220 protein-coding genes, 2 tRNA genes and 5 pseudogenes (2 of these 227 running past the window's edge) are annotated in these 225915 nt (G+C 62.5%); 122 read left to right on the forward strand and 105 right to left on the reverse strand.

The features are described from left to right. From ELX51_RS00490 to ELX51_RS00510, 5 genes are all read right to left on the reverse strand, one after another. A protein-coding gene (locus ELX51_RS00490) for an enoyl-CoA hydratase-related protein (protein WP_127751670.1) crosses the window boundary here: on the reverse strand, nt 1-186 show its 5' end (the start). 594 nt of this gene lie to the left of the window's left edge; 186 of the gene's 780 nt are visible here — the first part of the coding sequence; it begins with the start codon at nt 184-186; the stop codon falls past the left edge of the window. Nucleotides 187-211: 25 nt separating this feature from the next. Continuing rightward, the gene (locus tag ELX51_RS00495; RefSeq protein ID WP_127751671.1) at nt 212-640 is read right to left on the reverse strand and encodes an OB-fold domain-containing protein; all 429 of its coding nucleotides are present in this window, start codon (nt 638-640) and stop codon (nt 212-214) included. Beyond that, a complete protein-coding gene (locus ELX51_RS00500; RefSeq protein WP_127751672.1) occupies nt 633-1775 on the reverse strand; it encodes a transporter in 1143 nt (380 codons plus the stop codon). The genes ELX51_RS00495 and ELX51_RS00500 overlap by 8 nt, the downstream gene beginning before the upstream one ends. A gap of 27 nt (nt 1776-1802) precedes the next feature. After that, nucleotides 1803-3941, reverse strand: coding sequence for an acetate--CoA ligase family protein (locus ELX51_RS00505; RefSeq protein WP_127751673.1), 2139 nt, complete (start codon nt 3939-3941; stop codon nt 1803-1805). Nucleotides 3942-4019: 78 nt separating this feature from the next. Beyond that, on the reverse strand, nt 4020-5108 hold the full coding sequence (locus tag ELX51_RS00510; RefSeq protein WP_164854683.1) for a LacI family DNA-binding transcriptional regulator: 1089 nt from the start codon (nt 5106-5108) through the stop codon (nt 4020-4022). Nucleotides 5109-5350: 242 nt separating this feature from the next. On the opposite strand from ELX51_RS00510, the gene ELX51_RS00515 reads away from it, so the two are divergent. From ELX51_RS00515 to ELX51_RS00540, 6 genes are all read left to right on the forward strand, one after another. Then, nucleotides 5351-6316, forward strand: coding sequence for a tripartite tricarboxylate transporter substrate-binding protein (locus ELX51_RS00515; protein WP_127751675.1), 966 nt, complete (start codon nt 5351-5353; stop codon nt 6314-6316). Between the two features lie 88 nt (nt 6317-6404). Then, complete coding sequence (locus ELX51_RS00520; RefSeq protein WP_127751676.1) at nt 6405-6854, forward strand: tripartite tricarboxylate transporter TctB family protein; 450 nt, start codon at nt 6405-6407, stop codon at nt 6852-6854. 3 nt (nt 6855-6857) lie between these two features. Then, a complete protein-coding gene (locus ELX51_RS00525) occupies nt 6858-8363 on the forward strand; it encodes a tripartite tricarboxylate transporter permease (protein ID WP_127751677.1) in 1506 nt (501 codons plus the stop codon). Nucleotides 8364-8437: 74 nt separating this feature from the next. Further along, entirely contained in the window at nt 8438-9295 is an 858-nt protein-coding gene (locus ELX51_RS00530) for a fumarylacetoacetate hydrolase family protein (protein WP_127751678.1), read from the forward strand. 41 nt (nt 9296-9336) lie between these two features. After that, nucleotides 9337-10299, forward strand: a complete 963-nt coding sequence (locus tag ELX51_RS00535; protein ID WP_127751679.1) for an aldo/keto reductase — start codon at nt 9337-9339, stop codon at nt 10297-10299. Nucleotides 10300-10396: 97 nt separating this feature from the next. Next, nucleotides 10397-11572, forward strand: coding sequence for an MFS transporter (locus ELX51_RS00540; RefSeq protein ID WP_164854684.1), 1176 nt, complete (start codon nt 10397-10399; stop codon nt 11570-11572). A gap of 358 nt (nt 11573-11930) precedes the next feature. On the opposite strand, the gene ELX51_RS00545 is transcribed toward ELX51_RS00540, so the two are convergent. The 3 genes and pseudogenes from ELX51_RS00545 to ELX51_RS00555 form a co-directional block, all read right to left on the reverse strand. After that, nucleotides 11931-12959, reverse strand: coding sequence for an IS110 family transposase (locus ELX51_RS00545; RefSeq protein ID WP_127751681.1), 1029 nt, complete (start codon nt 12957-12959; stop codon nt 11931-11933). Between the two features lie 141 nt (nt 12960-13100). Then, a complete protein-coding gene (locus tag ELX51_RS00550) occupies nt 13101-13733 on the reverse strand; it encodes a tyrosine-type recombinase/integrase (RefSeq protein ID WP_127751682.1) in 633 nt (210 codons plus the stop codon). 191 nt (nt 13734-13924) lie between these two features. Continuing rightward, a pseudogene (locus ELX51_RS00555) lies at nt 13925-14972 on the reverse strand (aldo/keto reductase). Nucleotides 14973-15208: 236 nt separating this feature from the next. On the opposite strand from ELX51_RS00555, the gene ELX51_RS00560 reads away from it, so the two are divergent. Next, nucleotides 15209-16003, forward strand: coding sequence for an AraC family transcriptional regulator (locus tag ELX51_RS00560; RefSeq protein ID WP_248305205.1), 795 nt, complete (start codon nt 15209-15211; stop codon nt 16001-16003). A gap of 264 nt (nt 16004-16267) precedes the next feature. Here ELX51_RS00560 and ELX51_RS00565 read toward each other — a convergent pair whose 3' ends face one another. From ELX51_RS00565 to ELX51_RS20390, 7 genes and pseudogenes are all read right to left on the reverse strand, one after another. Then, on the reverse strand, nt 16268-16819 hold the full coding sequence (locus ELX51_RS00565) for a DUF3299 domain-containing protein (RefSeq protein WP_127751684.1): 552 nt from the start codon (nt 16817-16819) through the stop codon (nt 16268-16270). A gap of 9 nt (nt 16820-16828) precedes the next feature. After that, the gene (locus tag ELX51_RS00570; protein WP_127751685.1) at nt 16829-18088 is read right to left on the reverse strand and encodes an FtsX-like permease family protein; all 1260 of its coding nucleotides are present in this window, start codon (nt 18086-18088) and stop codon (nt 16829-16831) included. Beyond that, the gene (locus ELX51_RS00575; protein ID WP_127751686.1) at nt 18085-18792 is read right to left on the reverse strand and encodes an ATP-binding cassette domain-containing protein; all 708 of its coding nucleotides are present in this window, start codon (nt 18790-18792) and stop codon (nt 18085-18087) included. Before ELX51_RS00575 ends, ELX51_RS00570 begins: the two co-directional genes overlap by 4 nt. 6 nt (nt 18793-18798) lie before the next feature. After that, a complete protein-coding gene (locus tag ELX51_RS00580; protein WP_127751687.1) occupies nt 18799-19323 on the reverse strand; it encodes a DUF2796 domain-containing protein in 525 nt (174 codons plus the stop codon). 57 nt (nt 19324-19380) lie between these two features. Beyond that, nucleotides 19381-20967 (reverse strand): amidohydrolase, encoded by a 1587-nt coding sequence (locus tag ELX51_RS00585; RefSeq protein ID WP_127751688.1) that lies wholly within the window; start codon nt 20965-20967, stop codon nt 19381-19383. A gap of 713 nt (nt 20968-21680) precedes the next feature. Beyond that, on the reverse strand, nt 21681-22424 hold the full coding sequence (locus tag ELX51_RS00590; protein ID WP_248305206.1) for a substrate-binding domain-containing protein: 744 nt from the start codon (nt 22422-22424) through the stop codon (nt 21681-21683). Nucleotides 22425-22571: 147 nt separating this feature from the next. Then, nucleotides 22572-22730 (reverse strand): annotated as a pseudogene (locus ELX51_RS20390) (LacI family DNA-binding transcriptional regulator); the annotation flags it as partial. A gap of 3 nt (nt 22731-22733) precedes the next feature. Between ELX51_RS20390 and ELX51_RS20215 the strand changes: the two are divergent. Further along, nucleotides 22734-23165: pseudogene (locus tag ELX51_RS20215) on the forward strand (alpha-ketoglutarate-dependent dioxygenase AlkB); the annotation flags it as partial. Between the two features lie 21 nt (nt 23166-23186). Then, nucleotides 23187-23495 carry a hypothetical protein gene (locus ELX51_RS20220; RefSeq protein ID WP_282567578.1) on the forward strand — a complete coding sequence of 103 codons (309 nt, stop codon included), beginning with the start codon at nt 23187-23189 and terminating at the stop codon, nt 23493-23495. 433 nt (nt 23496-23928) lie between these two features. On the opposite strand, the gene ELX51_RS00600 is transcribed toward ELX51_RS20220, so the two are convergent. Continuing rightward, nucleotides 23929-24801, reverse strand: coding sequence for a LysR substrate-binding domain-containing protein (locus tag ELX51_RS00600; protein WP_127751689.1), 873 nt, complete (start codon nt 24799-24801; stop codon nt 23929-23931). Between the two features lie 183 nt (nt 24802-24984). On the opposite strand from ELX51_RS00600, the gene ELX51_RS00605 reads away from it, so the two are divergent. The 9 genes from ELX51_RS00605 to ELX51_RS00645 all read left to right on the forward strand — a co-directional run bounded on the left by ELX51_RS00605 (nt 24985) and on the right by ELX51_RS00645 (nt 35388). Beyond that, complete coding sequence (locus ELX51_RS00605) at nt 24985-25695, forward strand: isochorismatase family protein (RefSeq protein WP_127751690.1); 711 nt, start codon at nt 24985-24987, stop codon at nt 25693-25695. A 96-nt stretch (nt 25696-25791) separates the two neighbouring features. Further along, nucleotides 25792-27330 carry an ABC transporter substrate-binding protein gene (locus tag ELX51_RS00610; protein ID WP_127751691.1) on the forward strand — a complete coding sequence of 513 codons (1539 nt, stop codon included), beginning with the start codon at nt 25792-25794 and terminating at the stop codon, nt 27328-27330. An 18-nt stretch (nt 27331-27348) separates the two neighbouring features. Then, nucleotides 27349-28296: an ABC transporter permease gene (locus tag ELX51_RS00615; RefSeq protein WP_127751692.1), complete on the forward strand. Its 948-nt coding sequence runs from the start codon at nt 27349-27351 to the stop codon at nt 28294-28296. Between the two features lie 14 nt (nt 28297-28310). Then, nucleotides 28311-29198 carry an ABC transporter permease gene (locus tag ELX51_RS00620; RefSeq protein WP_127751693.1) on the forward strand — a complete coding sequence of 296 codons (888 nt, stop codon included), beginning with the start codon at nt 28311-28313 and terminating at the stop codon, nt 29196-29198. 28 nt (nt 29199-29226) lie between these two features. Then, nucleotides 29227-31224, forward strand: a complete 1998-nt coding sequence (locus ELX51_RS00625; RefSeq protein WP_127751694.1) for an ABC transporter ATP-binding protein — start codon at nt 29227-29229, stop codon at nt 31222-31224. Continuing rightward, nucleotides 31214-32476, forward strand: coding sequence for an MFS transporter (locus tag ELX51_RS00630; protein WP_127751695.1), 1263 nt, complete (start codon nt 31214-31216; stop codon nt 32474-32476). Before ELX51_RS00625 ends, ELX51_RS00630 begins: the two co-directional genes overlap by 11 nt. A 1-nt stretch (nt 32477) precedes the next feature. Further along, nucleotides 32478-33239, forward strand: a complete 762-nt coding sequence (locus ELX51_RS00635; RefSeq protein WP_127751696.1) for an isochorismatase family protein — start codon at nt 32478-32480, stop codon at nt 33237-33239. A gap of 102 nt (nt 33240-33341) precedes the next feature. Continuing rightward, on the forward strand, nt 33342-34064 hold the full coding sequence (locus tag ELX51_RS00640) for an isochorismatase family protein (protein ID WP_164854687.1): 723 nt from the start codon (nt 33342-33344) through the stop codon (nt 34062-34064). Between the two features lie 61 nt (nt 34065-34125). After that, the gene (locus tag ELX51_RS00645; RefSeq protein WP_164854688.1) at nt 34126-35388 is read left to right on the forward strand and encodes an MFS transporter; all 1263 of its coding nucleotides are present in this window, start codon (nt 34126-34128) and stop codon (nt 35386-35388) included. 497 nt (nt 35389-35885) lie between these two features. On the opposite strand, the gene arsH is transcribed toward ELX51_RS00645, so the two are convergent. The 5 genes and pseudogenes from arsH to ELX51_RS00670 form a co-directional block, all read right to left on the reverse strand. Next, nucleotides 35886-36629: an arsenical resistance protein ArsH gene (arsH, locus tag ELX51_RS00650; protein ID WP_127751699.1), complete on the reverse strand. Its 744-nt coding sequence runs from the start codon at nt 36627-36629 to the stop codon at nt 35886-35888. Next, nucleotides 36586-37008: an arsenate reductase (glutaredoxin) gene (gene arsC / locus ELX51_RS00655; protein ID WP_127751700.1), complete on the reverse strand. Its 423-nt coding sequence runs from the start codon at nt 37006-37008 to the stop codon at nt 36586-36588. Before arsC ends, arsH begins: the two co-directional genes overlap by 44 nt. Continuing rightward, entirely contained in the window at nt 37005-38066 is a 1062-nt protein-coding gene (arsB, locus tag ELX51_RS00660) for an ACR3 family arsenite efflux transporter (protein ID WP_127751701.1), read from the reverse strand. The genes arsC and arsB overlap by 4 nt, the downstream gene beginning before the upstream one ends. A 4-nt stretch (nt 38067-38070) precedes the next feature. After that, nucleotides 38071-38509: pseudogene (locus tag ELX51_RS00665) on the reverse strand (arsenate reductase ArsC). Then, a complete protein-coding gene (locus ELX51_RS00670) occupies nt 38502-38858 on the reverse strand; it encodes a metalloregulator ArsR/SmtB family transcription factor (protein ID WP_127751702.1) in 357 nt (118 codons plus the stop codon). Before ELX51_RS00670 ends, ELX51_RS00665 begins: the two are co-directional and overlap by 8 nt. Nucleotides 38859-39032: 174 nt before the next feature. Between ELX51_RS00670 and ELX51_RS00675 the strand changes: the two genes are divergently transcribed. The 3 genes from ELX51_RS00675 to ELX51_RS00685 all read left to right on the forward strand — a co-directional run bounded on the left by ELX51_RS00675 (nt 39033) and on the right by ELX51_RS00685 (nt 41556). Continuing rightward, complete coding sequence (locus ELX51_RS00675) at nt 39033-39536, forward strand: YetF domain-containing protein (protein ID WP_248305207.1); 504 nt, start codon at nt 39033-39035, stop codon at nt 39534-39536. After that, nucleotides 39533-40552: a DUF2254 family protein gene (locus tag ELX51_RS00680; protein WP_127751703.1), complete on the forward strand. Its 1020-nt coding sequence runs from the start codon at nt 39533-39535 to the stop codon at nt 40550-40552. Before ELX51_RS00675 ends, ELX51_RS00680 begins: the two co-directional genes overlap by 4 nt. Before the next feature lie 602 nt (nt 40553-41154). Beyond that, nucleotides 41155-41556, forward strand: coding sequence for a hypothetical protein (locus tag ELX51_RS00685; protein ID WP_127751704.1), 402 nt, complete (start codon nt 41155-41157; stop codon nt 41554-41556). Nucleotides 41557-41858: 302 nt separating this feature from the next. On the opposite strand, the gene ELX51_RS00690 is transcribed toward ELX51_RS00685, so the two are convergent. Beyond that, complete coding sequence (locus ELX51_RS00690) at nt 41859-42470, reverse strand: TetR/AcrR family transcriptional regulator (protein ID WP_127751705.1); 612 nt, start codon at nt 42468-42470, stop codon at nt 41859-41861. A gap of 131 nt (nt 42471-42601) precedes the next feature. Between ELX51_RS00690 and ELX51_RS00695 the strand changes: the two genes are divergently transcribed. Together ELX51_RS00695 and ELX51_RS00700 are read left to right on the forward strand one after the other, a co-directional pair. Continuing rightward, nucleotides 42602-43684, forward strand: a complete 1083-nt coding sequence (locus ELX51_RS00695; RefSeq protein WP_248305208.1) for an aldo/keto reductase — start codon at nt 42602-42604, stop codon at nt 43682-43684. A 111-nt stretch (nt 43685-43795) separates the two neighbouring features. Further along, nucleotides 43796-44548 carry an SDR family oxidoreductase gene (locus ELX51_RS00700; RefSeq protein ID WP_127751706.1) on the forward strand — a complete coding sequence of 251 codons (753 nt, stop codon included), beginning with the start codon at nt 43796-43798 and terminating at the stop codon, nt 44546-44548. A 446-nt stretch (nt 44549-44994) separates the two neighbouring features. Here ELX51_RS00700 and ELX51_RS00705 read toward each other — a convergent pair whose 3' ends face one another. Further along, nucleotides 44995-45441: a hypothetical protein gene (locus tag ELX51_RS00705; protein ID WP_127751707.1), complete on the reverse strand. Its 447-nt coding sequence runs from the start codon at nt 45439-45441 to the stop codon at nt 44995-44997. 326 nt (nt 45442-45767) lie between these two features. Then, nucleotides 45768-45857: transfer RNA gene (locus tag ELX51_RS00710), tRNA-Ser, on the reverse strand. Nucleotides 45858-46102: 245 nt separating this feature from the next. Here ELX51_RS00710 and ELX51_RS00715 point away from each other — a divergent pair. Beyond that, the gene (locus ELX51_RS00715) at nt 46103-46426 is read left to right on the forward strand and encodes a hypothetical protein (RefSeq protein WP_127751708.1); all 324 of its coding nucleotides are present in this window, start codon (nt 46103-46105) and stop codon (nt 46424-46426) included. A gap of 29 nt (nt 46427-46455) precedes the next feature. Next, nucleotides 46456-47112, forward strand: a complete 657-nt coding sequence (msrA, locus tag ELX51_RS00720) for a peptide-methionine (S)-S-oxide reductase MsrA (RefSeq protein WP_127751709.1) — start codon at nt 46456-46458, stop codon at nt 47110-47112. Between the two features lie 76 nt (nt 47113-47188). On the opposite strand, the gene ELX51_RS00725 is transcribed toward msrA, so the two are convergent. The 4 genes from ELX51_RS00725 to ELX51_RS00740 all read right to left on the reverse strand — a co-directional run bounded on the left by ELX51_RS00725 (nt 47189) and on the right by ELX51_RS00740 (nt 51112). After that, nucleotides 47189-47824, reverse strand: coding sequence for a peroxiredoxin (locus ELX51_RS00725; protein WP_127751710.1), 636 nt, complete (start codon nt 47822-47824; stop codon nt 47189-47191). A gap of 123 nt (nt 47825-47947) precedes the next feature. Next, nucleotides 47948-48475 (reverse strand): CreA family protein, encoded by a 528-nt coding sequence (locus ELX51_RS00730; RefSeq protein ID WP_127751711.1) that lies wholly within the window; start codon nt 48473-48475, stop codon nt 47948-47950. 518 nt (nt 48476-48993) lie between these two features. Beyond that, nucleotides 48994-49566: a hypothetical protein gene (locus tag ELX51_RS00735; protein ID WP_127751712.1), complete on the reverse strand. Its 573-nt coding sequence runs from the start codon at nt 49564-49566 to the stop codon at nt 48994-48996. A 298-nt stretch (nt 49567-49864) separates the two neighbouring features. After that, nucleotides 49865-51112, reverse strand: a complete 1248-nt coding sequence (locus ELX51_RS00740) for a hypothetical protein (RefSeq protein ID WP_127751713.1) — start codon at nt 51110-51112, stop codon at nt 49865-49867. A gap of 215 nt (nt 51113-51327) precedes the next feature. On the opposite strand from ELX51_RS00740, the gene ELX51_RS00745 reads away from it, so the two are divergent. Further along, nucleotides 51328-51924 (forward strand): LuxR C-terminal-related transcriptional regulator, encoded by a 597-nt coding sequence (locus ELX51_RS00745; protein WP_127751714.1) that lies wholly within the window; start codon nt 51328-51330, stop codon nt 51922-51924. On the opposite strand, the gene ELX51_RS00750 is transcribed toward ELX51_RS00745, so the two are convergent. The 4 genes from ELX51_RS00750 to ELX51_RS19855 form a co-directional block, all read right to left on the reverse strand. Next, nucleotides 51896-52099 carry a DUF2283 domain-containing protein gene (locus ELX51_RS00750; RefSeq protein ID WP_127751715.1) on the reverse strand — a complete coding sequence of 68 codons (204 nt, stop codon included), beginning with the start codon at nt 52097-52099 and terminating at the stop codon, nt 51896-51898. The two genes, ELX51_RS00745 and ELX51_RS00750, sit on opposite strands and share 29 nt — an antisense overlap. Nucleotides 52100-52279: 180 nt before the next feature. Next, nucleotides 52280-54085 (reverse strand): translation elongation factor 4, encoded by a 1806-nt coding sequence (gene lepA, locus ELX51_RS00755; RefSeq protein ID WP_127751716.1) that lies wholly within the window; start codon nt 54083-54085, stop codon nt 52280-52282. A 52-nt stretch (nt 54086-54137) separates the two neighbouring features. Further along, nucleotides 54138-54551 (reverse strand): hypothetical protein, encoded by a 414-nt coding sequence (locus tag ELX51_RS00760; protein ID WP_127751717.1) that lies wholly within the window; start codon nt 54549-54551, stop codon nt 54138-54140. Between the two features lie 73 nt (nt 54552-54624). Continuing rightward, nucleotides 54625-54768: a hypothetical protein gene (locus tag ELX51_RS19855; protein ID WP_164854689.1), complete on the reverse strand. Its 144-nt coding sequence runs from the start codon at nt 54766-54768 to the stop codon at nt 54625-54627. Between the two features lie 105 nt (nt 54769-54873). Between ELX51_RS19855 and ELX51_RS00765 the strand changes: the two genes are divergently transcribed. The 4 genes from ELX51_RS00765 to ELX51_RS00780 all read left to right on the forward strand — a co-directional run bounded on the left by ELX51_RS00765 (nt 54874) and on the right by ELX51_RS00780 (nt 57306). Next, on the forward strand, nt 54874-55785 hold the full coding sequence (locus ELX51_RS00765) for a LysR substrate-binding domain-containing protein (RefSeq protein WP_127751718.1): 912 nt from the start codon (nt 54874-54876) through the stop codon (nt 55783-55785). A gap of 83 nt (nt 55786-55868) precedes the next feature. Further along, nucleotides 55869-56234 carry a metalloregulator ArsR/SmtB family transcription factor gene (locus ELX51_RS00770; RefSeq protein WP_127751719.1) on the forward strand — a complete coding sequence of 122 codons (366 nt, stop codon included), beginning with the start codon at nt 55869-55871 and terminating at the stop codon, nt 56232-56234. Then, complete coding sequence (locus ELX51_RS00775) at nt 56231-56668, forward strand: SRPBCC family protein (RefSeq protein WP_127751720.1); 438 nt, start codon at nt 56231-56233, stop codon at nt 56666-56668. The genes ELX51_RS00770 and ELX51_RS00775 overlap by 4 nt, the downstream gene beginning before the upstream one ends. Before the next feature lie 80 nt (nt 56669-56748). Further along, on the forward strand, nt 56749-57306 hold the full coding sequence (locus tag ELX51_RS00780) for a dihydrofolate reductase family protein (RefSeq protein WP_127751721.1): 558 nt from the start codon (nt 56749-56751) through the stop codon (nt 57304-57306). Nucleotides 57307-57410: 104 nt separating this feature from the next. Here the strand turns inward: ELX51_RS00780 and ELX51_RS00785 are convergent, their stop codons facing one another. After that, nucleotides 57411-58430 (reverse strand): rhodanese-related sulfurtransferase, encoded by a 1020-nt coding sequence (locus ELX51_RS00785; protein ID WP_127751722.1) that lies wholly within the window; start codon nt 58428-58430, stop codon nt 57411-57413. 108 nt (nt 58431-58538) lie between these two features. Between ELX51_RS00785 and ELX51_RS00790 the strand changes: the two genes are divergently transcribed. Next, on the forward strand, nt 58539-59576 hold the full coding sequence (locus ELX51_RS00790; RefSeq protein ID WP_127751723.1) for an aldo/keto reductase: 1038 nt from the start codon (nt 58539-58541) through the stop codon (nt 59574-59576). On the opposite strand, the gene ELX51_RS00795 is transcribed toward ELX51_RS00790, so the two are convergent. Together ELX51_RS00795 and ELX51_RS00800 are read right to left on the reverse strand one after the other, a co-directional pair. After that, the gene (locus ELX51_RS00795) at nt 59573-60460 is read right to left on the reverse strand and encodes an NAD(P)/FAD-dependent oxidoreductase (protein WP_127751724.1); all 888 of its coding nucleotides are present in this window, start codon (nt 60458-60460) and stop codon (nt 59573-59575) included. The genes ELX51_RS00790 and ELX51_RS00795 overlap by 4 nt on opposite strands. Further along, the gene (locus tag ELX51_RS00800) at nt 60453-60911 is read right to left on the reverse strand and encodes an Rrf2 family transcriptional regulator (RefSeq protein ID WP_127751725.1); all 459 of its coding nucleotides are present in this window, start codon (nt 60909-60911) and stop codon (nt 60453-60455) included. The genes ELX51_RS00795 and ELX51_RS00800 overlap by 8 nt, the downstream gene beginning before the upstream one ends. A 140-nt stretch (nt 60912-61051) precedes the next feature. On the opposite strand from ELX51_RS00800, the gene ELX51_RS00805 reads away from it, so the two are divergent. Continuing rightward, complete coding sequence (locus ELX51_RS00805) at nt 61052-62260, forward strand: O-antigen ligase family protein (RefSeq protein ID WP_127751726.1); 1209 nt, start codon at nt 61052-61054, stop codon at nt 62258-62260. Continuing rightward, complete coding sequence (locus tag ELX51_RS00810) at nt 62257-63132, forward strand: glycosyltransferase family 8 protein (RefSeq protein WP_127751727.1); 876 nt, start codon at nt 62257-62259, stop codon at nt 63130-63132. The genes ELX51_RS00805 and ELX51_RS00810 overlap by 4 nt, the downstream gene beginning before the upstream one ends. A gap of 101 nt (nt 63133-63233) precedes the next feature. On the opposite strand, the gene ELX51_RS00815 is transcribed toward ELX51_RS00810, so the two are convergent. The 6 genes from ELX51_RS00815 to ELX51_RS00840 form a co-directional block, all read right to left on the reverse strand. Beyond that, nucleotides 63234-64031, reverse strand: a complete 798-nt coding sequence (locus ELX51_RS00815) for a hypothetical protein (protein WP_127751728.1) — start codon at nt 64029-64031, stop codon at nt 63234-63236. 179 nt (nt 64032-64210) lie between these two features. Continuing rightward, nucleotides 64211-64699 (reverse strand): hypothetical protein, encoded by a 489-nt coding sequence (locus ELX51_RS00820; protein ID WP_127751729.1) that lies wholly within the window; start codon nt 64697-64699, stop codon nt 64211-64213. 117 nt (nt 64700-64816) lie between these two features. Then, on the reverse strand, nt 64817-65653 hold the full coding sequence (locus tag ELX51_RS00825) for a metal ABC transporter permease (RefSeq protein WP_127751730.1): 837 nt from the start codon (nt 65651-65653) through the stop codon (nt 64817-64819). Next, nucleotides 65650-66504 (reverse strand): metal ABC transporter permease, encoded by an 855-nt coding sequence (locus ELX51_RS00830; RefSeq protein ID WP_164854690.1) that lies wholly within the window; start codon nt 66502-66504, stop codon nt 65650-65652. Before ELX51_RS00830 ends, ELX51_RS00825 begins: the two co-directional genes overlap by 4 nt. Next, nucleotides 66501-67376 (reverse strand): manganese/iron ABC transporter ATP-binding protein, encoded by an 876-nt coding sequence (locus tag ELX51_RS00835; protein ID WP_127751731.1) that lies wholly within the window; start codon nt 67374-67376, stop codon nt 66501-66503. The genes ELX51_RS00830 and ELX51_RS00835 overlap by 4 nt, the downstream gene beginning before the upstream one ends. Beyond that, complete coding sequence (locus ELX51_RS00840) at nt 67373-68269, reverse strand: metal ABC transporter substrate-binding protein (RefSeq protein ID WP_127751732.1); 897 nt, start codon at nt 68267-68269, stop codon at nt 67373-67375. Before ELX51_RS00840 ends, ELX51_RS00835 begins: the two co-directional genes overlap by 4 nt. A gap of 125 nt (nt 68270-68394) precedes the next feature. Here ELX51_RS00840 and ELX51_RS19860 point away from each other — a divergent pair, with 125 nt between their 5' ends. Continuing rightward, a complete protein-coding gene (locus ELX51_RS19860) occupies nt 68395-68541 on the forward strand; it encodes a hypothetical protein (RefSeq protein ID WP_164854691.1) in 147 nt (48 codons plus the stop codon). 10 nt (nt 68542-68551) lie between these two features. Here the strand turns inward: ELX51_RS19860 and ELX51_RS00845 are convergent, their stop codons facing one another. From ELX51_RS00845 to ELX51_RS00865, 5 genes are all read right to left on the reverse strand, one after another. Beyond that, nucleotides 68552-68959, reverse strand: a complete 408-nt coding sequence (locus tag ELX51_RS00845; protein ID WP_127751733.1) for a DUF1801 domain-containing protein — start codon at nt 68957-68959, stop codon at nt 68552-68554. A gap of 56 nt (nt 68960-69015) precedes the next feature. Further along, nucleotides 69016-69228 (reverse strand): hypothetical protein, encoded by a 213-nt coding sequence (locus tag ELX51_RS00850; protein WP_127751734.1) that lies wholly within the window; start codon nt 69226-69228, stop codon nt 69016-69018. 17 nt (nt 69229-69245) lie between these two features. Further along, the gene (locus ELX51_RS00855) at nt 69246-69434 is read right to left on the reverse strand and encodes a DUF3606 domain-containing protein (RefSeq protein ID WP_127751735.1); all 189 of its coding nucleotides are present in this window, start codon (nt 69432-69434) and stop codon (nt 69246-69248) included. Between the two features lie 77 nt (nt 69435-69511). Next, a complete protein-coding gene (locus tag ELX51_RS00860; protein WP_127751736.1) occupies nt 69512-70405 on the reverse strand; it encodes a hypothetical protein in 894 nt (297 codons plus the stop codon). Next, nucleotides 70402-71301 carry an ABC transporter ATP-binding protein gene (locus ELX51_RS00865; RefSeq protein WP_127751737.1) on the reverse strand — a complete coding sequence of 300 codons (900 nt, stop codon included), beginning with the start codon at nt 71299-71301 and terminating at the stop codon, nt 70402-70404. Before ELX51_RS00865 ends, ELX51_RS00860 begins: the two co-directional genes overlap by 4 nt. A gap of 252 nt (nt 71302-71553) precedes the next feature. On the opposite strand from ELX51_RS00865, the gene ELX51_RS00870 reads away from it, so the two are divergent. Beyond that, nucleotides 71554-72342, forward strand: a complete 789-nt coding sequence (locus tag ELX51_RS00870) for a siderophore ferric iron reductase (RefSeq protein ID WP_164854692.1) — start codon at nt 71554-71556, stop codon at nt 72340-72342. On the opposite strand, the gene ELX51_RS00875 is transcribed toward ELX51_RS00870, so the two are convergent. Then, nucleotides 72339-72875, reverse strand: coding sequence for an SH3 domain-containing protein (locus ELX51_RS00875; protein WP_164854693.1), 537 nt, complete (start codon nt 72873-72875; stop codon nt 72339-72341). The two genes, ELX51_RS00870 and ELX51_RS00875, sit on opposite strands and share 4 nt — an antisense overlap. Before the next feature lie 141 nt (nt 72876-73016). Here ELX51_RS00875 and ELX51_RS00880 point away from each other — a divergent pair, with 141 nt between their 5' ends. The 4 genes from ELX51_RS00880 to ELX51_RS19865 are packed head-to-tail and all read left to right on the forward strand — an operon-like array spanning nt 73017 to nt 75651. Next, nucleotides 73017-74042 (forward strand): D-glycerate dehydrogenase, encoded by a 1026-nt coding sequence (locus ELX51_RS00880; RefSeq protein WP_127751740.1) that lies wholly within the window; start codon nt 73017-73019, stop codon nt 74040-74042. 57 nt (nt 74043-74099) lie between these two features. Then, entirely contained in the window at nt 74100-74519 is a 420-nt protein-coding gene (rbfA, locus tag ELX51_RS00885) for a 30S ribosome-binding factor RbfA (protein ID WP_127751741.1), read from the forward strand. Next, a complete protein-coding gene (truB, locus tag ELX51_RS00890; protein WP_127751742.1) occupies nt 74516-75418 on the forward strand; it encodes a tRNA pseudouridine(55) synthase TruB in 903 nt (300 codons plus the stop codon). Before rbfA ends, truB begins: the two co-directional genes overlap by 4 nt. A gap of 59 nt (nt 75419-75477) precedes the next feature. Continuing rightward, nucleotides 75478-75651: a hypothetical protein gene (locus ELX51_RS19865; protein WP_164854694.1), complete on the forward strand. Its 174-nt coding sequence runs from the start codon at nt 75478-75480 to the stop codon at nt 75649-75651. Here ELX51_RS19865 and ELX51_RS00895 read toward each other — a convergent pair. Then, nucleotides 75648-76397 carry a phosphatase PAP2 family protein gene (locus ELX51_RS00895; protein ID WP_127751743.1) on the reverse strand — a complete coding sequence of 250 codons (750 nt, stop codon included), beginning with the start codon at nt 76395-76397 and terminating at the stop codon, nt 75648-75650. The genes ELX51_RS19865 and ELX51_RS00895 overlap by 4 nt on opposite strands. 153 nt (nt 76398-76550) lie before the next feature. On the opposite strand from ELX51_RS00895, the gene ELX51_RS00900 reads away from it, so the two are divergent. Then, nucleotides 76551-77504: a diacylglycerol kinase family protein gene (locus ELX51_RS00900; RefSeq protein WP_127751744.1), complete on the forward strand. Its 954-nt coding sequence runs from the start codon at nt 76551-76553 to the stop codon at nt 77502-77504. After that, the gene (locus ELX51_RS00905; protein ID WP_127751745.1) at nt 77501-78331 is read left to right on the forward strand and encodes a metallophosphoesterase; all 831 of its coding nucleotides are present in this window, start codon (nt 77501-77503) and stop codon (nt 78329-78331) included. The genes ELX51_RS00900 and ELX51_RS00905 overlap by 4 nt, the downstream gene beginning before the upstream one ends. 152 nt (nt 78332-78483) lie before the next feature. Here ELX51_RS00905 and ELX51_RS19870 read toward each other — a convergent pair whose 3' ends face one another. Then, entirely contained in the window at nt 78484-78654 is a 171-nt protein-coding gene (locus ELX51_RS19870; protein WP_164854695.1) for a hypothetical protein, read from the reverse strand. A 143-nt stretch (nt 78655-78797) separates the two neighbouring features. Then, nucleotides 78798-79550 (reverse strand): Crp/Fnr family transcriptional regulator, encoded by a 753-nt coding sequence (locus ELX51_RS00910; protein WP_248305210.1) that lies wholly within the window; start codon nt 79548-79550, stop codon nt 78798-78800. 116 nt (nt 79551-79666) lie between these two features. Between ELX51_RS00910 and ELX51_RS00915 the strand changes: the two genes are divergently transcribed. Continuing rightward, a complete protein-coding gene (locus ELX51_RS00915; RefSeq protein WP_127751746.1) occupies nt 79667-80047 on the forward strand; it encodes a hypothetical protein in 381 nt (126 codons plus the stop codon). A 1-nt stretch (nt 80048) separates the two neighbouring features. Here ELX51_RS00915 and ELX51_RS00920 read toward each other — a convergent pair whose 3' ends face one another. After that, entirely contained in the window at nt 80049-80516 is a 468-nt protein-coding gene (locus tag ELX51_RS00920; RefSeq protein ID WP_127751747.1) for a hypothetical protein, read from the reverse strand. 215 nt (nt 80517-80731) lie between these two features. Here ELX51_RS00920 and rirA point away from each other — a divergent pair, with 215 nt between their 5' ends. Further along, nucleotides 80732-81226: an iron-responsive transcriptional regulator RirA gene (gene rirA / locus ELX51_RS00925; protein WP_127751748.1), complete on the forward strand. Its 495-nt coding sequence runs from the start codon at nt 80732-80734 to the stop codon at nt 81224-81226. Between the two features lie 128 nt (nt 81227-81354). Beyond that, nucleotides 81355-83169, forward strand: a complete 1815-nt coding sequence (locus ELX51_RS00930) for an ATP-binding cassette domain-containing protein (RefSeq protein ID WP_127751749.1) — start codon at nt 81355-81357, stop codon at nt 83167-83169. On the opposite strand, the gene ELX51_RS00935 is transcribed toward ELX51_RS00930, so the two are convergent. Then, nucleotides 83166-84221, reverse strand: a complete 1056-nt coding sequence (locus ELX51_RS00935) for a LacI family transcriptional regulator (RefSeq protein ID WP_127751750.1) — start codon at nt 84219-84221, stop codon at nt 83166-83168. The two genes, ELX51_RS00930 and ELX51_RS00935, sit on opposite strands and share 4 nt — an antisense overlap. 495 nt (nt 84222-84716) lie before the next feature. On the opposite strand from ELX51_RS00935, the gene ELX51_RS00940 reads away from it, so the two are divergent. Next, nucleotides 84717-84938 carry a hypothetical protein gene (locus ELX51_RS00940; RefSeq protein ID WP_127751751.1) on the forward strand — a complete coding sequence of 74 codons (222 nt, stop codon included), beginning with the start codon at nt 84717-84719 and terminating at the stop codon, nt 84936-84938. A gap of 33 nt (nt 84939-84971) precedes the next feature. Here ELX51_RS00940 and ELX51_RS00945 read toward each other — a convergent pair whose 3' ends face one another. The 3 genes from ELX51_RS00945 to ELX51_RS00950 all read right to left on the reverse strand — a co-directional run bounded on the left by ELX51_RS00945 (nt 84972) and on the right by ELX51_RS00950 (nt 86118). After that, nucleotides 84972-85214 (reverse strand): hypothetical protein, encoded by a 243-nt coding sequence (locus tag ELX51_RS00945; protein WP_127751752.1) that lies wholly within the window; start codon nt 85212-85214, stop codon nt 84972-84974. Beyond that, nucleotides 85201-85347, reverse strand: coding sequence for a hypothetical protein (locus ELX51_RS19875; protein ID WP_164854696.1), 147 nt, complete (start codon nt 85345-85347; stop codon nt 85201-85203). The genes ELX51_RS00945 and ELX51_RS19875 overlap by 14 nt, the downstream gene beginning before the upstream one ends. A 69-nt stretch (nt 85348-85416) precedes the next feature. Beyond that, nucleotides 85417-86118 (reverse strand): DUF1045 domain-containing protein, encoded by a 702-nt coding sequence (locus ELX51_RS00950; RefSeq protein ID WP_127751753.1) that lies wholly within the window; start codon nt 86116-86118, stop codon nt 85417-85419. A 116-nt stretch (nt 86119-86234) separates the two neighbouring features. On the opposite strand from ELX51_RS00950, the gene ELX51_RS00955 reads away from it, so the two are divergent. The 3 genes from ELX51_RS00955 to ELX51_RS00965 all read left to right on the forward strand — a co-directional run bounded on the left by ELX51_RS00955 (nt 86235) and on the right by ELX51_RS00965 (nt 88863). After that, a complete protein-coding gene (locus tag ELX51_RS00955; RefSeq protein ID WP_127751754.1) occupies nt 86235-87488 on the forward strand; it encodes a glycerate kinase in 1254 nt (417 codons plus the stop codon). A gap of 11 nt (nt 87489-87499) precedes the next feature. Then, nucleotides 87500-87856, forward strand: coding sequence for a VOC family protein (locus ELX51_RS00960; RefSeq protein WP_127751755.1), 357 nt, complete (start codon nt 87500-87502; stop codon nt 87854-87856). 68 nt (nt 87857-87924) lie between these two features. Next, a complete protein-coding gene (locus ELX51_RS00965; RefSeq protein ID WP_127751756.1) occupies nt 87925-88863 on the forward strand; it encodes a Gfo/Idh/MocA family oxidoreductase in 939 nt (312 codons plus the stop codon). Nucleotides 88864-88866: 3 nt separating this feature from the next. Here the strand turns inward: ELX51_RS00965 and ELX51_RS00970 are convergent, their stop codons facing one another. From ELX51_RS00970 to ELX51_RS00980, 3 genes are read right to left on the reverse strand one after another with little or no spacing between them, the layout of a single operon-like run. Continuing rightward, nucleotides 88867-89808 (reverse strand): aldo/keto reductase, encoded by a 942-nt coding sequence (locus tag ELX51_RS00970; RefSeq protein WP_127751757.1) that lies wholly within the window; start codon nt 89806-89808, stop codon nt 88867-88869. Nucleotides 89809-89819: 11 nt separating this feature from the next. After that, nucleotides 89820-90329: a hypothetical protein gene (locus ELX51_RS00975; RefSeq protein WP_127751758.1), complete on the reverse strand. Its 510-nt coding sequence runs from the start codon at nt 90327-90329 to the stop codon at nt 89820-89822. After that, nucleotides 90326-90718 (reverse strand): VOC family protein, encoded by a 393-nt coding sequence (locus tag ELX51_RS00980; RefSeq protein ID WP_127751759.1) that lies wholly within the window; start codon nt 90716-90718, stop codon nt 90326-90328. The genes ELX51_RS00975 and ELX51_RS00980 overlap by 4 nt, the downstream gene beginning before the upstream one ends. A gap of 212 nt (nt 90719-90930) precedes the next feature. Here ELX51_RS00980 and ELX51_RS00985 point away from each other — a divergent pair, with 212 nt between their 5' ends. The 5 genes from ELX51_RS00985 to ELX51_RS01005 all read left to right on the forward strand — a co-directional run bounded on the left by ELX51_RS00985 (nt 90931) and on the right by ELX51_RS01005 (nt 96229). Continuing rightward, nucleotides 90931-92526 (forward strand): ABC transporter substrate-binding protein, encoded by a 1596-nt coding sequence (locus ELX51_RS00985; protein WP_206524677.1) that lies wholly within the window; start codon nt 90931-90933, stop codon nt 92524-92526. Between the two features lie 101 nt (nt 92527-92627). Further along, complete coding sequence (locus tag ELX51_RS00990; protein ID WP_127751760.1) at nt 92628-93635, forward strand: ABC transporter permease subunit; 1008 nt, start codon at nt 92628-92630, stop codon at nt 93633-93635. Next, nucleotides 93636-94541 carry an ABC transporter permease subunit gene (locus ELX51_RS00995; protein WP_127751761.1) on the forward strand — a complete coding sequence of 302 codons (906 nt, stop codon included), beginning with the start codon at nt 93636-93638 and terminating at the stop codon, nt 94539-94541. Nucleotides 94542-94544: 3 nt separating this feature from the next. Then, complete coding sequence (locus ELX51_RS01000) at nt 94545-95393, forward strand: ABC transporter ATP-binding protein (protein ID WP_127751762.1); 849 nt, start codon at nt 94545-94547, stop codon at nt 95391-95393. Next, entirely contained in the window at nt 95390-96229 is an 840-nt protein-coding gene (locus tag ELX51_RS01005) for a dipeptide ABC transporter ATP-binding protein (RefSeq protein WP_127751763.1), read from the forward strand. Before ELX51_RS01000 ends, ELX51_RS01005 begins: the two co-directional genes overlap by 4 nt. A gap of 15 nt (nt 96230-96244) precedes the next feature. Here ELX51_RS01005 and ELX51_RS01010 read toward each other — a convergent pair whose 3' ends face one another. The 4 genes from ELX51_RS01010 to ELX51_RS01025 all read right to left on the reverse strand — a co-directional run bounded on the left by ELX51_RS01010 (nt 96245) and on the right by ELX51_RS01025 (nt 101390). Beyond that, nucleotides 96245-98854: an EAL domain-containing protein gene (locus ELX51_RS01010; RefSeq protein WP_127751764.1), complete on the reverse strand. Its 2610-nt coding sequence runs from the start codon at nt 98852-98854 to the stop codon at nt 96245-96247. A 161-nt stretch (nt 98855-99015) separates the two neighbouring features. Continuing rightward, the gene (gene mce, locus ELX51_RS01015; RefSeq protein ID WP_127751765.1) at nt 99016-99420 is read right to left on the reverse strand and encodes a methylmalonyl-CoA epimerase; all 405 of its coding nucleotides are present in this window, start codon (nt 99418-99420) and stop codon (nt 99016-99018) included. Continuing rightward, nucleotides 99417-99971 carry a gamma carbonic anhydrase family protein gene (locus ELX51_RS01020; RefSeq protein WP_127751766.1) on the reverse strand — a complete coding sequence of 185 codons (555 nt, stop codon included), beginning with the start codon at nt 99969-99971 and terminating at the stop codon, nt 99417-99419. Before ELX51_RS01020 ends, mce begins: the two co-directional genes overlap by 4 nt. A gap of 9 nt (nt 99972-99980) precedes the next feature. Next, on the reverse strand, nt 99981-101390 hold the full coding sequence (locus ELX51_RS01025; RefSeq protein ID WP_127751767.1) for a protein adenylyltransferase SelO: 1410 nt from the start codon (nt 101388-101390) through the stop codon (nt 99981-99983). A gap of 112 nt (nt 101391-101502) precedes the next feature. Between ELX51_RS01025 and ELX51_RS01030 the strand changes: the two genes are divergently transcribed. Both ELX51_RS01030 and ELX51_RS01035 read left to right on the forward strand, forming a co-directional pair. Beyond that, nucleotides 101503-102186, forward strand: coding sequence for an HAD family phosphatase (locus tag ELX51_RS01030; protein WP_127751768.1), 684 nt, complete (start codon nt 101503-101505; stop codon nt 102184-102186). A gap of 223 nt (nt 102187-102409) precedes the next feature. After that, a complete protein-coding gene (locus ELX51_RS01035; protein WP_127751769.1) occupies nt 102410-103429 on the forward strand; it encodes a cell wall hydrolase in 1020 nt (339 codons plus the stop codon). 64 nt (nt 103430-103493) lie between these two features. On the opposite strand, the gene pckA is transcribed toward ELX51_RS01035, so the two are convergent. After that, a complete protein-coding gene (pckA, locus tag ELX51_RS01040; protein WP_127751770.1) occupies nt 103494-105089 on the reverse strand; it encodes a phosphoenolpyruvate carboxykinase (ATP) in 1596 nt (531 codons plus the stop codon). Between the two features lie 231 nt (nt 105090-105320). On the opposite strand from pckA, the gene ELX51_RS01045 reads away from it, so the two are divergent. The 9 genes from ELX51_RS01045 to tsaE all read left to right on the forward strand — a co-directional run bounded on the left by ELX51_RS01045 (nt 105321) and on the right by tsaE (nt 114427). Beyond that, nucleotides 105321-106037 carry a response regulator transcription factor gene (locus ELX51_RS01045; RefSeq protein ID WP_127751771.1) on the forward strand — a complete coding sequence of 239 codons (717 nt, stop codon included), beginning with the start codon at nt 105321-105323 and terminating at the stop codon, nt 106035-106037. 117 nt (nt 106038-106154) lie between these two features. After that, complete coding sequence (locus tag ELX51_RS01050; RefSeq protein ID WP_248305211.1) at nt 106155-107840, forward strand: sensor histidine kinase; 1686 nt, start codon at nt 106155-106157, stop codon at nt 107838-107840. 7 nt (nt 107841-107847) lie between these two features. Then, the gene (locus ELX51_RS01055) at nt 107848-108327 is read left to right on the forward strand and encodes an HPr kinase/phosphatase C-terminal domain-containing protein (protein ID WP_127751772.1); all 480 of its coding nucleotides are present in this window, start codon (nt 107848-107850) and stop codon (nt 108325-108327) included. Between the two features lie 156 nt (nt 108328-108483). Beyond that, a complete protein-coding gene (locus ELX51_RS01060; protein ID WP_127751773.1) occupies nt 108484-108885 on the forward strand; it encodes a PTS sugar transporter subunit IIA in 402 nt (133 codons plus the stop codon). A gap of 4 nt (nt 108886-108889) precedes the next feature. Further along, a complete protein-coding gene (locus ELX51_RS01065) occupies nt 108890-109198 on the forward strand; it encodes an HPr family phosphocarrier protein (protein WP_127751774.1) in 309 nt (102 codons plus the stop codon). Between the two features lie 26 nt (nt 109199-109224). Further along, nucleotides 109225-109740, forward strand: coding sequence for a DUF2937 family protein (locus tag ELX51_RS01070; RefSeq protein ID WP_127751775.1), 516 nt, complete (start codon nt 109225-109227; stop codon nt 109738-109740). A gap of 77 nt (nt 109741-109817) precedes the next feature. Next, nucleotides 109818-111221: an adenosylhomocysteinase gene (ahcY, locus tag ELX51_RS01075; protein ID WP_127751776.1), complete on the forward strand. Its 1404-nt coding sequence runs from the start codon at nt 109818-109820 to the stop codon at nt 111219-111221. Between the two features lie 370 nt (nt 111222-111591). Then, the gene (locus ELX51_RS01080) at nt 111592-113994 is read left to right on the forward strand and encodes a PAS domain-containing sensor histidine kinase (RefSeq protein ID WP_164854697.1); all 2403 of its coding nucleotides are present in this window, start codon (nt 111592-111594) and stop codon (nt 113992-113994) included. Between the two features lies 1 nt (nt 113995). Further along, complete coding sequence (gene tsaE / locus ELX51_RS01085; protein ID WP_127751778.1) at nt 113996-114427, forward strand: tRNA (adenosine(37)-N6)-threonylcarbamoyltransferase complex ATPase subunit type 1 TsaE; 432 nt, start codon at nt 113996-113998, stop codon at nt 114425-114427. Nucleotides 114428-114473: 46 nt separating this feature from the next. On the opposite strand, the gene ELX51_RS01090 is transcribed toward tsaE, so the two are convergent. After that, the gene (locus ELX51_RS01090) at nt 114474-114731 is read right to left on the reverse strand and encodes a DUF2171 domain-containing protein (protein ID WP_127751779.1); all 258 of its coding nucleotides are present in this window, start codon (nt 114729-114731) and stop codon (nt 114474-114476) included. Between the two features lie 154 nt (nt 114732-114885). Between ELX51_RS01090 and ELX51_RS01095 the strand changes: the two genes are divergently transcribed. After that, nucleotides 114886-115215, forward strand: coding sequence for a hypothetical protein (locus tag ELX51_RS01095; protein WP_127751780.1), 330 nt, complete (start codon nt 114886-114888; stop codon nt 115213-115215). On the opposite strand, the gene ELX51_RS01100 is transcribed toward ELX51_RS01095, so the two are convergent. Further along, complete coding sequence (locus tag ELX51_RS01100) at nt 115196-115645, reverse strand: DUF1810 domain-containing protein (protein ID WP_127751781.1); 450 nt, start codon at nt 115643-115645, stop codon at nt 115196-115198. The two genes, ELX51_RS01095 and ELX51_RS01100, sit on opposite strands and share 20 nt — an antisense overlap. Nucleotides 115646-115781: 136 nt before the next feature. Here ELX51_RS01100 and ELX51_RS01105 point away from each other — a divergent pair, with 136 nt between their 5' ends. From ELX51_RS01105 to ELX51_RS01115, 3 genes are all read left to right on the forward strand, one after another. Next, nucleotides 115782-115988: a hypothetical protein gene (locus tag ELX51_RS01105; RefSeq protein WP_127751782.1), complete on the forward strand. Its 207-nt coding sequence runs from the start codon at nt 115782-115784 to the stop codon at nt 115986-115988. A gap of 691 nt (nt 115989-116679) precedes the next feature. Next, a complete protein-coding gene (locus tag ELX51_RS01110) occupies nt 116680-117387 on the forward strand; it encodes a hypothetical protein (RefSeq protein WP_127751783.1) in 708 nt (235 codons plus the stop codon). 190 nt (nt 117388-117577) lie between these two features. Then, nucleotides 117578-119467, forward strand: coding sequence for an AAA family ATPase (locus tag ELX51_RS01115; RefSeq protein ID WP_164854698.1), 1890 nt, complete (start codon nt 117578-117580; stop codon nt 119465-119467). On the opposite strand, the gene polA is transcribed toward ELX51_RS01115, so the two are convergent. Further along, complete coding sequence (polA, locus tag ELX51_RS01120) at nt 119464-122370, reverse strand: DNA polymerase I (RefSeq protein ID WP_127751785.1); 2907 nt, start codon at nt 122368-122370, stop codon at nt 119464-119466. The genes ELX51_RS01115 and polA overlap by 4 nt on opposite strands. Before the next feature lie 248 nt (nt 122371-122618). On the opposite strand from polA, the gene ELX51_RS01125 reads away from it, so the two are divergent. Both ELX51_RS01125 and ELX51_RS01130 read left to right on the forward strand, forming a co-directional pair. Further along, nucleotides 122619-124958 (forward strand): PAS domain-containing protein, encoded by a 2340-nt coding sequence (locus ELX51_RS01125; protein ID WP_127751786.1) that lies wholly within the window; start codon nt 122619-122621, stop codon nt 124956-124958. Nucleotides 124959-125063: 105 nt separating this feature from the next. Continuing rightward, complete coding sequence (locus tag ELX51_RS01130; RefSeq protein WP_164854699.1) at nt 125064-126923, forward strand: PAS domain-containing protein; 1860 nt, start codon at nt 125064-125066, stop codon at nt 126921-126923. 39 nt (nt 126924-126962) lie between these two features. Here the strand turns inward: ELX51_RS01130 and ELX51_RS20225 are convergent. After that, nucleotides 126963-127307, reverse strand: a pseudogene (locus ELX51_RS20225) (lytic transglycosylase domain-containing protein); the annotation flags it as partial. 701 nt (nt 127308-128008) lie between these two features. Here ELX51_RS20225 and ELX51_RS01140 point away from each other — a divergent pair. Then, nucleotides 128009-128085, forward strand: a tRNA-Arg gene (locus tag ELX51_RS01140). 225 nt (nt 128086-128310) lie between these two features. Here ELX51_RS01140 and ELX51_RS01145 read toward each other — a convergent pair. The 6 genes from ELX51_RS01145 to ELX51_RS01170 form a co-directional block, all read right to left on the reverse strand. Beyond that, nucleotides 128311-129330 carry an AbrB family transcriptional regulator gene (locus tag ELX51_RS01145; RefSeq protein WP_164854700.1) on the reverse strand — a complete coding sequence of 340 codons (1020 nt, stop codon included), beginning with the start codon at nt 129328-129330 and terminating at the stop codon, nt 128311-128313. 89 nt (nt 129331-129419) lie between these two features. Continuing rightward, complete coding sequence (locus ELX51_RS01150; RefSeq protein WP_127751790.1) at nt 129420-130508, reverse strand: isocitrate/isopropylmalate family dehydrogenase; 1089 nt, start codon at nt 130506-130508, stop codon at nt 129420-129422. A gap of 47 nt (nt 130509-130555) precedes the next feature. Then, the gene (locus tag ELX51_RS01155) at nt 130556-132055 is read right to left on the reverse strand and encodes a tripartite tricarboxylate transporter permease (RefSeq protein WP_127751791.1); all 1500 of its coding nucleotides are present in this window, start codon (nt 132053-132055) and stop codon (nt 130556-130558) included. 43 nt (nt 132056-132098) lie between these two features. Continuing rightward, complete coding sequence (locus ELX51_RS01160; protein ID WP_127751792.1) at nt 132099-132581, reverse strand: tripartite tricarboxylate transporter TctB family protein; 483 nt, start codon at nt 132579-132581, stop codon at nt 132099-132101. Nucleotides 132582-132707: 126 nt separating this feature from the next. Continuing rightward, nucleotides 132708-133661 carry a tripartite tricarboxylate transporter substrate-binding protein gene (locus tag ELX51_RS01165; protein WP_127751793.1) on the reverse strand — a complete coding sequence of 318 codons (954 nt, stop codon included), beginning with the start codon at nt 133659-133661 and terminating at the stop codon, nt 132708-132710. 64 nt (nt 133662-133725) lie between these two features. Then, nucleotides 133726-134748 (reverse strand): 4-hydroxythreonine-4-phosphate dehydrogenase PdxA, encoded by a 1023-nt coding sequence (locus ELX51_RS01170; RefSeq protein ID WP_127751794.1) that lies wholly within the window; start codon nt 134746-134748, stop codon nt 133726-133728. Between the two features lie 166 nt (nt 134749-134914). Here ELX51_RS01170 and ELX51_RS01175 point away from each other — a divergent pair, with 166 nt between their 5' ends. Then, entirely contained in the window at nt 134915-135841 is a 927-nt protein-coding gene (locus ELX51_RS01175) for a LysR family transcriptional regulator (RefSeq protein WP_248305212.1), read from the forward strand. Nucleotides 135842-135990: 149 nt separating this feature from the next. Here ELX51_RS01175 and ELX51_RS01180 read toward each other — a convergent pair whose 3' ends face one another. From ELX51_RS01180 to ELX51_RS01195, 3 genes are all read right to left on the reverse strand, one after another. Beyond that, nucleotides 135991-137055, reverse strand: a complete 1065-nt coding sequence (locus ELX51_RS01180; protein WP_206524723.1) for an NAD(P)-dependent alcohol dehydrogenase — start codon at nt 137053-137055, stop codon at nt 135991-135993. 364 nt (nt 137056-137419) lie between these two features. Further along, nucleotides 137420-138037: a PRC-barrel domain-containing protein gene (locus ELX51_RS01185; RefSeq protein ID WP_164854701.1), complete on the reverse strand. Its 618-nt coding sequence runs from the start codon at nt 138035-138037 to the stop codon at nt 137420-137422. Nucleotides 138038-139082: 1045 nt separating this feature from the next. Continuing rightward, nucleotides 139083-139700 carry an NAD(P)H-dependent oxidoreductase gene (locus ELX51_RS01195; protein WP_127751799.1) on the reverse strand — a complete coding sequence of 206 codons (618 nt, stop codon included), beginning with the start codon at nt 139698-139700 and terminating at the stop codon, nt 139083-139085. 119 nt (nt 139701-139819) lie between these two features. Between ELX51_RS01195 and ELX51_RS01200 the strand changes: the two genes are divergently transcribed. Next, nucleotides 139820-140719 (forward strand): LysR family transcriptional regulator, encoded by a 900-nt coding sequence (locus ELX51_RS01200; protein ID WP_127751800.1) that lies wholly within the window; start codon nt 139820-139822, stop codon nt 140717-140719. A gap of 50 nt (nt 140720-140769) precedes the next feature. Here the strand turns inward: ELX51_RS01200 and ELX51_RS01205 are convergent, their stop codons facing one another. Further along, a complete protein-coding gene (locus tag ELX51_RS01205) occupies nt 140770-141714 on the reverse strand; it encodes a LysR family transcriptional regulator (RefSeq protein WP_127751801.1) in 945 nt (314 codons plus the stop codon). A 143-nt stretch (nt 141715-141857) separates the two neighbouring features. Here ELX51_RS01205 and ELX51_RS01210 point away from each other — a divergent pair, with 143 nt between their 5' ends. From ELX51_RS01210 to ELX51_RS01235, 6 genes are all read left to right on the forward strand, one after another. Further along, nucleotides 141858-142589, forward strand: coding sequence for an SDR family oxidoreductase (locus ELX51_RS01210; RefSeq protein WP_127751802.1), 732 nt, complete (start codon nt 141858-141860; stop codon nt 142587-142589). Between the two features lie 14 nt (nt 142590-142603). Further along, the gene (locus tag ELX51_RS01215) at nt 142604-142930 is read left to right on the forward strand and encodes an Atu4866 domain-containing protein (protein WP_127751803.1); all 327 of its coding nucleotides are present in this window, start codon (nt 142604-142606) and stop codon (nt 142928-142930) included. Nucleotides 142931-143044: 114 nt separating this feature from the next. Continuing rightward, entirely contained in the window at nt 143045-144418 is a 1374-nt protein-coding gene (locus ELX51_RS01220; RefSeq protein ID WP_206524678.1) for a cytochrome P450, read from the forward strand. Nucleotides 144419-144703: 285 nt separating this feature from the next. Continuing rightward, nucleotides 144704-145105, forward strand: coding sequence for a hypothetical protein (locus tag ELX51_RS20470; RefSeq protein WP_348983131.1), 402 nt, complete (start codon nt 144704-144706; stop codon nt 145103-145105). A gap of 104 nt (nt 145106-145209) precedes the next feature. After that, entirely contained in the window at nt 145210-146520 is a 1311-nt protein-coding gene (locus tag ELX51_RS01230) for an MFS transporter (protein ID WP_127751805.1), read from the forward strand. A gap of 103 nt (nt 146521-146623) precedes the next feature. Continuing rightward, complete coding sequence (locus tag ELX51_RS01235; protein WP_127751806.1) at nt 146624-147460, forward strand: division plane positioning ATPase MipZ; 837 nt, start codon at nt 146624-146626, stop codon at nt 147458-147460. 29 nt (nt 147461-147489) lie between these two features. On the opposite strand, the gene cysG is transcribed toward ELX51_RS01235, so the two are convergent. From cysG to ELX51_RS01275, 8 genes are all read right to left on the reverse strand, one after another. After that, entirely contained in the window at nt 147490-148923 is a 1434-nt protein-coding gene (gene cysG / locus ELX51_RS01240; RefSeq protein WP_127751807.1) for a siroheme synthase CysG, read from the reverse strand. Nucleotides 148924-148936: 13 nt separating this feature from the next. Further along, on the reverse strand, nt 148937-149794 hold the full coding sequence (locus ELX51_RS01245) for a formate/nitrite transporter family protein (RefSeq protein WP_127751808.1): 858 nt from the start codon (nt 149792-149794) through the stop codon (nt 148937-148939). A gap of 38 nt (nt 149795-149832) precedes the next feature. Then, complete coding sequence (gene nirD, locus ELX51_RS01250) at nt 149833-150168, reverse strand: nitrite reductase small subunit NirD (protein ID WP_127751809.1); 336 nt, start codon at nt 150166-150168, stop codon at nt 149833-149835. Nucleotides 150169-150173: 5 nt separating this feature from the next. Continuing rightward, entirely contained in the window at nt 150174-152621 is a 2448-nt protein-coding gene (nirB, locus tag ELX51_RS01255; RefSeq protein ID WP_127751810.1) for a nitrite reductase large subunit NirB, read from the reverse strand. Between the two features lie 313 nt (nt 152622-152934). After that, complete coding sequence (locus ELX51_RS01260) at nt 152935-154155, reverse strand: CmpA/NrtA family ABC transporter substrate-binding protein (RefSeq protein WP_127751811.1); 1221 nt, start codon at nt 154153-154155, stop codon at nt 152935-152937. 13 nt (nt 154156-154168) lie between these two features. Then, nucleotides 154169-154792, reverse strand: coding sequence for an ANTAR domain-containing protein (locus ELX51_RS01265; RefSeq protein ID WP_248305213.1), 624 nt, complete (start codon nt 154790-154792; stop codon nt 154169-154171). A 66-nt stretch (nt 154793-154858) separates the two neighbouring features. Next, a complete protein-coding gene (locus ELX51_RS01270) occupies nt 154859-155497 on the reverse strand; it encodes a glutathione S-transferase family protein (RefSeq protein WP_127751812.1) in 639 nt (212 codons plus the stop codon). A 216-nt stretch (nt 155498-155713) separates the two neighbouring features. Beyond that, on the reverse strand, nt 155714-156115 hold the full coding sequence (locus ELX51_RS01275; RefSeq protein WP_127751813.1) for a RidA family protein: 402 nt from the start codon (nt 156113-156115) through the stop codon (nt 155714-155716). A gap of 157 nt (nt 156116-156272) precedes the next feature. Here ELX51_RS01275 and ELX51_RS01280 point away from each other — a divergent pair, with 157 nt between their 5' ends. Next, complete coding sequence (locus ELX51_RS01280; protein WP_127751814.1) at nt 156273-156866, forward strand: TetR/AcrR family transcriptional regulator; 594 nt, start codon at nt 156273-156275, stop codon at nt 156864-156866. A gap of 18 nt (nt 156867-156884) precedes the next feature. On the opposite strand, the gene ELX51_RS01285 is transcribed toward ELX51_RS01280, so the two are convergent. From ELX51_RS01285 to ELX51_RS01295, 3 genes are all read right to left on the reverse strand, one after another. Further along, nucleotides 156885-157631 (reverse strand): FCD domain-containing protein, encoded by a 747-nt coding sequence (locus ELX51_RS01285; RefSeq protein WP_127751815.1) that lies wholly within the window; start codon nt 157629-157631, stop codon nt 156885-156887. Beyond that, entirely contained in the window at nt 157628-159589 is a 1962-nt protein-coding gene (locus ELX51_RS01290) for an ABC transporter permease subunit (protein ID WP_164854702.1), read from the reverse strand. Before ELX51_RS01290 ends, ELX51_RS01285 begins: the two co-directional genes overlap by 4 nt. Nucleotides 159590-159706: 117 nt before the next feature. Further along, entirely contained in the window at nt 159707-161104 is a 1398-nt protein-coding gene (locus tag ELX51_RS01295; RefSeq protein WP_127751817.1) for an extracellular solute-binding protein, read from the reverse strand. A 377-nt stretch (nt 161105-161481) separates the two neighbouring features. Here ELX51_RS01295 and ugpC point away from each other — a divergent pair, with 377 nt between their 5' ends. Next, nucleotides 161482-162540: a sn-glycerol-3-phosphate ABC transporter ATP-binding protein UgpC gene (gene ugpC / locus ELX51_RS01300; RefSeq protein ID WP_127751818.1), complete on the forward strand. Its 1059-nt coding sequence runs from the start codon at nt 161482-161484 to the stop codon at nt 162538-162540. Nucleotides 162541-162591: 51 nt separating this feature from the next. Here ugpC and ELX51_RS01305 read toward each other — a convergent pair whose 3' ends face one another. Then, nucleotides 162592-163149, reverse strand: a complete 558-nt coding sequence (locus tag ELX51_RS01305) for a TetR family transcriptional regulator (protein ID WP_127751819.1) — start codon at nt 163147-163149, stop codon at nt 162592-162594. A 76-nt stretch (nt 163150-163225) separates the two neighbouring features. Here ELX51_RS01305 and ELX51_RS01310 point away from each other — a divergent pair, with 76 nt between their 5' ends. Beyond that, complete coding sequence (locus tag ELX51_RS01310; protein WP_127751820.1) at nt 163226-164365, forward strand: FAD-dependent monooxygenase; 1140 nt, start codon at nt 163226-163228, stop codon at nt 164363-164365. 55 nt (nt 164366-164420) lie between these two features. Here the strand turns inward: ELX51_RS01310 and ELX51_RS01315 are convergent, their stop codons facing one another. Further along, the gene (locus ELX51_RS01315; protein WP_127751821.1) at nt 164421-165521 is read right to left on the reverse strand and encodes a Gfo/Idh/MocA family oxidoreductase; all 1101 of its coding nucleotides are present in this window, start codon (nt 165519-165521) and stop codon (nt 164421-164423) included. A 174-nt stretch (nt 165522-165695) separates the two neighbouring features. After that, the gene (locus ELX51_RS01320) at nt 165696-166676 is read right to left on the reverse strand and encodes a DUF808 domain-containing protein (protein ID WP_127751822.1); all 981 of its coding nucleotides are present in this window, start codon (nt 166674-166676) and stop codon (nt 165696-165698) included. Nucleotides 166677-166936: 260 nt separating this feature from the next. Here ELX51_RS01320 and ELX51_RS01325 point away from each other — a divergent pair, with 260 nt between their 5' ends. The 17 genes from ELX51_RS01325 to ELX51_RS01405 all read left to right on the forward strand — a co-directional run bounded on the left by ELX51_RS01325 (nt 166937) and on the right by ELX51_RS01405 (nt 184510). Then, a complete protein-coding gene (locus ELX51_RS01325) occupies nt 166937-168472 on the forward strand; it encodes an ABC transporter substrate-binding protein (RefSeq protein WP_127751823.1) in 1536 nt (511 codons plus the stop codon). Nucleotides 168473-168561: 89 nt separating this feature from the next. Further along, nucleotides 168562-169503, forward strand: coding sequence for an ABC transporter permease (locus tag ELX51_RS01330; RefSeq protein ID WP_164854703.1), 942 nt, complete (start codon nt 168562-168564; stop codon nt 169501-169503). Between the two features lie 44 nt (nt 169504-169547). Then, nucleotides 169548-170366, forward strand: coding sequence for an ABC transporter permease (locus ELX51_RS01335; RefSeq protein WP_248305306.1), 819 nt, complete (start codon nt 169548-169550; stop codon nt 170364-170366). After that, a complete protein-coding gene (locus ELX51_RS01340) occupies nt 170366-171586 on the forward strand; it encodes an amidohydrolase/deacetylase family metallohydrolase (RefSeq protein ID WP_127751825.1) in 1221 nt (406 codons plus the stop codon). The genes ELX51_RS01335 and ELX51_RS01340 overlap by 1 nt, the downstream gene beginning before the upstream one ends. Beyond that, nucleotides 171583-172602, forward strand: a complete 1020-nt coding sequence (locus tag ELX51_RS01345) for an ABC transporter ATP-binding protein (RefSeq protein ID WP_127751826.1) — start codon at nt 171583-171585, stop codon at nt 172600-172602. Before ELX51_RS01340 ends, ELX51_RS01345 begins: the two co-directional genes overlap by 4 nt. Continuing rightward, complete coding sequence (locus ELX51_RS01350) at nt 172599-173570, forward strand: ABC transporter ATP-binding protein (RefSeq protein ID WP_127751827.1); 972 nt, start codon at nt 172599-172601, stop codon at nt 173568-173570. Before ELX51_RS01345 ends, ELX51_RS01350 begins: the two co-directional genes overlap by 4 nt. Nucleotides 173571-173590: 20 nt before the next feature. Beyond that, on the forward strand, nt 173591-174082 hold the full coding sequence (locus tag ELX51_RS01355) for a RidA family protein (RefSeq protein WP_127751828.1): 492 nt from the start codon (nt 173591-173593) through the stop codon (nt 174080-174082). A gap of 66 nt (nt 174083-174148) precedes the next feature. Then, nucleotides 174149-175345, forward strand: a complete 1197-nt coding sequence (locus ELX51_RS01360) for an aminotransferase class V-fold PLP-dependent enzyme (protein WP_127751829.1) — start codon at nt 174149-174151, stop codon at nt 175343-175345. A 44-nt stretch (nt 175346-175389) separates the two neighbouring features. Then, nucleotides 175390-176178 carry an IclR family transcriptional regulator gene (locus ELX51_RS01365; protein WP_127751830.1) on the forward strand — a complete coding sequence of 263 codons (789 nt, stop codon included), beginning with the start codon at nt 175390-175392 and terminating at the stop codon, nt 176176-176178. A 104-nt stretch (nt 176179-176282) separates the two neighbouring features. Then, a complete protein-coding gene (locus tag ELX51_RS01370) occupies nt 176283-176597 on the forward strand; it encodes a metalloregulator ArsR/SmtB family transcription factor (protein WP_127751831.1) in 315 nt (104 codons plus the stop codon). Then, nucleotides 176594-176935: an SRPBCC domain-containing protein gene (locus ELX51_RS01375; protein WP_164854704.1), complete on the forward strand. Its 342-nt coding sequence runs from the start codon at nt 176594-176596 to the stop codon at nt 176933-176935. The genes ELX51_RS01370 and ELX51_RS01375 overlap by 4 nt, the downstream gene beginning before the upstream one ends. A 36-nt stretch (nt 176936-176971) precedes the next feature. After that, complete coding sequence (locus ELX51_RS01380) at nt 176972-177595, forward strand: ATP-dependent Clp protease proteolytic subunit (protein ID WP_127751833.1); 624 nt, start codon at nt 176972-176974, stop codon at nt 177593-177595. 277 nt (nt 177596-177872) lie between these two features. Next, nucleotides 177873-178280 (forward strand): Hsp20/alpha crystallin family protein, encoded by a 408-nt coding sequence (locus tag ELX51_RS01385; protein WP_248305214.1) that lies wholly within the window; start codon nt 177873-177875, stop codon nt 178278-178280. A 12-nt stretch (nt 178281-178292) separates the two neighbouring features. Beyond that, a complete protein-coding gene (lon, locus tag ELX51_RS01390) occupies nt 178293-180683 on the forward strand; it encodes an endopeptidase La (RefSeq protein WP_248305215.1) in 2391 nt (796 codons plus the stop codon). A gap of 253 nt (nt 180684-180936) precedes the next feature. Continuing rightward, nucleotides 180937-181596: a response regulator transcription factor gene (locus tag ELX51_RS01395; protein WP_127751834.1), complete on the forward strand. Its 660-nt coding sequence runs from the start codon at nt 180937-180939 to the stop codon at nt 181594-181596. A gap of 123 nt (nt 181597-181719) precedes the next feature. Next, a complete protein-coding gene (locus tag ELX51_RS01400) occupies nt 181720-183210 on the forward strand; it encodes an alginate export family protein (protein WP_127751835.1) in 1491 nt (496 codons plus the stop codon). Further along, nucleotides 183191-184510 (forward strand): serine hydrolase, encoded by a 1320-nt coding sequence (locus tag ELX51_RS01405; protein ID WP_127751836.1) that lies wholly within the window; start codon nt 183191-183193, stop codon nt 184508-184510. The genes ELX51_RS01400 and ELX51_RS01405 overlap by 20 nt, the downstream gene beginning before the upstream one ends. Before the next feature lie 60 nt (nt 184511-184570). Here the strand turns inward: ELX51_RS01405 and ELX51_RS01410 are convergent, their stop codons facing one another. After that, the gene (locus tag ELX51_RS01410; protein WP_127751837.1) at nt 184571-185209 is read right to left on the reverse strand and encodes a hypothetical protein; all 639 of its coding nucleotides are present in this window, start codon (nt 185207-185209) and stop codon (nt 184571-184573) included. Nucleotides 185210-185289: 80 nt separating this feature from the next. Beyond that, a complete protein-coding gene (locus tag ELX51_RS01415) occupies nt 185290-186156 on the reverse strand; it encodes an alpha/beta hydrolase (RefSeq protein ID WP_127751838.1) in 867 nt (288 codons plus the stop codon). Between the two features lie 435 nt (nt 186157-186591). On the opposite strand from ELX51_RS01415, the gene ELX51_RS01420 reads away from it, so the two are divergent. Both ELX51_RS01420 and ELX51_RS01425 read left to right on the forward strand, forming a co-directional pair. After that, nucleotides 186592-187566, forward strand: a complete 975-nt coding sequence (locus ELX51_RS01420; protein ID WP_127751839.1) for a tripartite tricarboxylate transporter substrate binding protein — start codon at nt 186592-186594, stop codon at nt 187564-187566. Between the two features lie 125 nt (nt 187567-187691). Further along, nucleotides 187692-189074 (forward strand): MmgE/PrpD family protein, encoded by a 1383-nt coding sequence (locus tag ELX51_RS01425; RefSeq protein ID WP_127751840.1) that lies wholly within the window; start codon nt 187692-187694, stop codon nt 189072-189074. 195 nt (nt 189075-189269) lie between these two features. Here the strand turns inward: ELX51_RS01425 and ELX51_RS01430 are convergent, their stop codons facing one another. The 3 genes from ELX51_RS01430 to ELX51_RS01440 all read right to left on the reverse strand — a co-directional run bounded on the left by ELX51_RS01430 (nt 189270) and on the right by ELX51_RS01440 (nt 192148). Beyond that, nucleotides 189270-190766, reverse strand: coding sequence for a tripartite tricarboxylate transporter permease (locus tag ELX51_RS01430; RefSeq protein ID WP_127751841.1), 1497 nt, complete (start codon nt 190764-190766; stop codon nt 189270-189272). Between the two features lie 2 nt (nt 190767-190768). Further along, nucleotides 190769-191230 carry a tripartite tricarboxylate transporter TctB family protein gene (locus ELX51_RS01435; protein WP_127751842.1) on the reverse strand — a complete coding sequence of 154 codons (462 nt, stop codon included), beginning with the start codon at nt 191228-191230 and terminating at the stop codon, nt 190769-190771. A 129-nt stretch (nt 191231-191359) separates the two neighbouring features. After that, nucleotides 191360-192148 carry a helix-turn-helix domain-containing protein gene (locus ELX51_RS01440; protein WP_127751843.1) on the reverse strand — a complete coding sequence of 263 codons (789 nt, stop codon included), beginning with the start codon at nt 192146-192148 and terminating at the stop codon, nt 191360-191362. A 251-nt stretch (nt 192149-192399) separates the two neighbouring features. On the opposite strand from ELX51_RS01440, the gene ELX51_RS01445 reads away from it, so the two are divergent. Beyond that, nucleotides 192400-193413, forward strand: coding sequence for an NAD(P)H-quinone oxidoreductase (locus ELX51_RS01445; RefSeq protein WP_127751844.1), 1014 nt, complete (start codon nt 192400-192402; stop codon nt 193411-193413). Between the two features lie 10 nt (nt 193414-193423). On the opposite strand, the gene ELX51_RS01450 is transcribed toward ELX51_RS01445, so the two are convergent. Then, nucleotides 193424-194182 (reverse strand): IclR family transcriptional regulator C-terminal domain-containing protein, encoded by a 759-nt coding sequence (locus ELX51_RS01450; protein ID WP_164854705.1) that lies wholly within the window; start codon nt 194180-194182, stop codon nt 193424-193426. Between the two features lie 110 nt (nt 194183-194292). Between ELX51_RS01450 and ELX51_RS01455 the strand changes: the two genes are divergently transcribed. The 17 genes from ELX51_RS01455 (at nt 194293) to ELX51_RS01535 (ending at nt 215138) form a co-directional block, all read left to right on the forward strand. Then, nucleotides 194293-195015 (forward strand): 3-oxoacid CoA-transferase subunit A, encoded by a 723-nt coding sequence (locus tag ELX51_RS01455; protein WP_127751845.1) that lies wholly within the window; start codon nt 194293-194295, stop codon nt 195013-195015. Next, entirely contained in the window at nt 195012-195689 is a 678-nt protein-coding gene (locus ELX51_RS01460; RefSeq protein WP_127751846.1) for a 3-oxoacid CoA-transferase subunit B, read from the forward strand. Before ELX51_RS01455 ends, ELX51_RS01460 begins: the two co-directional genes overlap by 4 nt. Then, nucleotides 195686-196888, forward strand: coding sequence for a 3-oxoadipyl-CoA thiolase (gene pcaF / locus ELX51_RS01465; protein WP_127751847.1), 1203 nt, complete (start codon nt 195686-195688; stop codon nt 196886-196888). Before ELX51_RS01460 ends, pcaF begins: the two co-directional genes overlap by 4 nt. Before the next feature lie 177 nt (nt 196889-197065). Next, nucleotides 197066-197431: a DUF6481 family protein gene (locus ELX51_RS01470; RefSeq protein ID WP_127755134.1), complete on the forward strand. Its 366-nt coding sequence runs from the start codon at nt 197066-197068 to the stop codon at nt 197429-197431. Nucleotides 197432-197725: 294 nt separating this feature from the next. Next, complete coding sequence (locus ELX51_RS01475) at nt 197726-199999, forward strand: glycosyltransferase (protein WP_127751848.1); 2274 nt, start codon at nt 197726-197728, stop codon at nt 199997-199999. A gap of 2 nt (nt 200000-200001) precedes the next feature. Continuing rightward, a complete protein-coding gene (locus ELX51_RS01480) occupies nt 200002-200649 on the forward strand; it encodes a hypothetical protein (RefSeq protein ID WP_127751849.1) in 648 nt (215 codons plus the stop codon). A 215-nt stretch (nt 200650-200864) separates the two neighbouring features. Beyond that, the gene (locus ELX51_RS01485) at nt 200865-201266 is read left to right on the forward strand and encodes a hypothetical protein (RefSeq protein ID WP_127751850.1); all 402 of its coding nucleotides are present in this window, start codon (nt 200865-200867) and stop codon (nt 201264-201266) included. Nucleotides 201267-201592: 326 nt separating this feature from the next. Next, on the forward strand, nt 201593-202945 hold the full coding sequence (locus tag ELX51_RS01490) for a hypothetical protein (protein ID WP_127751851.1): 1353 nt from the start codon (nt 201593-201595) through the stop codon (nt 202943-202945). Beyond that, nucleotides 202942-207114 carry a VWA domain-containing protein gene (locus tag ELX51_RS01495; protein ID WP_164854706.1) on the forward strand — a complete coding sequence of 1391 codons (4173 nt, stop codon included), beginning with the start codon at nt 202942-202944 and terminating at the stop codon, nt 207112-207114. The genes ELX51_RS01490 and ELX51_RS01495 overlap by 4 nt, the downstream gene beginning before the upstream one ends. After that, the gene (locus ELX51_RS01500) at nt 207111-208136 is read left to right on the forward strand and encodes a MoxR family ATPase (protein WP_248305216.1); all 1026 of its coding nucleotides are present in this window, start codon (nt 207111-207113) and stop codon (nt 208134-208136) included. The genes ELX51_RS01495 and ELX51_RS01500 overlap by 4 nt, the downstream gene beginning before the upstream one ends. Then, on the forward strand, nt 208133-209011 hold the full coding sequence (locus tag ELX51_RS01505; protein WP_127751853.1) for a DUF58 domain-containing protein: 879 nt from the start codon (nt 208133-208135) through the stop codon (nt 209009-209011). Before ELX51_RS01500 ends, ELX51_RS01505 begins: the two co-directional genes overlap by 4 nt. Nucleotides 209012-209156: 145 nt before the next feature. Beyond that, nucleotides 209157-210500: a M20/M25/M40 family metallo-hydrolase gene (locus ELX51_RS01510; RefSeq protein ID WP_206524679.1), complete on the forward strand. Its 1344-nt coding sequence runs from the start codon at nt 209157-209159 to the stop codon at nt 210498-210500. A gap of 93 nt (nt 210501-210593) precedes the next feature. Continuing rightward, nucleotides 210594-211037: a hypothetical protein gene (locus ELX51_RS01515; protein ID WP_127751854.1), complete on the forward strand. Its 444-nt coding sequence runs from the start codon at nt 210594-210596 to the stop codon at nt 211035-211037. Between the two features lie 20 nt (nt 211038-211057). Continuing rightward, on the forward strand, nt 211058-211618 hold the full coding sequence (locus ELX51_RS01520; RefSeq protein ID WP_127751855.1) for a redoxin family protein: 561 nt from the start codon (nt 211058-211060) through the stop codon (nt 211616-211618). A 100-nt stretch (nt 211619-211718) separates the two neighbouring features. Beyond that, entirely contained in the window at nt 211719-212429 is a 711-nt protein-coding gene (locus tag ELX51_RS01525) for an ABC transporter ATP-binding protein (protein ID WP_164854707.1), read from the forward strand. Further along, a complete protein-coding gene (locus ELX51_RS01530) occupies nt 212426-213715 on the forward strand; it encodes an ABC transporter permease (RefSeq protein WP_127751857.1) in 1290 nt (429 codons plus the stop codon). Before ELX51_RS01525 ends, ELX51_RS01530 begins: the two co-directional genes overlap by 4 nt. A 106-nt stretch (nt 213716-213821) precedes the next feature. Beyond that, nucleotides 213822-215138: an alanine racemase gene (locus ELX51_RS01535; RefSeq protein ID WP_127751858.1), complete on the forward strand. Its 1317-nt coding sequence runs from the start codon at nt 213822-213824 to the stop codon at nt 215136-215138. Between the two features lie 15 nt (nt 215139-215153). Here the strand turns inward: ELX51_RS01535 and ELX51_RS01540 are convergent, their stop codons facing one another. The 7 genes from ELX51_RS01540 to ELX51_RS01570 form a co-directional block, all read right to left on the reverse strand. After that, nucleotides 215154-216149 (reverse strand): energy transducer TonB, encoded by a 996-nt coding sequence (locus ELX51_RS01540; RefSeq protein ID WP_127751859.1) that lies wholly within the window; start codon nt 216147-216149, stop codon nt 215154-215156. After that, the gene (gene exbD / locus ELX51_RS01545; RefSeq protein ID WP_127751860.1) at nt 216146-216595 is read right to left on the reverse strand and encodes a TonB system transport protein ExbD; all 450 of its coding nucleotides are present in this window, start codon (nt 216593-216595) and stop codon (nt 216146-216148) included. The genes ELX51_RS01540 and exbD overlap by 4 nt, the downstream gene beginning before the upstream one ends. A gap of 6 nt (nt 216596-216601) precedes the next feature. Next, nucleotides 216602-217588 carry a tonB-system energizer ExbB gene (gene exbB, locus ELX51_RS01550; protein ID WP_248305217.1) on the reverse strand — a complete coding sequence of 329 codons (987 nt, stop codon included), beginning with the start codon at nt 217586-217588 and terminating at the stop codon, nt 216602-216604. A gap of 184 nt (nt 217589-217772) precedes the next feature. After that, nucleotides 217773-218996, reverse strand: coding sequence for a cysteine desulfurase-like protein (locus ELX51_RS01555; protein WP_127751861.1), 1224 nt, complete (start codon nt 218994-218996; stop codon nt 217773-217775). Nucleotides 218997-219026: 30 nt separating this feature from the next. Next, nucleotides 219027-219761, reverse strand: coding sequence for an amino acid ABC transporter ATP-binding protein (locus tag ELX51_RS01560; RefSeq protein WP_127751862.1), 735 nt, complete (start codon nt 219759-219761; stop codon nt 219027-219029). Then, nucleotides 219761-220432, reverse strand: a complete 672-nt coding sequence (locus tag ELX51_RS01565; RefSeq protein WP_127751863.1) for an amino acid ABC transporter permease — start codon at nt 220430-220432, stop codon at nt 219761-219763. Before ELX51_RS01565 ends, ELX51_RS01560 begins: the two co-directional genes overlap by 1 nt. A 68-nt stretch (nt 220433-220500) precedes the next feature. After that, nucleotides 220501-221301, reverse strand: coding sequence for a transporter substrate-binding domain-containing protein (locus ELX51_RS01570; protein ID WP_127751864.1), 801 nt, complete (start codon nt 221299-221301; stop codon nt 220501-220503). A 238-nt stretch (nt 221302-221539) separates the two neighbouring features. On the opposite strand from ELX51_RS01570, the gene ELX51_RS01575 reads away from it, so the two are divergent. The 3 genes from ELX51_RS01575 (at nt 221540) to ELX51_RS01585 (ending at nt 224383) form a co-directional block, all read left to right on the forward strand. Then, the gene (locus tag ELX51_RS01575; RefSeq protein ID WP_127751865.1) at nt 221540-222256 is read left to right on the forward strand and encodes an FCD domain-containing protein; all 717 of its coding nucleotides are present in this window, start codon (nt 221540-221542) and stop codon (nt 222254-222256) included. Between the two features lie 20 nt (nt 222257-222276). Beyond that, nucleotides 222277-223701, forward strand: a complete 1425-nt coding sequence (gene hydA / locus ELX51_RS01580) for a dihydropyrimidinase (RefSeq protein WP_127751866.1) — start codon at nt 222277-222279, stop codon at nt 223699-223701. A gap of 76 nt (nt 223702-223777) precedes the next feature. Further along, a complete protein-coding gene (locus tag ELX51_RS01585; protein WP_164854708.1) occupies nt 223778-224383 on the forward strand; it encodes a DnaJ domain-containing protein in 606 nt (201 codons plus the stop codon). Here ELX51_RS01585 and ELX51_RS01590 read toward each other — a convergent pair. Beyond that, nucleotides 224380-225915: the 3' portion of a subtype B tannase gene (locus ELX51_RS01590; protein ID WP_206524680.1), read on the reverse strand. Its footprint extends 96 nt past the window's final position; only the last 1536 of its 1632 coding nucleotides appear in the window; its start codon lies off the right edge, out of view — the gene reads right to left on this strand; the stop codon is at nt 224380-224382. The genes ELX51_RS01585 and ELX51_RS01590 overlap by 4 nt on opposite strands.

The following is a 225915-nucleotide window of genomic DNA, read 5'->3' on the forward strand; positions in this document are numbered from 1 at the left end:
GGCACGGTCGCCCGCGCCCGTGATGATGCCGACCCAAAGGTCGTCGTGCGCTGCGAAGTCGTTCCAAACCGCTTCGAGCTCATGACTGGCTTCCCGATTGAGCGCATTCATCACTTCGGGTCGGTTGATCGTGACAATGCGGATATGACCCCGATCCTCGATCGTGCTGTAAACCAAGCCGTCCATAGTCAATCCTCGTTTTAGCGCCCTCTCAGGCGCTTCTTGGTGCCCAGTGAATAAGGGTCAGTTCCCGGTTGGGCCCGGCCGACACGAAGTGGCCCTCTAGTGGCATGCCGATTGCCAACTGCGACGGTTCGACGCCGATCACGTTGCCGATCACTCGTATATTTGCTGGGGCATCGAGGGCGACGAACCCCACGGTGTAAGGCGTTGACGAAAACCCCTTCGCGGTGGCGCGGCCCACTGTAGTATAGGTGTAGAGGGTCCCGCGGGGCATGACGTCCACCCATGCGACGTCTGTCGACCGACAGCTTCTGCAGGTAAGGCGCGGCGGCCAGCGGTGTGTACCGCAGGCTTCGCACTGCTGAACCATCAGCTTGTTCCCGCGTGTCCCTTCCCAGAACGGGGCGAAGTTCTGATCGGCCAGGTCGGGAACGGGAATTTGGTCGAGATCAAACATTTCGTGCTCCCAGAACGGCAAAGCTGCCGTCGCCTAACTGTCCCCATCCGGTTACCGCGATCAGCCGGGCATCCTGGACCTGACGCGTTCCGCATTCACCGCGGAGCTGGCGTACGGCTTCTATGATATGGTTCAGGCCCGCTTGGTGGGCTTCAGACAACATGCCGCCATGGGTATTGATCGGCAGTTTGCCCCCCAGACGAATGCCCCCATCCGCGATCAGCGCCGCAGCCTCGCCATGTCCAGCAAAGCCGGCTTCTTCTATCTGGTGCAGCACCTCAAACGTGAAGCAGTCATAGATCATCGCCGCATCCATATCCTGCGGTCCGACACCGAGGTCGTTCCAGACGTCGTTGGCCGCCTGGGTGAGACCTATGTCGAGAAAGGGTTCGCGGTTTGAAGTGTCATCCGGTGACGCGCCTTGCGCCTCGGCGACCGACAGGATTTGCACGTCGCGGCTATCGGTCCGGGCGGAAACGACGACCGCGCTGGCGCCGTCTGTTTCAAGGCAGCAGTCGAACAGCGTGTAGGGATCGGCAATCAACCTGCCTGCCAGATAGTCCTCCATCGTCAGTTCCCGCCCATACATCTGCGCGTCCGGATTAAGGTTTGCATGGGCCCGAGCGGCTAACGCGATTTCTCCTAACGTGCGGCGGTCGAGACCGTATTCGTGCTTGTAGCGCTGACACAAAACCGCATAGCGCTGAGCCGGGGTATTCATGCCGTAGACATGTTCGAGCTGGCGGCGGAACGACTGCCCAGGCAGAAACGAGGGGCGCTCGGCCTTGCGTGCGCCGGAACTGCCTTTAAGCCCGCGAAACAGCAGCACATGCTTTGCTGCGCCGCTCATGACCGCCATCGAGGCGACCCGCAAGGCCGAGACGGCGCTGCATCCGCCCATGTCCACCGTCACCCGGAAGCGTGGGTTTATGCCCAATTCGGCCTGGATTACGTCGTCGCCGATGTGACCAGGATAGGGGATGATGCCGTCTATCTGTTCGGGATCGATTTCCGCATCCGCCGCCGCGGCGAGGACAGCATCGATCGCGAGCCTTTCGGCCGAACGATCCGCCTTCTTGCTATACCGGGTATTTCCCACCCCGGTGATCGAGGCCTTCGTGTTTCCGCCCAGCAACTGATGTCCTCCTTGTTGCGGCCTAATTCAATTCCAGACAGCGCGCGCATCCACGATCGAGATCTGTCCGCCCGACACCATGACCGGATTGAGATCGACTTCCTGGAGCGCTTCGTCCTTATTTTGTGCCCATTGGGCAAAATCGGCGAGGAAGGCAACGAACGCCTCGCGATCAGCCGCAGGATGGCCGCGATACCCATCCAGAAGCATGTTCAACCGAGTGTTTCGCGACAGCAGGTCGCGCAGTACCGCTGGGGTGGTCGGCAGTATGGTGGCGGCGACTTCGCTGTGGAGTTCGGCCAGCGTTCCGCCAAGACCCACTACCAGCACCGGACCGAAAGATGGATCGCGCTTGATGCCCACCAGAATTTCGACGCCGTGCTCCATTTTCTGGACCAGAACCGACGCCCTGGTCAGGTTTTTTCGGGTAGCGATTGTCTGAAACGTATCCACAGCGGCGCGAACCGCCTGGGCGTCTTTGAGCCCAACGGCGACTCCGCCATCATCGGATTTGTGATTGAGATCGGTCGAGCTCAGTTTGACTACCACAGGGTAGCCGATCGTCTCGGCGCAAGTGACGACAGCATCGGCGTCGAGGCTATCAACCACTTCGAAGGCCGCACAGGGCAGACCGGCTTGACGCAGGTGCAACAGCGCCTCGGTGACCGTCCAGAGGGAGGATGCTGAGATAGGCCCTGTGTTCTCCGGAGCCGCTGGCGCATCTGACAGCAATTGTATCAGGTCTTTTGACTGCGCCAGGTTGGCCTGACCTTGGGCGAACTTGGCACAAGCCTCTGCGGCCCGGACGGCAAGAGGTAGATCAGGGAAAGCCGAAATTCCGGCCTCGTCGAAAATACTTTGTACCGCATCCGACATGCCTACCCAGGCAACAAAGACGTCCTGGGTGATCGCTTCGGCAGCTGCAACGATGGCTGCTGCAACGGCGTCGGCAAAGACCCCACCGGCACCCATCGAGACAAAGATGGTGTCGACATCGGCGTGTCGTGCGATGGTGGTCATGGCACGCTTCATCTTCTCTGGATCTCGCCACACGCCCCCAAGATCGGCAGGATTGTGGACGCCGGTCTGACCGGTTACTTCCGCAAGAGCCGCCGCCGTCCGGTCCGAAAACTCCGGCAGTTCCCAACCGAAGGCGTAGATCTGATCAGCGCCTAGTGAGGCAGCGCCGCCCGAGACCGAGAGCATCGCCGCTCGGCGCGCGCGTGGCAGGTTGTCACGACGGTGCGGCCGCTGCGAGAGCGCCCGGGCCGTCCCGAAAAACTCGACGAAGCTGTCCGTTTCGACAATGCCGGTCTCGTTAGCAAGCCCGCTGAAAACCTCGCGCGTGCCGGCCACCCGTCCCGTATGCGAAGCAACGGCTTCCCGGCCCTTGTCGGACTTGCCGACCTGCAGCATCGTCACCGGCTTTCCGGCCATTTTCGCAGCCAGGGCCGCACGCCGGAATGCCGAGCCATCCCCGACCCCTTCCAAGAAAAGCATGATCGAACTAACCTGCGGATCGTCGACCATGACTTGCATCAGCGCCTCAATGCCGGTGGCACTTTCGTCGCCCGTGCTGATCAGCCAGGAAAAACCGACGCTGGAGTCGCCGAACCACTGCAGCATGGCAGACAAGGTGGCGCCACTCTGGGAGAGGCAGGCGATCGTGCCGGGTGGTACCCGCCCGCCCACCGTGCCCGAGGCGAAGCTGCCGTTGAGGCTGAGCGTGCCATTCATTACGCCCATTGAATTAGGTCCAATGACCCGCAAGCCTGAGGATTGGGCCAGTTCCGTGATGCGATCGCGAAAGATGCGGCGCTCGTCTTCGCTGCCGCCCTCTGCAGTGACCACGACACAGGTGTCTACGCCCAGCTTGGCGGCTTCTTCGAGGGTAGGAATGACGAATTTGATCGGCGTGACGACAAAGACCAGATCAGGGGTCGTAGGCAGGTCGGACAGCGATCCGTAGACCGGCAGGTTGTGCAAAGTGCTGCCGGCCAGCCTGGGATTGATCGGGTAAATCTCGGCATTTGCGCCGCCCTCGACCAAATTTGCCAGCACCCTGGCCCCGTAATAGTTGCCCCCGTTGATGTCGGAGGCGCCGGCAACGGCGATTGCCTTTGGAACTGGAAGTCCAAGGCGGGGGGACGGCAAATTCGACGCCATTGCAGGTTTCCAAAGTTCTGAGACAACGTTGTCTGGCGGGTTTAATATTTCAGCAGGCGGGTGTCAATAAGGGGCGGGTCAGACTTTTGGCAGCTGGTCTTGGCTCGTCCGACCGGACCATTCATCCCCGCCACCACCGATTAAGGCAAACGACTCCCCGACAACCAGATCGTGCGGGATCACGGCGCCGGGCGCCTCTGCGGCTGCATCGTGGGAAGTGATGAAATCCAGCGCCGCCCTGCCGGCGAGGTCGAAATTCATTTCCACGGTGGTTAGGCGCGGGGTGCAGAGAGTTGCCAGCCGCGTATTGCCAAGCCCCATGACGGATATACGGCCGGGAATGTCGATGCCTTGGGCCCGGAGGTGATTTATTGCCCCGAACGCGATCGCATCGGAGCCGCAGATCAGGGCGCTGAAATCCGGGTTGCGCTCCAGCATTTCTGCGGCCCCCAGGGCTCCCGCCTCAGGCGTGGAATCGATATTGGCAATAGCGTAATCTACAGAGTAACCGGACAAGTAGCTGGTCATGGACTGCATGCGCAGCTTGGTCATTTCGTTTCGCGCCGGCCCCAGCAAGATGCCGATCTTGGTGTGACCATTCTCGACGATGAATCGAGCCTGGGTCAGCCCTACAGCCTCATTATCTGTTGAAAATACAGGCACTTCGATATTTCGCGGCATCAAAGAGACCACAGTGGTCCCAGCGCGTTTTAGTTCTTCGATCGTACCTGCCAGTGCCTGATGGTGGGTCCATTGGTCAAAGCCGCCACCGGCCATGATGATGCCGTCAACCCGGTACTCCAGTAGCTTGCGCAGATACTTGATCTCGAGCAGCGGGTCACGCTGCATGTTGCAGACGATGGCGAACGTTGAGTGGGCAGATTCGGCCCGTTCGGTCACGGTCTCGGCGATCATGCCGTAGTGGGCGTCAAGCATATCGCCGATGACTAGGCCGACGACGCCCTGTTTGCCGCCGCGCAGCCGCCGGGCCACGAGATTGGGCACGTAGCCGAGCGATTTCGCCGCTGCAGTGACGCTTTCCCTCAGCTTGTCGTCGACTGGATAGCCGGAATTGCGCAAGACGCGCGCAGCTGTGCTGAGCGACACTCCTGCGGACTTAGCCACGTCGACCAGCGTCGGATTTTTGGCATCTTTCTCTTCCGTCACGGGCGTTCCAATCCATCCAGTATGCATAAAGGCGGCATTTTTGCTGACGGTTTGACAGCGCTTTTCAGACTCGACACTCAACATATAGCCGTGAGAATGGGCATAGACAACGTTGTCCAGCTTCGCTAGTCTTTTTGTTGGGAGGAGCCCACGATGGGAGCGTCGAGGCTGCTGCCATAAGCTAAAGCCGAGCGGGTGCCCGCTCTGCTGCACAACAATAAGCACTGTAATCGGAGGAGCGAATGAGGAAGATTTTGCGCGCAGTGGCCCTGACGACAGGGCTGCTCGCGGGAGCGTTGGTGGGCGCAGCAATGGCGCAGGACTACCCGACCGAGACTATCAAATTCATCATCCCCTATGCTCCGGGGGGCGGGACGGACGCCGCTGCGGCCGTGTTTTCCGATCGACTGTCGCAACTTCTCGGCCGGCCGATCGTCAAGGAAAACCATCCTGGCAGCAATTCGGTAATTGGAACGGCACTGCTCGCAGAGGCAAAGCCGGACGGTCACACTTTGATGGTGGTGACCGGTGCTATAGCCAACAACCCGTCCCTCTACGCCAATCTACCATATGACACCGACGCGTTGGTTCCTGTATCAATCTTGACTTCGTATCCATTTGTGCTGGGCGTTCGAAGCGACGTGCCTTTCAACAACATGCAGGAGCTGATCGACTATGCCAAGGCCCATCCCGGCGAGCTCACTGCAGGGACGTCGGGCCGCGGCTCAGGAGCTCAACTAGCGTTAGGCCTGCTGAACGAGACCGCAGGCATCGAAATTCGGGAGATCCCTTTCAAAGGCGCCGGAGAAAGCTTGAACAACGTGGCCGGCGGTTTCGTTGATATGGTCTTCTCAGGCTATGAGACGGTACGTCCCTTTGCCGAAAGCGGAAAGATGAAGTTCTTCGCCCATACCGGGACCGAGCCGCTAGGGGCCGAGCATATCCCGCCGATCGCGGCGACAGTTGAAGGATACGAATATCTGAATTGGCTGGCCCTTGTCGCGCCTCCCGGTACCCCCATCGAGATCACCGACAAGCTTAACGATGCGCTTAGCCAGATCTTCGCTGAACAAGAAGTTAAGGATCGGCTCGCCGCCCAGAATATCCAAGGGGTAGCCAGCACCGCAGAAGAGGCCAAGGCCTACCTGACGCAGGAAATCGCGAGAAGCAAAGCCATTATCGAGAGCATCGGGCTCCAGCCCGAGTAATTGATACCGCCAGTTCCGTGTCGAGAGGTCTGCTCCCGACACGGACCAGCGCCGCTCCCGGCGTCCAATCTAAGCGAGGCCCTTCAAAGTGACTTTCAAATCGAACGGGCAGGCCGATGTTGAGGCCGGCTTATTTTTTACCGGTTTCGGTATCCTGACCGCTGCCCTCTCACTCCAGTACAGGCTCGGCACCATCGCCACCATGGGGCCGGGGATGTTCCCACTAATCCTCGGGGTCTTTCTCGCCGTCCTTGGACTTATCATCCTGGTCAAGGGCTTTATGGGGAACGGCGAGCAGGCCAGGCCGCTGCCGATCAAGCCCACTCTCTTGATCACGGCGTCGGTGATCGTTTTCGCGCTTCTGCTGCTGACCGTGGGGCTCCTGTTCGCCATCCCGGCACAAGTCGTGATCGCGCTGTTGGCTTCAGAGCATTTCACCTGGAAGCGGGCTTTGTTGCTGAGCGCTGGGCTGTTGGCATTTTGCTACGGCGTGTTCGTCTACTTCCTCGGCATCTCAGTGCCACTGATTGCGATGTGACCTATGGAACTCTTGAGTAATCTGGATATCGGTTTCCACGCCGCGCTGTCGCTGAACAACCTGGTCTTCTGCTTTATCGGCGTGTTCGTCGGCACGGCCATCGGCATGCTGCCGGGACTTGGCCCATTGGCTACCATCGCCATGCTACTGCCGCTCACTTATACGCTGGAGCCCGTAACCGGACTGATCATGATCGCGGGCATCTACTACGGGGCGCAATATGGCGGTTCCACCACGGCGATCCTTGTAAATTTGCCAGGTGAATCTTCCGCGGTTGTCTCCTGCCTTGACGGGCATCAAATGGCTCGCAAGGGCCGCGCCGGCGCCGCACTCGCCATCGCGGCACTCGGATCCTTCTTTGCGGGCACCGTGGCCACCTTGCTGATTGCGGCATTCTCCCCGGCACTGGCGGAAGTGGCCTTCCTCTTTGGTCCGGTCGAATACTTTGCCATGATGGTCCTTGGCCTGACCGCTGCCACGCTACTCGCCCATGGTTCCTTCATCAAAGGGGTAGCGATGGTGCTGACAGGCCTGATCCTGGGCTTGGTAGGCGCCGACGTGAACAGCGGAACCTACCGCTTCACCTTCGGGTCGTTTTCGCTGACTGAGGGCATCGAATTCGTGGCCGTGGCAATGGGTCTGTTCGCCTTTACCGATATTGTCTCCAATATGCGTAACGACCAGGCACGGGAGGTAAAAGCCCCCTCGCTTCGCAGCCTGACGATGACTGGTAAGGAGTTCAGGCAGTCGATCTTCCCCGTAATCCGAGGAACCGGCCTTGGTTCGCTGCTCGGCCTGCTTCCCGGCGGCGGCGCAATGATCTCGTCGTTTGCCTCCTATGCCCTTGAAAAGCGTGTTTCAAAACACCCGGAAGAGTTCGGCCATGGCGCCATCGCGGGCCTAGCCGGCCCCGAGGCCGCTAATAACGCCGGCGCCCAGACCTCGTTCATACCCATGCTCACCTTGGGCATCCCGAGCAACGGCGTGATGGCCCTGATGATTGGCGCCCTCATGGTGCACAATATCTCCCCCGGCCCCTATGTCATGGTTTCCAATCCGGAAATTTTCTGGGGCCTGATTGCCTCGATGTGGATCGGCAATGCCATGCTGGTGGTGCTGAACCTGCCGCTCATTCCACTTTGGGTGCGGCTGATCCAGGTGCATTACTGGGTTCTGTTTCCGATCATCCTCGTCGTCTGCTGCGTTGGGCTCTACAGCATCCAGAACAATACAATCGCGATCTATTTCGCAGCCGGGTTCACGCTCCTGGGCTGTTTGTTCTGGCGAATGCGGGCGGAAGCCGCGCCACTGCTGCTCGGGTTCATTCTTGGGCCGCTCATGGAAGAGCATTTTCGGCGCTCGCTTCTGCTGTCGGATGGCGATCTTTCGATTTTCTACCGCAGTCCGCTCTCCATCGTGATGCTGTCGGTCGCGGCCATCATGTGCCTGATCATCCTGCTGCCGCAAATCCGCCAAGGAAGGAAGGTCGCCTTCGAGGAAGATGCTTAGCGGCGACGAGACCAACCGCTGCGTAGCGCCGAATGGCAGGCTACGCCGTACAAACATTTGATGGGATGCCAAGCATGAGACTAGTGAGTTTTCAACACGGCGACCGGCAGGGTTTCGGGCTTTTGTCCGGGGACGCCATTGTCGACCTAACCGGCAAACTTTCGCCCACAATCGTCACTTTGAAACAGGCAATCGCGTCTGGCCTGCTCGGGCAGGCTGTCGCCTGGAAAGAGGAACCGACGGACATTCCCTTAAACCATACCCAGTTGCTGCCCGTAATTCCTAACCCGGGCAAGATACTGTGCATCGGCCTCAATTACGAAGATCATCGCAACGAAACGAAGCGGCCAAACTCGGACTACCCTACCGTCTTCACGCGCTTCGCCGAATCTCAGGTTGGCCATGGCCAACCGCTTCTCAAACCTGCCGTCTCGGACCGGTTTGACTACGAGGCAGAGCTCGCCATCGTCATTGGTAAAGCAGCTCACCAGGTCAGTGAGCAGAACGCGCTTGACCTTATTGCGGGCTATGCCTGCTACAATGATGGATCCGTTCGTGACTGGCAACGTCACACCAGCCAGTTCACCCCCGGCAAGAACTTTCCTGGGACCGGCGGGTTCGGTCCGGCCCTTGTGACGCCAGACGAGGTCGGGGACTACCGAAGGCTTCCGATTCAACTGCGCCTTAACGGCCAAGTCATGCAGGAAGCGAGTCTTGCCGACCTGATCTTTCCGATAGAAAAACTCATTGCCTATTGCTCGAGCTTCACGCCGCTCGCACCGGGCGATGTCATTGTCACTGGGACACCAGGAGGCGTTGGTGATCGCCGCGAACCTCCGATCTACCTGCAACACGGGGATCTGGTGGAAGTGGATATCGGCGTTGTCGGCTGCTTGACCAATCGGGTGGCCACCGGAATGCGCGCTGCTTGATGTCGGCTTTACCTCGAATGTAGCTGGAGCGGCGGGAAACAATGGACCAGGTCGTTCTCGGAAGAACCGGGCTAGAAGTAAGCGTCGTCGCCCTAGGTGCCGGCGGGCCTAGTCGTCTTGGCCTACGAAACGGCGCCACCGAGGAACAGGCGATCGAACTTCTGCGCGCGGCGATAGACCGAGGCATATCCATCATCGATACCGCTCCTGTTTACGGCACTGAGCCAGTCGTCGGTGCCGCGCTTGCCGGTCTGCGGGACAAGGTCGTCCTGTCGAGCAAGCTCCGCCCAACACTGCCGGACTCATCAAACGACAGCAGCGCGTACATCGAACCGGCCATGGTCCGCGAAAGTGTCGAGGCAAGTCTTGCCGCTTTGCGCACGGACAGGATCGAAATTCTGCATCTCCACGGCGTCAGGCCGCATCAATACCCATACTGCCTCGAGCATCTGGTCCCCGAACTGCTGCTGTTGCAGGAAGAGGGCAAGATCGGCTTTCTCGGGATAACCGAGAGCTTCGGCGTGGACGCCGAGCGTGAAGTCATGCGTCAGGCCACCGAGGACGGTATTTGGGACGTGCTAATGCTTGGACACAACTTCATCAATCCTTCGGCCGAGCAGTTGGTTCTGCCCAGAGCTCGGGCAAAGCAGCTGGGCGTCATGTGCATGTATGCCGTCCGGGGTGCCCTGGCCACTGCCGATGGTCTGCGCAAGTTGGTGGAAAAGTTAGTTGTGCAGGGGGAAGTTGCGCGCGAGGCGCTGGACCCGGCTGAGCCACTTGGCATGTTGTTGGCTGACGGGGTCGCCCACTCCTATACCGAGGCGGCTTACCGCTTCTGCCGGCATACCAGCGGCATCGATGTGGTGATGACCGGAACCGGAAGCCTCGATCACCTGGACCAGAACATCCAGGCAATACATGCCGCGCCGCTTCCGCCGGAGATCCTAAGCCGCCTCTCAACTGTTTTCGGGCGCGTACACACGGCTACGGGAGACCCGGTATGATGGGCTATCAGGACCAGTTTGTCGGCCTCTCTTCGCCAGTTTTCCATTTGAAGCCCGTCAGCCGCTCGGGCTGTCGTTCCTAATGCTGGGGTTTCAGGTGCCAACACCCACCCTATCCTTTAGCGCCTTCATTTTTCACGTCATGCTCCATCAGATCGTCATCATGGTCGCGAGGGTCACGACCTCGTACCGGGCGGTGGAGCTAGGGCTCTCAGATATCTGGATTGGCGTTGTGGGCGCGAGCTTTTCTCTGCTGCCGTTATTGCTCGCTACACAAGTTGGCACGAGGATCGACCGGAAAGGCGCGCGCGGCGCCTTCCTCGTGGGTGCCGGTTGCATAGTTATATCCGTGCTGGGGCTGTTTGCCAGCGGGAGCTCGATCATTGCGCTGCTGGGGTGGACGGGCCTTCTCGGCATCGGCCATCTGCTCTGTCTGCTGTCGCAGCATGCGACGGCAGCCGATCAACCCACCGACTCCAAGCGCGAGCGCATGTTTGGTCACTACACTGCGCTCATTTCATTCGCCCAGATCCTCGCCCCTCTTGTAATCGCATTGTTCGCGGGACCAGGAGCCTTGCCCGATACGTCGCTCCTCTTCGCCGTTGCAACACTCTCCGGTCTGATGAGCCTGGGTTGCGTGTTGCTGATGCGTCCCTCTGCCCAACCGACGGTTAGAAGCAAGCCTGGGCCTTCACTGCCCGTCAGGCAGTTGCTTAAGCAAAAGGGGGTGGTACAAGCGATCCTGGCAGGAGTTGGGGTCATTTGCGCCGTTGACCTCCTGGTGATCTACTTGCCGGTGCTTGGCGCTCAGACGATGATCCCGGCAGGCACAATCGCGGCCATGCTGATGATACGGGCGCTGGCTTCGCTGCTATCTCGTTTGTTCTTTAGTTGGTTACTCTCGCGGCTTGGCCGCCGGACCTTGCTGACGGGGGCACTGCTGGCCACGGGCGTTGGGCTGACCTTGCTTGGGATGCTGGCACCGGTATCGGTGCTGACGCTGGCCATGATATTGATCGGCATCGGCATCGGACTAGCCTCTCCCATATCCATGTCATGGGTGACCAGCGTCGTTCCGCCGACCAGCCGCGGCCTGGTGTTGTCGTTGCGTCTCACGGGCAATCGTCTGGCGCAGTTTCTGTTGCCAATGTCAGTTGCTGTTGTTGCAGCCGGCGCCGGCGTCTCGTCGGTATTCCTGCTTCTTGCGGCTGGTCTATACGGCCTTGCCTATACCAGTCACGCGGCCTTGCGGCCTGGCTCTGACAAAGCCTGATTTATACGCATTCTCATGCCGAGCAATGTCTGCTTTTGGATGACCGCCAAGACATTCGGAACGGCCTCTGTGGATGGCTCCCGCATTGCAAGAGGTAATTCGACATTTTGGCGCGTTGTTCGGGTGCAGTCTTCTGTCCGGCCTGTTGATGCAGCCATAGAGACTGCTGGCCCTGATGGGGTCGGCGAACAGGGTCCCAATCTGGAATTCAGGCTATCATGCCTCGGTCGTTCGACGGGTTGTCCCTGTTTCCGGCCTGACCGGTTTCGCCATCACATCGCTTCGCTCTCACAACCTCATGGAGCCGGTTGGTCGGCTCGAACTGGATCTTGCTTCAAGATTCAATCTCTTCCTGGTTTTACGCTGCAAGACCGGGGGCATGGCGAGCCTGGTAGACCTCGCCGCGGGCCATGACCGCCCAGACCACGCGGGCCATTTTGTTGGCCATTGCCACGCTGGCATCACGCGCCGGCTTTCGGGCAAGCAACGCCAGGAGGTAGGGATCCGCGGCCTCTGGCTTGTGCTTGGTTCGGCGGACCAGAGAGGTCGCGCCGATCACCAGGAGCTTTCTCAGATACCGGTTACCCATCTTGGTGATGCGGCCAAGCCGGTCTTTGCCGCCACTCGAGTTCTGCGAGGGTGTCAGTCCCAGCCAGGCGGCAAACTCTCGACCGGAGCGGAACTGTCCTGGATCGGCAACCGATGCCGCGAGCGCTGTGGCACCAACCGGCTTGATGCCAGGAATGGTGGATAGTCGCCGCGCCACTTCGTCTGTTCTCTGCAGGGCAATGACCGCGCGGTCGATCGCCTGCAAACGGACATGGGTGTCCAGTACCTGACCACACAGGAGATCAAGAATCTGCATCGCTATCGCGGGCACTTCTGGTTTGGCTTCCCTGGTCGCGATCTGGCTCGCCAGCTTAAGCGCCCGCTCCAGGCCTTCTGGGATGTTGATGCCGAACTCGGCCAGGAGGCCGCGGATCATGTTCACCAGTTGTGTGCGCTGCTTGACCAGAAGGTCGCGTACCCGATGCAACGACAGTGCTGCCTGCTGATCGGTCGACTTCATCGCCACAAAACGCATGGTGGGGCGGGTCACGGCTTCGCAAATCGCTTCGGCGTCCACCGCATCGTTCTTGCTGCGCTTCACATAGGGCTTCACGTAGGCCGGCGGCATTATGCGCACTTCATGGCCCAGCTTTGTCAACTCGCGAGCCCAATGGTGGGATGTGCCGCACGCCTCAATGCCGATCAGACAGGGCGGCAACTTGGTGAAGAACGGCAGCACCTGCGATCGCCGCAGTGTTTTGCGGACAACAACGTCTCCGGATACGTCGACGGCATGAACTTGAATGGCCAGATCAAGGCCCACGGTGGTAATCTGCATGGCGGATGGCTCCTTTGCTCGGGTTGCCTGATAGCAAACCCACTTTGGCACTCAGATGCCGGGAGCGGGAGCCATCCACCTCATCTGGAATGGGGCGCTTCGCCGACGCCGCTAGTGCGATCGTCGGCGAAGTCTGTGCGATTAGATTTCCGTGGCCTCCGACAGCGCAGGCGCGTCTTCGACGTCCACACCAAGGTAGCGAACCGTGTTCTCGATCTTGCTTTGGCCAAGCAAGATCTGGATGGCTCGCAGGTTGCCTGTGGCCTTGTAGATCAGCGACGCCTTGGTTCGACGCAGCGAGTGCGTGCCATACGCCTCCGGCATCAGCCCGATTGTCGTTACCCACTCGTCAACCAGCCTTGCGTATTGGCGGGTGCTCAGGTGACCATTCGTGACAACCCGACTGGGGAAGGCAAAGTCGTCGACCGTTCCGCCCCGTCGTTCGAGCCACGCGAGCAGGCTAGCCCTTGTGTCAGCGGTGATCTCGAATTGAACGGGTCTACCCGTCTTCTGCTGGATGACCATCGATCGGGATCGAATGGCCGGTCCAGCCACAAGTGTGCCGATCTTGATCTTCACCAGGTCGCAGCCTCGAAGCTTACTGTCGATCGCGAGGTCAAACAGTGACTGGTCTCTCATCCGGCCTTCTCGGTCAAGAAAGAACCGAATTGACCAGATCTGTTTCACCTTCAAGGCACGCTTGGCGCCAACTTGCCTGCCCGCATTCCAGGCGGGCCTACCTGCAGCAGCAGGATCATATTGTGAGATACCCATTACATTTCTCCTTCGGCCGAACCGGCCGTGAGAGAAACGGTTTGGCGCTGTCACCAGCGGCAAGTGCCGACCCCAACCTGGCCGTGAGAGCACCATCGTCGACGAATTCAGCACCTGCGATGAAGCGCTTGATCACTGGCCAGAAAAACCGCTGGGGCAGCGATTCACGCCCGACGGGCAGGCGGGCGCACTCAGGCCCCGCGCGGTTTGTGCTTGAGCTGGTCAGCAAGGACTTTGCTTTGGAAGTCGAAGACCCAGCCCGGATATTCAGCAGGCAGCTTACTGACTTCGTGGAGTGTTTTCAGTTCGGCGTCGGTCAGCAACACCCTGGTCGCGGCGATCTTGTCAGTGAGTTGCTCGAGCTTCTTGGCACCGACGATCACACTAGTGACGGCCTTCTGGTGCAGTAGCCAAGCGATTGCGATCTGGGCGATCGAAACGCCCTTGGCTTCCGCGATGGGCTTCATCGCGTCAATGACGTTGTAACCGCGTTCCTTGTTGACCGGCGGGAAATCGAAAGTATCGCGGCGGTTACCGCCTTGCTTGCCGCCGTCGCGGGCATATTTTCCCGACAGGAAGCCGCCCGCCAGCGGACTCCACACCATTAGTCCGATGCCTTCGGATTCCATCATCGGCATCAGTTCGCGCTCCAGGTCGCGACCGGCGATCGTATAATATGCCTGAAGCGAGGCGAAACGGGTTAGGTTGAACTGGTTGGAGATGCCGACCGCCTTGGCGATCTGCCAGGCAGCCCAATTGGAGACGCCGATATAGCGGACCTTGCCTTGTTGGACGGCCGTATCAAGCGCGCGCAGCGTCTCTTCCATCGGTGTGATACCATCAAAGCCGTGGATTTGGTAAAGATCGATATGTTCGACTTGCAGGCGCTCGAGGCTGGCCTCCAGGCTGTAGAGCATATGCGAGCGGGACGCGCCGCGTGCGTTCAGGCCTTCACCCGTGGGCCCGAAGAATTTGGTGGCGATGATCACATCTTGCCGCGCGATACCTAGGTTGCGCAATGCCTGGCCGACGATCTGTTCGGAAAGCCCCTGCGAATATACGTTGGCGGTATCGATGAAGTTGATGCCCGTCGATCGCAGTCTTGACCAGGCCGTCAGCCTCTTGCTGCTGCAGACCGCCCATGCTGCTATAAATGCCGCCTCCCCCGCCAAAGGTCATGGTGCCGAGGCAGAGTTCGGAAACGAACAGGCCGGTGCGGCCGAGCGTGTTGTAGCGCATGGGGCTCTCCTGATTAGGTTAAATTGGCAGGCGGATGCCCCGTTTCATAACGACTGCCCCGCAACGTCTTCGCGCCGGATCGTCGCAAATTTTTGCCTGATCCGATCAATGGCTGTTTCGATTCAGCGCAACCTTGCCCTCATGCTCAGTGAAACCTAAATGGATGCGTGCACGAAACTCTCGTCGATCTAGCCTACCGCCACGCTACTCAACCGGGAGGTGCGTCGATCCCGCGCGTGAGCCTGCATGTCGCGCAGGAGGAGGGCTGGGCCATTGGGGTCCTCTATCAGCCCATGCTCGGCATCGTGTTGCGTGGGACGAAGCGGGTGGTGATCGGAAACCGCACCCTGCGCTACGATAGCAATCATTTTCTGATCGCGTCGATCGACGTGCCCGCATCGCGCGTCACGATCGAGGATCTGCCCGAGGCGCCCTATGTCGCAGTACGGCTCGCGATCGACCAAGATATCCTTTCGGATCTGGTTGTTGACGTACCTCATGAAGCCGAAGGGGATACTATCGCTTTTGCTGTGGGTGCGCTGACGCCTGAACTGGTTGACGCCTGGTCACGAATGTTGCGGCTGCTCGATGCTCCGGACGAGATCAACATGCTGGCCCCTTTGATCGAGCGCGAAATCCTGTTTCGCCTTTTGCAAGGGCCGCAGGGGGCGCTGCTTCGCCAGGCAGCCCGGGCCGGTAGCCGGATTGCACAGGTTCGGGATACGATTGCCCATTTGCGCACGAACCTGGACCGCGCTGTTAGAATTGAAGAGCTGGTGGAAATTGCCGGGATGAGCGCAGCCACGTTTCATCGCCATTTTCGAGCTGCCACTGCCATGAGCCCATTGCAATATCAGAAAGCTCTCCGCTTGCAGGAAGCGAGGCGGCTGCTGATCGCCGACGCCGATGTGACAAGCGCAGCATTTGCAGTCGGGTATGAAAGTGCGTCCCAGTTCAGTCGAGAATACACGCGGATGTTCGGCACGCCGCCCGCGCGCGATGCTGCAAGGCTACGGGCTAGCAAGGACTAATGTGCATGCACATCAGGCGTTGAGCCGGCCGATCCTGTTGCTGGGGCTCTAACTGACTTCCGTAATATTTTTTGTTTTTGCGGCCGTCGACGACGTCGTGGCGACGGACGTTTCGGCCGATTTTTGTCAGAAGCAGATAGTCCGCATTCCACCCCAGGAAGCCGCAACCAGAGCGGCAGCTTTCAGCGCTTGCCTGCGGCAGGTTGAACGGCCGGAATGGGGCGCAATGCTGCTCGGCTGCAACCGTAAGCTGCAGTTTCCAGTTCAGTTCGCGCCCCAGACATACTTGTCCATATTGCTCGAACGCTCGTCGGAAACATACTCCATGCTTTCGACCGCAACCTGGTAGCCGGCGACGGTTACGTCCACATTGGCCTTCTGGGCGGTCAGCACGCCGACAATCATCACGGGATCGAGCGAGAGCCTTGTCGCCAGTTCGATCCCTTCGGGGAAGTGACCGAGCACAAGCTGGTTGGCTGGGGGCGGCGGCACGTGCACGCAGGCGCCGGTAAATGGAGCCAGGAGAAACGTATCGACGCGCATGCTGCGCGAACCGGGCGCGAAGCCCATCGGGGTCACATAGCCAACCATGCGAACCCGGAGCCCGCTCAGGTCTTCACGGATCGGTACGTCGCCGTCATTGACCAGCAGGGCGTTTCCGCCTTCGTCATGCTCCTGAAGCGGCACGGGGCGAGCGACATCGCCACCGCCTGGCAGGAGTTCAACCCAGCCCAGATCGACGATATCCTGGGCCGCAGCTGCAGACGGGACCGCCATGATCGCTGCTCCGGAAAGAAGGAAAGTCCTGCGCTGCATGATTGCCTCTTAACTCTGGACCGCTATGCCATCGGCAAGCGATTTCCTGTATGCAAAATAAGCTGGAACGAGCCCAGCCACGGCGGAGGTCGCTGCCACCGCCAACACGATCAACCCATCGACCGAACCCGGTGCGGCAACATCGAGAGCAAGTCCGAATGTGCCCTCGATCCAAGGCGCCGCGAGGGCCATGCTCGCATAGGCCGCGACGACACCCAGAAGCGCGCCTGTCGTGCCGATCAACGTCGCCTCGCTGACAAGCAGTCCCGCGACGTGCCATGGGCCGGCACCGACAGCGCGCAGAATGGCGATCTCTCGTCGCCGATCGTTGAGCAGCGCCAACAACGTGGCGATCATGCCAGCAAGCGCTGCGCCGACCATCAACGCTGCGACGAGGCGCAACGCGGCCTCGACGATCTCTACAACCGACCAGAGTTCGAGAAGCGCCAATCCCGGGATAACGGCGCTGATCGGCTCCTCGCGGTACTGGTTGAGGTCGCGCTGCGCCGTGAAGGTGGCAATCGGCGAGGTCAATTTGACGAGGGCCGCGGTGACCGATCGCGGGGTCAGGTCCATGGCCCTGAGGGCATCAGCTTCGGTGCGCTCGCCGAACGGAACGCCGCCGGACTGCCAATCGACATGGATGGCTTCTATGGCCGACAGGCTCACATGCAGCGCCTTGTCGACGGGGGTGCCGGTTCGTTCGAGAATGCCCGAGACCCGGAAAGGCAGGTCGCCATGCTCTGCTAGACCGATGCTGCCCAGCCCGTGATTGACCACCAGGACATCGCCGATCTCGTAGCCGAGATCTTCGGCGACCCTGACCCCCAGCACAACATCAAAGAGATCGTCGAACGGGGCGCCAGCACCGAAGCGGAGCGACTGGTCATCGCGATAGCGGAAATGTTCGAAGTAGCTTTGATCCGTACCGACGACGCGGTAGCCGCGGTGGGAATCGCCAAGCGACAAAGGAATGATCCAGTCCACATCCGGCCGTTCGGCGATCGCCGAGTAGGTTTCCCAAGTGAGATTGTTGGCCGCGTCGCCGATGCGGAAGACGGCGTAGAGCATCAGCTGCACATTGCCACTGCGCGCCCCGATGATGAGGTCGACGCCGGAAACTGTGCCGGCAAAACTGGCGCGCGCCCCGTCCCGCACCTTTTCGACGCCGACCACAAGGCCAACCGACAGGGCAATGCACAGCGTCGTCAGCGTGACGAGGGCGAGTCGGTTCAGGAGACTTTTAAGGGCGAGACGAAGAATGATCATGCCAGCGCCCTGCCGGCTCGAGCAAAATCGGCCAGCGCCACCACGCGATCAAACCCTGGCAGGCTTGGATCGTGGCTGACCATCAGCAGCGATGACCCAGTGCCTTCGAGCTGAGCCTGAAGCATCTGGAGGAACGCGGCCTGTCGATCGCGGTCGAGCGCAGAAGTCGGCTCATCCGCCACGATGAGATCGGGCGCGCCGATCAGCGCCCGCAGCGCGGCAACGCGCTGCTGCTGGCCAAGGCTAAGCTGGCTCGCGCGCAACCCTGCCACCTCGGCCGATGGCAATCCAATGGCATCGAGCATCTGCAGCGCCTGCGTCCGAGCCCCTTCAACGCCTCCGGCCCGCTTGAGGCGCGCTGGGGCAAAGGACAGGGGCAGCAGGATGTTTTCCAGCGCCGTCAAATAGGAAACGAGATTGAGGCTTTGAAAGATGAGGCCAATATGCTCGGCCCGGAAGCGATCGCGCCGCCATTGCGAAAGGCGAGTAAGATCGGTTCCGAGGACGCATACACTCCCTTTTTGCGGGCGTGTGATTCCTGCGATGAGGCCGATGAGCGTCGACTTGCCGGTGCCGCTCGGCGCGACCAGCAGCAGTCTCTCGCCACGGACCATGGTGAATGTATCGACGGCAAGCGCGAAGCCCGTGCGTCCCTGCCAGGCAAATTGCATGCCGCTGAGCGATATGGCTGGGGACTGCGCCATGGCCGCCTAACGCAAGGTCATGGCGGGTTGCTGGCGAGTGAGGGTGCCGGATTGTGCAACCCCATCCACTAGGCCATCCACGTTGAGCGCCTCAGCCCTGTTGAACTGATCGAAGAGTCCGGTACGGAGTTCAACATCGCCAGCAGCAAGCCCGGGGCAATCGAGAGCGTAGCTGGCTGTGAACTCAGCATGGTGATGGTCGTCATGCGCCCTGAACTCAGCGGTGGCAGCTTTCACAGTGCAAGCGGTGTCAGGCGTGAACGCAAACAGGCCGGTTGGCTGTGACAGCGTCGCGATGGCGTTTTCGACAGACGATTGCTCCTCTGGCGTCGTCGCCTGTCGCTCGAAGCCAACAATGTCCGACCCGGGAATGGTCAACTCGATCGAGACCGTGCTGCCGTCGACCACCATCATGAGAAGCCCCGTGCCGTGCACGTGCGCTTCGGCATGGCGTGGTTGCGCCGATAGAGGCGATGCAGAGACAAGCATCAAGGCAAGAGGCAGGAACAGGCGGCAGTTCAAGTCAACCATCAGTCTACCCAAAAGAGATCGAAGTAGTGCCGGGGAGCTTCCTCCCCGGCTGCAGGGTCAATTGGTGGCCGGTGCAGGCACTTCGAGCTGCGGATAGTCAATGCCGAGCTGGTCGAGATAGGTCTCGTGCTGGCTCGGATCATAGTAGAATTCGGCCTGACGGGGCCGATTGCGTGCGTCCGTCTCGGCATTAAGGTGGGTTGAGGGGACGTCGGTTTCGCTCTCGAAGGGGTAATACTTGAGGTCCTTAGTCTGCACATCGGCGAAATAGGTTTCGGCCGCCTCGACGAGTTCCGGATCGGTCAGGATATCGAGCGCGGTGAGGGCGGTTACCTTGGCGCCGGCCAAAGCGCCCTTGTGGGCGATGGGGGTTGCTACGGCGAGCGCAGCCTGCCAGTTGTGGGTAATGGTGCCGGCAATGTTGGCGGGGTAGCTCAGACGCACTGTGGGCTTGGTCCACATCACTGCACCAATGTCGTCCGAGGGGCCGGAGCCGACCTTTTCGACGGGGCCGGCGAGGTCGCCGATCTCGGTGCGAAGGCCAATGGTTGCGGCGCCGATCGCTTCCTGGACGGCCTTGGCATAGGCCTGGTCGTCCTCGCTCCACTCCGGCATGCCGACGGACTTGATGTTTTCGTACATGGCCTTGGCGAGTGCTTCATTGCCATGTGAGGGCCAGGCCGAGCCCAGAATGCGGCGCTCATAGGAAGTGCCGGTCATCAGTGTCGCGCCCTCGGCGATGCCGTCGGCGATCTCGAGCATTTCCACCGCAGCATCCGGGGAGGTGTTGCGGAAATAGTACCAGACGCTGGCATTGTCCGGCACGATATTGGGCTGCAGGCCGCCATTGCTGATCACATAATGCGAACGCTGATCAGGATGGAGATGCTCGCGGCGGAAGTTCCAGCCCGCATTCATCAGTTCCACGGCGTCGAGCGCAGACCGACCCGACCAGGGGCTGACCGCGCCATGGGCGGAAACGCCTGTAAAGCTGAATTCAGCCGAAATCATCGACATTGAATTGGACTGGCCCCAGGAGGTGCTGAGCCCATTGCCGACGTGGTTGGAAATGACGACGTCGATATCGTCGAGAATGCCGGCCTTAACGAACCACTGCTTGGCCGCCAAGGCTTCCTCGGCGATCCCGGGCCAGATCTGCAGCGTTCCGGTAATGCCCTCGCTCTCCATGAGCTCCTTGGTCGCTAGAGCGCCGACAATGCTGACGGCGATGCCCGTATTGTGGCCTTCGCCATGTCCGTCACCACCATCGACGAGCGGCTGGCGAGTAAGCACACCGGGCGTCTGGGATTGGCCCGGCAGGCCATCGACGTCTGAATTGAAGGAGATCGCCGGCCCCTCGCCATTGCTCCAGGTCGCAACCCACGCCGTCGGCATGCCGCCGATACCAGTCTCGATCTCAAAACCTTCCGCCTCGAGCATCTGGGTCAGGTAACGCATGGTTTCGGTTTCGTGGAACCCCACTTCGGCAAAGCTGAAGACCGAGTCGACGATCTCCTGCGTGAGCTTTGCCTTGCCATCGACCAACTCACCGAGTTGCACCTTTAGGGCGTCGATATCCTGGGCGTATGCAAGTGGTGCGGTCGTTATCAGCAATAGGGCTGCAAGCGAACCTAAGCGCGTCATTGTTCCTCTCCGTTTCCTGAAAGCCTGACAGCGCCGAAATCTTGTTAGGATCGAAATGGCGTGAAGGCTTTATTTCAGCCTAAGCCATGGTCCTCACTTGTCAACGATCAATGGCCAAATTAGAGGCATAGGCGTGAAGTGATCAAAATTCGCGCAAAGGTTGGCCGCATGAGTGGTGGCACAACGACAGCCAGTTACACGGTTACCGATCTCCCAGCTCACTCCTTCGCCGGACTACCGAGATAGACCAGAACATGGAATTGCCGACCTTTAACGGGATTGACTTTCAGCCGTGAAAGCGCGCCGCGTCTCCAGTGGTACTGGTGCTCGCCGTGAGGTCCTTGCCGACGAAATCTGCTTGGAAACGACCCCCTCGTACATCCTGGGCAGCGCGCTTTTAAGTGTCTCGCCAAGCCCGAAAGCAAGGTACAGCTGGAGAGCATCAAGCGCGGCAGAGATACGCCCGTATCCCAGAAGTTGGGATATTCCAGGCTCCTAAGAACGGTGCGTCTACTCTTCAAGCGCAGCTTGTCCGGAGACCCGCTCCAAACGAGAGGTTCCTGAGGGGTAGCTGGAACGGCAGCTTTCGGGACTCTCTGTTCCGACAGGCTGAACGTCCGAAAAGGGGCGCTGTGCGGCCATTTTCCAAATCTCAACGGTGGCGGTACCGTAGACAATAGACCAAGATATCCCGCCCCTCTTCTGATCGGCTCCTAACGAGCTACTGGCGCGCAGCTCTCGCCAACCACCAACGCAGGCTGGAAGACGATATGGCGCGGCGATTCGCTAACCTTGCCGTTTATCCTCTCAACCAGCATGCGCAGCGCTGCATTGGTCATGTCGGTGACTGGATGCTCGGTACGGGTCAACTGTGGTTTCAAACCGCCCATGGCCGAAATCGTGTCGGTAGAGGTTATCGACACGTCCTGCGGGCACTGCAGCCCCATGTCTGACACCGCGCGCATCGCGCCGATGGCCATCACGCCATTGGCTACATAGAGAGCTCTGGGGCGATCGGGTTGTCCCAGCATGTCGCGAGCCACCGAATAAGCTGCGTCTTCACGGAACTCGCCCGACCGCACATGGCCCGGCTGTGGATCCAGCCCCCGCGCGGCCATCGCCTCGATCATGCCGTCAAGTCGGCCCCGACCGGTTGATAGCTGCCTCGGGCCAGTGATCGAGCCGATTCGCGTGTGCCCCAGGTCGAGAAGATAATTGGTGACCTGCCGACCGGCCGACAAATTGTCCACGGTGACGGTATCGGTTTGTTCGCCTTCAAGCGAGCGTCCCAAGAGCACCGTTGGAACGTCGTCGAATTCGAGATGCCGATATTGGTCAGCCGCGCCAACCGGCACGATCACCGCGCCATCGCAGCCCAGCGTGCGAATGCGCGCTAGGATGCGGCGCTCGATTCCGGTTTTTCGTCGCGGTTGAACAGCACCAGCGAATAGCCCCAAGCGGCCACCGCTGCCTCTGCCGACGTTACCATCCGCGCATAAAATGGATTGGCGAGATCTGCGACAACCAGCGCGATCAGCTGGCTGCGTCCGCGCCGCAAATTGCGTGCCACGAGTGAGGGCGCAAAGCGAGTCGCGGATGGCGGCGAGCACACGGGTGCGCAATTCCGCGCTGACAAAGGCTGTGTCGTTCACTACGGCCGACACGGTTGCCGTGGAAACTCCGGCGGCCTTTGCGACGTCTTTTATCGTGGCCAAAAGAGCACCATAGCTAGTCGTTTCGCTGAACTTTGAAGCATGTAACATGCTGTGCTAGCAAGATTCGCCCTGCCATTCGAAGGCGAGTTGCTGGCCTCGATCCGCGAGGTCGCGGCGCGCTCACCCTTTCGGCACATGGTGACCCCCGGGGGCTACACCATTTCCGTCACCATGACCAACTGGGGGACGGCCGGGTGGGTAACGGACCACAAGGGCTACCGCTATGATCGAGTGGACCCGGAGTCCGGCGAACCGTGGCCCGCGATGCCGCCCGCTTTTCTCGCCCTCGCCACCGGGGCGGCGACGTTGGCGGGCTACCCGTCATCCCGGCCCGACGCCTGCTTGATCAACCGCTACGAGCCCGGCTCCCGCCTATCACTCCACCAAGACAAGGACGAGCGCGACTTCGGAAATCCCATCGTCTCGGTCTCGCTTGGCTTGCCGGCGGTCTTCCAGTTCGGGGGCGCGAGGCCCGGCGATCGCCGAGGCAACGCGCCGGTCGCGATCGTCGATACTAAATGGAAGCGCTTGTCGCCGGTGATCGAAGATGCCAAGCACGGGGTCAGTCAGACCGATGTTTATCAGATGACGGCCTATGGGCAGCTCTATGACTGCCCTGACCTTCTTCTCCTCTACCCTCACCATCGCGGTCTTGGATCCGGGCCGTTCGCCACGGATTACATGATCTACGGAAGTACGCATCGGCTGCGCCTCCGGAGCATCGACGTCGCGCAACGCGAGGTTGGGATCGCGGCGGACCTCGCAACCATGTTCCAGCGTTGGCCAGCAGAGCATCCGCTCGTTTCCGGATGAGGCTCCCGTGGCGGACTCGTGGTGCGAACGTCCGCTTCGTGCCCGAAGCCGACATAGATCATCATAGTCGCCAATGACCGGTGTGGGGTCGGTAACGTACCGGCTGCAACGGGCTCGAATGCGGGCGCCTATGGGGTGGGTTGCCGACAGTCTGCTTCTCGAACGTCACCCAGAAAAGCAGACATCCGGCAGTACTAATTACAACCCGATGCAGCGACGTGAGTGCCGCGTGGACGATCAAAGCGGTTAGCCTGTCCCTGTCGCGGTTCCCGTACACCTTGAGGTAGATTTTGCCTATCAACCATGACATTTCGCAACCGCGTGGTGCTCGGCAAGGCGCAGCAACGATATCTGGCCGTGGAAGCAGCTTCAGATTCGATCGACTCCGCGTACGAATGCCTTGGATCGCCGAACGCGTCGGGATAGGAAGCCGCTAGCCGGGCACCTGCTTCGACAGCCAGCCCCGGAACTTCCGCAGAGCGGGACGTTCATAGCGGCTGCGGGCATAGGCGATGAAATAATTATGCCCGGAGGGCGCGCTGACCGGCGAAACCCGGCGCAGCCGGTTCTGCTCTATGTCATCGGACACGAGCTCCAGCTCGGCCATGACGATGCCAAGACCATGTTTGGCGGCACTATAGGACATGCTGGAGCTTTCGAAAGACCAGCCCTTGTCCCGCGCCACCAACGGCACGTCTGCCGCCATGCACCAGGTCTGCCAGTCGTCATGCCGGCGCAGGGTATGGATGATCGGATAGTCGTTCAGCCGTGCAACGTCCACGGGTCCGAAATGGGGTGCGGCGACCGGGCATATGGTCGTGCTGAACAGCGGTTCGATGACGAAGTCATTGGTATCGCCCTGCCGGCTGGTCGAGGCGATATAGGCATCGCCATTGTTTCCGCCCGGTGAGTCGCCCGGGCTGAGAAACATGCAGGTCACCGAAATTTCGGGGTGCTGGGCAGCCAGATCGGCCAGCCGGGGGGCCAGCCATTCCGATCCGAACGACCGCGACAGGTGCAGCACGACAGAGCTGCTCCCGGTCATGGCCCGGAGCGTCGTATGCCCTTCCTCCAGCGCCGCGATGGGTGGGCCCACGAGTTTCAGGTACACCCGACCGAAATCCGTCAACGCGATCTGGCGCCCTTCGCGCTGGAACAAAGCGGTACCAACCTCTTGTTCTAGCTGGCGAATTTGCTGACTGACTGCCGATTGCGTGACGTTCAACGCCGTCGCGGCGCGGGAAAAGCTGCCCAGTCGGGCGGTCTCCAAAAATGCCCTTAGCAGGTGAAGTGAGGGTACGCGCATGCGGCATTAGTATTGCTAATGCAAAGCGGCCGAAAGTGTAATTTGACTGTCGACTGCTAAAATTCTTAGCATCAGCACAGGTTGATGCAAAATTAGGCATACGGCATGGGGTGTCCCATCGGCCCGTCTTCCCGCGCATCTTCCCAATTGCAGAACCGCTACCGCAACACGGGAGTTTGACGAATGGAATTTGGTTGGGAACCCTACCTGTCCGAGCGCGACAAGAAGCACAGCGAGCTTTGGGGCAAGAAGGAACTGAACGGCTTTGGCAACAAGCCGGCCCTGGTGCTCATCGACATCTATTACTCGGTGCTTGGCCTCGAGCGCGAGGATATCTTTGAATCGATGAAGACCTGGCGCGGCTCGACCGGCCTCGAGGGCTGGGAGGCCGTCGACAAGACCGCCGAGCTGCTGAAAGTGGCCCGTGCCTCGGGCGTTCCGGTCATTCACGTCAAGGGCCTGCACAGCGGCGTCAACTCTTGGGGTCGCCGCAAGCGCGCGGCGCCGACCATGTCCAAGGAAATGATCGAGAAGGGCCAGCAGATCGTCGACGAAGTAAAGCCCATCGAGGGCGAACTGGTCATCGAGAAAGCCGCCCCCTCGGCGTTTCAGGGCACGCCGCTTGCCTTCCAGTTGCAGAGCCTGGGCATCGACACCGTGATCGTCTGCGGGGAAACCACCTCCGGCTGCGTCCGCGCGTCGGTGGTCGATGGTGCCACGGCCCGCTTCCGCATGGGCGTGGTCAAGGATTGCGTGTTCGATCGCACCGAGGCCTCGCACTACATCAATCTCTACGACATGCACCACAAATATGCCGATGTGGTCTCGCTCGACATGGCCAAGACCTACCTGGCCAGCATGGCCGCCGACGCACCGATGCTCAAGGCCGGCTGATTGCGCCACCGCCTGCGCGGCTGCCGCGCAGGCCCTTCAGTTCCAACCAAGTCGCGGCCCTCCTCCCAAGATCCGCCGCGCAACACGGAGCTAGCTATGACCATTACGCGCAGATCCTGCCTGGCCGCCCTTGCCGCCGGCACCATGATGCTCGGCACCAGCCTCGTCACCCCAAACTTGGCGTTCGCGCAGGAAAAATCGCTCATCGTCCGTTTCTACGACGATCCGGCGGGCTTTGACCCTGCCAGTATTTTCCGCATCGAAAACGAAAACATCGCCTTCAACATCTTCAGCGGCCTGACCACCTACGACAGTACCACCGGCGAGATCGTGCCCGACCTGGCCGAGTCCTGGGAAACGACCGACAACATCAACTGGACCTTCCACCTGCGCGAGGGCGTGCAGTGGCAGAACGGCTATGGCGAATTCACCGCCGCTGACGTGATCTACAGTTTCAACCGCATCCTCGACCCGGCGACTGCCTCGCCCTATATTTCCGAGCTGGCCGGGATCGAGAGCATGGAAGCGCCCGATCCTTACACGCTCAAGATAACCCTGAGCGCGGCGAATGGCAGCTTCCTGCACACCGTCGCCAATTATCACCAGGGTCAGATCGTCAAGAAGGAAGCCATCGAGGCAGCCGGCGACCAGGTGCGTTGGCAGCCTGTGGGCACCGGACCCTACATGCTGGAATCGATCGACGTGAATTCCCAGATCGTCCTCAAGCGCCACGAGGACTATTTCAAGGGCCCGGCGCCCATCGAGACGCTAAACTTCAACATCATCAAGGATGATGCGACGGCCGCGATTGCCCTGCGCAACGGCGAAATCGACCTTCTGATGCGCCAGAGCAAGGAGGAACAGCTCGATACGCTGGAGGCCGAGGGGTTCAAGATGAACCACGTCGACAATTATGCCGTATCGCTCAAGGTCCTCAACCTCACCGATCCCATCCTGCAGGACGTGCGCATCCGCAGAGCCATAGCCCACTCCATCGACTATCCGTCCATCACGGCAGCGATATCCCCATCGTTGCAGGCGCCGACCTATTCGATGCTGCTGCCCTGGATGGATGTCTATTCGGACGCCGCACCCAAATACGAATACGACCCGGAAAAGGCCACGGCGCTGTTGGCCGAGGCCGGCTATGCCGATGGCTTCACCCTCAAAGTGCTGGGCACCTCGGCGCAGGGCGTGACCGAACAGCAGCAGTTCGAGATCGACTATCTCAGCCAGGTCGGCATCAACATGGAACTCGAACTCGTCGATACGCCGACCTACAATCAGCGGCGCAATTCGGGTGACTTCATGATGGCCGGGCGCCTTCTGCCCGCGGTCAATCCCGACATGGTGCTGTTCAGCTATCTGCACCCGGACAATTTGGCTCCGGGCGGCCTCAACGGCGCCCGCTACGACAATCCAGAACTGACCAGCACGCTGGAGGCGGCCCGGGCCGAAGCTGATCCCGATACGCGTCTGGCGCTTTACGCCAAGGTCCAGGAGATCGCCATGACCGATCTGCCCTACCTGCCGGCCACCGCTAGCAATGTCTACTGGCCCAGCAAGCAGAACGTGACGGGCGTTAACATCAACTATCTCGCGCAGGTTAATTTCTGGGAAGTCGACACCGAATAACGAAAGTGATCGCCGGCCATGCTGACCTATAGCTTCAAGCGCCTTGCCCAGCTTCTCGTGACCGTTCTGGGCGTCGTCACCCTCGTCTTCTTCACTATTCGCATGATCCCGGGAGATCCGATTTCGGCCATGGCCGGCGATAATCTGTCGGGTGCTGCACTCGACCAGATGCGCAACCAGATGGGACTCAACGAGCCCCTCTGGCTGCAATACCTCAACTATCTCGGCAACCTGGCGGTGCTCGATTTCGGGAATACCGTCACCACCAAGCTGCCCATCGTGCAGTTAATCCTGAGTGCTCTGCCGGTGACCGTTGCCATCGCCTTAGGCACTATCCTCCTCACCATGCTGGTCGCCATCCCCCTCGGCACAGTGGCCGCCTACATGGCCCACAAAGGGCACAAGACGCTGGACAATGTCATCACCGGCTTCGCCATGGTGCTGGACCTCATGCCGTCCTTCTGGACCTCGCTGGTATGCCTGCTGATCTTCTCGCTGGTGCTGGGCTGGTTCCCAGCGAGCGGCACGATTTCGCTGGACGATCCGATGCAGTTGGCCAGGCGCATCGCCCTGCCGATCCTGGTGCTGTCCATGGCCCAGATCGCCACAATGGCCCGCATCACCCGCACCTCGGTGCTCGAAGTGCTCAGTGAAGACTATGTGCGCACGGCCCGCTCCATGGGGTGGTCGGAACTGCGCGTCCTGTTCCGCCATGCCCTTAAGAATGCGGCACTCCCCATCGTGACCGTGATCGGGCTGAGCTTCGGCAATCTGCTCAACGGCACTGTCATCGTCGAGTTCATTTTCACCCTGCCGGGCATCGGCAATCTGCTGGTGGGCGGCATCAACAGCCGCGACTACCAGATGGTCCAGACGCTGATCCTATTCTACGCGATGATTTTCGTCCTGATCAATTTCGCGACGGACCTCATCTATCGCGTCTTCGATCCCCGCGTGCAGTTCTGACCGGAGACCTTGCCATGAGCCATCAAGCCATCCCATTGCCGACCCGTCCCCTGCTCAATCTAGGCTGGCGGCCCAATCAGGGCCTGGTCCGGCTGCTCAGCAACCGCCTGGTGCAAGTGGCTCTGGCCATACTCTGCCCCATCATACTGCTGACCCTGTTTCGTCAGTTCCTGCCGCTGCCCGGTCCGCTCGAGACCAACCTGCGCGCTATGACGCAGCCTCCATCGCTGGACCATCTGTTCGGGACGGATCGAATGGGGCGCGATCTGCTGAGCCGCACCCTCGCCGGAGTGCAGATCTCCATGTTCGTCGGCTTCGCCGTCGCCGCCCTGGCACTGGTCATCGGCCTGGTCATGGGAACGCTGGCTGGCTTTTTCGGGGGGGTGATCGACCGGGTCATGATGTCCATTACCGACATCTTCTTGGCCTTTCCCTCGCTGCTGCTGGCTATCGGTCTGGTTTCGGTGATGGGCACCGGCATGGTGCCGGTCGTGCTCGCCATCTCGCTGTCCGACGTGCCGCGTTTCATCCGGCTGCAGCGCGCCATGGTCCTGGGCCTGCGCACCCGCGCCTATATCGACGCCGCCCGTACCGTGCGGGCGTCCCAGTTCTGGCTGATGTCGCGGCACATCATTCCCAACACCATCGCCCCGCTATTGGTAGCTGCTTCGATTGCCGCCGCAAATGCCATCCTGGTCGAAGCCGGTCTTAGCTTCCTTGGGCTGGGCATCATGCCGCCCGCGCCATCGCTGGGCAATCTAATTCGCGACGGCCAGTCCTATCTCGAGCAGGCGTGGTGGATATCGACCCTGCCTGGTGTGGTGATCCTGCTGATCGCCATCGGTCTGCACTTCCTTTCGGACGGCATCCGTCAGGTTCTCGACCCACGTTCCCGCAAATGATCGCTCATCACAATCCGGATCAGAAGCCATGAACTTTTCGCAAGCTATCCAGATCGAGAATGCTGCGGCGACCGACATTGGCGCGCTGCTCGACGTCCGCGACCTGCACACCCACTTCCTGACGGATTCGGGAACCGTCAAGGCGGTCAACGGCGTCTCCTTCCACATCGACCGCGGCGAGCGCATCGCCATTGTCGGCGAGTCGGGGTCGGGCAAAAGCGCCATGGCCATGTCGCTGCTCCGCCTGCTGGCCTATCCCGGCAAGATTGTCGGCGGCGAGATCATGCTGGCGCGGCGTGACCTCAACCGCATCAGCGAGCGCCAGCTCAACCATATTCGGGGTCGCGAAGTCGGCACCATCTTCCAGGACCCCATGTCATCGCTCGACCCGGTCATGAAGATCGCCAATCAAATGGTGCCGCCTATCATGCGCCACCTTGATTTGAGCCACGACAAGGCGCGCGCCGAAGCCATCGGCTGGCTCGATCGCGTCGGCATTCCCGATGCCGCTCGGCGCATCGATGGCTATCCATTCGAAATGTCGGGCGGTATGCGCCAGCGTGTCATGATCGCCATGGCGCTATCATGCCGCCCCAAGCTGGTGATCGCCGACGAGCCGACCACGGCGCTGGATGTCACCATCCAGGCGCAGATTGTCGAACTGCTCAAGGAACTGACCGCCGAGACCGGCGCGGCAATGGTCTTCATCACCCACGACCTGGGCCTTGTCGCCCGTTTCGCCCACAAGGTCGGCGTCATGTATGCCGGCAAGCTGGTCGAGTTCGGTCCGGTCAAGGACATCTTCGCCGATCCGCGCCATCCCTACACGCAGAACCTGCTCGATACGATCCCGCCGACGGATCAGCACGTGCGCCGCCGCCTGGCGCAGATCCCCGGCTTCCCGCCCGATATGAAGCTGCCGATCGTCGGCTGTTCCTTCAAGGACCGCTGCGCCGCGGCGCACCAGCACTGCTTCGAGGCCACGCCAGACCTGATGCCCCGCAACCCGGGGCACAGTGCGGCCTGCTGGCTGCCCGAAGGCTTGGGCGACAGGCGTCACCAGGATCTGGAGATCATCGCCCCCTCGCATGCCTCCACGGAAGACCATGTCGTGGTCGAGGTCTTCAACCTGCACAAGCACTTTGTTGGCCGCAGCATTGTGCCTTGGCGCGTGCCGGCCACTGTGCGGGCCGTCAATGGCATTTCCCTGAGCATCCGCAAGGGCGAGACGCTGGGGATTGTGGGTGAATCGGGTTGCGGCAAAAGCACGGTTGCCCGGCTGCTGCTGGGGCTAGACCCGGTCACCTCGGGCGACATCTACGTCGATGGCATGGCCCAGATGGTGTTCCAGGATCCATCGTCCTCATTCAATCCCAAGATGAAGCTGTCCGACATCATCCTCGAGCCTCTGGTGGTCACCGGCTGGGGCACGCGCGCCGAACGGGAGGACCGCCTGCTCGAGTTGCTCAACCAGGTCGGCATGGACGAAAGCTACATGCACCGCTATCCCAGCCAGCTATCGGGAGGCCAGCGCCAGCGTGTGGCCATTGCCCGCGCGCTGGCGCTCAAGCCGTCGGTCGTGGTGGCCGATGAGCCCACCTCGGCGCTTGATGTCTCGGTGCGGGCCCAGATCATCAACCTCATGGTCGACCTCAAGCGCGATCTCCGCGTGAGCTTTGTCTTCATCTCCCATGACCTGCTGACCGTCAGCTACATCTCCGACAAGATCGCCGTTATGTATCTGGGCGAGGTGGTGGAGTACGGCCCCGCCAACGAAATCTTCCGACAACCGGCTCATCCCTATACCCAAGCGCTGATCGCTGCCGTCCCCGTACCGGATCCCGTGGCCGAGGAAGCGCGGACCAAGCGGCCGCTTTCCGGTGAATTGCCCAGCCCGCTGAACCTGCCGGTCGGCTGTGCTTTCGCCTCGCGTTGCCCGCGGGCCACGGACTTCTGTCGCGTCGAAAAGCCGCTCCTGCACGCCTATTCCAAGACAAGAGAGACGGCCTGCCACTATGCCAATTAGTACATTTACACGGTTCGGCATTGCCGGCGGCGGTCTGTTCTTCGCCATCACCGGCATGGCCAACCCGTTCTTCACCCTCTATGCCGCCGAGATGGGTGCCTCGACGCTCGAGATCGGGCTGATCGTCACCCTCCGGGCACTGCTGCCCATCGTCATCGCCATGCCGACCGGTCAACTCATCGACAGTCTCGGCCCGATGAAAATGCTGCAATGGGGGTCGGTGCTGCTGCTGACTTCGCTCCTCAACACCGTCTTTGCCGTCGGCATCCCGGCGCTTGCCATTTCCCAGCTCTTCATGGGCGCCAGCATCATCATCATGGCATCGTCCCTGCAGGTGCTGGTTTCGACAGGCGACCGCACGGCCCGCAACAAGGCCATAACCACCTATTCCATGTGGATGTCGGGTGGCGGCATGATCGGTCCGCTGATCGGCGGCGTGATCGCCTCCCTGTTCGAGGTTCCTGCTGACGGATATCGCTTCACCTTTGTCGCGTCGGCCGTTGCCACGGGTGGCTTCATGCTGATCCTGGTCTGGTTCAGCCGCCGCTATCCCCATCCCGTCCCCCAAGTCGGGGAAATCCGTGCGATATTGTCGCTGAGCGGCTACACCGACAGCTATCGCCGCGGCATCGGCCTTACCGCCCATCGCCCGGTGCAGTTTGGCTTGGTGGGCACCTTCGTCATCATGTATATCCAGGCGCTATATATGGGCTTCCTGCCGCTCTACCTGGTTCAGTTCGACTATACCGCCTTCCAGATCGCCACGATCCTCTCCTGGCAGGGCCTGGCCGGCATGATGAGCAGGCTGATCGTCGACCGGCTGATGCGGCGGTTTTCTCTCGAACACATTCTGGCGGCCGCAGGCTTTATTGCCTCGTTCTGTGTCGTGCTGACGCCGGTCGTCGCCCCCAATATCGTGCTCACCTACATGCTCATCTTCGTGCTCGGCGCGGCCACCGGCATCAACCTGCCTGTGAGCATCATGATCATGGTGGACGCCGTCGGGGAGGATCAGCGCGGCAAGCTGATGGGCTTGCGCCTGCTGGTCAATCGCTTCTCCCAGACCGTGAGCCCGGCCATTTTCGGAATTCTGGGCAGTTTCATCGGGCTGACGTCGGCCTTTTTCGCCGGCGGCGCCGTGCTGGTCGCCACCATGTTTGGGTTCACCGCCTATGCCCGTCACATGGCGCGGCCGGTTCCCCTGAGCCCCACAGCTTCGCCTCCGCCACCCCCACCACCCCACGAGGAATGACATGACCGAACGCATCTGGGACAAGTTTCTGACCGAGCGCGACAAGACTGTGCTCACCGCAGCGGGCTTCGGCGTCCTGGCCGATTGGGGACAGCGCCCCGCGCTGGTCATCATCGACGTGAACTATGCCTTCTGCGACGAAGCGCCAACGCCGATCCTGGAAAGCATCAAGAAGTGGCGCACGTCCTGCGGCGAAGACGCGTGGGACGCCATGCCCGTGCTGCAGAAGCTCATCGGCCTCTGCCGCGACAAGGGGATTCCGGTGATCTACACCACCGCAACCCGCCGCGCCGATAACTGGGATGCCGGCTCGTGGCGCTGGAAATCCAAGCGTCGCGGCGAAACCCCGGTGCTCGATGCCGATGGTCGCGACGGCAATGCAATTGTCGACGCGATCGCGCCGGGGCCCCGTGACCTCGTCGTCCTCAAGCAGAAGCCGTCCGGTTTCGCCGGCACGCCGCTGCAATCCTACTTGCAGCTGCTGGGCTGCGACAGCCTGATCGTCACCGGAACCACGACCTCCGGCTGCGTGCGCGCCACCGTGCTCGACGCCTTTTCCCTGAACTTCCGCTGCACCGTCGTGGAGGACGGATGCTTTGACCGCACCCAGGCGAGCCACGCCATCAACCTGTTCGACATGCATGCCAAATACGCCAATGTCCGCCCCAGCGCGGAGGTGCTTGATTACCTCAACACCCTTCCGCAGTGCATGTTCGAGCTGCCATCGGGGCAGGGCATGAGCGCCCGCGCCGCCGCTGAATGAGACACCGGTCTCTCCCCCGGGGAGAGGCCCTTACGTTCCCCCGAGCACATGCGCGATGCCGCCAGCATCCGTCCCTCAGCCTCACCCAAAAAGGAGATCACCATGACCCCCGACCGCTTCGAAGACCACGCCTGGGCCGATATCGTGCCGGACGACCTGATCCAGATTTATTCCGCCTATGCACGCGAGACCTTTGTCGGTCACCGGCCGGCGCTGATCCTGATCGATCTGTACAACCTCGCCTATCGCGGTGGCGCAGTGCCACCATCAACGCTTCAGGATGAGTTTCCCAGCAGCTGCGGCATGTATGCGCACAACGCCATTGAGCCTACCAAGAAGCTGATCGCGGCGGCCCGCTCGGCCGGCATCCCAATTTTCTACTGCACCTCTGATCGGCGGCCGATGGCGGCACCTGCAGGCGTCGGCGCGACCAGGCGTCAGAAGCCCACACGCGCCAGGCACTTTCCCGACGATTTCGAAATCCTGGCCGATTTTGCGCCCCAGGAAGGCGATGTTGTCATTCGCAAGCAGCGTGCCAGCATCTTCCAAGGTACGCCCTTGATCTCGCATTTGAACTTGCTCGGTGTCCAAAGCCTGATCGTCTGTGGCGAGAGCACGAGTGGCTGCGTCCGCGCGAGCTGCGTTGACGGCTATTCCAATGGCCTGCATGTCAGCCTGGTCGAGGAATGCGCATTCGACCGGCACGAAATGGTCCACAAGATGAATCTGTTCGACCTGCATCACAAATATGCCGACGTGATGCATGTCGCGGAAGTCATTGCGCACCTGGACAATGCCGACGCGGCAAAAGAGGCGGCCGAATAGGTCGCCCCAACCCGGTTTATATCGGTGCGGACAGGGTTCCGCGCCACAACCCCATAGTCCCATGACCATCACCGCCGCCGACGAGCCAGAACAGGCCATTCAGACGCCAAAGCCCAGACCGGGGACGTTTGCCGCTCTTGGTTACCGCAATTACCGCCTGTTCTGGTACGGCAACACCATTTCCTTCGTTGGCGACTGGCTGGACCAGGTGGCCCTGAACTGGCTGGTAATCTCGACCACCAACGACCCGGTCATGCTGGGCCTCGTCAATCTGGGCCGTGGCCTGCCGATCATGCTTTTCGCCATGTTCGGCGGCGTGGTGGCCGACCGCTTCGACCGCCGCACCATGCTGCTATGCACGCAGTTCCTGGCGATGATCGTGGCGATTGGCCTGGCCTGTACGGTGGCCTTCTTCGACGCCTCTATCTGGTTGATCATGGTGCTGGCGACCTCTCGCGGGCTGATCGTCGCCTTCAATCTTCCGGCGCGGCACTCGCTGGTTTACCAACTGGTCCCACGTGAGGCGATGGCCAGCGCGGTGTCGCTCAATTCCATCACCCTCAACATGGCCAAGATCATCGGCCCGCTGTCGTCGGCGGCGATCATTGCCAGCTTTGGCATCACCGCCTGCTTCGTGGTCAATGCCCTCAGCTTCACCGTGGTTATGGTGATGTTGCTGATGCTCCACTTGCCAGAGCAGAAGGTGGAGCGCAAGGCCGAGTCATTCTTCGCCAGCCTGGTGGGCGGTTTCGTCTACATGAGAGAGGAACCGCTCTTGCTGATGCTGGTTGCCGTGGCGCTCGTGCCCACCTTCTTCTGCCAGCCCTATATTCAGTTCCTGGCTGTGTTTGCCGCGCAGGTTTTCGAAACCGGAGCCAGCGGGCTGGGGGCCATGACGGCGCTCGCGGCGCTGGGCTCGATCTTTGGCGGCCTGCTGGCCAGCCGCATGCAGCGCGATGTGCGGCGTGGCTCCACCATGCTGGTCTTTATGGCGTGTTTCGGGCTGTTTCTCATCCTGTTCGCAGCCGCCCCCAATAGTTATTGGGCGGTCCCGGCGCTGTTTGCAGCCGGTGCTATGCATATCGCCTACAATTCGTCCAACAACACCATCCTGCAGCTGACGGTGGACGATGCCTTTCGCGGCAGAGTCCTCTCGTCCCTGTTCATGACGCGCGGCCTCATGCCGATGGGCACGGCAACCATGGCGCTGCTCTCCGCCGAGGTCGGCCCCCGGGTGGCGATGGCGTCAATGGCCCTCGTGGTCGTGCTCTTCGCCGCTGTCTGCTGGATCTGGATGCCCAAGCTTCGCACCATGAAAGTGTAGTTGTTGAAATTAGTCTTCAGAGTCGAATTGGAAGTCGGTTCTCGATCTCCCGATCTGGACTGTCCGCTTGCTTCGCCATTGCCATCCATCTCATATCCACCGAAGTGCCGTTGCGACTTTGACGTGACATCGAACCTTTATCGGCGTGGCCGCCACCACGCCCCTCGCCGGGACGGGGAGCCAAACTATCTGCCCCGCGGCTACCGACCCCACCTCTTTTCTAGGTCCGCTAGGATTCAGAGAGCCCGGCCTTCAACCAGGTGCCTGCTTCTGGAGGATCGCCGCGCCGGTTCCAACGGCCGAAACGGACGCGCCGAGAGACAGGAGAGTGTCCGCTTTCAGGAATGAGGAACTGGACGCTATAAGACCGAAAAGGGGTCGGCTCCGGACCGGCACCTTTGGGGTGGGAAACAGTCCGTCCGGTTTGTGATCCGCAAGTTCAGATAGCGGCCATTCCTGATGCGGGCTCGTCGTTTGGATCACCGTGCCTTCGTAGTCTATAAAGACTTCGGGCCGACTCGCTCCTCGAGTTTGGCTGCCGCTTCCTTGCGCTCGCTGTAACGGGAGGTCAGGTAGCTGGAGACGCCGCGGTTGATCAACGTGAACTTCACCAGCTCTTCCATGACGTCCACCACCCTGTCGTAATAGGACGACGGTTTCATGCGGCCGGCTTCGTCAAACTCCTGGAAGGCCTTGGCGACCGAGGACTGGTTCGGGATGGTCACCATCCGCATCCAGCGGCCCAGGATACGCATCTGGTTCACGGCGTTGAATGACTGCGATCCGCCAGAGACCTGCATAACGGCTAGGGTACGACCCTGAGTCGGGCGGATGGCGCCGCCCGGCAGGGGTATCCAGTCGATCTGGGACTTCATTACCGCAGACATGGCTCCGTGCCGTTCCGGCGAAGTCCAAACCTGGCCTTCGGACCACAGCATGGCGTCGCGGAGTTCCTGCACCTTCGGGTGGTTTTCGGGCGCATCGTTGGGCAACGGCAGGCCGTTGGCATGAAAGATGCGGACCTCGGCGCCGAGGGCTTCAAGAAGACGCTGCGCCTCGAAGGTCAGAAGCCTGCTGTAAGACCGCTCCCGCAGTGAGCCATAGAGCATCAGGATGCGCGGCTTGTGGTCCATAACCGGGGCAGTGAGCTTGGAGAATTCCGGCACCTCGAAGGCGCCGCTGGTGATATTTGGCCGATCAGACAAGCCGTTTCCCTTCGGCGTCGATGATGACTTCGCCATCTTCCTTCGTGAACGGGCCGATGTCGGGGTTCTCCAAGATGTCGAGCACGACCTCTGATGGGCGGCAGAGGCGCGTGCCGATCGGCGTCTCCACGAAGGGGCGGTTTAGCAGGATCGGGTTTGCCCCGATGGCATCCAGAAGCTCGTCATCCGTCTTGGCGGGATCGGCCATCCCAAGCTCCTCAAAGGGCGTATCCTTCTTGCGCAAGGCATCTCGCAGCGAGAGACCTGCGGCGGAAACCAGCTCCACGATACGGTCGCGGCTCGGCGGCGTCTTGACGTACTCGACGACAATTGGCTCGACGCCGGACTGGCGGATCATCGCCAGTGTGTTGCGGGACGTTCCGCAATCAGGATTATGATAGATGGTGACGCTCATCCGGTGACCCTCGTTTCGGTGTTGTGACGTACGGCGGGGCCGCGTTCGTACCAGCCTTTGGAGCGGTTCACGATCCAGACGACAGACAGCATGACGGGCACCTCGACCAGGACGCCGACGACCGTCGCCAGGGCTGCACCGGAGTTGAATCCGAACAGGGCAATGGCCGCGGCCACGGCCAGTTCGAAGAAGTTCGATGCACCGATCAGCGCGGAGGGGCCAGCGACGCAGTGCTGTTCTCCGGAGACCCGGTTCAGGTAATAGGCCAGGCCGGAGTTGAAGTAGACCTGGATCAGAATTGGCACCGCCAGCAGCAGGATGACGGTCGGCTGTGCGATGATCTGCTCGCCCTGGAAGCCAAAGAGCATGACCAGGGTCAGCAGCAAGGAGGTGATCGATATAGGCTGCAGGACGGACAGCACCCGGTTCATGGCGTCGATGCCCCCATTGGCCAGCAGCCAGCGTCGATAAAGCTGCGCGGCGATAACCGGCACGACGATGTAGAGTCCGACCGAGAGCAACAAAGTGTCCCATGGCACGGTGATTGCCGACAGTCCCAACAGCAGGCCGACGATGGGAGCAAAGGCGACGACCATGATGGCATCGTTCAGCGCAACCTGAGACAAGGTGAAATGCGGCTCTCCCCGCACCAGGTTCGACCACACGAACACCATGGCTGTGCATGGGGCTGCCGCCAGGATGATCAGACCGGCGATATAGCTATCGATCTGCACCTCAGGCAGCATCGGCCGGAACAGCCAGCCGATGAAGAGCCAGCCGAGCAGAGCCATGGAGAACGGCTTGATGGCCCAGTTGATGAAAACAGTGACGCCCATGCCACGCCAATAAGAGCCGACCTGGCGCAGGCTCATGAAGTCGATGCGGACCAGCATGGGGATGACCATGAGCCAGATCAGCACCGCCATGGGGAGGTTGACCTGGGCGTACTCGAACGAGCCCAGCCCCTGGAACACGGCAGGGAAAAAGTGGCCAGCGGCGATGCCCACAACGATGCAGGTTGCGACCCAAAGCGTGAGGTAGCGTTCGAAGATGGACATGGTTCTACGCGGCCTTCGACGACTTGGTGGTGGTGCCGTCCATTGCTCCGATGCCTTCAAGCCTCGAGTTCAATGCCATGCGATCGATGCTGGCGATCGGCAGGTTGATGAAGGCGCCGATGCGGTTGCAAAGGTACCGCAGGGCATCCCCAAACGCGGCCCGCTGCTTGAACTCGGGGCCGTCAACCGCTGCGGGATCTTCGATGCCCCAGTGGGCGGTCATCGGCTGGCCGGGCCAGATCGGACAGGTCTCGCCGGCGGCGTTGTCGCAAACTGTGAAGATAAAATCCATCTTGGGCGCGCCCGGCACCCTTCGGCGTCGAACCGGCGGAGTATGCCTGGAAGCGGCCGCTGCCTACATGGTTGAGGATAGCCTCGCCCAGGATGGAGCGGGCCGAATTGCCAGTGCAGAGGAATAGGACGTTGTAGACGCGGTCAGACATGGCTCGTCTCCATGGGAGAGCAGCACGGGGTGAATTCGGCGACTAGGGGTTCGCACAGTTCCGGGCGACCCCCGCAACAGTCCTGCACCAGAAAGCTCGCGATCTCGCGCACGCGTTCCACTACGGCGCGGTAGACGATCGAGCGACTATGCCGTTCCGACTCAACAAGCCCAGCTCGCGCCAGAACCGCTAGATGCGACGACATCGTGTTCTGCGGAACTCCCAGGCGCCGCGCGATCTCCCCTGCCGGAAGACCATCCGGCTCGTACTCCATCAAAAGACGGAACGTTTCGAGGCGTGTTGCCTGCGATAAGGCAGAGAAGACGTCGATGGCTGCACGTTGTTCCATATATCTAGCATTATGGATTAACTGGTTCTCCGTCAAGTATACTTACGCCGCGACCCTGGTGCGGAAACATTTGGACTGATGTGTTGGCTATCTCGTCGCGGCCTTGACCGTGCTGGTGCATGGGCTCAGGCTGATCCGCGCCATTGGCGCCATTTCTGCTGATCGGAGCAATGCATGAACTGGACCGGAATGTTCTTCCAGGACTGGCAAGGGCTCATTCGCACCTTGGTCGTCGGTGTGCTGGCCTATGGTACGATTGTGCTGTTCCTGCGCATCTCGGGCAAGCGAACGCTGGCTAAGCTCAACGCCTTCGACCTTGTCGTTACCGTTGCACTCGGCTCAACGCTGTCTGCCATTCTGCTCCAAGAGTCCATTGCCCTGGCAGAGGGTGCCTTGGCTCTGGGGCTGTTGATCCTCATGCAGTTCCTGGTTACCTTTGCCTCCGTCCGGTGGCGACCTTTTGCCAAGGTGGTCCGCTCCGAGCCGACGCTGCTGGCCCGAGACGGAGCCTTTTGTTCTAGGGCAATGAAGCGCGAACGGGTGACCGAAGACGAAGCGCTCAGCGCCATCCGCTCATCGGGGGCCAGGGGCATCGCCGAGGTCGAGTATCTAGTGCTGGAGAGCGACGGCACGATAAGTGCCTCATTGCGCTCGGCCGCCGCCAAGGATCCTGCATGAGTCAGGTTTCGTTCTATCTCCGGCGCTTGCTGCGCAAAATGTGGTTCTTGCCAGCAGTATTTTCCGCGCTCGCCGTGCTCACGATCCTGGCAGCGTTTTATCTGGCGCGCTGGGCACCCGAGGAGCTGCCCTTCACCATCACCCAACAAGCTGTGCAATCCATACTGGAAATCCTTGCGACCAGTCTGTTGACGGTGTCGGTGTTTGCGCTTTCCACGCTGGTTGCTGCGTTGTCGTCGGCTTCTGCATCTACCACGCCGCGCGCTGCTCAGCTCATCGTGGGAGATCGATCTGCCCAAACCTCCATATCCCTTTTTATCGGTGCATTTCTGTTTTCCATCCTGGCGATCCTTGGGCTATCGGCAGGTATCTATGGCTCGGCGAGCCGAATGCTCCTGTTTTCCGTCACCTTGGGCGTTGTTGCACTGGTGGTTGTGGCCCTTATTCGATGGATAGCTCAAATCTCGGACATTGGGCGAGTGGGACATACAATCGATCGGGTCGAGACTGCCACGGCTCATGCACTGCGCACCCTTGAGGAACATCCACTGTTCGACTGCCGCTTATTGGAAGGAGAGCCTGAAGGGGTACCAGTCAGCACTGACAAGCTCGGATACATCCAGCACTTCGACGCAAAACGGCTGCAAACGCTCGCTGTCGAGCATGATCTTCAGATTGCTGTCACTGCACGTCCGGGATCGTATGTGTCAGCGGCACGGCCGCTCATGATGGTGGAAGGTGAACTCAACGAGGAGCTAAAAGCGGAACTGATCAGAGCTTTTGTTGTGGGCGGCCAGCGGAGCTTCGACAGCGACCCGAGGTTCGGCCTGGTAGTCCTTGCCGAAGTCGCGGATCGGGCGCTCTCGCCAGGGGTGAATGATCGGCCACCGCCAGACACGTCAGCCGGACCCATCCCGGGCCATGCCTCCTGGCACGCCGTTCAATCCACAGCAGGAGGAGTAGTATCGGCAGGTCCAACAGGGTGTAGAACGCGAGAAGGAAGCCGTAGGACCTGATGTCCTCCAAGCTCCCCGGTTTGGGGTTACCGCCGAACGTGAACAGCAAGACACTGCCCACTATCATCACCGCGCAATGGAGATGCATTGCCTTTCGGGTGAAATGACGCGATTCCAGCCGCCGCCACCACTCGTATGCGGTTGCAATGAACAACACGGCGAACGGCGAAACGACGAACCCTGCCGTGAACAAGACGAGGCCGTGGGGAGCGGGGATGGTCCACCAGACGAGATGCCAAGTCCAATACGCGCACCAGGCACAGGCAAGCAGCCAGAGTAAGGAAGGGATGCCTCGGAAGGCGGAGACGGGGCGGAAGTCGCGGCTCACGTGGTTGGACATCGCTCGACCCACTTCGGGGACCGATACACTAAACTAACCATTCGGACCGCGTATCCTCCGAGCCCGAGTGGCCGGGCAACTACGCGGGGAATCGGATTTGGTGTTCTCAGGTTGTCACCTTTTATATACGACGGAGCAGTATTGTCTGGTGGTATATAGGCAGGTAACCTTTTGATATTTTAAGTTGTGACGACAATCACGCCGCCTAAGAACAGCCCACCGGGAACATACGATGCCGAAATTGCGCCTGTAGTTGCTCGGCATGTCGGTCCTCGTGGGCATGGGCAGTACGGTCGCCCGAGCCTCCATGGACCTGCAGTGCCCGGCGGCTACCAGGCAGGAGTTCGAACGCGTTCTGGTGGATGATGCAGAGATGGTCCCGCAATCCGGAGGCGCTTACCGCGGGCCGGACGGGACGGTCTTGACCACGCAAGATTACGAGCGGTTCTGCCTGAACGAGAGTGATGCCGGGGTGACCCTCCTCATGGTCGAGACCGACGGCGACTTCGTGGTCATCGGCGTGCGGTTCGGTGCCGATCGCGCGGACGCCGAGCGGCTGCTCGAGGAAGAGGTGCAGTCCAATGCCAGGTTACGGGGCGTCAAGACTCTTGCCTATCTCACTCCCACCTACAAGGTCGTCAACCTCACGTCTGTGGGCGAATAGTGCCGGAAACCAACCCTGGGGCCACTGTCGCTCGCCCGGGCCTCTGATGAGTGCCAGGCTGCTAGCGCAACAAGACGAGGAAAGCTCCGCGCATAGTTACCTCAAAGTTTGGCATCGCTTCAGCACTTTGACCATCTTAAAGGAGGCATAAGACTGGCTTCGCAACGGTCACCTATAGCATAACTCCCCCGAAAGCCGACTGTCCGCAACCCACCCCGCTACCGCCCGGGAGCATCCGACCCAATCTCTGTCATACAGAGTGGGCGTGATAACTCCCAGAAGCGGACTTTGCTGTTCCAGGGTTAGATTGGCGATGCCCGGTCGGTGGCCGGTACTTTGCAGACCGCCGCTATGGCGTCGTGGCTCGCCTCCAGAACCTCATCTGCAAGCGCCTTGTCGGCTTTCGCGACCGCACGCGACACCGCAATGGCCCCGATCTGGGCGGCGCTGGCGGCAACGGCTAATTGGCGCCGCTCGCTCGTAGTCAGCGAAGGCTCAAGCGTTTGCTCAAACATTGCCACCACCTCCTCGAACGCATCTGCGAACCTTTCGCTGATGGCGTCACCCTGACGAGCAATCTCGCTGGCCGAGGCGGACATCGGGCAGCCGGTCTCAAGCCGGTCGCGCGTTCCCTTGGAGAAGAGGCCCTTGAGATATTCGTCGAACGAACTGGTGTGCGCTTGCTCCAGTACTCGCGTCTCAGCCACGTTGGCTTCGAAGCCATAAGAGAATGCTTCGGCAACGAGTGCTTCCTTTGACGGGAAGTGGGCGTAAAGCGCACCATGCGTCAACCCGGCGGCCTTGGCGACCTCTGCCACGCCTACGCCATCTATACCCCGCTGCCGGAACAGTTGGCTGGCCGCGTGCAACAGGGCCTTTCGGTTCTCGGCCGACTTCTCCTTTGAAACCCGCATTTTCAACACCTCTGAACTTCGTGTCGTGATTTTAGTTGCATGCGCAACCAAAGTCACTAGGATTGTGACCGCAATCAAAAACGCTCGCTGCTGTGGCGAAAGGCCTCTCCTGAACCGGAGACGGCCCACACTTGATCGCGCAACTACGAAGGAATGACACTTTGCGATATAAAATCTTTGGCAGACACACCGGCCTGCGGGTTTCCGAGCTTGTTTTGGGAACGGCCAATTTCGGCATGGCCTGGGGCCACGGCGCCGGCCCGGAAGAAGCCCGGCGGATATTGGACACTTATGCCGACCAGGGCGGCAATTTCCTCGATTCCTCCAATGGGTATCAGGGCGGCGAGTCGGAGGAGTTTCTCGGCGAGCTGTTGGAGGGCCGGCGAGACGATTTCGTTGTTTCCACCAAATACGCCGTTCAGACTGATCCCAGCTCGGGCGTTCTGGTCACCGGCAACAGCCGCCAGGCAATGGTGGCCTCGGTAGAAGCAAGCCTCAGGCGCCTCAAGACCGACCGCATCGATCTCTATTGGAACCACGTCTCGGACGGCGTCACCCCGCTTGAGGAAATCGTGCGCGGCTTCGACGACTTGGTCCGGGCGGGGAAGATTCTTTATGCCGGCCTCTCCAATTTCCCGGCCTGGCGTGTTGCGCGGGCGGCAACGATCGCCGAGCTGCGCGGCGCCGTTCCCATCGCTGGCATCCAGGTCGAGCATAGTCTGGTCCAACGAGCTACCGAACAGGATCTTATCCCTACCAGCCAAGCGTTGGGCATCGGGGTGGTGGCCTATTCGCCGCTTGGCGGGGGCGTGCTGACAGGTAAATATCGTGCAGGCAAGAGCGACAGCCGCCGAGACGAAGCTTGGGCTGGCGCCGGATTCCAGCCCGAGAACAGCCCGCAACGGACCGCCATTATCGACACCCTGCTCGCGGTCGCAAAGGAGGCGGGCGTGACCCCTGGTGAGATTGCTATTGCCTGGGTCGCCAAAAAAGGATCCCTGCCCATCATTGGGCCGCGCACGCTTGAGCAGCTGAAAAGCAATCTCGCTGCGGCAAAAGTGTCGCTGTCACCCGAACAGATGGAGCGCCTCGATGCCGTGAGCGCCCTTCCGCTGGCCTATCCTTACACAGTGCTCGATGACCCCCGCATCAAGGGTCTGATCACCGGCGGTAAAGACGATCAAATCGACCCTCCGCCCTATCCAGTCGCCTAAGCGAGGGAAAAAGCACGGCTTATCACCCAAAGCCGTGCGCCTCGCGCCACGCTTACCCCCAACATCGATGTTAAGTCGCCGTGCTTGGGCGCGCGCGACAGGAGAAATACCATGGACGATCTTTCGTTCGCGACCGCCCCGAGCGTGAAGCTCAATGGCAAGCACGTGCTCATCTTCGGTGGCACCTCAGGCATCGGCCTGGCAACGGCCAGGCAGGCCAAAGCCGCAGGTGCCATTGTGACCGTCGTAGGGTCTGATCCGGCACGCACCCAGAACGCTGCAACAGAGCATGGCTTTTCCGACTGGCGGGCCGCAGACATCGCCGATCCCGACGCCATTGGGCCGGCGCTCTCCTCCATCGGCACCGTCGATCACTTGGTCCTGCTTGCCGGATCATTCATTGTGGGCACGCTGTACGACACCGACATCGCCCTGTTTGGCCGTGCATTCGATGAGCGTCTGTGGGCTGCGGTTCACATTCTGCGAACCCTTGGAGATCGGCTGGCTTCGGACGCCTCGATAACCTTCGTGTCCGGCGTGGCGGCGGACCGACCCAGTGGCAACGGCACGGCGATCATCGCTGCTGCCAGCAAGGCCGTAGAAACTCTGGGGCGGGGGCTTGCCCAGGAGCTCGCTCCGCGTCGCGTTAACACCATTTCGCCGGGCCCTATCGATACCCCCATGCTGAGCAAAGCCCTTGGCGAGGGACGCGACGCCTTTGTCGCAGGCCTGAAAAAGCAACTGCCAGTAGGTCGTCTAGGCACTGCAGACGAAGCTGGTAACGCCATCATTTTTCTGATGTCCAACGGCTTTATGACCGGCGCCACCCTCAATATCGATGGCGGTATGATCCTTACGTCGTAACCGGGAAAGCAAGCGACCTGACCGGGCGTTGTGACTCGGCTCCATCGCAAACGGAAATCCGATCACAATCCCATTACCAATCTGCTCAAGTCCGCTTTTGCAGTTGCGGGCCGATTAGCAGACGGTCAGCAAACCACCCCAATCCTGACGCCAATGCCGGGGAAGCGTTTGGTCAGTCTCTTACACTTCAAGAAAAATCATGTTCCAGCTGCGATCATGTTCTGCGGCACGCGCCTGCGCTTCGAAAAGCTTCAAGCCTCGCAGCAATCTTCATCCACTTCTTTTGGGTTGGTTCGATGTCATCGGCGAACTCCTTTGGGTATGCCGCCCTGTGGCGACATACCCCTTTGCGAGCATTGACTAGGTGGTCTGCCTCGGTGCTTACGGAGTGGTGCAGCCGATATGCATGCCGAAGCCACCACCCGGTAACGCGATGTTCGTTAGGCTCAGTCCTCGATAAAGACGCGTTCGTTGACTCTGTACTCAGAGTGCTTCCGGTTGCGGACAACCACAAGCGAGCCACCGGTCCGGGGCAAGATCTTGATCCGAACGCCAGAGTACTCCTTGATCATGGCAATGAGGCCCATGATGCCAAGACGATCCCGTCCATCCTCGCCCAAGAGCCATTCGGCAAAGATATTAGCGAAAACTACGTATGAGATTGGATAGTTGGTGGTCTTGTAATCGGCGTATTGGTCCTCAAAGTCATTGAGGCTCGAATCGCTGATCCCCGTTGGGTCAAACATGTCGCGGCTAAGGTGCCCGTGTTGAATGACCAGCTCGAAGATCTTCGATGTCTCGCGGCAAAGCGCCAAGCTAAGATCCTCTTCGTCGGGTTCACGGTCGTCACGAAGATCTTGAAGCAGGAAGCCAATCAGTTCGATTTTGTTCATCAGTAATCTCCTTTGATGCACATGCACTTTACCGACGCGATGCGCAGGTCAGGCTCAGAGCAATTGGCATTTGGGGAAAGCTGAAGGGCTGAGGCGCTTGGCATAAGGCGAAGCTACGTGTTGTAGAACTGCTCGGACGCTTGGTGCTGCCTACGACAGGCTGCACACCTTGCAGTTTCAGTGGCAAAATCGGCTTGGGAGCGGACAGGGTGGGCGAACCCCGCACTCGGTGCAGCAACAGTTACCTGAAAATGTGGGGTGCATTGGCGCTAACGCGCTAAACGAAACCAAAAGATGTAGGGAAACAACGCTTTGGAAAGAAGTTGTGGCGGAGAGAGAGGGATTCGAACCCTCGAGACGGTTCCCCGCCTACACACTTTCCAGGCGTGCGCCTTCGACCACTCGGCCATCTCTCCGCATCGCCTGTACCCTTGGTGTTGCGCAAGGGAGACCGGTCTGGAAAGCCCGGTGCGAGCGAGGCGCAATATACCCATCGGCTCTGCCGACGCAAGGGATCACAGTACGGTAAACTCAATTGTTTTATGGCTCCAGCATCCCCATCTTGTGATGACTAGCGCTAGCGTGTCACAAGGAGCGGTGTGCGATGGCAAGCGCTCGTCCTAAGCGCTAATCGAGCTACCGCAACGCCATAGAGGTTCCAATGCGGCTTTTTCTTCGGATCATGGGCACCTGGTTGATCGGCTTGGCCCTGGTCCTGTTGGTGGTCGATGGAACTAGGTCGTTGGCAGCCAACGCACTGCAATTCACCAGCCTCGCCCAGGCCTGGAGCGGTTGGCACCTGCCAAGTCTCGTGGCTGTCCAAGAATTCTTCGCCAGCCGTTTTTTTGCCGATCTGCTCGGCACCGCCTTGGCAGTCCTGCTGACCTACCCCGCTTTCGCGGTGATTGGCGTGCCAGGCATTATTCTGGCGGTGATGGGCCGCACGCCCAGAACAGAGCGCTTTGTCCGTCAGAGTCAAATTTGACGCCTCTTCAAAGCACAAAAGGAAAACCGATGTTCTTTAAGACCAAGCCCACCAGCCTGCCCACTGCTGCCGACGCCCTGCCTGGCCGCGAGCAGCCCCTCGTGACCTCTGAAAATCATTATGTCAGCGGCGAAAAGCTCGCAGGTCCTCACCCTGCCGGCGCCCAGACCATTTATCTGGGGCTTGGATGCTTCTGGGGCGCCGAGCGCTTGTTCTGGCAACTCCCGGGCGTCATCGTGACGGCGGCGGGGTATCAGGGCGGGATCACCCCCAATCCCACTTATGAGGAAGTGTGTTCCGGCCGCACCGGGCATACCGAGGCGGTCAAGGTGGTGTTCGACTCCGCCCGGATCAGCCTCGAGCAGCTGCTCAAGACGTTCTGGGAGGAGCATGATCCCACCCAGGGCATGCGGCAGGGCAATGATGTGGGGACCCAGTATCGCTCCGCCATTTATACCACGACGCCCGAGCAGGCGGAGATCGTGCGCGCCAGCCGCGATGCTTATGCAGCGCAGCTCAAGGCACGTGGCTTTGGCCCGATCACGACGGAGATCGCCCCGGCGGGGCCGTTCTTTTATGCCGAGCCTTATCACCAGCAGTATCTGGCCAAGAACCCGAACGGCTATTGCGGGCTGCAGGGGACCGGGGTCGCCTGCGCCATCGGCACCGGGGTGGCGGCCGAATAGGCGGCCCGCACGCACCACAAAGAAAAGGGCGGCATTGCTGCCGCCCGAGTGGTCAGGGAGAAGACAGTCGCGCCACTTAGGCGCGGGGTTGAGGAACAATCCGCAGATAGGGCTTGAGTTCCGTCCAGCCCTCGGGAAACTTCGTCTTGGCCTGTTCATTGGACACGGCCGGCACGATGATCACGTCATCCCCGTTCTGCCAGTTGACCGGGGTTGCCACCTGGTGCTTGGCCGTCAGCTGCAGCGAATCGATCACCCTAAGCACTTCATCAAAGTTCCGGCCGGTGGAGGCGGGATATTCGATCTTGAGCTTGACCTTCTTGTCGGGCCCGATGACGAACACCGACCGCACGGTCAGCGTATTGTCGGCATTGGGATGGATCATGTCGTATTGGCGCGCCACGGTGCCATCGGTATCGGCCAGGAGCGGGAAGTTGAGGGCGGAGCCCTGCGTTTCCTCGATATCGGCGGCCCAGCCGGCATGGTCCTCGAGCTTGTCGACCGAAAGACCCAGCACCTTGACGCCGCGCTTTTCAAACTCGGGCTTGAGCTTGGCGGTATAGCCCAGTTCGGTCGTGCAGACAGGGGTGAAGTTCTTGGGGTGGGAGAAGAGGACCGCCCAGGAGCCATCGATGTAGTCGTGGAAATGGATGGTGCCCTCGGTGCTTTCGAGGGTGAAATCGGGGGCGGTATCGCCGATCAGAATGGCCATGGTGCAATCCTTGGGCTCGTTCGCGTTTGCTTGTCTGGAACAATATCGTACTCCGCCGCGCCGTTTGAAGCCGGGCGGGGCGGAATGATTTTGTGCGCGGAGCGCTCGGCGCGCGAGCCCATGCTATTGCGCGGCCGCTGCGGGGGCAGGGGCGGCCGCGGCGGCGGGCGGGGCGTTGAGCCAGGTGACGTTCTCGCCGCGCAGCGGCACGACCGAGAGGCTCATCTTGCCCGAGCCCTGCTGGATCTGGCGGGCATGGCCGAGATAGACCAGCGCATCATTGGTCGCGTCGTAAATGCGGGTGACGCGCAGCGACTTCCAGATCAGTGAGCGATTTTCCCGAAAGATTTCCTCGCCGCCGGGGCGGGTGGAAATATCGCCCACGGTGATCGGGCCGACGGCCGAGCAATCCAGCGCCGAATAGGAAGGGTCCTCGAACCAGTTGCCCTGCGAGATGCGATCGATAAAGCCGCGATTGAAATAGGCGAGGTGGCAGACGACCCCCGCCACTTCCGGATCGGGCACGGCATCGATGGCAATGTCATTGCCGGTCCAGTCGACGCCCACGCTCCCCACTTCGCGGGAATCGCCGCAGGCGGCGAGCGCCAGCACCGGCAGAACAAGGGCGGCAAGGCGAGCAATACGGCGCATGGGGCAAAGATCTCCCGGGGGGTTAGCGGCCGGGCATAGATGGCCCGCGCCGGGGCCGGGTGCAAGGGGCGTGCAGGGGCGCCCGCTGGCCGGAGCCGCGGGTCGGCGCGATCGCAAGAGCGACGCAGGCGCCATCGCCTTGCGGCGAGGCGGGGGGAGGCGCGACGTCCTGCGGACGCGCGGGGGCGATCGCCTGCGGCGACGCGGACGCCATAGCCGCAAGGGCGGCTAGGCGGGAGCGGACCCCGAGGCGGTGGCGCCTCTTGGGATGGTTGGATACGAGACGACATCGCCTCGGGGCGGCCGGGATTTACCGATCCAGCTCGCAAAGCGCGCCCCCCAATTCGGCAGGGGGCGAACTGTCCAATGCGGCTCGGACCCACGGCGTGCAGCGACGCACCCCGTCCCGGCTGTTCCATCCGCCATCTGGTCGCTGCAGCGCCGCTCCTGCGGGGGAATGCGCAGCACCATACACCCCCAAAAAGGGGGCGGGGATAACTGCCTGCCCCCTTTTGCGCCTAGAGCCGGCGAATGGCGGGAAAGCCCGGATCGAGCCGCGCCGGCGGCACGGCTTCCCCCAGCGGCTCGGCCCGCCGGGCCGCGGCAATCCCCGCCTGGTAGCCGCGGCTGAAGTGATCGCGAAAGGCCCGGTCCATGCGCAAGGCCAGTTTCTGGCGGATCGAGCGCATCTCGTCGCGCCCCTCGGGCGAAAACTGTTCGGCCGGCAACAAGCGCCGCACCGGCATCGGCAGCGGCCGCGTCAGCCACACCCGGAAGCGATCTTCTTCGCTCCAGCCGGTATGGCTGGCCTCATAGGCCGCCAAGAGCGCCAGCGCCTGCCCCAGCTGCACCGCAAGCCCGCCCCAGCTGGGCGCCGCCGGCGGCAGTTTTTCGGGCGCCCGCCGCTTGGGCCCAAAGATCTGCGCATCATGCAATACGGCCTCGGCCGCCATCCGCACCTCGTCGCCCAGGAGGGCCTCGGGCTTTTTCGCCGCCACGCTCCGCGCCTGCTCCTGCAGCGCCGTCAGGCGCAACCACAAACCCTCATGCCGCTCCGCCAGCGCCGGGGTGATCCGAAGGATTTTTGCCATTCTTTTGGGACTTTCTCCTGTGGGGGAACAGGAGAGGGTAGGCTGGGTGGAGGGAGCGGGGATAACAATCGGCGTAATAGTAGGCCCAGAGCAGCGTCAGGGCCTGATCGGCAAAGCTGGCATTCCCGCCAATGGGGCCGATGTCAGCTATCGACCTTTCTGCCGTCCATCTGGGCATAACAGCCCCTAAGAGCTGACGTGATTAGGTCTGCCGCTAAACGGCTTGTAGATTGGTTGCATCAAATGTGAGCTTTCCTGACCGGCCGAGAGCTTCTTGATCCTCAAGCCCGCTCAACCGTCAATTTCGCCCTTGAAGATCGTTAGCATCCAGCCACTCCTTCATCTCTCGAACAGCGTTTTGTAGGCAAACGCGGCCGAAGCCTTGGAAACCGACAGGCAGTTTGGCGATATCCCTTTCTATTCCAAGCAGCCGAGCCTGCCTGATCGCCAACTCCTCGTAGTACTTGCGTTCACTTGGAGAGAGCTCCGGGGGCTGGTCGGCCCTGCGAGATTTTCTCCTTACCCTTGCTTCCGGCGCCGCAGGTATTTCTGCTGTTGGCGTAGTTGACGCCTCTGGCTCATGCTGGTTGACCTGTGTGTAGGCGGGGATAGCATCCGGTGGGATATTTGGCTCATTCCGAACTAAAACCGGGTGGTCACTCCCGCCCTCATGTGGAGGATTGAGCGACACCGGAGCTTCGTTGCCATCTTCAAGGTCCTCGTCCTCCCAAAGATCGGCGCAGTCGAGCTCCACCTCCTCTTCGAAATCGGGATCACCATCCATCCTGTCGAGCAGGTCGATGGCCTTTTCGGCAATGTCACGCAGCAACTGCCTGGCCGTTTGTCTCACGCTACGTCGGCGTCCCAGGAACGCCTTTACCTGCTCACCAAGGTGAACCAGGTCGTCGCTATAAAGGAATTCGTCGTCTACGGTTTCCAGCGCAGCCCATCCTGGTTGCTCTAACTGGTCATCGGCACAAAACCAGAGTCTGATCTGGTCGCCGGTAGCGAGCATCATGTGCAGCCCACAATGGGTTTCGTTGACGACAACCCCCATGACCCGAGCGTCCACCAGGCAATTTAGGGACTGACCAAGAAAGCGCGCATAGCGCCCTTGGAGCATGCTCTGGCGCACGCGACTAATGAGGCCGGCTTGCACAAGCAATTCTGGGGTGACGAGCCCTGCGGCGTCCCGGATACTCTGATCGACCGCGTTACCTGAAACATTGAGCAGCCACACAATCTGGTCAGCGCTATGCCCCTGGGCGACGAGGCTGAGTATCTCGGCATCTTTCTTTGTCAAAGATTCCAAAACTTCAGTCAGTTCATCGACGACCTCGTCGAATTCCTCATCCTCATCCTCTCCGTCGGAAGCGTCTTCGGAAGATGGGGCCCCATCCCAAACAAAGTCCGCAGCAACCGGGGCATCCGTGCCTTCCTCTAGGAGGTCATGGTAGAAGGGCGTGGGATCTTCCCAGAGAACGGGCGCATAGAAAATTGCACCTTGTGCTTGAGCGTCGTCATCGTTGTGGACATCGAGCGGCATTGAAAAACCCTCCTTCAGCCCTACCAATGTGAGCTAAAGCTAAGGAGTTTGCCTATGGAGGGGACTGACGGAGCAATCACGGCAACAGGGTTGTTTTGGCCCCACGTATTGCCGGAAATACCGTGCTCCTGCGTAATTTACCGCGATAACAACTAACAATAGTCTTAGTCCTTAAGATTTGCTTAGATGAGGCTTGTTGTTGTTGAGGGCCAGCAATGCTGGACGAGTTGTGGAATGCCGAACGCCTAGGCTTTCGCACTATTGCCGACGACGCGCCTACCGCAATGTGGCTGACATTGCCGACGGGCTATTGTTTCTACCTCAATCGCTCCTGGGTGGAATTTACCGGCCAGACCGAGAACCAGGGGCACGGATCCGGATGGGCTCAGGCACTTCATCCGGATGACCGAGTCATGGCCTACAACGCCTACTTCCGGGCCTGCGTTACCGCTTCGCCCTATCAAGTGAGCTGCCGCCTGCAGCAAGCCAACGGTGGCTACCAACAGGTCACGGCTGCTGCGTTGCCCCATCTTGATCAAAGCGGAAATCTCGATATCTACGTGGGTGCAATTTCGCTTGCTGTTGACCAACGTTTTTCCAAACCAGGGTCGGCTGCCCTGTTGTCCCCTAGGGAAAAAGAGCTCCTGCGCCTCTCAGCCCTTGGTAAGACCGCCGGCGAGGTGGCAGCCCTGATGGGTATCGCGGAGCGAACGGCACACTCCTACATGGGCAACATTATGCGCAAGCTGAGTGCCAACAACCGGGTGCACGCCGTTGTGGAGGCTATAAGGCTGGGCGAGATCGAGATCTAAGCTCTGCCGGCAGGTGGGCGCGGGCGTCGAGCACTTCCATGCCGACAATGCGGCCCTGCGCGTCATAATCGAGCACGATCCCCGCGCTGGACTCTTCGCTTTCCTGCACCCCTTCGGGCGAAAATCGGATGTAAGCAGCATTGGCTTCGGGGTCGTAGGTCACTTGCGGTGTCATTGCGGCCTCGCGCGGCGATCCAGAAACGCCGATATTACCCGAATATCGTGCCTGAAGAAGGCTGTAAGAGGAGCGCCGACTGCGTCATCGTACCGGGTGCCCGCTGCCTTTGGCAGCGACCCGGCGACTAACCTGCCGTCGCGCCACTGGCGCGCCGGCTTCGCGTAAGGCGCGAACCGGTTAGTCGTCACCCATCTTGAGCGCCTTGATGAAGGCCTCTTGCGGGATTTCCACCGAGCCGAACTGGCGCATGCGCTTTTTGCCGGCTTTTTGCTTTTCCAAAAGCTTGCGCTTGCGGGTGGCGTCGCCGCCATAACATTTGGCCGTCACGTCCTTGCGCATGGCGCGCACGGTTTCGCGGGCGATGATCTTGCCGCCAATCGCCGCCTGGATCGGAATGACGAAGAGATGGGGCGGAATGAGGTCCTTGAGCTTTTCGCACATGATGCGGCCGCGCGATTCGGCGACGGTGCGGTGCACCAGCATCGAAAGGGCATCCACCGGCTCGCTGTTGACCAGCACGGAAAGCTTGACCAGATCGCCGGGGCGATGCTCGGCCAGCTGGTAGTCAAAGCTGGCATAGCCCTTGGAGATGGATTTCAGCCGATCATAGAAATCGAACACCACCTCGTTGAGCGGCAAATCATATTCCACCATGGCGCGATTGCCGACATAGGAGAGGTTGCGCTGGATGCCGCGCCGGTCCTGGCAGAGCTTGAGGATCGAGCCGAGATATTCGTCGGGGGTGAGAATGGTCGCCTTGATCCAGGGCTCGCGGATCTCGGCGATCTTCATCACATCGGGCAGATCGGCGGGGTTGTGGAGCATCACCACCTCGCCATTGGTCATCTCGACCTCGTAGACCACCGAAGGGGCGGTGGCGATCAGATCGAGATTGAACTCGCGGCTCAGGCGCTCCTGGATGATTTCGAGGTGGAGGAGGCCCAAAAAGCCGCAGCGGAAGCCAAAGCCGAGCGCGGCCGAAGTTTCCATCTCGAAGGAGAAACTGGCGTCGTTGAGCCGCAGCTTGCCCATGGCGGCGCGCAGCTCGTCGAAATCGGAGGCATCGACGGGAAAGAGGCCGCAGAACACCACCGGCTGGGCCGGGCGGAAGCCTGGGAGGGCCTCGCTGGTGGGCTTGCGATCATCGGTGATGGTATCGCCCACATTGGTATCGGCCACTTCCTTGATGGAAGCGGTGAAAAAGCCGAGCTCGCCCGGGCCGAGTTCGCCGACATCGACAAGCTTGGGGGTGAATACGCCGACGCGGTCGAGCTCATACACGGCGCCCGACGCCATCATGCGGATGCGCTGGCCCTTCTTGACCGTGCCATCGACAACGCGGATCAGCACCACGACGCCGAGGTAAGTGTCGTACCACGAGTCAACCAAGAGCGCCTTGAGCGGGGCGTCGAGAATGCCCTTGGGCGGGGGCAGGCGGGTGACGATGGCCTCGAGCACGGTGTCAATGCCGAGCCCGGTCTTGGCTGAGATCTCGAGTGCATCGGACGCATCAATGCCGATCACGTCCTCGATCTGCTGCTTGACGCGCGGAATGTCGGCGGCGGGCAGATCGACCTTGTTGAGCACCGGCACGATCTCGTGGCCGGCATCGAGGGCATGGTACACATTGGCGAGGGTCTGCGCTTCGACGCCCTGGGAGGCGTCGACCACAAGGAGCGAACCCTCGACGGCCGCCATGCTCCGGCTGACTTCATAGGCGAAGTCGACGTGTCCGGGCGTGTCGATGAGGTTGAGGATATAATCCTCGCCATCCGCCGCGTGGTATTTGAGGCGCACGGTTTGCGCCTTGATGGTGATGCCGCGCTCGCGCTCGATATCCATCGAGTCGAGCACCTGCTCCTTCATCTCGCGCAGCTCCAGCCCACCGGTGAGCTGGATCAGCCGGTCGGCCAGGGTGGACTTGCCATGGTCGATATGGGCGACGATGGAAAAATTGCGGATGCGGTTCTGCGGCGTTGTCATGGGCAAGCGTCTAGCAGAACCGCAGGGGACCGCAAAGATGGTTTAGCGCGCGTTAACTGCCGCTTTTCATCGCGGCATAGATGTTCACCACCGCTTCGGCATTTTGCCGGTCGGCGCCACCTTCGGCGCAATCGGGCGTGGTGCGCTCCACATCGGCCTTGATCTTGGCATAGGCTTGGGTCGCGGCAGCGTCATCCATGCCCAGGCCCGCCTCGAAGCGCTTTTGGTCGTTGTTCATGCGTGAGGTGGCATTTTCATCCACGGTGATGGCGCATATCTCGATGATGGCCTTGGTGGCATAAAGCCCGGTGAGCAGATTGGCCTGCTTGGGCGTGGCATTAACCGGGGCGGCCGGATCGATGCTGATTTCGGCTGGCGCGGGGGTCGTGGTCGGCGCGGCTTGCTGCGCCTGGGCGGCGGTGAGCGGCAAGATCAGGACGGCAGCAAGAACGAGTGGGCGCAACATGGATCAGCTCCTTTGGGGCGGCGGGCAGGGCCCGGCGGGGTTGCTCCCCTTGGAACGCGCGAATGTGGCTTGTCTACGGCGCTCCCCCGCAAACCGGGTGGTGCGGGGGCAGATCGGCCCAGTCGCGCAGCCCGGGCGCTTCCGGCTCGGGCGGTGGCGCGGCGGGCAGGGTGAACCAGGGCAACAGCCATTGACGGAGACGGGCAAGAACAAACATTTTGTCGGCTCCTTTCCGGGGCAAGGTGTGAGATGGGGCGCAGAATGCGCGCGGGTCGGAGCTCGGGCAATCGACAAGGTTGCGGCGCCATTATAGAAAATCTCCATGAGCAAGGGCTTTCCCATTCCCCTCAATGCGGTGCGCGCGATCGAGATCGTGGCGCGTCGCGGTGCACTGGCGCCGGCGGCCGAGGAGCTGGGCGTGACCCTTGGCGCCGTCAGCCAGCATTTGCGCCGGGCCGAGGCGCGGCTGGGGATGGAGCTGTTCGAGCGTACGGGGCAGGGGCTGGTGCCCACCGCAGCCTTGCGCGCTGCCTTGCCCCAGCTCAGCGCCGGCTTTGCCGCGCTCCAGGACGGGCTGGCGGAACTGAGCGGCAGCGACGAGGCCATTCTCAACCTGACGGTGGGGAGCGTTTTCGCTTCGCGCTGGCTGATCTGGCGGATCAACAAGTTCACGACGCTTTATCCCGAGATCGAGGTGCGGCTGACAGTGACGGGTGCCATGCTCGATCTGCAGCGCGCCGATATCGACTGCGGCATTCGCTTTGGCGCCGGCAACTGGCCGGGCGTGATCGCGACACCGATCGGGGGCGCCGAGTTCCAGCCCGTGTGTGCGCCGCCCATTGCTCGGGCCCTCAAGCATCCCAGCTATCTGTATGGGGTGCCCGTGATCCGCGACGAAACTACCATGCTGTCCTGGGATCTGTGGCTGCAATCGGTGGGGTTGGACGCAGAGCGGCGCCTGCATGGGCCCACCTATTCCGATCCCTCGCTCGCCTTTGATGCGGCGATTTCCGAACAAGGCGTGCTGATGGCGGTGGACATGATGAGCGCCGATGCGGTCAGCGATGGCCGGCTGGTGCGCCCCTTCACCGGTCCAGTGAGCGGGCCCCATCAGTATTGGCTGGCGACGGCCAAAGGGCGACGCGAAACGACGAAGCTACGCCGCTTTCGCGAATGGCTGGCCGCCGAAATACCCGCCTCGGCGCGGGGCTATGTGCACCAGTCGCGCGGCTGAGCCCGGCCAGGTAATTGGGTATTCAGATACTTAAGCGAAAACTTAAGCGTTGACGCTCCGGCTGGGCTGGGATACTTAAGTTCATGCTTAACCAAGACGACCAACTCGACCAGATTTACCGCGCCCTTGCCGATCCGACCCGTCGGGCGGTGGTGGAGCGGCTGACCGCCGGATCGGCCACGGTGAGCGAGCTTGCCGAGCCGTTCGACATGTCGCTGCCGGGCCTGACACAGCACCTCCGGGTGCTTGAAGACGCCGGGCTGGTGCGAACCGAGAAAGTGGGCCGGGTGCGCACCTGCACGCTCGACCTCCAGGCCCTGGGGAGCGCCGAACGCTGGATTAACCAGCGCCGCCAGGCATGGGCGCAGCGCTTTGATCGACTGGGCGCTTTGCTGGCCGAGGATGACGAGCCTTCACCGCCAACACCATCCAAAGGAAGAGATTCATGACCGATCGTTCCGTTTCCCACGGCAGCTTCACCATTGACCGGGTTCTTCCCGCCAAGCCAGAGCGCGTGTTTCGCGCCTGGTCGGACCGGGAACAAAAGGCCAAGTGGTTCCCGGTGGGCGAGATCTTCGAGTTCAAGGTCGGCGGCCGGGAATACCAGGCCGATAGCGGGCCCAATGGCGCCCAGTTCGTGTTCGATGTGCGCTATCACGACATCGTCCTCAACCAGCGCATCGTCTACGCCTATGAAATGCTGATGGATGGCCGCCGCATCTCGGTTTCGGTGGCCACGGTCGAGCTGGTGCCCGAAGGCGAGGGCACGCGGATGATCGTCACCGAGCAGGGGGCGTTCCTGGATGGGCTCGACAATTCGCGCCAACGCCAAGAAGGCACGGAGCAATTGATGGACGCTCTGGCACTCGCGCTCGCCAACTAAGGTTTCTCGTTTCTTCATTTCCGGGACGGCGTGATCCTTGGGGACACTGGCTCGATCACGCGCCCCGATAGGAGGTTTTGATGCGTAAATTGCTGGCCTGGAACATGATCACGCTCGATGGCTATTTCGAAGGGGCGCAGCCCTGGGATCTGAGCTTTCACAGCACGGTCTGGGGCCCCGAGCTCGAGGCCATGTCGCGCCAACAATTGGAGGGCGACACAACCCTGATATTTGGTCGCCGGACCTATGAGGGCATGGCGGCGTATTGGCCGACCGCCAGTGATGAAGGCGAAGTGGCGGTGCGTATGAACGCGGTGCCAAAAATCGTGGTGTCCAATACGCTCACGAGTGCGGACTGGAACAACACCAGGGTGCTGAATGGTGGGGCCGCCCAAACCATTGCTGCGCTCAAGGGTGAAGAGGGTGGTGATCTTTATGTGTTTGGCAGCGCCCAATTGTTGGACAGCCTGCTCGCGGCGGGCTTAGTTGACGAATACCGGCTGTGCCTCACGCCAGTGGTGCAGGGGCGCGGCACGCCCCTGTTCAAGCCCGCCGAGGAGCCGAAGAACTGGACCTTGCTGGAAGCCCGCGCCCTGCAAACCGGCGGCGTGGTGCTGCGGTATCGGGTCAAGGGGTAAAGGCCCCTTACCCGCATCTCAGGATGGATCCCGGCTCAGGGCCGGGATGACAGCTGGTGGGTCGGAGAGGGCGTGCGCGCCTGCCGGTAAGGTGCGCCGGCGCATTAACCCTGGCTGTTCCGCAGACGGGATTGTTCGGCTTGGTCGCGTTTGCGTTGCTTGGCGCGGCGGGCGGCTTCGGCGGCTTCGTCGCCGAGGTGGGCGGTGCCGCGTTGGCGGGCGAGTTCGATCTGTTTTTGCCGCTCGGCGGCGGCGGCATGCTTGGCGGTGTCGTCAGCGCAATGGGGGCAGGCCACGCCTTCGCTAAAGCGCGGATCCGTGCGGTCGGCGGGGGTGAGCGGGTGGCGACAGGCGCGGCAGAGGGTCGCCTCACCTTGCGCGAGGCCATGTCCAACCGCGACGCGATCATCGAACACAAAGCATTCGCCTTCAAAGCGGCTGTCCTGCTCGGGCACGGTTTCCAGATAAGCCAGAATGCCGCCCTTGAGGTGGAACACTTCGGCAAAGCCCTGGCTCAATAGGTAGGAAGACGCCTTTTCGCAGCGGATGCCACCGGTGCAAAACATGGCGACTTTCTTGTCGCGCGCGGGATCAAGATGGGTCGCCACATAGTCCTTGAACTCGGTGAAGGTCGCGGTCGCGGGATCGAGCGCGCCCTTGAAGGTGCCCAGCCCCACTTCGTAGTCGTTGCGGGTATCGACCAGCACCACATCATCGCGCTCGATCAGGCTGTTCCAGTCGGCGGGCGCCACATAGGTGCCCACGGTTTGGGACGGATTGGCTTCGGGCGCGCGCAGGGTGACGATCTCGTGCTTGAGCCGCACCTTCATGCGCAGGAACGGCATCTCGGCGGCGCCCGAGAACTTGATCTCGGCGCCGCCGAGCCGGCCGGCCCAAAGCGCGTCCTGGAGCAGGAATGCGTGCAGCGCGTCGATGGCGTCGGGCGTGCCGGCTACCGTGCCATTGATGCCCTCGGGCGCCAGGATCAGCGTTCCCTTGATCGCGCGGGCGCAGCAGAACTGCGCCAGCATCGGCTGGATGGCCGTGGCATCGGGCAGATCAGCGAACTTATAAACGGCCATGACCTTGTATGGCAGGGCGGCTTGCGGCAAGTTATCGGGCATCGGGATTCCGGCAGACGCTGAATGGCGTCTGGCTCTCTATCATCGCGTCACGCCCTGCGCCAAGCAGCGCGCCGTCGCTCAATCGCACATTTCTGGGAGGCAAGAACCATGACTTATCGGGCCGACACGGCGCGCTACGACACAATGCAATATCGCCATTCCGGCCGTTCGGGCCTGCAGCTGCCGGTGGTGAGCCTGGGGCTGTGGCAGAATTTCGGGGGCACGCGCGACTATCCCAGCGCCATGGAAATCCTCGGCCACGCCTTTGACGCCGGGGTGACCCATTTCGATCTCGCCAACAATTATGGGCCCCCGGCCGGCTCGGCCGAGGAATTGTTCGGGCAGGTGATGGCGCGCGATTTCCGCCCCTATCGCGACGAGCTGATCATTTCCACCAAGGCGGGCTACAATATGTGGCCGGGCCCCTATGGCGAGTTTGGCAGCCGCAAATATCTGCTGTCGAGCCTTGACCAGAGCCTGGGGAGGATGGGGCTCGACTATGTCGATATCTTTTATTCCCACCGCTTTGACCCCAACACCCCGCTTGAGGAGACCATGGGCGCGCTGGCTCATGCAGTGCGGGTCGGCAAGGCGCTTTATGTCGGCATCTCGTCCTATCCAGAGGCGCAAACGCGCGAGGCCTATCGGATCCTCAAGGAAATGGGGGTGCAGACCACCATTCACCAGCCCAGCTATTCCGTGCTCAACCGCTGGATCGAGAACGACCACACCATCGATGCCTGCGGGGAGCTCGGGATCGGCATGATCGCCTTTTCGCCCCTGGCGCAGGGCGTGCTCTCGGGCAAATACAACAATGGCCAAAAGGAAGGCACCCGCGGCGAGAACCCCAATGGTTCGCTGCGCGCCAGCCATATCGAGCCGCGGGTGCTCGAAGCGGTCGACAAGCTCGGCGAAATTGCCAAGGCGCGCGGGCAGAGCCTGGTGCAACTGGCGTTGAGCTGGGTTTTGCGGCGACCGGAAATGACTTCGGCGCTGATCGGGGTGCGCAATCTCGACCAGCTCAAGGACAATCTGGGCGTGCTCAACAATCTTGCGCTCAGCGCCGAGGAGATCGCAGCGATCGACGCGGCCACGGCCGGGGGGCAGATGGAACTGCACCCCAGCCCCAAGGGCTGGCTGCGCTAAAGGAGCATGGACTGCTGCGCGCCCATGGCGGCCATCGAGCCGGCATAGGCGGCGCTGGTGACACTGTGCATCGGGGTGGTGAGGTCGCCCGCCGCGAAGACCCCCTCACGCGAGGTGGCCTGGCGCTCGCCCACCACCACCATGGTGCCGGTGGGCGTGGTGTCGGTCTCGAGCCCCAGCTGCTCGTGCAGGTCGGCGGATGGATGATTGCGGGGATGGGCGTAAAGCGCATCGAGTTCAACCTCGGTGCCATCTTCGAGGCTCACGCCCGACATCTGGCCGTTGTCCTGGTGGACTGCGGCGAGCTTGCCATCATGGATCTTGACGCCCCGTCGCTGCAGCTTGTTGCGCTCCGCGTCGGGGATGGCATTGCCATCCAGGATCAGCGTGATGTCCTCGGTCCAGTCGCCATAAAGGGCCGGGGCATGCAGCGACATGGGGGTGCTGTAAAGCAGCCCCCAGCGCGGGCCTGCTTCATAGCCGTGGCAGAACGGGCAATGGATGACGGTCTTGCCCCATGCTTCGGCAAAGCCGGGGATGGGGGGCATTTCATCGGTGATGCCATAGCTCAGGATCAATCGGCGCGCGGCAAAGCTGTCCCCGGTCTCGGTGGTGATCGTGAAATCGTCGGGCTCCCCTGAAACGGTGCTGGCGCGGCCCTCGATCAGCCTGACCGTGGGATAAGCCTCGAGCTGGCGGCGGGCGGCAGCGAGGATATCGCCGGGCGCTACCCCGTCATGACCCAGCACATTGTGGGCACTGTCGGCATAGCGGTTCCGGTTGAGCCCGGTATCGAGCACGCTCACCTTGCGGCGCGCGCGCCCGAGCTGGAGGGCTGCGGAAAGGCCGGCGAAGGAGCCGCCGACAACAAGTACGTCATCCATGAAAATGGCTTTCGGAAGAATGGGAAAGAGCGGGAAGCGCAGTTGCGCCCGCCGCGAGTTGGGCAATGCTCAGGCGGCGCAGCCGGTTGGCGAGCAGGGCTTCGGCATCGGCCAGCACCTCGTTCATCACCCCGTCAACGGTGCGCACAATGGCGCAGCCGGGATCGCCCGGCTCGCTTTCGGTGCGCACGAGAAGGGTTTCCCCCAAGGCATGGTACACATCAAAGACGCTGATCTCGGGGGCGGGGCGCGCCAACTGCCAGCCCCCGCCATGGCCCTTGCTGGAGCCCACCAAACCCGCTTCGCGCAGGCTGCCGAGCACACGGCGGACCACCACTGGATTGGTTTGCAGGCACACCGCCAGAACCCCTGAGGTCAGCGCGTCCTCGGGCTGGGCGTGCAGATGCACAAGGGCATGAAGGGCAACGGAAAGGCGACTGGATCTTTTCATGTAACTTCTTTAGTTGCAGAATTGCGGCGCGTCAAGCGGGGCGCGAAAGCCACACTCATGTGGTCAGGGGGTGAGCGCCGGTTGACGGCCGGGGCGGCAGCGACCATGGTCGCCCCAGCCACTCAGCCCAGGACCTGCGCTTGCTTCGATCAACCCTTACCATGCTGGCATGGTGCGCCCTGGTTTGCGGGCTGACCCTGCCGACGCTAGCGCCGGGGGCCGCCAATATGCTCACCCTGGTGCTGATGGGGGTGGGCTTGACCTTGCTGCCCACGGCCGAAGGGCGCGGGGCGCTTGGGCAGCCAGCGACCTGGCTGCCGCTGGTCGCCGGCGGCTTGATGCTGCTGGCCATTGCGGGTTCCGCACGCGAGCCGATGTCGTTTGGTGCCATCATTTTTCTTGTGCCCCTGTTTCTGGCCGCGCCGCATGCTGCCCTGGTTGAGCAATTGGGCGCGCGCCTGACCCTAACGGCGGTCGGGACGCTGGCGTTGCTGGGCGCTATCGCAGGAGCGGTGGTCGCGGGATTCGACGTCTTTGTCATGGGCGAGCCGCGCGGGGGGGTGCTGGTCAACAACCCCATCCACCTGGCCGACCTGGCGCTGACTTTGGGCTTTGTCGCGGCAGTGGGGGTGTTGAGCCGATGGCGTTGGCGGGCAGTATTCCTGCTCGGCCCGCTCGCGGCGCTGCTGGCGATCTGGTTTTCCGGCTCGCGCGGGCCGCTGGTGGCCTTTGTGCCCATGAGCATGGCCGCGCTTGCCGGTGCCGCGGTGCATTATCTGCCGCGCCGGCGCGCCTGGCTGCTGATCGGGTGTGGTGCAGTTGCCGCGCTGCTGGTATTTGCCGTGCTGATCGGCACCGGCTGGATCGAGCGCACGGGGCCCTTTGGCGAGATCGTGTCGCTGTTCCGTTCGGGCGAGCCTGGCGACGATTCCACCAGCCAGCGCCTCATCATGTATCGCAGCGCTTTGGCGGCCTTCATGGCCTCGCCGGTCTGGGGGCACGGGCTGGGGCACTTCATGGAGGCCGCAGCCCAGTTTGCCCCTCCAGGGGCGCGGTTTCCCAAATACGACCATCTGCACAATGACATCGCCGACTTTGCGGTTTCAGGGGGCCTTTTGGGCCTGCTCTCCTATGGCTTGATCCTCCTCGCGCCGTTTGCCGGCGCCTGGCGCGCCCAAGGGTCGCAGCGCGCACCAGCGCTCTATCTGGCGCTGGTCGCCAGCGTCGGCTATGCGGGCATGGGGCTGACCAACGCCATGTTCGGCGTGTTGGCCCAAACGCTGGTTTACACCGTGCTGCTGTCGCTGATTGCGGTGCTCGCCAGCCGGCCTAAAGAGAGTTTCCCTTGAGCGACCGCCCCATCCATATCGCGCTGACCTTTGACGACAATTTTTGGGCGCCGGCCTATGCCACGATGCGCTCGGTGTGCCTGTTCACCCATCGACGCAGCGACTTGGTGTTTCACCTGTTCCATCGCACGCTCACGGTGGAGCACGAGGAGGACCTGCTCGCCATTGAGAGCGAGTTCGGGGCGCGGCTCGAATGGTATGACCTCGACGCTTCCCCCTTGTTCGCCGATGTGGCAGCGCGCATGCCGCTCAACAAGCGACTGTCCAACATTGTTTATGCCCGGCTGATGATCGATCGCCTGCTGCCGGCTGGGGTGGAGCGGGTGCTGTATCTCGATTGCGACATGCTGGTGCGCGACGCCATCGAAAAGCTGGTGGAAATGGACATGCTGGGCCATCCCATCGCGGCGGTGCGCGACACGATGGGCGCCTTCATCACCGGGGGGCGTGACCTCAAGGCCAATCGCGATATTCTTGATCCCGCCGATCCCTATTTCAATGCCGGGCTGGTGCTGATCGATGTCGTCCAATGGCGCGACGCCGACATCCTGGGCCAGCTCGAAGTGGCGCTGCGCGAGGGCGTGATGGAGCGCATCTATTATGACCAGGATTTCTTGAACCTGGTGTTCAAGCGGCGCTGGCTGCAACTGCCCTGGCGCTGGAACACGATCGATGCGCGCCACGCCCATGAAGGGCTCGACCCCGCCATTCTGCACTATACCGGGGAAGCCAAACCCTGGGGCATCTTTGCCGGCATGTTCCACTGGGTGGCCTTTGGGCGGCTCTACCGGCATGTGATGGGCAATGAGCTGTTTTACCGCTTCGCCCGGCACCGCTGGAAGCGCTGGTGGTTGAAGAAACTGGGGCGTTAGGCGCTGCAGCCCTCGATCGGGCGCTGTGACGGGATCTCAGGATGGATCCCGGCTCGAGGCCGGGATGACAGCGAGTTCCGGGGAGCGACAGCGGCCTTCTCTTAGTCCAGCGTGATGCCTTCGCGGTCGCAGAGCTGGCGCATGGCGCTCCCGGGAGGCGGTGCGGGCAGGGCGGCGCGGCCGCGATTGGTCAGCTGCGAACGCCAGAGGTGGATGCTGAGGGTTTCGGGACGGAGCGCCGGGCCGACGCTGCTGCCGGGCTGCATCAGGGCCGGGATCTGCTCATAGGCGAGAGGATAAAACACCGGCTGGGGCTGCACCCAGTCGAGCAGATCGCGCTTGGCCATGAAATGGGTAAGCGCAAAAGGTCCCGTGGCGCCGAACTGCATCTGGTGGGGCAGCACTTTTTGCCCGAGCAGGCGCCGCGCCGCTACTTCGAGTCGCCGGCCCAAGGGTAGGTGGGGCTCGAGTAGCGGCCGATCATGCGGCTCGAATATGCCCAGAAGATCCCCCAGGAGCGGGGCGTCGGCGGGAATATGCAGCACGGCATTGTTGATCGAGCCGGGGCGCTCCCACCCCATCAGGTAGTCGGGGTTCTCCGGGAAGGGGCGCACGCAATAAACGTCCAGATCGGCATAGATGCCGCGCCCGGCGCGCAGAAGTTCGAGCCGGAAGCGGTCGGAAAATACCGCCGGTGTGCCGCGGTCCTTGTAGAACACGAGCGCTTCGCGCGCGAGGATTTCGGCGGCGTCGCGCCGCTCGGCGCCCGGAGGCAGCTCCAGCGGATCAAAGCTGTAAACGGCGACGGAATGGCCGTGCCGCAAAAACGAGGTGATCGACAATCGCTCGAGCCAGCCAATGGGGCCATGCCAGAACGAGACAATGGGTGGCGCACTCACGAGGCTTCAGCGCTCATACCGGCAAGGCGAATGGTTGGTGGCAAGTCGTGCGGCGCTCATGCGTTGGTCCCCAGAATCGGGCGCAAGCTAGCGCTTTGGGTGACGCCCCGCCAGCATTGTGGGTGGTGGTCAAACGGGGAAACGAACTGGCGCGCGGACCTGCCGCGCGCCAGCAAAGGCTAATTGGTCGTGGGGGCAGCGGACGCGCCGGAATTGGTGGTTGTTGCAGCGGGCGTTTCCGGAGCCGCCGAATTGGAAGCCGCGCCAGTGGTGAAGCCGCCAGCCTGACACGCTTCAATATCGATGCTGGCAAGGTCAACGCTGGTCGCCGGGGCAGCGGGGGTGGCTGGATCGGCAACCGAGCCTGCAGCATTGCTGTTGGAGGCGTCGGTCGCTCCGTCATTGCCGCCCAGGGGCGAGGTGCCGCCGATCGAAGGGGCCGAGGGGTTGGTGCCCGCCGTAGCGTCGGGGGTGGCCGCTGATGTGGCGGCGCTCGCCTGGCCGGTGCCCGCGGGCGCATTGTTGTTGGACAACTCGTCGCAACGGGCCTGCACCGCACCCAACTGATCGGCGGGAACGTCGACGCCGTTGATCTGCTGGGCCTGCGCCAAAGCGGGGCTGCAGAGGCCCGCCGTCAACAAAACCAATGCGGTGGTGCGCTTGAACATGAATGTTTCTCCTCTTCCCTTGGGCTGTTTGCCGGTAGGTTAACGGGAGAGGGGGACAGGCGTTGCGAAAGGGCCCCACGCCATCACAGGTGATCGGCGCGGGGATATGCCCCGGGGTCAAACCGGCAGCGGCGCGGGGCGACGCGTGGTCCAGATGAAGGTTGCTACAAAGACGCCGCTGAGCAGCAGCACGATCGTGGGAGCGGGGGCGGAGTCGATGAAGAAGCTGAGATAAATGCCCAGGAGCGAGCAACTCACGGAAATAGCCGTGGCCAGCAGCATCATTGGACCAAAGCGCTTGGACAACAGGAAGGCGATGGCACCGGGGCCCACCAGCATGGCGACCACCAGCACGATGCCCACTGCCGAAAGGGCGGCGACAATAGTGAGGGAAAGCAGCACCAGCAGCCCGTAATGCAGGGCGCGCACGGGCAAGCCGATAGCGCCGGCCTGCTGGGGATCGAAGGTGAACAGGAGAAAGTCGCGCCATTTGGCGGCGAGCACGCCACAAACAAGGACCGCGATGATCCCCGACAGCGCCAGATCGCCGCCATCTACACCCAGGATATCGCCGAAGAGGATGTGGTCGAGATGCACATCGGTTTGGATGGCGGTGTAGAGCACGATGCCGAGGCCAAAGAGACCGGCAAAGACCACGCCCATCACAGTGTCTTCCTTGATGCGGCTATGCTCAGTCAGAAAGCCGACCGAAAGGGCGCAGCCCATGCCCGCGATAAAGGCACCGACCCCAAAGGGCAGGCCAATGATATAGGCGAGCACGACGCCGGGGAGCACGGCGTGGGAAATCGCGTCGCCCATCAGCGACCAGCCCTTGAGCACCAGAAAACAGGACAGGAGCGCCGTGGGCACGGCAACCAGCACCGCAATCAGCATGGCGTTGGTCATGAACGGAAAGCTGAAGGGCCACAGGGCGTAAAGCCAGAAATCGCTCATTGCGCGATCTCCCGCGCCGCGCGACGGCGATTGGCGAGAATGCCGTGCTTGGGGGCGAACACAAAGGCCAGCAGGAACACGATGGTCTGCAGGCACACGATCACGCCGCCGGTGGCGCCATCGAGGAAGAACGAGAGATAGGCGCCGGCAAGGCTCGACAGCGTTCCTACAAGGACGGCGATGGTGATGACGCGCCCGAACCGGTCGGCCAGGAGATAGGCGGTGGCGCCGGGGGTGACGACCATGGCGATGACGAGGAAGGCGCCCACGGTTTGCATGGCCGCGACCGTGGAGGCACTGAGCACGGTAAAAAAGATGACCTTGAGCAGCGGCGGGTTGAGCCCGATGGAGCGGGCATGGGATTCATCGAAGAACGTGACCATCAGATCCTTCCAGAGGAGGAGCATGACGCCCAGCGTCACCAAGGAAATGATCACCAACTGCAGGGTTTCGTTGGGCGTGACGGCCAGGATATTGCCCATGACGATGGTCTGGATATTGACCGAGGTGGGCGAGAGCGAAATCATGAAGAGCCCCAGCCCGAAAAAGCCGGTGAAGATCAGCCCGATCACCGCATCTTCCTTGAGCTTGGTGCGCTGGGTGAGAAACAGCATGGCGCCGGCCGCCAGACCGCCCGACAGGAACGCCCCGAGTGAAAAGGGCAGGCCCAGCATATAGGCGCCCGCGACACCGGGCACGATGGAGTGCGAAAGCGCGTCGCCGATGAGACTCCAGCCCTTGAGCATCAGATAGGCCGACAGAAAAGCGCAAACGCCGCCGACCAGCGCCGACACCCACATAGCATTGATCATGTAGTTGTAGGTAAAGGGCTGCAGCAGCGCTTCGATCATGGCTCGGCACCCGATTGCTGCGTGGTCATCTTGCCCTTTTCGCCATACATGACGAGTGGCCGCTCATCGTCGGTGAGCACCGAGACCTGGCGCGGATCGTCATCGGCATGCAGGCCCTGCCCGGCGAGCACGAAATGGCGCAGGGCGCCGCCAAAGGTGAGTTCGAGATTTTCGCGGGTGAAGATCTCGGGAGTGGGGCCATGGGCGAGGACGGTGCCCTTGACCAGCACAGTGCGGTCGCAGAATTCAGGCACCGAGCCCAGATTGTGGGTTGAAACCAGCATCACCTTGCCTTCGTCCCGGAGCGCGCTGAGCAGGGCGATGATGGCGTCCTCGGTCTTGACGTCCACGCCGGTGAACGGCTCGTCGAGCAGGATCACCGCCGACTCTTGCGCGAGGGCCCGGGCGAGGAAGACGCGCTTGCGCTGGCCGCCCGATAGCTCGCCGATTTGGCGCTTGCGGAAGGGAAGCATGTCGACGCGCTCAAGGGCGGAGGTGACCATCTGGTGGTCAACGGCGCGGGGGATGCGGAGCATGTTCATATGCCCGAAGCGCCCCATCATCACCACGTCTTCCACCAGCACCGGGAAGTTCCAGTCCACATCCTCGCTTTGAGGCACATAGGCGACGAGGTTGCGCTTGAGCGCTGCCTTGCCAGACAGGCCCAGAATGCTGACCGAACCGGTGCTGAGCGGCACAAAGCCCATAATGGCCTTGAACAGGGTGGATTTGCCCGAGCCGTTGACACCCACAAGCGCGGTGATGGTGCCGCGTGGAATGGCAAAGCTGGCATGGCGCAGGGCGGTATGGCCGTTGCGATAAGCAACGGTCACATCGGCGACCTCGAGGCCGGGTTCGACAAGGGCATTCAAGGGCGCAACCCCGCAACGATGGTGGATGTGGTTACGGCAAGAAGATCAAGAAAGGTCGGCACGGGGCCATCGGGGTCCGACAGCGAGTCCACATAAAGCACGCCGCCATAATGGGCGCCAGTTTCGCGCGCCACCTGCTCGGCCGGCCGGGGCGAGACGGTGGATTCAGAGAACACTGCGGGGATGTTGTTGGCGCGCACGGTGTCGATCACGCGGCGCACCTGCTGGGGCGTGCCCTGCTGATCGGCATTGATGGGCCAGAGATAGAGCTCCTTGAGGCCCAGGTCGCGGGCGAGATAGGAGAAGGCGCCTTCCGAGGACACGAGCCAGCGCCGCTCTTCGGGGATAGCCTCGATCTGGGCACGCAGTGGATCGATCGAGGCACGGATCTTGGCCGAATAAGCCTCGGCATTGGCCTTGTAGGTTTCAGCATTGGCCGGATCGTGCTCCACAAAGGCGTCCCGGATATTGGCAACATAGGTCAGCGCGTCAGTGGGCGACATCCAAGCATGGGGATTGGGCTTGCCCTGGTAGGGGCCCTGGCCAATGCCGATGGGCTCGATGCCTTCGCTGACCACGACGCTAGGGACATCGGGCAAATTGCCCAGGAACTGCTCGAACCATTGCTCGAGATTAAGCCCGTTCCACAAGATGAGATCGGCGTCCTGCGCGCCCACGAGGTCGCCCGGGGTCGGCTGGTAGTTGTGGATCTCGGCCCCGGGCTTGGTGATGGAAACCACTTCGGCAGCGTCGCCCGCAACATTGCGGGCCATATCGGCAATGATGGTGAAGGAGGTGACGGCCTTGAACCGATCCTGTGCCTGGGCGGGCAGGGTGGAACAAAGCGTGGCAACGGCAAGCAGCGCGGAAAGAAGATAGCGAGGCATAGGCATCCCAGGCATGTTTCAGTTGACCCTTCGGAAGGTAGTGCAATTGCAAATCATTTGCAATAGGCGTGAGGAGCGGAGCCAAATGCCCGGCCGTCCGTTGGGGTGCAGCGCGAGTGGAGGAGCCTGCCTTGGATCGTAAATGGATTGCCGGACTGATCGTTGCTGCCATTGTGGTCGTGGCCCTGCTGGTATTCAGCCAAGGGTCAAACCAGCCCGACCCGGTCGCCGCCGATCCGGGTCTCACCAGCCCCAGCGATCCCGCGCCGCGGCCCTGACCGGCGGGGTTTAGGGGGTGGGAGGCGCAGTTTTACCCTGGCGCGGCTTGGGCGCTTGCCGGGCGCGATTATAGGCGACGGCCCTGGCGACCAGCTGGGTGAGGGCGGATTCGTCGAGCGGGCTGTCCTGGAAGAGGTCAATAGCGCGCCAGAGATTGCCCTCGAGCCCGGCATTGAACAATCCATCGGGATCATCGAGCTTGGCGCCATGCGAGAAGGTGAGCTTGACCTTGTCCTTGTGGGCATTGCCCACCACCAGCTGCCCATTGGCGGACCAGACGGGGCTGCCCCGGTATTTCCATTCCTCGATGATCGCGGGATCGGCGGCGAGAATGGCGCGCCGCGCGCGGGCGAGCAGGTCACCGCGCCAGTCGCCGAGTTCGGCAATCAAGTGGTCGAGTTGTTCGGACGGGCTCATTGCGCAGCCTCCCCACCAAGCTTTGGGGCTAGCATGGCACGGCGCGCCACCCGGCTCTAGTGGCTGGGATCGTCGAAATCCCGGGACTCGTTGTCAGGCTCGATATAGCCCTCGCGCTGCAGCCAGTCGCGCAGGATGCGGTTGATCGCATCATTGCGGCTGAGCTGGCCGGCCGAGGTCTGGCTATGATCGGCCACGAAACGGTCAATGCCCGGCAGCAGGTCGGCATCAAGATCGGGGATGGGGCTGTGGTCGGGATGGGGCTGCATGGGCACACTCGTGGGGATCAAAGGGGGCGCTTGTGACGTTCGGCGGCGGCGTCGGGATCTTCGCGATCCCCGGTGCGCGCCAGAATTTCGCGCGCCTCATCGATAGACAGGCCATGCCGGCTGGCAAAGGCCGCCACTTCATGGGGCAGGTCGACAGACAGGCGGCCTCGCTCGGCACCGCCCAGCAAATCCTTGGGATCCAGCATGATGGTCGCCTCCGCTTGGGGTTGCACAAGGTAACCCCGGTCGCGGGCGCCGGTTCCGCCATGCTGTGCGCCGAGCGCTACTCGCCAATGCCGCGGCGGCGATACTGGCTGGCAAAAAACACCAAGACGAGGGCGAGCACGACGCCGATCCCGATCTGGGTCCAGCTGATGCGTGCGACGAGGTCAGTGGCGAAGTCGACAAAGCTGAAGGTCGCGGCGGTGGTGGTCCAGGCCTCGATATAGCCTTGCGTCAACGGGAAGTCGGCGCGGTATTGCAGATATTCCCAGGTGCGGGTGCTGAGCGGCTGCCAGCCACCGCCAAACACCACCCATTCGAGGGTGGAGAGAATGGAGGGGAACAGCAGCGACAGGGGAATGGCCCAGCGCCCGACCACGGCAGCCAGGGCGCCGACAAAGGCCATGAAGGGCAGGTACCACAAGAGGCCCACCACCAGAACGACGAGAAGGCTGGCGGCGATCTGGCCATAAACCCCGGCCACATTGCCAAGCAGCGCATAGCCACCCCCGCCATTCATGGCAGAGGTGGATACGGCAACGCCAAACAGCAGCAGGCCGCTGAGGAGGGCAATGAGGTAGATGATGGCGGGGAAGATGGTGATCGCGGCGGTCAGCTTGGACAGCAGCACCGTGAAATCGCTCACCGGCATCGACTTCCAGAACAGCATGGCATTGTTGCGTTTGTCGGCGGCAAAGCTGTCGGCGCAGTAAAAGAACAGCGTCGCCAAGAGGTAGAGCAACCAGGCAAAGGCGAAGCCCAGAAAGCCCCACTCATAGATGCGCATGGGCGCGGCGGTGAACAGGGCGCCCGAAAAGCGCATATCGATGCGCCCAACGGTGAAGGCGAGAATGGTCGAGCCGAGCAGGACCGCCACCAAGAGAAGCGGGCCATAAAGGAAAGCGCCGCGATGTTCGAGGAACTCGCGCCAGATCAGGGCAGCAAAGGCCTTCATGGGACTGGCTCCGCATTGGCGGTGGGTCGCTGCATCAGGGCGACGAAGAGATCGGACAATGTAGGGGTCGACAGCACGCCCAAGCCCTCGAGCTGCTCGCGCGGCACATGGTCAAAGATCATCACCGTTTGGCCGAAGCGGGTTTCCTCGTAGACCGGGCCAAGGCCGCGGGCGACGGCCTGGTTCTCGGGATCATTGCTGACCAGCTGGATGAAATTCTGCGCCACATCAGCCATGGGTTGGTGCAGGATCAGGGCGCCATCGCGGATGAACATCACATCGGTGAGCATGAACTCGATCTCATCGACCTGGTGGGTGGTGATGATGAGCGTGCGCTCGCCGGTCATGTAGTCGTCGAGCAGCCGGCGGTAGAAGCGCTTGCGATAGGTGATGTCGAGGCCAAGGGTGGGCTCGTCGAGGACGAGGAGCTTGGCGTCGATGGCCATGACGACCGCCAGATGCAGCTGGGCCAGCATGCCCTTGGAGAGGTTCTTGATCTTGAGCTCCGGCTTAAGATCGGTGCCCTCAAGGAAGCTCTGCGCCTTGGCGGGTGAGAAATTGGGGTGGATGCTGGCCACCAGCGAAAACAGTTCGCGCACCCGCAAGAAGCGGGGCAGGCTCGCCACATCGGAGATGAAGGCGACGTCGCGCATGAGGCGGGCTCGGTGGGCAAAAGGATCAAGGCCGAGAACCCGGATGGTGCCACGGCAATCGGTTAGGCCAAGCATGGCATTGAGCGTCGTGGTCTTGCCCGCCCCATTATGGCCGATCAGGCCATAGATCCGGCCCGCCGGAATATCGAAATCAAGCCCATGCAGGATCTCCTTGCGGCCAAACTTCTTGCGCAAGCCACGCGCAGTGACGATCGGCTCGATGCGGGCGGAGGGCTCAGTCATCGCTGGATCCCGGCTAGGAGGAAGGGGGCGATTGCGGCAAGGGGCGCACACTGAGGCAACGCCCGGATGGGCCGTGCGATCCGCGACCTTTGGTCCTGACGGCAATTGTTGCCCGCTGAATCGATCACGGCTGAGCTCCTCGCGTCAGAATAGATAGGACGCTGAGGGGTGGGTCAATCTGCGCCGCGCGCCGACTTTGCAGCGGGCCGCGGAGCGCGATAGGTTAAGCCCTGCTTGTTCCGGACCCTCCCAGTGACCGCCCGTTCGTTTTTGTTTCCGCCCAATGATGCCGATATCGCGCTAACCCGGCTCCTGGCCAGGGCGGTCGAGGTCACCGGCTTTCTCAAGGGTGCGCCCGGGAGCCACAAGCCGGGTTGGTACCGGCACGGGCTCGATAACGGCCCCATGCTGCGCGACCTCTACGACGCGCTGGCGCAAGCCTATCCGGCGGGTGGGCCCGCCTTCTGGGCGGTGCGGCTGTGGACCAATCTGTTGTGGCAGCCGGCTTACCTGGCGGTGATCGCCGTGCATGCCCATGGCGGCGTCCCCGATCTCCGCGCGATGTCGCAATGCCGGCAGATGCTCGACATCAACGGCTTTCGCCTGCCACCCGGGCCGCAGCGGCAGGGCGAGGTCGAGGCCATGATCGGCTGGGCCGCGGCGGACCTGAGAGCCACGGCCGAAACACTCCTCGAGGAAATCAACGCGATCGTGCGCTTCAAGCCCGTGCCGGCGCAACGTTTGCTCGCCGCGCGGGTGCTGGGGGTCGTGGCGCTGCTGGAACGGATGCGGCCGGGGATTTCGCCCGACGAGATCAGCCGCCATGCACAGAGCTGGCTTGCGGCACTGGATCTGGTCGGGCAGGGAACGCTGGAGCCCGTGGTGCTGCCGGATGGGCGCCAAAAGCTGGTGCTGGCGCGCAAGGGCTGTTGCCTTGATTACCTGGTGTGGCCGGACCGGCTTTGTGCGTCCTGCCCCAAGCAAACCAGGGCGGTCCGGCTGGTCCGCCAATGCGCCGAGCTCGAGGCCCAAGCGGGCTAGTTGAACACTTCGTCGGGGTAGACGCCCCAGATTTCCTCCTGGTGCAAGAAGCCCGAATAGGTCGCGGTGCGCTGCCCGTCGCCGCCGGCGGCGCTGACTTCGCACCAGGTGCCATCGCATTCCTTGATCTGGACGCGCAGGCCCGCGCCAAGTCGAGCGCGCACGCCCGAATCGTCGTTCATGCCCGAGCGCAGCGCGATCTCGCCATTGGCGACGACCGGCGCGACATAACCGGCGCGATTGCCTGACAGCAGGTTCTGGTGCACCCAGCCCTCGTCGCCATCCTGGTCGCGGATCTTGCGCCAGGTATCGAACTCCTGCACGATTTCCACGGGAATGCCGGACTGCCGGTAGATCCAGGCGATGTCGTATTTGGTGCCGGGGCCGACGCGCACATTGATGGGCGTCGAGCGCGTGCTGGCAAAGCGGGGCAGGGGCAAACCGCTGGGATTGTCGGCCTGCGCCCAGGCCTGGACCGGCGTGAGGGAGCCCGGCAGCGCCAGCAGCGCTGCCAGAATTGGAACAAGTGCCAAACGGGCACGGGACCGCATTGCGCTGCGGAACACGCTAAACATGACTTTGCACAAAGAATACATTTGTCCTATCACTAAGGCATGATCCTTAATGGTCGCTGAAAACGGAAGGCCTTGTCCTCCGCCACGCATCGGGACTGCATGACCGGCACGAAACCCAAAGTCCTCGTTACCCGCCGCCTGCCCGAAGCGATCGAGGCGCGTATGGCGACATTGTTCGAGACCGACGTCAACGAGGCCGATGGCATTCTCGCGCCCGCCGACATCGCCGAAGGCTGCATCGGCAAGGATGTGCTGGTATGCTCCATCACCGACCGGATCGATGCGTCGCTGATTGCCGCACTGCCCCCTTCGGTGCGCATGATCGCCCAGTTCGGCAATGGCGTGGACAATATCGATGTGGAAGCAGCCTGGGCCGCCGGGCTCACCGTCACCAATACCCCAAGCGTCCTGACCGATGACACCGCTGACATGGCCATGGCGCTGATGCTGGCGCTGCCGCGCCGGCTAGTGGAAGGCACCCAGATGCTGATGCGCGATCGCGCCTGGGCGGGCTGGTCCCCGACCTCCATGCTGGGGCACCGCCTGCGCGGCAAGGCGCTGGGGATCGTCGGGATGGGGCGCATCGGCACCGCGGTGGCGCAGCGCGCCCGCGCCTTTGGGCTCAATATCCATTATTGGTCGCGCAACCGGCGTCCGCCGGGCCTCGAAACGCCGCTGGGCGCAACCTTTTGGCCCGATCTCGATGCCATGCTCGAGGCGGTCGATATTGTCTCGCTCCATACGCCGCTGACGCGCGAAACGCTCCAGATCCTGGGCGCCGAGCGGCTCGGGCGGATGCGCGCGGGCAGTTTCGTGGTCAATGTGTCGCGACCTGAACTTGTGGACGAAGCAGCGCTGGTGGCGGCGATCGAAGCGGGCCATTTGAGCGGGGCCGCGCTTGATGTGTTCGAGCATCGCCAGGGCATCAATCCCAAGCTCCTGGCGCTGGCGGAAAACAACAAGGTCGTTCTAACCGCCCACATGGCCTCCGCGACGATCGAAGCGCGGGTGGAGATGGGAGAAACGGTGATCGTCAATATCCGCGCCTTCATGGATGGCCACCAGCCGCCCCATCGCGTGCTGCCCGATGGCGTGCCCAAACCCGCTCGTGTCGCCAGCGCGTAAGCGGGCGCGCTGCCGTGGGGCGTTGACTAGCAACCGGTGAGGGCCTATGGGGCCGCAATGAGCAGAGACCAAAAACCCCTCGGGCCAACCCAGCGCATGTTGCGCGTCGGCGAACTGGTGCGGCACGCGCTGGCCGCCATTTTCGCGCGCGGCGATGTGGAAGACGATGCACTGCATGGCGCGGTGATCACCGTGCCCGAAGTGCGCATGAGCAATGATCTCAAGATCGCCAATGCATATGTGATGCCGCTGGGCGGCGAGCATGCCGAGGAAATCGTGGCGGCGCTGAACCGGCATCGCAAGTTCATCCGCGGCCAGGTGGCGCCGCAGATCAACATGAAATTTGCGCCCGAGCTGCGCTTTTTCGTCGACGAAACCTTCGAGGAAGCCAGCCGGATCGATGCGCTGCTGCGCTCGGATCGCGTGCAGCGCGACCTCAAGGCCGGCGAGGACGACGAGGACGATACGCAAGCGTGAGTGCCCCCAAGCGCGTCAAGCGCCCCGTTTCGGGTTGGGTGGTGCTCAACAAGCCATTCGACATGACCTCCACCCAGGCCGTCGGCAAGGTGCGCTGGCTGTTCAGCGCGGCCAAGGCTGGCCATGCCGGCACGCTTGATCCCCTCGCGACCGGCATCTTGCCTATCGCCTTAGGGGAAGCCACCAAGGCGGTGCCGCAGGTGCAGGACGGCACCAAGCGCTATCGCTTTGCCATTCAGTGGGGCACGGCGACAACCACGGACGATGCCGAAGGCACGGTCGTGGCCCAGTCGGAGCATCGGCCGTCCGAGGCCGAGCTGAGTGCGGTGCTGCCCCGGTTCACCGGCGAATTGCTGCAGCGCCCGCCAATTTTTTCGGCGCTCAAGATCGATGGCGAGCGCGCCTATGACCTTGCGCGTGCTGGCGAAGCGGTGGAACTGGCGCCTCGCCCTGTGCAGATCGATACTATCGAGCTGATGGAGCATAGCGCGGAACGCTCGGTGCTGGAGGTAACCTGCGGCAAGGGGACCTATGTACGCTCGCTCGCGCGTGACATCGCCGAAGCTCTGGGCACGCGGGGCCATGTGGGTATGCTGCACCGCGCGGCCGTCGGGCCCTTCACCGATGCTGACGCCATCACCATCGAGCAGCTCGAAGCGGTTGAGCCGGAGGCGCGCGACGCCATGCTGCTGCCGGTTGCGGCGGGGCTGGTGGAGCTGCCCGAGCTGCGGCTCGATGCGCTGCAGGCCAATGCGGTGCGCCACGGCAATGCGGTGCTGCTGACTGGCGCACGCGCCCCGGTCACGCTGGATGAAGCCTGGGCCAGCCATGGCGGTCGGGCCATTGCCACTGGCTCGGTGCAATTCGGCCAGTTCCAGCCGCGACGCGTCTTTAACTAAGACGGCGAGGGAACCCCGCCCTTTGCCTCGGCTTAATGGTGCACAACCAGGAGGCAGAGATGATTGAAGACAAATTGCGCGAAACCATTATCGGCGAATTGCAGCGCCAGGCCAGCAACCAGCCTGACAAGCTCAAAGTCACCGCCCAGGACGATCGGCTGCGCGTCGAAGGCGACGTCAATCTCGATGATCTGGTGATGGCCGTGCTCGGGTCGGTGGCCGGCGGCCCCTAAGCGGTCCGGTCGCTCAAGGTTTCAGCGGGGGGTTGCTCGACATGCCCCCGCTTTTGCAGCCAGATGGCAATAACGCTCCAGAGCAGCGCCCAAGCGGCGCCAATGCACCAGCCGGCTAGAATATCGCTGGGGAAATGCACCCCAAGATAAAGCCGGCTGAACCCGACCAAGAGGGTGAGGAAAACCGCAGCGCTCAGGGCATAGATCTTGAGCGCCAGTGTTGGTGCCAGCCGCGCCAACAGCGCGCCGATCGAAAGGTAGGTCACCGCCGAGAGCATCGAGTGCCCGCTGGGAAAGCTCGAGGTAAACTGGTGGGTAAAAGATTCAAGATCGGGGCGGGGACGGTCGTAACCCATCTTGAGCAAGGTGCTGAGCGCCGTGCCGCTCAGCACGCACACCACCATGAGGAGGGCCGCATGGCGCAGGCCTGCCAGCACCAGATAGATCGCCACGCCCACGACAAGGAGCCCGAGGCAGGCGAAGCTGCCCAGCGCGGTGACGTCGCGCATCATCTCCTGCACCCACAGCGGCCCGATCAACTGATGGCTCGGGTCGGGCGTGCGGAACAACATCAGGAGGGCGGTGTCGAAAGCCTCGGTATCGCCTTCGCTGACCTGGTCGGCCAGTGACAGAAACGCCAGCACGAGCCCGCTCACCACGGCGACGCCAGCCAGCACACTCGCTTCCCCACGAGCGAAGTTGATGACGCTGCGCAGGTTCAACAATTGGGAAAGCGATCTTGCCATGTTTGCCTCTATTGGTGGGCGAGCAACGCCGCCGGAGGTCGCGATGTTCCACAATCGCAGGTGAGCCTTGTGGTGCGACGCCGCTGCATTGAACCATAGCGCGCTCTCACCGTTGTGTAACAGCGATTCCCCTCCTTTCAGCGGGCGACACTGATGGTCGAACGACATTTCCACGTGATCCTTAACACCAATGCCGGCACGGCCCATGCAACCGGCACGACGGGTGAGACGCTGGCGGCCATGTTCGCCGAGGCGGGGCTGGAGGCCACCATCGACGCCGACGGCGACGCTCCCTTCAAGGAGCGCATCGAGCGGGCGCTGCAAAGCCCCGCCGATACCATAGTTGCCGCCGGTGGTGATGGCACGATCACGGCGCTCGCCCATGCGCTGGTCGGGACGGACAAGAACCTCGCCATCCTGCCGCTCGGGACCGTCAACCTGCTGGCGCGTGACCTGCATTTGCCCCTCACCGTGCCCGACGCGGTCAAGCAGCTGCAAACCGCCGAGTTGCGCCGCATCGATGTGGGGCAGATCAACGGGCAAACCTTCCTGCATAAGGTCGTCATCGGCACCATCCCCGGGGTAGCGGCTGGGCGCGAGCATATTCGCGGCACCATGAGCATCGGCACCAAGATCGCTTTTTTCCGCTATTTCACTCGCCGCCTGGCGCGGGCACGGCGCATGGCCGTGCGCATCATGCCGCGCTCGGGCGAAGCGCGGGTGGAGCGGGTGCAGTCCATTGCCGTGTCAAGCAATGCCTATGAGGAGGGGTTCGGCAAGTTCTTTGCCCGCAACCGGCTGGATCGTGGGAGCCTGACGCTTTATGTGATCAAGCACCTCAATCTTGGAGATGTGGCGCGCCTGACGGCGCGCATGTTGCTCGGACGGTGGCGTGACGATGAGGCTCTCACCATTGAAAGCGTTGACGAATTGACCATCGAAACCCGCAAGAAGGCCCTCAAGGTGATGTTGGACGGAGAGGTCGAGACCTTCTCGACACCCTTGCATTTCAAGATCCTGCCCCTGGCGCTTTCGGTGCTGGCGCCGGCTGCCCCCGAGGCGCCCTCTGATGCTCCGCTCCCCCTGGAGGAGGGGCTGGCGCCATGAAGGTCGTCCATCTGTCCGACTTGCATTTCGGCAAGCATGACACACGCATATCCGCAGGGTTGGCGGCCGATATCGAATTGCAACAGCCCGATCTGGTAGTGGTGAGCGGCGATTTTGCTCAGGTCGGCAGCCGGGAAGAGTTCGTTACGGCGCGAGCTTTTCTCGATTCCCTGAGCGCGCCCTATTTTGCAGTTCCCGGCAATCACGACGTCCCGGCGATCAATCTGGTACGCCGGTTCCTCAACCCCTATGGTCTTTACCGCCGCTATATCGCTGAGGAGCTGGAGCCGTTCCTGGAACTCAATGGTGTCGCCTTTGTGGGTATGCGCACGTCTCGCCGCATGCGGCTGGAATGGAACTGGGGCCATGGCACCATTTCGCGCGATCAGCTGGAGCATCTTGAGGAGCGGTTCAGCAAGGCCTCTCCCGATGCAATCCGCGTGGTCGTTGCCCACCATCCACTGCTTTATCCCACCCAGCCCATGCAGCAAACCGAGGCCCGGATCGTCAAGCGAGCCGACGAGGCGCTCGAGACCTTTTCGCGTCTGGGCGTGCGGCTGGTGTTATCGGGGCATTTCCACCTCTCTTATGTGCGCAAGCACGAGGCGGTTGGTGCGGTCAAGGCAGGGGCGCCTACAGGGCTGCGTAAATCGGCCGTGGCGCCGATTTTGGTGGCGCAGGCGTCTTCTACCATTTCAACGCGCCTGCGCGGTGAGCCTAACGCCTACAACCTCATTGATTTCAAGGACGGCATGATCGTCATCACCGTGCGCGAATGGGCGGGCGAAACCTGGAAAACGCGCGAAAAGGCCAGCGAGCCCGCTTGAGCGGTGTTGCGCGCGGCCTCCCGGCTGCCGGGCGCCAAACTGCGCGCAAAAAAAGACCCAGAGCAGTGTGCATGGCTCTGGGTCTTGCTATTCTTTGGAGGTCGCAGTTGGCCACTGCTGCATCTCAACGTCAGTAGCGCGCAAACGGTTCCTTATGGTGCGCCTTTTTGTGCGCGCTCATTGTCCTTGTCGGCCTGTTCGGCGGCACCACGGGGCCCCGCCGGCTTGGGGGCACGATCGGCAACCGGGCTGTAGTTGGGATCCTCATCATCGACCGCCTTGCCGATGGGTTGAGCGGGTCCGCGCGGATTTTGGTTGGTCATGACTGAACTCCCTAGTCGCCGTCGACAGCAACAGTCAGGGTTGCAAGAACGGCAGTGGTTACAGCGATCAACATGATAGTCATCGATTAACTCGACTGTTGGGTGGTCATGGGAGAACAACCCTCGTGGGGCGGGGGCGTTCCCTACCGATCGGCACTAACTTGAGCGAGCTGCCCGCGCCGCAGCGGTACCCCGATCAGGCGCTCATATTCAGCTTCCGGGACGCCGTAGCTGCCTTGGGCCACTGTTTCAAGCGTCGCACGGGAGACCACCTGCACATTGCCGCGCGTGGCCCGGATGGCGCCCAGCCCCTCGATCGTGTGCAATGCGTCGGTGATCCCGGCGCGGCGCACGCCGAGCCGCGTGGCCAGCAATTCATGGGTGAGGGGCAGATCGTTGCGATCGAGCCGGTCATGGGTCATCAACAGCCAGCGCGCAAGGCGCTGGTGCACGCTGTAGCGGGCATTGGCGACCACCGAATGGATGATCTGCAATTCAAGCGCGTGCACGAAGCGGAGCAGCAATTGCATGGTGGCATGGTGCCCGCCAATGGTCCGGCGCAGCGCTTCGCCGCTGATCTGCCAGCCACTGCCCTCGATCTGCATGGAAATTTCATAGGGACTGGTGCCCACGGAAAGCAAGCCCTGATGGCCAATCATCGCCTCGCGGCCAAGATGGGCGGCTTCGACCATCTGGTTGTCCCCGCTGCGCGCCACAGCCGAAGCGAGCCCGGCTTCCAGAAAGACGTGGCACTGCACTGCCTGTCCTGCTCCGGCCAGAACCGTGTTGGTGGGCAGGCGCAAAAATTTGAGATGAGGATAAAGCGCAGCAAAGCTGTCTGCTGGCATGGTCCGTAGCAAATAATTGCCCATCAAGGGCTGGCGCGATTTGGGCACGGGGGCTCGTTTCTAGAGGGGAAAAGAGTGGCTGCAGACATAACTTACAGAAGCGCAAGTCGTTCGCTTTTTTCTACAGTCGGACGAGGGCAGGAAAAACCGGAGTAGTCGCACTGATGCGCAAGAAACCCTTGGTGATTGGCTGGACGCTGGTGCCGTCCGAGCGCATGGCCCTGCTGGCCCGCTTCGTGCCGGTTTATCCTGATGTGGTTGCCCACCATGTGACGCTGCAATTTGGGGCGCCCGCCTGGGCAGCGCTCCCTGTGGAACGAACTGGCGACATCGTCGGCCGGACCGATGACGGCGTGGGTTTGGAAGCCCTGGTGCTGCGGATCGGCGGCACGAGCGATCGGCCGGGTGGGGGGACCTACCACATCACCTGGTCGCTGGACCGAGGCGCCGGGCGCAAGCCAGCCGACAGCAACGAAGTCCTGGCTCGCCTGGGCTGGACCGACATCCCGCCGGTTTGCGTGCGATTGCTGCCCGGCCGGTTCTAGCTCAGATAAAGCCGCGCTCGCGCAGTTCGGCAATCGACTGGGCGGCGCTGCGATGATGTACGAAAATGCCGCCGGCTTCTTCCCAGAGATGCCGGTACTTGTCGCGGTCGTCCACCAGCACATCGCCGGGATGGGCATGTTCGCGCTTGAGGGCGGCGCTGGTGGTGATCACCGGCACGCCGGGGAAATGCTGCTCGGCCCAGCGCCGCTTTTGTGGCTCGGCCCAATTGCCCCGAGGCAGGCCGGTGAGGATGATGGGGTTGAGATGCTTGACGGCGTCGAACAACTCCATGGCGTCAGGCAGGGGTTCGAGCCGCGCGAAGAACTCTGGCGCGGTTGCTAGGGCCTTCCAAAACTTGCCCAAGCCATGGCGGCGTTCATAGTCGCGCGTCGACATGCCGAAAATGGCCTCCGCCCCCTTGTCGAAATCGGCCAGAACGCCATCGCAATCCAGATAAACCTGCGCCATCCCCGTCCTCCTCAGCGCTTCAATGCGCAACGGGGCAAGTGGCTCCGCCTGCCCAGCATGAGGGGGTTCGCGCAGGACCGCGCATGGCGGCAGTGAACTAAGTTGAATAGCGACATCATGTTTGGTTGACACATTTTAGAATGGTTATAAGGTGCAGCGATCAAACGATGCAGCCGCTCCGCGCTCCGCGAGAGGAGCGGACAGAAAGGTCGATCTTGAGACTGACGCGTCAATCCAACTACGCCATCCGCACACTGGTTTACTGTGCAGTTAACGAGCCGGGTCTGAGCCGCGTTGCCGACATCGCCCGCGCTTATGCCATTTCCGAGCTGTTTTTGTTCAAGCTGATCAAGCCGCTGGTCGAAAATGGCCTGCTGCGCACCGTGCGCGGGCGCAAGGGCGGCATTACGCTGGGCAAACCTGCTGACCAGATCACGCTGCTTGAAACTATCCGGCTGACGGAAGAAAATTTCGCCCTGGCAGAGTGCTTTGAAGAAGGGGCCGATTGTCCCCTGATCGGCGAATGCGACCTGAACGGAGCCCTGCGCGAAGCACTGGGTGCGTTCTTCACCGTGCTGGAAGGCTACACCATCGCCGATCTGGCGCACAAGAAGCGCTCGATCCGCGAGCGGCTTGGCTTGCAGATGCTCGAGGAAGTCGGTCAAGCCGACGAGATCGAGGAAATCGAGCCGGAAGCCAGCCCAGCCTAGCAACAGGCCCGCTGCTGCCTTATCTAGGCTGGTTGGGACCTTTGCGTCCCGACCGGCCCTTTGCGCTTGTCTCGCATTGATCCGCCCCTATCTTCGTGATTTATCGCGCCCAAACGCTTGGACGACTTATGGCTGCTGCCCCGCTTCTTTCCCTACAAAATATCCAACTGACCTTTGGCGGCACGCGCCTCCTCGAGGGCGCCGAACTGATTGTTTCCCCGGGCCAGCGCATTGCGCTGGTGGGACGCAATGGCTCCGGCAAATCCACCTTGCTCAAGATCGCGGCCGGCGACGTGCAGCATGATGGGGGCGTTCGCTTCGTTGAGCCCAGCGCCACCTTGCGCTACCTGCCGCAAGAGCCTGATCTGTCGGCCTTTGCTACTACACTCGAATATGTCGAGGGGGGGCTTGGGCCGGGCGATGATCTTTATCGCGCCCAGTACCTACTGGAATCGCTGGGGCTGACCGGCACGGAAAATCCGAAAAACCTTTCTGGCGGCGAGGGACGCCGGGCGGCGCTGGCGCGAGTTTTGGCGCCAAAGCCAGATATCCTGCTGCTGGACGAGCCCACCAACCATCTTGACCTGCCGGCCATCGAATGGCTGCAGCAGGAACTCAACTCCATGCGCTCGGCCATGGTGCTGATCAGCCACGACCGTCGCTTCCTGTCGGACCTGACCCGCGCCACGGTGTGGCTCGATCGCGGGGTGACGCGGCGGCTGGACAAGGGCTTCTCGGCGTTTGAAGCCTGGCGCGACGAAGTGCTCGAGGAAGAAGAGCGCGACCGCCACAAGCTCGACCGGCAGATCGTGCGCGAAGAACATTGGCTGCGCTATGGCGTGACGGCGCGCCGCAAGCGCAATGTGGGGCGCCTCGAGCGCCTGTCCGGGCTGCGCCAGAACCGTCGCGAGCAGCGGCGGGTCACGGGTTCGGTCAACATGCAGGTGTCCGAGGGCCGCACTTCGGGTGCGCTGGTGGCGGAAGCCGAGCATATCAGCAAGACCTATGGCGATCGGGTGATTGTCGCCGATTTCTCCACCCGCGTGTTGCGCGGCGACCGGATTGGCATTGTCGGGCCGAACGGCGCGGGCAAGACCACGCTGATCAAGATGCTGACCGGCCTTCTGCCGCCCGATAGCGGCACCGTCAAGCTGGGCGCGGCGCTCGAGATGGCGATGCTCGACCAGGGCCGCGCCAAGCTGCAGCCCGAAACGCGCCTCAAGGATGCCCTGACCGGCGGGGGTAGCGATACCATCCACATCAATGGCGAGCCGCGCCATGTGGTGGGCTATATGAAGGACTTCCTGTTCACGCCCGAACAGGCCAATACGCCCATCGGCAAGCTTTCGGGCGGCGAGCGGGCCCGGGTGGCCCTGGCGCGCGCCTTGTCGCTGCCGTCGAACTTCCTCGTGCTCGACGAGCCGACCAACGATCTCGACCTTGAAACGCTCGATCTGCTCGAGGAAATGGTTTCGGACTATGCCGGCACCGTAGTGGTGGTGAGCCACGATCGGGACTTCCTCGATCGGGTTGCGACCTCCATCATCATTGCCGAGGGGGATGGCATATGGACCGAATATGCCGGTGGCTATTCGGATATGGTGATCCAGCGCGGCGCTGGGGTTAATGCCCGCGCGCCCATAACCAAGGCGACCCACCGCCCCGGCAAGACCTCGCTGGCGCCGGTGACTGCGGCAACCGGCAAGCGCAAGCTTTCCTTCAAGGAGCGGCATGCGCTCGAGAGCCTGCCCAAGGACATCGAAAAGCTCGAGGCCGAGATCAAGGCGATCAACCAGGCGCTGAACGATCCCAAGCTTTATGCGCGCGACCCCGCGGCATTTGCTGAAAAGTCCAAGGCCCTGGTCGCAGCCCAAAGCCGGCGCGACACCGCCGAGCAGCAATGGCTTGAACTCGAGGAACTGCGCGAAACGCTCGAGGGCTAGGCGCCGTCGGCCCAGGGGAAAACGGGTGTGTCGAGGGCGTGCAGGTCTTCGACGGGCTCGCCCGCAATCCGCCGCAGCAGCAGCGAGCCCAGATTGAAGCCGGCTTTGTTGAAGTCCTCGAACACGGTTTCGGCCCCGGGCTGAAACTGGGCGAAGAGGGGGGAGGCTTGCTTGGTCACCACATGCACGCTTTGGCCCACGACGGGGCCGCTGTCGTTGAGGCCGCCGATTATGGCGAGGGCTGAAAGCTCGGAGGCTCCGACATAGCCGTCGGGAGGATTAGGCCGCTTGGCGCGCTTGATGACATAAGTGCGGATGGCGTCGGTCGGGCTGGCCAGGGTGACATCAGCCGCGAATTCGCACTCGATGCCGGCCTCACCGGCGGCGCGGAGCATTCCCGTCTTGAGGTGTTCGGTATAGGTCAGCGCACTGTCGGGCAGCACGATCGAAACCTTGCGGCACCCCTTCTGCACCAGGCGCTTGACGGCGCCATAGGCATAAGCCTCGTTGTCGAAATCGGCATAGGGATGCGCTTCGGGCCACATGCAGCGGCCGTGACTGACAAAGGGGAAATCGTTATCCAGCAAGAAGCGGATGCGGTCGTCGAAGGTTTCCACCTTGGAAAACACCACCCCATCGGCCATGCCATTGCGAACGATATGCCGGATCGGCTCGATCGAGGGCACATTGCGAAACAATGGCGTGATGATGAGATGGAAGGGCGTGTTGCGCATCGCTTCAGTCAGCCCGGCAACGATCGATGAGCCAAAGCCATAGATCTGCTCGTCGGGTTCGAGCACCAAAGAAAGAACATTGGTGCGCCCGGTCTTGAGGCGTAGGGCCGCTCGATCAGGCAGGTAGCCGATCTCGGCTGCGATCTTTTGCACGCGCTCGCGGGTGTCCTGAGCCAACTCGGGGGCATTGTTGAGGGCGCGCGAGATGGTGGTGACCGCCAGCCCGGTCATTTGTGCGATGGTTTTGAGGGTGGGCTTGCCGGACGGCTTGACGCCCCGCTTGGGCTGCACAGGGGCAGGCAGGTTGTGCTCGGACACTTGCAACTTCCTCCGAGCCGGGCGGGCTCCCGGCTGCGCTGTTATCGTCCGACACCCATCAGATCGCGTCGGACCTTTCAACGCCTTAGCGCCGATAGCCGGTTAAGGGAAGTCCGTCGCGCGTGGCGTCCCGGACCAAGACGAAAGTTGAGCAGGCTTTTTCGCCTAAACCAGCTTGTGCAGGGTCACTGTAGCTGGCTTTTCCGGCTCGGCTGCGTTATTTTGGTGTTGCAGCCAGACTGCTTCGGGTCAACGCCGCAGGAGAGGAATGAAGATGACATCGTCGACACCCTTCACCATCCATGCTGGTTCCGTAACCGTAGCCAAACTGCTCCGCCGCGCCAAACGCTGGCAAGGGACCTGTCGCTCCAAACGAATGTGACCGCTCGTCACTCGTTTGTCTCACAAGATCGATAGAAGCCCAGCGTCCCCGCCTCTTGGCGGGTTTGTGGTCCAGCCAAGGGCTGACCGGACGCGCAAGTGGAGCATCCACCCATGCAGGAAAAGAATCTAGGCCGGGCCAAGACCGTCAGGCCCATCATTGTCGAGGTTGGCGGGGAGCCGCAGGGCATTGTCGTGCCTGAAAACGGCGGCTTTCGCTTTGTTGCGGTCAGGCTGCCGGCCTTCGCCATCGATGGCCAGCATTTCGAAACCATAGAAGCAGCACGCCGCGCGGCGTCAGTGGCCTTGCGCGCTGATAAAGGCAACGGCCACTGACGGGATTAAGGGGCTGGCGACGCCAGCTCCGTTTCAGCCATCATTGGTGGAATTGAGCTCTTCGGGGCGCTTGCCCTCGTCCAGCGGCACTGGTTCGGCTCCGGCGGCGTGAGTTGGATCGAGTTCAGCGGCAATGGCGACGTCGATGGCTTCCGCCAGCGCCGGCACATCGACGCGAATGGCACCGTCATGCGCCTGCCGGTCAAGCTCGCTGGCAATCACCTCTGCTATGGTTTCGCGGCGATCCTCGCCAGCATCCGGATTATCCGTTGCCATCGATCGATATCCCTTGTTCGTCCACCCTGACCTCGATGCCGGGGCGTGTCTGTTGCTGATAGATGTAGATGCCGAAGGCAAGAACTGCGACCAGCAGAATGCCGATCACGACGTAAAGTCCGTTTTTGGACACGAAAAGCTCCTGAAACCCGGCTCCAACAACTTCCAACGCGACAAGCGAAGATCGGTTCAATACGCGGAGTTAAACGCCCAGCGCGCCGTCGCGCAGCCGATATTCCGTGGCTCGCCGGAACGGCTCTCCTGGAGAGGGCTCAACAAAAAGACAAATCCGGTCTAGCCGCACTGAGGTTGCCAGCACGGGCGCAAACCACGCCTCGGCGGCAGCCAGGACCCGGTCGTGATCGGCCTTACCCAGCCGATCGGTCAAGGTCATGTGAAACTGAAATTCCTCAAACACATAAGGGTAGCCATAGGCGCCGAGCAGTTCCTGCTGCCGTGGCGTCAACCCAGCCGCTGCGCGGCGGGCCTGATCCTTGAGCGACAGCGGCGCGCGAAAGGGCTCGAAACTTTCCACCACATGGGCCGCAAGATCCTGCAAAGCCTCGTTTGCCTGCGGGATCAGCGCAAGAAAGCCGTGCAAGGAAACGAGTTCGAGCCGCCCTAAGTATAACGGCGCGTGCTCGGCCGCAAAGCGAGCCAGCGCATCCTGCAACTCGGCTTCGCTGGCATCACTGGCCAGCGCCATGGGCGCCTTGATGGTGGCGTGAAAGCCGTAGCGGCGGGCCGAGACCGTGAGGCCGTCGAGCTCCTCGCGGCCAAGCGGCGGGATGGGCTCGCGCACCATGCTCCCGGTGACGGGATCGCGCCCAAGCCACTGATTGGCTCTTGCCCAAAGCGGGTCCGACACATCAGGCGCATAGTAGATTGCATATCGTGGAGCCATAAGATCCTCGCGGGGAATAGAATATCTGCCTGCGGGCGTAGCGCCTGCTGGACAGTAACGATGGGCTTCGCCAAGTTGTGGCTATCGAGCGTCCCAAGGAATGACAAGCCACACTTATGGATCGAGACCTGCTCCAAGCCTGGTTCGGGCACGCCGTTGCCCAGGCCCAACCCGCTCTAGCGGTTCGCGATAACTTGCCGCCCAAGCCTCGGGGGCGCACCGTCGTGGTCGGGGCCGGCAAGGCTTCTGCCCAGATGGCGCAGGCTTTTGAAGCGGCTTGGGACGGACCGCTCAAGGGGCTGGTCGTCACGCGCTATGGCTATGGCGCGCCCTGCGAGCGCATCGAGATCGTGGAAGCCGCCCATCCGGTGCCCGACGAAGCGGGCTTTCTGGCAGCCCGGAGGATTGCCGAAACAGTTTCGGGGCTTGGCCCTGACGATCTGGTCGTGGCGCTGATCTCGGGCGGCGGCTCGGCGCTGCTGCCGGCGCCTGCGCCGGGCCTGACGCTGGATGACGAGCAGGCCATCAACCGCGTTTTGCTGGCTTCAGGCGCCCCGATCGGGGTGATGAACCTGATCCGCAACCAGTTCTCGACCCTCAAGGGTGGGCGGCTGGCTGCACTGGCGGCGCCTGCGCGTGTGGCGACACTCGTCGTGTCCGATGTGCCGGGAGACGATCCAGCCATTGTAGCTTCAGGCCCGACGGTCGCTCTGGCTGGAACGCGCGAACTGGCGCGGAAGTATGCCACGCTTTATGGCCTGCAATTGCCGCCCGCCGCGGCGTTGCTGCTGGCGGGTGACGAAAACCTCGCGCCGCTACCCGGCGATCCCATCTTTGCAACTCACACCGTGCGCACCATTGCGTCGGCGGCGGTGTCGCTGGAAAAGGTCGCCGAACTCGCCCGGAGCCGGGGGGTCGAAGCGGCAATCCTTTCGGACTCGGTGGAAGGGGAAGCGCGCGACGTGGCCCTCGTTCACGCCGCCATGGCTCGTGAAATTGCCCAGCGCAACCGCCCGTTCGCCAAGCCGGTCGTGCTGCTTTCGGGCGGAGAAACCACGGTGACGTTGCGCGGCAACGGCCGGGGCGGGCGCAATGCCGAGTTCCTGCTGGCGCTCGCCATTGCATTGGATGGGGTGAATGGGATTTCGGCGCTGGCGGCGGACACGGATGGCATTGATGGCTCAGAGGACAATGCCGGGGCGTTCTGTGATGGCAGTTCGGCCACAAGAATGCGCCATGCCGGCATCGACCCGCTGGCGGCCCTCGCCAGCAATGACGCCTATGGTGCCTTTGCCGCCGTTGGCGACCTGTTGGTCACCGGGCCGACGGGCACCAATGTCAATGATTTCCGGGCAATCCTGATCCGTTGAGGGAGAAAGTGATGGCAGGCGTTGTGGGTATTGGCGGCGTGTTTTTTCGCGCCATCGACAAGGCGGCGCTCGCGGCCTGGTATGAGCAGCATCTCGGTGTGACCGGGTTGTGGAACCAGGAGGCGGGCCTGACGGTGTTTGCGCCCTTTGCGGCGGACACCGATTATTTTCCGGCTGCCAAGCAGTGGATGCTCAACTTCCGCGTCGACGATCTTGATGGCCTGATTGGCCAGTTGGCGGCAGCCGGCATTGCGGTGGAAACCCGGCCCGACGAATGGGATCATCCCGAGACCGGCCGGTTCGGCCGCATCGAGGATCCAGAGGGGAATGCGATCGAGCTTTGGGAGCCGGCCACACCTCGCCCCTGATGGTCCGCTTGCCGGGCTTGGCAGATCGCCAAGGCTCTGCTCTAAACCGCTCATGGAGGAGCCGAACCATGGCCAAGCGCAAGATTGCCGTTATAGGGGTGGGCAAGATCGCCCAGGACCAGCACCTGCCGGTGATCGATAAGTCCGAGCATTTCGAACTTGCGGCGACGGTGTCGACGCGCGGCATTGGCCATAACGGGGTTCCGGTGTTCAAGACGCCGGGCGAGCTCTACGCCGCCATGCCGGAAGTCGATCTCGTCTCGGTTTGCACGCCCCCTGGCATTCGTCACCAATATGTCCGCGAGGCTCTAGAGGCCGGCAAGGACGTGATGATGGAAAAGCCGCCTACCACCACGATTTGCGAGCTCGATGACCTAGTGGCGCAGGCCAAGCGCCTCGATCGCGTGCTGTTCCAGACTTGGCATTCCCAGTACAACGCGGCGGTCGACCGGACGCGCGAGCTGCTGGCGGAGCAGGGCGTTGCTTCGGTGCGGATCGACTGGCGCGAAAGCGTGCGCAAATGGCATCCGGGACAGGACTGGGTCTGGGAGCCCGGTGGCTTTGGCGTGTGCGACCCCGGGATCAATGCCCTTTCCATCTTCACCAAGGTGATGCCGTTCCCGGTCTTTGTGCAAAGCAGCCGGCTGACTTTCCCGAAAAACCGGCAAACGCCGGTGGATGTTGAGATCGCGTTCAAGTCGGGTGAGCCGCATCAGCCCCAGATGAGCGCAGGCTTCAACTGGCTCGAGGAAAGCGGGGAGATCTGGACCATCCGTTTTGAGACGCAAAGCGGCGACGTGCTCAAGCTGGAAAAGGGCGGCACGGTGCTGCGCGTCGATGACGCCGTCGTGGTGCAAAATCCCTCGGAAGAATATGAGGGAATCTACGAGCGCTTCGCTGCCCTGCTGGAGCGGCACGAGAGCGACGTGGACGCCGCTCCCCTGCGCTTGATGGCCGATGTATTCCTGCTCGGTGCGCGGGAAAACGGCCCCGCTTTTGAGTGGTAGGCGCTAGCGACCTGCCGCCGAAAGGGTCTGCACCTGCTCGTCGCTGAGCTTTAGCCGCACGCCCTTGGCGAGGCTCTTGACCTGCTCAACGGACGTTGCCGAAGCGATGGGCGCTGAAATGCCGGGCTGGGCAACGATCCAGGCCAGTGCGACTTCGGCGGGCGTAGCGTCGACCTGCGCCGAAACATTGTCGAGCGCCTTGAGGATCGCTTCGCCCTTGGGGTTAAGGTAGTTCTTGACCCCGCCACCGCGCAGGCTTTTGTTCAGATCAGCCTCGGAGCGGTACTTGCCGGTCAAGAATCCTGCAGCCAGGCTGTAATAGCAGATGATGCCGATGTCGCCATTTACCGCCATTTCCTGCACCTCGCCTTCGACTTCCTCGCGATCGTAGAGATTGAAGCGCGGCTGGAGCACATCATAACGGGGCAGGGACTTGATGACGGAAATCTCATGGGCCTCGCGCATCATGGCCGCGGTGTAGTTCGAGGCACCGATCACGCGCACCTTGCCCGAGCGGATCAGCACATCATAGGCCGCGAGGGTTTCCTCATGCGGGGTATCTGGATCGGGCCAATGGCTCTGGTAGAGGTCGATATAATCGGTCTGCAAGCGGCGCAGGGAGTCTTCGACGGCGCTCTTGATGGCCTCGGCGCCCAGGCCGCCGGGGTTCTTGGCTGAATTTACCTTGGTGAAGATGTGCACGCTGTCGCGGTTGCCGCGCGCCTTGAGCCACTCGCCGATAATGGTTTCGCTCTGGCCCGGCGGGTTGCCAGGCACCCAGTTAGGATAGCCTTCGGCAGTGTCGATGGCGGTAAAGCCTTCGTCTACAAACGCGTCCAGCACCTCAAAGCCGGTGTTCTGGTCAACGGTCCAGCCGAACACATTGCCGCCCAGCACCAGGGGTTCGATCACAAGTTCACTGCGGCCAAGCGGGCGACGATCCATGGGGCTCTCCTTCAGGGGTTCGCTGGGGTAACGCCCGGCGGCTCATTCGGTTCGGCCGGCTTGGGCGGGAGGCAATAAGCCAGCGCGCGATTGATCTCGTAGAGCGAGCCGGACAGGGGAATGAAGTTGAGCGGGGCGGGCGGGCCCTCAAGCGGGTGGAGATAAGCCACGGCCCCATTCTGGAGATTGTGGAGCAGCCACCCTTCAGGGTCGGGGAGCCTGGCGCCATAAGGTGCTTCGCCCTTTTCGGCAAGGAACGGGCGGTTGACCCTGTCGATGGTGATCAGCCACTCGCCGGCATGGGGCTCGGTGCGGCTGGTATGGGCATAGATGCCGATCGAGAAGTCGTCTTCGCAGCGCACGGCGATGCAGTTGAACTCCTCGGCTGTTGAGCGCAGCGCGCAGCCCAGGGTCGCCCGGTCGCCTTCGCCCGGAAGAGGAGAATAATGCCAGCCCTCTTCCTGTCCCTGGGCGGGCAGGAGCAGCAGCAGGCTCGCCAAGACTATACGCAACAGGATCATAGGGGCCTCGCTTCGATCAAATCCCAGCGATTGCCGTAGAGATCAGCGAACACCGCGACACTTCCATAAGGCTCATGCCGGGGTGCTTCAAGGAACTGAACGCCCTTTGCCGTCATCGCGGCGAAGTCAGCGGCGAAGTCGTCGGTTTGGAGAAACAACATGACGCGGCCGCCGGCTTGGCGGCCAATGGCGGCTTCCTGCTCGGGCCCATCTGCCCGGGCCAGGAGCAGCCGCACGCCCCGGCTTTCCCTAGGGGCGACCACCACCCAGCGCTTGCCGCCCAGCGGGGTATCCTCAAGAAGCGTGAAGTCCAGCAGGTCACAGTAATAGGCGATGGCCGCATCGTATTCGCGGACCACCAGGGTAACTGTTGTAATCGATCGGGCCATGCCGTGATGGAGCACTGCTACAAAGCAGCGGTCAAGAGCGGGCCCAGCAAAGAGCTGGATGGCGCCTTCATTGTGAAAAAAGGCCGCAGGGTCACAGCATTGACCAAACGGTAAAACTCCCCCATTGCGCTCCTTTGTTTTCTACGCTTTGTTGACCGTTAAGCCCGGCCGGCAAACCGGGCGCAAAAAAACTGTCCCGGGAGACACCAAATATGACATTGATGAAGAGCCTGCTGGCGGCGACCGCCGTGCTCGCACTGACTGCCGGCGCGGCCCAGGCCAAGCAGCTGGTCTATTGTTCCGAAGCTTCGCCGGCTCACTTCGATCCCGGTCCGCTGACCGGTGGCAACGATTTCGACGCCAGCTCGCACACCATCTATGACCGCCTGGTGCAGTTCGAGCCCGGTGGCACGGCGACCATTCCCGGCCTGGCCGAAAGCTGGGACATCTCCGAGGACGGCAAGGAAATCACCTTCCACCTGCGTCCGGGCGTCAAGTTCCATACCACGTCCTATTTCACTCCCACGCGCGATCTCAACGCCGATGACGTGATCTTCTCCTTCGAGCGCCAGTGGAAGGAAGACAGCCCGTGGTATGCTTACCTCGAGGGCATGACTTGGGATTACTTCCAGGGCATGGACATGGCCCGCTACCTGCAGGAAATCCGCAAGGATGACGACCTGACGGTGACCTTTGTTCTGACCGAACCCAATGCGCCCATGATCGCCAACCTGGCAATGGACTTTGCGGCCATTGTCTCCAAGGAGTATGCCGACCAGCTCGAAGCATCCGGCGACCTGGCGAGCTTCTCCACCCAGCCAGTCGGCACCGGCCCATTCATGCTGGTGGATTATCAGCTCGATACCGTGATCCGCTACCAGGCTTTCCCTGACTACTGGGATGGCAAGCAGCCGATCGATGACCTGGTATTCGCCATCACCACCGATCCTTCGGTGCGCGCGCAGCGTCTCCTCGCGGGCGAATGCGATATCATGTCCTATCCGGCGCCTGCCGACATCTCGCAGCTGCAGGCTGACCAGAACCTGAACGTGATGGAGCAGGAAGGCCTCAATATCGGCTACATCTCCTACAACGTCACGGAAGCGCCGTTTGACAATGTCAATGTGCGCAAGGCGTTGAGCATGGCCATCGACAAGGCTGCCATCATTGAGGCGGTGTATCAGGGCGCTGGCGAGGACGCCAAGAACCTGATCCCGCCCACCATGTGGTCCTATAACGAAGAAATTCCGGCCGACACCTATGACCCGGAAAAGGCGAAGGCCTTGCTTGCCGAAGCCGGCATCACCGAGCTGACCACTGACCTTTGGGCCATGCCGGTCTCGCGTCCCTATAATCCGAACGCTCAGCGCGTTGCCGAACTCATCCAGTCCGACTGGGCCGCTATTGGCGTCAACGCCAATATCGTCACCTATGAATGGACCGAGTATCGCGAGCGCGGCAAGGCCGAGGACCGCAAGGGTCCGTTCCAGATCGGCTGGACCGGGGACAATGGTGATCCGGACAACTTCTTTGCCACCCTGTTCTCCTGCTCGGCCATTGGCGTGTCCAATTATTCGAGCTGGTGCAACCAGGAATTCGAAGACCTGATCCAGAAGGCCAAGACCACTTCTGACCAGGAAGAGCGGGCCGCGCTCTACCGCCAGGCCCAGGAAATCTTCAAGGCCGAAGAACCCGCCATGACTCTGGCTCATAGCCGGGTGTTCATGCCAATGAAAAAGACCGTCCTGAATTACAAGATGAGCCCGCTGGGCAACCACTCCTTCAAAGGCGTGGACATCGAGGAATAAGGATCATCGCCGGCGCCCGCGCGCGCCGGCCCGTCCAAGATGGAACCTCGGTCCAGGCTGGACCGAGGTTTTCCATATACAAGGGGCCCTGAACCCAACCCATGCTCAACTTTATCCTGCGCCGACTGGCGCTGATTGTGCCGACAATGATCGGCATCACCCTTTGCGCCTTCTTTTTTGTGCGCGTGCTGCCGGGGGATCCAATTCTGGCCATGGCCGGCCAGCATGGCGTAACCCCTGAGCGCTACGAGATCCTGCGCGAGCAGTTTGGCTACAACCTGCCGCTCTGGCAGCAGTACTTCAATTACCTGGGCAACGTGCTGCAGGGCAATTTCGGTGTGTCGCTGGCCACCAAGCGCCCGGTGCTCACCGAGTTCATGACCTTGTTCCCAGCCACGATCGAGCTGGCCCTGGTGGCCATGCTCTTTGCGGTGATCGTAGGCATTCCGGCCGGCATCTTTGCCGCCGTCAAGCGCGGCTCGTGGTTCGACCAGCTCACCATGGGGATCGCGCTGACCGGCTATTCCATGCCCATCTTCTGGTGGGGCCTGCTGTTGATCATCTTCTTTTCGGGCTATCTGGGCTGGACCCCGGTGTCCGGACGCATCGCGCTGACCTTCTTTTTGCGCCCGATCACCGGCTTCATGCTGATCGATACGCTGCTTTACGGCAACTGGCCCGCCTTCGTGTCCGCCCTGCGCCACCTGATCCTGCCGGCCGTGGTGCTGGGCACTATCCCGCTTGCGGTGATTGCCCGGCAAACCCGCTCGGCTATGCTTGAAGTGCTGGGCGAGGACTATGTCCGCACCGCGCGCGCCAAGGGCCTCTCGCAACGCCGCGTCATCAATGTCCATGCCCTGCGCAACGCGCTGATTCCCGTGATCACCACGATCGGTCTCCAGGTCGGTCTGCTGCTGGGCGGCGCCATTCTCACCGAAACGATCTTCTCCTGGCCCGGTATCGGCAAGTGGATGATCGATTCCATCTCCAAGCGCGACTATGTCGTGGTGCAGTCCGGCCTGTTGCTGATTGCCCTGATCGTCATGGCCGTGAACTTGGCCGTCGATGTGCTCTATGCCGTCATCAATCCGCGCATCAGGGTGAAGTAGATGAGCCAGTTGCAAGCCACTCCCGTCGCCGACAAGGCCGACCTGGGCGCCAGTCTTCGCGAATTCTGGCATTATTTTTCCGTCAACCGCGGCGCCGTTATCGGCCTCGTCGTGTTCACCCTGCTGGTGCTGGTGGCGATCTTTGCCCCCTTGATCGCACCTCATTCGCCTGACCAGCAATTTCGCGACGCTCTCCTCAAGCCACCGGTTTGGGACGCAATGGGTGATCCACGGTTCCTGCTGGGCACCGACCCCGTGGGCCGAGATATCCTCAGCCGACTAATCCATGGCGCCCGTTATTCGCTGTTTATCGGCCTCTTTGTCGTGGTCGGCGCGCTGGTCGTGGGCGTGGTCCTGGGCGTGTTGGCCGGCTATTTCGGCGGCTGGGTCGATGCGCTGATCATGCGCCTCATGGATATTATCCTGGCGTTTCCCTCGCTGCTGCTGGCGCTGGTTCTGGTCGCCATTCTCGGGCCGGGGCTTTTCAATGCCATGGTCGCGATCGCGGTGGTGCTGCAGCCGCACTTCGCCCGGCTGGTGCGCGCAGCGGTGATGGCGGAAAAGAACCGCGAATATGTCACCGCCGCCAAGATGTCGGGCGCCGGCCACCTGCGCCTGATGATCGTTACCATCCTGCCCAACTGCCTGGGGCCGCTGATCGTGCAGGCCACGCTGAGCTTTTCCAACGCTATCCTCGATGCGGCGGCACTGGGCTTCCTGGGGATGGGGGCCCAGCCGCCTACGCCCGAATGGGGCACCATGCTCGCCACCGCGCGCGAGTTCATCCTGCGCGCACCCTGGGTGGTGACATTCCCGGGTCTCGCCATCCTCGTCACTGTGCTGGCCATCAACCTCATCGGTGATGGCATGCGCGACGCCCTTGATCCCAAGCTGAAGCGGAGCTGACCCATGCCTCTGCTGGACATTCGTAATCTTACCGTCTCGTTTGACACCTCCGCGGGTCTGTTCAAGGCCGTGGACGGGATCGACGTCTCCGTCGACAGCCGCGAAGTGCTCGCCATTGTGGGCGAGAGCGGCTCGGGCAAATCCGTGGCCATGTTGGCAGTTATGGGCCTCCTGCCCCCTACCGCTACCGTGACCGCCGACAAGATGGAGTTCGAGGGCCTTGACCTGCTCGGGATGAGCGCCCAGGCCAAGCGCAAGATCATCGGCAAGGACATTGCCATGATCTTCCAGGAGCCGGTCGCCAGCCTTAATCCCTGTTTCACCATTGGCTTTCAGCTCGAGGAAGTGCTCGGCGAGCATCTGGACCTGCATGGCCGGGCCGCGCGCGCTCGCGCGGTGGAACTGCTCCATCTGGTTGGCATCCGCGACGGTGCCGAACGCCTCGGCGCCTTTCCGCACCAGATGTCGGGTGGCCAATGCCAGCGCGTGATGATCGCCATGGCCATCGCCTGCAACCCCAAGCTCCTGATCGCCGATGAGCCGACCACGGCACTCGACGTCACCATTCAAAAACAAATCCTCGACCTGCTGGTGCGCCTACAGGCCGAGCATGGCATGGCCCTGATCATGATTACCCACGACATGGGTGTGGTCGCCGAAACGGCGGACCGCGTCATCGTTCAGTACAAGGGCCACAAGATGGAGGAAGCCGACGTGCTATCCTTGTTCGAAAACCCTCAGTCCAACTATACCAAGGCGCTGCTGTCGGCCTTGCCGGAAAACGCTGTCGGGGATCGGCTGCCCACCGTGGCGGACTTCGCCTTTGATCCCGAAACGGGGGCAGCCCGATGAGCACCCCCGTTCTGGAAGTCAAGAACCTGACGCGCGACTATGTTACGGCGGGCGGACTATTCCGCCCGGCCAAGGTCGTCCATGCGGTCAAGGGCGTCAATTTCTCGCTCCAGAAAGGCCGCACCCTTGCCGTGGTCGGCGAGAGTGGCTGCGGCAAATCAACCCTGGCGCGCATGATCACCCTGATCGATCCCCCGACCTCGGGTGAGATTCTGATCGACGGCGCCAAGGTGGATGCCAGCCATGCCCTGACCCGCGAAATGCGCCAGAAGGTGCAGATCGTGTTCCAAAATCCCTATGGCTCGCTCAATCCACGCCAGAAGATCGGCGACGTGCTCGCCGAGCCGCTGCTGCTCAACACTTCGATGGGCGCGGCCGAGCGGGCGGACAAGGCCATGTCCATGCTGCTCAAGGTTGGCCTTGGGCCCGAGCACTTCAATCGCTATCCGCATATGTTCTCGGGCGGGCAGCGCCAGCGCATCGCCATTGCCCGGGCGCTGATGCTCAATCCCTCGTTCCTGGTGCTCGACGAGCCGGTTTCGGCGCTGGACCTATCGGTGCAGGCGCAGATCCTCAACCTGCTCAAAGACCTTCAGGAAGAGTTCGGTCTGACCTATGTGTTCATCAGCCACGATCTGTCGGTGGTGCGCTATATCGCCGATGAGGTGATGGTGATGTATTTCGGCGATGTGGTGGAGCACGGCACCCGCGACGCGGTGTTCAGCGATCCGCAGCACGGCTACACCAAGACCCTGTTTGCCGCGACGCCCCGAACGGACATCGCCAGCATCAGGGAGCGGCTCGCGCGCAAGGCGGCATTGGAGGCGGCCAGCTAAAACCGTCAGGTAGTCCTAGGAGGCGTGCCGCCAGGCCTGGACCTGCAGGAAAGTATCCAGATTATCCCGGCTCATCGGTCGAGCGAAGGCATAGCCCTGGAGAATATCGCAGCCCAGATCGCGCAACAGCGAGGCTTGTTCGAGGGTTTCCACGCCCTCGGCAACCACCTGGATGCCCATGGACTTGCCGATATCGACGATGGAAGCGAGCAACTGCCGCTGGGCAGGGTCAACAGTGATGGGGCGCACCAACTGCCGGTCGATCTTGAGGCGCCGCGGGCGCAGCCGCTGCAGCGAAACAATGGACGCGTAGCCAGTACCGAAGTCATCGATTTCGACGTCGATGCCCAGCTCCTTGAGCTGGTCGATATTCCAAGCGACCACCGGATCCTGCTCGTCGAGATAGATGGACTCCACGAGCTCGAAGGCGAGGCGGCCGGGCTCGATGTCCCGTTGTTTCAGGCCCTGGATCAGGTTCTCGTCATGCAGTCGCCGCAGGGAAACATTGACCGAGGCGCGCGGTACCTGCAGGCCCAGCCCATCCCAATGGCGCAGATCGTTCAGGGTCTGGTCCAGCAGAATTCGGTCGATGCTTGATAGGACGTTGAGGTCCTCGGCGACGGCCAGGAAGGCATCCGGGGTCAGCAATCCCAGCCGTGGATGTTGCCAGCGGGCAAGGGCCTCGACGCTGACCAAGTTGTGGGTGCGGGCGTCGAACTGCGGCTGGTAAAAGGCGATGAACTCGTTCCGCTCCAGCCCGCTCAGAATATCGTCGGCGATCCGCTTGGTGTTGACCACCTCGGCTTGCAATGCTGCGCTGAAGAACTCATGGCGGTTGCGGCCGCGCTTCTTGGCCCGGTACAGCGCGATATCGGCATTGATCAACAACTGCTCGGCCGCAGCGGGCGAGTTGTCGTCCACGGCTATGCCAATGCTGACACCGCAGCGGCATTCATGGGCCTCAAAGCTGATCGGCTGCTGCATCCGCGAGATGATGCGCTCAGCGAGCTCGGTCAGTTCGGCATCGCCAGTTCTGTCGGTAAGCACCACGACGAACTCGTCGCCGCCCACCCGGGCAACAAAGCTTCCCGGCTCGCAACTATCGCGCAGAACGCGGCTGACATGGACCAGCATGGCGTCGCCTGCAGCATGACCCATCGTGTCATTGATCTGCTTGAAGCGATCAAGGTCGAGATGGAGCAGCGCTATGTGGCGCCCCGGGTTCTCGGAGTTGCTGGAGAGCGCCTTGAGGATATCGTCGAGGAAGCGCCGATTAGGCAGACCCGTGAGGCTGTCGTGCAGCGCATTATGCTCGATCCTGACCCGGGCCGCTTCCAGTTCGATATTGCGGGCCGCCGTGAGGCGCTGGGCCCGCTGCAGGTCCTCGTTGAGGGACACATCGGCCGTGACGTCCCAGTTCACGCCCACGATCTTAGGATTGCTGCCGGGATCGGTAAACACGGCGCCCATTCCGCGCAGGTGCCGGACCGCGCCGTCCGCGCGCTGAACGCGGAAATCCGAATGGTAGTGGCCCCGCAGCATGGCTTCGGCAAAGTCGTGCTCTGCCTTGTACCGATCGTCGGGGTGCAAGGCCTTCTGCCAGTCTCGATAGGAGCGCCGCCCGCCATCAGCGGGGAGGCCATAAAGTTCGTTCATCCGGTCATCCCAGAGCAATTCCTGGGTGTGGATGTCCATCTCCCAAACCCCAACCTGGGAGGTGGCCAGGGCGAGGCCCAGCCGTCGCGACAAGCGTGCGAGGTCCTGCTCGCTTTGCTTGAGGCGTTGAAAATGCACATGCCGTTCGTTGAGCATCCGTGCAGTCACGAGAATGGGCAGCAGCACCAGGGCGCCAGCCCCCACCAGAACCAGCCGGAATATCCAGGATGACGAGGCCGCGGGCCAACCGCCCTTTGGTATGGCGGTGAGTTCCCAAGAGCCTGAGGGCAGCAGAACCGTCGCTCGGATTGGGTTCTGGGCAGCCAGATCGCGGCCAAAGAAAAGCTCGCCATCGCTGCCTTGCGCGTCCTTGCCCGCAATGGAGACTTCGATCGGCAGGCCACGATCCAGCAACCCGCTTTCGGCGTAAAGCCGGTCAACATCTACAATGGCCGACAAGATGCCCCAGAAACGCTCCCCTTGCGCCGTCTTGGTGTAGATGGGAAAGCGACCGATGATCCCCTGGCCCCCTTGTACCAGGTCAACGGGCCCCGCGATTACGAGGTTGTGGCTGTCCCGGCTGCGCATGGCAGCATCGCGCTGCACCTCATTAATGCGGTAATCGAGCCCCATGGCCCGCTCGTTACCGGCAAGCGGATAAACCATGCGGACCACGAAGTCAGGTGCGGCCGCCAAGGAGCGCAGTTGGGTGGGCTGCTCGAACAGGATGCCGGCAAGCTCCTGAAAGCGGGTCTGGGTCATATCGGGCTCGCTGGCGATCGCCGCGACCATCCCCCGCACCAGCTGCAGATTGGCGTTGATGTTTCCTTCAAGCCTCGCCCGGATCAAGGATGCCTGGCTCGCTACAGAGCTGCGGATCCGGCCTTGCTCAATCGTGGTGTTCTGCCGATCAAGCCACACCCCCGCCGTGGCAATGACAACCAGCGCGAGAATGGCCGGCAGCAGCATTGGCCGAAGCCAAGTGATCGCTCTGCTCTGCAAATTGTGTTGCGCCCCCACAGCTGTCTTCCGCCCCTCCATGGCGCAAAGCTAGCGTGCCAAGTTTTAAAATTGGCTGCACAAGCAGAACAAGCAAATGGAATGGTAAAGGGCCTGACAACAGGCGCAGGTCAAATCTGTTCCAGTTCAATAAGGGCGCCGTCGAAGTCTTTGGGGTGAAGGAACAGCACTGGGTTGCCGTGGGCGCCAATGCGCGGGTTACCATCACCCAGAACGCGGGCACCCACGGCGGCCAATTTGGCAGCGGCCGAGGCCAGATCAGCTACTTCAAAACAGACATGATGCAGGCCGCCGGCCGGTGTTCTTGCCATAAAGGCTGCGATGGGCGAAGTCTCATCGAGCGGCTCCATCAGCTCGATCTTGCTGTTGCCGGTGTCAACAAAAACAAGGCGAACCCCATGCTCAGGCAAAGTCTGGGGTGATGAAACGCTGGCGCCCAACAGGGTGCGATAGCGCTCGGACGCTGCAGCCAGATCTGGCACGGCAATGGCAACATGGTTGAGCCGACCGATCATGCCGGGTCAAACTCAACAGCCACGGGAGCGGAGACGGCAAGGCCGGCGGCAAAACGGCGCGCATTGCGGATATAGCTCGCCGCGGACCGCCGCAGGCGCTCGATATCGTCGGGCGTGAGCTGGCGCACCACTTTGCCCGGCGCACCCACGACGAGGGATCCATCCGGAATAGCTTTTCCTTCGGTCACGAGGGCTCCGGCGCCAATCAGGCAATTAGCCCCGATAACGGCGCCATTGAGCACTGTGGCACCCATGCCGATCAGCGTGTTGTTGCCCACTGTGCAGCCATGCAGCATCGCCTTATGGCCAATGGTGCAGCCCTCGCCGATCGAGAGCGGAAAGCCCATATCGGTATGCAGGACGACATGCTCCTGAATGTTGGAACGCGCCCCTATCGTGATGGGCTCGTTATCGCCCCGCGCGACGGCGCCAAACCAGATGCCCACATGGGCGGCAACCATAATCCGTCCCACCAGCACAGCATCGGGGGCAATCCAGGCGGCATCATTGTCGATCTGCGGGGCGACACCATCCAGGGTGTAAATGGGCATGGTTACTCCTTATGGCTTGATGCCATAAGCCTCGCGCATCTCGGCAATTTCGGCCAGTGCCAAATGCAGGGCCGACCAGTCATCGGTCGCGGCGATTGGCGCCCAGATCGCCTCCACCTCTTCGATCAGCATGGTGCGCGGCCGCTCCCGGGCGAAGTAGGGGTGATCAAGATTGAGGTCCTCAACGGATCTATAGGCCTCCAATGCGTCAGCGACGGGCCTGAAGGCTTCGCTGGCATAGTGGCTGGCCGAAGCGCTGCGCGCGGCCCGCTCCGCACCGACTGCGCCCCCGCGCCAATCAAAAAAGAACTGCTCGTAGGGTGTTTGGCTCGACAGCATGAAGGTGAAGAGTGCGTTCACAAAAGCGGTGTCCGGCTCGGCTCCTAGCGGTTGCAGTCCCAGCCGCCGCAGCAATGCTGCTGGCAGGGCGGCCCTGAATCGGGGCCAGACGGTGTTGAGCGCCGGCTCGAGGGCTTCAACGCTCGACAAAGGCACGAGGCACTCGGCCAAACGCGTCAGGTTCCAGGCCAGCGCTTCGGGTTGCCGGCCAAAGCTGTAAAGTCCGGTTTCATCGAAATAGGCCGCCGTGAAGTTCGGGTCATAGCGCGGCAGGAACCGCCATGGGCCGTAATCAAAGCTTTCGCCGGTGATGTTGATATTATCGGTGTTGAGCACGCCGTGCACAAAGCCTGCCGCGATCCACTGTGCGCCCATTTCGGCAACGCGTGCGACCACGGCTTCGAGAAATGCGGCTGGCTTATCCGCCGCGCCGGCAAGTTCTGGATAGTAGTGCTCAATGGCGTAATCGAGCAGTCGGGCAATGTTCTCGGTTTCCTCAAGATAGGCGAGGCGCTGGAAGGTGCCGATGCGGATATGGCTATGGCTAAGCCGCACCAGAACCGAGCCTCGGGTAGGGGACGGCTCGTCGCCGCGCTCAAGTTCCTCGCCGGTTTCCACCAGCGACAGACTCTTTGAGGTGTTGACCCCCAGAGCTTCCAGCATCTCGGTAGCGAGAATTTCGCGCACGCCGCCCTTGAGCGTGAGCCTGCCATCGGCGCCGCGCGACCATGGCGTGCGCCCGGACCCTTTGGTCGCCAAATCGAGCAGGCGGCCATCCTCAAGGTCAACAGCCTGGGCGAACAGGAACCCGCGCCCGTCGCCCAGGTCGGGATTGTAGGAGCGGAACTGATGGCCGTGATAGCGTAGCGCCAGCGGAGTCTCGAGTGAGCCCGTCAACGGCTCGAAGCGGCCGAAGTGAGCAATCCATTGCTCGTCCGACAGGTTCTCGAGCCCCAGGCGGGCGGCCCAGCGTTGATCGCGATGGCGCAAGATGGTTTTGGGAAAGGCCGCCGGCGCTACGCGATCGAAGAATGCGTCACCCAGGCTTTGATGGTTCTTGGCGGGTTGAAACTGGCTCATGAATCAACAACGCTCACGCTTGGCCTTGGCTCCCCTGCATTGATGCGGTTGCATGGCAGAGGGCGTCTCGGGTGCCTAGCGCCCGGAGTCAAATCGCCCTATATGCGAACAGATGACACGCGAACCGCATCATCTGCACCTGGCTCCTTTCCAAGCCGCCATTTTCGACATGGACGGCACGATCCTTGACACCGAAAGCGTGTTCAAGACTATCGTCTTTGAAGTGTGCACCGAGCTTGGCTTTGAGATGACCGATGCCGTGCACATGAACATGGTCGGGGCGAGCCATGAGCACACCAGCCAGATGTTGATGGAAGCATATGGCGTTGCTTTCCCCTACACGATCTTTGACGACCGTTGCCGGGTGATCATGCGGGACCGCATGCATACGGAAATCCCGGTCAAGCCCGGTGCCCGCGAGTTGATCACCGATTTGCGCGAGCGCCATATCCCGACGGCGATCGCCACGTCCTCGCGTCGTGCGCATGCCTGGACCCATCTGGGCAATGCTGGCCTGTTGGATCTATTCGACACCATTGTCACTCGCGACGATGTGGTGAATCCCAAGCCCGCTCCTGAGCCATATCTTTTGGCTGCCAAGCGGCTCGGGATCGAGCCGCAACATTGTTTGGCGCTCGAAGACAGCCATACCGGGGTTCGGGCTGCGCATGCGGCCGGGATGCAGACCGTGATGGTTCCGGATCTGGTTCATCCCAGCGACGAAATTCGCGAACTCGGAATCGCGATTCACGAAAGTCTGCACCACGTTCGCAGGGCTGCTTTTCCAGCTACTTAAGACCGAATCTCTGCCGCACTGGTAAATCAAGTGCCTCGCCGCAACACTGCGCAGGCAATCGCATCAGTGCGATGTTTAAGCCCGTAAAGCTTTATCGGTTGCGTTAAACCGGCGCTAGGCAGCCCGCAATTCATTCAAATATCACGCTTTTCAAGCGCCGCTGCGTGCGTTAACCCTGTCTTAAGTTCCTAAGCGCTATGGTTAATACAGCGTAAATTTCGGTTTGCAGTTCATCAAGCCTCGGCTAGGGTGCCGCCGGCGTGACGAGCGTCCCTTCGGGGGCATACCGACGAAGGCCCGGCGGATATGGCTGCCGGAGCCCAAGGGCAAGGACGGGACATTGACGAAAAGCTGGCAAGCAACAACGAGACGTGCGTTCTCTCACCTACTCGCGCTCTGCGCAGTGGCCCTGGTGCTCTTCGTTACTCTCGTGCCGACCCATGCTGAATCAGTGGACCCTGCCAACGTTTCTCCGCTCGAAATTCCTCCTTCGGTTCAAAAGGTCCGGCAACAGTCCGCGCTTGGGCCGACCTCGGCGCCTTCGGCGTCCGACCAGCGCAAGCTCAGCCCAGCCCTGCTCGCCAATTACGTAGAACGTCAAAAGGCCTTGCGTTCGTTTGACGTCAGCGCAGTCCAGCAGCCCGGAGAGCTGAACTCTCAAGTATTAATGGGTTACATCGCTCGTGGTTCCTTTGGCGGCAGCAATGGTGCGCTGTCCGCGATTGACAGCTTGGCTCCGGCGGGACCGAAGCAGCCTTCCGGGCTCAACTCCGAAATCCTGGCCAAATATATCGATGAAGGGTTCCTGCCGACGGGGAAGCGCATCGAGCAGGCGAATACCGAGCGTGAATGCCTGGCCCAAGCCATCTACCATGAGGCCCGGGGCGAAAGCGAAGCTGGGCAAATGGCTGTCGCAAATGTGATCGTTAACCGGGCCCGCTCGGGCAAGTTTCCTTCCACCCTTTGCGGCGTTATCTACCAAAACGCCGACAAGGGCCGTTATCGCTGCCAATTCACTTTCGCCTGCGATGGCCGCGCCGATACGCCCGGTGAGCGGCGTGCCTGGGCTCGTTCGGCCGCCCTGGCCGAAACAGTTTATGCGGAATATGCCAAGGGCGAAAAGCTCGGCTCACTGCCGCGTTCGGCGCTGTTCTACCACACCACCGCTGTGAGCCCGTCCTGGTCGCACACTTTCAGCCAGGTCGCCCAAATCGGATCGCACATTTTCTATTCGCCGAACTGAGAGCCATTCCAAGCCGAACAAAAAGGGCGCCCCTCGAGGCGCCCTTCTTTTTATCCGCTCTGGCTTATTCGGCCGCCTGTGCGACGACCGGTCCTGCCGAGGCGCTGGCCAAAGCGCCGAACTTCTCGAAGTTGGCTCTGAACAATCCTGCAAGATGGGTGGCCTGACGATCATAGGCTTGTGCGTCCGCCCAGGTGAGGCGCGGGGTCAGCAGCTTGCTGTCTACGTCCGGCACCTCAAGGGGCACAGCGAAACCAAACAACTCATCGATCCGCGTTGCGGTGTCGTCGAGTTCGCCCTGGAGCGCCGCGTTGAGCAGGCGCCGGGTAGAGGCAATGTCGATCCGTTGGCCAACGCCATAGCCGCCGCCGGTCCAGCCCGTGTTGATCAACCAGGTTGAAGCGCCGCTGTCCCGGAGTTTGTCGGCCAGCATGGCTCCATAGACGGTTGGATGAAGTGCAATGAAGGGGGCGCCAAAGCAGGCCGAGAACGTTGCCTGTGGCTCGGTGATGCCGCGCTCGGTACCAGCGATCTTGGCGGTATAGCCGGAGAGAAAGTGATAAACCGCTTGCTCGGGGCTCAAGCGAGCGATCGGGGGCAGCACTCCAAAGGCGTCTGCGGTCAGAAAGACAACGGTGCGCGGAGTGCGTCCGATGCTTCCTTCCGCCACTCGCGGCAGAACAGTGAGCGGGTAGGCCGCCCGCGTGTTTTCGGTGAGGGAGACGTCGTTGAAATCCGGCAGCTTGCTGGCAGGGTCAAGCAGGACATTTTCGAGAACGGTGCCGAAGTGACGACTGGCGGCAAAGATTTCCGGCTCCGCTTCCGGGCTCAACCGGATCGTCTTGGCGTAGCAACCACCCTCTAGATTGAAGATACCTTCCTCACTCCAGCCATGCTCGTCATCCCCGATCAGGGGGCGATTGGCATCGTTGCTGAGCGTCGTCTTGCCCGTACCGGAAAGGCCAAAGAACAGCGCCGTTTCGCCATCTGGTCCCTGATTAGCCGAGCAATGCATCGGCAGTACGCCGCGGTCGGGCGCATGGAAATTGAACACCGAGAAGACGCTTTTCTTGATCTCCCCGGCATACAGCGTTCCGGCGATGACGACGATGTTACGGCTTAGATCCAGCGCGATCACTGTTTCGCTCCGGCTGCCATGCCGCGCCGGATCTGCCTGGAACCGTGGGGCATGCACGATAGTGACCGGCGTTGGCACTGGAGCTGCGGGCACCGCTTCGCCCGGTCGGATCAGCAGATTGCGGATAAAGAGCGCGTGCCAGGCACTGGGTGTGAGCACAGTGACGCCATACTGGTAAGTCGGGTCGGCTCCGGCCAGCAGGTCCTGCTGGTAGAGGTCCTTACCCCCCAGGGACGCAATGGCGTCTGCGAGCAGCGCTTCGAAGTGCGTCGGGGTCATGGCGGCGCAGTTTTCCCACCAGACGCGCTCTTGGGTGAGTGCGTCGCGAACAATGAACTTGTCCTTGGGGGAGCGGCCGGTGAATTTGCCGGTGCGCACGCAAAGAGCGCCATCGGCCGACAGCACTGCTTCCCCCTGCCTTAGGGCGGATGCAACTAGCTCGGGCACGTCTTCGTTCAGCGACAACGACGCGGCTTGCTCCGCAAGTTGGTTGCGGATGGGTCCATGATCAAAAAGAGGCATCGGGGGTCTCCCTGGGGGCGTCGCGTGCAGCGGGCCTGCGTGCTTCAAGGGGAGTCTAGGTGAGCCCAGAGGTGGGGAGCCATCCCCAAATCGGTCTTAAGACGGAAGTTGAATGGGCCTGCAGCTGCGTGCTGAGGTGGCGCCTGCCTTGACCGTGCCTTATATAACACTACTCATCCCCTGCAACGGCCGCGCCTCGCGGACAATGTAAGAACAATAGAAAGGCAGCTTATGCCCAAGATCGCCCTTGTGGATGACGACCGCAACATTCTCACTTCTGTGTCCCTGACCCTGGAAGCGGAAGGCTATCAGGTTGCAACCTACACAGACGGCGCCTCGGGGCTCGAGGGTCTAACCACCGACAAGCCCGATCTGGCGATCCTCGACATCAAGATGCCGCGTATGGACGGGATGGAGCTGCTGCGCCGGCTGCGCCAGAAGTCGGATGTGCCGGTTATTTTTCTGACCTCCAAGGATGAGGAGATCGACGAGTTGTTCGGGCTCAAGATGGGCGCCGACGATTTCATCACCAAGCCGTTCTCGCAGCGGTTGCTGGTTGAGCGCGTCAAAGCAATCCTGCGCCGCTCGGCCCCTCGCGATCCATCAGCGCCTGCCGGCGCTCCTGGGGAAGCGGCGCCGAGCAAGCAACTCATCGAGCGCGGCTCGCTGGTCATGGATGAGGAGCGCCATACCTGCACCTGGAAGGGCCAGCGGGTCACCCTTACGGTAACGGAGTTCCTGATCCTGCAGGCGCTCGCTCTGCGGCCAGGGGTGGTCAAGTCGCGCAACGCGCTGATGGATGCCGCCTATGACGACCAGGTTTATGTGGACGACCGCACCATCGACAGCCACATCAAGCGCCTGCGCAAGAAGTTCAAGATGGTCGACGACGACTTCGAGATGATCGAGACGCTTTACGGCGTCGGCTATCGCTTCAAGGAACAATAGTACCAAGTGGCCATCATTGACCCCGAGCTAGGGGAGAAGGCAGATACTGGGCCGCGTTCGTCCGCGACCGTGGGGCGCACAGACAAGGTGCGCCGACTCCGCCGGAACTGGCGGCGCTTGCTCCTGACGCCACTCGCCAAACTCGCCCGAGGCTTTGGCCACCTCCTTGATCTAACTATCTTCTCAAGCCTGACGCGACGCATCATCGCGCTGAATTTGGCAGGGCTGCTGGTTTTGGTGGTTGGCATTCTTTACCTGAACCAGTGGCGCGCCGGCCTGATCGACGCCCGGGTGCAATCGCTGCGTGTTCAGGGTGAAATCATCTCGGCCGCCATTGCCGCCTCTGCTACTGTGGATAGCGACGTTATTTCCGTGAATCCCGACCGACTGCTTGAGCTGCAGAGCGGTGGAGTATCGCCCCTTTCTTATTTCGATCCGACGCTGGAATTTCCAATCAGCCCCGAACGGGTCGCGCCCTTGTTGCGCAACTTGATTACGCCAACAGGCACGCGGGCCCGGATCTACGATCAGGGCGGCCTATTGATCCTGGACAGCGACAATATCTACGCTCGCGGCGAAGTGATCCGACCGCCCGGAGAGGACAGTCCGTCCTTTTTCCTTTGGGACTGGTGGAACGCAATTCTCTCCTGGGCGCCAGGCGACAGCTTTCCCCAGTATCAGGAATACGGGATCGATGAGGGCCGCCGGTACCCGGAGGTTGCCTCCGCACTGCAAGGCGCGCCGGCCGATTTCGTGCGGGTGGACGATCAGAACCGCCTGGTTGTGTCTGTCGCCGTGCCTGTGCAGCGCCTGCGGGCCATTGTTGGCGTGCTTCTTCTGTCCACGGCGCCAGGGGACATCGACTCCATCGTTTCCCAGGAACGCTGGAGTATTTTGCGCATCGCCATGATTGCGGCGGTAGTGCAGATCGGCTTGTCGTTGCTGTTGGCGGGGACCATCGCGGGGCCCATGCGGCGCTTGTCGGCCGCAGCCGAACGCGTGCAGACTGCTGGTGACGCGAGGGCAGAGATCCCCGACTTTACCGATCGCCCCGACGAGATTGGCCATCTGTCGGGAGCGCTGCGTCGCATGACGGATGCGCTTTACAACCGGATCGAAGCCATCGAGCGTTTCGCTGCCGATGTGGCCCATGAGTTGAAGAACCCGCTGACCTCGTTGCGCTCTGCGGTCGAGACCCTGCCGCTGGCCAAGCGGGCCGAGGATCGGGAGCGCCTCAACGCAATCATCCAGCACGATGTGCGCCGGCTGGACCGCTTGATCTCCGATATCTCCAATGCCAGCCGCCTTGATGCAGAACTGGCCCGCGAAAGCGCCCAACTGGTGGATGTGGACAAGCTCGCCCAAACCATGGTGAGCATCCAGAAGGACATTGCCGCTGCCCGGAACGTGTCTGTCGTTCTCGGTAAGCGCACCGGGCGTGGCTCGGCGGTGGTGAATGGCCATGAAAGTCGTTTGGCCCAGGTCTTTGCCAATTTGATCGACAACGCGGTTTCGTTCTCGCCTGCCGGCGGAACAGTCACTGTTGCTCTCGCCACAAGTCCCGAAGACGTTACAGTGACTGTCACCGACGAGGGCAGCGGCATCACCGGCGATGTCGCGCGAATCTTCCAGCGGTTCTACACCGATCGTCCGGACAGTGACGGCTTTGGCAACCATTCGGGGCTTGGGCTTTCGATTTCCAAGCAGATTATCGACGCCCACAAAGGGACGATCCGGGCTGAAAATCGGAAAGACCGGTCCGGCGCCGTGTTCACCATTGTCCTGCCCCGAGCCCGCAGATAGATGCCGGATGAATGACGCTGCGGTTCATGTGCACGCCACGGCCGTGCTGCTGGGGCAGGTCGGTGTCCTGATCCGCGGAGCCTCGGGCTCGGGCAAGTCGCTGCTAGCCTTGGCTCTATTGGATTATTGCCACAGCCTGGGCGTGGGCGCCGCGCTGGTTGCCGATGATCAGGTTCGACTGAGCAGGATAGGCGAAAGCTTAAGCATGGCGGCGCCAGAGTTGCTCGCCGGCCTCATCGAGCTTCGCTTCCGGGGGATCGTCAGCCGCGCCTATCAAAGCCCCATCGACTTGCACCTCATTGTCGATCTTGTCCCCGACCCGGTGCGGATGCCGGAGGCCGACGCATTCTGCACCGATCTGCTTGGAGTGCCCGTCGCGAGGGCGCCTGTCCCGCAGGGCTCGTTGCTTGATCTGGGGCATCAGGTTCTGTTGGTGATGGAGGCCGTCAACACCCTCGGTCACCCTAGTGGGCAAAATACCACTTGAATCCTGTCGCCCTTGGGACAAAGGTGAGGCCTGCCTTGGTCAGCCTACGGTATACGGCTTCGCAACTCTGTCGGAGTAGACTGGTGGCAGGGGCATCAAGGACGAAAACGGCTGCCGGCGTCTGCTGGCGCATTTCGGCGGCCTGGGGATGACTGCATGATCGGTATGGTTCTGGTAACGCATGGCGCGCTTGCCAATGAGTTCAAGTCGGCCCTGGAGCATGTTGTCGGGCCGCAGGAGTTCTGCCAGACGATCGCGATCGGTCCTGAGGACAACATGGAGACGCGGCGCAACGACATTCTCGCCGCCGTGGACAAGGCCGATAACGGCTCGGGCGTCATCATCTTCACCGACATGTTCGGGGGCACGCCATCAAACCTAGCCATTTCCGTGATGCAGGTGCGGCCGGTGGAGGTGATCGCTGGCGTTAATCTGCCGATGCTGGTCAAAATCGCTCGGGTGCGGGCGGATATGCCACTCAACCAGGCCGTCAATCTCGCCCAGGAAGCCGGGCGTAAATATATCAATGTAGCGACCAGCATTCTGGGTGCGAGCTAACCTGATGGATTCTGCAGCAACGGGTGGGCGCGCTGTAGCTCAGCAACTCACCATCGTGAACCGCAAGGGCCTGCATGCGCGAGCCTCGGCGCGCTTCGTGCGGACCGCGGAGTGTTTCGACGCGGCCATCAGCGTCGTCAAGGACGGCGTCACGGTCGCAGGGAATTCGATCATGGGCCTCATGATGCTGGGCGCAGGACCGGGATCGACCATTCTGGTGCAGGCCAGCGGCAAGCAGGCCCGCGAAGCGTTGGAAGCCATTGTGGAACTGGTCAACAACGGCTTTGACGAGGATAGTGACGGCGCTCCCTGAGGCGGGAGACCTAAGGAGGAACCGGCATGCGGCACCTGATAGCCGGAGTGGGCGGGCTCGCTTTGGCCGCCCTTATGAGTCAGTTTCCTGAATACGCGCAGCAGTACACGCAGCGGCTGGGCGGCGCCGTGGACGAGTTGCGCATCATCGTCGAAGATTTTGATCGCGCCGCTTCAACGGCTGGGCTGGACCGTCAAGCGGCAATTGCCCGCTATACGGCATCCAATGATGAGTTTCTCGCCGGCCGCGGCATCAGCATGGTCGCCACTTTCACGCGCTATGAGCAAATGCAGGCCACCCTGAACCGTGTTGCGGGTGCCGGACCAATCGAGCGGCTGCAGCTGTTGCCTGCCTATGTGGACACCGATATCGGTCGCCGGACCATCGAGCATTACAAGCCAGCAGTGCCGCTGACGCTTGAGGGGTTGCTTTATGCTGGTGCCGGCTTCCTGCTGGGCTTTGCGCTAATGTCAGCCGTTTATCGGCTGCTGGCTCTGCCCTGGCGCTGGCACCGACATCGACTCGCAGCCCGCGGGATATAAGCAGATCTTTATATCCCCGATTGCTCGCGGCTTTGGCCTGCCGTATAGGGAGGGCAATCATCCACGCGGAGCGCGCCATGCCCACCCAGAACACCGACTACTCGGTCAAAGATATTTCTCTCGCCGACTACGGTCGCAAGGAAATCCAGATCGCTGAGATCGAGATGCCGGGCCTCATGGCCATTCGTGAGGAATATGCTGCGGCCCAGCCCCTGCGCGGCGCGCGCATTGCCGGCTCACTGCACATGACCATCCAGACGGCTGTGTTGATCGAGACGCTGGTGGCGCTCGGCGCCGAGGTGCGTTGGGTCAGCTGCAATATCTTCTCGACCCAGGACCATGCCGCCGCCGCCATTGCTGCCGCCGGCATCCCCGTCTTTGCCCATAAGGGGGAAACGCTGGAGGAATATTGGGCATTCACCGACCGCATGATGGACTGGGGCAATGGGCTCACCCCCAACATGATCCTCGATGATGGCGGCGACGCTACCATGTATGTCCTCAACGGCGCCAAGGCCGAGAAGGACGCCTCCATTCTCGACAAGCCGGGTAATGAGGAAGAGGGAATCTTCTTTGCCACCATCAAGCGGCGGCTTGCACAAAGCCCCGGCTTCTTCTCGACCATCCGCGACAAAATCCGCGGCGTATCGGAGGAAACCACGACGGGCGTGATGCGACTGTATCAGCTCCATGCCAAGGGCGAGTTGCCGTTCCCGGCCATCAACGTCAATGACTCCGTCACCAAGTCGAAATTCGACAACAAATACGGCACCCGTGAATCGCTGGTCGACGCCATCCGGCGCGGCACCGACGTCATGCTGGCCGGCAAGGTCGCAATCGTCTGCGGCTATGGCGACGTGGGCAAGGGCTCGGCTGAATCGCTGCGCGGCGCCGGTGCGCGCGTGCTGGTGACTGAAGTCGACCCAATCTGTGCGTTGCAGGCGGCCATGGAAGGCTTTGAGGTGGTCACCCTCGAAGAGGCTGCCCCCCGCGCCGACATCGTCGTCACCGCCACCGGCAATCGCGACGTGCTGATGGTTGACGACATGCGCAAGCTCAAGGATATGGCCATTGTCTGCAATATCGGCCATTTCGACAATGAGATCGACGTGGCCGGCCTGCGCAACTTCAAGTGGACCAATGTCAAGCCGCAGGTCGACCTCATCGAGCAGCCTAGCGGCAAGCGCCTGATCCTGCTTTCCGAGGGTCGGCTGGTCAATCTGGGCAATGCGACGGGTCACCCGAGCTTTGTGATGAGCGCATCCTTTGCCAACCAGACCTTGGCCCAGATCGAACTGTGGACCAATGGCACCACTATGGAAAAAAAGGTGCATGTGCTGCCCAAGCACCTCGACGAGAAAGTTGCAGAACTGCACCTCGCCAAGCTGGGTGCCAAGCTGACCAGGCTCTCGCCGGCACAGGCTGAATACATTGGGGTTTCCCCCTCTGGCCCATTCAAATCCGGTGAGTATCGCTACTAGGGCGCGGGTAATCCGCCGTTCGTAATGCGCTGGCAGGAGGCGCTGAGTACTGCCTCCTGCCAGCAGGCAAGTTCCTGCTTCGTTCATGGTCAAGTGGGACAAAGCGGTCTTTGCCCGCAATGCACAACCATTAAGAGTCTTTTAGCCAGAATCGCGCCTCGCTATGGTTAGGCGAATCGGCTGCCCGGGACAGGCAGCCGCTTGGGGGCCAGCCAGGATCGTCAGCGATCCGGTGTGTATCGGGCCTCTTTCGAGTGCAAGCGTAGCGGTCCGTTCGGGCCGACCCAAACGCAACAAGACACGAGGGCTATGCATGGCGCCGGATCGATTCCGGAAGCACTGGGGATTTGTCACGCTGACAGCGGCCCCCATGACCCTTCTGACTGCCGCACCCGCCCTTTCCCAGACGCCGGACGCTGGTTCGCTTGCCGCCGCCGCGCCGCTGGCAATCGCTATCGGCGCCGGCGCCTTTGCTGTAACGGCCATGGCAATCGTTCGAACCATGCTGCGCGACAGCAAGGTCGAACGGCATAAGGCCTCCGGGCAAATCGCTGGCCTGCGGGCGCTGGTGGACGAATATGAGGCCCTGCTTTCGGGCACTCGCGAACTCACGGTGCTGTGGACGCAAAATAGCGGCGGCGCGGCCAAGTTCCTGGGGCAGGTAGCGGCGGTGCTGCCAGCAGGACGGCAGCCCGAAAGCGTCCTCAAGTTCCAAAGCTGGCTGCAGCCGGGCGATGCCGACCGTCTTGCTGAACTGCTCGAGCAGTTGCGCCTTGGCGGGCACTCCTTCACCACCAGTGTCAATGCGCTCGATGGACGGCTGATCCGCGCGCATGGCTGGGTGCTGGGCGGCGGCGCGGCGATGCGTTTGCGGCCCGCCTTTCTGCAAGCCCATCCCCAGCATCGCCTCGAGGATGCAGCCGCGCAGGGTGATCTTTCCAGTGCCCGCGCCATTCTGGGGCTGTTGAGCAAGCCGGCTTTCCTGCGCGACGCTAACAAGCGGCTGGTGTTCGCCAATAATGCCTATCTCGAACTCGCGCGAGCCCTCGGCAAGACCGGCACCGATGCCGAGCCCCCTGAATTGCTCGAAGGCACCCAGCGCCAGCGCCATCTCGATGCCTGCACCCCTGATGGCAAGCCCGCTGTTTTGCGGCTCGACCTGGGTGCACGTGGCAAGTATGAACTGACTGAGTTTGCTATTGCCGGGGGCAATGCGGGCTATCTGCGCCCGCTCGAAACGGCTGCCAAGCCCGCCGAGCCCGCAGTCTCTTATATGGGCAGCATCATCAATGCCTTGGCGACGCCCATCGCGGTGTTCAATGCCAACCGCGAACTCGTGCAGTTCAACCAGGCCTATGCCGATCTGTGGAACCTCGATCCGAAGTTCCTGGTGCTGGGGATCGACGAGCCGGCAATCCTTGACAAGCTGCGCACTGAAGGCATGCTGCCCAACGAGGTCGACTACAAGACCTGGCGGGCCCAGCACCTGACTTCCTACCAGCTCAAGGTGCCGCGCGAGAACGAACCATGGCACCTGCCGGACGGGCGCAGCATCAAGGTTATTTCCGCGCCGGCCGGGCCCAATGGCGGTGTCATCTATGTCTTTGAAGACCTGACCGAGCGCCTCCAGCTTGAATCCTCCAACAAGGCCTATTCCAATGTGCAGCGCGAAACCATCAACGCGCTTTCCGAGGCCGTGGCGGTGTTCGGCACCAATGGCCGGCTTACCCTTTCCAATCCCCAGCTGTCGGCCCTTTGGAAGCTGCCGATGAACGAGTTGGGGCAAAACCCCCACATCGACCAGATCGCCGAAGCCAGTGGGCAGGCCATTCCCATCGATGGCGCCAGTATATGGCGGGATTTGAAGCGGGGGATTATCGACCTCAACCCGACGCGCGGCGACCAGACCGGTCGCATCAAGCGCTCGGATGGAAGGCTGTTGGACTACGCCATTACCCGGTTGTCGGACGGTCAAACCATGATGACCTTTCTCGATGTCACCGAAAGCGCCAGCTATTCGCAGGTGCTCAAGGAACGCAACGATGCGCTGGTGGCGGCTGACCTGCTCAAGGATGCGTTCGTCGAGAATGTTTCCTATGAACTGCGCTCGCCGCTGACCAATATCATCGGCTTTGCCGACCTCTTGGCCGGCACTGATGGCGGCAACATGAACGAGCGGCAGCGCGCCTATATCGACTATATCCGCGCCTCGAGCGTCACCCTGGGCGTGCTTATCGACAATATTCTCGACCTGGCGTCCGTGGATGCCGGCATTGCCGAACTCAAACCCGAGCGGCTTGATGTCGCCGCCATTGTGGACAAGGCCCGGGCTGGCCTGTCGGCGACCTTCCCCGAAGTTTCGGGGGAAAAGCCGATCAACCTCGTAATCGATATCGCCGATGACCTGCCGCCCTTTGTGGCCGATGGCACGCGCATCGTGCAGGTGATCTATAACCTCTTGAGCAATGCGGCCCGCTTCTCGCCGCCCGGCGGGGAAATCCGGCTCCGGGTGATGAGCCGAGGCGAGCGCATGTTGTTCGTGATCGAGGATGAGGGGCCGGGGCTGACCGACGAGATGAAGGCGGCAATCCTGACCCGGATCGATGGGCAAAGCACCGGCCGGCAACGTGGGGCCGGGCTGGGCCTCGCCATCGTCAAGACCTTCGTCAACCTGCATGGCGGCACGATTTCGGCGGAAAGCCGCGAGCCGCGGGGCAGCCGCATCACCGTCAACCTGCCACGCGACAGCGCCATGGCGGGTATCGCAAGCTAACATGGACCGCTTCCTCCCCGACGATGCCGCCACCGCCGCCTTTGGTGCCGAACTGGCCCAAAGGCTCAAGCCCCGCGATATCGTCAGTATAGAGGGAGAACTGGGGGCGGGGAAAACTGCGCTGGCGCGGGCCATTATCCGCGCGCTGGCGGGCGATCCCGGGCTGGAGGTGCCGTCGCCCACCTTTGCACTGGTCCAGCCCTATGACACCGCGAGCGGCCCGGTACTGCATGCCGATCTTTATCGGCTGGGGGATGCCAGCGAGGCGGACGAGCTCGGGCTGCTCGATGTGCCGCAGGCTATTGTGTTGGTGGAATGGGCCGAGCGAGCGCCGCATCTGTTGGCGGCGGCGAGCTGGCGGATCCTGCTAGAGATAGCTCCGGGCGGGGCTGGGCGGCGGGCTCAGGTGCAACAGCTCGGAACAAGAGCCTAGCAGGGGAGCGGCGAGCCGCAGGCTCAAACCGCTCCTCTTGGCCGGCTTACGCCTGCCCGCCGTCTTCCTCTTCCTCAAAAAGCACCGCTACGGCTGCATTGGCCGACAGGCGCACCTTGTCGCCCTCGATTTCAGCCACGAGCGAGCCTTCAACATAATGGTGGTGGCCGGCATGGCTGCCTTCGCCCGAATCGGCCTTGGTCAACTTGATGCGCCCGTCTTCGACCTTGTCCACCGTGCCGACATGCACGCCATCGGCCCCAATCACTTCCATATGCTCGCGAATGCCGCTGAGATCAGACATGTGGTTTCTCCTGTTGGTGAGCAAGACAAACGCTCCGGGGCGGGAAGGGATGCATCGCCACGCCCGGGGAGACGAGCACGACTGAACGGGGCGGGAATGTTATTTGTTCTTTGTTTGTTCTGACGCTAAGGGGGAAGGCGGAGACCCGAGTCGCATGCCCCAGACCAATCCGCCGGCCCATCCTTATCCCGGCACCCGCTATCAGCTGCGCCACGCCGCGGCCAACAACCAGATCATCATCTGTCGCTGCAGCCTGTGCCGGCGGCTGGTGCGCTACCTTGCAACTGACCTGGTGGAATTGTTTGGCCCGGACCGGGACGCCCTGCAGCCCCCGTTCAACTGCTCGGTTTGCGGCAAAAGCGACTATGTCACGGTGAGGCTGACCTCGGCACTGCCGGGCGACTATGGTCATCTCAGCATCCGCCGGCCCGGCGAAGTGCGCACAATCCAAACCTGGCGCACCGTCAAGCTGGGGGATGACTAGCGCCTGCGTCCTCAAGCCGGCTCACGGTGCCCGGATCTTCCCGGCCACCGAAAAAGGCGGTGAGCGCTTCGCGAACTAGCGGATCCTGCGGGGCGGCGCGGGCGAAAAGGGTCATGGAGGAATGAAACTTCATGTTGTCGGGCGAGCCAAAGATGTGATCGAGGCTGCGCGGGGCGACGCTGTCGGGGGCGTGCAGCAGCACGGCGCGGGTGCATTCGCGCAGGCGCGTTCCCAGCACCGGATCGGCGAGGTAAAGCCGCGCTTCCTCCAGATCCTTGATGGCAAAGCGCTGCGCCATATCGCTGCGTCCGAGGCCCGCGATCTGGGGGAAGATAAACCACATCCAATGCGTGCGTTTCTGCCCCGCGCGCAGTTCGGTCAGCACCTGCGGATACACCAGGTTCTGAGCCTCGAGGAAATGGGTGAACATCGGGGAGCATCCTTGGCTTGAGGTGACTAAAATCCAACGCAGGCGGAGCGGCGAGGTTTCCCTTTCGTAACCGATAAGGGGGAACCTGTGGCGGGGCCGGGGGATTGGTTTGGTGACGGCAACAAGGAGAAGTCCCATGAGCCAGCATCCCAAAACCCAGACCCCGAGCGACCTCGACCTCAAGCGCAATCCCGGCATCGGGCAAACCACCCGTGGGATCGACCAGACCGACACCGTGTTCGAGGACACCGAAGCCGACAACACGGTCGAGGGCGACGTGATGAACGATGTCGAGCCCGATGGCAGCGTCAGCACCGAGCATACCGGGCGCACCAACAAATAATTTGGTTTTTTGGTCCGTGAAGGATTTTAAGTGCCGGGTCCTTGGGGGCCCGGCTTTTTTGTGCGTGCGAAGGCGCCGCCGGGCGGGCCCGTCGGTGTTGGCGTGGGTAGAGCGGGCCCCGAGGCGATGATCGCCTCTGGAGGGGTGGAAAAGGAGGCGACAACCGCCTCGGGGCAGCCGGGATTTACCGATTCAGCTGGCGTCGCGCAGCCCCCAAGTCGGCAGGGGCTGAACTGTCCGACGCCGCTCGAACCCACGGGGAGCACGACCTTCCCCGTCCCGGCGGTCCCCACTGCCATCCGGTCGCTGCAGCGCCGCTCCATGCGTGGGAATGGGTGGAGTATGGGGCAGGGCGCAGGGGCCGGGGATTAGTTTTTGCTATTTTGCATTTTGAAGACGCACTTGCCCCTTTCTGCGGGCAGACACTGACCTTCCCCCTCCCCCTTGAGGGGAGGGCCGGGGTGGGGGTTCAGGCGCTTCAACACGCACTGTGCCAAAGGGCGAATACCCAAGCACCCAACCCGCATCACGCCAGGGGCAAGGTCCGAACCCCCACCCTCGATCCCTCCCCTCAAGGGGGAGGGAGGCGTACGTTCCCCGCGCGGTGCAGGTGGCGCTGGTGCAGCAGCCGCACTGCTCGACACCGGCTGCCCCCGGCATTATTCTTGCGGCCAACGTCCGGGGTCGATGCATGACCACTCCAGCCGCTACCCCTCGCCAGCCCAGCCGCCGCGCCCGCCAGGCGCAGCAGGCCATGCGCCGTATCGCCGTTGTAGCCGCGCTCGGCATCGGGTTGGGGCTCCTCATGCAGGGGCTGATCATCCTCCTGCGCCTGGTGGGCGCCGGAGCCGCGCCGGGGCTGCTGACCCTGGCCGAGCTGGCGCAAACCGTCACCTGGTCAGTGCTGGTCTGCACCGGCGTGGCGCTGGGCACCGCGCTGGGCAAGGCGCGCGGGGCGCTGGCGGGCTTCATCGGAGCGGTGTTTGCGCCCCTCGCGCTGGCGGCGGCCAAATCGGTGCAAAAGGTGATGCTGAGCGTGCTCGATGCGGTCGAGCAGCCGGGGCTGATTTCCCTCACCACGGTCGGCGTCGTGCGCGCGCTTGAATACGGCATTCTCGCCTGGGTCCTGGCCTGGCTCGCTCAGCGCCAGGAGCGGCGGCTTTGGCCTTATGCCTTGGCGGGCGGGGGCGTCGCGGTGCTGTTCGGCGGCGCGCTCCTGTTCCTGACCTTCATGCTCCAGGGCCTCGACGGCAGCGGCCGCAACTGGCTCGCCCTGGGCACCATGGCCGTCACCGAACTGGGCTCGCCGCTCGGCTGCGCTGTAGTGATCTATGTGGCGCAACTGGTGGCCACCAATGCGCGGCTATGGGCGCGAGGGTCGGGTGATGCGAAGGGGTAGGTAAATCCTGCGGGCGGATAGTAGGCTAGCTGTATAGCGATGCTTGCACGGGTAGATCAAGAAACCGCAGTCTAGATTGCGCCCAACTGCTCGGCCCGTGGCGCCTGCGCTCACCTGCTCCGCCGCTAGACGTATAGACTTGAGGAGAATCAATCGCTGTGCTTCTGTTGTTAGCTCGACGGGGGCATCGGTGGTACAGGTCAACTACTTCACGCTAACTAATTTCCGCGGCGCTAAAGACATCAAGCTAGAGATCTCCGGAAAGACGTCCAACAAGGTAGTTACTTTGATTGGTCTAAATGAGAGTGGGAAAACCACTATTCTCGAGGGGCTGTCCTTATTCCCTATAAGTCACCGAGCGGCTGCGTCAGTCTTTAAGACCCTTCCCGCTGCCGCCTTGGAATCCTCCATGATCCCGATCCACAAAACGGGTGTATTCACAGGTGACATAAGGGTCCTGTGTCAGTTCACCCTGAGCGATTTCGACCGCGCAGAGATCACCCGTATAGTGAAGGAGGCGGGATACGACCTTGACACATCGGCCCCGATCAACAGCATCAACGTTTCAAAGTCCTTTTCTTTCTCCGAGGGAGATTATGTTCCTGAGAAGTTCTCCAGCGCTTGGGGTGGGGTGGATCTGTATGCCAGGAAGAACAAACGATCTGCCTACAAGAAGGCCGAACCTAACGCCCCGTTTAAGGGTGACAAGGAGTCTTTGTGGAATGTGGTCGTTGATCATCTTCGCACCAAGCTTCCGCATGTAGTATACTTTCCCAACTTTATAGTTGAGATACCGAGGAAGATCTACATATCCGAGTTTACTGCGGAAACCGTAACTAACTCGTATTATCGCAGGATCATCGAGTCCGCTATGCTGCACTCCTCTGAGGAGCTTTCGCTTAAGGCGCACGTTCTCGAAAGAATCGAAAAGTACAAATCTAATTACAAGGGCGACAACTGGATTTCTGCGCTGATGAACAGCGATGAGAAGGACAAAATAGACGCCGTATTTACAAGATTGTCGGGAATTCTCACAGATGTTGTTCTTGGGTCTTGGGGGAAGGTTTTCAATCGGCCTACTACTGCAGTTCGGCTAGACGTCAGGTGGCACGTCGATCCGGGAAATGAGCAGCCATTTGTCGAGGTGAAGATTTCGGACGGCCGGTCCTCGTATCACCTGCATCAGCGTTCTTTAGGATTTAGGTGGTTTTTTTCTTTTTTGCTGTTTACGCAATTCGGAAGGAATAGGTCTCGACCGAACATTTTCTTGTTCGATGAACCCGCCGCGAACCTGCATGCTAGAGCACAGGCGGAGTTGTTGAGTAGCTTCGAGAAGTTAGCTGACGCCGGGGACCTAATTATCTACTCAACACATAGCCACCACATGATAAGACCCGAGTGGCTTTCGGGCGCGTATATAGTTGAAAATGAGGCTATCGACTATGATGAGGAGGCTAATGGGGTACTTGGTGCTCCGAAGGACACCAGTATTAAGGTGACTCCTTATAGAAGGTTTGTTGGCGAGAACGGCAGTAGGGTTAGCTATTATCAGCCGGTTTTGGAGAGGCTGCAGTACATCCAGCCTCGGTTAGACGAGGCAACGGCTCAGCTATTAGTGGAGGGGCCGACCGACTTCTATGCTCTATCGTATGTGCTCAAAAGATCTGAGTGGGCAGGGAGATTTACTGTGATCCCGGGGACCGGCAGTGGAACCTTGGACTCGCTAATCTCGCTTGCACTAGGTCGCGCAAACAACTTCCTCGTCCTGCTTGATGATGATGGGGCGGGCCGGAGTGCATCGGCTCGGTATAGGGAGAAGTTCTATCTTGGGAGCAGCAACGTGCAAACCTTGGGCGAGCTTGACGTAAGGTTCACGGGCGCAGAACTCGAGACGTTTCTCTCTGGCGACACGTTGTTAATGGTCAGAGCTAAATACGGGAATGCCAAGAAGGCAAGCATAGGTCACTACCTCGCCGAGATCTGCGCCTTGAACGAGGAGGGGGCGCTCGACAGTCAAACGGTCCGAAATTACCTGGAAATCATAGACTTAGTGGGTCCCAAAATATCGCTGGGAGACTAATGCGCCTCGTCCCAGTTATCCGCTGCATGGGCGTCCACCTGGATCGGCACGGATAGACGCACGGCGGGTTCGGCGGCGCCTTCCATGACGGCCTTGATCGCCGGCATGGCGGTGGCTTCGGTGCCTTCGGGGACTTCGAAGATCAGTTCGTCATGCACCTGGAGCAGCATGTCGGCTTCGATGCCGGCTTCCGCCAGGGCCGGTTCCATGCGGATCATGGCGCGGCGGATGATGTCGGCGGCGGAGCCCTGGATGGGGGCGTTGATGGAGGCGCGTTCCACAAAGGCGCGTTCGCTGGGATTGTGCGAATTGGCGTTGGGGAACTGAATTTTTCGGCCAAAGAGCGTGGTGACAAAGCCATCCACTTTCACGCGGCGGCGCTGCTCGTCCATATAGTCCTTGATGCCGGGGAAGCGCTCGAAATAGGTCTTGATATAATCCCCGGCTTCGCCGCGGCCGATGCCGAGCTGGTTGGCGAGGCCAAAGGCCGAAATGCCATAGATGATGCCGAAATTGATCGCCTTGGCGCGGCGCCGGACATCGGCGGGCATGCCTTCCACCGGCACGCCGAACATTTCCGAGGCGGTCATGGCGTGAATGTCGAGCCCTTCTTCGAACGCATCCTTGAGCGCCTGGATATCGGCGATATGGGCGAGGACGCGCAACTCGATCTGGCTGTAGTCGGCGGAAATCAGTTTCTTGCCGGGCGCGGCGACGAAAGCCGAGCGGATCTTGCGGCCATCCTCGGTGCGCACCGGAATGTTTTGCAGGTTCGGATCGTTGGACGAGAGGCGCCCGGTGAGGACGGATGCCTGGTTGTAGGAGGTGTGAAGGCGCCCCGTGCGCGGGTTGATATAGGTCTGGAGCGCGTCGGTATAGGTGCCACGCAGCTTGGTCAGTTGGCGCCATTCGACGATGGTGCGCGCCAGCGGCACGCCCTTTAGCGCGAGATCTTCGAGCACATCGGCGCCGGTGGACCAGGCACCGGTCTTGGTCTTGGAGCCGCCGGGCAGGTTCATCTTGCCAAAGAGGATGTCGCCCAGCTGCTTGGGGGAGCCGAGATTGAAGCTTTCGCCGGCCAGTTCATGGGCTTCGGCCTCAAAGGCGGCGGCGCGCTGGGCGAACTCGCCGGAAAGTCGCGACAGCATGCCTCGATCAACGGCAATGCCGCGCGATTCCATGCGCGAGAGCACCGGGGCGAGCGGGCGCTCGAGGGTTTCGTAGAGCGTGGTGGCGTTTTCCGCGACAAGGCGGGGCTTGAGGATATGCCAGAGGCGCAGGGTGACGTCGGCATCCTCGCCGGCATAGCGCGCGGCGGGGGCGATCTCGAGCTGGTCGAAGGTTTTCTGGTTACGGCCGGTGCCGGCCAGCTCGCCAAAGGAAATGCATTTATGCCCGAGCCACGCATCGGCCAGCACATCCATGCCATTGTAGCGCGCGCCATCAAGGGCATAGGAGATGAGCATGGTGTCGTCGACCGGCCCAAGCGTGATGCCGTGGCGGGCGAACATCGTGATCTCGTATTTGATGTTCTGGCCGATCTTGAGCACGGAAGGGTGCTCGAGCATGGGTTTTAGTGCTTCCAGCACTTCGCGGGCCGGGAGCTGGCCTTCGAGGAGGCCCCCCTGGTCGAGGAGGTCGCCGGCCTTGCGGTGGCCAAAGGGGATGTAGCAGCCATTGCCCGGCGCAGTGGACAGGCAAATGCCCACAAGATCGGCGGCTTGCGGATCAAGCCCGGTGGTTTCGGTGTCGATCGAGACATAACCGGTCTGGGCGATGCGGTTGATCCACTCCGCCAGCTGCTCGTGCGTGGAGACGATCTCATAGGCGTCGTAATCGACCGGGATCGCCTTGATGGCGTCGTGGACAGCGCGGGCATGCAGGGCCGGGCCGGTGCCAGGGACCTGCGGGGCCTTGAGCTTGGCGCGGGCGACGCTGAGGTCGGTCGACTTTACGCCCTGCGGGCCGCCGGCGCGCAGCTCCGGATCGGGCTCATAGGCATCGGGGTCGGCATCGAGGAGGCCGCCGAGGCGCTTGGTGATGGTGTAAAACTCCATCGCCTTGAGGAAGGGGAAAAGGGTCGCCGGATCGATGGGGGTGCGCTCGAGCGCCTCGATGGGCAGCTCGACGGGCACGTCCTGGGAGAGGGTTACGAGCTGGCGCGAAATGCGCGCGAGCTCGGCATTGTCGGCGAGCTTTTGCCGGCGGGCGGGCTGCTTGATCTCGTCGAGGCGCGACAGCAGCGTTTCCACATCGCCAAAGGTATTGATGAGCTCGGCCGCGGTCTTGACGCCAATGCCGGGCACGCCGGGGACATTGTCGACGCTGTCACCGCACAGGGCCTGCACCTCGATCACCTTGTCGGGGCCAACGCCGAACTTGGCAAACACTTCCTCGGCGCCGATCCAGCGCAGCGGCGGCTGGCCGGGGCGGGGGATGGTGTCGAGCATGCGGATGGAGCCATCGGGCTCGACCAGCTGCATCAAGTCCTTGTCGGAGGACACGATGGTGACCTTGCCGCCGGCCGCGCGCATCTTGCAGGCATAGGTGGCGATGATGTCGTCGGCTTCCCAGCCTTCCTGCTCGATGCAGGCAATGCCAAACGCGCGGGTGGCGGCGCGGGTGAGGGGGAACTGGGGCACCAGCTCTTCGGGCGCAGAGGGTCGATGCGCCTTGTATTCGCTATAGAGATCATCGCGGAAGGTCTTGGCGGAATGATCAAAGATCACTGCCATATGGGTCGGCTCGTCCTCGCCCTTGAGATCCTCGGTGAGCTTGAACAGCATGTTGCAGAACCCCTGCACGCAGCCGACGGGCAGGCCATCGGATTTGCGGTTGAGCTGGGGCAGGGCGTGGAAGGCGCGAAAAATATAGGCCGAGCCGTCGACGAGCAGCAGATGCATGAAAAGCGATTCCGAACGAAGTGAGCCTCAACCTTAAAGCAGATAGGGCGGGGGACCAAGCGCTCCAAGTTGCCGCACAATGTTGCAACCAAATGGGGCGCAGTGCGTTCGAGGTCAATCAGGGGGAAGTATGCATTCGGTAACCTCGTGCGTTCCGCAGAACTAGTGCTGGCGACGTCAAGCTGTCGGCGCACCCAGGTTTGGGTGCAGAAATTTGTCACTGGCGCGGCTGCGCAAGGCAGGTCGGCGTGATCAACTCCGAACGCGCCCTGGTGTTGGTGCCGCGCGGTCCTGACCGCTTGCTGGCGGTCGACCTGCTCGATGAGGCCGGGTGGGCGGCAACGCCTGTCGACACGCTCGACCAACTGGTTGCCGGCTTGCATGAAGGCGCGGGCGTCGCCCTTGTCGCCGATGAAATGCTGCGCGACGAGGATCTGGACCCGCTGCTGGTCTGGGTTGCCAACCAACCCTCCTGGTCCGATTTCCCCTTTGTGGTGCTGACCCAACTGACGGCCCTTCCGGCCGACAGCCCGTTTCACAATAGCCTCCAGGCTTCGCTCGCCAACGTCATTTTCCTGGATCGCCCGTTTCATCCCCGCGCGCTGGTCAATGTGGTCAGCAATGCGCTGCGCGGCCGGCGCCGCCAATATCTGGCAAGACGCTATCTCGACGATGTCCGGCAAAGCGAGCAGCGGCTGCAAACCGCGCTGCTGGCGGGGCGCATGGGCTCCTGGGAGCTCGATATCGAGGACCTGGTGCTGACGGGCTCGGATCAGTTCAAGGCCAATTACGGCCGGCGGCCCGAGCAGACCTTTCTTTTCGCCGATCTGGTGGAAGCGGTGTCGCTGCCCGACCAGCGCCGGGTGCAGCGCGCGCTCGAGGACACGATCCGCACCGGCGCCGATCTCGTGATCGAATATCGCGTGACCTGGCCCGATGGCTCCGAGCATTGGGTGGAAGCCCAGGCCCGGGTGCTCAATGATCGCTGGGGCAAGCCGCAAACCGTAGTCGGGGTGTCCACCGAAATCACCGAGCGCAAGTCGGCCGAAACCGAGCGCGAAAAGCTGCTCTTTGCCCTGGCCTCGGAACGCGAGCGCACCCAGGAGGCCCTGCGCGGCGAACGGGCGCTGTCCGAATTGCTGATGACCGGGGTTCCGGCGGGGATCGTCGCTTACGACACGGCGCTGCAGGTGACCATCTGGAACCCGGTGATGGAGCGCTTGTTTGGCCGCGAAGCGGCTGCTGTGCTGGGCCGGCCACTGGTGGACGCCATTGGCGGGGCCGATGATGACAGCATCGAAGCCCGGCTGCGCGAGGCCCTGGCCGGAATTGCCGGGCCGGTGGAAGAAGTGGAACTCGCCACCGCCCAGGCCGGCACGGTGGTGCTGGAAAGCCAGCACGCGCCGCTGCGTGGGGGCGATGGCAGCGTGGTGGGCGGGGCGGCGTTTTTCCGCGACATCACCGACCGCCGCCGGGCCGAGGAGCAATTGCGCCAGGCCCAGAAAATGGAAACCATCGGACAGCTCACCGGCGGCGTCGCCCACGACTTCAACAATCTGCTGGCGGCCGTGCAGGGCAATCTCGAACTCCTGCGCAAGCGCCTGCCGCCCGACCCGCAGCTGCAGCGCTTCGTTGATGGCGCCATGCAGGGCGCCCAGCGCGGCGCTTCGCTGACCTCGCGCCTCCTGGCCTTTGCCCGCCGGCAAGACCTGCGGCCCGAACCCACCGATCTTTCAGCGCTGCTCGAGAATATGCGCGGGCTGATCGAGCGCTCGGTTGGACCGCTGATCACGCTCGACATGGACATCACGCCCAATCTGCCGCCCGCAAAGGTCGACGCCAACCAGCTCGAACTGGCGATTTTGAACCTGACCGTCAATGCGCGCGACGCCATGCCCGAGGGGGGCACGCTGACCATTACCCTGACCGAACGCGATGGCGCTTCGGGCACAATGGGGCTGCGCGGCTCGTTTTTGCGCCTTTGCGTGCACGATACCGGCACCGGAATGGACGCGCAGACGCTCAAGAGCGCAATTGAGCCATTTTTCTCGACTAAACAACTCGGCAAAGGTACTGGACTGGGCTTGTCGATGGTGCACGGTTTGGCCGTTCAGCTCGGCGGCGCCCTGCACCTTGCCAGCCAGCCCGATCAAGGCACCACGGCCGCGCTGTGGCTGCCTGTTTCTTCTGCACCCGTCACGGAGGTTCTCCCCTTGGAGCCTGCTAGCTTCGAAACCCCCGCATCCACCATTCTCGTGGTTGATGACGACGCACTTATCAACATGAACACTGTCGATATGATCGAGGATCTCGGCCATACCGCGCTCGAGGCTTATTCGGGCAAGCAGGCGCTGGAGATCATCGCCAGCGGCCGACAGATCGACGCCCTGATCACCGACTTTGCCATGCCCGGGATGACCGGGGTTGAACTGGCCACCAAGGCGCGCGAACTGCGCCCGGACCTGCCCATCCTGTTGGCCACTGGCTATGCGGACCTGCCCAATGGCACCCCGGTGGACCTGCCGCGGCTGGCCAAGCCGTACCAGCAGTCGGACCTCGCTTCACACCTGGCGCGCCTGCTCGCCTAGCGGTCAGAGCTTGCCAAATCGGCTGGGCTGATCATTATAACCGCGCCAACATGCTGTTGTTGATGTCGCGGGGCTCGGCGACAGCACGAATTGGCCGGAGGCCGTGTGTTTCGCGCATCAAGTTTTGCTGGGATCGACCTGGCGGCATTGTTCAATGCCGCCCCCAACCCCTATGTTGTTCTCGACCTTGACCTGACCATTGTCGGGGCCAATGAGGCCTATCTGCGCGTCACTGGCCGCACTCGTGAGGAAATCACCGGGCGGCTGATGTTTGACGCCTTCCCCTCCGATCCGCAGTCGCCGGGCGGGCGCATGCTGCGCGCTTCGTTCAATAAGGTTTTGGCCGATGGCCAGCCCGACCACATGGCTCTGATCCCCTATGATACCAGCCGCCCCGGCCAGCCGCGGCAGCTGCGTTATTGGAGCGCCACCCATACGCCCATCATGGGCGAAGACGGGCGCATGGCCTTTATCCTGCAGCATACCACCGATGTGACCGAGCTCGAGCGGCTGCGCCAGGGCGATGGCGCGGGCAGCCAATGGCAGGCGGGCCTCCTCAACCGCGCCGCCGAGGTGCAGGCGCAAAACGACGTGCTCGCCGCCCAAGCCGGGCACATCCGGCGCCTGTTCGAGCAAGCCCCCAGCTTCATGGCGGTGGTGGGCGGGCCCGAGCATGTTTTCGAGCTGGCCAATGCCTCCTATCTGCAGCTGGTGGGCCATCGCGAACTGCTGGGCCGGCGCGTTGCCGACGCCTTGCCCGAAGTGGTGGAACAAGGCTTTCTCGAGCTGCTCGACACCGTGCGCCGCAGCGGCGAGCCCTATGTGGGGCGCGGCGTGCCGATCTGGCTGCAGAAAAGCCCGGGCGCGCCGCCCACCGAAGCCTTTCTCGACTTCATCTACCAGCCCATTCGTGGAGCGGATGGGGAAGTGGTGGGGATTTTTGCGCAAGGCCACGACATCACCGAGCTTAAGCGCGTGGAAAAGGCGCTCGAGCGCGAAACCCAGTTCCTGACCCTTGCGCAGGAAGCGGGCGGCGTCGGCACTTTTGAGTGGGACCTCGCCACCAATCACGTCAGCGGCTCCCCCGCCTTTTTGCGCCTTTATGGCCTTGATCCTAATCGGCCCGAGCTGCCCATCACCGAATTTGCTGAAGTGGTGCATCCCGAGGATCGCGAACTGCTGGTGATCGAGCCCAGCCCCGGCATGGACGAAGGCTTCCGGCGCACCGAGTATCGGGTGCTCACCCCAACAGGCGTGCGCTGGATCGCTCGGCAGGCCGTGGTGATCCGCAACGCGCAGGGCGAGCCCGAGCGCGTTTTGGGTGCGGCCTTCGACATGACCGAGCGCAAGGATGCCGAAACGCAGCTGGCGCTGATCGCCCAGGAATCGGCGCACCGGATCAAGAACATGCTGGCGATGGTGCACGCCATCGCCACCCAGACCCTGCGCACCGCGCCGTCCCTGCCCGAAGCACGCGACGCGATCGGCGCGCGGCTGGTGGCGCTGGGGCAGGCGCAGGACCTCTTGACCCATGGCAGCGTGGCCGCCGGCATTGCCGATGTGGTCGCGGCAGCAACGCAGCTGCACAGCGAAACCTTTGGGCGCTTCCGCGTCGAAGGCCCCAATCTCGAGCTGACGCCCAAGGCCGTGCTGGCCCTGGGGCTGATGCTGCATGAACTGGCCACCAACGCGCTCAAATATGGCGCGCTGAGCGTTCCGGGCGGCGGGGTCGACATCACCTGGAGTGAACGGCGCGAGGACCTTGAAACGGGGGTGGCGTTCGTTGATTGGGAATGGCGCGAATGGGGCGGCCCGAGCGTGCAGGAGCCCACGCAAAAGGGCTTTGGCTCACGGCTGATCGAGCGGGGCTTGGCCAGCAATCTGGGCCGGGCCGAGTTGATCTATGCACCCACGGGCCTGGTGTGCCGGGCGCGGATTGCCGTCGCGCGGGTGGCGGTGGGCTAAGGATGGGGGAGTAACGCCGCGCCAGCGCGGCGTGGGGCGTTAGCGCAAGCCCGCTTCTTCGAGCAGGCCCTGCCGCTTGGCGTCGTAGTAATAGCCGCTGGCATAAAAGCGCATGGCGCGATCTTCGCTGCGCCCGGCGGTGATATAAGCGCCGGCCAGATATTTCACTGCATAGCGCAGATTGGTTTCGGCATCGAGCAGGCCCGCGGCCGAGCCGCGATAACCCATGCCGCGCGCCGTGGCGTGGCTGATCTGCATCAGGCCCATATAGGGCCCGTTGCGGGCGGCGGGGTTATATTTGCTCTCGCGCACGATCACCCGGTGCACGAGGCGTTCGGGCACATCATAGGCCTTGGCATAATAGCCGATCATGCCATTGAGCCCGCTGCCACTGCCGGCATAAGCCAAGGCGGCGGGGGCGGGGGGAATGGCATCGGCCCGGGGCACATGGCCGGCCTTGGTGGGCGCGAGCGCCGCAATGGCCGCGGTGGCGGGGGCCGGTTTGATGGAGCCCATGGAACAGCCCGCCAGCAGCAGCGCCAGCATGAGGGCAGCGCCGGCTGAAGCGGCGCGGGCGCGCGAACTGGCCTGTCGGGGAGCGGAAAGGTCGATCATGGCGCCATCTTACTGTTTTTGCTCAAATTGGCCATAAGGCCCGAAAAGGGCAGCTTCATGGCAGTTTTTGGGCGGAGGGGGTGGGGGAGATAGTGCTGCTGCGGCATGCTACGACCAAGCGGCAGCGTTGCCGCAGCCTGTGACCCCGGCGTGGTGTGGCCCCAAGGCGAGCAGCAGCCGTTATGCGGCGCGGCGGCGGAGGCAGGTGGAGCCGGCTGATCGCGAACGCCATCTGCACCTAGATTGGGAAACCAGCAAGCAGCTTGGCTCAGCCCAGGCAGGCAAAGGGTATTCAAGCTAGCAGTTTCGCTCGGCCTATGCAGGCAAAGGGGATCAAGGAGATGGGCGACTGGGATGGGGGGCGGGGTTCCGGCCCGGCAGAATTGTTGCGACACCCCGTTGCGCCGCCTGCCGGCATTGGCTAGGTTGCGCCCTGTTCAGCCGGGACTCCTGAGTCCCGCCCCACGGATGCACCCGTAGCTCAGCTGGATAGAGCGCTGCCCTCCGAAGGCAGAGGCCACACGTTCGAATCGTGTCGGGTGCGCCAGCCTTTCCCTTGGCATTTCAACGCCTCTGAGCGAGGCGAGCCAACAAATGCATCCTGGTTTGCAGCCGGTCACTAACTGGTCACACTAACAGGAGTACGCACCTCTGAAGCCCACTGGCAACTGCAGCTATGTCTTGCTGGCGGCCTGCGGAGCGGCGTCGCCACAATCCCTGAACCCAGTTTCACCCCGGACGCAGCGATCCTGCCTTTAGGCGCTCCGCTAAACTAGTGGCTGGCGTGTCGGCTGATTCTGGTCAACAGGCGATAGAGCGGCACCGTTACCAACAAGATGAACACTATGCGGACCAAGTGGAAGCACGTCACCGTAACGACGCCCAGCCCCAGCGACTTGGCCGTAATGCTCATCTCGGCAATGCCGCCGGGCGCGAGTGAAAGGATCAGCGTAGCAAGATCTATCGATGTCCAACTGCTGAGCAGTGCGGCGAACAGGCTCATGACGACAATAACAGCCAGTGTGCCGGCGATCGTTGCCGGCAAGAACCGACGGGCCGCCAGCAACTTGTCACGTTGGAACCGAGCCCCGAGGCTGCCCCCGATCAGAAGTTGGCTGAGGGTAAATGCCCAACCGGGAACCGCAACTTCGGCAATGCCCGAATAAGCCACGAAGATGCCGGCAACCAAGCCACCCAGCAGCCAGGCATTGGGGATATGGAGCCGCCCCAAGAGCAGCGATGCCAGCATGGCCGCGACCGTCACCGCCGCCAAGGCATGAGGTGCGAAGGGAACAGGTGCTGCGGCCACCGGCACGGTGCCATGCCAGCCCATCAGGCCAAGCCCTGCGGGGACCAGGAAAACAACCAGCAGAACCCGCAAGGTTTGGGCGAGACCGACCAGGGCACTGTCCCCTCCATACCGCTCAGCGAGCACCGACATTTCGGCGACGCCCCCCGGCGTGGTGGAAAAGAACGCCGTGGTTCGGTCCACTTTGCCAAGCCGGGTGACCAAGGCCATCATGGCCAAGCCACTGGCCACCGACATCACCGCCGCGGCCAGGATCAGGGCGGAGTAGGCCACCATCTGGTCGACTGCCGCCGGAACAAAATTGAGGCCGATGGCGATGCCGGCAATGACCTGGCCAGTGCATCTGAGTGCGAGATGAAGGCCGCCGCCGCCCTGGATCAGCGTGGCGATAGCCGCGCCGAAAATGGCCCCAATAAGGGCACCGAGCGGAACTTCGAGATATTGCAGGAGCAATCCGCAACATGCGGCGGTCAGCAGTATCACCAGGCTGGGTAACCGTACCAGTTCATGCTCCTGCAAAGTTATCGAGGCCTGTGGGCCACACAGGCTCCCGCGGGCAACACCTGCGCCTGCTAGGCGGCGCGGCCGTTGCGCAGAATGGCGTCAACAATGGCTTGCGAGGCTCGGCTCCCGGAAGCCGTACCGCCAACGTCGCTGGTTCGGGTGTCGGCGCTGGAGAGCACTTCGTTGACCGCGGCTTCCATGGCAGCTTCCGCCTGCAGGAGATCGGAACGGCCGTGTTTGGCGCCAAGCCAGCCGAGCAGCATCGCGCCGGAGCGGACCATGGAAATGGGATTGGCCTTGTCCTGCCCCACAATGTCAGGCGCCGAGCCATGCGAGGCATTGGCCATGGCGTGGTTCTCGCCGGCATTAACACCACCGCCCAGACCTAAACCACCGGCCAAAGCGGAGCAGAGGTTGGAGATGACGTCGCCAAACAGGTTGGTCATCACCAGAACGTCGTAGCGCTCGGGGCGCTGGTAGACGTCAGCATTGAGGGCGTCCACGATCATCGAGTTGCAGGTCACGTCGGGATACTCGGCGGCCACCTTCATACACTCGTCGTAGAACAGCCCGTCGGTCATCTTGAAGATGTGCTTCTTGCTAACGATGGTAACAAGGTTACGGCGGCGGCGGGCCCACTGGAACGCTGAATGGGCGATGCGGTTTGAGGCATGCGCGGTGATTTTCCGCACCGAAAGGGCCACGCCTTCGACGGGCATCATCTCGCCATAGCCCTGGAACATGTTGCGATCCGGATAGAAGCCTTCCGAGTTTTCCCGAACCACAAGGACATCCAGACCGGCGCGCGAATTGGGCACGCTGTCGTGGGATTTGGAGGGGCGCAGATTGGCGTAGAGGTCGAGCTCGTGGCGGAACTTGCCCGGCACATTGATGCCGCCTTCAGCCAGCGGAGGATAGCCGCCATTGTCGCACGGCCCCAGCAGAATGCCATCGGCAGCAATGGCCGCCTGATAAACCTCGTCGCGCAGCGTGGTGCCGTGCAGACGCAGGCTCTCGTGGCCAACCTCATAGGTTTTGAAGTCAAGCCCAAGCTGAAAGACATCGCTGGCGGCTGTCAAAGCCCGCACGGCCGCCTGGCTGATTTCGGGACCGATATGGTCGCCAGGGAGCACCGCAATGGTGAGTTTGGACGTCATGGAAGACCTCTGTCGTAAAGGATTGGGGGCAAGGCTGCCTGTCCAGGCTAGGCTTGTCGGGCGCTGCGGAAGCGCAGGGCCATCGGCACGAGCACGGCGCCCAGAGCGATGATCATGAGCGTGACGGCAATGGGATGGGTCGTGGGGTTGTAGAAGACGGACAGATCACCCTGGCTGATCGCCAGGGCCCGGCGCAGGTGCTGCTCGGCCATAGGCCCGAGGATAAGCCCGACAATGCAGGGGGCGACCGGTATATTCAGAACCCGCATGCCAAAGCCTGCGAGGCCAATGAGCCAGAGCAAGGCGAGGTCGAACACGCTGTTGTTGACACTATAAACGCCCAGCGTCGCGAAGATCAGGATGCCGGCATAAAGCCAGGGCCGCGGAATTAGCAGCAGTTTCACCCAGAGGCCGGCTAGCGGCAGGTTGATCAGCAGCAAGAATAAATTACCGATATAGAGGCTGGCGATCAGTCCCCACACCAATTGGGGATTGGACGCGAACAGGAGTGGTCCTGGCTGGAGGCCGTATTGTTGGAACGCGGCCAGCATGATGGCGGCAGTGGCCGAGGTGGGTAGCCCCAATGCCAGCAATGGTGCCAATACGCCTGCTGCAGAGGCATTGTTGGCAGCTTCCGGACCGGCAACCGCTTCGATAGCTCCGTGGCCAAACTGCTCTGGATTTTTGGACAGCCGCTTTTCAACGGCATAGGATAGGAAGGTTGGGATTTCGCTGCCACCGGCGGGCAGTGCGCCGATCGGGAAGCCGATGAAAGTTCCACGCAGCCAGGGCCGCCAGGAGCGCTTCCAATCTTCCCGCGACATCCAGACCGATCCGTGAATCTTGTAGATCTCTTCCTTCTGGAAGCGGTGACGCGACGCCTGGAACAGGGTTTCGCCGACGGCAAAAAGGCCCACCGCGACTATTACCACCCCCACACCATCGAGCAGTTCGGGGAAATTCATCGTCAGCCGGGCGACACCGGTCTGGCGGTCGGTTCCAATCAGGCCGAGCGCCAACCCAGCCAGAAGGCTGGCAAAGCCCAGCACGGCTGACTGGCCCAGCACGGCCGTCACCGTGATGAAGGCTACGACCATCAATGCAAAATACTCGGCAGGTCCGAACATCAGCGAGAAACGAACCATGAGTGGCGCCACAAACGTGAGCAGCAGGGTCGCGATGGTGCCAGCGATAAACGAGCCAATCGCCGCAGTGGCGAGAGCCTGTGCGCCACGGCCCTGGCGAGCCATGGCATGGCCGTCGATTGCGGTGACGATGGAGCCCGACTCGCCGGGAGTGTTGAGCAGGATTGAAGTGGTGGAGCCGCCATACATGGCGCCGTAGTAAATGCCCCCGAACATGATGAATGCCGCGGTCGGCTCGAGGCCGGCCGTAACCGGCAGGAGCAGAGCAACCGTTAAGGCCGGGCCAATACCGGGCAGCACCCCAATAGCGGTGCCGACGAGCACGCCGATGGCGGCCCAGATCAGGTTGCCGGGAGCCAGCGCGACCAGAAAGCCATCCAGCAGGAATTGAAGGGTATCCATCGGTCAAGCTTCTTGATTGTGCTGGCTGGCGATGGCGGCGAACTCAGTAGCTGAAATAGTTGTCAATGATCCACCCTCCTGGAAGCGAGAGACCGAGCAGGTTGTTGAAGATGAAAAACGAGAGCACGCCGATGATCAGCCCTACGGGAACGTTGATCCACTGACGCCGCTCGCCAAAGGCTGCGGCGGCCGCCGTGAAGGTGATGGCGCTGCAGATGACCCAGCCCGCCGTTTCGAGCAGGAAGAAACTGACCATGAGGCCACCAAGAACGATCAATACCGGCAAGAATTGCAGCTCGAGCCATCCACTCTCATCGATCGCGCGGCGAAATGCCTTGAAGACAAGGGCAATGCCATTGAGTGCCAAGGCAGCGGAGATCAGGAGGGGAAAGAAAGTCGGCCCCAGAACGGCTTGCTGCTGGATCGGCTCGTGCTGCAGCGTCTCGATGCAAATGGCCAAAGCCAGCAGCATCAGGAACGCCCCCAACAACGCGTGACCCATGCGCAGCTTGCTGATAGCTTGCATCGCGTGAAATCCCCATTGGTATCATTCAGGTGCCGTTAGCGCGCCCCGTATAACGGGGGCACGGCAGTCATCCGGCCGATGGTGCGGGAGAATGGACCGCAGCACTTGCGCCTGCGGTCCATTGGGTCAGAGCAGACCGAGTTCCTTGAACAGCAGTTCCACACGGGCCTCTTCGGTCTTGAGGAATTCTGCGAACTCTTCGGGCGGCATGTAGATATCCTGCCAGCCACGCTGATCGAGGGCCGCTTGCCATTCAGGAGTTGTCACCATCTTGGCGACTGCAGCCTCAAGGGCAGCGCGTTCTTCGCCCCTGGGATCCTTGTTGGAAACGACGGCGCGCCAGTTGACCAACTGCACGTCATATCCCTGCTCAACAAAAGTCGGGATATCAATGCCTTCGATCGGCTCGGGTGCACCGATAGCAAGCGCACGCAACTCGCCGCTCTCGATTTGGGATGCCAGTTCGCTGTAGCCGCCGGTGCCGACTGTCACGTGGCCGCCCATTACTCCCGACAGCATTTCGCCGCCTGAGGTTAGCACGATATAGTTGATCTGCTTGGGATCCATGCCGGCCGCCTTGGCCAGCAGGCCATACATCAAGTGATCCGAGCCTCCGGGGCCCGAGCCACCCCAGGAGATCGAACCCGGATCGGCCTTGAACTGGGCAATCAGGTCATCCAGCGTTTTGAAGGGGGAGTCCGCCTTGACCACGATAGGCTGATATTCGCCGCTCAGCATTGCTAGCGGATAGGTGTCGTCCAGGGTGACCTGAGACTTGTTGGTCAGTACGGCACCGACAAGCGAGAGGCCGATCATCAGAATGCTTGGATTGCGCTTGTTGCCGTTGACGTAGTTGGCCAGACCAATCGTGCCGCCCGCGCCGGGCTGGTTTTCGACCTGAATACGGGTGGCAAGCTCGTATTGCTGGAAAATAGACTGGGTGATGCGGGCGTTCTGGTCATAACCGCCGCCAGCGCCGGCCGGGGCGATAATTTCCAACCGTTCGAGCTGGGCAAAAACGGGGCTCGCGGAGAGCGCGAGAGCGCCCGCGGTTAGCATGGCAACGAAAAGTCTCTTCATTATTTTTCCTCCGGTTTAGATAGGCTTCGGACGGCGGCGGTCCTCCCCGCAGCCGTCAGTGGGATCAAGCGAGGGCTGCCATACGGGTCTTTTCCTCGGCCAGCTTTGCAGCCAGCAGGACGGCACTTGCAAGCGCACCCGGCCGGGCAACGCCTTGTCCGACAATATCGAAGGCAGTGCCGTGCGAGGGCGTTGTGAACACCGTCTCCAGCCCTGCCGTCACGGTGACCCCGCGATTAAAGCCTTTCAGCTTCGTCGCGATCTGGCCCTGGTCATGATACATCGCCACGACGCTGTCGAATTCGCCAGCGAAGGCGCGCACGTAAACTGTGTCGGCGGGGAATGGCCCCGAGGCGTTGATGCCGCCCGCCTTCACCTTTTCGACGGTAGGGCGGATCAATTCGATCTCGTCGCGCCCGAATAGACCGTTCTCGCCCGCATGTGGGTTCAGTGCAGCTACGGCGATGCGAGGGCTAGCAAAGCCTGCGCGGCGCAGCATGGTGTCGACCAGGGTAATGGCGTCGGTGATGCTCTCTTCATTGATCTGGTCCAGCGCTTCGCGCAGCGAGGAATGACCCGTTACCCGGCTCATCCACTGGTTGTCCAGCACGTTCATCTCGGAAAAATACGTGGTGTGGCCAAGCAGGTGTGCAAACATCTTGTGCTCGTCGGCAAACTTCCAGCCGCCATCGAACATGGCGCGTTTGTTGAGCGGCGCGAAGGTGATGCCATCGACCTTGCCTGCCTTTGCCAACTCGATGGCGGCAGCCAGCGTATCACCAGTCAGCTTGCCGCTGAGCGGGCTCGCAATACCGGGGGGCAGTTGTGCAGGATCGGTATTACCGAGATCGATCAACGGCACTGCAGCCTTTGACCAATCGGCTTCCGCTAAGTCGGCTATCTTGACGAGGGGGAAGCTGACACCAGCTTGCGTCATACCCAACTCGATGACGCGGGCATCGCCGACGAGAACAATGCGAGCAACCTGTTGAATGGCGCCTTCTGCCAGCACTTTGGCTGTGATTTCAGGGCCAATGCCAGTGCAGTCGCCGGCAACCAGAGCAATGATAGGGAGAGTATTTGGCACGTGGTGGTCCTCCAGTACTGGCGCTGCGAAGGTGTCCGCTGCACCTCTGGCGGAGGGTCAAAGCGCGTTCCTTTGCCGTTTTATAGACGGGCGCTTGGAGTCGTGAGACACTGTTCTCCTCATAAGGTGATGCAATTTCGGTATGAACGTACAAATCAGCTGGCTGATGGACTTCATTGCGGTCATGGAGTTCGGCGGTTTCTCTAGGGCCGCTGAACGGCGCCACGTCACCCAGCCGGCGATTAGCAGGCACATCCTCGCACTGGAAACTTGGATCGGCACAAAGCTGTTTGAGCGCAGCACCCATTCAGTCACCCCGACCCCTGCCGGCCTCGCGTTCAAACCAGTTGCCGAAGACATCCTGCAGCGGATCGAGATGGGCCGCCAAGTTGCGCTCGACACTGCCTTCTCAACGACTGAATCGGTCCAGTTTGCCAGCACGCACGCGTTGTCGCAGACGTTCTTTCCCAAATGGATCAAGCGAGTTCAGTCAGAGGAAGAAGGGATCGTGGTGCAGTTGTTTGCCGCGAACCTGGCAATTTGCGAGCGCATGCTGGTGGATGGGGGCGCGCATTTTCTTCTGGCCTATAGCCACCCCGGCATGGCCGAGCGGACCCTGACCAACCGATTCCAGTCCCTCACTTTGGGGTACGAGGTGGTTGTACCGGTCAGTGCCCCGGTTGAGCTTGGAGCGAGGCAGCCGCGGCACCAACTCCCGGGCTCGACTGAGACCCCTGTGGCCCACCTAACCTATCACCCCGGATCTGGTCTCGGCCGGATTGAGAGTCATCACCTTGCGACCTTGCCCGAGCCCCCTCAACTAACTCAGGCTTTTGTCGGCCCAGCGACGCTGCTGGTTGAGATGGCACGGGACGGGCTTGGCATGACTTGGGCGCCGATGGTGCTGGTAGAGCATGACCTTGATGCGGGCCGCCTTGTTCGCGCTGGCGATAGCCGTTTCGATATCCCGATCGAGATAAAGCTGTTCCGGCCTAAGGCCAGGCTACGCTCGAGCGCGGAACGGTTCTGGGCACTTGCGAAGCGGCAGTTGACGGGGCCAAAGCTCCCTGATCTCAAATCGGGAAAATTCTAGCGCATTGCAGCGGATAAAGCTCCTGTCACCCCGTTATGGTGCGCCGCCGGCCGATATATCGTCGATGGTGGCAGTTGCTGCCGCCTTTGGTCTGCAGGAAAAGGTTAGGCCTCTGTACTTGCCGTGAATAAACAGAACCACACCGCCGCTTACGGCGTGACGGCTACCTTGAGAACGCCGTCGCGCTGATGGCTGAAGAGGTCGTAGGCCTCCACGATGTCATCGAGCCGGAAGCGGTGGGTGACGAGTGGCGTGAGGTCGGCGCGCTTGAAGGCGATGACATCCATGAGCCTGGCCATCCGCTCCTTGCCGCCGGGGCAAAGCGTAGTGACGATGCTTTGATTGCCGAGCCCAGCCGCAAAGGCATCGAGCGGTATGGTCAGATCGGTGGAATAAACCCCGAGCGAAGACAAGGTCCCGCCGGGGCGCAGGCTGCGCAGCGCCCCTTCGAAGGTTTGCTGCCGACCCAGCGCCTCGATCGCGACATCGACCCCGCGGCCATCGGTGAGCCGCATGATTTCTTCGGCGGGATTGACCTTGCTGAAGTCGACGATGTCGTCGGCACCAAGCTGGCGGGCAATCTCCTGCCGTGCCGGCACACTTTCCACCGCGATGATGCGGGTTGCTCCCATCAGCTTGGCCCCGACAGTTGCACAAAGACCGATCGGCCCCTGGGCAAAAACGGCGACGGTGTCACCGATACGCACTTTGCCGCTTTCGGCGCCGGAAAAGCCCGTTGACATGATGTCGGGGCACATCAGCACCTGTTCGTCGCTGAGATGATCGGGAATGGGCGCCAGGTTGACCATGGCGTCGGGCACCAGCAGATATTCGGCCTGGGCGCCATCGATCGTATTGCCGAAGCGCCACCCGCCCATCGCCTTGAAACCGTGCTTGGTGTCGGGCCCATCTTGCGAAAGGCAGCCGCAAAGACAGGCCATGGAGTGGCCCGAAGGGGTGATGGCACCGGCAATCACGCGCTGGCCCTCACTGAAACCCTGCACGGCCGAACCGAGCTTTTCGATGATGCCGACCGGCTCATGGCCGATGGTCAGCCCTTTGGCGACGGGATATTCACCCTTGAGGATGTGCACGTCCGTGCCGCAGATGGTGGTCATGGTGATGCGGATCAGGGCGTCGAGCGGGCCCACATCTGGAACGGGTTTGGACTCGAGCTCGATCCGTCCCGGCTCAACGAACACCGCCGCCGTCATTTGGGGGACCTGCGTCTTGCGCGACGGCGCGGCGACCGTGGATGGGCTTGAGCTGGCAGCGACATCATCGTCCATGGCACTTCTCCCCTTGTGGTCTGCCAAAATAGCGTGGACGGGGGGTAGGAGCTTGATCGCCGTCAATTTTGGCGAAGGTTTCCCAGGAGCGGCCATGGATCAAGGGGCGTGCGGTAAGGACATCACCCTCATGGGGCACATTGCTTGTGGGCAGTGTTTCGGCACCCAAACGGATGTTCGAGGCGCCGCTGGTTCTGCTTATCTCCGTAGAACGCAAGAAACAGACAGTCGCTACTCAAGCCCGCAAGCGCTCGACTGATGAAGTGAACTTGACCCAAACCGGATGCGGTCACTGGGCGACATAGTCCGGCAACTGGAGCAGATCGTCCTCTGCAAGGTCGGCGGTCAGGTTCGCTCCGGAGATGGATATGGTTCTCCACTCCACGGTGAACTGCCGGTCGGTGCCTGCACCCTGTCGATCTACGACAAGGGCTTGCACCCGACCGTCAGCGGTTATCAGCACATTGGAAATGTCGCCGAGCGCCTGGCCGGATTTGCCGAGCAATGGCCTGCCGATGAGCAGATCGGCCTCCGCCGTCAGGTCCGTTACGCGCAAGACCAGCTCGTGCATGTTGGACGCGGCTGCCTGCCGATCGGTATCCAACAGCAGGCGAGCGGTATCGACCTGCTTGGACAGACTGGTCGCCAGCTCCAGCGGAACATAGCCGGGTAATGACTGGTCCAGCTGCTCGAGGCTGACGTCGAACTCCTCGAGGGCGTTCCTGGCGGACCGGAGCGCGTCCTCAGGCCCGGTTTCGTCCTCGAGGTCCAGCTTGTGGGCCGCGCGCTCGAGTTGGATCCGGGCCTCCTTCATCAGCTGCTGGGCTTGACCGCCTTGTTCGGGCGGCTGCGTTTCGGTACGGGCCTCCTCCGGCAGGGTTACCCCGTGTACTTTGGCTGAACCCACGGGCTGCGGTGCTTGCGCCCAAACGGATGAGGGCAGGCCGCAAAGCATCACGGCGAGTAGGACGGCTTGGTATTTGCGCAAGTGTGGGCCGATCTGCGTGTTAGCATGCGGTCCGGCGCCGAGCGCCGGACCGCGGCAGGCAAGGCCTGCACGGGATGACCGCAACGCTTGATGCCGGTGATCGTTGCCAGCCGAGTGATACCCGATGAATAACGGGCAAAGGCCACTCGCTCCCGTGAGTTCAAGCAGCGCAGGCTTGCGGCGTTCATACAATCTTCAGGAACGAGGGCGCTCTTGGCGCTTAGGGCGTTATCGTCCGCGAACTAGGAATATAGATGCGAATTACTCAACCCATTCTCGGTGCCGTGCTGGCTGGCGCAATCCTTTTTGGAACGGCAGCTGCGGCGCTCGCCGCACCGGCAGTAGCGACGACAAACGTCAACGTCAGAACAGGCCCCGGCACCGGCTACGCAGTTGCCGCCACGCTCAAGCGCGGCGAACGCGTCAATGTTGAAGGTTGTCGCGCCGGCTGGTGCTATGTCAGCAAAAGAGGGCCGGCTGGCTGGGTCTCCTGGCAATACCTGGCAGAGTCGAGCCGCCCGACACGTCCTTCGCCGACGTTTAAATCCGACTTCGGCAGCCCGCCCCGATTTGAGGCGCCCCGCCGCCATGACCCGGTCCGGCCAGGCGCAAGCCGTCCTGGTCCCCACAGGCCCGGCGACGATGGTCCCGGCCGTCCCGGTAGCAACAACGGTCCTGGGAATGCAGGCCCGGGTAAAGATGGGCCCGCAGGACATGGCAACAACGATGGCCGCGGCAACAGCAGGCCCGGACCGAACAGTGGCCCCGGCCCTGGCACATCCAACGGGCAAAAGCCCTGTGCGATAGGTGCCCCGGGCTTCCCTTTCTGTCGTTAGACACCACTGCTTGAAGGTCCGCCACGGCGGACCTTTTCCGTGGCGAGAGTGGAAAGGTCCTGGGGCCAATTGAGACCGGAGTAGGAGCGTAGGCAGGCCCCGCTAGAAGCCCACATACTCCTGAGCAATCAAGCTGCCGCAGAGCGCTTCATTTCGGGAACCACGGCGTCAACGAACTTGTCCATCGTTGCTTCTCCAAGATCCACGGCCTTTGCGCCTTCGCCATGAATGATCGTCACGTCCGTGATGCCGAGAACGTTGAGTATGGACTCAAGATATCGCGGCGCAAAATTGAGGTGCTCGATTGGTGAGGCGGCTCCATAGATTCCGCCGGACGCGATGATCACAGTGGCCTTTTTGCCGGTCAGCAGACCCTTGCCATCAAATCCGAGCGTCAACCCCTTGCGCACGATATGGTCGATCCAGGCCTTGAGACTGGCGGGGATATTGTAATTGTAGACTGGCGTGGCAATGACCAACTCGTCGGCCGCAAGCAGTTCCTCAACCAAAGCATCTGAGAGACGAAGCTGCGCTGCCATGTCCGGCGTATGAGTATTCGGTGGGGTGAAATAAGCCGATAGCCACGGCATGGTAACATGGGGCAGGGCAGCTACTGCCAAGTCGCGCGTTACCACTTCCCCATCCTGGTTCAAGAGCCGCCAGTTAGAGACAACGCGCTTCGTAAGCTGGCGGGAAATCGACGCCTCACCGCGCGGGCTGGTTTCGACAACGAGAATTTTGGGCATTGAAGTTGGTCCTCGAGTTTGGCTGAGACAGCCGGAAATTCGAGGCAGGTTTAGTGCCCTTGCCTTCACAGCAGGAGCGATAATAAACTGATAAAAACCATCGGCTGGAGAGATGGACATTGATCGGCAATCTCAGTCTCGACCAGCTACGTATCCTGGTTACCATCGCGGATGCCGGCAGCTTTTCCGCCGCTGGGCGGCAATTAAGCCGTGCGCAATCGGCAATTAGCCAATCTGTGGCGACTTTGGAAGCGGCGCAGGGCGTATTGCTATTTGACCGCAGCGGCCATCGCCCGCGCTTGACGGAAACCGGCCGGGTGTTGGTCAGTCAGGCGAGGACGGTGTTGTCGAGCGCAGCACGCTTTGAAGCCGTAGCCGCTGGCGCCCGAGGCGGGATCGAGCCCGAGCTGGCTCTGGCTATCGACCCACTTGTGCCCACTGGCCCGCTCATCGAAAGTTTGCGCGCCCTACATCAGGCCTATCCGCATCTCCCCATCAGTTTCTCCACCGAAGGCCTTGGCGGGGCCCTGCGCCGTTTGCGCAACGGCGACGTTGCGCTGGCGTTTTGCCTTTTGCTGCCGGTTGTGCCCCCTGACGTGGTGGCTTCATCATTGTTTCGCGTCGCGCTTACGCCGGTCGTCGGGGCCGAGCATCCCTTAGCCAGGCTCGATCGGCCCGCAACTTGTGCCGACCTGGAAAGCCACATCCAGCTCGTCCTTTCCGATCCGGTTGAGCGCGATGCAAACAACTACGGCCTGACGGGCGCTACACCCTGGCGTTTCGTCGATCTGGGGCGCAGGCTGGACTTCCTCCTGGCCGGGTTCGGCTGGTGCCGAATGCCCGAACATCTGATTGCCGACCATGTCGCAGCAGGAGATTTGGTTCGCCTGGATCTGGCCGAAGATGCCCAGGCGCCCGGAGACGCGTTGACCATCTATGCCGCGCGGATGGTGGACAAAGTGCCCGGCCCGGCCGGGCAGTGGCTACTCAAGGATTTGCAGGCTCGACTGTCGCTCTGATGCTGTCGGGCAAGCCGTGGCTCCATTGCGGTTCAAGCTTGGAGGTGCTGCTATCGCCGATGCAGGCAGCTAAGATCCCCGTCGGTTTGCGGGGGCCACTCTTTAATCCGCAGATCACGAATGTGATCGAGAAGCGCCCGCAATTTTGGAGAGACCGTGCGTCTGCTAGGGAAGTAGATGAAGAAACCTGCGAAGGGCGGCAGCCAATCGTCCAGCACCGAAACCAACTCCCCTCTCTCCAAGTAGGGTTGGAAGGTTTCTTCGATGCCGAAGGTGATGCCGCCGCCCGCCAACGCCGTGCGAACCATCAACAACATGTCATTGGTCGTCACCTGAGGTTGCACGGCAACGTCGAAGGCCTGACCGTCCCGCTCGAATTCCCACCGATAGGGCGCAGATTGTGGATGCGGCCTCCAGCCGACGCATCGATGATTGGTGAGTTCTTTGGGATGCTGGGGCCAACCGTATTTCTCGAAATACTTCGGCGATGCTACGGCCACTTGCCGTTGCTGTCCGGTCACTGGAATGGCGACCATGTCCTTTTCGATCACCTCACCGAGACGGACACCAGCGTCGTATCCTGCGGCAACGATGTCGAATTCATCGTCCGAGACCGTCACGTCCAACGTGATGTTCGGATAAGCTTCCGCGAATGAAGCGATGAGAGGGCCCGAGAGGAACCGCTCGGCGATGGAGGTGGCGGTGATCCGCAAAAGGCCCTTGGGCGCTCCAACCGCGTCCATCGCAGTCTCTAGGGTGGCTGTGATCTCGGCCAGGTGAGGGGCAACTCCCTCAAGCAGCTTTTCTCCAAATTCCGTCAAGCGGACGCTTCGTGTCGAACGCTGAAACAAGGGCTGAGACAAGATGTCTTCGAGCCGCTGAATGCCCTGGCTCACGGCAGAGCGCGTGACGCCGAGCCGGTCGGCAGCGGCCCGGAACGTGCCGCCCTCGGCGACGGCCACAAAGACACGCAAAAGGTTCAGATCAATGGCCATTGGTTAGCAAGGCTAACCTCAGCATAGGGCAGAAGGCAAATTGTGTTTGCGGACTAAATTGCCATTCTTCAGGCCGACGGCAGCGTGGACAGACCGATCGGGGACTCGCCGTTGCCACCACAAGCGGGAAGAAGGAGAACACCATGGGTCGCGAAGGCAAAGTCATTCTGATCACCGGGGCCAGCAGTGGCATCGGCGCCGGTATCGCCCGAGAACTGGGAGCAAGTGGGGCCAAGCTTATGCTCGGCGCCCGCCGAACGGACCGGCTCAAGGCCTTAGCAGAGGAAGTCAGGGCGAATGGCGGTCAAGCCGAGTTCGCTGAACTCGACGTCACCGACCGCGAGGGCATGGCGCACTTTGCCCAGACTGCGCTGGGCAAGTGGGGGCGTATCGATGTGCTCGTCAATAATGCTGGCGTAATGCCCCTTTCACCGCTCGATGCTCTCAAGGTCGATGAGTGGGAGCGCATGATCGACGTCAACATCAAAGGTGTGCTTTGGGGTATTGCGGCGGTGCTGCCCGCGATGAAGGCGCAAGCATCGGGTCAGATCATCAATGTCGGCTCAATAGGCGCGCTCGCCGTCACTCCGACCGCTGCGGTTTATTGCGCAACCAAGTTCGCGGTACGCGCCATCTCGGATGGTCTCAGGCAGGAGAGCGACACAATCCGGGTGACCTGCGTCAATCCTGGAGTCGTGGAATCCGAACTTGCATCCTCGATAACCGACCCAGCCACGGCAGAAGCGATGACCGAATGGCGGAGGATCAGCCTCCAGCCAGAGGCCATCGCCCGGGCGGTCCGGCACATCATCGAAGCGCCGGACAATGTCGACACCAATGAGATCACCATTCGGCCCACTGCGGCGGCGCACTGAGGAAGGCGAGGATCATGAGATTGGCGCCAACTTGCCTGGCTATGACTCTCGTCCTGGCCAGTACCCCGACATTTCCTCAAGACGGAGCAGACGCTATGCAGGCTCACCCCTATGTCGGCATGTGGGTTACGAAAGATGGATATGTCCGTCACCAACTGCTGCCTGATGGCCGATATGACGAAGCCCGGGGAAATCGCGAAAGTGCCTATCAGGGTCGCTATGAGATCGAGGGCGATCATATCGAGTATTGGGACGATACCGGTTTCACCGCCGATGGCGATTTCCTCGATGGTGTTCTCCATCATGGCGGAATGGTGCTTTACCGCCGCTCCGAGAACTGAGCCAGGTACGGCCGCCTCTGGGAGCCGCATCCGGCGCAGCAATCACCCATGTGTGGCTTTGGACTAGGGAGGTGATGCGGTAGGAGTGGCTCACCTCGAACGAGGAGCACGGCCTTGCCCGCGACCGACCGGCCTATCCTGCCGCCCCATGTTGAGCCCCATCGCAAGCCCTTATCTATCCTCCAGTCGGTGCGGGCTGCACGCCGCAACGTGCTCGAGATCATTCCCGCCATTGCTTATCAGCAACCTATAGTGTCGGGGCGAATGGGCGCGGCGCGCTGGCACATGGTGCAGGATCCGGCGTCCCTGCGGCGGATCTATCTCGACAATGCGGCCAACTACCCTAAGTCCGAAGTCATGCTGCGCATGCTTCGCCCAGCCATCGGCAATAGTCTATTCACCGCCGAAGGCGCCGACTGGCGTTGGCAACGCCGCGCCGTCGCGCCGGTTTTTGCGCAGCGCAATGTTACAGCACTCGCGCCAGTGATGACGGCAACCGCGGAACGCGCCGCACAGCGGCTGCACACGGCAGGGCCGCATGCCGAAATGCTGGGAGAAATGCTGACCGCTACCTTCGACGTCATCTGCGAGGTCGCCTTGTCGGGCCGTGAGCATTTCGATGCACGAGCCTATGGCGCGGCCATCATTCGGTATTTCGAGACCGCCGGACGGGCATCGCTTCTGGACTTTCTGCGCGTCCCCAGCTGGTTTCCGCGCCCAGGAGAACTGCTGGGGTATAGCGCCGTCCACACCATGCACGACATGGTCGCCAAAGCCATCGAGGCTCGCCGCGAGCAAGCCACCGGTCAGGCTGATGATCTACTCGATTTCATGCTCAAGGCCAATGATCCGGAAACCGGGCGCACAATGTCGCCTCAGGATGTGCTGCACAACATGCAGTTCTTCATCGTCGCGGGCCACGAAACCACCGCGCTCGCGCTCAGCTGGGCCTTGCAGCTCCTGGCCATCTCCCCTCAGATCCAAGAAGAAGCCAGCGCGGAGGCACGGAGCGTTCTTGGCGATCAGCCTGCAAGGCTTGATCATCTTGAAGCCATGCCGCTCGGCCGCCGCATTCTTGAGGAATCCATGCGGCTTTATCCACCAGTGGGGTTGCTGGCCCGCGAAGTGCTCGCCAGCGACCGTTTGGCGGGCCGCGATATTTACGCCAATGACGTGATTTTCCTGCCGCTCTATGCGCTGCATCGCCATGCCATGCTGTGGGAAAATCCTAACGTTTTCAACCCGGACCGCTTCCTGCCCGAACAGGTCAAGGCCCGTGATCGCTATGCCTATCTACCCTTTGGTGCAGGCCCGCGCGTTTGTGTCGGCGCCAATTTTGCCATGATGCAAGCGCAGATTATTTTGGGGACCCTACTGTCTCGTTTCCACTTCGGCCCGGGCCCGCGTGCGCTGCCTTCCCCGACCATGCTGATGACCGTTCGTCCCGACACGGGGATCAACCTGCGTGTGACACCGCGGCATGCATGAGGCACGGACTAGCCGCCCTTTGCATAGCAGAACACCAATGTCACGACGCACGCCGACCACGTTTATCGCAGCCGCAATCTGTACCGCGCTCTTGTGGGCAGGGCCTGCTCAGGCGGCTGGCGAAGCCGCGCCTGACTTCGAGCTGTGCAAGTCGCAGCTGGAGCTCTTAATCTCAGGTGGGAAGTTGACGTCGGACGAGGCTGAGGCCTTCAAGGCGCAGTGCGACTGCCTCGCCGAAAAGGTGCACGAGCAGGTGAGCAAGGACGAGCTTTCCTGCGTGCGCGACTGGTAAAGCGCTGGCGTTGGCACCCGCGGCAGCATGGAAATTCGCTCTCCGACAGGCTCGAGCCTGTCCAGGCGCTGGCGGAATGGCTGGTCGGACTGGCGTGGCGGCTGCATATCTGGCACGACCTGCCTTATTGTCTGGCTGCGGCCCATGCAGATCCCTCCGGTTCGTTGAACGACTCTTGTCGGCCAATTATCGAGGAAACCGGGCGCTTGTTGCAGGCCGCCCGGGCGGAGCACCGAGCGGTCGCCGATGTTGCCGCCGACGAGGTGTTCGAATTGGTTCTCGCCTTGTCCTGGGCGATTGATCGCTATGGGGATACCGAGGAAATGGCGCGTCGTCGGGTGCAGTTGGGGACCGCCGGCGTCTTTGTGCAACCCGACCTGCAGGGCGAGCGCTAACAGCCTGCCTTGGCGACATCGAGCACTGCCCGAACAGGTCGGCAACACCGCCGATTTGCGCTAAGTCGTTGTTCGGCAGACTAGTCGCGAGTGAGAATATGACCATGCAGCAGACTGTAGAAAGCGCCTTGGAGCGTGCGGGTGCGGGTCGCTTTCAGTGGCACCTGCTCGGCATTTTTGGGCTGGTCTGGGCGGCCGATGCCATGCAGGTCCTCGCTGTCGGGTTCACCAGCGCGTCCATCGCCGCGACCTTCGGCGTGTCCGTACCCGAAGCGCTACAGACCGGAACGCTATTTTTCCTGGGCATGCTGATTGGCGCAAGCCTGTTCGGACGGCTCGCCGACCGCTTCGGCCGCCGCCGGGTGCTGCTGGTCACGGTGATCTGCGATGCCGTGTTTGGCCTTCTGTCGGTATTCGCACCCAACCTTGCCGTGCTGTTCCTGCTGCGGTTCCTGACCGGCGTGGCCGTGGGTGGAACGCTGCCGGTGGACTATGCCATGATGGCCGAGTTCCTGCCGGCCAAGAACCGTGGTCGCTGGCTGGTGATGCTGGAAGGGTTTTGGGCCGTGGGGATCGTCGCGGTGGCGGTGGCGGCCTGGGCCGCCAGCATCTTTGTGACGAGCGATGCCTGGCGCTGGATTTTTGCCGCCACCGCAGTTCCTGCGCTGATCGGTATCTTCCTGCGCTTTTGGGTGCCCGAATCCCCGCTGCACCTGCAACGCACCGGCCAGGATGCGCAATTGCGCCGGACCCTCAACCGCGTGCTGCGCACCAATGGCAAGCCGGAGCTGAGGCAAGACCAGACCTTGGCGCCCCATGTGGTGGCGACCGGCGGCAGTTTGTTCTCGCCCACGCTGCGCCGACGCACATTGGCCATTCTGAGCGTCTGGTTTCTGGTGTCGATCTCGTATTATGGCGTGTTCACCTGGCTCCCCGGTCGCCTTGCCGAAGAGGGCTTTGGCTATGTGCGCGGCTATGGTTTCCTGGTCATCGTCGCCTTGGCGCAGTTGCCCGGCTATGCCTTGGCCGCCTATGGCGTGGAAGCGATCGGCCGCAAGCCGACGCTGATCGGCTTCCTCCTGCTCAGCGCCGCGGGCTGCGCCTTGTTCTTCCTTGCCGGCAGCCCGGTGCTGATCGGGGGCGCCATCCTGCTCATGAGCTTTGCGCTACTGGGCACCTGGGGCGCGCTTTATGCCTTCACGCCCGAGCTGTTTCCCACGGCGCTGCGCGGCACGGGCATGGGGGCCGCGGGGTCGGTTGCGCGGTTTGGCGGCTTGCTAGCACCATCGGCCCTGGCTGTTGTGATCGCGCAGGATTTCTCCCTGGCAGTAGCGCTGTTCGCGGGCCTCCTCATGCTTGGCGCCGTTGCCGCCTTGTTCGTTGATGCCGAAACCCGCGACGCGGTTCTCACCTAAACTTGTCCACTGCAAAGTGCTGGAGAGTGCCCAGCATTAGCGTTTTGTTAACCATGAAATCCCTTGATGCCGGGGAAGCTCAACCCCGAATTGGAGTCGACGAATGGCCGAGGGCGGCGCGCACATCATTGCGGTTGGGAATGAAAAGGGTGGCTCGGGCAAATCGACCACGGCGCTGCACTTGGCTGTTTACCTGCTGCATCAGGGCCATCGCGTCGCGACCATCGATGTGGATAGCCGCCAGCAAACGCTGACGCGCTATATGCGCAACCGGCGCAACACGGCTGACACCAGCGGCCGTGACATCCTCATGCCCAAGCATGTCCATCTTCCCACCGCTTGGGGCGATTCCGTGAGCGAGAACCAGCGGGTGGAGCTAGACATCTTCAACCGGGCCATGGATGGACTGCGCGGTGAGGTCGATTTCGTGGTTATCGACACGCCCGGATTTGACGGCAATCTCGCGCGCCTTGCCCATGGCGCCGCAGACACGCTGGTGACGCCCATCAATGACAGCATGATCGATCTCGACGTTCTCGCCCGCATCGATCCCAAAACGGGCGAGCCGCTCGAGGCGAGCCCTTATTCGCGCAATGTGCAAAAAGCGCGGGCGGAGCGCCAGCAACGCTCGGGCCGAAGCATAGACTGGGTTTTGGTGCGCAACCGCGTCTCCAATCTAAGTTCACACAATGCCAGCCGGGTGCAGGACACAGTGGAGCGCCTGGCGCAGGGTCTGGGCTGCCGCGTCGCCGATGGCATTGCCGAGCGGGTTATTTTCCGTTCGCTGTTTTTAAGCGGCATGACGGTGTTCGATCCGCTCGATGCAGGCCTCCTCGGCGGGGCACCGTCGATATCGCATGTCAATGCTCGCCACGAATACCGCGCGCTGGTTGCTGCCCTCCAGCTACCTGAACGCCGCTCACTGCAGCTTTCTGCATAAAGCGGCACGGTCCGGTCCCTGCTGCCTGGTTAAAGCGCCAGTACCCTCTCCACTTCAAGCGATTGGCGAAGCCCCATCGCCGCGCCGATCGCGATGATGATAGGCTGGCTCAGATCCAGCTGCGCCATGTCCGAAGGGGCGTCGGCAAGGGACGAGTGCACGATGACTTGCCCCGGTCGGCTGATATTGCTCGCCAGGACCATGGGCGTTTGCGCCGGCATGCCGTGGCGCAGCAAGCCATCGACGAGTGTCGAGCAGGTGCGTCCGGCCATGTAGTAGATATGGGTGGTCGATGAATCCGAGAGTGCCGGCCAGTCAAAGTTCTCCGGCAGCTGCCCATTGCGGGCATGGCCAGTGACGAAGCGTACGGATTGGGCGCAATCGCGGTGCGTGAGCGAGAGCTTGAGTTCGGACGCAAGCGCCAGCGCGGTGGTGATGCCAGGAACCACGTTCACGGCTACGCCCGCAGCCTCAAGCTCGGCGATCTCTTCGCCAGCCCGACCGAAGATCATCGGGTCGCCTGACTTGAGCCGCACCACGTGACGCCCTGCCTTGGCGAGGGCAATCATGGTGCGGTTGATGTCTTCCTGCCGGCAGCTTTCCCGGCCACCGCGCTTGCCCACCAGGATGCGCTTGGCTTCCCGGCGGGCCAGTTCCAGCACCTCGTCGGAAACGAGATCATCAAAAAGGATGACATCGGCCGCCTGGAGCGCCCGCAAGGCTTTGATTGTGAGAAATTCGGCATCGCCCGGGCCCGCCCCGACCAACGTCACGCCCCCGCCTTGTGCGCCCCGAGCCTGGTTGATCCAGTCGTCGATCTTGGCGTGTTCCGGGCTCGTGCGGAAAGCCTCGTCGGCCAAACGCTGCCAGAACCTGCGCCGTTCGGCTCCGGGCTGGAGCAGGTCGGTGGCGCGTTGGCGCACCCGCCGAGCCAGCCCCGCCCACTCGCTCAGCGTGGCCGGCAGCATGGTTTCGATGCGCTGACGCACTGCCTGACCGAGGATCGGGGCAGCACCGCTCGTCGAGATACCGACCACCAGCGGTGAGCGATTGACCACGGACCCAAACTGGAAGTCGCAGAAATCGGGTTTGTCGATGACATTGACCGGCACGCCCAGGCGGCGTGCCGCAGCGGCGAAAGCGGCGGCTTCCGCCTCGTCCTCGCAATCGCCCACGGCCATGGCGTAGTCCTGCCAATCGGCGGCGCTCCAATGGCCTGGGACAAGTCTGACCTGACCGGTTTCGGCCAGAGCGGTCATTTCCTCGCAGAGTTCGGCTGGCCGTGCATGGACTTCCACCTTGGCCCCGGTTGCGGCCAGGAGCTCGGCTTTCCAGGCGGCCGCCTCCGAACCACCGGCAAGCAGGACGCGCTTGCCGGCGAGACGGTAAAAGACCGGGAGAACGGCCAGTGGAGCCAGTCGCGGCCGGGGAGCAGGGCTGGGTTGGCGTGGAACGATGTGCATCTGCGCCTCCCCTTTACTCGGCCGCGATGGCATTGACGTCGATCTCGCGCAGCAATGCTTCGGGCTGCTTGCGCGACGGGGCGGTGCGGCTATGGGTGGCGTAAAGGGTAAGGCCCACAAAGGTCAGCCCGCCCACCAGATTGCCGACAACGGTGGGGATCTCGTTCCAGACCATGTAATCCCAAAAGGAGAACTGGCCGCCCAGAAGAATGCCCGAAGGGAACAGGAACATGTTCACGATGGAATGCTCAAAGCCCATATAAAAGAACAGCATGATGGGCATCCACATGCCGAGCACCTTGCCGGTCACCGAGTTGGACATCATGGCCGCAACGACGCCTGTTGAAACCATCCAGTTGCAAAGAACGCCGCGGATGAAAAGCGTCAGCATGCCCGCAGCGCCGTGTTCGGCATAGCCAAGGGTGCGGCCTTCCCCGATATGGCCGATGCGTTCGCCCACCGCATCGGGTGCCTGGGAAAAGCCGAAGGTGACGACCACCGCCATCATCAGCGCCACGGTGAGAGCGCCCGCAAAATTGCCGGTGAACACCAGCCCCCAATTGCGCAACACGCCGCGCATTGTCACCCCGGCGCGCTTATCGATCAGGGCCAGCGGCACCAGCGTGAACACGCCGGTCAGAAGATCAAAACCCATGAGGTAAAGCAGGCAAAAGCCGACGGGGAAGAGAATGGCACCGGCTAGCGGCTGGCCGGTCTGCACGGTGATGGTGATGGCAAAGGACGCGGCAAGCGCCAGAATGGCGCCGGCCATGAAGGCGCGGATCAGCGTGTCGCGCGTCGACATGAACACCTTCATCTCGCCGGCGTCGATCATCTTCTTGATGAAGTCTTTGGGGGCAACATAGTCCATGATGTTCTCCTGAAGGGTGCGGGTGAGATTGGCGGCGGTCAGGCTGCGGTGGTGGCGCGCAAACAATGCGCGTCAATAAGGATGCGGCCGTTGTGGAGGCGCAGTGGATAGGTGCGGACGGCGCCCGCGTCGGCGCCCTGGGCTATGCCGGTTTCGAGCGAAAAAACCCAATTGTGCAGCGGACAGGTGACCTGCGCGCCGTGGACGATGCCCTGGCTCAGCGGTCCGCCCTTGTGCGGGCACTGGTCATCAATGGCGAAGACCTCGTTTTCGGCGGTGCGGAAAACGGCGATCTTGCCCAAGGCGGTCTTGAGGCAACGGGCGCCCCGCGCGGGAATGTCGCCGAGGCCGCCAATATCGATCCAGTCGGTCATGGCGCTCACTCCGCCGCCTGCAGCATCTGGAAATCGGCCAATGCTGCAAATTCATGGGCATCCTTGCCGTTGACCCGCTCTTCCCAAGGATCGATCTGGGCGAATTTTTGGGAATAAACGAAGCGCTCGAACAGCTGCCGCCGCCTGGAAAGGTCCTCCACCACATGGGCCTTGATGGAAGCAGAGCCGACGCGCTTGGCCCATTTGTAGATGCGCTCGAGATAGCGGCCCTGCTCGCGATAAAGCTGGGTCAGGGCGGCGATGATTTCGACGGTCTCGTCTTCGGTCTTGGCGTGGCAGAGGATTTCGGTGCCCTTGATGTCGAGACCTGCGGCGCCGCCAAAATGGATCTCGTAGCCGGAGTCCACGCAGATGACGCCGATGTCCTTGCAAGTGGCCTCGGCGCAGTTGCGCGGACAGCCCGAGACCGCCAGCTTGAGCTTGGCCGGGGTCCAGGAGCCCCACATGAACTTTTCGATTCTGACGCCAAGGCCGGTGGAATCCTGGGTGCCAAAGCGGCACCAGTCCGAGCCGACACAGGTCTTGACCGTCCGCAGCCCCTTGGCATAAGCGGCGCCGGACACCATGCCGGCCTTGTTGAGATCCGCCCAGACGGCGGGCAGGTCCTCCTTCTTGATGCCGAGCAGATCGATGCGCTGGCCGCCGGTAACCTTGACCGTGGGCACGTTGAACTTGTCGGCCACGTCGGCAATGGCGCGCAGTTCGGCCGCGTTGGTGATGCCTCCGAACATGCGGGGCACCACCGAATAGGTGCCGTCCTTCTGGATGTTGGCATGCACGCGCTCGTTGATGAAGCGCGACTGGGCATCGTCCTCGTATTCCCCGGGCCAGTTGGCCACGAGATAGTAGTTGAGGGCGGGACGGCATTTGGCGCAGCCGCAGGAGGTTTTCCAGCCCAATTCCTGCATCACCGCGGGGATGGATTTGAGTTCTTGCGCGACGATCAAGCGGCGCACTTCGTCATGGCCCAGATCGGTGCAGGGGCACATGGGTGGGATCGCCGCCGGATTGTAGCGGTCGCCCAAGGTCGACATCAGCAGCTTTTCCACCAGCCCCGTGCAGGAGCCACAGGAGGCGGAGGCCTTGGTGTGGGCGCGGACCTCATCGAGCGAGGTCAGGCCCCGGGCGGCGATGGCACCGGTGATGGCGCCCTTGCACACGCCGTTGCAGCCGCAGATTTCGGCGTCAGCAGGGAGGCTCGCAACCGCAGCCAAGGGATCGACGGCAGCGCCGCCACCATAGCTTTGGCCATAGATCAGCGTATCGCGCATCGGGGCGATATCGGTGCCGCGCTTGAGAAGGTCGAAGAACCAATTGCCATCGGCCGTATCGCCGTAAAGCACCGCGCCCAGCACCCGATTGTCCCTGAGCACCACCCGTTTGTAGACGCCGGCCGCAGCATCGCGCAGCACGATCTCCTGGCGGTCGTCGGCCTCGGCGAAGTCGCCGGCCGAATAAAGGTTCACCCCGGTTACCTTGAGCTGCGTGGCGGTTTTGACCGGGCTGAACCGGGCCGGCACGCCGAGGAGAGAACTGGCCGCGACTCTGGCCATTTCATAAAGCGGCGCGACCAGGCCGTAGACTGTCTGCTGGTGCTCAACGCATTCGCCCACAGCGAGAATGTCCGGGTCGGAAGTGGCCATTGCATCGTTGACGACAATGCCCCGGGCGACCTCGATGCCCGCATCGGTCGCCAGCCGGGTTTCGGGTCGAATGCCGGCCGCCATGACCACAAGGTCTGCCGGGTAAACCGTGCCGTCCTCCAGCAACACGGCTTCCGCCCGGCCATTGCCCAGAATGGCCTTGGTTTGCGCCTTGCAGTGGACCTTGATGCCGCGTCCTTGCAGCTCGCGCTGCAAAAGATAGCCGGCGGCTGCATCGAGCTGCCGGTCCATGAGATGGGCCGCCAGGTGCAGCACCACCACATCCATGCCGCGCCCGCGCAATGCCGCCGCCGCTTCAAGCCCTAGCAGGCCCCCACCGATGACCACGGCCTTGGCGCCGGGTTGCCCGGCGATCGCCACCATGGCGTCTACATCATCGAGGTCGCGGAAGGCGCGGACGCCCGGCAGGTCTCGGCCCGCAATGGGAAGGATGAAGGGGGCTGAGCCCGTGGCGATAACCAAACGGTCGTAGCGGGTTTCGACGCCTTCGGCCCACACGGTCCTGGCTTGGCGGTCGATCCTGGTGACCGCCTGGCCGAAGCGGCATTGGACGCTATGGCTGGCGTACCAGTCTGGAGCGTGGGTCACGATATCTTCATAGCGCTTCTCACCGGCCAGCACCGGCGAAAGCATGATGCGATTGTAATTGCCCCGCGGCTCGGCGCCGAACAGGGTGACATCGAACCGGTCAGGCGCCGCCTCGAACAAATGTTCCAGCATCCGGCCAGAGGCCATGCCGGCGCCTATGATGACGAGTTTTTCGGCCATGTTCTTCCCATCGAGCTTGGGTCGTGATCGGACCCGGAAACCAAAAACGAAAACGCCGCCAACCAGCAGGACCCCCGTCGCAAGACGAGGCTTCTGAAGGTTGGCGGCGTTGCCAAAGATGTGGCGCCCTTCATTGGACGCCGAAGTCAATGCGCCGGAGCGCTCGCAAATGGTAGTGCAGGAAACGTGCCAAACAGTCGGGCGGCACAAGACGAACGCTGGATCAGGTGCTTAGCTGAACTGCGCCGGTTTGCGATAATCCAAGCACAGCCGCGCCTTTGCCCGGCAGTTCAGCCAGCTGCATCTTTCTTGGTCAACTTTGTTGGGCGGCAATGTAATCGTCCAGCCGGTCCGGATCGAACTGCGCCGCATCGAAAAACATATCTGGACCCAGCGTCAGGCGACCGCCGATCGCGCCCATTTCGGTCGGCTCGGCGAGGGCGCCTTCGATCTTGCTGCTCGCGCCAGGCACGGGCATGTTTATACCCGAAAGCGCGGCCCGGTAGAGGTCGGGCCGGTAGCTCGCTGCGGCACGCGCCGCATGCTCTGGCTTATGGGCGACCTGACCCCAACGCACCATCTGCGAGTAGAACCACAGAGCGTGGCTGACCCAGGGGAAGTTGGCCGCGCGGGAATAGGGCACGAAGAATTCGGACATTGCATGTTCCTTGCCCGCTTCGAATTCGAGCCGGCCCGTGATGGCCCGCAACAGCAGGTCCCCCTCCACACCCAGCCGGTCATCGCGCGCCAGCATGCCCGCCAGCGCCGAGTGGTTGGTCGGATCTTCGCACCAGCGTGCCGCTCGCGTCGCGGCGCGCAGCAATGCGGCGAGCTGTTCGGGGTAGCGCTGCGCCCATTGCAGCCTTGTGCCCAGAACCTTGTCGGGGCTCATTTGCCAGATCTGCCCCTTGGTGGTGACAATGCGCCCGACCCCGCGCGCGACAGCCATCGAGCCATAGGGCTCCCCGACGCAAAAACCATCGGTGCGCTTGGCTGCGAGGGCATCAGCCTGGAGGGGCGGGGGCACGATGACAATGTCGACCTGACGATCGGGGTCGATACCTGAAGCGGCCAGCCAGTAGCGCAGCGCATAATTGTGGGCGCTTTCCGGATGCACCACCGCCAGGCGCAAGCGCGGCTCGCCCGCGCGGTGCCGCCGCAAGACAACTTCGCGCAGTGCCGCGCCGACGGGCCCCGGCGAGCCATCTTCGGGCGCGCCAGCCTCGGCCATGGCGGCCCACACCGCCATGGACATGGTGATTGCGGCGCCGCCCAAGCCCAGCGCCATGGGTGCAATCACGGCGGCATCGAGTGGCGTTAGCCCCAGATTGGCGCTGATCGGCATCGGCCCCAGCATATGGGCGACGTCCAAATGTCCGATGGCGACGCGATCGCGGATATTGGCCCAGGAGGTTTCGCGCACCAGATGCAGGTGCAGCCCTTCGCTTTCGGCAAAGCCGAATTCTTCCGCGGCCAGCAGCACGGCGCTGTCGAGCAGCGGCACATAGCCGGCAACAATTTGGGTCAGGCCCATGCTGTGTCCCTCTTCATGGTCCCAGGAGCTCGGAAGCCGTCACCAGCGCCTGCGCGATCTCGAGGATCTTGCGGTTCTGGTTCATGGCGGTGGAGCGCAGCAGCGCATAGGCCTCTTCTTCGGAAAAGCCACGCGTCCGCATCAGGATACCCTTGGCGCGCTCGATTATCTTTCGCCCCTGAAGTTCTGAACGGGCGGCTTCGAGTTCGTTGCGCAACCGGGAATAGGCACGGAACCGCACAATGGCCATGTCGAGGATCGGCTTGATGCGCTCCTTGCGCAATCCATCAACCACATAGGCCGAAACCCCGGCCTCCACAGCAGCCTCGATTTCGGCGGGGTCGGATTTGTCGACGAACATGGCGATGGGCCGCTCGATCGTGCGGCTGAGGGCAAAGAAATGCTCGAGCACATCGCGATTGGGATTTTCGAGATCGACAATGACGACATCGGGCGCAAACGCGCGAATTCGGCCAGCCACATCTTCCATGTCGGTGACGATCTGCACCGTTGCGTGTCCCGCTTCGCGCAAACCGGCCTCGATGATCGAGGCCCGAATGGCGTTGTCGTCAATCAACAGAATGGAGAGCGACTCAGCCATGGCCTCTGAGGTCAGTTGTGGCAGCACCAAATTCATGTGCTGCCGATCCTTGGATGTCTACACCCCGCAGCCAGGTTTGCGCGCGTGGTGTCGGCTCGATGATCAGCTTGGCACGGGAGGAAGCTCGGGGGCAGTGGTTCCCGCGAAGGGATCTCGCCATGCCTCGATGGCCTCCATCCGCCGGTACCAGCGGCTCACGGCCGGGTAATCCTTGATGGGCAGTCGCGCGATATCGTTGAAGGGCAGGAATGTGCCCATGCGGAAATCGGCGTAAGACACAGCGTCCCCGACGAGCCAGGTGCGATCCGCCAGCTCAGCCTCGAGCAGCTGCGCTGCGGTGTGAAACCGCTCGAGCCCCTCCGCAACTGCAGCGGCATCGTAGGGCCCGAGGCCGTAACGGAGCTTGGTGCCGCGCTCCCAATGTACGGTGTCACAAGCTTTGACGAAGTTGTCCTTGCCCCAGCTGATCCAGCGGATCATCTCGGGTTCGTCGGCATCGGTGCGCCAAAACTGCGATCCGACCTGTCGCGACAAAAAGCAGGCAACTGCATCCGTTTCCCAAATCGGCCTCGGGGAAACCTCGAGAATGGGCAAAAGCAAGTTCGGGTTGAGGTGCAGATAGTCCCCGGCTCGGCTTGGATCCCGGGGTGCAGCGAAGTGGAACTCGATATCCGCGCCCAGATATTTGGCGACGGCCACTGCCAGCCTCGGATTGGGGTTGCGACTAAAATGCAGTTTCATCAGAACCGGTTCTCCTTTGCCGCTCGGTCCTAGGACGGATCACCGTCGAGCTCTTCGACAGCGGGAGAAAAAAGGCCGCCGCCGCTCCCCTGGTGAGGCCGCTGACATCACCGCCAATAGCGGGCGGCAAGCGAGGCGCAGAAGGGGCCGGCAGCGGCGGCGAGGGCCGGCCAAGGGAACGCCGGGCGGGCCACGGAGAACCGTGCTCGGTGCTCGCTAGGCGGCCGCGGCCGGGATGCGGGCGATGACCTTGATTTCGAAATCAAAGCCGGCCAACCAGTTCACCCCAACGGCAGTCCAGTTGGGGTAGGGGGTGGTGGTGAAATTTCGTTGCTTCACCGCCATGACGGTGGGGAACTGCTGTTCCGGATCGGTGTGGAACGTCGTCACGTCAACGATATCGTCCAAACCGCCACCCGCGGCTGCAAGGATCGCCTTGAGATTGTCAAAGGCGAGTTGGACCTGACGCTCGAAGTCCGGCTCCGGGCTGCCGTCTGGCCGGCTGCCCACTTGTCCCGACACAAACAGCAGGTCACCCGAGCGGATTGCTGCGGAATAGCCATGCTGCTCGTAAAGGGCGTGCCGGCTGGCCGGGAAAATAGCTTGGCGTTCAGTCATCTCGATCTCTCTTTCCTGTGGGGCGTCCGGCACTTGGCGCGGCAACAGCGCTTTCGCCGGATGCTGATTTGATATACGGTGCGTATGCGCTGATATCCCACATACGTTCCGTATGTCAAACAATACACGCCTCGTATGCAAAAAGAGATGACGAGAAATGGCGAAAACCCGCGCTGTTGCGATGGAAGAAACGCGCAGCAAGCTTGTTGCCGCAGCCCGCAAGGCCTTTGCGCACAAGGGCTATAGCGCTGCCTCCATGGATGATCTGACCGCCGATGCTGGCCTGACACGGGGCGCGCTCTACCATAATTTCGGCGACAAGCGGGGCCTGCTGGCGGCCGTGGTCGACCAGATCGACAGCGAGATGGCCGGGAAGGCACAAGCCATCGGCGCGCGCGCGGGTGACGAATGGTCGGCCCTGCTGGCGGAGGGGGAAGCCTATATCGAGATGGCGCTCGACCCAGAGGTTCAGCGCATTGTGTTGCTTGACGGCCCGGCCGTGCTGGGGGATCCCTCGCAATGGCCCAGCCAGAACAACTGCATGCAGGTAACCAAGCGCGCCGTGGAAAACCTCATGGCCGCCGGGGTTCTCAAGCCCGTTGATCCCGAAGCGGCCGCCCGGCTATTGAGTGGCGCTGCCCTCAATGCGGCGCTCTGGATCGCCGCCTCCGACAATCCTCAGCATGTCCTGCCCAAGGCCGTCGATGCGTTCCGCTCCCTGGCCTCGGGTCTGCTGCTGCGGCCAGACTGAACTGTGCGTCGCCCGTCCTCAGGGTTCCTCCGAATAATCCTGGAAGGCTGTGATGCCGATATGCAGGTGTGATTGCAGCGCATATTGGTAGCGAATCCGGTCCCGCTGCTCCAAGGCGTCCACCACCGCCGCGTGCTGCTCGAAGGTTTCGCCGGTGAAGTTATGCAATTGCTTGGCGCGCTCCATGATGCGGATGATGATCGGCTTCATGATGCGATAAACGTCGGTGACCGCACGATTGGTGAGGATCGACACCAGGCGCAGGTGAAAGCGAAAATCCAGCTCGGACGCTTCCACGATCGAGCCGGCGGCGCGAAGTTGGTCGTTGACCTTGCGCATCTCGAGGATGTCCTCGGGCTGCATCTGATCGAAGATGGTGTCCACCGAGCCCACTTCGATGAGCCGGCGGAAGCCCTGGATGTCGTTGAAGGTGCGCCGCGAGATGTCGAGCGTGTTGAACGAGAACAGATCGAGTGCCCGCTCCATCCGGTCATCGACAATGGTGGCGCCGACCTTGGGACGCACCGAGACTACCCCATAGGCCTTGAGGATACGCATGGCTTCGCGCACCGTGTTGCGGCTGGCCTGGAAGCGTTCGCACAACTCCCGCTCGGTCGGCAGGCTGTCGCCCACGCCCAATCCGCCATCGGAGATGAGGCCGCGGATCTTGAGGACCATGCCGTCCACCGCGGAGGGGATGGAGCTGCGCACCACCGAGGCGTTCAGCGCTCCAATTGCCCCTCCGACCCGCGATGCGTCGTTCACCCCTTTACCGCCCCCACTGTCAGGCCCTCCGACAGGAAGCGCTGCGCATAGATATAAAGCACGGCAACAGGAATGGCGGTCAGGAGCGAGGCTGCCATCAGCTTGCCCCAGGGCAGAATATCGCCAACCACCATGGATTGCAGGCCGATAGGCAGCGTGCGCAGCGACTCGCTGGTGATGAACACAAAGGCAAACAGGAACTCGTTCCAGGCATTGGTGAAGGCAAAGAGCGTCACCGACAGGATTGCCGGCGCCGCCAAAGGCAGGGTGATGCGCCAGAAGATATAAAGTCGGCTGGCGCCATCGATCCGGGCCGCTTCTTCTAGTTCCACCGGAATGGAGCGGAAATAACCCATCAGCACCCAGGTGGCGAAGGGCAACAGGAAGGTCGGATAGGTGATGATCAGGGCGGCGTGGCTGTTGATGACGCCAAGATTGGTCAGGGTCTGGTAGAGGGGAATAAACAGCAGCGTGCCCGGCAGCAGATAGGTGATGAGCAGCAGCGTTGTCAGCAAGCCCGCGCCACGAAAACGCAGCCGCGTCAGCGCATAAGCCGCCAGCGACGCCAGGGCAACGGACACCAGCGTGCTAAGGGCGGCGACAAAGGCCGAGTTCATCAGCCAGGTCAGAAACGGCGTATCCTGCAGCAGCGAGGAATATTGCTCCAGCGTGGGTGGATCGGGCCAGAAGATCGAGCGACGCTCACTGATCTGCGGCGTGGATTTGAGCGAGGTCGTGATGATCCAGTAGAAGGGGAAGATCACGAAGGCGAGGAACGGCACCAGGACCAGCAAGCGGGTGAGCGGGCCGGCATTGGACCGTGCGGTGCGCCGGAGGATCGGCTGGGCGGCAGGGCGCCCGGTGGCAACGCGAATGCGGCGGACCATCCATTCGAGCCCGGCGAAGATCAGCTCGATGGGGAGGAAAACCAGATCAAGGATGATGTTGACGAGCCGCGCCGCGCCCGCCAGCAGCCGGTCGGTCAAGCCGGGGCCCCGCTCGGCACTGCCGTCACGCCGGTCGTCCTGGCGCATAAAGCGAGCCAGGAGCCAGATCAGGATCGCCATGAGCGGCGCGACGCTGAAGGCGACGGCAATGCCAGGACCGTATTGCAGCGAGCCCAGCGCCTTTTCATAGGCGAGAATGGAATAAAGCTTGGTCGCCCCGCTCGGACCACCGCCGGTCATCAGGAAGGGCAGGCCGAACTGGTTGAAGGTGGAAATGAACGACAGCAGCAGGGTGACGACGATCACATAGCGCAGGCTGGGCAGGGTCACATTGCGGAAGCGCTGCACCGCATTGGCGCCATCGACCTGCGCCGCTTCGATCTGTTCGCGATCGACGGCCTTGAGGCCCGCCAGCAGCAGCAGGACGAAAAACGGAATGCCTTTCCACACATTGACCGAGATGACGCTGCCCATCGCCATATTGGGATCGGACAGCCAGCCCAGCGGCCGGTCGATGACACCAACGCCCTGCAGGATCGGATTGAGCCCGCCAAACAAGGGATCGTAGATGCTCTTCCAGGCCAGAGCCGTAACGATTTCCGGGACGATCCAGGGCAGGAGCATGATGCCGCTGAGCAGGCTCCGGAACGGCAGGCGGCTATTGAGGATCAGCGCCACGGTCATGCCGATAACGAATTTTAGGCTCAGCGACCAGAAGGTGAATTGGATGGTGTTCTGCATGGCCTGCAGGAAGTCGCTGCTGGCCCAAAGCCGCTGGTAATTGCGCAGACCGACATTGGTGGTTTCACCGGTGAGGAAATTGAGCGAGGTCATGCTGATGAAGATGGCACTGACAAAGGGCCAAAAGATCAGCAGCGCCATGATCAGCACCATGGGCAGAACAAAGAGATAGCCGACCTTCCAGTCCATCCCCAGGATGCCATCGAGCCGCTTCCGCAGGCCGAGCCGGCGGGAAACGGGGGCCATCGTTACACTCATGCGGTCGTCCATGCGCACCTCCATCAAGCCGGACGCTCCCACCTGCGGGTGGCCGCCGATGTCCGGAATGTCCAGCATTGGTAGCGTTGGTGCGACGGGCAGTGTTGGACACCCGTCGCCGGTGGCCGGCTAGAGAATGCCGCCTTCTTCGAAGATCTGGACGATCTTGTTGTGCGCGTCGGTCACTGCTTCCTGCGAGGTCATGCGGCCCGAGATCACATTGCCCATGGATTGCTCCAGCACGCCCTGAGCGCGAATGGCGTCGATCTGGGCGGCCGGTGGTGCTGGCCAGGAGGCCCCGATAAAGGGATCCTGGGTGTCCACCTGCTCCTTGATGATCGCGTAGTTAGGATCGGCGGCGAGGAGTTCCTCGGTCCACAGGCTTTGATAGGCTGGCATGAAGAGCCCGCCAGCGACCGTGGACATGGGCGTGAAGTTGACGGGATCGAGCAGTTCGAGCGCCAGTTTCTTGGACAGCTCCACATTGGGAGCGCCCTTGAAGATGGTGAGCCAACCGCCCACGGCGCCACCATTGCGGTGATCGCCATTATTGGCGGTGGGCTGTGGCAGCATGACCGTGTTGGCAAAGACCGGGTTGTTGTCGCGCTTGGCTGCCGCGTAAAGCGAGTATTGATTGTGGGTATAGCCGGTGCTGCCAGCGAGCCAGGCTTCGTTGTTGGAGATATCACCCCAGCTTTCCACGCCGGGCGGCAGCATGGCGGCGTATTTGCCGTTGCGATCATAGGTTTCGCGGACGAACTCAAAGGCTGCCACGGTTTCGGGCGAGTCGAACTTAACCTTGATCCCGGTTTCGTCAGTAAAGTGGCCGCCAAAAGCATTGAGGATCGAGGTTGCCACGCCCCAGCCATCGCCGGACTGGTTGACCGTCAGGCCCCAGCCGTAAAAGCCGTTGGCGGGATCGGAGATGGCCAGAGCGGCCTCACGGCGCTGCTCCCAGGTCTGCAAGGTTGCCGGGTCGATACCCTTTTCGGCCAGCTTGTCCTTGCGGAAGAAGGCGCCCGTGGTGTTGGCTATAAAGGGAACCGCAACCCAGCGACCATCGATCTTCCCAATACTTTCGGCATTGATGCCCTGCATGACATTGCCATAGCGGCTGATGGCGTCCTCGACCACGTCATTGACGTCTTCGAGCAGGCCCAGCAGGTGCATCTGGGGAATGGAAACGGTGCTGGTATAGGCCAGATCGGGCGGATTGCCGGCCCGCACGGCTGCCGACATCTTGCCCAGGAAATCGCCAAAGGCCTCGGGATTGGTGGTGGAGATATCGAGTTGGGCGTTGTTGGCGGCAGCGAACTTGGCCACGGCATCGCGGAACAGGTTCTGTGCCGCCTCGAAATATTCGGTGCGATGGATCACCGTCAGCTTGCCGGCGCTTCCCTGGGGCAGCTCGGCCTCTGGCTTTTCCTGGGCAAAAACCGGCAGGCCCTGGCTTGCGGCCCAAAGGCCAACGCCAGCCGCGCCGCCCCTTCTCAATATGTCACGGCGATTGAACTTGTCCGACGTCATGTTTCCGTTTCCTCCTGTTGGAACATGGCCAAGCGCTCGCGAAGCAAGCCTATGGGTCAGCAATCATCGCAAGCTGTATTATCCTCCTTGGGGCTGAGCTCTTTGGCTCTAGCTCCCATCACAGTCAAAGCAGGCTTTTGTCCCATCATTGACAGCGAATACTCTAGAGTTAGGACAGATATTGCGGAAGAGTCAATCTTTTGTCCCACAATATACTTGAACCGGTTGCCCCCTGGTTCTAGACAGGATTGCAGGCAAGGCGTGTAGACACTGTTTCGTCGAGGAGGGCGGAACGCGTGTCCACACGCGCCAGCCCCTGGCCAGCTGTCTTGAAACTGCTGGCTCGTGACCGTTGACCATCGATCTGGGAGGAACAGATGGGCGCCGTGACGATCCGGGACGTTCGCAAAAACTATGGCAGCCTCGAAGTGCTCCATGGCGTCAACATCGACATCAATGACGGAGAGTTCGTAATTCTCGTCGGCCCGTCGGGATGCGGGAAATCCACCCTGTTGCGCATGATTGCCGGGCTCGAGGACATCACCGGGGGCGAGATCGCCATTGCCGGCAATGTGGTCAATGACCTGGCGCCCAAGGACCGCGACATCGCTATGGTCTTCCAGTCCTATGCGCTTTACCCGCATATGACCGTCGAGGAGAACATGGCCTTCTCGCTCAAGCTGGGCCGTGTTCCGAGGGACGAGATCAAGCAGCGGGTAGCCAGTGCTGCAACCGTGCTCGGCCTCGAGCCCTACCTGCAACGCTATCCCCGCCATCTATCGGGCGGGCAGCGGCAGCGCGTGGCGATGGGGCGCGCCATTGTGCGCAGTCCCCAGCTTTTCCTGTTCGATGAGCCCTTGAGCAATCTTGATGCCAAGCTGCGCGTGCAGATGCGCAGCGAGATCAAGCTGAACCATCAACGTCTCAAGACGACGACCGTTTATGTCACCCATGACCAGATCGAAGCCATGACCATGGCCGATCGCATCGTGGTCATGCATGCCGGCAATATCGAACAGATCGGCACGCCGCTGGAGCTCTATGATTATCCCGCCAATCTGTTCGTCGCCGGCTTTATTGGCTCTCCGGCAATGAACATCATCGCCGGCTCGCTTGCCGGCTCCGCCTTTCGCTTCCCCGATGGAACGACTATCGACTTGGGAGCGCTACCGGCGGGGGTAGAGGATGGCCCGATGACCCTTGGCGTGCGTCCCGAGCATTTGCGTCTCGATCCGGCTGGAACCATGGCGGAGGTGGTCGTGGTCGAACCGACCGGCTCGGAAACCCAGGTGACGCTTAACCTGGGCGGGCACGATCTCGTTGGCGTGTTCCGCGAGCGGATCCGCGCACAACCCGGCGAACGGATCGGCATTGCCTTTGACAGCAGCCTTCTGCACCTGTTTGACGGCGGTACGGGAAGTCGCATCATCCGGTAACCGCCCGAACGGGTTCCCGGTTGGCGCGGCAAGGGCGAGCAGTCGCCGCCGCTAGAAAACCTCGAAAAGGTAGCGCTGCAATGTAGCGCCAATGGCTGCGACCGCTTGCGCCGGGTCGAGCTGATCATCGCCCAGGTTCAGCACGTAACGGCAATAAGCCAAGCCGAGGATTTGTGTAGCGATGAGGCTGGCGCGGTGCTGCGCGCCCTTTTCGCCGGCAAGCCGCTCCACCAGAGGCAGGATCTGGCCGTGCAGTATGGCAAGGATCTTTTCTGCGGCCCTGCTATTGGTAGCAGCGGTTCGGACCAGCACGCGGAGCAGGTCGTCCGCCTCTCGCCCTTCCCAGCGCTTGAAGAAGTGTTCGATCAAGTGCCGGCCGATCTCGGCCTTTGGCACCCCGCTGAGGTCAGGCAGTGCAAGATCGATAGCGACGGCTCGGGCGAACAACTCGTCCTTGCCGCCAAAATAGCGGCTGATCAGCGCCACGTTCACTCCCGCTTCGGCTGCGATATCCCTGACCGTGGTCCGTTCGAAGCCGTTCACCGCAAAGTGCCGCCTTGCTGCATCGAGCAGCCGCTCCTGAGTGGCTTCAGAATTCCTGACCATCATGCCTTCTCATGTAAACAAGTGTTGACATAGCGTGTGATCCATATGTAAGCAAGCGTTTACATACGGGAGAAATGCTATGAGCACAGCAATAAACACCCTGATCGTCGGCGCCGGCCCGGCGGGCCTCGCCACTGCCATCAGCCTGGCGCAAGCCGGCGTGGAGTTCCGTATTGTCGATGCCTTGCCGCAGGCGCAAAACACCTCCAGGGCCGCGGTTATCCACGCCGCAACGCTGGAAACCCTGGGGCGGCTCGGGGTGGCCGAACCGCTGATTGCCCAGGGCATCAAGGCGCCCCAATTCAAGGTTCGCGACCGCGACAAGGTGCTGCTCGAGGCCGAGTTCTCGGTGCTGGACAGCCCGACGCCCTTTGCGCTGATGATCCCGCAGGACGAAACCGAAGCGATCCTGACCGCGCGGCTCGAACAATTGGGCCACCGCGTGCGCCGACCGGCGGAGGTCACCCAGTTGGTGCGTGATGGGGACAGGGTCCTCGCCACCTTCAACGATAAAGCCGGCCAGGCGGACGTTTTGGCGCGGTTCGTCGTCGGGGCCGATGGCGAGAAAAGCCTCGTCCGCGCAGCGGCGGGCATTGGATTTCCGGGGGAGACCTATGGTTCGTTCCTGCTGGCCGATGTCCACATGGACTGGCCCATCGCGACGAGCGAAGTCAGCTTGTTTTTTGCCCAAGGCGGCACGCTGGTTGTTGCCCCCATGTCCCGGTCCCGCTTCCGGGTGGTCGCGCAACTGGCAAACGCGCCGTCCCAGCCAAGCATCGCGGATGTGACGCGTGTGCTCGAGCTGCGCGGTCCCAGCAGTGGCGTCAAGGTTCATGAGGTGATCTGGGGCTCGCGCTTCCAGGTCCACCACAAGCTCGCCGATCGTTTCCACGCCGGCCCGTTCCTCCTGGTTGGCGATGCCGCCCATGTCCATAGCCCGGCCGGCGGGCAGGGCATGAACTTGGGACTTCGCGATGCCGAAGCGCTGGCCTCCGCCTTGGCCGGTTTCCTGCATCAGGGCGGCACCGGGCTTGACGATTTTGCCCGGCAACGACGGGCAATGGCACAACAGGTCCTGAACCGCACGGGTCGGTTGACGAAGCTGGCGACCCTGCAAGCGCCAGCCCCGCGATGGCTGCGCGATCGCCTCCTTGCCGTAGCGGGCCAATCGCCATGGATCCGCAGACGCATCGCGCAAATGCTCGCCGGCTACGCCTAGGCAGCGTCTGGCGCAGCAGCGCTAGGGGAGCGGCATCCTCCTCGATGCTTGTGTGCTAAGCCAAGCGACCCTCGGCGAGCGAAGTGCTGATCGGTGCCGGTCGCTCCACGCTGGTGGTCATTTCCACATGCCGGCCGGTCTCCATGGAAGTGCCGAAGGCTTCCATCATTTCGAGCACATGCAGGGCCAATTCGCCGCTGGCGCGATGCGGCCGATTGCTGCGCAGTGCATGCGCCATGTCAGCCAAGCCAATGGAGCGGTAATTGGTGCCCTCGCCATAGGGAAGGGACGTCTCCACATTTTCCCATTCCCCGCCCTTGCGCAACAGCTCGACCTGGCCGCCGAAATGATTGGGATCGGGCACCAGCAGGGTGGCATTGGTGCCATAAAGCTCGAGCGGCACATGGCGGTGGCCAGCCACGTCAAAGCTCATGGTGATCTGCACCACCGCCCCGTTTTGGAAGATCAGCGTGCCGCTCACATGGGTGGGCACATGCACGGGGATCACCTCGCCGGCGCGCTCCTTGGCGGTGATGGTGCGGGTGCTGACCGGGGTGGCGGTAGCGCCGGCAACGCGCGCTACCGGGCCGAGGAGATTGACCAGATCGGTGATGTAGTAAGGCCCCATATCGAGCATGGGGCCGCCGCCAACCTCATAATAAAAGGCCGGGTTAGGGTGCCAGCGCTCATGGCCCGGGCACATGAAATATGCGGTGCCGCCTACTGGCGTGCCGAGCACGCCTTGGTCCACCAGGGCGCGGGCGGTCTGGTGTGAACCACCAAGGAAGGTGTCGGGGGCGCAGCCAAGGCGCAGATTGTTGGAGCGGGCGGCGGCAACCAGCTGCTGGCCCTCAGTAAAGGAAATGCCAAGGGGCTTTTCCGAATACACATGCTTGCCCGCGCCCAGCGCCCGCAAGCCCACTTCCAGATGGGCTTTGGGGATGGTGAGGTTGAGGATGATGTCGACCGCGGGGTCGGTGAAAATGGCATCGAGCGTCGTGGCCCGCAGCCCATATTCATCCGCCTTGGCCTGGGCCACCGCGGGATTGAGGTCGGCCACTGCGGCGATCTCGAGGATGGGGAAGTGCTTGCTGGCCTCGATATAGGCCGAGGAAATCTTGCCCGTGCCAATGATGCCGATGCCGACGCGTTCCATGATCAATGCTCTTCTTGGGTGCTGAGGGGAAGTGTCCGGCGGTTCAAGTCAGCAGTCGCAGGCTGCATGCAGATCTTCTCCCTGCGACTGAAATGCTGAATAGACAGACGGCGTTGCTTCCTTTCCTAGCACATGAGGAGTGTGCCGCAAGCAGGTGCAAGTAATCCGCGTGAACTAGGCTCGCACGGCCCTGGCGCCGGGGAGCAGCTTCTTGATCTGGGTCCAGAGCGGGGAAATCACATAGCCCACGACGGGGATCGCGACTGCACCCACAACCAGGCCGGCAATGGCATAGCCAAGTGTTTCGACCACCCAGCCGACCACGCCGCCAAGGGACGCGGCCGCGGCCACCGCTGCGTCGTGGATCAGGTCGCCCACCCCGTGCAGCCCGAAATCGTGCACCCCATGCACGATGATGCTGCCGCCCACCCAGATCATGGCAGCGGTGCCGACAACGGTCAGGCCGGTCATGAAATAGGGCATGCCCTTGACGATTGCGCGCCCGACAGCCCGAGTGAAGCTGCTGCCGCGCTGGGCCATCCAGAGGCCAGCATCGTCGGCTTTCACGATCAGCGCGACCGCACCATAAACGGCAGCCGTGATCCCGACTGCAACCAGGAAAAGCACGATGGCCTGGGTTACAAAGCTTTCGCCTGGCAGTTCGGCCAGGGCAATCGCCATGATCTCAGCGGACAAGATGAAATCGGTCTTGATGGCGCTGCCGACCTTGGTGTCTTCCATTGTGGTGGGGCTAAGGGCAACCGGTTCCAGCCCGGTTTCGTGGGCATGGGCGGCTTTGGGCGCCATCAGATGCCAGATTTTTTCGGCCCCCTCATAGCAAAGATAGGCGCCGCCCAACATCAGCAGGGGCGTGATGGCCCAGGGCAGGAAGGTCCCCAGGATCAGGGCCGCCGGCAGCAGGAAGATCAGCTTGTTCTTGATCGAGCCGCCCGCGATCTTGCCCACGATCGGCAATTCGCGATCCGCGGTAAACCCGGTTAGGTATTTGGGAGTGACTGCCGCATCGTCGATCACGGCGCCGCTGGCCTTGAGTCCGGCCTTCATCGCCATGCCCGCGACATCATCGAGTGACGCCGCCGCCACTTTGGCGATGCCGGCGATATCGTCGAGCAGACCGATTAAACCAACGCTCATTGCATTCGGCTCCTTTGCTAGTGGCTTGATGCCATCTCTTGCTGGCCAACTACAAAGCTCAACCGCGCGATACGTTGCCACCCGCGGCGCTTAGCAGCAGGCCCTCGGACCGAGCAAGGCAAGAACGCAGCCTTGGTCCACCCCCTAGGAGCGGCCCAGCCTCTTTTTGCGCGGACGCTTGACCAAATTAGCTCGAAGTGAAACCATCAGTCCGTAAGAACAACATATGTTCCGCTGTTGTGGAACATGGAGGGATTGGAATGAGGCATTTTGCTCTAGCATTGGCGACCAGCCTGGTTGCCCTGTGTTCCGCCAACGGTCTGGCCTATGCCCAGACGGCTGGCGGGATCGTGGATGTGGCAACCATCGGGGAGCCGCCAACGCTCGATCCGATGGCTTCGACAGCCGACTTGGTCGGCATTGTCAGCCAGCATATGTTCGAAACGCTCTACACCTTCGATGCCCAGTGGGGCACCACCCCATTGCTCGCCGCAGCAATGCCCGAAATTTCGGAAGACGGCACCGTTTATACCATCCCCCTACGCACCGGCATCAAGTTCCACGACGACAGCGTCATGACCTCGGCCGATGTGGTCGCATCGCTTGAGCGCTGGATGAAGATTGCCACCCGCGGCAAGCAGGCGGCCGAAGTCATCACCGACATCGCCGCAACCGACGACGCCACGGTTACTATCACGCTAAGCAAGCCTTACGCTCCACTGCTGCCGCTCCTTGCGTTCAACAACGCGGCCGCAATCATCATTCCGGCGGCCAATGCCAGCCAGGACCCGCTCGAAAGCTTCATCGGCACCGGCCCCTACAAGCTCGAGCAGCGCGTTCCTGACCAGTATATCCAGCTCGTGCGCTTCGACGGCTACCAATCGCTTGAAGGCGAGGGCAATGGCTATGGCGGTGCGCGGCACCAGTATCTCGACGAAATCCGCTTCGTGCCGGTCCCTGATCCCAACACGCGCATCGGCGCGGCAGTGGCTGGCCAGTACGACTATGTCGATCAGCTGCCGGTCGAGGCTTTCGACCAGATCAGCGGTGGCGCCACCGAGCCGGTCGTTTTTGCGCCATTCGGCTGGCCCGTGTTCATGATGAACCATTCTGAAGGCCTCGCCTCCGACATCCGGGTGCGCAAGGCAATCCAGGCGGCCCTCGCGCCCGAGGACATGTTGTTTGCCGCCTTTGGTTCGGACGAGTTCTTCACCGCCGAGGGCGCCTGGTATCCTGAAGGCTATGCCTGGCATTCCGATGTTGGCACCGAAGCCTACAAGCCCATGGGCGACACCGAAACAGCCAAGGCCCTGCTGGCGGAAGCCGGCTATGATGGCTCCAAGCCGCTGCGCATCCTGACCAGCCGCCAGTATGAGTTCCACTACAAGATGGCACTGGTTGCCCAGTCTTACCTGGAAGCTGCCGGCTTCAAGGTGCAAATGGACGTGGTCGAGTGGGCGACGCTCACCACCAATCGCGCCGATCCGGCCCTTTGGGATGTCTACATCACCCACAGCCCGTTCCTGCCCGAGCCTTCGCTGATGGGCATCATGTCCGATACCGGCCCTGGCTGGTGGGTGAGCGATGCCAAGCACAAGGTTCTGGAAGCCTTCAATGCCGAAAGCGATCCGGCCAAGCGCGCCGAGTTGTTCGTCGAGGTCCAGAAGGTCATCTATGACGAAGTACCTGGCTACAAGGTCGGCAACTTCAATGCCCTGGCCGCACAGAACCCGGCTCTCGACGGCGTAACACCCGCCCCATGGCCCTATTTCTGGAATGCCTATCTGACCGAATAGGTCCCCATCCGGCTTCGTGCCGCCTGTCGCGTCTTCGGTCGCGGCAGGCCTTTTGTCCATCAGCTTCGACGGGGATTTTCCAGAGCATCATGATCCGCTCCGCACTCAATCGCATATTCGGCATGTTGGTCGTAATGGCGCTGGTGGTTACCATCGTGTTTGTCATTGTGCGCGTGACGCCCGGCGATCCCGCAGCCGTCATGCTCGGCCCCGACGCAACGGCAGCCGATATTGCCAGCTTGCGCCAGCGCCTTGGCCTTGATGCTTCCATTCCGCAGCAATTCATCAGCTATGTCGGGGGCGTACTGCGCGGCGATTTCGGACAGTCCATCTTCCTCAACATGCCGGTGACCACAGCACTGATGCAGCGCGCGGAACCGACCTTTTTCCTGACGATATTTGCCCTGCTGATCGCGACCCTGATCGCCTTGCCCGTTGGCGTGCTGTCGGCCTATTGGCGCGGCTCGGCGTTTGACCAGGCAGCAACCGCCCTTGCCATGTTTGCGGCCTCGGTCCCCAGCTTCTGGCTCGGGTTGATCTTCATGCAGGTTTTTGCCGTACAGCTTGGGTGGTTCGATACCTCCGGCTATGGCGGCCCTGGCGCCAGCTTTGGCGAACGAATGCATCACCTGGTGTTGCCCGCGACGACCCTTGGCCTGATCAGCTCGGCGCTGATCACCCGGTTCACCCGCGCCTCGATGCTCGATGTCCTAAACGATGATTATGTGCGCACCGCCCGCTCCAAGGGCATGAGCGAGTGGCGTGTCGTGGTCAAGCATGCGCTCAAGAACGCCCTGATCCCGATCCTAACCGTGATTGGCCTGACCGCAGCCCTGCTGATCTCGGGCGCTATCGTTACTGAAACCGTGTTCGGCCTGCCCGGCGTGGGCAGCCTCATTGTTTCAGCCGTGCTGCGCCGCGACTATCCCTTGATCCAGGGTGCCCTGCTGGTGGTGGCCGGGCTTTATGTCCTCGTCAATTTCATCATCGACATGCTCTACCTCCTCGTCGACCCTCGGGTGCGTTACTGATGGCTGCTGTTGCACAAAGCGGGTTTCGCGAACCCAATCTGCTGATGAAGATTGCCAGCCGCCCCACGGCGTTGGCGGGTCTGGTGATTATCGTCGCCATGATCCTGCTGGCTTTGCTGGCGCCGGTTATTTCGCCCTATGACCCCGCGCAATTGTCAGTGCGCAACCGGCTGCAGCCACCGAGCTGGCTGCACCTGTTCGGCACCGACGATCTGGGTCGCGACATCCTTACCCGCGTGCTGTATTCGGGTCGCACCTCGATCGCGGTTGGCTTTGCCGTGGTGATTTTCGCCTCGGTGATCGGGGTGTTCCTGGGGCTGATGTCGGGCTTTTTCCGCAGGCTCGATACGCCAGTATCGCGCCTGATCGACGCTATGATGGCCTTTCCCGACATCCTGCTCGCCATTGCCCTGGTGGCGGCGCTGGGGGCGTCGGCGACCAATGTGGTGATCGCGCTTGGCGTGGTTTATGCCCCCCGGCTTGCTCGCGTCGTGCGTGCCTCGACTCTCGTGATCCGCGAACTGCCCTATGTGGAAGCGGCGCGGGCACTTGGCGTGCCAACGCATGTTACCCTCGTGCGCCACGTCCTGCGCAACGTCACCTCGCCCCTGCTGGTGCAAGCCACCTTCATCTTTGCCAATGCGATCCTTGCCGAAGCCGGGCTGTCGTTCCTGGGCGTCGGTATTTCACCCGATATCCCCACCTGGGGCACGATGATCTCCGTGGGCCGCCAATATCTGGAACAGGCCCCCTGGATCATGTGGTTCCCGGGCGGCGCCATCATCCTCACCGTACTTTCACTGCAACTCGTGGGCGACGGTCTGCGCGATTTTCTTGATCCGCGCCTCGCCAAGGATGTCTGATGTTCGATAACCGTTTCAAACCGCAAGCACAGAACCTCTTGATCAAGGGCGCCAAGCCCGTCGGCTTCGCCCAGCCGGAGCTGCCGCCGGTGCTCGATGTGCTGGTTGGCGCCGATGGGGCCATTCTCGATATCAGCGCGAGCCTGACCGCCGACAACGCCAAGACCGTTGCCGCGAACGGCGCCTTCATTTCGCCTGGCTGGACCGATCTGCATGCCCATGTCTGGTATGGCGGCACCGATATCTCCATTCGCCCCGAACAGGGCGGCGCGGCGCGTGGCGTCACCACCATCGTCGATGCGGGATCGGCCGGCGAAGCCAATTTCCATGGCCTTCGCGAATTCATCATCGAGCCGGCGCGCGAGAACATCTACGCCTTTCTCAATCTCGGCTCGATCGGCCTCGTCGCCTGCAACCGCGTGACCGAGCTGCAGGACATGCGCTCGATCGATCTCGATCGCACCATCGCCGTGATCCGGGAAAACCGTGACGTCATCATTGGCATCAAGGTTCGCGCCAGCGCGGTGATCTCTGGCGGCTGGGACCTGGTACCGCTCAAGCTGGCCAAAAAACTGAGCCGCGTGCTTGATCTGCCGGTAATGGTGCATGTCGGCGAGCCCCCTCCGCTTTATGATGACGTGCTGGGCCTGTTGAGCGAGGGCGACATCGTCACCCACTGCTTCAACGGCAAGCAGGGCGGCTCGATCATCGAGGACGATGATCTGTTCCGGCTGGCCGAAGACGCCGCCAAGCGCGGCATCATCCTCGATGTCGGCCATGGCGGCGCGTCGTTCTCGTTTGATGTCGGCAAGGCCGCGCTCGAGCGGGGTCTGCTGCCCAACACCATTTCCACGGATCTGCACAATCGCTCGCTCGACACTTCGGTATGGGATCTCGCCACCACGATGAGCAAGCTACTCTCGCTGGGCATGGGCATGGAGGATGTGGTCATCGCCTCGTCCACGGCCCCCAAGCGCGCGATCCGCAAGCCGGCCGACAATCTGCTGGCCAAGGGCAAGCCGGCCGAGTTCACCTTGTTCGACCTCGTCGATGGCGATCTGGTGGTGACCGATAGCCAGGGCGCCACGAGCACGCTGCACCAGACCTTTGAGCCACGCTACGCCATTCTGGGCGCCGAGGCCGTGGTTGCACATCGTCACCACCCGATTCCCGCCGGGGCGCCGGGCCACAAATGCCCCAGCTGCGGGTGGACTGCATGACGGGAACGCTGCCAGCAGACACCATCCTGTCGGTTCGTGACCTTCGGACCTGGTTCGAGAGCAAGCGCGCCACCGCCAAGGCGGTGGACGGGGTAACCTTTGATCTCAAGCGCGGCAAGACGCTCGCCGTGGTCGGGGAATCGGGCTCGGGCAAATCGGTCACCAGCCTGTCGATCATGGGCTTGCTGGCCAAGCCGGGACGCATTGCCGGTGGCGAGATCCTGTTCCGCGATCGCAAGGAGAAGGTGCACGATCTGGCGCGTTTCGCGCCCAGCCAGTTCCGCGCCATGCGGGGCAGCGAAATCGCGATGATCTTCCAGGAGCCGATGACCTCGCTCAACCCGCTTTATACGGTGGGCGACCAGATCGGCGAGATGATCTCGCTCCATACCCGTCTGAGCCGCAGCGAGGCGCGGGCCAAGGCGCTCGAAATGCTCCAGCATGTGGAGATCCCCGATGCGGCACGGCGCCTGGATGACTACCCGCACCAGATGTCGGGCGGCATGCGCCAGCGCGTGATGATCGCCATGGCGCTCAGCTGCGACCCCTCGCTGCTGATCGCCGACGAGCCGACCACCGCGCTCGACGTGACCATCCAGGCGCAGATCCTCGATCTCCTGCAGCGCCTGCAGGCGCAGTTCGGCATGTCGATCCTCTTCATCACCCACAATCTTGGTGTGGTGGCGGAGATCGCCCATGACGTCGTGGTCATGTATGGCGGGCGCGTGGTGGAACAAGCGCCAGTCAATGCGCTGTTCGCCCACCAAAAGCACCCCTACACCAAGGGACTCCTCGCCTGCACGCCCGATGCCACCCGCGACCTGGGGCAGGACGGCGAGCGCCGGGCGCTGTATTCCATTCCCGGCTCGGTTCCCCCCATCACCAATCTGCCGCCAGGCTGTGCCTTCGAGCCGCGCTGCCCCATGGCCATCCCGGCCTGCCGAGCGGCCCTGCCGCCCTTGATCCCGGCCGGACCAGACACCTTCTCGCGCTGCATCAGGACCCATGAGCTATGATTGAGGCAGTCGATACCAAGCCCCTTCTGAGCCTGCGCGGGCTGACCAAGCATTTTGGCGGCCGCAACGGCCAGATCGTCCATGCCGTCGAAGATGTGAGCTTTGACATCGCGCGCGGCACCACCGTGGGTCTTGTCGGTGAAAGCGGCTCCGGGAAGACCACCGCCGGGCGCTCGATCCTGCGGCTCGTTGAGCCCACCAGCGGGCAGGCGATCTTTGATGGCACCGACATCTTTGCGCTCAAGCCGCGCGAAATGAAAGAGTGGCGCAAGCGCCTGCAGATCGTCTTTCAGGACCCCTATTCGAGCCTCAATCCCCGGTTGCGCATCGATGCCATCATCGGGGAAGCCCTTGATGCCCGCGGTTATCCGCGCGGGGCCAAGCGGCGTGAACGCATTGCCGAATTGCTGACCCTGGTTGGCCTGCCAGCCGATTATTCCCGGCGCTTTCCGCATGAATTTTCAGGCGGCCAGCGCCAGCGCATCGGCATTGCCCGCGCCCTGGCGGTTGAGCCCGATTTCATCGTTGCCGACGAGCCGGTTTCCGCGCTCGACGTTTCGGTGCAGGCGCAAGTGCTGAACCTGCTCAGCGAGTTGCAGCAGCGGCTTGGTCTGACCATGCTGTTCATTGCCCATGATCTAAGCGTCGTTGAATATCTCTGCGATGAAGTCGTGGTGATGTATCTCGGCCGGGTGATGGAGCGCGGCCCCTCGCGCCAGGTTTACGCCCATCCGCGCCATCCCTATACGCGGGCCTTGCTCGCGACCGCTCCCGTGCCCGATCCAACCCGCAAGCGCACCCATGTGCCCCTGCAGGGCGATATTCCTTCGCCGATCAACCCACCCTCGGGGTGTGTGTTCCGCACGCGTTGTCCCATGGCCATCGAGGCTTGCGCGCGGGTCGTTCCGCCCGTCGAGCATATCGGCGCCAATCATCACGTCGCCTGCATTCGCCACGGCGAGCTATAGTATTTGTTGGAGTTCCATTTATGAGCATTTCCGAGCTGGCCACGCGCCCGGATGCGTCCCCCTATGAGCGGCTCAAGGCGCTGGGGATCGTCTTGCCCGCAGCGCCCTCGCCGATCGCCAATTTTGTGACCCATGTGATCGATGGCAAGCTGTTGTTCCTGTCAGGGCAGGGGCCGACCGAGACCGACGGCACGCTCCACACCGGCAAGGTGGGCGCCGATGTTTCGGTTGATGCGGCCTATGCCCATGCCCGCCTTACCGGCATCAATCTGATTGCCGTGATGCAGGCGGCCTTGGGCGATCTGGGGCGCGTGCGCCGCATCGTCAAGCTGCTCGGCATGGTCAATGCGACGCCCGATTTCGAGGCCCATCCCGCTGTCATCAATGGCTGCTCGGATCTGATGATCGAAGTGTTCGGCGAGCAAGGGGTGCATGCGCGCTCCGCCGTGGGCTTTGGCTCGCTGCCCAACCAGATCACCGTGGAAATCGAAGCCATCGTCGCCTTTGACTGAGCCGATCCGGCCCAACCCAATCGCTGCCGCATCAACCGGGCAGCCCATCAATCGAGAGTTATTTGCATGACACAGGATATTCGCAGCCAGCTGGGACTTCGTCCGGTGATCAACGTTTCGGGCACCATGACCTCCCTGGGCGCCTCGATCGTCGTTCCCCAAGCCGTGGATGCCATTACGCGCGTCCTCACCGAGTTCGTGGAAATGGGCGCCCTGCATCGGCGCGCCAGCGACGCTATCGCCGATCTGACGGGTGCCGAGGCCGGCTTTGTCACCGCTTCATGCTCGGCCGCGATCAGTCTCGCTGTGGCGGCCGCGATTACGGGCGACAATCTCTGGGCGATCGAGCAGCTTCCCGATGCGGGCAGCCTCAAGAATGAAGTCCTGATCCAGACCGGCCATATGGTCAGCTATGGCGCGCCGGTGGAACAGGCCATTCGCATTGCCGGCGGCAAGGTGATGCCGGTCGGCCAGGCCACCAGCGCCCACGGCTATCAGCTTGAAGGCGCCATCACCGAGCGGACTGTTGCTGCGGTGTTTGTTGTGTCGCACCACGTCGTCGATTACGCGCAGATCCCGCTCAAGACCTTCGCCGAGATTTGCCATGCCCGCGGCGTCAAGGTGATCGTCGACGCCGCATCCGAATACGACCTGCGCAAGTTCCTGGCCGATGGCGCCGATGTGGTGCTGTACTCGGGCCACAAGTTCCTGGGTGGGCCGACCTCGGGTATTTGCGCCGGCGACAAGGAATTCATCCGCAACATCTATCTGCAGAACCGCGGCATCGGCCGGGGCATGAAGGTGGGCAAGGAAGGCATTGCCGGCGTCATCGCGGCTCTGGAAGCCTGGAAAGTGCGCGACCACGACGGCATCCGCGCGCGCGAACAGGCCGCACTCGATCTCTGGCTTGAAACCCTGGCCGACAAGGCCGGCGTAACCGCCACCATTGTGCCCGATCCCACCGACAATCCGCTGGATCGACTTAAGGTGACGATCAATCCAGAACTGGCACGCATCACGGCCTGGGACCTTGCCCGCGCCCTCGCAACCGGGCCGCGCCCCATCATCGTGCGCGACCACGAAGCCGAGCATGGGCATTTCTTCCTCGACCCGTGCAATCTGCACCCCAATGAAGAAACGGTCGTGGCCGAACGGCTGGTCGAAGAGCTCGAAGCGGCCCGCGGCTCCAATGAAATCATTGCCACGCCAATCCATGAACATTGGCGTGCGCAAGAGGCTGCTATATTGAAGTGGCTCGACTAAACGCCTAGACGGGCGGCACAGCGGTTGAACGACGGGACAGTGTAGTGAGCGACATCCTTAGTGCAACTGAGCCGGTTCGTCGGACGCGCACCAGCGGCATCGATCGGGCGCTGCAGATCTTTGATCATCTGCAGCAGCTCGAACGATCCGCCACTGCCTACGAAATTGCGAGAGCGGTCGGTGCGCCGCTCTCGACCATTTATGCAATCATCGACGATCTCGTCGACAAGGATCTGCTGGACCGCGACAGCAACGGGCTGATCTGGTTTGGCCCGCGGATGTATCATTATGGCTTGAGCTATGCGCGCAGCCTCGATTTGCTGAGCGCGGCGACCCAGGAGATGCACGAACTGGCGCGGCTGTCGGGCGAGACGGTGCAGATCTGCGGCCGCGACCAGGACATGATGGTGGTGCTGGCCATGGAAGATGGCACTGGCCAGTTCAATGTCAGCTCTCGAGTGGGCTCGCGCAGCCCGCTCAACTGGACTGCTTCGGGCAGGCTGCTGGTCGGCCACCTGCCACGCGAGGAACTGCTGGGCATCTTCGCGCGCTCCGCCCGCGTGTCCCCGACCGGCCGGGCCGAAACCGACCCTGCGGTGCTCGCCGACAATGCCCATGAGGCGCTGGCGCAGGGCCTCTCCATCCAGGCCGGCGAGTCGGATTATGCCGTAGCCTGCATCGCCGCGCCCGTATTGGATCGGAGCGGTCACTGTCACGCCACCATGTCCATCGTGGTGCCCGAACACAAAGTGCAGCAAAAAGACCCCGATCTCATCGCCCTGGTGCGCGACAGCGCTCGCCGGGTGGAAAGCCGGTTGGGCTGGCTGCGCTGAAATTGCCGGGTATGGCGTGGCGGCCTACCCGGATGGCAGTTTCATCAACTCCCTCCACAAAACTACCTTGCCACGACACATAAGTCTGTGCTTATGTGTCGGACATGAGTGACGTGGATATCTTCAAGGTCCTGGCTGATCCGACCCGTCGCGGTGTGCTCGAGCGGCTTGCTGCCGCCGAGATGACGGCGACCGAACTGCGACAGGGCCTCGCGATATCCCAACCCGCCATGTCGCAGCACCTGGCAGTGCTGCGTCAGGCGGGTTTGATCAGCGAGCGGCGCGAAGGCCGTTTCGTCAACTACCGCGTTGAACCCGATGGTTTGGCGCCACTGCATCAATGGCTGGCTCGATATCGCGCCTTCTGGCCCGATCGCATCGAGTCCCTCAAGGATGTGCTCAAGGAGATGGACCAGTGAAGATCGATGCAGATGCCTTGGTGTTCGAATGCGCTCTTGAAGCTGCTCCCGAAAAGGTCTGGCGGGCGCTGACCATCCCGGTGTTGCTGGAGCGGTGGCTGCGCCCTGCGCCGGGCCTGGAGCTTTCAGTGGTCAACGCCGAGGAAAACCATACTCTCACCTATCGCTGGCGCGAGCAGGGGCAGGGGGCCGTCGTCGGGGCAGAGGAAAGCCTCGTGACCTTCGAGCTCACCCCAACCGATGAAGGGGGCACCTGGCTGACGCTGACCCACGCACCGGCGCTTGCCCCAGCCAGCGCCAACGACAATCGGCGCGGCCCCCTGATGCTGGCCGCCTGACCCAAGCCAAACAGCAGCTTTGAATGGAGATCGCCCATGCGCGACATGATGCAGCTCGTCCCTATGGTCGTGGAACAATCAAGCCGGGGCGAAAGATCATTTGATATTTACTCGCGCCTGCTGCGCGAGCGGATCATCTTCGTCAATGGCGAAGTCGAGGACAACATGGCTTCGCTGGTCTGCGCGCAGCTGCTCTTTCTTGAGGCGGAAAACCCCAAAAAGGAGATCTACCTCTACATCAACTCGCCCGGTGGGGCGGTGACCTCGGCCATGGCGATGTATGACACGATGCAGTTCATCAAGGCGCCGGTGGGAACGCTTTGCATGGGCATGGCGATGTCCGCGGGATCGTTCCTCTTGATGGCGGGCGCGCCGGGCAGCCGCATCTGCCTGCCCAATGCGTCGATCATGCTGCACCAGCCGAGCGGCGGCTTTCAGGGCAAGGTCACCGACATTCTCCTGCATGCCGAGGAAAGCATGCGCCTTAAGCGGCGGATGCATAATCTTTATGCCAAGCATTGCGGCCGCACCTATGAGGAAGTGGAGAAGGCCCTCGAACGCGACAATTTCATGACCCCCGAACAAGCCCGCGACTGGGGACTGGTAGATCATGTTTACCATGATCGCAGTGAAATCGAGGGCGGCGAAGCGCAGCCCTGAACCCAACATGTAGGGGGAACGCCCGGGGCCACCCCCTTGGGCACCCCTTCTTTCCTGCACTTTGGCGGGCCCGGCAGCGTGCTGCGCGGCGAGCGAGGATCGGAACCAGACCGGGCACGAGCGCATTGCCCGCAATAATGCCCGCCTACCCCAATGGGGTGGGCCCGCTCCGTCCGGTGTGACGGCGGCACGCCAAGAACCCGGCAAAGCCTTCCCGCCGCACCGACAGACATCAAGCCTAGATGTGCCGGCAAAGCCAAGCGCGTGGAGAGCACGAATGGCAAGAACAGACTCTCCCAACTGGATGCTTTCCGAAGCGCTTGAGGCGCTGGCCCGCGCCGAACGCATCCAATCCCAGTTCTTTCGCATCTCGACAGCGACGGCCGCGCGCGAGCCGCGCTGGGAACCGCCCATCGATGTGCTGGAAACCGAGCGCGAAGTTCTGGTCTTTGTGGCCTTGCCGGGTGTCGATCCTGAACAGGTGGAAGCCGGTATCGAAGATGGATCGCTGGTAGTGGCAGGCCGCCGGACCTTGCCGCCCGAACTGCGTGCGGCGGTGATCCATCGGCTGGAACTGCCGCAAGGGCGCTTTGAACGGCGCATTGCGCTGCCGCCTGGGCGTTATTCCGTGCGCCGCTTTGCCACCAATGGCTGCGTCGTGTTCAGCCTGACCAAGCTCGGGTGAGGAGATCGTGCCGTGACCGATACCCAGAATGCCCAAGGCGCCGCAAGCGACGACAAGCCCCTGGAACTGCCCAGCGATTCCCTGATCATCGTTGCGGTCCGGGACATGGTGCTGTTTCCCGGAATTGTTGTGCCCCTGACGCTGGGGCGCCCCAAATCGATTGCCGCGGCCCAGCAGGCGGTCAAGCAGGAACGCCAGATCGGCATCGTGCTGCAGCGCGATCCCCAGCAAGCCGATCCCGGTCCCGACGACCTGCACCGCACCGGCACTATGGCCAATATCGTGCGCTACATCACGGCCCCCGACGGGTCGCACCATCTGGTGTGCCAGGGCGTGCACCGGTTCCGGGTGCTCGATTACTTCCCTGGAACACCGTTCCCCGTTGCACGCGTGCTTGATTTGCCCGAGGTGGATACGCGCTCGCCTGAAATCGAGGCACGTTTCCTCAACCTCCAGCACCTCGCGGTTGAAGCCGTGCAGTTGCTGCCCCAGGTGCCCCAGGAATTGCTAGCCGCCATCCAGGGCACAACCTCGCCGTCCCAACTGGCGGATTTGGCAGCCGCCTATATGGACATGAAGCCCGAGGAAAAGCAGGAGATCCTCGAAACCCTCGACGTTACGGCGCGGATGGACAAGGTTTCACGCGTCCTGGCGCAGCGTGTCGAGGTGCTGCGGCTTTCCCAGGAAATCAGCCAGCAAACGCGAACCGCACTCAACGAGCGCCAGCGCGAAACCCTGCTGCGCGAGCAGATGGCAGCCATCCAGCGCCAATTGGGCGAGGACGAAGGCAAGTCCCAGGAAATCGCCGATCTCAATGAGGCGATTGCCAAGGCCGGCATGCCCGAAGAGGTGGAAAACCAGTGCCGCAAGGAATTGCGGCGCTATGAGAGAATGCCCGAGGCGGCCGGCGAAGCGGGCATGATCCGCACCTATATCGATTGGCTGATCGAGCTGCCCTGGACGCTGCCCGAGGAAAGCCCGATCGACATCGCCACCGCCCGCCGCATCCTGGACGAGGACCATTTCGGGCTGGAAAAGGTCAAGACCCGGATCATCGAGTATCTGTCCGTTCGCAAGCTCAACCCCGATGGCAAGGCGCCGATCCTGTGCTTTGTCGGCCCTCCCGGCGTCGGCAAGACCTCGCTGGGTCAATCCATTGCCCGGGCAATGAACCGCCCCTTCGTGCGCGTCAGTCTGGGCGGTGTGCATGACGAGGCGGAAATCCGCGGTCACCGCCGGACCTATATCGGCGCGCTGCCCGGCAACATCATCCAAGGCATCCGCAAGGCGGGGGCACGCAATTGCGTGATGATGCTCGATGAAATCGACAAGATGGGCCGGGGCGTCCAGGGCGATCCGTCCGCCGCCATGCTCGAAGTGCTCGATCCCGAGCAGAACCGGACCTTCCGCGACAATTATCTTGCCGTACCCTTCGATCTTTCGCGCGTGGTCTTCATCGCCACCGCCAATATGCTCGACACCATTCCCGGGCCGTTGCGCGACCGCATGGAAATCATCAGCCTCGCCAGCTACAGCGAGCCCGAAAAGCTGCAGATCGCCCGGCGCTATCTGGTCCAGCGGCAGCTGGAGGCCAACGGGTTGCGCCCCGACCAGGCCGAGATCGATGATGAGGCGCTCAAGTCCATCATCCACAGCTACACCCGTGAAGCCGGTGTGCGCGGCCTTGAACGCGAAATCGGTCGCGTCCTGCGCGGCGCTGCCATGCGGGTAGCCGAAGGCACGGCCGAAAAGGTCAGCATCAAGGCCGCCGACCTTGAGGAACTGCTGGGTCCCGCCCATTTCGAGAATGAAGTGGCGATGCGCACCGGGGTTGCCGGAGTAGCGACCGGCCTTGCCTGGACGCCGGTGGGCGGCGACATCCTCTTCATCGAAGCCACCCGCGTCCCGGGCAAGGGGGCGCTGATCCTCACTGGTCAGCTTGGCGATGTGATGCGCGAAAGCGCGCAGGCGGCGATGAGCCTGGTCAAAAGCCGTGCGGGCGTGCTGGGGATCGATCCTTCGCTGTTTGAAAAAAGCGACATCCATGTGCATGTGCCCGCGGGCGCTACGCCAAAGGATGGACCCAGCGCCGGGGTGGCGATGACGACGGCGCTCGTCTCGCTGCTGCTCGACCGCCGCGTGCGCAGCGATACGGCAATGACCGGCGAGATATCGCTGCGGGGTCTGGTGCTGCCGGTGGGCGGCATTAAGGAAAAGGTGGTTGCCGCGGCGGCGGCCGGGATCAAGCGGGTGCTGCTGCCAGCCCGCAACCGCCGCGACTATGAAGACATTCCCCAAGATGTGCGCGAGCGGCTTGAATTTGTCTGGCTCGAGAACATCGACCAAGCCGTTGCCGCCGCCTTGGAGCCCGCAGAAAGCGTGGCCGCAACCGCGGCTGAATAGCGGTTCCGCTCTGGCGCCCTACCCGATTGGCAGGCTCGGTGGGACCGCCTGCCAGCGCCGTGATGTAAAACATCTTGGCGCAGCCATACTTGGCCGCTTGCCGAGATCGCGGCGACTCTCCGGCAAGTTTTAGGCTGTTTCTGCAGGCTTTAGTACATGAATACCCCTAAACCGATTAGGGGTGGCGCGGCGTATGGTTTGCTTTGATCAACAGGTTGTAGTGGGCATGGCATGTCGTCGGCGGAGATAGTCTATGGACTGGCCTCTGATCAGAATATTGGTGGCTGATGCATATCCGGTGGTCCGGAGTGGCCTGCATCGCTTCATCGGTGCCGAGCCTGGCCTTGAAGTGTGCGGCGAGGCAGGCAGCGGGCACGATGCCGTACAGCTTGCCCTTCAGCTGCGCCCCGATCTCGTGCTGCTCGACCCCGCCATGCAGGATCTGGCGGGCACCGGGATCCTGGACCTGTTGCGCATCGACTGTCCCGAGTCCCAGGTTCTTATCTTCTCACTGCCAAGGGAGGAAAGCGAACTTCGTGAGCTGATCCTTGCCGGCGCCAAGGGGTGCGTGTTCAAGAACGACCCACCCGAGATCGTTATCAGCGCCATTCGTGCCCTCCATTTTGGCCGCCCATTTTTCTCGCCCGCGCTGGCCGAAGCGGACCTACAGGCCTGCCTGCAACTCGCGTTGTGCCGGGCTGATGGAGGTGGCGGCGATGCCATGACGCCGCGCCAGCTCGAGGTTGTGCGCCACCTCGCCGAAGGCCTCGGCAATAAGGAGGTGGCCCAGCTGCTGGGCATCAGCATCAAAACCGTCGAGACCCACCGCGCCACCATCATGCGCAAGATCGGAGCACGCTCGGCGGTGGATTTGGTGCGCTACGCCATCCGCCATAACCTCAGCCCACTCTAGCTCCCCGCCAGCAACGCGAAGCTAAGTCTCTCAGGGAATCCCCGATTGTGGTTGGCTTGAGCCAGCCGAATACTGGCCGTGCCCGGCATCAAGCCGGAGTGTTACATCAGGTGGGTATCGGCTATGCCTCATCTTTGCGCCCAAGGCGCCACCACGATCCTGTTCTGCGCCAGTCTCGTTTTTGTTCCGGCTGCCTTGGGCCAGGACCGATCCAGCCAGGATGAAGCTAGCCAGGAACAAATCACTCAAAGCCAGGGCGGCAAGGACCCACTGCTGCTGATCGACCAAAATGGCTTCATGCTGCGCGGACATCTGCAAGCCGGTGTGAACGGGGTCGTCGAGCACAATCTATTCTGGGATCTGGCCGATCTGGTTGCCCCCGGCGTCGATACCGACGCACAATGGCTGGAGGGCTATATCGAGCCGGGGCTGAGCTTTACCCTTGATCTCGACAATTCGGTGGTCCTTTACGGCAAGGTTTCCGCCATTGCCTCTGGCACCCTGGGCATTGACGCGTTCGATACCGGCAATACCGGGGCGATCACCCTCGAAGAAGGCTATCTGGCGCTCCGCACCACCAACCAGAACGGCCCGACCATCGACCTGTCGCTGGGGCCGAGGGATTTCGTTGCCGGCAGTGGCATGCTCCTGGCCAATGGCGGCTCGAACGGCTTTGAGCGCGGGGCCCTCAAGCTCGGACCGCACAAGGCGTGGGGCATGGCAGCCCTGGGCACGATCGGGCTCGATGACGTCAAGGGCACCGCCTTCTATCTTGAGCCCAACGAGCAGCGCGACAACGAAACCGGCACCAAGATCGTCGGCGTCGATCTGCGCTATGACAAGACGACGCAAACTTTTGTCGGCGGCACGCTTGGCCATGTGCCGGAGTCCACGTCGCCCTATCCCAAAGCGGCACCCGGCGGCATCGGCGCGCCCGAATTGATCCCGGATGGACGCAAGGGGCTCAGCTTTATCAACCTTTATGGTCGCGGCAACCCGTTCAATCCGGAGAACGAGAGCTTCTTCCTGTCTGGCGACATCGCCTATGAATGGAACCCACGGATCGACATGTCGGCCTGGGGCGGGCGAGCGCAGATCGGCTACACCTTTGCCGATGCGCCCTGGACACCATCTCTGTCCTACACCTTCCAGACCTTTTCGGGCGACGATCCCACGACCTCGCGCTTCGAACGCTTCGATCCGCTGTATTACGAAGGCAGTCCCGATGCCTGGGCCACCGGCTCCAAGTCATCCCTGGTCTTCAACAATTCCAATGTCAACGCGCACCAACTGGCGCTTTCAGTCAAGCCGACCCAGGTGGATACGATTACGCTGCGTTACGCCCATATTCGGGCCAATGAGTTGGGCAGCCCAATTCAGTTCGGCCAGGGCGCAAGAACCATCGAAGTTAGTGGCCAGCCCTATCAGATCGCTGGCGTCACCAACGCCCATCTGAGCGACGATTTTTTCATCGAGTACAACCGCGTTCTGAGCCCCAATGCCTTTTTGACGGCCGGGTTCAGCGTGTCCATCCCGGGTGAAGGCATTCGCGAGATCACCCAGAAGGACACGATTTGGTCAGGAGGATTTGTCAATGTCGTGGTCAATTTCTAGGCTGAGCCTGAAGACGGGCCTGTTCTGCGCTCTGCTGGCGGTTCCGGCGCTGGCCCAGGATGCACCGGTGCTCAACGCCGCCGAATCTGACCCCAACAAGATGGGCTGGATGGTTGGGTCGCCGCCGCCTGAAGACAAGATCATCCGCGTCGATGATCCCGACGCCTATGCCTTTCCCAAACTGCGCTGGACGGTCTGCCATTTCCGCCAGCTGATGCCGACGGTCAATGTGAGCCGCGGGCTGGGCGATCCCGTTCCGCTCGAGGAAGTGCTCGATCCCGCCGTTGATGCGATCACCTTCACCCCCCTCGGGGGCGACACCACGATGACATGGGCGGAGTCGCTGCAGGCGAACTACTCGGACGGCGTCATCGTCATGCATGACGGTGTGGTGGTCTATAAGCGCTATTCCGGTTGCCTCACCGATCTGGGGCAGCATGCCCTGATGTCGGTGACCAAGTCGGTTACGGGCCTCCTGGGTGAAACGCTGGTGGTGGAGGGCAAGCTCGACGAGAATGCGACCGTCGGCTCGATCATCCCGGAGCTGGAGAACAGCGGTTTTGGCGATGCCACGGTGCGGCAGGTGCTCGATATGACCACCGCGCTCGATTATTCCGAAGATTATAACGACCCCAACTCCGATATCTGGACCTATTCGGCGGCCGGCAATCCTCTGCCCAAGCCCGCTGACTACAAGGGGCCCCGGACCTATTTCCAGTATCTGGAAACCGTCAAGAAATCCGGAGAACACGGGGAAGCCTTTGGCTATCGGACCATTAATTCCGACGTGATGGGGTGGATCATCTCCCGCGTCACCGGCAAGCCGATCAACGAGGTGCTTTCGGAACGCATCTGGAGCCAGATGGGCGCGGATCAGTCCGGGTACTACACGGTGGACTCGATCGGCACGCCCTATGCAGGCGGTGGCCTGAATGCCGGGCTGACCGATCTGGCCCGCATTGGCCAGTTGATGCTCGACAACGGCTCCATCAACGGCAAGCAACTGGTGCCCGAAGAAGCTATTACCAGTATCCGTGCCGGCGGCAGCCCGGAAGCCTTTGCCAAGGCCGGCTATGACCTGCTCAAGGGCTGGAGCTATCGGGCGATGTGGTGGATCACCAACAACCCCCATGGCGCCTTTATGGCCCGCGGCGTGCACGGCCAGTCCATCTATGTCGATCCCGAAGCCCGGATGGTGATCGCCCGGTTCAGCTCCCATCCGCAAGCGACCAACTCGGCCAATGATCCGACGAGCCTGCCGGCCTTCGAGGCGCTCGGCAACTATTTTGCGGCCAAGTAAAGCTTAGGCCCGTCCTGGCTCCGGGTGGGGCGCATATTCCCACCCGGACAAAGCGCTAGATCAGCGCAGCGGACCATCCCGCTCGAACTCTTCCCAGCCAATCAGCTGCGGCCGGGCCTCGTCAGTGCTGATCTGTTGGGCAGGAGCAGCTGCGGTGCCACTCTGTTGCGCCCGCTTGACCTTGGCCTTCCAGGCCGCCTGCCGCCGGTTGTCGGCTCTCGTTGCCGCATCCTCTTCACGCCAGTTCACCACCATGTCGCGATCAAGGATGTCCTCGACCTTGCGCGGATCGAACACGTGGAAGGTGATCTTCTTGGCACGGCCGGCCAGCTTGACTGTGCGGGTGCCAGCACTAGGCAGGCGACCATCCTTGAGCCAGCGGTGGCGCTCAGTGGTGGAGATCGTCAGGATATCCTCGATCTCGCGGGGGATCACCGGCAGGCTTTCAATACCTTCAAGGGCTTTGGCAACAATCGTCGATGCCGCCGTAAACTCAGCTGCAGCGGTGGGGGGCAGCTTCAGAACCAGCCGGCCGGCCTCGAGGTCGAGCGACTTTTTCACGGGTCCCGGCAGGCGCGCCCGGATTTCCAGCACAATCCCCTTGGCGCGCACAAAGGAGCCCAAAGTGGCGGCACTGGGCAGCGGCCATTCCTGGCGCAGCCAGTTGTCAGTGTTCATCTCGGCTTTGGGCTTGGGCATAACTTCTTATTAGGTGCTGCCGCAGCCAGCTTCAAGAACGGGCAGCCCCCGCCCGAGACGGGCAAGGGCTAGAAAGAACCTTAGTTGTCGAACATGCCCTTGGGCGCTTCACCTTGAAGAAAGGGCTCGATGAATGCATGGAGCAAGTTGGCCTGCCCGATCACCGCGGTGTGGGAGGTCCCGGGCAAAACCGCGAGCCGCGAGGCGGGCAGGGGATTGCCCAGATCGCCCATGGCCCCGCCACCGAGGAGGCGGAACATGGCCACCGAATGCTCAAGCGTCACCACATCTGCATCGCCCGTGATGATCAGCACCGGGTGCTTGAGTGCCTTCACATCCTCCTCCCAGGCCATGGGTTCATGCTCGAGCGCGATCAAGCGCTCGACAAAGGGGCGGAAGGCCTCGGGGTTAGGCGCGAGTTTTTTCCACTCGTCCTCCATCGGAGTGCCCACAAACATTTCGGGCGTCATCGTGGGGATCATGGCGTGGTATTCGGGCTGCGCGCCTGCCATGTCATAGGAAACCGATGCAGCAACCAGCTGGTCGACCTTTTGCGGGTGACGAATGGCCAATTGCAGGGCCGCGGCCGAGCCCATGGAATAGCCGAACACATCGGCCTTTTCGAGCTCGACGGCGTCCATGAAGGCGGCGACATCGTCGGCCAGGTTGGGATAGGTGATCGGGCGATCGATGTCGTTGGTGCGCCCATGGCCCTGCAGCTCCACCGCATAAACCGTGTGGGTTTGAGCCAGCATGGGGATGATCTGCCCCATGGCGGGGATGTTCATGTAAGCGCCGTGCAGCACCACCAGCGGCTCGCCCTGGCCCGACACCTCGTAATACATGCGCATGCCGTTCACCTCGGCATAGTCGCCCTTGGGCGCTTCCTGGGCATGGGCCAGGGCACCCGTCAACAGCAAGGCTGCAGCTATGGTGGCTCGGATCATCTTTGGACTCCTCAATATCGGTGGCGCGAGCATGGCTCACTCCAGCGACGATCTGGACGCCGAGGTTCCGACACGCTGCCAACAAAAGCGACAACAAACTGCATGCCCCGTGGGCGGGAATGCGTGGGCACCTCTGGAAGTCCGCAGGGCTTGAAGATAACCCCTGAGTTTCTCCTTGCGGAACGGTCCAACTTTGCTTGGGCTGACGCACGGCGACTGTAAGAGAATGTCCGTATTAGCTCACCGCAAGTCAGGGCAGGGACACTGATTTACGGCAAGCCCAAAAAGGGCCAGGACGGGTCGGCGCGAGGAATATGCAGCGCGAGCATGAGCGGCTATTCCGATATGCGAAATGCGGCCAAGGCATTTATCGGGCGCGGCAAGGTCATGGCAGAAACATGGACCTGAGCGCCAAAAGGGCCAACGGGAGGAAACATGACAAAACAATCCAAGATCGCATGCAGCGCAGCACTGGCAGTGCTGCTGAGCGCCGCCACAACTGCCCCTGGCCTGACGCAGGAGGCTTATCCCGTCGACACCGTCACCATGGTGGTGCCCTATGCGGCCGGTGGCGCCGGGGATATTGTGGGGCGCATTGTCGCTGACGAACTCAGCCGGCGACTGGGCGTCAACTTCGTGGTGGAAAATGTTGGCGGCGCCAGCGGCACCATTGGAGCAGAACAGGTCTCGCGCGCAGCTGCCGACGGCTCCACGCTGTTGCTGGGCGGCAATGCCATTTTCACCACGGCGCCGCATATGGCCGAAGTGGGTTTTGACCCCTTTGACGATTTCACCCCGATCGCCAATGTCAGCGAAGCCGTGCGCATGCTGGTCTCGTCCAAGACCCTGCCTGTGGCCACGCTGGAAGAGTTCATCGCCTATGGCAAAGAACACCCAGGCGAGCTGAACTACGGCTCGGTCGGCGTTGGCTCGACCGGGCATGTGGCCACGGTCGATATGCTTGATGCAATGGGGATCGAGGCGACGCACATCCCCTATACCGGTGCCGCCCAGGTGGTGCAGGCGGTGTTGGCGGGGGATGTTCAGTTCATGATGGATGCTGCCGCCATTCCCCAGGTCCGCCAGGACGCGCTGACCCCGCTAGCCGTTCCCGGTCCTGATCGCTTGGCCGAGTTCCCCGATGTGCCTGCCCTGGCAGAGCAGGGGATTGACAGCATCAGCGGCACGGGCTGGCAGATGGTGATGGGCCCGGCCAACATGCCAGCCGAAGTGGTTGCCATGATCGAGGACGCCCTCAAGGCCGCCAATGACACGCCCGAATTTGCCGACAAGCTGGTTAAGGCCGGCGTGTCGCCGCGCTTCATGCCCGGCTCGGAACTCGGTGCCGCATTGCAGGCTGAGTACAACCGGTTTGATGAAGTGCTGACCGAAATCGGCCTCGCAAAATAAGCGAGACTCCCCGTAGCCGGCGGCAATCTGCTGCCGGCTATTTTTTGGCCGCCAGGCGCGAGGCGGCTGCTCCGTACTTTTCAACGGCCTTGCGGCCATTTTTTCTTTGTGATCAAGGCTCACCCATGCCGAATCTGAGTTCCCAACTGGCCGAGTGGACCGTTGGCTTTTCCCTCGATGATGCGCCCGCCGAGGTGGTTCACAACACCAAGCTGCGCATAGTTGACCTGGTTGGGGTGATGCTGGCCTCCCATCGGCTGCGCCCGGTGGAAGCAGCCCGCCGCGCCCAGCAGGATGCCGATGGGGGTGGCCGGGGCGCGCAGACCCTTGGCGATGCTACGGAAACCTCGCTGGCCGGCGCCGCCTTCATCAATGGCGTGGCTTCGGCGGTACTCGAGTTCGACGACACCCATATCGCGAGCAATATCCATCCCACCGGCGTCATTCTGGCTGCGGCACTGGCCGAAGCGCACAAGACCCCGCAGACCGGCCGGCAGCTGCTTGAAGCGGTTCTGGTTGGCTCCGAAATTCTGTGCCGCCTGGGCCTGGTTTCCCCGGTGCGCATGCATGAAGTGGGTTTCCACCCGACCAGCGTTTATGGCGTTTTTGGCGCCGCTTATGCAGTAGCCCGGCTCCGTGGCCTTCTGGTCGGCGTCATGGCCGATGCGGTTGGAACAGCCGCCAGTCTGTCAGCGGGCTCGATCAGCGCCTTTCAGGACGGTGCCGACAGCAAAACCCTCCATGTCGGCTTTGCCGCCGCCGCAGGCATCCGCGCCGTTGCCCTTGCGCAGCAGGGTCTGACGGGGCCATCGGCCGTGTTCGAGGGTAATTTTGGCTGGTACAAAAGCCATGTTCAGTCCGATGTGCAATTCCGCTTTGACACCCTTGTTGAGGGGCTGGGTTCGCGCTGGGAAGTGCTCAATATCGCGCCCAAGCTATACCCATGCGCCTATACGATGATGCCCTTCATTACGGCCGCGCTTGAATTGCGGGCGCAGCACGACTTCGCCCTTGAGGACATCGCCGAAATCCGCTGCGAGATCATGCGGCGCTCCTTCCGCACCGTTTGCGAGCCGGTTGAGGACAAGCGGCGTCCGCGCACCTCCTGGCACGGCCGCATCAGCCTGCAGCATACGGTGGCGGAAGCGCTGGCTTTGGGGCGGTTCAACAAGTCTTCCTACAGCACGGAAAGCCTGGGCAATCCGGTCATCAATGCACTCGCCGACAAGGTTGTGCATGTGGCAGATCCACTGGCCGATGCCGACACTTCACGCTCGCGTGCAGTGGTGACCCTGGTGATGGCCGATGGCAGGAGCCTCACCCATACGGTGGAGGACATGGTCGGCACACGCCGCAACCCTGCGCCTGACAGTGTTTACTTCGCCAAGTTCCACGCCAATGTCGATGACGTTATCGGCGCGGATCGGGCGAACGCCCTCCTGGCATCGCTGTTGCGGCTCGAGCGCGCCGACGACATCAACGACCTGTTTGCCAAGCTCAAAGCGTGATGACCGGTTCTCGTGCCCCAGGCGACTTCGCGGGGGCGCGAGAACTCGACCGGCCGGGCAACACATCCGGCAGGGCAGGCACCACCGGGCCTGCCAGCCCCCAGCGATCCCAAGCCATGCACACCGATCCGGTAGCCGTCGCCTAGGCCGGCTTCCCGAAGCTCGGGCAACCGGCCGTTTGCTCGACCGTCCCCATCACTCGGTGACCTCCGCCCGCCCACGCCGCACAAAGGAAGTCGTGGTCGCCAGCAGCACCGCAATGCCGATCAAGACGAAGGTCAGGCTGATCGGGCGCTCAAGGAACACCATTGGATCGCCGCGCGACAAGGTCATGGCGCGCCGGAAATTCTCCTCGAACATGGGCCCCAGAATGAAGCCGAGGATGAAAAGGGCCGGGTTGCACCCTGCCGCCTTGAGCAGGTAGCCAAGGGCACCAAAGAACACGAGCGAATAGATGTCAAAGCTCGATGAGCCCATGGTGAACACGCCCACGCAGGCAAAGGCGAGCACGAACACATAAAGCCAGTGATAGGGGACGCGTAGCAGCCGCACCCAGAGCCCGATCAGGGGCAGGTTGAGGATCACGAGAAGCAGATTGCCGACCCACATCGAAACGATCAGCCCCCAGAACAGCTGGGGATGGTCACCCATCATGCGCGGGCCTGGCTGCACGCCATGGATCATGAAGGCCCCCAGCATCAGCGCCATGGTCGGGCTGCCCGGAATGCCAAGCAGCAGCGTGGGAATAAAGGCAGTCTGGGAGGCCGCATTGTTGGCCGATTCGGGCCCGGCAACGCCCTCGACAGCGCCTTTGCCGAACTGCTCGGGATGCTTGGAAACACTGCGCTCGACCATATAGGCGGTGAACGAGCTCATGGCCAAGCCAGCCCCCGGCAGCACGCCCAGCAGCGCGCCCATGCCGGTGCCGCGCAGCGCCGCTGGCCAGGAACGCCGGAAGTCCTCACGGCTCGGCCAAAGCCGGCCAATATTCCGCGAGGACACTGCGTCGCCCTGCGGCGCGCCGATATTGCCGATGATCTCGGCAACGGCGAACAGTCCCACTGCCAGCACGGCGAAATCTATGCCATCGCGCAGTTCGGGAATGCCAAAGGTGAACCGGAACATGCCGGTCGACACGTCCGAGCCAACCGAACCGAAGGCCATCCCCAGCAGGGCCACCCCGACGCCCTTGACCACGCCACCCCGCGTCATCGCCGCGGTGCTGAGCAGGGCGACGAAAACCAGGGCTGCATATTCTGCGGCGCCAAAGCGCATAGCGATGAGGGCCAATGGCGGCCCGGCGAGCGCGATCAGCAAGGTGCCGATGGTGCCGGCAAAAAACGAGCCCAGCGCCGCTACCGCTAAAGCCGCCCCGGCACGGCCCTGTCGCGCCATCTGGTGGCCGTCGATGCAGGTCACCGCCGAAGACGCTTCCCCCGGCAAGTTAACGAGGATGGACGTGGTGGAGCCACCATAGGCCGCACCATAAAAGATGCCCGCCAGCATGATGATCGAGGCTTCCGGCGTGAGCCCGAAGGTAAGCGGCAGCAGCAGCGAGATGGTGATGATCGGTCCAACGCCGGGCAGCACGCCGATAGCGGTTCCGAGGGTCACCCCCAGGAGGCAATACATCAGGTTGATCGGGGTTACGGCGACCTGGAGCCCCAGGGCCAGCGAAGCAAAGAGATCCATGCTCAGAACCTCCAGGCCACAAGGCGGAACGGGATGCCAAGGCCATAATAGAAGATGGCGACAATCAGCACTGCCACGACAACCAGAACGGCGAGCATCTCAAGCCGCCGCCCGCCACTTTCGGCAAACCAGCTGATGCACACCAGCGCCGTGAGCGCGGGCAGCAATCCGAGGGGACCCACCAGCAGGCCAAAGGCCAACACTGCCGCCAGGATCACCAGCAGTGGGCGCATCTCGGAGCCTGGGAATGCGGAAACAAAGGCCTGTCCAGCCCGCCGTGCTGCCGCCGTTTGCACCAGTTGGGCCACCCCCATGATCAACAGGCCGCACCCGGCAAGCACCGGCATGGCGCCCGACCCCAGGGCCGAGAAGGTGCCAAAGCCATAGCCCCATCCCACCACCGTGGCGATCGCGCCAAAGACCAGGAAGATCAGTGCGGCAAGAAGGTCGGCATGTATTGTCATGGTGGGAAGTCCAAATGGCAGGAAAGTCAGAAACGGCGCGCGAGCACCGACCGAGTCAACGCAGCGACCCTTGCTAGAGCATGTCGATCGAACAATGCTGCCCCGCGCAGATTCCGCTGCGCGGAACGGTTAGCCACGATGCACGGTGAGCCGTTCCACCTCGGCGTTGATGCCTTCGGCAGCGCGCTTGAGCGCGGCGACGGAATCATCGCGTGAGCCAAATGCATTGGTCGCTGTGCGGAAATAGGTCAGGCCGATGCTCGCCTGCACCCCACCCCGTCCCATGATTGGCACCGCCACCGTGTCGGAGGTGCGCGGTTCGGCCCCGGGATCGCGCATGGCATAGCCGCGATCACGGATGGTGCGAACCATGCGCCGAACCTTGTCGGGATCCCGATCCAAAGGGGTTTCCAACTCCGGCGCCGCAGATGTTTCGGTCAGCAGTTCCTCGATCCTGGCGTCGCTGCAAGCGGCGAGGAAAGCGCGGCCCAAGGCGCGGGTAAAGAGGCTCAGCCGCATATTGATGGTGGCGTGAAAGGGCGAGATCGGGCTGTCATGCACCGTCGAATAGCGCACGATCACGGCGTTGCGGTCAAACACCGCAATGGCAACCGGCCATTTGAAGCGCGCGCTGAGCTCCATTGCCCAGGCGCGCCCGGCTTCTACCACCAGCGGGTCGCCGTGAAAGCCGCTGCTGAGGGAGGTAACGAGGGAGGTGATCTGGTAGCCTGCCTGGCGCCGGTCATTGCTGACAAAGCCATTGCCCACAAGGGTCTTGAGCAGGCGCACCAAGGTTGGCTTCGGTAGCCCGGTGGTTTGATGCAGCGACAGAATGGTGGAGTGCGGCTCCCGGTTCATGGCCTGCAGAATGGCCAGCACCCGGCTTGCCGCCCGCACCTCGTCGTCACGCTCCCGCATCCACCCCTCCGTTCCGCCTGCCGGAACTCACTCAAAGCGGATTTGTCGCTGCCGCGCAAGGGTGGATAGGTGGCCGCGATTAGTCGGATAACTGTCCACCGGCAACGACAAAAAACCGTATACAAGCCGGCGGGGTCATTGCCGGCATCGGTCGGTCCCTTGATCAGTGCGGTTCGGCGGCGTTTTGCCCGGCGCTCCGCCATGAGCCCGCGGGCGGGTGATCCCTTCCACCAGTACAGGAGCAAGCCAGCTTGCGCATTGTTGAAATTACCCGTCCTGGCGGGCCCGAAGTGCTGCAGATCGTTGAAGGTCCGGTGCCGGTGCCTGGCCGGGGCGAAGTCCTGTTGCAGGTGCTTGCCGCGAGCGTCAACCGCCCCGACATCCAGCAGCGCCGTGGGCTTTATCCGCCGCCGCCGGGTGTCACCAATATTCCCGGCCTCGACGCTGCAGGTCGGATCGCGGCGGTGGGCGAGGGCGTCTCGGGCCTTGCGATTGGCGACGCAGTTTGCGCCCTCACCAATGGTGGGGCTTATGCCGATCAGGTTGTCGTGCCGGCTGTGCAATGTATGCCGGTTCCTGCGGGCTTCAGCTTCATCGAGGCGGCTTCGCTGCCCGAAGCTCTGTTCACCGCCTGGAACAACATCATCTGGTTGGGCCGGCTGGGCGAAGCAGAAACGCTGCTGGTTCAGGGCGGCTCCAGCGGCGTTGGGATGGCCGGTATTCAAATGGCCAAACTGCTGCGGCGGGCCAGGGTATTTGCAACCGCCAGCACCGCTGAAAAGCGGGATGCCTGCACCCAACTGGGGGCCGATGCCGTGTTCGACTATCGCGAGGATTGGGCCGGCGCCATTCGCCGCCATGCTGGCGAACATTGCGTCGATGTTGCGCTTGACGCTCAGGCCGGCCCCAATGTGCAAGTGCAACTCGATCTCATGGCCCCTGACGGGCGGCTGGTCTTCATCGCCAGTCACCAGGGTCCCACCGCCGAGGTCAATATCCGCGATCTGGTGCGGCGTCGGCTGACGCTCACAGGATCCACCCTTCGCCCGCGCCCCCCAGCTTATAAGGGAAAGATCGCGCAGGCACTTGTCGCCCAGGTCTGGCCGCTTCTTGAAACCGGCCGTATGACCACCCGAATTCATTCGGTGTTCCCGCTCACCCAGGTCCAGCAGGCTCACGCGGTGCTGGATGCCAACGAGCAGTTGGGAAAGGTAGTTTTGTCCCTGGACGAGGAACAGGCCCGAGACGTTCCGGGGCGCGCCTAAGGGGAATAGGTCAGCGCAACATTGTCCTGAGCTCCGCCTGAACGGACTGCATGCCCGCGAGATAGAGCTCAGGCAGGGCCTCGATTGAAGCTTGGCTGGCCGAAACGCCCACATTGATGGCCGCCACTGTCTGCCCTCGCGAGGTAATCACCGGAACGGCGATCGAGCGCAAGCCGAGCTCAACCTCCTGGTCGATCAAGGCAAATCCCTGGGCCCGCACGCGGCCCAGTTCTGCCAGGATATCCTCGCTCCGGGTCCGCGTGTAACGCGTGCGCGGCGGCAGTGGTCCAGCCAAGCGGGCCGCCGCTTGGCTTTCCGGCAGGGCTGCGAGCATGACGCGGCCCATTGAGGTGCAAAAGGCGGGTAAGCGGGAGCCCGGCATCAAGGCAATCGACATCACTTTCCGCTGCGCTGCCCGCGCCACGTAAACGATCTCGTCACCATCAAGGATCGACGCCGAAGAGCTTTCCCCCAGTTGCTCGGACAGCTGGTCGAGCAGCGGCTGCACCAGCTGTGGCAGCGGCATTGTCGCGAGACAGGCCGTTCCCAGACGCAGCACCCGCGGGGTCAGGGTGAAGTATTTTCCATCGTAATCGGCATAGCCCAGCTGCGCCAGGGTCAGGAGGCATCGCCGCGCGGTGGCGCGATCGAGCCCCGAAGCGGCGGAGACCTCGGCAATGGACTGGCGGGGACGCTCGGCGGTGAAGGTTTCGATCGCGGCCAGCCCTTTGGCCAACCCGCCCATCATGTCGCGCTGCAATACAGCCACCGTCACCTGCCCGTTGTGCGATATGTCAACAAAGACCAGATATCGCACAAGTCACATTGCCGGCCAACCCACCATTTGGGTATCCCAGCGCAACAGCAAAGGGGTTGCTCATGGACAAGACGGTCGCCGATCTGCCTGCTGCATTGGCAGGCATCCAATCGGGCATGACACTGATGATCGGCGGTTTTGGTGGCTCGGGCGCTCCAATAGAGCTCATCCATGCGCTGATCGATCAGTTCGGGCAGACGGGTAGCCCGAACAACCTGACGGTGGTCAACAACAATGCGGGCAATGGCCGCATCGGCATCGCCGCAATGATCGACGCCGGCATGGTCGCCAAGATGGTGTGCTCGTTCCCCCGCTCCGCCGATCCGCGCGCCTTCACCGAGAAATACCTGGCCGGCGAGATCGAGCTGGAATTGGTGCCGCAAGGCACGCTGGCCGAGCGCATCCGAGCCGGCGGCGCTGGTATCCCGGCCTTTTACACCCCGACCAGTTTTGGCACCGACCTTGCCGCGGGCAAGCCGATCGGGGAGTTCGATGGCCGCAGTTATGTGCAGGAACGTTGGCTCAAGGCCGACGCAGCGCTGATCAAGGCGGAGCTGGCGGATCGCCACGGCAATCTGACCTACCGCAAAGCGGGGCGCAATTTCTCGCCGTTGATGGCCTCTGCCGCAGCACTCACCATCGTCCAGGCCAGGCGTGTGGTCGAGCCCGGTGAGATCGATCCGGAGCAGGTGATTACCCCGGGCCTCTTTGTCGACCGGGTCATTGAAATCGCAGATGCACAACAGGAAGAAGCGCTGATGCGCGCCGGAGTAGCCTACGCATGACCCCCAAGCTCTCCAACGCCCAGATCGCCTGGCGCGCCGCGCAGGACATCCAGGACGCCTCCTATGTCAATCTGGGTATCGGTTTTCCCGAAATGGTTGCCAAGTTCCAGCCACCGGGGCGGCAGGCCATCTTCCACACCGAGAACGGGATTTTGAGCTTCGGTGAGAGCCCCGCCGCGGGCGAAGAAGACTGGGACCTGATCAATGCCGGCAAGAAAGCTGTGACGCTCAAGCCCGGAGCCGCGTTTTTCCACCACGCCGACAGCTTCGCCATGGTGCGCGGCGGGCACTTGGATGTTGCGATCCTGGGCGCCTACGAAGTCGCCGAAAATGGCGATCTTGCCAACTGGAGCACCGGTCCCAAGGGCGTGCCGGCAGTGGGCGGGGCAATGGATCTGGTGCACGGCGCCAAACGGGTTGCGGTGATTACCGACCATGTCACCCGGGATGGCCGTCCCAAGCTGGTCAAGCGCTGCAGCCTGCCGCTGACCGGGGTGGGCTGCGTTACCCGGGTCTACTCGAGCCTGGCCGTGATCGACATCGACGCGCGCGGCTTTGTGCTGCGCGAAAAGCTTGCCGGGGTAAGCCTTGAGGAACTGCAGGCGCTCACCGGGGCCGAACTGATCATCGAGGGCGACATCTCCGACCTCACCGCTCCGGAGGACCTGAAATGACCGACGCTTTCATCTGCGCCTATAAGCGCACCCCAATTGGACGCTTCGGCGGCGCCTTGTCGTCCGTACGCCCGGACGATCTGGGAGCGGTGCCGCTCCGGGCATTCATGGCCCAATATTCGCAACTCGATTGGGAAGCGCTTGACGATGTGATCTTCGGCAATGCCAACCAGGCCGGCGAAGACAATCGCAATGTGGCGCGCATGAGCCTCTTATTGGCCGGTCTGCCAGTGGGCATCACCGGCACGACCATCAACCGCTTGTGCGGCTCGGGGATGGATGCGTTGATCACCGCCGCCCGCGCTATCCGGGCGGGAGAGGCGGAGTTGCTGATCGCGGGCGGCACCGAATCGATGAGCCGCGCCCCTTTCGTCATGCCAAAGGCCGAGACCGCGTTTTCGCGTAATGCCGAGATCCACGACACCACGATCGGCTGGCGCTTCGTCAACCCCGAGATGGAAGCGCTTTATGGGGTCGATTCCATGCCCCAGACCGGCGAGAATGTCGCGCGTGACTATGCTATCACGCGCGAGGCGCAGGACGCCTTTGCCTTGCGCAGCCAGGAAAACGCTCTGCGCGCCCAGGCCAATGGCCGCCTGGCGCTCGAAATTGTACCAGTCGCCATCGCGCAGAAAAAGGGGGAGCCCCTCAGCGTTGGCACTGACGAGCATCCCCGCGCCGGCTCCAGCCTCGAAACGCTGGGCAAGCTGCGCCCGCTGTTTGCCGGCGGCACCGTGACGGCTGGCAATGCCTCGGGCGTTAATGACGGCGCCGCGGCGCTGATCATCGCCAGCGAAGCGGCCGCCGCTCGGCACGGCTTGACCCCGATTGCGCGGATTTTGGGTGGAGCGACGGCCGGCGTGCCACCCCGCATCATGGGCATGGGTCCGGTGCCGGCGACCCAAAAGCTCTGCGCCCGCTTGGGACTGGCCCCCGCCGATTTCGACCATATCGAGCTCAACGAAGCCTTTGCCAGCCAAGCCATCGCAGTGCTGCGGCAGTTGGGCATTCCCGAGGACGCCCCGCAGGTAAATGCCAATGGTGGCGCGATTGCGCTTGGACATCCGCTGGGCATGAGCGGGGCGCGCATCGCGGGAACCGCGGCGCTGGAACTTTCGCGCGGCGGCAAAAAGCGGGCTCTCGCTACAATGTGCATCGGGGTTGGCCAGGGGATTGCGGTGGCCTTGGAAGCTGTCTGAAGCACTGAGTGCCGGTCGGGCAACGCTGGGGCTTGGAGGTTTTCCCAAACCCCGGTTTGGCGCTGACCCGTTTGCACTCAAAAAAAGCGACACTGTGCACCGGGCAAATTGCACCACATCGCCCGCTTTTCGTTTATCAAGGCGCCATTATCGCCAACGACCTTGTTAGGAAAGCCCGTGAAGAATGAAAGAGAGAATTTTGCCAAGCGCCGGGAGACCGCATTGGAAGCCAAAAAGCAGCTCCTTGAGCGGGTGAAATCTGCCCCCAAGCCCGATCAGGCCGAGCTCGATCGCAAGCGGGCGGAAAAGGAAGCCGCCGCAGTGGCCCGTGAGGCCCGGGAGGCCGAAAAGCTGCGCCTCAAGCAAGCCGAAGCGGAGCGCAAAGCGGCTGAACAGGCAGCTGCCGCCCAATCCCAAGCCGAAGCGAGCCTGAATACCGAGGCTGACGCGGCCGCGACTGCGGCGGCGAAGGAAGCCGAAGCGGCTGAACGCAAAGCTGAGCGGGATCGACGTTATGCTGCGCGCAAGGCCCGCCAGCGCTAAGTCGCTAGGGGGCAATTGGGTGGGTCCCACGTGATGGGACCAGCCCGGCAACCCTGTCCCCGGTGGGCCCAAGCCATGCCGGATCGAGGATGCGCTGCGCGCATCCTCGCGGCCGCTGCAGGTGGCAGATGTGAAATGTTGCCACAAACTAGCCGCTGAAAACGCACCATTGCTGATTGGAGATTAACTCAAAGCGCCGCGGTCATCTTAGAGGTCCGTTGTGGCGCCGTGCTTGAGACATATCCCTGAGGAGTTCGGCGACCCGCCGGTGGTTCGACGGCAAGGATATCACCCATGCTCTCGCTGGTTCTTCCTGTCCGCAACTGGCCCACCGAACGGGTAGAGGCCTGCATCGACAGCTTTGCCGCGCTTGATGCGCCCTTCTTGACCGAGATTCTGGTGATCGATTTCGGCTCGGATGAGCCGATTGTTCTCCGGGACGACATCGCGCCGCTAGCCAGCGTGGTTCGGCTCGAGGCCGCGGTGTGGAGTTGTGGCGAAGCCATCAATGCCGGCGTTCTGCTCGCGGTCAACGACGTGATCGCCAAGGCGGATTCCGACATGCTGATCTCGGCGAGCAGCAAGGGGGAACTCGAGCGCCTGGTCATCGAAGCTGCCGCGGGGCGGCTGGGGGTCGGTATCGCCCAGGCGACCGACTTGCACCAAAGCTATTCCGTCGGCGATGCCTTGGCACTGGTACTCGAGGGCAGACGCCCGAACGGCCGCTTGCGCGCCAAATGGGGGCAGGGTGGCCTCGTCGTCTTCTCCCGTTCCACCTGGCAGGAGATCGGCGGCGTCGATTCCCGCTTCACGGGCTGGGGCAATGAGGACAACGATTTCGCCGAACGAGTGCGCCGCTCCGGCCGCACCCTGCACTGGGCCGATCCGCAAGCGCTGCAAATCTTCCACGTCTGGCACCCGCCCTCGACGGGCATGAACGGCATCCTCAAGCTGCGTCAAACCAACCAGAAAATCGCTCATACCGACAAGAGCGTGCTGCGCTCGATGCTCTTTCCCCATTCCAACTTCGCCGAACTCGCGGCTCCAGAGGTCCTCAAGGGCAGTACGCCTTTGGTGACTCTCGGTATCGCCACCACCGAGCGCCCCAACCATTTGCGCATGATCCGGGAAGCCATCGACAGCTTCCGCGGCCAGATCGACGAAGACTTCGAAATCCTCGTGATCGACAATGGCTCCAGTCCAGAGGCAGTGGAGGAACTGCGCAGGTCCTTGGACAAGATCGCCTGGGCCGGGGGGCTACTTCGCCTCGAATCCACCGAAATCGCCTCGATTCCCGGCGCGCGCAACCTCATCACCCAAGGCGCCCGCGGGCGTTATATTTGCGTCGTCGATGATGACGACATTGCCCTGCCTAACCGCCTGGGCGATCACTTGCGCAATTTCGAGCGCAATGGGCAACTCCATGGTTCCCACGGGGGCTGGATCGATTTCGACGAGAGTACGGGCGTGATCGAGCGCAACAGCGGCAAGCAGCGTACTGCGGCCACCTTGTTGCGGGGCACCGGCAAGATCACCGCCCATCCCGCCAGCTTCTATCGCCGGGATGTGCTGCGGGCGCTTCCCTATGATGAGGCTTTCTCTTTGGGCTCCGATCTCGATCTTGCCCTGCGCATGGCGGTGATGGGTTTTGAGATCGGCCATACCGGCAGCTTCGTAACCCTGCGGCGTTATCACTCCAGTAATGTGACGATAACGGGCACGGCGCGGCAAGCATCAAATGGGCAAACTGCGCGCACCAGGGTGGTAAATACTTACGGCTGGAACAAAAATGAAGGTCTGGCGCAGAAAGCAAAAGAAAGCGACAACGAAGTTTACTGTCGCAACCAGCTGTCGATCGATACTCTGGCCGAGCTGATTCCAGGCTATGTCGGGCAGTGGCAAATCTACGTCCCGATCTCTGCCTTCACCGGTGATGGCGCGACCGGCGCGGCGGCGCCTGGCCCAGCCGGAGCTTCGGCAAAGGCCGTGCCGGACGCTGCGGGTGGAGCCGGGGAGGATCAGCCGTCCAGTGGGCGCTTCAAGGTCAATGGCGGCTTGCTTGAATCGGTCTTTGCCGTGTCTGCGGGTGATCTGTGTACCAGACGAGCGGGTCTTAACCAGCCTATCTACTTTCGCTCCGCGCCGGTGCGGGGGCTCAAACGGGCGAGAAAGCTCAAGGGCGAGATGGAGACGTTACTGCATCTTCCCTGCCATCTTACTTCCGTTCGGCAAGGGGAGCTCGACCGTGAGGTTCCCTTCAACTGGAAGGACCTGGCGGTCAAGGCGGGCGAGCGAGTGCTCAGGTCCGAAGAGTTCAACGATCTTTCCACCCTCATGGCCTGCCTCAATATGGTGAATGGGCGCTCGGCGATGGGGCAAACCCTGCGGATCGTTTCTGACTACAACGAGCGGGGGCAAGTCTACTGCCTCGTTTCGCCGCCGATCAAAGGCTATGATGAAATCCGCCAGTTCAAGTTCGGCCTTGAGCAGCAAACCGGCCTCCTTTTCCATCAGATTGCCTCCAACGGGGAACTCAGCGAGCTTACGCTTGGGTCCAAGGGGCACTGATCATGAAGTTCGAGGCCAGTTACGATCCCGTTCTCGGTGAAACCCGCGTGGAGCTTGCGAGCAATTGCTATACCGATGCTTTGCCCATGTTGCCGGTGATCATCCTTCGGCAGCAGGACATCGACCTCAAGTCCCAGATCCTACCTCTGGCGGTAGCAATATTAACGGCACGCTATTGTGGTGAAGTCTTCGAGTTTGCTGGCACAAGGATCGGTGTGGACTATGCGGATGCGATCCGGATGGTGTTGCGCGAGGGGGCCAACATCAACAATGTGGATGGTCATTTCCGCACCATATCCACCGGGGAGGTGGATGTTGTTTGCGAGAAGGCCCGGGGCGACCGAGGCACGCCCGTCGTGCCGCGCTTACCCGACACGGTTCCTTTGACGCGCCTGGACTGGTCGGGCGATTTCGTTTTCCCTGAAACCCGCAGCTCTGCGTTGCATGCCTTTGGCCAAGTCCATACCAATGCTGAGTTTTTCGCCGACCAGACCCGGGTATCGATAGCACTCGGCCTGCTGTACGGCCGTGACCGGGTCCGCAATCTCTTCGTGGAAGGACCGGCCGAGGATGGTGTTGGCGAGCTCGGTGGGATTGGGGCAGCGCTTGCAACAGTGGCAGTGGACTTGTGCCTGCTGGGCCTTGCTTGAGTGTCCCAACATGGCACAGTCAGGTCTATATACTGCAAGACGCGCGCAAAATCATACTGCGTGAAAAGGAGAAGCGCCGAGAGGCGACAGTCCAAATCGCGTTTGCGTGTCTAAGATTGTTACGAAACAACTAACGGGCGGGCCACTACTGCTGGCGTATCTTTGAACCAAGCTTGGGGCGGTACATTGAGTTCGGGACTTCAAAGGAGCCTGAAATGAAACGATCTGATCTTCGAAAACTGACCATCGCCATCGCGTCAGCGACGATGATGGCCAGCGTTGCCGCGCCTGCGATTGCCTATGACGTGGAGCCAGGGCTGTACCTGCAGGCGGTGCAGAATTTTGTCGAGGCCGGAGACGACCAGGATGCACTGAGGCTATTGGTGCGGCTGCAGGCCATTGGCGTGACCGACATTGCCTTCAACGGGCAGATTGTCAGCGTTGAAGACTTGGCTGCATTGATCGTGGAAGGATCATTCCGGTCCCGCGAAGTTTTCCGGGAAATCGTCCGGAGCGTTCTGCTTGGCGGGGGCGCCAGTTTCGTGGCGGGAACCACCGTTGTCGCGGCCGTTGACTCCGATCAGTTCAATGGATTTCCGATTGGGTCGACAGGCTGAACTACTGGCGTTTACTTGCTAATACTGGCGCGGGATAGCAGTGGGAGCGTTTGACGAGCGCCCCTGTTCCCGCGCCTTTTGCTGTCACGCTGGGCCCGTTCCGCCTTTTAGCCACAAAGATGAACGGGTTCTGAACGGGTCCTGAATGGAGGTAGTGGCTGCCTGGATCAGCCAAGTGCGACTAAAGTCGTATATGCGGCTGGGCGTGCAGTTGATCGGATCACCGGCAAGGTCGGGGATGTGCACCGGCCCAAGCGTGGTTTGCCCAGTTCTTGAGTTTGTCGCGGCTGAACTCTGACCTACTGCCTGTATCCGCTTCGGCCAGCATGGCCCGATTGCTGGAACAATTGCGCCATCGCTGGCGCCTGCTGCGCTTGGTCGAGGCGGGGCTTTATGCGCTCGCATTCGGCTTTGCCGTATTTACCTGTTCTGCCTGGACGCTGACTGCCGGCAATCCTGGTGCCGCAATCGCGCTGGGGCTGGGTGCGGGGCTGCTGGGTTTTGCCATCTTTGCTGCCATAATCACCGCGAAGGCGCCCGCGCCAGTGCGGCTGGCGATGGTAACCGACGATCGCTATGCGCTGGCCGAAAAGCTCGCCAGTGCGCTTGAAGTGGTGCCGGGGCCACAGGCCGGACCAGTGGGTGAGGCCTTGTTGCTCGATGCGGGGCAGGCGGCCGAGCGGGCCGACCCGGCGCAAGTGGCCCCGTGGTTCACCAAACGGATGGGTTGGGCCATGGCAGCGCCGCTGCTCGCCGTGACCTTGGCCCTTGCCGTCCATTGGCTCGGTGCCGTGCCGGTGGCAGGGGACCGCGAGCGGTTGAGCGTTCCGGCGCAAGCCCAGGTGAGTGGTAGCGACATTGCCGCCGCCGCCGAGTTGATCGCGGCCGATGCCGAACGGCGCGACGATCCCGAACTGGCCGCAGTCGCTGCGGAGATGCAGGCCCTTGCTGATGGGCTCGACGAGGCCGGGCCCGACGCGGCCGAGATCGGTGAACTCGCCGAGCAGTTGGACCGGGCCGGCAATCGTTATGGCAATCCGCTCCATGATTGGCCGCCCTTTGAGGGCGACGAAACGGGCTTGGCTGACCGCATGGCCGCCGCCCGCTCGGCCGGCGCTGACAACAATGCCGGCAATCCCGGCGCGGGCGCGGGCGGCAATGGCGGCGCAGGGCAGCCGGGGGGCGAAACCGCGGAGCCCGAGGGCGATGCGGCGCAGGTCAAGCCCAGTACGCTGCCGGCATCGGGAGACGAAGGCGAGGGTCTCGGCATTGCCCCGCCATCCAACGAGCAGCAAAGCTCGGGCATGGGCGAGGAGGAGGGCTTTGATGACAGTGCTCCCCAGCCCTCGGCCCAGGGCGCTGCAGAGGGGGCGGGCGAAGCCGAAAGCAACATGGCCGGCACCGGCGAGGGTCCGGCTGCCAATGCCTCGGCGCCAAGCCTGCCGCCGCCGGCCGGGTTTGCCGAAAGCCAGACGCTGGCCGCGCGAACAACCATTGATGCCGAACGGGTGCGCAGCAGCGAAACCACCGAGGCACGCCAAAGCCGGGTCAACGACACTGTCGCGCAGCAGCAATGGCCGCGCCAGGACGCCATGCCCGTGGTCCGGCAAGCCGTTCCCCCAAGCGCCGCGCCGGCCGTGAAGCGCTTGTTCAGCCGCGACGAGCAGATCGCGCCATGAGTTTGCTGGCCCCATTCATGTTGGGTCTGCTGGCCTTGGGTATCCTGATCGCGCTGTTGCATGTGCGCCGCCGTCGTCCGGTGACGGTGCCGGGACTGATGATCTGGAAGCAGATCGACATGGCGCCGACCGGCATGCGGGCGCTGTGGCAATGGCCGCGCCCAAGCCTTCTGCTGCTGCTGCAATTGCTGGCACTGGTGCTGATCGTGCTGGCGCTCAGCCAGCCATTCTGGGGCGCCAACCGCGAGATCAGGCACTGGATCTATGTGCTCGACAATTCCGCCAGCATGGGCGCGAGCAACGGCACTGCGACGCGCCGCGCGGAGGCCGAAGCGCTGGTCCGCGCGCATGCCGAGGGGGATGGCGACCTGGCGCGCTATTCGCTAATCATTGCCGGCAACAGCGCCCGCCCCGAACTGGCGCGGCAGGCCATGTTGCCGGGCCTCCTCGCCGATGCCCTGGCGCGGGTTGCGCCCGAGGAGGGCGCCGCGGATTGGCCCGGCGCGCGCGCCCTGGTGGATACACTTCATCGCCCCAACGAGATCACCCAGGTGATCGTGGTGTCCGATGCGCCGCCCGCCGATTTCCTGGTCGCCAACGACAGCTTGCGGCTGGCGCTGGTGCCGGTCGGAGCGCCTGCGGCCAATGCCGGTGTGCGGGCGGCGCTGGCCCCACCGTCGGCCGGGCAGGAGGAATGGACCCTTGCCGGTGAAGTGACCTTCTCGGATCGCATGGCCGAAACGGTCGTCAGCGTCGAGTTCCAGCCGCAGGGTGGCGCGCGGCAAACCCTTTTGAGTTTCGAGCAGGCCGCGGCGGGGGCGTTTACCCAGAGCCTGGCCGTGCCCGGCGCCGGCATTGTTTCGGTGCAACTGGCGCCGGATGCAGCGGGCTTCGACGATCGGGTGCATTTTGTGGTCAATGCTGCCCCCTCCGAGCGAGCCGTTCTGTATGTGGGACCGGGCGAGCAACCCTTGGCGCAGGCGCTCGCGGCGATCGATGGCGTCACGGTAACCGAAGCGGCGAGCCTGCCCGCTGATGCCGACCGTTTTGACCTGGTGTTGATCGATGGGGTGGAGGTCGAGGAAGCGCCCGCCACCAATCTGGTGTGGATCGGTGCGGCGCATCAGGCGGGGGAAATGACGAAGGCCCTGCCTGCCGCAGCGGTGACGGGCTGGCGCGATGATCACCCCCTGTCGCGCGCCATGGGGTGGCAAAGCCTTGTTTTCGCGGCGGCTTATCGCCAGCCGGCGCCGGCCGATGTCGAGATCGTCGCCTGGGCCGGGAACGCGCCGCTGGTGACGCTGGCCCGACGGCCCGAAGGCTATGACCTCCGGCTGGGCTTTGATCCGGCGGCGAGCAGTTGGGCCGGCCAGCCGGCGCTGGCGGTTCTCGCGGTCAATCTGATGGAACTGCTCGGGCCGCTGCCGGGAGCCGTGGTGGAGCCGCATTGCGAGATTGGGGTGACGTGCCCGCTCGATGTGCGCCTCGCCGGCGGAACAATGCGGCGGCTAGACGGGGGAACGGGCGCGGCCACTGCGCTGGCGGAGGCTTTTGTGCCGGACCGGGCGGGGCTGTATCAGCTGGAGCGGGAGGGTCGGAGCGCCCTTGTGGCGGTGCCCCCGCCTTTGGGCGCCGAAAGCCTGATCGCCACCGCTGGCGCAGCCACTGCCGTGCCGGGTCGCCCCGTGGCGCTGTGGCCCTGGCTGATCGGCGCGGCCCTGGCCGTGCTGCTGATCGAGGCGGTTCTGGCGGGGCGCGGCGAGGAGCGCTTTGCCACCCGGGAGCTCTTGAGCCGCGGCGCGACCGGCCGGCGCCGCCGTCTCGTACTGGGCATGCGCCTGCTGACGCTGGCCCTCGCGCTCGGGGCCTGGTTCAACCTGCCGCTCTGGATCTATCGAGCCGACCACGCTGTGATGGCCATTGTCGGCCCGGAAGCCGCACCGGTGGCTGGGGCCGAAACTCTCGTGCTGGCCGAGCAGCCGCGACTATCGAGCGGGGAGATGCCGCCAAGGGGAGGCTTTAGCGGCTCCGGGACCGCAGCGCTGCAACTGGCGGCGGCACTGTTGCCGCCGGACCGGCCGGGTCGAATCGTGCTGGGCGCGGATGTGGGGCCTGAACCGGGCCGCGCAGCGGGTCTGCTGGAGCGCGGCATCCCCATTGATGCAGTGGCGGGAGGGGAAAGCCGGCAAGGCGATCTTGCGGTCAGTTTGCGTGCACCCGCGCCGGTTTTTGCCGGCGACCGGATCGAGCTTGTGGGGCTGGTGCAGGCGCCGGCACCGGTTGAGGCTGAGATCGTGGTCAGAGATAACGGGGGCGAGATCTGGCGGGACAATGTTGCCCTCACCACCGGGAGCAACCGTGTCACCGTGCCGGTTTCGGTGCAGGCGACGGGGTTGACGCCCTATCAGATAGAGGTTGTGTCGGCAGGTGACCCCGAGCCGCGCAACAATGTGGCGGGCACCGTTGTATCGGCGCTGCCGCCCGGGCGAATTGCCGTGCTGGCGGGGCAAGCAGGGCAGGGCGCCGCGTTTGCTGCCATGCTCGCGGACCAGGGCTTTGACGCCGAACTCGTGCCGCCCGCGGAGGCGCCCGAAACGCTGGATGGCTGGCTCCATTATGCCGGGATTGTCCTCATGAACCTGCCGGCGATCGACTTGACCATTGCCCGGCAGGAACTGATCCAAACCGCGGTTGCCGATCATGGGCGAGGGCTGCTGATCCTGGGCGGGCCCAACAGCTTCGGGCCGGGCGGCTATCTGGAAACCCCGCTCGATGCGATGTCGCCGATTTCCGCGCGGGTGCCGCGCGACAAGCCGGGCGTCGCCATGGTGTTCGTGCTCGACCGCTCCAGCAGCATGAAGCAGCCGGTGGGGCCGGTGACCCGGCTCGATGTCGCCAAGCAAGCCACGCTGGCGGCAATCGAGCTGCTGAGCCCGGAAAGCCAGGTGGCGGTGGTGACCTTTGACTCGGGCGCCCGCTTGACCGTGCCGATGTCGGACGTGGCCGACATGGACTTCATCGCCCGCTCGGTCAATCAGGTGAGCCTGGGGGGCGGCACGGCGCTGTATCGCGGGCTGGTCACGGCTTACCAGCAATTGCGCGATGTGACCGCTTCGGCACGCCACATCGTGGTGATGACCGACGGGGAAAGCCAGCCGGCCGATTACGATACGCTGATGGAGGCGATTGGGGAGGCCGATATTACGGTGTCCTCGGTAGCCATCGGCGCGGGCTCGGAGCGCGAGCTGATCGAAATGCTGGCGCGCGAAGGAGGCGGGCTGTTCCACACCACCAGTGATTTTGCCGCGCTCCCCTCCATCCTGTCCCAGGAAGCCATGTTGCTGGCCGGCGAGCCGCTCGAGGAGCGGCCCGCGCAACCCTATTGGCTGGATCGGGACGCGCAGTTCCTCCTCGGGATGGACGAGGACTTCCCGCCCATCGAAGGCTTTGTGCTGGCCACGCCCAAGCCGGAGGCAACAACCCACGCGGTGGTTGAGGATCAATTCGGCGAGCCGGTGCCGCTGCTGGCCTCCTGGCAATATGGCGCCGGGCAGGTGCTGGCCATGACCACCGATGCGGCGGGCGACTGGACCCGGACCTGGCAAGGAAGCAGTGACTATCCCCGCCTCTTCACCCAGGCGCTGCGCAGCTTTTTGCCCGCTACCGAGCCCCCGGGGCTGCGCTTGAGCGCGAGCCGGCAGGGCGATGTAGTGCATTTGCGGCTGACTGAGGCGGGCAATGCAGCAGAGCCGGTGCTTGAAGCTGTGGCGCCCGATGGCGGCAGAACCGTGGTGCCATTGCACCGCGCCGGGGAAGGTTTGTTCGGGGGCAGTTTCGTGGCCAGCGGGCCCGGCGCCTACCAATTTGTCGCCCATGCCGCGGAGGCGGAGGCGCAAACCGCGCTTTATCTCGATTATCCCGCCCGACTCGATCCGCTGCGGCGCCCGGATGGCGGGCCGGCGCTGGTTGCCGCGACGGGCGGGCGGCACTACGCTGCTGGCGCGGCGCTCGAATTGCCCCCGGCGGGGCGCTGGTCGCTCGATCCGGCCGGGCCGCTTTGGCTCGGGCTGGCGCTCCTCGTGTTCATTGCGGACTTGGTGGTTCGCTATTCCGATCTTTTCACCCGTCTGGTCCGCCCCCGGCGGGCCGCCGCAGAGGAGCCGATATGACAGTTCTTTCCCCCACGCGCCCCGCCCCGATGCCGGCCGACCGCGACGGGCTCGACGCGCTGCTGGCGGCGCTGCGGGCGGCGCGCAGCGAGATCGGTCATTCGGTGCTGGGCCAGGAAGCAATTGTCGAGCAATTGCTGATCGGGCTGATCGCGGGCGGGCATGTGCTGCTGGAAGGCCCGCCCGGCGCGGGCAAGACGCTGCTGGTCAAGACGCTGGCCGAGGTCACGGGCCTCAGCTTTTCGCGCGTACAGTTCACGCCCGACCTGATGCCGGCCGATATCACGGGATCGCTGGTGCTGACGCCCGAAGCGGACGGGCGCAATGTGCTCAAATTCCAGCCGGGGCCGATCTTTACCCAATTGCTGCTGGCCGACGAAATCAACCGCGCCACCCCGCGCACCCAATCGGCGCTGCTCGAAGCCATGCAGGAGCGCACGGTCAGCGCCGCGGGCACCAGCATGCCGCTGCCCCAGCCCTTTTGCGTGCTCGCGACGCAAAACCCGATCGAGATGGAGGGCACCTATGCCCTGCCTGAAGCGCAGATCGATCGGTTCATGTTCCGCATCGATGTGGGCTATCCCAGCGCCGAAACGCTGGCCGCGATTTTGCAGGCCACCACGGGCGCCGAGCAGCCGGTGGCGCGACAGGTGCTGACCCCCGAGCAGATCCTGGCGCTGCAGGCAAGTGTGCGCACCGTGACCATTGCCGAACATGTGCGCCGGTCGGTGGCGCTGTTTGCGCTGGCGACCCAGCCTTCGGCGCCGGGGGCAAGCGCCGAAGTGCAGCGCTTTATCCGCTTTGGGCTGAGCCCGCGCGGCGCGCTGGCGCTGGTGCTGGCGGCCAAGGCGCATGCCTTGCTGGCAGGGCGCTTCAACGTGGCCTTTGATGATCTGCGCGCCGTGCTGCTGCCAGCGCTACGGCACCGGGTGCAACTCAATTTCGAAGGGAGTGCCGAGAACGTGTCGCTGGAGGCGCTGGTGGGCAAGCTTTTTGAGCAAAGCGTGCGGGCGGTCGCGTGAGACCCGATTCGCGCCTGCTCGAGCAATTGGTGGTGGCGCGCTACCGGCTCAACCGGGCGCAGGCTTCGGTGGGGGTGGGCGAGCGGCGCTCGCAGAACAAGGGCGCGGGCATGGAATTTGCCGCCCATCGGCCCTACCGCGAGGGCGACGATGTGCGCAATCTCGATCCCCGGCTGCTGGCGCGATTGGGCGAGCCCTTTGTGCGCGAATATTTCGTGGACCGGCAATTGCCGGTTTATGTGCTGCTCGATGGCTCGGCCTCCATGCTCACGGGCGAGCCGCAGAAATACCGATTCGGCGCTGTTCTGGCGCAAGTCCTGGGCTTCATCGCGCTGGCTTCGGGCGACCGGGTGCAACTGGGCGTGTCCGGCGGCAAACGGGTGGACTGGTCGCCCCAGTTGCAGGGGCAGAGCCGGGCCGAGATGCTGTTTGACTGGCTCGGTAAACGCCCCACCGGCGGGCGCACGCCCTTCTCCCAGGCGCTGGCCCAGGCGCGCAGCGAGATGAAGCCGCGTGCCATGGTGGTGCTGGTGGGCGATTTCATGGATGAGGGGGTGGACGCCCAGTTCAAGCTGTTGGCGGGGGCGCGGCACGACATCGTGGCCATCCACCTCGCTTCGCCCCAGGAGATCGACCCAGCAGCGCTGGGTAGCGGGCCGGTGCGGCTCAGCGATGCCGAAAACGGGGAAGCGCTCGACCTGTCGCTCAACCCGGCAGTGCTGGAGCGCTATCGCGCTGCATTCGCGCAGTGGCGGAGCCGGCTGGAACAGACCATTTCACGCGGAGGGGCCGGGCAGTACTTCTTTCTCCCCACAAGCGGGGACATTAATTCCTTTGTTGGCCTTGAACTACGGCGAAGATACGTAATTTCCTGAAAGTACGGCTTGCCAGCTTTAAAATCCCCAAGTTTGATGGGGCAATGAGAAGTTGCTTTGGTTCGGCGAATACGGGCTTGTTATCCCTCTTCCACTCTGCCCGGCCGGATCTTGGGGCTTGGTCAAGGTAGGGAGAATAAAGACTGTGAATTTCATCAGTACAAAGTTTGTATCGGCGGCCGCGCTGGCCGCAGCGATGTTGGCGAGCGGCGCCAGCTTTGCGCAGGAGGCAGCACCAGAAGCTGCCGCTCCCATCGATACCGCAGCCTATGGCGAGGCTGTTGACTCCATCCTGGCCGACCCCAAGTTCGATGCTGCCGTGCAGTATCTCGACGCCAATTACGACCAGATGATCACCGAATTTGAAGAACTGACCGAGATTCCGTCCGGCCCGTTCATGGAAGAAGCCATTTCCGCCCGCTATGCCGAACTGCTTGAAGCTTCGGGCCTGACCGAGGTCAAGGTCGACGAAGAAGGCAATGCCATTGGCGTGTGGAAGGGTACCGAAGGCGACGGCAAGTTCCTCGTTGTTTCGGCGCACCTTGATACCGTGTTCCCCGAAGGCACCGATGTCACCATCGAGTGGAAGGGCACCGAAGCCCATGCCCCCGGTGTGCGTGACGACAAGATGAGCACGGCCATTATCCTGGCCTATGCCCGCGCCATGAAAGATGCCGGGATCCAGACCAAGGACGATATCCTGTTTGTCGGCACCGTGGGCGAAGAAGGCCCGGGCGATCTGCGCGGCGTGCGCTACCTCTTCAACGAGGGCGAATATGCCGACAAGATCAAGGGCTTCTTTTCGGTTGAAGGCGGCTCGGCCGGCAGCGCCACCGTGGGTGGTACGGGCTCGGTGCGCTATCGCGTGCACTTCAAGGGCCCGGGCGGCCACAGCTTTGGTGCATTTGGCCTCGTCAACCCGGCCTATGCCCTGGCTGACTTCATGACCTCCTTCTCCCAGATCCAGGTTCCGACCGACCCCAAGACCACGCACAGCGTCGGCATTCTTACTGGTGGTACTTCGGTCAACTCGATCCCCTTCAGCGTTTCCGCCGATATCGACATGCGCTCCAATGAGCCCGCCGAACTCGACAAGGTGCATGAGCGCATGAAGGTGATCGCCGAACAGGCTGCCGCCAATGAGAACGCCCGCCGTTCCGTGGCCGAAGGCCCGATCACGGTTGAACTTGAGCAGATCGGCCTGCGTCCTGCCGGCAAGACCGCCGAGGACACCGAGATCTTCCAGCTGACCAAGGCGGCTTTTGAGGCCACGATCGGTGACTTCAAGGGCGAAGGCTTTGGTTCGACCGACTCCAACATGCCCATGAGCCTGGGGATTCCAGCGCTCACCATTGGCGCCAATAGCGGCATCGGCGGGCGCGGCCATTCGCTCGACGAATGGCTGGAAACCGCCAAGGACAAGACCCTGCCCAACATGAAGGCCACCCTGGCTGTCGTGCTGGCCAATGCCGGCATGGGTGCAGAGTAAGTCCTAATCGCCCGCCGGCCTGCCGGCGGGTTTTTCGCTCTTGTGGGAGGCGGTTTTGACCGCCTCCCACCCGATTTCGAGGAGACAACTGCAATGATCACCCGTCGCGATTTTACCACCGGCCTTGTTGGCCTCGCTGCGCTGCCCCTCCTGACCCTGCCGAGCTTTGCCGCGCCGACGCGCATCCGCATGGGCTCGCTTTATGACTACGACAACGACATGGCCTTTTCCGACCGGGCAGAGGAACTGGCCGGCACCGAAGTCGAGATCCAAGGCTTCATGGCGCCACATCTCAAGGTCGATTCCGACTTTTTCGTCCTGTCCAACCAGCCCGTTGAATCCTGCCCGTTCTGCGAAAGCGAGGATGACTGGATCGACACCATCATCTTCGTGGTGATGCGCGAACGCCAGGAAGCCATTAATCCCGGTACGCTGATCTGGACCCGGGGCACTCTCGATATCGGCCCGGCAACCGATGAGGCCACCGGGTTTGTCAGCCGCGTGCGCCTGCTCAATGCCGATTTCTACGAGGCCTAGCACAGGCAAGGGCCGGCGGGATGGGTCCGGCAGCAAGCGGGCAGACACACTGGCGCAAGCGTCAAGTTCTCGCCCTTGCCTTGCTGGTCACCATTGGCACCGGGCTCTGGTGGTTCGGCGCGCAACGGGACAATGCCCCGGGCCTCGCGCTCGGCGCGCCGCTGCCCCCCTTTACCCTCAAGCCCATCGAGGGACTGGCGGGGTCGGGATTTGACGCGGGCGCGCTGCAGGGCCAGGTCACGCTGCTCAATGCCTTTGCGAGCTGGTGCGTGCCCTGCCGGGCCGAGCATCCGCTGCTGGTGGAGCTTGCCGCCGGCGAGGGCGTGGTGCTCGCCGGCATGAACGTCACCGACCTGCCGGAAAACGCCACCGATTTTCTCGCCGAGCTCGGCAATCCCTATGCCCTGGCGGGCGCCGACACCGACAAGTCGGTGGCCAATCGGCTCGGCATGGTGGGGCTGCCCCATAGTTTCGTCATCGATCCGCAGGGCCGGCTATTGCTGAGCCATCCCGGACCGATCAGCCGCAAATTCGTCGATGAACAACTGCCCAGATTGCTGGCCCGGGCGGGTGTTCCCTGAAGCGTCACACGCTGAGCGCACCGGCCAGGCGCAGCAGCGATTGCCAACCTTTCGGGGATGGTGGCTCACCCGGGGGTGGGCGGAGGAGCACCTTGCTGCAATGATCATGCTGGACAATATCTCGGCGCGGTTTGCCGATCGCACCGGCGGGGAAATCGAGGCCCTGCAATCGGTGTCGCTACAGTTCGCGCCCGCCCGGTTCTACGCCATTATCGGCCCGTCCGGGTCGGGCAAGACCACGCTGCTGCACATCATCGCGGCGATCCTGCAGCCCAGCGGTGGCACGATCCGGGTGGGCGATCTGGCACTGGACACGATGAGCGAAGGCAAGCGCGACGCCTGGCGGCGGCACAATTGCGGGCTGATCTTCCAGGATTTCCGGTTGATCGATGAATTGGGCCCGCTCGACAATGTGCTGGTGCCCGCCTGGTTCACCCATCTCAGGACGCCAGCGGCATTGCGCGAACGAGCGGAAGCCTTGCTGGCCCATTTCAACGTGCCGGTGCGCTCGGGCCCGGTGGCAGCCTTGTCGCGCGGCCAGCAACAGCGCGTCGCCATGGCGCGCGCCTTGTTGCTCGAGCCCGGCATTGTGCTGGCCGACGAGCCGACCGCGAGCGTCGACAAGGCCAATGCCGAACTCATCATCGAGGAACTGCATCGCCTGGCCCGCCAGGGCAAAACCGTGATCTGCGTCAGCCATGACGAGCGGGTGGCGCGGCGCGCCGATCAGGTGTTCGAGATCGAGGATGGCCAGTTGCTGGCTGGACCGCGTGTTTATCCCGCCGCCCACAGCGTGGAGGTGCAGCTATGAACCCCTGGCCCATCGTTCTGGCCGCGCTGCTGCGCTATCGCATGACGGTGCTGGCTTTTATCGTTTTAATCGTGGCGGGCACCGCGCTTTCGGTGGCCATCGTGTCCCAGGAGCGGGCGCTGAAATCAGGCAGCGCCCAGGCGGCGGAAAAATTCGATGTGGTGGTTGCCCCCGTCAGCAGCCGCACCGATGCGCTGCTGACCTCGGTTTACCTGCAGCCCGGTTCCTCCCGGCTGCTGTCCCCCGAAATGACCGCGCGGGTGCTCAATGACGAGCGCGCCACCTTCACTTCGCCGCTGGCCTTTGGCGACAGCTATCAGCGCGCCCCGCTGGTGGGGGCGACGGCGCCGTTGGTTACTCATTTGTCCAACGACGCGCTGCTCGATGGGCGCGTGTTCGAGGCCATCAACGAAGCGGTGGTGGGGGCCTCGGTGCCGCTGCAAATCGGCACCAGCTTCACCCCCGCCCATGGCACCCACGAGGGGGCCGATCTCGACCATGCCGAAGGCCATGATGTCGAGATCACGGTGGTGGGCCGCATGGCAGCGACCGGCTCACCCTGGGACCGCGCCATCGTCGTGCCGGTGGAACTGGTGTGGGACCTGCATGGCCTGCTGCACAGCGAGGGGGAGGAAGTCGGGGGAGCAACCGCCGAAGCCGAGCATGAGGGGCACGACCATGCCCATGAAGAGCATGGCCACGAGCACAACGAGCACGCCATTGGCGGGCCGTATCTTGCAGGGGAAACGCCGGGCGTGCCCGCCGCCGTGCTTAAGGCCGCTTCGGTCGCCGACGCTTACCGGCTGCGCCAGGAATACAACACCGACGAGTCCATGGCGTTTTTTCCCGCCGAAGTGCTGATCCAGCTCTACCAGACGCTGGGCGATGTGCGCGAACTGATGACGCTGATGGCCCTGGTCACCCAAGCGTTGGTGATGCTCTCGATCGTGGCGAGCGTGTTGATCCTGTTCCGCCTGCTGATGCCGCAATTTGTGACACTGCGGGCCATCGGAGCGCCAAAACTTTATATCTTCGCCATCGCCTGGGGCTTCATTGCCGTGCTGTTTACCGTCGGCGTCAGCCTGGGGCTGGGCTTTGGCTATCTGCTGTCGCTGGGGCTGAGTGCGATCATCGAGCAGCAGATCGGCATTGCCCTGCGCCCCTCGATCGGGCGCGACGAACTGCTGCTGGCCGGGGCAATCTGGGTGCTCGGGCTGGTGATTGCCCTGTTGCCGGCCTGGCATCTGCAAAGCCGGCCATTGGCGCAGGCGATGAAAGCTTATTGAGACGGCGGGACGGGGCGGGTGGGCTTGCCTGCCCCCCTCGGGCGCGCTAGCACCGCCGGTGCGACCCCAAGATAACCAATCCGGCCACGGCCGGCGGAGCCTTTCCATGTCTGACCTGCACCTGGCCAACAGCGACAATCCGGTGATCGACGAGCGCATCCGCGGCTTTCCGCCGGGTCACCAGCCGCTGCCGCTGGCCGCGATTGGGAAGCAGGGCTGGAAGCCCTATGATGGCGCCATGGCGCTGCCGTTGATTTCCCTCGATCAAGCGGCGTTCGCAGGCAATGTCGCCGAGATGCTGGCTTATGTGAACGATCATGGCGTGGCCATCGCGCCCCATGCCAAGACGCCGATGTCGACCGCGCTCTCGGCGGCGCTGCTGGCGGCGGGGGCCTGGGGCTCGACCGTCGCCGATATCCGGCAAGCCGCCGTGTTGCTGGCGGCCGGTCAGCGCCGGCTGATCCTCGCCAATGAAGTGGGTGGTCCCGCGGCAGCGCGGCGCCTCGCGGCGATGCTGGCGGGCTTTCCCGATGCAGAGATCCACGTGTTCGTGGATAGCCTCGCGCTGCTGGAAGCACTCCGGGCTGCCTGGAGCGAGCGGGACGACCTGCCCGCGCTGGGTCTGCTGGTGGAGTTCGGCACCGGTCGCGCCGGCCTGCGCAGCGCCGATGGGGCGGGAGCGGTGCTCGAGGCGATCCTTGCGACCGAAACCGCCAATTTCCGACTGTCGGGCATCGCGACCTATGAAGGGGCGGCCGCGACCGCCGACGCCAGTGAAACCCTGCAGCGCATCGAGGCGCTGATGGCGATGACGGCCGCTTTCCTGCCGCTGGTGCGGGCGCGGGTGGGCGACAGCCGGCCGCTGATCGTGACGGCCGGCGGGTCGGTCTATTTCGACCTCGTGGTCAAGGGGCTGGAAGCGGCGGTGGCGGCGGACCCCGATTGCCGGCTGGTGCTGCGCAGCGGCGCGATCTTTTTCCATGACCATGGCACCTATGAGCGTGGCATTGCCGGGCTCGATGCGCGTGAGGGATTCCGCATTGGCGGGCAGGTCCGCTCGGCCTCGAGCGGGTTCAAGCCGGCGCTGCGGCTGTGGGCCGAAGTGCTGTCGCTGCCCGAGGCGGGGCTCGCGATCTGCGGCATGGGCCTGCGCGATGTGGCGATGGATCAGGGGCTGCCGCGCCCGCTCGCGCTGTATCGCGACGGCGCGCCGGCTCGGGTCGATCTGGGCGAGGCCTCGGTGCTGCGCCTCAACGATCAGCATGCCTTTGTGGCGCTGCCCCAAGGCGTGGTGCTGCAGGTGGGGGACGTGATCGAGTTCGGCATTTCCCATCCCTGCACCTGCATTGACCGGCACGCGATCATCTACAATCTCGCGCCCAACCACACCGTAACGGGCGCCTTTCTCACCAGTTTTGGCTGAGGCGGGCTCGGGCGCTCACAGCTCGAACTGGATGGGGATGGTGAGGGTCATGCGGGATTTGGCGAGCTCGGCCGGGGGGGCGGGCACGGGCGAAGCGCGCTGGATCATGCTCATCACCGCTTCGTCGAGATCGGGATAGCCCGAAGAGCGCGCGATCCGGGCCGACAGCACATTGCCGCGCGGGTCGATGGAAAATTCGAGCTGCACGAGCCCTTCTTCGCGCCGGTTCTGCGCGGCACGCGGATAGCGCTTGCGCTGGTTGAGATAGCTCACCAGCTGCGACTGCCAGCGCGCCGGCGACACGCTGGGTGCCGATGGGCGCGCGGCGGGCTGGGCGGCGGCAGCGCGCGTTGGCTTGGCGGCAGCACTGGCGGCGGGCGCGGCCGTGCGGGCGGGCGCGGTTTGCGCGGAAGGGCGGGGGGTGGTGGTGCGTGGGCGCTGGCGGCGCTCCAGCAGCCGGGCCGATTGCTGCACCGGCAACGGCGCCACCACGGCGGGCTCGGGTGCTTCCACGGACTCGGGAATGATCTCTTCCACCACGGGCTCGGGTTCGGGCAGCGGCTCTGGCTCCGGCACGGGCTCGGGCAGGGGCTCTGGCTCGGGCAAGGGCTCAGGCTCGGGTTCCGGCAGGGGCTCTGGTTCGGGCTCAGGAGACGGTGGCTCGATGGCCGGCTCGGGTGGCGTTTCCTCGATGATCGGTTCGGGTACGGGCGGCGGGGGCTCGACGGCTTCCTCGACCGGCTCTGGCGTGGGGGCGAGATCGGGCTCTTGTGACGGGAGTTCGGCCGGTGCGGTCTCGGGCGGGGCTGGCAGCGGCGCCAGCTCGAGCATGATGGCCTCGGGCGCGTTGCCCGCGAGCGCAAACTCTTCGGGCGGGCGGTTGAGGAGCCAATAAGCGCCGGCTCCTTGCGTGCTTAAGACGATGAGAAAGGCGCCGGCCCAAACGAGGACTCCGCGCCAACCGGCGCGGTCGTCATCATCGAAGGGGGTGGAGCCGGCAGCTGCGGTCATGGCGCGGGCGCGGCGGCAGCGACGGGCGGGGCGGTTTCGAGCCCGACCAGCGCGATCTTGAGATAGCCAGCGGCGCGAAGCAGGTTCATGAGGCCCATGAGCTCGCCATAATCGACGCTCTGGTCGGCGCGCAGGAAAATGCGGGTTTCCCGATCGCTCTGCGTCAGCGTGTCGAGCGCGGTGCCGAGCGTTTCGCGCCCAACGGGGTCGTTGCCCAGCGAGAGGCTCAGATCCTGGCGCAAGGTGACATAGACCGGCTCGTCGGGGCGTGGCGCCTGGGCGGCGCTCGAGGCGGGCAGATCGACATTGATGTCGACGGTAGCGAGGGGCGCCGCGACCATGAAGATGATCAGGAGGACAAGGATCACGTCGATAAACGGGGTGACGTTGATCTCGTGGGTTTCGGCGAGCTCATCGCCCGAATTTTCGCGGATTCCGCCGGCCATGCGGGCTTACTCCGCCGCTGCGGGGTGGAGCACCCCGGGATGGTGGCGCGCAACATAGCGATGGTCGAGATCACTGCTGACCAGGCGCTCCACGGCAGCCGACACATCGCCCAACTGCTGGCGATAGCCGGTGATGGCGCGAGCAAAGATATTGTAGAAAATCACAGCGGGGATGGCGGCAACGAGCCCCATGGCGGTGGCGAGCAGGGCCTCGGCAATGCCGGGCGCCACCACGGCGAGGCTGCTCGATTGCGCCTGCGAAATGCCGATAAACGAATTCATGATGCCCCAGACGGTGCCGAAGAGGCCCACAAAGGGCGACACAGAACCGATGCTGGCCAAAACGCCGGTGCCAAGCATCAAGCGCCGGCCGGCGCCGATTTCGATGCGGTTGAGGCGCGAGGCAACCCGCTCCTTGATCCCGCTATTGGCGGCAAAATCGATGACCTGATCGGCGCGCGCCACTTCCTGCTGGGCAGCCTGCACGAGGCGCACGCCGGCGCCGCGCCGGCCGGTGAGGGCCGTGGCTGCGTCGGCCAGCGTGGTGGAGGCCTGAACCGCGCGCAGGCTGCGGCGCAGCCGGGCCTTGGCGCCAACCAGTTCAAGGGTCTTGGCCAGCCAGACCGTCCAGGTGACGACGGACGCCAGGAGCAGGCCGATCATCACGCCTTTGACCACCCAGTCGGCAGCCATGAACATGCCCCAGGGGGAAAGGTCATGTGGCAGGTCGGCATTGACGCCAGCCTGGGGCTCTTCGGGCGCCAGCAGGTCGGCCGGAGCAGTGGCGGGAGACGGCAGCGGCGCGGCCGTATCAACAGCTGGAGCCAGTGCCGAGGGCAGGGCAGCGGGTGCTGCGGGGGTGCTGGTCGTTGGTGCAGCCGCTGCGGGTGGCGGGCTTGCGGGTGCTGCGTCCTGGGCGAGGGTCAAGCCGGCGCCGAGACTCCATGCCATGGCCATGGCCAGTCCGAAGGCGGCTGCCGCATTACGCTTCATTGTTGACTCTCCGTGACCAGTTTGCGGCTTCTACGAAACATGATCATTACCGTCAACAATCTTGCGCGACTTGTCCCAAGACGCTTTGCCAGTGCTGACAAGGAGATAGCAAAGACGGCCGTAGCCAAACAAAAAAGGGCGGCGAGCCCGTGCTCGCCGCCTTTGTTCTCGCCTGGAGGAAAAACTAGAGCGTGGCGTCGAGTGCCTTGATCAGGCCGTCGACTTCGGCCGGGCTGTTGTAATGCGCCATCGACACGCGCACGACGCCGCTGCTGCCCATGAGATCAAGATATTCGGCCAGCCGGCGGGCGTGGAAATCGCCAAAGCGCACGGCGATCTTGTAGGGGTCGATCCCTTTGGCGATCTCGCCGCTATCCTTGCCATCCACCACAAAGCTGATCGTGGGCACCCGGCTGCCGGCAACAGCATGGGTGCGCCCGATGATGCGGGTGTCGTTGCGCTCGCGCAGATAGCTCAGCAATTGCTCGCCGATGATGCGCTCATGCTCGACGATCTGGCCGAATGCGGCCAGGACCTTGGCGCGGTCATCGCCCGTGCTGTTCGACTTGCCACCGAGCTCGACGAGATAGTCGACGATCCCTGCCGCGCCGCAGCTGAGCTCGTAATTGACATTGCCCGGCTCGAGCTTGTGGGGGACTTTGTCCTTGCCGTAAAAATAATGGTAGAGGCCGTCGAACTCGAGCAGATGCTCATACTTGCCGTAGAGCACGGCATGGTGGGGTCCGAACACCTTGTAAAAGCTGAAGGCGTAGTAGTCGACATCCCAGCCGGTAACATCGACCGCGCCATGGGGGGCGTAGGCCACGGCATCGACGCAAATGCGCGCGCCATGCTCATGGGTGATGCGGGCAATCTCGGCCACCGGATTGATCGTGCCCAGAAGGTTCGACACATGGGTGACGGCAACGAGCTTGGTGCGCGGCCCAAAGAGAGGCAGCAGGTCTTCGATCTCGAGCTCGAAGGTTTCGCGATTGACCTCCCAGGTGCGGATGACGACGCCACGTTCCTTGAGGCTCATCCAGGGCCCGATATTGGACTCGTGATCGGCATTGGTGACGATGATCTCGTCGCCCGCGCTGAGCTGGCTGGCCATGGCGCGGGCCAGGTTCTGCAGCAAAACGGTGGTCGAGGGCCCCATGACAATTTCTTCAGGGCGGCTGGCATTGACCAGGGTCCCAATGGCGCGGCGGCTGGCTTCCACCGCTTCCTTGGCCTTGATCGAAACGTCATAGGACCCGCCGGTCTGCACGTTGCGGGTAAGAAGGAAATCGGTGATCCGCTCCACCGAGCGCCCGAGGATCTGCGATCCGCCGGCATTGTCGAAAAACGCCCATTCCTTGCCTACGGCCGGAAACTGGTTGCGAACGAAATCGAGATCTAGGCTCATCTATCAAGTCTCTGGTTGGGGCGGCTAGCGTTAGTGGGCCAGCACGGCCTTGAGAAAATCTTGCGTGCGTTGCTGCTTGGGGTGGTCGAACACTTCGGTTGGGGTGCCCGCTTCGATGATGCGCCCGCCTTCCATGACGATGACGCGGTCGGCGACCTGGCGGGCGAAGCCCATTTCGTGGGTGACGACGATCATGGTGACCCCGGTATGGGCGAGGCCGCGCATCACATCGAGCACTTCGCCCACCATTTCAGGGTCGAGCGCGGAAGTGGGCTCGTCAAAGAGGAGCGCCTTGGGCTCCATGGCGAGGGCCCGGGCGATGGCGACGCGCTGCTGCTGGCCGCCCGAGAGCTGGCCGGGAAATTTGTCGGCCTGCTCGGCAATGCCGACGCGCTTGAGGAGGGTGAGTGCGCGTTCGCTGGCGGTGGCTTCATCGAGCTTGCGGGTGCGCATGGGCGCCAGCATGACATTGCGCTTGACCGTCAGATGCGGGAACAGATTGAACGACTGGAACACCATGCCCACATCGGCGCGCACCGCGGCCAGTTCCTTGCCGGCGCGCACCGGCACGCCGCCCACACTGATCTCGCCGGGCCCGAACTGTTCGAGCAGGTTCACGCAGCGCACGAGGGTGGATTTGCCCGAGCCGGACGGGCCGATGATGCACACGACCTCGCCCGCCGCGATATCGAGGCTGACATTGTCGAGCGCGAGGAACTTGTCATAGGACTTCGAGACGCCCTTGATCGAGATAAACGGCGCCATCAGCGTGTTCCTGCCTTGAAACGCTTTTCGAGCTGGGACACGGCCACGACCATGGGCCACAGGAGGGCCAGGTAAATGACCGCCGCGCCGATCAGCGGGGTGGGATTGGCGGCAAGCGCCTGGGCCTGGGTGGCTTGTTTGAGGAGGTCGGGCATGGCCACGACCGAGGCGAGCGCGGTGTCCTTGATCACATTGATGCAGTTATTGGTCAGCGGCGGAATGACGATGCGCACGGCCTGGGGCAGCACCACGTCGACCATGGTGTAGCGGTAGTTGAGCCCGAGCGCCTGGGAGGCTTCGAACTGGCCCTTGGGAATGGCCTCGATGCCGGCGCGAAAGATCTCGGCGGTATAAGCGCCCGACACCAAGGTCAGCGCCGTCCAGGCCGCCCAAAACGAGCTGAGGCGAATGCCGACAAAGGGCAGGGCGTAATAAACGAGGATCAAGAGGACCAGGATCGGGATCGAGCGAAAGATGTCGATATAGATCTTGGCAATCAGCGCCACCAACCTCGGGCCATAAAGGCGCAACAGGGCGACAGCGAGCCCCAGGATCAGCCCGGCAATGATGCTGGCGGCGCCCAGCTGCACCGTAACCCAAAGCCCGGCCAGGAGCAGGGGCAGGCTGTCCACGAAGACGGACCAGTTGAAGAAGGTTTTGACGATATCCAACGGGCAACCCTAGCTAAGAAGAAGGGCGATGCGGCGCGAACCGCATCGCTTGAGAAGGGCTCGCCCGATCAGGGGGCCGCAGGCATGTCGAGGACGGCGACCGTCGAGGTGGTGTCCTCGGGGGCAGCGCCGAACCACTTTTCGTGCAGCTCGGCAATAAAGCCCTCGCCCTTGAGCGTGGTCAGCACCTCGTTGACTTCGCTAGCCAGCGGATCGTCCTTGTTGAACATCACCGAGTATTTCTCGCCGGTGACGATGCGCTCGACCACTTTGAACTCTGGCTTGTCCTTGGTGTAGTAAAGCAGGGCCGGAATATCGCTGACATAGCCATCGATGCGGCCGGCCTGCAGGTCGAGCATGGCGGGGGTCAGGCCCTCATAGCGGCTGATGCCGGCCAGCCCAAGCTTGTCGGTGTTCTCGGTGGCATAGATGTCGCCGGTCGAGGCGGTATCGACGCCAATGGTCTTGCCCTTGAGGTCGGCCGTGCCGGTGATGCCGGAAGCGGCGAGCACGGTCAGCGACTGGTCGCTGTCGTAATAGGGCTGGGCGAAGGAGACCGATTCCAGGCGCTTGTCGGTGATGGTGATCGAGGAGACCGCCATGTTGATGCGACCAGACTGCACAGCGGGGAAAAGCCCGTTGAACGGGATGTTCTCGAAGGCAACGGTCTTGCCGAGGCGATTGGCGACTTCGGTGATCAGGTCGATTTCAAAGCCCACGACATTGCCCGAGGCGTCCTGAAACTCCCAGGGGACATTGCCGATATTGGCGCCAACCGTCAGGTCAGCCGCCTGGCTGGCTCCGGTCAGGCCGCCAAAGGCCAGGGTTGCGAGCAGTGTAGCGGAGGCGAGAAAACTCTGAAATCTCATCGTGTATCCCCTTCTAAGGCGCCGATGGCGCTGGCATGTGTTGCAGTCACGATCCACTAGTGTACGGCAGGCCATGCCCACTCGCATGCTGGTCTGGCCGGTCTGACCGGTCTAACTTGGCGTCGATTTTTGGGCAAGATTGAATCTGTGCTTATTCGGTGATCATTGCTGGTGACGGGGCCCGACCCGCGCGCTAACGGTTGATCCACCAGCGAGTGCCCAATAGGTTCGGGGGAGTATGGCTCGGTCAAATGTCACCAGCGCTGCGGCCCAAAAGCTGCAGGAGATGATCCAGACGGGTCAGTTGCAGCCCGATCAGCAACTGCCCTCGCAGCTGGAGCTGTCGCGCCAGCTCGGCATTTCGCGCGCCTCCCTGCGCGAAACCATCTCCATGCTCGAGACCTTGGGGTTTTTGCGCATCGAGCCGGGGCGGGGCACCTTTATTGCCAGCACCACTCCCAGCGGCAGCGGCCAACTCGCCCCCCGGGGTTTAAGTGGACGCCATGACAAGCAGGATATCTACCAGACCCGCCTTTATCTCGAGAGCCTCGTGGTCAATCTCGTCGCGCCGGGCATCACCCAGGCCACGGTGGCCCGCCTCAACGAGCATACGACGCTGATGTGCGCCGCCTGGGATCGCAATGATCTTGTCGGCGTCGTCGACCATGACCGCGATTTCCACCACGCCATCTGGGCTGTTTGTCCCAACAAGCTGCTGCTCGACCTCTGCATGAGCGTTGCCGATGAATTTGCCGCCACCCGCAGCTATCCCCTGCCGGCGACGCGGCCGCAGCGCTTCGCCGAATCCGCCAACGAGCATTTCGCCCTGGTGGATGCCCTGTCCCGGCATGACGGCGACCGGGCCACCGCGATCATGCAAACCCATATCCGCAACACCGCCGCCGCGGCCGGCATCGCGCTGACGCCGTTGCCGACGCCCGCCCCTTTGCCCTAACCGTGCCGAAAGAGCCTGCCATGACCCATTACGACTTGATCATTCACGGCGGCCTTGTCGTCAACGCCGACGGCCAGCAGCGCTGTGACATCGGCATTCGCGACGGGGTGATCGCGGCGCTCGGCACCGATCTGGGTACCGCGAGCGAGCAGATCGATGCCACCGGCAAGATCGTCGTGCCCGGCGGTATCGACAGCCATGTCCATATCGCCCAGCCCTCGGGCGATGGCTCGGTCATGGCCGATGATTTTGCCAGCGGCACGCTGTCGGCTGTGTGCGGGGGCACGACGACGGTGCTGCCCTTCTGCCTGCAGCAAAAGGGCCAGTCGCTGCGCGAAGTGCTCAAGGACTATCATGCTCAGGCCGAGGGCAATTGCCACGCCGATGTGAGCTTTCACCTTATCATCACCGACCCCACGCCCAATGTACTGGGCCAGGAACTGCCGGCGCTGGTGGAAGAGGGCTATACTTCGTTCAAGGTATTTTTGACCTATGAAGGCATGCGCCTTTATGACGACGAAGTGCTCGCCACCATGGATTGCGCGCGCGAAACCGGCGCGCTGATGATGGTGCATTGCGAAAACGAGGACGCGATCCGCTACCTCATCGGCAAGCATGAGGCGCAGGCCAAGTTCGAGCCCAAATACCACGCCACGACCCGGCCGCAGGTGGTGGAGCGCGAAGCCACGCACCGCGCCATTTCGCTGGCCGAGGTGGTGGATGTTCCGGTGGTGATCGTGCATGTCTCCAATGGCCCGGCGATGCGCGAAATTCGCGCGGCCAAGGAACGTGGCCGGGCGGTGGTGGGCGAAACCTGCCCGCAATATCTGGTGCTGACCGCCGACGATCTCGATCTCGCCGATTGGGAAGGCGCCAAATTCGTGTGCTCGCCGCCCCCGCGCGATACCCAGAGCCAGGCCGATTGCTGGGAAGGCATCGAAACCGGGGTGTTCGACATCTTCTCGTCCGATCACTGCCCGTTCCGCTATGACGATCCCAATGGCAAGCTGAGCGCTGCCGGCCAGCAAAGCTTTCGCTATATTCCCAATGGCATTCCGGGCGTGGAAACGCGGCTGCCGATCCTCTTTTCTGAGGGCGTCGCCAAAGGGCGGATCGACCTCGAGCGCTTTGTGGCGCTGAGCTCCACCAACCATGCCAAGCTCTATGGGCTTTATCCCCAAAAGGGCGTGATCGCCGTGGGCTCGGACGCCGATATCGTCATCTGGGACGCAGGCAAGAGCGCCCCGATCGAGCAGGCGCGGCTCCACCATGGCGCCGATTACACGCCCTATGAGGGCCTGCACATCAATGGCTGGCCGGTGCTGTCCATGCTGCGCGGCGTCGTCGTGATGGCCGATGGCGAGCCCACCGGCGCCGCGCCCGCCGGCCAGCATCTGGCGCGCGCCCGCTCGCCGCTGGTGGCGGTGGCCCAGGCCCAGCTCTGAGCTTGCCGCAGGGCAAGGTGCCGCAGCGTGCGGCACGGATTGCTGCGGGCGGGCACAGTCTGGTATTCTTGGCGCCATGAAACTTACGGATCCATACGCCACCCTGGGCGTACCCCGCGCGGCCGACGCCAAGGCGATCAAGACTGCTTACCGGCAAAGCGTGCGCGTCGCCCATCCCGATCGGGGGGGCGATGCTGCCCATTTCATCGCCGTGGTGCAGGCCTTTGGCATCTTGTCCAATCCTGTGGCCAAGCGCTTGTTTGATGAAACCGGCGAGATCGACGAGGCCGGTGTTCGCGATTATCGGCAGGAAGTCGTTGTCGTTCTGGCCGATATGTTTGATTCGGCCGTCAGCACCGCCCTGGGGCTGGCGCTGCCGCTCAATCGCGTCGATTTCATCGAGCAGATGAGCTCGGTGGTCAAGGCGCAGATCGGGGAAGCCGAACAGAAGCGCAAAAGCACCGATGCCGAAATCAAGGCGCTCGAAGACCTGCGCTCGCGCATCAAGCGGCGCGATGGTGCGGTCAATCTCTTTGTCGATCGGCTCAACGAGCAGATCAAGACCAAGCTCGGTGCGCACCGCGCGGCGCTGCACCGGCTGTCGCTGCTCGAAACCGCCGCTTCGGAACTCGCCAATTACGACTCCGAAGTGGAGCTGTTTTCCGCCCTCGACGTGGCCTAGGCCACGCCGATTGCCGAAGCCTGGGTGCCCCCGCCGGGCGGCTTGGCTGGCGGGCTGAACGGCGGATAGCCGGTGATCACCCCGATCCAGTCGATAAAGGCGTCGGCGTCCTCATTGGCACCATGCCCGGCATCCCAATACATCGCCGTGTCCACGTCATCGCCCAGCTTTTGCGCCGCGGCGGTGAGATTGCCCACCACGGTGAGCGCTGTATCAGTGTCCTTGGCGCCAACGCGGAACCACCAGAATTTCGCGCGGGTCGGATTGGCCTCGCGCAGGAACGGCATGGGGTTCATCTGGACGACCTTGCCGGGAATATCGAGCGCGAGTTCGGCATTGGGGTCACCCATCGCCTCGCGCAGGCTAAAGGCGGTGAAGTGGCGCGCCTCGGTTTGATCGATCCCGAACAGGTTGTTTTCGGGGGTGGAGAGATCGAGCGCGTCAAAGGCCGGCACGCCCTTGCGGCGGGCGCCGACATGCTCGAGGAACTCTTCCCAGGTGAAATCAGCCTTGCCACCTGACCAGGCGATGTTGGGATTGGCGGCGAGATAGCTTTCCCGGTCCGTAGGCGAGAGACCGGCGAGATAAGCCGTGGCCGCCGGGGCCAAGTAAGTCTGCACCAGGTAATCGCCATAGGTACGCGTGGTGAGCGGCCCGAAATCGCCCAAACCTTGCAGCCCGAGCGAGGCCTGGTAACCCTCGAACAAGCCCGCCAGCGCACTCGACAGCTTGCTGTCCACCAGCGACCCCGAGGGCAGGGGATTTTGACCCCAGTTCCACTCATAGGCCATATCGGCATGTTCAAGATCGGTGATGGGGCACCAGGCGCCTGAGGCAAACATCACGTCGCTCCCTTCGGCGGCCCCCAGTTCCGCCAGCGCATCGGCATAAATGGCGTTATCGCCCGAAGCGCCGAGCAGCGCGGAAAGCGCCCCGCCGGCGCTGACGCCCGAGGACACCATCAATTTGGTGTTGCCCGGCACCCGGCCGGCATTGGCGCTGATATAGCGCGCCGCGGCCTTGAGATCGACAATGGGGGCGGGCGCGACGCCGATGTAATCGCCATTGCTGTTGGTCAGGGTGCGCCCACGCGCGCCCGGCTCCACCACCACATAGCCGGCGGCAAGTGCCAGCTTGGCATTGCTGACGCGTTGGCCGCGGTCGAGCATGGCATTGCCACCGCTTTCCACCTGCGCGCCGCCGGGAGTACCACCCGGAATGCCGCCTGGTGCCGCGCCGGGAGGCAGGCCCATGGGCGGGCTGTCATCGATGCCATTAGCATTGGCCACCGAGGAGGGCATGTAGCCACCCACGCTGTTGGCAAAGAGGATCGGCGCCTGGGACGCATCCACCGCCTGCCCATCAATGCGGATCGGCACCGAGACATTGAGGCATTGATAGGTAACGTCCACGGGCCGGGCCACATAGGGAATGGCCTTGTAGAAATGGTACACCACCTCGCGGTCGCCCGCGGCGGTGGTGATCGTGGTCGTCAGCTCGGTGAACGCCTCGGGATCGAACTGCAGGTTCGC

Source organism: Devosia sp. 1566 (assembly GCF_004005995.1).
Classification (GTDB): Bacteria; Pseudomonadota; Alphaproteobacteria; order Rhizobiales; family Devosiaceae; genus Devosia.

Bases quoted from the DNA above. Each gene is read 5' to 3' on its own strand.
- ELX51_RS00495 (WP_127751671.1), bottom strand. From the start codon at position 640: ATGTTTGATCTCGACCAAATTCCCGTTCCCGACCTGGCCGATCAGAAC.
- ELX51_RS00505 (WP_127751673.1), bottom strand. From the start codon at position 3,941: ATGGCGTCGAATTTGCCGTCCCCCCGCCTTGGACTTCCAGTTCCAAAG.
- ELX51_RS00515 (WP_127751675.1), top strand. From the start codon at position 5,351: ATGAGGAAGATTTTGCGCGCAGTGGCCCTGACGACAGGGCTGCTCGCG.
- ELX51_RS00525 (WP_127751677.1), top strand. From the start codon at position 6,858: ATGGAACTCTTGAGTAATCTGGATATCGGTTTCCACGCCGCGCTGTCG.
- ELX51_RS00530 (WP_127751678.1), top strand. From the start codon at position 8,438: ATGAGACTAGTGAGTTTTCAACACGGCGACCGGCAGGGTTTCGGGCTT.
- ELX51_RS00535 (WP_127751679.1), top strand. From the start codon at position 9,337: ATGGACCAGGTCGTTCTCGGAAGAACCGGGCTAGAAGTAAGCGTCGTC.
- ELX51_RS00545 (WP_127751681.1), bottom strand. From the start codon at position 12,959: ATGCAGATTACCACCGTGGGCCTTGATCTGGCCATTCAAGTTCATGCC.
- ELX51_RS00550 (WP_127751682.1), bottom strand. From the start codon at position 13,733: ATGGGTATCTCACAATATGATCCTGCTGCTGCAGGTAGGCCCGCCTGG.
- ELX51_RS00565 (WP_127751684.1), bottom strand. From the start codon at position 16,819: ATGCAGCGCAGGACTTTCCTTCTTTCCGGAGCAGCGATCATGGCGGTC.
- ELX51_RS00570 (WP_127751685.1), bottom strand. From the start codon at position 18,088: ATGATCATTCTTCGTCTCGCCCTTAAAAGTCTCCTGAACCGACTCGCC.
- ELX51_RS00575 (WP_127751686.1), bottom strand. From the start codon at position 18,792: ATGGCGCAGTCCCCAGCCATATCGCTCAGCGGCATGCAATTTGCCTGG.
- ELX51_RS00580 (WP_127751687.1), bottom strand. From the start codon at position 19,323: ATGGTTGACTTGAACTGCCGCCTGTTCCTGCCTCTTGCCTTGATGCTT.
- ELX51_RS00585 (WP_127751688.1), bottom strand. From the start codon at position 20,967: ATGACGCGCTTAGGTTCGCTTGCAGCCCTATTGCTGATAACGACCGCA.
- ELX51_RS00600 (WP_127751689.1), bottom strand. From the start codon at position 24,801: ATGCGCGTACCCTCACTTCACCTGCTAAGGGCATTTTTGGAGACCGCC.
- ELX51_RS00605 (WP_127751690.1), top strand. From the start codon at position 24,985: ATGGAATTTGGTTGGGAACCCTACCTGTCCGAGCGCGACAAGAAGCAC.
- ELX51_RS00610 (WP_127751691.1), top strand. From the start codon at position 25,792: ATGACCATTACGCGCAGATCCTGCCTGGCCGCCCTTGCCGCCGGCACC.
- ELX51_RS00615 (WP_127751692.1), top strand. From the start codon at position 27,349: ATGCTGACCTATAGCTTCAAGCGCCTTGCCCAGCTTCTCGTGACCGTT.
- ELX51_RS00620 (WP_127751693.1), top strand. From the start codon at position 28,311: ATGAGCCATCAAGCCATCCCATTGCCGACCCGTCCCCTGCTCAATCTA.
- ELX51_RS00625 (WP_127751694.1), top strand. From the start codon at position 29,227: ATGAACTTTTCGCAAGCTATCCAGATCGAGAATGCTGCGGCGACCGAC.
- ELX51_RS00630 (WP_127751695.1), top strand. From the start codon at position 31,214: ATGCCAATTAGTACATTTACACGGTTCGGCATTGCCGGCGGCGGTCTG.
- ELX51_RS00635 (WP_127751696.1), top strand. From the start codon at position 32,478: ATGACCGAACGCATCTGGGACAAGTTTCTGACCGAGCGCGACAAGACT.
- ELX51_RS00640 (WP_164854687.1), top strand. From the start codon at position 33,342: ATGACCCCCGACCGCTTCGAAGACCACGCCTGGGCCGATATCGTGCCG.
- ELX51_RS00645 (WP_164854688.1), top strand. From the start codon at position 34,126: ATGACCATCACCGCCGCCGACGAGCCAGAACAGGCCATTCAGACGCCA.
- arsH (WP_127751699.1), bottom strand. From the start codon at position 36,629: ATGGCGAAGTCATCATCGACGCCGAAGGGAAACGGCTTGTCTGATCGG.
- arsC (WP_127751700.1), bottom strand. From the start codon at position 37,008: ATGAGCGTCACCATCTATCATAATCCTGATTGCGGAACGTCCCGCAAC.
- arsB (WP_127751701.1), bottom strand. From the start codon at position 38,066: ATGTCCATCTTCGAACGCTACCTCACGCTTTGGGTCGCAACCTGCATC.
- ELX51_RS00670 (WP_127751702.1), bottom strand. From the start codon at position 38,858: ATGGAACAACGTGCAGCCATCGACGTCTTCTCTGCCTTATCGCAGGCA.
- ELX51_RS00675 (WP_248305207.1), top strand. From the start codon at position 39,033: ATGAACTGGACCGGAATGTTCTTCCAGGACTGGCAAGGGCTCATTCGC.
- ELX51_RS00680 (WP_127751703.1), top strand. From the start codon at position 39,533: ATGAGTCAGGTTTCGTTCTATCTCCGGCGCTTGCTGCGCAAAATGTGG.
- ELX51_RS00685 (WP_127751704.1), top strand. From the start codon at position 41,155: ATGTCGGTCCTCGTGGGCATGGGCAGTACGGTCGCCCGAGCCTCCATG.
- ELX51_RS00690 (WP_127751705.1), bottom strand. From the start codon at position 42,470: ATGCGGGTTTCAAAGGAGAAGTCGGCCGAGAACCGAAAGGCCCTGTTG.
- ELX51_RS00700 (WP_127751706.1), top strand. From the start codon at position 43,796: ATGGACGATCTTTCGTTCGCGACCGCCCCGAGCGTGAAGCTCAATGGC.
- ELX51_RS00705 (WP_127751707.1), bottom strand. From the start codon at position 45,441: ATGAACAAAATCGAACTGATTGGCTTCCTGCTTCAAGATCTTCGTGAC.
- ELX51_RS00715 (WP_127751708.1), top strand. From the start codon at position 46,103: ATGCGGCTTTTTCTTCGGATCATGGGCACCTGGTTGATCGGCTTGGCC.
- msrA (WP_127751709.1), top strand. From the start codon at position 46,456: ATGTTCTTTAAGACCAAGCCCACCAGCCTGCCCACTGCTGCCGACGCC.
- ELX51_RS00725 (WP_127751710.1), bottom strand. From the start codon at position 47,824: ATGGCCATTCTGATCGGCGATACCGCCCCCGATTTCACCCTCGAAAGC.
- ELX51_RS00730 (WP_127751711.1), bottom strand. From the start codon at position 48,475: ATGCGCCGTATTGCTCGCCTTGCCGCCCTTGTTCTGCCGGTGCTGGCG.
- ELX51_RS00735 (WP_127751712.1), bottom strand. From the start codon at position 49,566: ATGGCAAAAATCCTTCGGATCACCCCGGCGCTGGCGGAGCGGCATGAG.
- ELX51_RS00740 (WP_127751713.1), bottom strand. From the start codon at position 51,112: ATGCCGCTCGATGTCCACAACGATGACGACGCTCAAGCACAAGGTGCA.
- ELX51_RS00745 (WP_127751714.1), top strand. From the start codon at position 51,328: ATGCTGGACGAGTTGTGGAATGCCGAACGCCTAGGCTTTCGCACTATT.
- ELX51_RS00750 (WP_127751715.1), bottom strand. From the start codon at position 52,099: ATGACACCGCAAGTGACCTACGACCCCGAAGCCAATGCTGCTTACATC.
- lepA (WP_127751716.1), bottom strand. From the start codon at position 54,085: ATGACAACGCCGCAGAACCGCATCCGCAATTTTTCCATCGTCGCCCAT.
- ELX51_RS00760 (WP_127751717.1), bottom strand. From the start codon at position 54,551: ATGTTGCGCCCACTCGTTCTTGCTGCCGTCCTGATCTTGCCGCTCACC.
- ELX51_RS19855 (WP_164854689.1), bottom strand. From the start codon at position 54,768: ATGTTTGTTCTTGCCCGTCTCCGTCAATGGCTGTTGCCCTGGTTCACC.
- ELX51_RS00765 (WP_127751718.1), top strand. From the start codon at position 54,874: ATGAGCAAGGGCTTTCCCATTCCCCTCAATGCGGTGCGCGCGATCGAG.
- ELX51_RS00770 (WP_127751719.1), top strand. From the start codon at position 55,869: ATGCTTAACCAAGACGACCAACTCGACCAGATTTACCGCGCCCTTGCC.
- ELX51_RS00775 (WP_127751720.1), top strand. From the start codon at position 56,231: ATGACCGATCGTTCCGTTTCCCACGGCAGCTTCACCATTGACCGGGTT.
- ELX51_RS00780 (WP_127751721.1), top strand. From the start codon at position 56,749: ATGCGTAAATTGCTGGCCTGGAACATGATCACGCTCGATGGCTATTTC.
- ELX51_RS00785 (WP_127751722.1), bottom strand. From the start codon at position 58,430: ATGCCCGATAACTTGCCGCAAGCCGCCCTGCCATACAAGGTCATGGCC.
- ELX51_RS00790 (WP_127751723.1), top strand. From the start codon at position 58,539: ATGACTTATCGGGCCGACACGGCGCGCTACGACACAATGCAATATCGC.
- ELX51_RS00795 (WP_127751724.1), bottom strand. From the start codon at position 60,460: ATGGATGACGTACTTGTTGTCGGCGGCTCCTTCGCCGGCCTTTCCGCA.
- ELX51_RS00800 (WP_127751725.1), bottom strand. From the start codon at position 60,911: ATGAAAAGATCCAGTCGCCTTTCCGTTGCCCTTCATGCCCTTGTGCAT.
- ELX51_RS00820 (WP_127751729.1), bottom strand. From the start codon at position 64,699: ATGTTCAAGCGCACCACCGCATTGGTTTTGTTGACGGCGGGCCTCTGC.
- ELX51_RS00825 (WP_127751730.1), bottom strand. From the start codon at position 65,653: ATGAGCGATTTCTGGCTTTACGCCCTGTGGCCCTTCAGCTTTCCGTTC.
- ELX51_RS00830 (WP_164854690.1), bottom strand. From the start codon at position 66,504: ATGATCGAAGCGCTGCTGCAGCCCTTTACCTACAACTACATGATCAAT.
- ELX51_RS00840 (WP_127751732.1), bottom strand. From the start codon at position 68,269: ATGCCTATGCCTCGCTATCTTCTTTCCGCGCTGCTTGCCGTTGCCACG.
- ELX51_RS00845 (WP_127751733.1), bottom strand. From the start codon at position 68,959: ATGAGCCCGTCCGAACAACTCGACCACTTGATTGCCGAACTCGGCGAC.
- ELX51_RS00850 (WP_127751734.1), bottom strand. From the start codon at position 69,228: ATGCAGCCCCATCCCGACCACAGCCCCATCCCCGATCTTGATGCCGAC.
- ELX51_RS00855 (WP_127751735.1), bottom strand. From the start codon at position 69,434: ATGCTGGATCCCAAGGATTTGCTGGGCGGTGCCGAGCGAGGCCGCCTG.
- ELX51_RS00860 (WP_127751736.1), bottom strand. From the start codon at position 70,405: ATGAAGGCCTTTGCTGCCCTGATCTGGCGCGAGTTCCTCGAACATCGC.
- ELX51_RS00865 (WP_127751737.1), bottom strand. From the start codon at position 71,301: ATGACTGAGCCCTCCGCCCGCATCGAGCCGATCGTCACTGCGCGTGGC.
- ELX51_RS00880 (WP_127751740.1), top strand. From the start codon at position 73,017: ATGACCGGCACGAAACCCAAAGTCCTCGTTACCCGCCGCCTGCCCGAA.
- rbfA (WP_127751741.1), top strand. From the start codon at position 74,100: ATGAGCAGAGACCAAAAACCCCTCGGGCCAACCCAGCGCATGTTGCGC.
- ELX51_RS19865 (WP_164854694.1), top strand. From the start codon at position 75,478: ATGATTGAAGACAAATTGCGCGAAACCATTATCGGCGAATTGCAGCGC.
- ELX51_RS00895 (WP_127751743.1), bottom strand. From the start codon at position 76,397: ATGGCAAGATCGCTTTCCCAATTGTTGAACCTGCGCAGCGTCATCAAC.
- ELX51_RS00900 (WP_127751744.1), top strand. From the start codon at position 76,551: ATGGTCGAACGACATTTCCACGTGATCCTTAACACCAATGCCGGCACG.
- ELX51_RS00905 (WP_127751745.1), top strand. From the start codon at position 77,501: ATGAAGGTCGTCCATCTGTCCGACTTGCATTTCGGCAAGCATGACACA.
- ELX51_RS19870 (WP_164854695.1), bottom strand. From the start codon at position 78,654: ATGACCAACCAAAATCCGCGCGGACCCGCTCAACCCATCGGCAAGGCG.
- ELX51_RS00915 (WP_127751746.1), top strand. From the start codon at position 79,667: ATGCGCAAGAAACCCTTGGTGATTGGCTGGACGCTGGTGCCGTCCGAG.
- ELX51_RS00920 (WP_127751747.1), bottom strand. From the start codon at position 80,516: ATGGCGCAGGTTTATCTGGATTGCGATGGCGTTCTGGCCGATTTCGAC.
- ELX51_RS00930 (WP_127751749.1), top strand. From the start codon at position 81,355: ATGGCTGCTGCCCCGCTTCTTTCCCTACAAAATATCCAACTGACCTTT.
- ELX51_RS00940 (WP_127751751.1), top strand. From the start codon at position 84,717: ATGCAGGAAAAGAATCTAGGCCGGGCCAAGACCGTCAGGCCCATCATT.
- ELX51_RS00945 (WP_127751752.1), bottom strand. From the start codon at position 85,214: ATGGCAACGGATAATCCGGATGCTGGCGAGGATCGCCGCGAAACCATA.
- ELX51_RS00950 (WP_127751753.1), bottom strand. From the start codon at position 86,118: ATGGCTCCACGATATGCAATCTACTATGCGCCTGATGTGTCGGACCCG.
- ELX51_RS00955 (WP_127751754.1), top strand. From the start codon at position 86,235: ATGGATCGAGACCTGCTCCAAGCCTGGTTCGGGCACGCCGTTGCCCAG.
- ELX51_RS00960 (WP_127751755.1), top strand. From the start codon at position 87,500: ATGGCAGGCGTTGTGGGTATTGGCGGCGTGTTTTTTCGCGCCATCGAC.
- ELX51_RS00965 (WP_127751756.1), top strand. From the start codon at position 87,925: ATGGCCAAGCGCAAGATTGCCGTTATAGGGGTGGGCAAGATCGCCCAG.
- ELX51_RS00970 (WP_127751757.1), bottom strand. From the start codon at position 89,808: ATGGATCGTCGCCCGCTTGGCCGCAGTGAACTTGTGATCGAACCCCTG.
- ELX51_RS00975 (WP_127751758.1), bottom strand. From the start codon at position 90,329: ATGATCCTGTTGCGTATAGTCTTGGCGAGCCTGCTGCTGCTCCTGCCC.
- ELX51_RS00980 (WP_127751759.1), bottom strand. From the start codon at position 90,718: ATGGCCCGATCGATTACAACAGTTACCCTGGTGGTCCGCGAATACGAT.
- ELX51_RS00985 (WP_206524677.1), top strand. From the start codon at position 90,931: ATGACATTGATGAAGAGCCTGCTGGCGGCGACCGCCGTGCTCGCACTG.
- ELX51_RS00990 (WP_127751760.1), top strand. From the start codon at position 92,628: ATGCTCAACTTTATCCTGCGCCGACTGGCGCTGATTGTGCCGACAATG.
- ELX51_RS00995 (WP_127751761.1), top strand. From the start codon at position 93,636: ATGAGCCAGTTGCAAGCCACTCCCGTCGCCGACAAGGCCGACCTGGGC.
- ELX51_RS01000 (WP_127751762.1), top strand. From the start codon at position 94,545: ATGCCTCTGCTGGACATTCGTAATCTTACCGTCTCGTTTGACACCTCC.
- ELX51_RS01005 (WP_127751763.1), top strand. From the start codon at position 95,390: ATGAGCACCCCCGTTCTGGAAGTCAAGAACCTGACGCGCGACTATGTT.
- ELX51_RS01010 (WP_127751764.1), bottom strand. From the start codon at position 98,854: ATGCTGCTGCCGGCCATTCTCGCGCTGGTTGTCATTGCCACGGCGGGG.
- mce (WP_127751765.1), bottom strand. From the start codon at position 99,420: ATGATCGGTCGGCTCAACCATGTTGCCATTGCCGTGCCAGATCTGGCT.
- ELX51_RS01020 (WP_127751766.1), bottom strand. From the start codon at position 99,971: ATGCCCATTTACACCCTGGATGGTGTCGCCCCGCAGATCGACAATGAT.
- ELX51_RS01025 (WP_127751767.1), bottom strand. From the start codon at position 101,390: ATGAGCCAGTTTCAACCCGCCAAGAACCATCAAAGCCTGGGTGACGCA.
- ELX51_RS01030 (WP_127751768.1), top strand. From the start codon at position 101,503: ATGACACGCGAACCGCATCATCTGCACCTGGCTCCTTTCCAAGCCGCC.
- pckA (WP_127751770.1), bottom strand. From the start codon at position 105,089: ATGCCTCTTTTTGATCATGGACCCATCCGCAACCAACTTGCGGAGCAA.
- ELX51_RS01045 (WP_127751771.1), top strand. From the start codon at position 105,321: ATGCCCAAGATCGCCCTTGTGGATGACGACCGCAACATTCTCACTTCT.
- ELX51_RS01055 (WP_127751772.1), top strand. From the start codon at position 107,848: ATGAATGACGCTGCGGTTCATGTGCACGCCACGGCCGTGCTGCTGGGG.
- ELX51_RS01060 (WP_127751773.1), top strand. From the start codon at position 108,484: ATGATCGGTATGGTTCTGGTAACGCATGGCGCGCTTGCCAATGAGTTC.
- ELX51_RS01065 (WP_127751774.1), top strand. From the start codon at position 108,890: ATGGATTCTGCAGCAACGGGTGGGCGCGCTGTAGCTCAGCAACTCACC.
- ELX51_RS01070 (WP_127751775.1), top strand. From the start codon at position 109,225: ATGCGGCACCTGATAGCCGGAGTGGGCGGGCTCGCTTTGGCCGCCCTT.
- ahcY (WP_127751776.1), top strand. From the start codon at position 109,818: ATGCCCACCCAGAACACCGACTACTCGGTCAAAGATATTTCTCTCGCC.
- ELX51_RS01080 (WP_164854697.1), top strand. From the start codon at position 111,592: ATGACCCTTCTGACTGCCGCACCCGCCCTTTCCCAGACGCCGGACGCT.
- tsaE (WP_127751778.1), top strand. From the start codon at position 113,996: ATGGACCGCTTCCTCCCCGACGATGCCGCCACCGCCGCCTTTGGTGCC.
- ELX51_RS01090 (WP_127751779.1), bottom strand. From the start codon at position 114,731: ATGTCTGATCTCAGCGGCATTCGCGAGCATATGGAAGTGATTGGGGCC.
- ELX51_RS01095 (WP_127751780.1), top strand. From the start codon at position 114,886: ATGCCCCAGACCAATCCGCCGGCCCATCCTTATCCCGGCACCCGCTAT.
- ELX51_RS01100 (WP_127751781.1), bottom strand. From the start codon at position 115,645: ATGTTCACCCATTTCCTCGAGGCTCAGAACCTGGTGTATCCGCAGGTG.
- ELX51_RS01105 (WP_127751782.1), top strand. From the start codon at position 115,782: ATGAGCCAGCATCCCAAAACCCAGACCCCGAGCGACCTCGACCTCAAG.
- ELX51_RS01110 (WP_127751783.1), top strand. From the start codon at position 116,680: ATGACCACTCCAGCCGCTACCCCTCGCCAGCCCAGCCGCCGCGCCCGC.
- polA (WP_127751785.1), bottom strand. From the start codon at position 122,370: ATGCATCTGCTGCTCGTCGACGGCTCGGCCTATATTTTTCGCGCCTTC.
- ELX51_RS01150 (WP_127751790.1), bottom strand. From the start codon at position 130,508: ATGACGTCCAAACTCACCATTGCGGTGCTCCCTGGCGACCATATCGGT.
- ELX51_RS01155 (WP_127751791.1), bottom strand. From the start codon at position 132,055: ATGGATACCCTTCAATTCCTGCTGGATGGCTTTCTGGTCGCGCTGGCT.
- ELX51_RS01160 (WP_127751792.1), bottom strand. From the start codon at position 132,581: ATGCAAGCTATCAGCAAGCTGCGCATGGGTCACGCGTTGTTGGGGGCG.
- ELX51_RS01165 (WP_127751793.1), bottom strand. From the start codon at position 133,661: ATGAAGAGACTTTTCGTTGCCATGCTAACCGCGGGCGCTCTCGCGCTC.
- ELX51_RS01175 (WP_248305212.1), top strand. From the start codon at position 134,915: ATGGACTTCATTGCGGTCATGGAGTTCGGCGGTTTCTCTAGGGCCGCT.
- ELX51_RS01180 (WP_206524723.1), bottom strand. From the start codon at position 137,055: ATGACGGCGGCGGTGTTCGTTGAGCCGGGACGGATCGAGCTCGAGTCC.
- ELX51_RS01195 (WP_127751799.1), bottom strand. From the start codon at position 139,700: ATGCCCAAAATTCTCGTTGTCGAAACCAGCCCGCGCGGTGAGGCGTCG.
- ELX51_RS01205 (WP_127751801.1), bottom strand. From the start codon at position 141,714: ATGGCCATTGATCTGAACCTTTTGCGTGTCTTTGTGGCCGTCGCCGAG.
- ELX51_RS01210 (WP_127751802.1), top strand. From the start codon at position 141,858: ATGGGTCGCGAAGGCAAAGTCATTCTGATCACCGGGGCCAGCAGTGGC.
- ELX51_RS01215 (WP_127751803.1), top strand. From the start codon at position 142,604: ATGAGATTGGCGCCAACTTGCCTGGCTATGACTCTCGTCCTGGCCAGT.
- ELX51_RS01230 (WP_127751805.1), top strand. From the start codon at position 145,210: ATGCAGCAGACTGTAGAAAGCGCCTTGGAGCGTGCGGGTGCGGGTCGC.
- ELX51_RS01235 (WP_127751806.1), top strand. From the start codon at position 146,624: ATGGCCGAGGGCGGCGCGCACATCATTGCGGTTGGGAATGAAAAGGGT.
- cysG (WP_127751807.1), bottom strand. From the start codon at position 148,923: ATGCACATCGTTCCACGCCAACCCAGCCCTGCTCCCCGGCCGCGACTG.
- ELX51_RS01245 (WP_127751808.1), bottom strand. From the start codon at position 149,794: ATGGACTATGTTGCCCCCAAAGACTTCATCAAGAAGATGATCGACGCC.
- nirD (WP_127751809.1), bottom strand. From the start codon at position 150,168: ATGACCGACTGGATCGATATTGGCGGCCTCGGCGACATTCCCGCGCGG.
- nirB (WP_127751810.1), bottom strand. From the start codon at position 152,621: ATGGCCGAAAAACTCGTCATCATAGGCGCCGGCATGGCCTCTGGCCGG.
- ELX51_RS01260 (WP_127751811.1), bottom strand. From the start codon at position 154,155: ATGGGCCTGACCCAAATTGTTGCCGGCTATGTGCCGCTGCTCGACAGC.
- ELX51_RS01265 (WP_248305213.1), bottom strand. From the start codon at position 154,792: ATGAATTTGGTGCTGCCACAACTGACCTCAGAGGCCATGGCTGAGTCG.
- ELX51_RS01270 (WP_127751812.1), bottom strand. From the start codon at position 155,497: ATGAAACTGCATTTTAGTCGCAACCCCAATCCGAGGCTGGCAGTGGCC.
- ELX51_RS01275 (WP_127751813.1), bottom strand. From the start codon at position 156,115: ATGACTGAACGCCAAGCTATTTTCCCGGCCAGCCGGCACGCCCTTTAC.
- ELX51_RS01280 (WP_127751814.1), top strand. From the start codon at position 156,273: ATGGCGAAAACCCGCGCTGTTGCGATGGAAGAAACGCGCAGCAAGCTT.
- ELX51_RS01290 (WP_164854702.1), bottom strand. From the start codon at position 159,589: ATGGACGACCGCATGAGTGTAACGATGGCCCCCGTTTCCCGCCGGCTC.
- ELX51_RS01295 (WP_127751817.1), bottom strand. From the start codon at position 161,104: ATGACGTCGGACAAGTTCAATCGCCGTGACATATTGAGAAGGGGCGGC.
- ugpC (WP_127751818.1), top strand. From the start codon at position 161,482: ATGGGCGCCGTGACGATCCGGGACGTTCGCAAAAACTATGGCAGCCTC.
- ELX51_RS01305 (WP_127751819.1), bottom strand. From the start codon at position 163,149: ATGATGGTCAGGAATTCTGAAGCCACTCAGGAGCGGCTGCTCGATGCA.
- ELX51_RS01310 (WP_127751820.1), top strand. From the start codon at position 163,226: ATGAGCACAGCAATAAACACCCTGATCGTCGGCGCCGGCCCGGCGGGC.
- ELX51_RS01315 (WP_127751821.1), bottom strand. From the start codon at position 165,521: ATGGAACGCGTCGGCATCGGCATCATTGGCACGGGCAAGATTTCCTCG.
- ELX51_RS01320 (WP_127751822.1), bottom strand. From the start codon at position 166,676: ATGAGCGTTGGTTTAATCGGTCTGCTCGACGATATCGCCGGCATCGCC.
- ELX51_RS01325 (WP_127751823.1), top strand. From the start codon at position 166,937: ATGAGGCATTTTGCTCTAGCATTGGCGACCAGCCTGGTTGCCCTGTGT.
- ELX51_RS01330 (WP_164854703.1), top strand. From the start codon at position 168,562: ATGATCCGCTCCGCACTCAATCGCATATTCGGCATGTTGGTCGTAATG.
- ELX51_RS01335 (WP_248305306.1), top strand. From the start codon at position 169,548: ATGAAGATTGCCAGCCGCCCCACGGCGTTGGCGGGTCTGGTGATTATC.
- ELX51_RS01340 (WP_127751825.1), top strand. From the start codon at position 170,366: ATGTTCGATAACCGTTTCAAACCGCAAGCACAGAACCTCTTGATCAAG.
- ELX51_RS01345 (WP_127751826.1), top strand. From the start codon at position 171,583: ATGACGGGAACGCTGCCAGCAGACACCATCCTGTCGGTTCGTGACCTT.
- ELX51_RS01350 (WP_127751827.1), top strand. From the start codon at position 172,599: ATGATTGAGGCAGTCGATACCAAGCCCCTTCTGAGCCTGCGCGGGCTG.
- ELX51_RS01355 (WP_127751828.1), top strand. From the start codon at position 173,591: ATGAGCATTTCCGAGCTGGCCACGCGCCCGGATGCGTCCCCCTATGAG.
- ELX51_RS01360 (WP_127751829.1), top strand. From the start codon at position 174,149: ATGACACAGGATATTCGCAGCCAGCTGGGACTTCGTCCGGTGATCAAC.
- ELX51_RS01370 (WP_127751831.1), top strand. From the start codon at position 176,283: ATGAGTGACGTGGATATCTTCAAGGTCCTGGCTGATCCGACCCGTCGC.
- ELX51_RS01380 (WP_127751833.1), top strand. From the start codon at position 176,972: ATGCGCGACATGATGCAGCTCGTCCCTATGGTCGTGGAACAATCAAGC.
- ELX51_RS01385 (WP_248305214.1), top strand. From the start codon at position 177,873: ATGGCAAGAACAGACTCTCCCAACTGGATGCTTTCCGAAGCGCTTGAG.
- ELX51_RS01395 (WP_127751834.1), top strand. From the start codon at position 180,937: ATGGACTGGCCTCTGATCAGAATATTGGTGGCTGATGCATATCCGGTG.
- ELX51_RS01400 (WP_127751835.1), top strand. From the start codon at position 181,720: ATGCCTCATCTTTGCGCCCAAGGCGCCACCACGATCCTGTTCTGCGCC.
- ELX51_RS01405 (WP_127751836.1), top strand. From the start codon at position 183,191: ATGTCGTGGTCAATTTCTAGGCTGAGCCTGAAGACGGGCCTGTTCTGC.
- ELX51_RS01410 (WP_127751837.1), bottom strand. From the start codon at position 185,209: ATGCCCAAGCCCAAAGCCGAGATGAACACTGACAACTGGCTGCGCCAG.
- ELX51_RS01415 (WP_127751838.1), bottom strand. From the start codon at position 186,156: ATGATCCGAGCCACCATAGCTGCAGCCTTGCTGTTGACGGGTGCCCTG.
- ELX51_RS01420 (WP_127751839.1), top strand. From the start codon at position 186,592: ATGACAAAACAATCCAAGATCGCATGCAGCGCAGCACTGGCAGTGCTG.
- ELX51_RS01425 (WP_127751840.1), top strand. From the start codon at position 187,692: ATGCCGAATCTGAGTTCCCAACTGGCCGAGTGGACCGTTGGCTTTTCC.
- ELX51_RS01430 (WP_127751841.1), bottom strand. From the start codon at position 190,766: ATGGATCTCTTTGCTTCGCTGGCCCTGGGGCTCCAGGTCGCCGTAACC.
- ELX51_RS01435 (WP_127751842.1), bottom strand. From the start codon at position 191,230: ATGACAATACATGCCGACCTTCTTGCCGCACTGATCTTCCTGGTCTTT.
- ELX51_RS01440 (WP_127751843.1), bottom strand. From the start codon at position 192,148: ATGCGGGAGCGTGACGACGAGGTGCGGGCGGCAAGCCGGGTGCTGGCC.
- ELX51_RS01455 (WP_127751845.1), top strand. From the start codon at position 194,293: ATGGACAAGACGGTCGCCGATCTGCCTGCTGCATTGGCAGGCATCCAA.
- ELX51_RS01460 (WP_127751846.1), top strand. From the start codon at position 195,012: ATGACCCCCAAGCTCTCCAACGCCCAGATCGCCTGGCGCGCCGCGCAG.
- pcaF (WP_127751847.1), top strand. From the start codon at position 195,686: ATGACCGACGCTTTCATCTGCGCCTATAAGCGCACCCCAATTGGACGC.
- ELX51_RS01475 (WP_127751848.1), top strand. From the start codon at position 197,726: ATGCTCTCGCTGGTTCTTCCTGTCCGCAACTGGCCCACCGAACGGGTA.
- ELX51_RS01480 (WP_127751849.1), top strand. From the start codon at position 200,002: ATGAAGTTCGAGGCCAGTTACGATCCCGTTCTCGGTGAAACCCGCGTG.
- ELX51_RS01485 (WP_127751850.1), top strand. From the start codon at position 200,865: ATGAAACGATCTGATCTTCGAAAACTGACCATCGCCATCGCGTCAGCG.
- ELX51_RS01490 (WP_127751851.1), top strand. From the start codon at position 201,593: ATGGCCCGATTGCTGGAACAATTGCGCCATCGCTGGCGCCTGCTGCGC.
- ELX51_RS01495 (WP_164854706.1), top strand. From the start codon at position 202,942: ATGAGTTTGCTGGCCCCATTCATGTTGGGTCTGCTGGCCTTGGGTATC.
- ELX51_RS01500 (WP_248305216.1), top strand. From the start codon at position 207,111: ATGACAGTTCTTTCCCCCACGCGCCCCGCCCCGATGCCGGCCGACCGC.
- ELX51_RS01515 (WP_127751854.1), top strand. From the start codon at position 210,594: ATGATCACCCGTCGCGATTTTACCACCGGCCTTGTTGGCCTCGCTGCG.
- ELX51_RS01520 (WP_127751855.1), top strand. From the start codon at position 211,058: ATGGGTCCGGCAGCAAGCGGGCAGACACACTGGCGCAAGCGTCAAGTT.
- ELX51_RS01525 (WP_164854707.1), top strand. From the start codon at position 211,719: ATGATCATGCTGGACAATATCTCGGCGCGGTTTGCCGATCGCACCGGC.
- ELX51_RS01530 (WP_127751857.1), top strand. From the start codon at position 212,426: ATGAACCCCTGGCCCATCGTTCTGGCCGCGCTGCTGCGCTATCGCATG.
- ELX51_RS01535 (WP_127751858.1), top strand. From the start codon at position 213,822: ATGTCTGACCTGCACCTGGCCAACAGCGACAATCCGGTGATCGACGAG.
- ELX51_RS01540 (WP_127751859.1), bottom strand. From the start codon at position 216,149: ATGACCGCAGCTGCCGGCTCCACCCCCTTCGATGATGACGACCGCGCC.
- exbD (WP_127751860.1), bottom strand. From the start codon at position 216,595: ATGGCCGGCGGAATCCGCGAAAATTCGGGCGATGAGCTCGCCGAAACC.
- exbB (WP_248305217.1), bottom strand. From the start codon at position 217,588: ATGAAGCGTAATGCGGCAGCCGCCTTCGGACTGGCCATGGCCATGGCA.
- ELX51_RS01555 (WP_127751861.1), bottom strand. From the start codon at position 218,996: ATGAGCCTAGATCTCGATTTCGTTCGCAACCAGTTTCCGGCCGTAGGC.
- ELX51_RS01560 (WP_127751862.1), bottom strand. From the start codon at position 219,761: ATGGCGCCGTTTATCTCGATCAAGGGCGTCTCGAAGTCCTATGACAAG.
- ELX51_RS01570 (WP_127751864.1), bottom strand. From the start codon at position 221,301: ATGAGATTTCAGAGTTTTCTCGCCTCCGCTACACTGCTCGCAACCCTG.
- ELX51_RS01575 (WP_127751865.1), top strand. From the start codon at position 221,540: ATGGCTCGGTCAAATGTCACCAGCGCTGCGGCCCAAAAGCTGCAGGAG.
- hydA (WP_127751866.1), top strand. From the start codon at position 222,277: ATGACCCATTACGACTTGATCATTCACGGCGGCCTTGTCGTCAACGCC.
- ELX51_RS01585 (WP_164854708.1), top strand. From the start codon at position 223,778: ATGAAACTTACGGATCCATACGCCACCCTGGGCGTACCCCGCGCGGCC.